Source organism: Lewinella sp. JB7 (genome assembly GCF_024297185.1).
GTDB lineage: Bacteria > Bacteroidota > Bacteroidia > Chitinophagales > Saprospiraceae > Neolewinella.
Genome location: NZ_JANCTD010000004.1, coordinates 1 through 230,686, shown reverse-complemented (window position 1 = coordinate 230,686; position 230,686 = coordinate 1). Strand labels below are relative to the sequence as shown.

At 59.7% G+C, this 230,686-nt stretch carries 183 protein-coding genes, 7 tRNA genes, 1 other RNA gene and 2 pseudogenes (1 of these 193 cut by a window edge); 110 read left to right on the top strand and 83 right to left on the bottom strand.

Going from position 1 to position 230,686, the window contains the following annotated elements; translation table 11 throughout:
* The 7 genes from NMA52_RS09190 to NMA52_RS09165 all read left to right on the top strand — a co-directional run.
* Positions 1-679, top strand: partial view of an EboA domain-containing protein gene (locus tag NMA52_RS09190; protein ID WP_254827367.1) — the 3' portion only. The gene continues 125 nt to the left of window position 1, outside the view; 679 of the gene's 804 nt are visible here — the last part of the coding sequence; its start codon lies off the left edge, out of view; the stop codon is at positions 677-679.
* Positions 680-705: 26 nt separating this feature from the next.
* On the top strand, positions 706-1,620 hold the full coding sequence (locus NMA52_RS09185) for a TatD family hydrolase (RefSeq protein ID WP_254827366.1): 915 nt from the start codon (positions 706-708) through the stop codon (positions 1,618-1,620).
* 1 nt (position 1,621) lies between these two features.
* The gene (gene eboC, locus NMA52_RS09180) at positions 1,622-2,497 is read left to right on the top strand and encodes a UbiA-like protein EboC (protein WP_254827365.1); all 876 of its coding nucleotides are present in this window, start codon (positions 1,622-1,624) and stop codon (positions 2,495-2,497) included.
* 1,094 nt (positions 2,498-3,591) lie between these two features.
* The gene (locus NMA52_RS19130) at positions 3,592-4,026 is read left to right on the top strand and encodes a T9SS type A sorting domain-containing protein (protein WP_371930955.1); all 435 of its coding nucleotides are present in this window, start codon (positions 3,592-3,594) and stop codon (positions 4,024-4,026) included.
* The gene (locus tag NMA52_RS09175) at positions 4,023-4,613 is read left to right on the top strand and encodes a hypothetical protein (protein WP_254827364.1); all 591 of its coding nucleotides are present in this window, start codon (positions 4,023-4,025) and stop codon (positions 4,611-4,613) included. Before NMA52_RS19130 ends, NMA52_RS09175 begins: the two co-directional genes overlap by 4 nt.
* Positions 4,614-4,733: 120 nt before the next feature.
* Entirely contained in the window at positions 4,734-5,936 is a 1,203-nt protein-coding gene (eboE, locus tag NMA52_RS09170; protein ID WP_254827363.1) for a metabolite traffic protein EboE, read from the top strand.
* A 3-nt stretch (positions 5,937-5,939) separates the two neighbouring features.
* Entirely contained in the window at positions 5,940-7,316 is a 1,377-nt protein-coding gene (locus tag NMA52_RS09165; protein WP_254827362.1) for an alkaline phosphatase family protein, read from the top strand.
* On the opposite strand, the gene NMA52_RS09160 is transcribed toward NMA52_RS09165, so the two are convergent.
* From NMA52_RS09160 to NMA52_RS09140, 5 genes are all read right to left on the bottom strand, one after another.
* A complete protein-coding gene (locus tag NMA52_RS09160; RefSeq protein ID WP_254827361.1) occupies positions 7,313-8,863 on the bottom strand; it encodes a glycerophosphodiester phosphodiesterase family protein in 1,551 nt (516 codons plus the stop codon). The two genes, NMA52_RS09165 and NMA52_RS09160, sit on opposite strands and share 4 nt — an antisense overlap.
* A 9-nt stretch (positions 8,864-8,872) precedes the next feature.
* Positions 8,873-10,471, bottom strand: coding sequence for a RagB/SusD family nutrient uptake outer membrane protein (locus NMA52_RS09155; RefSeq protein WP_254827360.1), 1,599 nt, complete (start codon positions 10,469-10,471; stop codon positions 8,873-8,875).
* A gap of 53 nt (positions 10,472-10,524) precedes the next feature.
* Complete coding sequence (locus tag NMA52_RS09150) at positions 10,525-13,449, bottom strand: TonB-dependent receptor (protein WP_254827359.1); 2,925 nt, start codon at positions 13,447-13,449, stop codon at positions 10,525-10,527.
* 283 nt (positions 13,450-13,732) lie between these two features.
* Positions 13,733-14,779: a rhodanese-related sulfurtransferase gene (locus NMA52_RS09145; protein WP_254827358.1), complete on the bottom strand. Its 1,047-nt coding sequence runs from the start codon at positions 14,777-14,779 to the stop codon at positions 13,733-13,735.
* 21 nt (positions 14,780-14,800) lie between these two features.
* Entirely contained in the window at positions 14,801-16,297 is a 1,497-nt protein-coding gene (locus tag NMA52_RS09140) for a DUF5691 domain-containing protein (protein ID WP_254827357.1), read from the bottom strand.
* 120 nt (positions 16,298-16,417) lie between these two features.
* Here NMA52_RS09140 and NMA52_RS09135 point away from each other — a divergent pair, with 120 nt between their 5' ends.
* Positions 16,418-16,864, top strand: coding sequence for a hypothetical protein (locus NMA52_RS09135; RefSeq protein ID WP_254827356.1), 447 nt, complete (start codon positions 16,418-16,420; stop codon positions 16,862-16,864).
* Here NMA52_RS09135 and NMA52_RS09130 read toward each other — a convergent pair.
* The 6 genes from NMA52_RS09130 to NMA52_RS09105 form a co-directional block, all read right to left on the bottom strand.
* A complete protein-coding gene (locus NMA52_RS09130; RefSeq protein WP_254827355.1) occupies positions 16,861-17,442 on the bottom strand; it encodes a hypothetical protein in 582 nt (193 codons plus the stop codon). The genes NMA52_RS09135 and NMA52_RS09130 overlap by 4 nt on opposite strands.
* A gap of 73 nt (positions 17,443-17,515) precedes the next feature.
* A complete protein-coding gene (gene msrA, locus NMA52_RS09125) occupies positions 17,516-18,247 on the bottom strand; it encodes a peptide-methionine (S)-S-oxide reductase MsrA (protein WP_254827354.1) in 732 nt (243 codons plus the stop codon).
* 76 nt (positions 18,248-18,323) lie between these two features.
* Complete coding sequence (gene gpmI, locus NMA52_RS09120) at positions 18,324-19,862, bottom strand: 2,3-bisphosphoglycerate-independent phosphoglycerate mutase (RefSeq protein WP_254827353.1); 1,539 nt, start codon at positions 19,860-19,862, stop codon at positions 18,324-18,326.
* 112 nt (positions 19,863-19,974) lie between these two features.
* Complete coding sequence (locus tag NMA52_RS09115; RefSeq protein ID WP_254827352.1) at positions 19,975-20,718, bottom strand: DUF92 domain-containing protein; 744 nt, start codon at positions 20,716-20,718, stop codon at positions 19,975-19,977.
* Between the two features lie 112 nt (positions 20,719-20,830).
* Positions 20,831-21,520 carry a hypothetical protein gene (locus NMA52_RS09110; protein ID WP_254827351.1) on the bottom strand — a complete coding sequence of 230 codons (690 nt, stop codon included), beginning with the start codon at positions 21,518-21,520 and terminating at the stop codon, positions 20,831-20,833.
* A 145-nt stretch (positions 21,521-21,665) separates the two neighbouring features.
* Positions 21,666-22,292: a 50S ribosomal protein L25 gene (locus NMA52_RS09105; protein WP_254827350.1), complete on the bottom strand. Its 627-nt coding sequence runs from the start codon at positions 22,290-22,292 to the stop codon at positions 21,666-21,668.
* A gap of 189 nt (positions 22,293-22,481) precedes the next feature.
* Here NMA52_RS09105 and NMA52_RS09100 point away from each other — a divergent pair, with 189 nt between their 5' ends.
* The 5 genes from NMA52_RS09100 to NMA52_RS09080 all read left to right on the top strand — a co-directional run bounded on the left by NMA52_RS09100 (position 22,482) and on the right by NMA52_RS09080 (position 28,283).
* Positions 22,482-22,844, top strand: coding sequence for a cytochrome c (locus tag NMA52_RS09100; protein WP_254827349.1), 363 nt, complete (start codon positions 22,482-22,484; stop codon positions 22,842-22,844).
* Between the two features lie 2 nt (positions 22,845-22,846).
* Positions 22,847-23,956, top strand: coding sequence for an anhydro-N-acetylmuramic acid kinase (locus tag NMA52_RS09095; protein ID WP_254827348.1), 1,110 nt, complete (start codon positions 22,847-22,849; stop codon positions 23,954-23,956).
* The gene (locus NMA52_RS09090) at positions 23,946-24,977 is read left to right on the top strand and encodes an NAD-dependent epimerase/dehydratase family protein (RefSeq protein WP_254827347.1); all 1,032 of its coding nucleotides are present in this window, start codon (positions 23,946-23,948) and stop codon (positions 24,975-24,977) included. Before NMA52_RS09095 ends, NMA52_RS09090 begins: the two co-directional genes overlap by 11 nt.
* 19 nt (positions 24,978-24,996) lie before the next feature.
* Positions 24,997-25,773 carry a UDP-2,3-diacylglucosamine diphosphatase gene (locus NMA52_RS09085; RefSeq protein WP_254827346.1) on the top strand — a complete coding sequence of 259 codons (777 nt, stop codon included), beginning with the start codon at positions 24,997-24,999 and terminating at the stop codon, positions 25,771-25,773.
* Positions 25,774-25,910: 137 nt separating this feature from the next.
* Complete coding sequence (locus NMA52_RS09080; protein WP_254827345.1) at positions 25,911-28,283, top strand: thiamine pyrophosphate-dependent enzyme; 2,373 nt, start codon at positions 25,911-25,913, stop codon at positions 28,281-28,283.
* Positions 28,284-28,308: 25 nt separating this feature from the next.
* Here NMA52_RS09080 and NMA52_RS09075 read toward each other — a convergent pair whose 3' ends face one another.
* A complete protein-coding gene (locus NMA52_RS09075; RefSeq protein WP_254827344.1) occupies positions 28,309-29,367 on the bottom strand; it encodes an App1 family protein in 1,059 nt (352 codons plus the stop codon).
* A gap of 205 nt (positions 29,368-29,572) precedes the next feature.
* Here NMA52_RS09075 and NMA52_RS09070 point away from each other — a divergent pair, with 205 nt between their 5' ends.
* Complete coding sequence (locus NMA52_RS09070; RefSeq protein WP_254827343.1) at positions 29,573-31,609, top strand: LamG-like jellyroll fold domain-containing protein; 2,037 nt, start codon at positions 29,573-29,575, stop codon at positions 31,607-31,609.
* An 11-nt stretch (positions 31,610-31,620) separates the two neighbouring features.
* Here NMA52_RS09070 and ribA read toward each other — a convergent pair whose 3' ends face one another.
* The 4 genes from ribA to NMA52_RS09050 form a co-directional block, all read right to left on the bottom strand.
* Positions 31,621-32,253 (bottom strand): GTP cyclohydrolase II, encoded by a 633-nt coding sequence (gene ribA, locus NMA52_RS09065; protein ID WP_254827342.1) that lies wholly within the window; start codon positions 32,251-32,253, stop codon positions 31,621-31,623.
* A gap of 138 nt (positions 32,254-32,391) precedes the next feature.
* Positions 32,392-34,812, bottom strand: coding sequence for a zinc-dependent metalloprotease (locus tag NMA52_RS09060; protein WP_254827341.1), 2,421 nt, complete (start codon positions 34,810-34,812; stop codon positions 32,392-32,394).
* Between the two features lie 94 nt (positions 34,813-34,906).
* Positions 34,907-35,542 (bottom strand): peroxiredoxin, encoded by a 636-nt coding sequence (locus NMA52_RS09055; protein WP_254827340.1) that lies wholly within the window; start codon positions 35,540-35,542, stop codon positions 34,907-34,909.
* Between the two features lie 59 nt (positions 35,543-35,601).
* Entirely contained in the window at positions 35,602-36,669 is a 1,068-nt protein-coding gene (locus NMA52_RS09050) for a phosphotriesterase (RefSeq protein WP_254827339.1), read from the bottom strand.
* 92 nt (positions 36,670-36,761) lie between these two features.
* Here NMA52_RS09050 and NMA52_RS09045 point away from each other — a divergent pair, with 92 nt between their 5' ends.
* Positions 36,762-37,553 (top strand): bifunctional 2-polyprenyl-6-hydroxyphenol methylase/3-demethylubiquinol 3-O-methyltransferase UbiG, encoded by a 792-nt coding sequence (locus tag NMA52_RS09045; RefSeq protein WP_254827338.1) that lies wholly within the window; start codon positions 36,762-36,764, stop codon positions 37,551-37,553.
* A gap of 46 nt (positions 37,554-37,599) precedes the next feature.
* On the opposite strand, the gene NMA52_RS09040 is transcribed toward NMA52_RS09045, so the two are convergent.
* Positions 37,600-37,673: transfer RNA gene (locus tag NMA52_RS09040), tRNA-Ala, on the bottom strand.
* Positions 37,674-37,869: 196 nt separating this feature from the next.
* Between NMA52_RS09040 and NMA52_RS09035 the strand changes: the two genes are divergently transcribed.
* The 3 genes from NMA52_RS09035 (at position 37,870) to NMA52_RS09025 (ending at position 39,822) form a co-directional block, all read left to right on the top strand.
* Positions 37,870-38,340, top strand: a complete 471-nt coding sequence (locus NMA52_RS09035; RefSeq protein WP_254827337.1) for a DUF1573 domain-containing protein — start codon at positions 37,870-37,872, stop codon at positions 38,338-38,340.
* Between the two features lie 103 nt (positions 38,341-38,443).
* Positions 38,444-39,028: a hypothetical protein gene (locus tag NMA52_RS09030; protein ID WP_254827336.1), complete on the top strand. Its 585-nt coding sequence runs from the start codon at positions 38,444-38,446 to the stop codon at positions 39,026-39,028.
* A complete protein-coding gene (locus NMA52_RS09025; protein ID WP_254827335.1) occupies positions 39,025-39,822 on the top strand; it encodes a LytTR family transcriptional regulator DNA-binding domain-containing protein in 798 nt (265 codons plus the stop codon). The genes NMA52_RS09030 and NMA52_RS09025 overlap by 4 nt, the downstream gene beginning before the upstream one ends.
* Here NMA52_RS09025 and NMA52_RS09020 read toward each other — a convergent pair.
* Positions 39,804-40,157, bottom strand: a complete 354-nt coding sequence (locus NMA52_RS09020; protein ID WP_254827334.1) for a transmembrane 220 family protein — start codon at positions 40,155-40,157, stop codon at positions 39,804-39,806. The genes NMA52_RS09025 and NMA52_RS09020 overlap by 19 nt on opposite strands.
* Positions 40,158-40,185: 28 nt before the next feature.
* Between NMA52_RS09020 and NMA52_RS09015 the strand changes: the two genes are divergently transcribed.
* The gene (locus NMA52_RS09015; RefSeq protein WP_254827333.1) at positions 40,186-41,097 is read left to right on the top strand and encodes an aldo/keto reductase family oxidoreductase; all 912 of its coding nucleotides are present in this window, start codon (positions 40,186-40,188) and stop codon (positions 41,095-41,097) included.
* Here the strand turns inward: NMA52_RS09015 and NMA52_RS09010 are convergent.
* Both NMA52_RS09010 and NMA52_RS09005 read right to left on the bottom strand, forming a co-directional pair.
* Positions 41,085-41,237 carry a hypothetical protein gene (locus tag NMA52_RS09010; protein WP_254827332.1) on the bottom strand — a complete coding sequence of 51 codons (153 nt, stop codon included), beginning with the start codon at positions 41,235-41,237 and terminating at the stop codon, positions 41,085-41,087. The genes NMA52_RS09015 and NMA52_RS09010 overlap by 13 nt on opposite strands.
* Positions 41,238-41,297: 60 nt before the next feature.
* Positions 41,298-42,548, bottom strand: coding sequence for a metallophosphoesterase (locus tag NMA52_RS09005; protein WP_254827331.1), 1,251 nt, complete (start codon positions 42,546-42,548; stop codon positions 41,298-41,300).
* Positions 42,549-42,648: 100 nt separating this feature from the next.
* Here NMA52_RS09005 and NMA52_RS09000 point away from each other — a divergent pair, with 100 nt between their 5' ends.
* Complete coding sequence (locus NMA52_RS09000; RefSeq protein WP_254827330.1) at positions 42,649-43,401, top strand: head GIN domain-containing protein; 753 nt, start codon at positions 42,649-42,651, stop codon at positions 43,399-43,401.
* An 8-nt stretch (positions 43,402-43,409) separates the two neighbouring features.
* Here the strand turns inward: NMA52_RS09000 and priA are convergent, their stop codons facing one another.
* Positions 43,410-45,884 (bottom strand): primosomal protein N', encoded by a 2,475-nt coding sequence (priA, locus tag NMA52_RS08995; RefSeq protein WP_254827329.1) that lies wholly within the window; start codon positions 45,882-45,884, stop codon positions 43,410-43,412.
* A 122-nt stretch (positions 45,885-46,006) separates the two neighbouring features.
* On the opposite strand from priA, the gene NMA52_RS08990 reads away from it, so the two are divergent.
* The 10 genes from NMA52_RS08990 (at position 46,007) to NMA52_RS08945 (ending at position 59,224) form a co-directional block, all read left to right on the top strand.
* Positions 46,007-46,510, top strand: coding sequence for a dihydrofolate reductase (locus tag NMA52_RS08990; RefSeq protein WP_254827328.1), 504 nt, complete (start codon positions 46,007-46,009; stop codon positions 46,508-46,510).
* 72 nt (positions 46,511-46,582) lie between these two features.
* Positions 46,583-47,926 (top strand): DUF2851 family protein, encoded by a 1,344-nt coding sequence (locus NMA52_RS08985; RefSeq protein ID WP_254827327.1) that lies wholly within the window; start codon positions 46,583-46,585, stop codon positions 47,924-47,926.
* Positions 47,927-48,021: 95 nt separating this feature from the next.
* Positions 48,022-50,637: a DNA mismatch repair protein MutS gene (gene mutS / locus NMA52_RS08980; RefSeq protein WP_256534222.1), complete on the top strand. Its 2,616-nt coding sequence runs from the start codon at positions 48,022-48,024 to the stop codon at positions 50,635-50,637.
* Between the two features lie 36 nt (positions 50,638-50,673).
* The gene (locus tag NMA52_RS08975; protein ID WP_254827325.1) at positions 50,674-52,119 is read left to right on the top strand and encodes an NAD(P)/FAD-dependent oxidoreductase; all 1,446 of its coding nucleotides are present in this window, start codon (positions 50,674-50,676) and stop codon (positions 52,117-52,119) included.
* Between the two features lie 104 nt (positions 52,120-52,223).
* A complete protein-coding gene (gene treZ, locus NMA52_RS08970) occupies positions 52,224-54,002 on the top strand; it encodes a malto-oligosyltrehalose trehalohydrolase (protein WP_254827324.1) in 1,779 nt (592 codons plus the stop codon).
* A 12-nt stretch (positions 54,003-54,014) separates the two neighbouring features.
* Positions 54,015-56,324, top strand: coding sequence for a malto-oligosyltrehalose synthase (gene treY, locus NMA52_RS08965; RefSeq protein ID WP_254827323.1), 2,310 nt, complete (start codon positions 54,015-54,017; stop codon positions 56,322-56,324).
* Between the two features lie 90 nt (positions 56,325-56,414).
* Entirely contained in the window at positions 56,415-57,050 is a 636-nt protein-coding gene (locus NMA52_RS08960) for an outer membrane beta-barrel protein (protein WP_254827322.1), read from the top strand.
* Between the two features lie 136 nt (positions 57,051-57,186).
* A complete protein-coding gene (locus NMA52_RS08955) occupies positions 57,187-57,702 on the top strand; it encodes an RNA polymerase sigma factor (RefSeq protein ID WP_254827321.1) in 516 nt (171 codons plus the stop codon).
* Positions 57,699-58,286, top strand: a complete 588-nt coding sequence (locus tag NMA52_RS08950) for a hypothetical protein (RefSeq protein WP_254827320.1) — start codon at positions 57,699-57,701, stop codon at positions 58,284-58,286. Before NMA52_RS08955 ends, NMA52_RS08950 begins: the two co-directional genes overlap by 4 nt.
* Before the next feature lie 11 nt (positions 58,287-58,297).
* On the top strand, positions 58,298-59,224 hold the full coding sequence (locus NMA52_RS08945) for a hypothetical protein (RefSeq protein WP_254827319.1): 927 nt from the start codon (positions 58,298-58,300) through the stop codon (positions 59,222-59,224).
* Here the strand turns inward: NMA52_RS08945 and NMA52_RS08940 are convergent.
* Positions 59,221-59,967 carry a DUF697 domain-containing protein gene (locus NMA52_RS08940; RefSeq protein ID WP_254827318.1) on the bottom strand — a complete coding sequence of 249 codons (747 nt, stop codon included), beginning with the start codon at positions 59,965-59,967 and terminating at the stop codon, positions 59,221-59,223. The two genes, NMA52_RS08945 and NMA52_RS08940, sit on opposite strands and share 4 nt — an antisense overlap.
* Before the next feature lie 109 nt (positions 59,968-60,076).
* On the opposite strand from NMA52_RS08940, the gene NMA52_RS08935 reads away from it, so the two are divergent.
* The gene (locus NMA52_RS08935; protein WP_254827317.1) at positions 60,077-60,370 is read left to right on the top strand and encodes a hypothetical protein; all 294 of its coding nucleotides are present in this window, start codon (positions 60,077-60,079) and stop codon (positions 60,368-60,370) included.
* Here the strand turns inward: NMA52_RS08935 and surE are convergent.
* The gene (gene surE, locus NMA52_RS08930) at positions 60,367-61,209 is read right to left on the bottom strand and encodes a 5'/3'-nucleotidase SurE (protein WP_254827316.1); all 843 of its coding nucleotides are present in this window, start codon (positions 61,207-61,209) and stop codon (positions 60,367-60,369) included. The two genes, NMA52_RS08935 and surE, sit on opposite strands and share 4 nt — an antisense overlap.
* A gap of 75 nt (positions 61,210-61,284) precedes the next feature.
* On the opposite strand from surE, the gene NMA52_RS08925 reads away from it, so the two are divergent.
* Positions 61,285-63,147 (top strand): tetratricopeptide repeat protein, encoded by a 1,863-nt coding sequence (locus tag NMA52_RS08925; protein WP_254827315.1) that lies wholly within the window; start codon positions 61,285-61,287, stop codon positions 63,145-63,147.
* On the opposite strand, the gene NMA52_RS08920 is transcribed toward NMA52_RS08925, so the two are convergent.
* A complete protein-coding gene (locus tag NMA52_RS08920) occupies positions 63,136-64,029 on the bottom strand; it encodes a DMT family transporter (protein ID WP_254827314.1) in 894 nt (297 codons plus the stop codon). The genes NMA52_RS08925 and NMA52_RS08920 overlap by 12 nt on opposite strands.
* Before the next feature lie 26 nt (positions 64,030-64,055).
* Positions 64,056-64,586 (bottom strand): helix-turn-helix domain-containing protein, encoded by a 531-nt coding sequence (locus tag NMA52_RS08915; protein ID WP_254827313.1) that lies wholly within the window; start codon positions 64,584-64,586, stop codon positions 64,056-64,058.
* A gap of 212 nt (positions 64,587-64,798) precedes the next feature.
* Here NMA52_RS08915 and NMA52_RS08910 point away from each other — a divergent pair, with 212 nt between their 5' ends.
* The 13 genes from NMA52_RS08910 (at position 64,799) to rdgB (ending at position 83,504) form a co-directional block, all read left to right on the top strand.
* Positions 64,799-65,335, top strand: coding sequence for an RNA polymerase sigma factor (locus tag NMA52_RS08910; protein WP_183496842.1), 537 nt, complete (start codon positions 64,799-64,801; stop codon positions 65,333-65,335).
* 286 nt (positions 65,336-65,621) lie between these two features.
* Entirely contained in the window at positions 65,622-66,881 is a 1,260-nt protein-coding gene (locus NMA52_RS08905; protein WP_254827312.1) for an NYN domain-containing protein, read from the top strand.
* Between the two features lie 67 nt (positions 66,882-66,948).
* On the top strand, positions 66,949-67,665 hold the full coding sequence (locus tag NMA52_RS08900) for a pyridoxine 5'-phosphate synthase (protein ID WP_254827311.1): 717 nt from the start codon (positions 66,949-66,951) through the stop codon (positions 67,663-67,665).
* A 334-nt stretch (positions 67,666-67,999) separates the two neighbouring features.
* Positions 68,000-71,167, top strand: a complete 3,168-nt coding sequence (locus NMA52_RS08895; protein WP_254827310.1) for a SusC/RagA family TonB-linked outer membrane protein — start codon at positions 68,000-68,002, stop codon at positions 71,165-71,167.
* A gap of 34 nt (positions 71,168-71,201) precedes the next feature.
* Positions 71,202-72,917, top strand: coding sequence for a SusD/RagB family nutrient-binding outer membrane lipoprotein (locus NMA52_RS08890; RefSeq protein WP_254827309.1), 1,716 nt, complete (start codon positions 71,202-71,204; stop codon positions 72,915-72,917).
* A 70-nt stretch (positions 72,918-72,987) separates the two neighbouring features.
* Positions 72,988-73,974, top strand: coding sequence for a hypothetical protein (locus tag NMA52_RS08885; RefSeq protein ID WP_254827308.1), 987 nt, complete (start codon positions 72,988-72,990; stop codon positions 73,972-73,974).
* Between the two features lie 614 nt (positions 73,975-74,588).
* The gene (locus NMA52_RS08880; RefSeq protein WP_254827307.1) at positions 74,589-77,822 is read left to right on the top strand and encodes a SusC/RagA family TonB-linked outer membrane protein; all 3,234 of its coding nucleotides are present in this window, start codon (positions 74,589-74,591) and stop codon (positions 77,820-77,822) included.
* 84 nt (positions 77,823-77,906) lie between these two features.
* The gene (locus tag NMA52_RS08875) at positions 77,907-79,232 is read left to right on the top strand and encodes a SusD/RagB family nutrient-binding outer membrane lipoprotein (protein ID WP_254827306.1); all 1,326 of its coding nucleotides are present in this window, start codon (positions 77,907-77,909) and stop codon (positions 79,230-79,232) included.
* A 153-nt stretch (positions 79,233-79,385) separates the two neighbouring features.
* Positions 79,386-80,141, top strand: coding sequence for a hypothetical protein (locus NMA52_RS08870; protein ID WP_254827305.1), 756 nt, complete (start codon positions 79,386-79,388; stop codon positions 80,139-80,141).
* 74 nt (positions 80,142-80,215) lie between these two features.
* A complete protein-coding gene (locus NMA52_RS08865) occupies positions 80,216-81,934 on the top strand; it encodes a GMC oxidoreductase (RefSeq protein WP_254827304.1) in 1,719 nt (572 codons plus the stop codon).
* On the top strand, positions 81,934-82,668 hold the full coding sequence (locus NMA52_RS08860; RefSeq protein ID WP_254827303.1) for a gluconate 2-dehydrogenase subunit 3 family protein: 735 nt from the start codon (positions 81,934-81,936) through the stop codon (positions 82,666-82,668). The genes NMA52_RS08865 and NMA52_RS08860 overlap by 1 nt, the downstream gene beginning before the upstream one ends.
* A 73-nt stretch (positions 82,669-82,741) precedes the next feature.
* An RNA gene (ffs, locus tag NMA52_RS08855) (signal recognition particle sRNA small type) lies at positions 82,742-82,838 on the top strand.
* Between the two features lie 57 nt (positions 82,839-82,895).
* On the top strand, positions 82,896-83,504 hold the full coding sequence (rdgB, locus tag NMA52_RS08850) for an RdgB/HAM1 family non-canonical purine NTP pyrophosphatase (protein WP_254827302.1): 609 nt from the start codon (positions 82,896-82,898) through the stop codon (positions 83,502-83,504).
* Here the strand turns inward: rdgB and NMA52_RS08845 are convergent.
* The 3 genes from NMA52_RS08845 to NMA52_RS08835 form a co-directional block, all read right to left on the bottom strand.
* Positions 83,467-85,104 (bottom strand): amidase, encoded by a 1,638-nt coding sequence (locus tag NMA52_RS08845; RefSeq protein ID WP_254827301.1) that lies wholly within the window; start codon positions 85,102-85,104, stop codon positions 83,467-83,469. The genes rdgB and NMA52_RS08845 overlap by 38 nt on opposite strands.
* A 466-nt stretch (positions 85,105-85,570) precedes the next feature.
* Positions 85,571-88,339: a 2-oxoglutarate dehydrogenase E1 component gene (locus tag NMA52_RS08840; RefSeq protein ID WP_254827300.1), complete on the bottom strand. Its 2,769-nt coding sequence runs from the start codon at positions 88,337-88,339 to the stop codon at positions 85,571-85,573.
* 42 nt (positions 88,340-88,381) lie between these two features.
* Complete coding sequence (locus tag NMA52_RS08835; RefSeq protein WP_254827299.1) at positions 88,382-89,179, bottom strand: SDR family oxidoreductase; 798 nt, start codon at positions 89,177-89,179, stop codon at positions 88,382-88,384.
* Between the two features lie 120 nt (positions 89,180-89,299).
* Between NMA52_RS08835 and NMA52_RS08830 the strand changes: the two genes are divergently transcribed.
* A complete protein-coding gene (locus NMA52_RS08830) occupies positions 89,300-89,731 on the top strand; it encodes a phosphoheptose isomerase (RefSeq protein WP_183496830.1) in 432 nt (143 codons plus the stop codon).
* Here NMA52_RS08830 and NMA52_RS08825 read toward each other — a convergent pair.
* From NMA52_RS08825 to NMA52_RS08800, 6 genes are all read right to left on the bottom strand, one after another.
* Positions 89,728-91,035, bottom strand: a complete 1,308-nt coding sequence (locus NMA52_RS08825; protein WP_254827298.1) for an alkaline phosphatase — start codon at positions 91,033-91,035, stop codon at positions 89,728-89,730. The two genes, NMA52_RS08830 and NMA52_RS08825, sit on opposite strands and share 4 nt — an antisense overlap.
* A gap of 263 nt (positions 91,036-91,298) precedes the next feature.
* Positions 91,299-92,648: an efflux RND transporter periplasmic adaptor subunit gene (locus NMA52_RS08820; protein WP_254827297.1), complete on the bottom strand. Its 1,350-nt coding sequence runs from the start codon at positions 92,646-92,648 to the stop codon at positions 91,299-91,301.
* A gap of 33 nt (positions 92,649-92,681) precedes the next feature.
* Positions 92,682-94,130, bottom strand: a complete 1,449-nt coding sequence (locus NMA52_RS08815) for a TolC family protein (protein ID WP_254827296.1) — start codon at positions 94,128-94,130, stop codon at positions 92,682-92,684.
* Positions 94,131-94,234: 104 nt separating this feature from the next.
* Entirely contained in the window at positions 94,235-95,608 is a 1,374-nt protein-coding gene (locus NMA52_RS08810; RefSeq protein ID WP_254827295.1) for a DUF5103 domain-containing protein, read from the bottom strand.
* Positions 95,605-96,222, bottom strand: a complete 618-nt coding sequence (locus NMA52_RS08805) for a DNA-3-methyladenine glycosylase (protein ID WP_254827294.1) — start codon at positions 96,220-96,222, stop codon at positions 95,605-95,607. The genes NMA52_RS08810 and NMA52_RS08805 overlap by 4 nt, the downstream gene beginning before the upstream one ends.
* A 17-nt stretch (positions 96,223-96,239) precedes the next feature.
* Positions 96,240-97,910, bottom strand: a complete 1,671-nt coding sequence (locus NMA52_RS08800) for an AMP-binding protein (protein WP_254827293.1) — start codon at positions 97,908-97,910, stop codon at positions 96,240-96,242.
* A 203-nt stretch (positions 97,911-98,113) separates the two neighbouring features.
* Here NMA52_RS08800 and NMA52_RS08795 point away from each other — a divergent pair, with 203 nt between their 5' ends.
* Positions 98,114-98,503 (top strand): hypothetical protein, encoded by a 390-nt coding sequence (locus NMA52_RS08795; RefSeq protein ID WP_254827292.1) that lies wholly within the window; start codon positions 98,114-98,116, stop codon positions 98,501-98,503.
* Positions 98,504-98,590: 87 nt separating this feature from the next.
* Here the strand turns inward: NMA52_RS08795 and NMA52_RS08790 are convergent, their stop codons facing one another.
* The 11 genes and pseudogenes from NMA52_RS08790 to NMA52_RS19125 all read right to left on the bottom strand — a co-directional run bounded on the left by NMA52_RS08790 (position 98,591) and on the right by NMA52_RS19125 (position 110,699).
* Complete coding sequence (locus tag NMA52_RS08790; protein ID WP_254827291.1) at positions 98,591-100,390, bottom strand: acyl-CoA dehydrogenase family protein; 1,800 nt, start codon at positions 100,388-100,390, stop codon at positions 98,591-98,593.
* Positions 100,391-100,513: 123 nt separating this feature from the next.
* Positions 100,514-101,401, bottom strand: a complete 888-nt coding sequence (locus tag NMA52_RS08785; protein ID WP_254827290.1) for an FAD:protein FMN transferase — start codon at positions 101,399-101,401, stop codon at positions 100,514-100,516.
* 13 nt (positions 101,402-101,414) lie between these two features.
* The gene (locus NMA52_RS08780; protein ID WP_254827289.1) at positions 101,415-102,731 is read right to left on the bottom strand and encodes a Gfo/Idh/MocA family protein; all 1,317 of its coding nucleotides are present in this window, start codon (positions 102,729-102,731) and stop codon (positions 101,415-101,417) included.
* Between the two features lie 488 nt (positions 102,732-103,219).
* Positions 103,220-104,116, bottom strand: coding sequence for an SUMF1/EgtB/PvdO family nonheme iron enzyme (locus NMA52_RS08775; protein WP_254827288.1), 897 nt, complete (start codon positions 104,114-104,116; stop codon positions 103,220-103,222).
* Positions 104,117-104,695: 579 nt separating this feature from the next.
* Entirely contained in the window at positions 104,696-105,820 is a 1,125-nt protein-coding gene (locus NMA52_RS08770; protein ID WP_254827287.1) for a PQQ-dependent sugar dehydrogenase, read from the bottom strand.
* A gap of 215 nt (positions 105,821-106,035) precedes the next feature.
* Positions 106,036-106,623 (bottom strand): bifunctional 2-polyprenyl-6-hydroxyphenol methylase/3-demethylubiquinol 3-O-methyltransferase UbiG, encoded by a 588-nt coding sequence (locus NMA52_RS08765; RefSeq protein WP_256534207.1) that lies wholly within the window; start codon positions 106,621-106,623, stop codon positions 106,036-106,038.
* Positions 106,624-107,064, bottom strand: a complete 441-nt coding sequence (locus NMA52_RS08760) for an FKBP-type peptidyl-prolyl cis-trans isomerase (RefSeq protein WP_254827285.1) — start codon at positions 107,062-107,064, stop codon at positions 106,624-106,626.
* Positions 107,065-107,208: 144 nt separating this feature from the next.
* Positions 107,209-107,688, bottom strand: coding sequence for a DUF2975 domain-containing protein (locus tag NMA52_RS08755; RefSeq protein ID WP_254827284.1), 480 nt, complete (start codon positions 107,686-107,688; stop codon positions 107,209-107,211).
* Between the two features lie 223 nt (positions 107,689-107,911).
* The gene (locus NMA52_RS08750) at positions 107,912-108,721 is read right to left on the bottom strand and encodes an SDR family NAD(P)-dependent oxidoreductase (protein WP_254827283.1); all 810 of its coding nucleotides are present in this window, start codon (positions 108,719-108,721) and stop codon (positions 107,912-107,914) included.
* Positions 108,718-109,695, bottom strand: coding sequence for an LLM class oxidoreductase (locus NMA52_RS08745; RefSeq protein WP_254827282.1), 978 nt, complete (start codon positions 109,693-109,695; stop codon positions 108,718-108,720). Before NMA52_RS08745 ends, NMA52_RS08750 begins: the two co-directional genes overlap by 4 nt.
* 8 nt (positions 109,696-109,703) lie before the next feature.
* Positions 109,704-110,699, bottom strand: a pseudogene (locus NMA52_RS19125) (zinc-dependent alcohol dehydrogenase family protein).
* A gap of 174 nt (positions 110,700-110,873) precedes the next feature.
* Between NMA52_RS19125 and NMA52_RS08730 the strand changes: the two are divergent.
* Complete coding sequence (locus tag NMA52_RS08730) at positions 110,874-111,755, top strand: AraC family transcriptional regulator (RefSeq protein ID WP_254827279.1); 882 nt, start codon at positions 110,874-110,876, stop codon at positions 111,753-111,755.
* Positions 111,756-111,927: 172 nt separating this feature from the next.
* Here the strand turns inward: NMA52_RS08730 and NMA52_RS08725 are convergent.
* Both NMA52_RS08725 and NMA52_RS08720 read right to left on the bottom strand, forming a co-directional pair.
* Positions 111,928-112,119 (bottom strand): annotated as a pseudogene (locus NMA52_RS08725) (serine hydrolase); the annotation flags it as partial.
* A complete protein-coding gene (locus NMA52_RS08720) occupies positions 112,107-112,643 on the bottom strand; it encodes a dihydrofolate reductase family protein (RefSeq protein ID WP_254827277.1) in 537 nt (178 codons plus the stop codon). The gene NMA52_RS08720 and the pseudogene NMA52_RS08725, both read right to left, overlap by 13 nt.
* Positions 112,644-113,208: 565 nt before the next feature.
* Here NMA52_RS08720 and NMA52_RS08715 point away from each other — a divergent pair.
* The gene (locus NMA52_RS08715) at positions 113,209-113,892 is read left to right on the top strand and encodes a porin family protein (RefSeq protein WP_254827276.1); all 684 of its coding nucleotides are present in this window, start codon (positions 113,209-113,211) and stop codon (positions 113,890-113,892) included.
* 72 nt (positions 113,893-113,964) lie between these two features.
* On the opposite strand, the gene NMA52_RS08710 is transcribed toward NMA52_RS08715, so the two are convergent.
* Entirely contained in the window at positions 113,965-114,405 is a 441-nt protein-coding gene (locus tag NMA52_RS08710; protein ID WP_254827275.1) for an Hsp20/alpha crystallin family protein, read from the bottom strand.
* A 733-nt stretch (positions 114,406-115,138) separates the two neighbouring features.
* On the opposite strand from NMA52_RS08710, the gene NMA52_RS08705 reads away from it, so the two are divergent.
* Positions 115,139-117,028, top strand: a complete 1,890-nt coding sequence (locus tag NMA52_RS08705; RefSeq protein ID WP_254827274.1) for an AAA domain-containing protein — start codon at positions 115,139-115,141, stop codon at positions 117,026-117,028.
* Positions 117,029-117,032: 4 nt separating this feature from the next.
* Here the strand turns inward: NMA52_RS08705 and NMA52_RS08700 are convergent, their stop codons facing one another.
* Entirely contained in the window at positions 117,033-117,542 is a 510-nt protein-coding gene (locus NMA52_RS08700) for a DUF3124 domain-containing protein (RefSeq protein ID WP_254827273.1), read from the bottom strand.
* 220 nt (positions 117,543-117,762) lie between these two features.
* On the opposite strand from NMA52_RS08700, the gene NMA52_RS18815 reads away from it, so the two are divergent.
* Both NMA52_RS18815 and NMA52_RS08695 read left to right on the top strand, forming a co-directional pair.
* Positions 117,763-117,897 carry a hypothetical protein gene (locus NMA52_RS18815; protein WP_256534205.1) on the top strand — a complete coding sequence of 45 codons (135 nt, stop codon included), beginning with the start codon at positions 117,763-117,765 and terminating at the stop codon, positions 117,895-117,897.
* A 9-nt stretch (positions 117,898-117,906) separates the two neighbouring features.
* Positions 117,907-118,440, top strand: a complete 534-nt coding sequence (locus NMA52_RS08695; protein ID WP_254827272.1) for a peptide deformylase — start codon at positions 117,907-117,909, stop codon at positions 118,438-118,440.
* Positions 118,441-118,653: 213 nt separating this feature from the next.
* Here the strand turns inward: NMA52_RS08695 and rhaM are convergent, their stop codons facing one another.
* The 3 genes from rhaM to NMA52_RS08680 form a co-directional block, all read right to left on the bottom strand.
* Entirely contained in the window at positions 118,654-118,968 is a 315-nt protein-coding gene (rhaM, locus tag NMA52_RS08690) for an L-rhamnose mutarotase (RefSeq protein ID WP_254827271.1), read from the bottom strand.
* Between the two features lie 62 nt (positions 118,969-119,030).
* Positions 119,031-121,517, bottom strand: a complete 2,487-nt coding sequence (locus tag NMA52_RS08685; RefSeq protein WP_254827270.1) for an ATP-binding protein — start codon at positions 121,515-121,517, stop codon at positions 119,031-119,033.
* A gap of 428 nt (positions 121,518-121,945) precedes the next feature.
* Entirely contained in the window at positions 121,946-122,992 is a 1,047-nt protein-coding gene (locus NMA52_RS08680; protein ID WP_254827269.1) for a GntR family transcriptional regulator, read from the bottom strand.
* Between the two features lie 254 nt (positions 122,993-123,246).
* Between NMA52_RS08680 and NMA52_RS08675 the strand changes: the two genes are divergently transcribed.
* From NMA52_RS08675 to NMA52_RS08660, 4 genes are read left to right on the top strand one after another with little or no spacing between them, the layout of a single operon-like run.
* The gene (locus NMA52_RS08675; protein ID WP_254827268.1) at positions 123,247-125,349 is read left to right on the top strand and encodes a bifunctional aldolase/short-chain dehydrogenase; all 2,103 of its coding nucleotides are present in this window, start codon (positions 123,247-123,249) and stop codon (positions 125,347-125,349) included.
* An 11-nt stretch (positions 125,350-125,360) separates the two neighbouring features.
* Positions 125,361-126,641, top strand: a complete 1,281-nt coding sequence (locus NMA52_RS08670; protein WP_254827267.1) for a TIM barrel protein — start codon at positions 125,361-125,363, stop codon at positions 126,639-126,641.
* A 1-nt stretch (position 126,642) separates the two neighbouring features.
* Entirely contained in the window at positions 126,643-128,031 is a 1,389-nt protein-coding gene (locus tag NMA52_RS08665) for an FGGY-family carbohydrate kinase (protein ID WP_254827266.1), read from the top strand.
* A gap of 18 nt (positions 128,032-128,049) precedes the next feature.
* Entirely contained in the window at positions 128,050-129,474 is a 1,425-nt protein-coding gene (locus tag NMA52_RS08660; RefSeq protein WP_254827265.1) for a cytosine permease, read from the top strand.
* Between the two features lie 28 nt (positions 129,475-129,502).
* Here NMA52_RS08660 and NMA52_RS08655 read toward each other — a convergent pair whose 3' ends face one another.
* Complete coding sequence (locus NMA52_RS08655; RefSeq protein ID WP_254827264.1) at positions 129,503-130,339, bottom strand: phosphatidate cytidylyltransferase; 837 nt, start codon at positions 130,337-130,339, stop codon at positions 129,503-129,505.
* Positions 130,340-130,492: 153 nt separating this feature from the next.
* Between NMA52_RS08655 and NMA52_RS08650 the strand changes: the two genes are divergently transcribed.
* Both NMA52_RS08650 and NMA52_RS08645 read left to right on the top strand, forming a co-directional pair.
* A complete protein-coding gene (locus NMA52_RS08650; RefSeq protein ID WP_254827263.1) occupies positions 130,493-130,831 on the top strand; it encodes a MerR family transcriptional regulator in 339 nt (112 codons plus the stop codon).
* Positions 130,832-131,773 (top strand): lysophospholipid acyltransferase family protein, encoded by a 942-nt coding sequence (locus NMA52_RS08645; protein WP_254827262.1) that lies wholly within the window; start codon positions 130,832-130,834, stop codon positions 131,771-131,773. It abuts the gene before it with no gap.
* On the opposite strand, the gene pckA is transcribed toward NMA52_RS08645, so the two are convergent.
* The 3 genes from pckA to NMA52_RS08630 form a co-directional block, all read right to left on the bottom strand.
* Positions 131,754-133,319, bottom strand: coding sequence for a phosphoenolpyruvate carboxykinase (ATP) (gene pckA / locus NMA52_RS08640; protein ID WP_254827261.1), 1,566 nt, complete (start codon positions 133,317-133,319; stop codon positions 131,754-131,756). The genes NMA52_RS08645 and pckA overlap by 20 nt on opposite strands.
* 68 nt (positions 133,320-133,387) lie before the next feature.
* On the bottom strand, positions 133,388-134,200 hold the full coding sequence (locus NMA52_RS08635; RefSeq protein ID WP_254827260.1) for an SDR family oxidoreductase: 813 nt from the start codon (positions 134,198-134,200) through the stop codon (positions 133,388-133,390).
* A gap of 88 nt (positions 134,201-134,288) precedes the next feature.
* Positions 134,289-135,281 (bottom strand): acyl transferase, encoded by a 993-nt coding sequence (locus tag NMA52_RS08630; protein ID WP_254827259.1) that lies wholly within the window; start codon positions 135,279-135,281, stop codon positions 134,289-134,291.
* Positions 135,282-135,301: 20 nt separating this feature from the next.
* On the opposite strand from NMA52_RS08630, the gene NMA52_RS08625 reads away from it, so the two are divergent.
* The 16 genes from NMA52_RS08625 (at position 135,302) to rpoC (ending at position 151,195) form a co-directional block, all read left to right on the top strand.
* On the top strand, positions 135,302-135,802 hold the full coding sequence (locus tag NMA52_RS08625) for a hypothetical protein (RefSeq protein WP_254827258.1): 501 nt from the start codon (positions 135,302-135,304) through the stop codon (positions 135,800-135,802).
* A gap of 53 nt (positions 135,803-135,855) precedes the next feature.
* A complete protein-coding gene (locus tag NMA52_RS08620) occupies positions 135,856-136,743 on the top strand; it encodes a tyrosine-type recombinase/integrase (protein ID WP_254827257.1) in 888 nt (295 codons plus the stop codon).
* Positions 136,744-136,847: 104 nt separating this feature from the next.
* Positions 136,848-136,923 (top strand) — tRNA-Thr (locus NMA52_RS08615).
* A 38-nt stretch (positions 136,924-136,961) separates the two neighbouring features.
* Positions 136,962-137,043, top strand: a tRNA-Tyr gene (locus NMA52_RS08610).
* Between the two features lie 380 nt (positions 137,044-137,423).
* Positions 137,424-137,499: transfer RNA gene (locus NMA52_RS08605), tRNA-Gly, on the top strand.
* 44 nt (positions 137,500-137,543) lie between these two features.
* A tRNA-Thr gene (locus NMA52_RS08600) sits at positions 137,544-137,615 on the top strand.
* Between the two features lie 111 nt (positions 137,616-137,726).
* Positions 137,727-138,923, top strand: a complete 1,197-nt coding sequence (tuf, locus tag NMA52_RS08595) for an elongation factor Tu (protein WP_254827256.1) — start codon at positions 137,727-137,729, stop codon at positions 138,921-138,923.
* A 479-nt stretch (positions 138,924-139,402) separates the two neighbouring features.
* A tRNA-Trp gene (locus NMA52_RS08590) sits at positions 139,403-139,475 on the top strand.
* Positions 139,476-139,487: 12 nt separating this feature from the next.
* Positions 139,488-139,736 carry a preprotein translocase subunit SecE gene (gene secE / locus NMA52_RS08585; RefSeq protein ID WP_254827255.1) on the top strand — a complete coding sequence of 83 codons (249 nt, stop codon included), beginning with the start codon at positions 139,488-139,490 and terminating at the stop codon, positions 139,734-139,736.
* A gap of 14 nt (positions 139,737-139,750) precedes the next feature.
* On the top strand, positions 139,751-140,296 hold the full coding sequence (gene nusG / locus NMA52_RS08580) for a transcription termination/antitermination protein NusG (RefSeq protein ID WP_104420361.1): 546 nt from the start codon (positions 139,751-139,753) through the stop codon (positions 140,294-140,296).
* 93 nt (positions 140,297-140,389) lie between these two features.
* Positions 140,390-140,836 carry a 50S ribosomal protein L11 gene (gene rplK / locus NMA52_RS08575; protein ID WP_254827254.1) on the top strand — a complete coding sequence of 149 codons (447 nt, stop codon included), beginning with the start codon at positions 140,390-140,392 and terminating at the stop codon, positions 140,834-140,836.
* Between the two features lie 65 nt (positions 140,837-140,901).
* Positions 140,902-141,594 (top strand): 50S ribosomal protein L1, encoded by a 693-nt coding sequence (rplA, locus tag NMA52_RS08570; protein WP_254827253.1) that lies wholly within the window; start codon positions 140,902-140,904, stop codon positions 141,592-141,594.
* A 21-nt stretch (positions 141,595-141,615) separates the two neighbouring features.
* Positions 141,616-142,146 (top strand): 50S ribosomal protein L10, encoded by a 531-nt coding sequence (gene rplJ / locus NMA52_RS08565; protein ID WP_254827252.1) that lies wholly within the window; start codon positions 141,616-141,618, stop codon positions 142,144-142,146.
* 93 nt (positions 142,147-142,239) lie between these two features.
* Positions 142,240-142,620 carry a 50S ribosomal protein L7/L12 gene (gene rplL / locus NMA52_RS08560; RefSeq protein ID WP_254827251.1) on the top strand — a complete coding sequence of 127 codons (381 nt, stop codon included), beginning with the start codon at positions 142,240-142,242 and terminating at the stop codon, positions 142,618-142,620.
* 282 nt (positions 142,621-142,902) lie between these two features.
* A complete protein-coding gene (gene rpoB, locus NMA52_RS08555; protein ID WP_254827250.1) occupies positions 142,903-146,727 on the top strand; it encodes a DNA-directed RNA polymerase subunit beta in 3,825 nt (1,274 codons plus the stop codon).
* A 112-nt stretch (positions 146,728-146,839) separates the two neighbouring features.
* The gene (rpoC, locus tag NMA52_RS08550) at positions 146,840-151,195 is read left to right on the top strand and encodes a DNA-directed RNA polymerase subunit beta' (RefSeq protein ID WP_254827249.1); all 4,356 of its coding nucleotides are present in this window, start codon (positions 146,840-146,842) and stop codon (positions 151,193-151,195) included.
* A gap of 80 nt (positions 151,196-151,275) precedes the next feature.
* Here the strand turns inward: rpoC and NMA52_RS08545 are convergent, their stop codons facing one another.
* Positions 151,276-151,800: a hypothetical protein gene (locus tag NMA52_RS08545; RefSeq protein ID WP_254827248.1), complete on the bottom strand. Its 525-nt coding sequence runs from the start codon at positions 151,798-151,800 to the stop codon at positions 151,276-151,278.
* Between the two features lie 443 nt (positions 151,801-152,243).
* Between NMA52_RS08545 and NMA52_RS08540 the strand changes: the two genes are divergently transcribed.
* The 3 genes from NMA52_RS08540 (at position 152,244) to NMA52_RS08530 (ending at position 157,926) form a co-directional block, all read left to right on the top strand.
* Positions 152,244-155,165 (top strand): glycosyl hydrolase, encoded by a 2,922-nt coding sequence (locus tag NMA52_RS08540; RefSeq protein ID WP_254827247.1) that lies wholly within the window; start codon positions 152,244-152,246, stop codon positions 155,163-155,165.
* Between the two features lie 47 nt (positions 155,166-155,212).
* Positions 155,213-156,154, top strand: a complete 942-nt coding sequence (locus NMA52_RS08535; protein WP_254827246.1) for a D-2-hydroxyacid dehydrogenase — start codon at positions 155,213-155,215, stop codon at positions 156,152-156,154.
* Positions 156,155-156,279: 125 nt separating this feature from the next.
* Positions 156,280-157,926: a hypothetical protein gene (locus NMA52_RS08530; RefSeq protein ID WP_254827245.1), complete on the top strand. Its 1,647-nt coding sequence runs from the start codon at positions 156,280-156,282 to the stop codon at positions 157,924-157,926.
* A 12-nt stretch (positions 157,927-157,938) separates the two neighbouring features.
* Here NMA52_RS08530 and NMA52_RS08525 read toward each other — a convergent pair whose 3' ends face one another.
* Both NMA52_RS08525 and NMA52_RS08520 read right to left on the bottom strand, forming a co-directional pair.
* Positions 157,939-159,405 (bottom strand): alpha-L-fucosidase, encoded by a 1,467-nt coding sequence (locus NMA52_RS08525; RefSeq protein WP_254827244.1) that lies wholly within the window; start codon positions 159,403-159,405, stop codon positions 157,939-157,941.
* A 60-nt stretch (positions 159,406-159,465) separates the two neighbouring features.
* Positions 159,466-160,380, bottom strand: coding sequence for a carbohydrate kinase (locus tag NMA52_RS08520; protein WP_254827243.1), 915 nt, complete (start codon positions 160,378-160,380; stop codon positions 159,466-159,468).
* Between the two features lie 120 nt (positions 160,381-160,500).
* Between NMA52_RS08520 and NMA52_RS08515 the strand changes: the two genes are divergently transcribed.
* Positions 160,501-163,665 (top strand): glycosyl hydrolase, encoded by a 3,165-nt coding sequence (locus NMA52_RS08515; protein ID WP_254827242.1) that lies wholly within the window; start codon positions 160,501-160,503, stop codon positions 163,663-163,665.
* A gap of 678 nt (positions 163,666-164,343) precedes the next feature.
* Here NMA52_RS08515 and NMA52_RS08510 read toward each other — a convergent pair.
* The 4 genes from NMA52_RS08510 to ffh all read right to left on the bottom strand — a co-directional run bounded on the left by NMA52_RS08510 (position 164,344) and on the right by ffh (position 169,310).
* Entirely contained in the window at positions 164,344-165,912 is a 1,569-nt protein-coding gene (locus NMA52_RS08510) for a hypothetical protein (protein ID WP_254827241.1), read from the bottom strand.
* Between the two features lie 153 nt (positions 165,913-166,065).
* Positions 166,066-166,908 (bottom strand): YfaP family protein, encoded by an 843-nt coding sequence (locus NMA52_RS08505; protein WP_254827240.1) that lies wholly within the window; start codon positions 166,906-166,908, stop codon positions 166,066-166,068.
* Between the two features lie 53 nt (positions 166,909-166,961).
* Complete coding sequence (locus NMA52_RS08500; RefSeq protein WP_254827239.1) at positions 166,962-167,474, bottom strand: hypothetical protein; 513 nt, start codon at positions 167,472-167,474, stop codon at positions 166,962-166,964.
* A gap of 495 nt (positions 167,475-167,969) precedes the next feature.
* Positions 167,970-169,310, bottom strand: coding sequence for a signal recognition particle protein (ffh, locus tag NMA52_RS08495; protein ID WP_254827238.1), 1,341 nt, complete (start codon positions 169,308-169,310; stop codon positions 167,970-167,972).
* A gap of 95 nt (positions 169,311-169,405) precedes the next feature.
* On the opposite strand from ffh, the gene NMA52_RS08490 reads away from it, so the two are divergent.
* Both NMA52_RS08490 and NMA52_RS08485 read left to right on the top strand, forming a co-directional pair.
* Positions 169,406-169,984: an OmpA family protein gene (locus NMA52_RS08490; RefSeq protein WP_254827237.1), complete on the top strand. Its 579-nt coding sequence runs from the start codon at positions 169,406-169,408 to the stop codon at positions 169,982-169,984.
* Between the two features lie 29 nt (positions 169,985-170,013).
* The gene (locus NMA52_RS08485) at positions 170,014-170,694 is read left to right on the top strand and encodes a hypothetical protein (protein WP_254827236.1); all 681 of its coding nucleotides are present in this window, start codon (positions 170,014-170,016) and stop codon (positions 170,692-170,694) included.
* Here the strand turns inward: NMA52_RS08485 and NMA52_RS08480 are convergent.
* The 4 genes from NMA52_RS08480 to NMA52_RS08465 are packed head-to-tail and all read right to left on the bottom strand — an operon-like array spanning position 170,678 to position 176,658.
* The gene (locus tag NMA52_RS08480; protein WP_254827235.1) at positions 170,678-171,784 is read right to left on the bottom strand and encodes an MBL fold metallo-hydrolase; all 1,107 of its coding nucleotides are present in this window, start codon (positions 171,782-171,784) and stop codon (positions 170,678-170,680) included. The two genes, NMA52_RS08485 and NMA52_RS08480, sit on opposite strands and share 17 nt — an antisense overlap.
* A 16-nt stretch (positions 171,785-171,800) precedes the next feature.
* Positions 171,801-173,522, bottom strand: coding sequence for a sodium:solute symporter (locus tag NMA52_RS08475; RefSeq protein WP_254827234.1), 1,722 nt, complete (start codon positions 173,520-173,522; stop codon positions 171,801-171,803).
* A gap of 37 nt (positions 173,523-173,559) precedes the next feature.
* On the bottom strand, positions 173,560-173,709 hold the full coding sequence (locus NMA52_RS08470; RefSeq protein ID WP_254827233.1) for a hypothetical protein: 150 nt from the start codon (positions 173,707-173,709) through the stop codon (positions 173,560-173,562).
* A gap of 15 nt (positions 173,710-173,724) precedes the next feature.
* The gene (locus NMA52_RS08465; protein WP_254827232.1) at positions 173,725-176,658 is read right to left on the bottom strand and encodes a DEAD/DEAH box helicase; all 2,934 of its coding nucleotides are present in this window, start codon (positions 176,656-176,658) and stop codon (positions 173,725-173,727) included.
* A gap of 65 nt (positions 176,659-176,723) precedes the next feature.
* Here NMA52_RS08465 and NMA52_RS08460 point away from each other — a divergent pair, with 65 nt between their 5' ends.
* From NMA52_RS08460 to prfB, 6 genes are all read left to right on the top strand, one after another.
* Entirely contained in the window at positions 176,724-177,431 is a 708-nt protein-coding gene (locus NMA52_RS08460; RefSeq protein ID WP_254827231.1) for a type II CAAX prenyl endopeptidase Rce1 family protein, read from the top strand.
* A gap of 79 nt (positions 177,432-177,510) precedes the next feature.
* A tRNA-Arg gene (locus NMA52_RS08455) sits at positions 177,511-177,587 on the top strand.
* 51 nt (positions 177,588-177,638) lie between these two features.
* Positions 177,639-177,887 carry a 50S ribosomal protein L28 gene (gene rpmB / locus NMA52_RS08450; RefSeq protein ID WP_254827230.1) on the top strand — a complete coding sequence of 83 codons (249 nt, stop codon included), beginning with the start codon at positions 177,639-177,641 and terminating at the stop codon, positions 177,885-177,887.
* 12 nt (positions 177,888-177,899) lie between these two features.
* Positions 177,900-178,088 carry a 50S ribosomal protein L33 gene (rpmG, locus tag NMA52_RS08445; RefSeq protein ID WP_116124911.1) on the top strand — a complete coding sequence of 63 codons (189 nt, stop codon included), beginning with the start codon at positions 177,900-177,902 and terminating at the stop codon, positions 178,086-178,088.
* 53 nt (positions 178,089-178,141) lie between these two features.
* Complete coding sequence (locus NMA52_RS08440; RefSeq protein ID WP_254827229.1) at positions 178,142-178,315, top strand: DUF4295 family protein; 174 nt, start codon at positions 178,142-178,144, stop codon at positions 178,313-178,315.
* Positions 178,316-178,524: 209 nt separating this feature from the next.
* Positions 178,525-179,614, top strand: a protein-coding gene (gene prfB / locus NMA52_RS08435) for a peptide chain release factor 2 (RefSeq protein ID WP_254827228.1) whose coding sequence is annotated in 2 segments (ribosomal slippage) — positions 178,525-178,584 and positions 178,586-179,614 — 1,089 coding nt in all. Because the reading frame shifts where the segments join, the coding sequence is not laid out codon by codon here.
* A 294-nt stretch (positions 179,615-179,908) separates the two neighbouring features.
* Here the strand turns inward: prfB and NMA52_RS08430 are convergent.
* The 3 genes from NMA52_RS08430 to NMA52_RS08420 are packed head-to-tail and all read right to left on the bottom strand — an operon-like array spanning position 179,909 to position 180,875.
* On the bottom strand, positions 179,909-180,553 hold the full coding sequence (locus tag NMA52_RS08430) for a cytochrome c oxidase subunit 3 (protein WP_254827227.1): 645 nt from the start codon (positions 180,551-180,553) through the stop codon (positions 179,909-179,911).
* 15 nt (positions 180,554-180,568) lie between these two features.
* Positions 180,569-180,712: a DUF2256 domain-containing protein gene (locus tag NMA52_RS08425; RefSeq protein WP_254827226.1), complete on the bottom strand. Its 144-nt coding sequence runs from the start codon at positions 180,710-180,712 to the stop codon at positions 180,569-180,571.
* Complete coding sequence (locus NMA52_RS08420; protein WP_254827225.1) at positions 180,693-180,875, bottom strand: DUF6435 family protein; 183 nt, start codon at positions 180,873-180,875, stop codon at positions 180,693-180,695. Before NMA52_RS08420 ends, NMA52_RS08425 begins: the two co-directional genes overlap by 20 nt.
* Before the next feature lie 155 nt (positions 180,876-181,030).
* Here NMA52_RS08420 and NMA52_RS08415 point away from each other — a divergent pair, with 155 nt between their 5' ends.
* Entirely contained in the window at positions 181,031-182,380 is a 1,350-nt protein-coding gene (locus tag NMA52_RS08415) for an amidohydrolase family protein (RefSeq protein WP_254827224.1), read from the top strand.
* Between the two features lie 63 nt (positions 182,381-182,443).
* Here NMA52_RS08415 and NMA52_RS08410 read toward each other — a convergent pair whose 3' ends face one another.
* On the bottom strand, positions 182,444-182,815 hold the full coding sequence (locus NMA52_RS08410; protein WP_254827223.1) for a PRC-barrel domain-containing protein: 372 nt from the start codon (positions 182,813-182,815) through the stop codon (positions 182,444-182,446).
* Positions 182,816-183,073: 258 nt separating this feature from the next.
* On the opposite strand from NMA52_RS08410, the gene NMA52_RS08405 reads away from it, so the two are divergent.
* The 5 genes from NMA52_RS08405 (at position 183,074) to NMA52_RS08385 (ending at position 193,105) form a co-directional block, all read left to right on the top strand.
* Positions 183,074-186,760, top strand: coding sequence for a TonB-dependent receptor (locus NMA52_RS08405; RefSeq protein WP_254827222.1), 3,687 nt, complete (start codon positions 183,074-183,076; stop codon positions 186,758-186,760).
* Between the two features lie 38 nt (positions 186,761-186,798).
* A complete protein-coding gene (locus NMA52_RS08400; protein WP_254827221.1) occupies positions 186,799-190,905 on the top strand; it encodes a hypothetical protein in 4,107 nt (1,368 codons plus the stop codon).
* 37 nt (positions 190,906-190,942) lie between these two features.
* Complete coding sequence (locus tag NMA52_RS08395) at positions 190,943-192,007, top strand: PorV/PorQ family protein (RefSeq protein ID WP_254827220.1); 1,065 nt, start codon at positions 190,943-190,945, stop codon at positions 192,005-192,007.
* 229 nt (positions 192,008-192,236) lie between these two features.
* The gene (gene greA, locus NMA52_RS08390; RefSeq protein WP_254827219.1) at positions 192,237-192,710 is read left to right on the top strand and encodes a transcription elongation factor GreA; all 474 of its coding nucleotides are present in this window, start codon (positions 192,237-192,239) and stop codon (positions 192,708-192,710) included.
* A complete protein-coding gene (locus NMA52_RS08385; RefSeq protein WP_254827218.1) occupies positions 192,710-193,105 on the top strand; it encodes an HIT domain-containing protein in 396 nt (131 codons plus the stop codon). Before greA ends, NMA52_RS08385 begins: the two co-directional genes overlap by 1 nt.
* On the opposite strand, the gene NMA52_RS08380 is transcribed toward NMA52_RS08385, so the two are convergent.
* Complete coding sequence (locus NMA52_RS08380) at positions 193,102-193,761, bottom strand: LON peptidase substrate-binding domain-containing protein (RefSeq protein WP_254827217.1); 660 nt, start codon at positions 193,759-193,761, stop codon at positions 193,102-193,104. The genes NMA52_RS08385 and NMA52_RS08380 overlap by 4 nt on opposite strands.
* A 40-nt stretch (positions 193,762-193,801) precedes the next feature.
* On the opposite strand from NMA52_RS08380, the gene NMA52_RS08375 reads away from it, so the two are divergent.
* From NMA52_RS08375 to NMA52_RS08355, 5 genes are read left to right on the top strand one after another with little or no spacing between them, the layout of a single operon-like run.
* Complete coding sequence (locus tag NMA52_RS08375; protein WP_254827216.1) at positions 193,802-199,276, top strand: Ig-like domain-containing alpha-2-macroglobulin family protein; 5,475 nt, start codon at positions 193,802-193,804, stop codon at positions 199,274-199,276.
* Positions 199,277-199,281: 5 nt separating this feature from the next.
* On the top strand, positions 199,282-200,664 hold the full coding sequence (locus NMA52_RS08370; RefSeq protein ID WP_254827215.1) for an ABC transporter permease: 1,383 nt from the start codon (positions 199,282-199,284) through the stop codon (positions 200,662-200,664).
* Between the two features lie 5 nt (positions 200,665-200,669).
* Positions 200,670-201,794 carry an ABC transporter permease subunit gene (locus NMA52_RS19120; RefSeq protein ID WP_254827214.1) on the top strand — a complete coding sequence of 375 codons (1,125 nt, stop codon included), beginning with the start codon at positions 200,670-200,672 and terminating at the stop codon, positions 201,792-201,794.
* Between the two features lie 34 nt (positions 201,795-201,828).
* On the top strand, positions 201,829-202,704 hold the full coding sequence (locus NMA52_RS08360; RefSeq protein ID WP_254827213.1) for a cation diffusion facilitator family transporter: 876 nt from the start codon (positions 201,829-201,831) through the stop codon (positions 202,702-202,704).
* Between the two features lie 31 nt (positions 202,705-202,735).
* The gene (locus tag NMA52_RS08355) at positions 202,736-203,911 is read left to right on the top strand and encodes an AIR synthase related protein (RefSeq protein ID WP_254827212.1); all 1,176 of its coding nucleotides are present in this window, start codon (positions 202,736-202,738) and stop codon (positions 203,909-203,911) included.
* A gap of 22 nt (positions 203,912-203,933) precedes the next feature.
* On the opposite strand, the gene NMA52_RS08350 is transcribed toward NMA52_RS08355, so the two are convergent.
* The 3 genes from NMA52_RS08350 to NMA52_RS08340 all read right to left on the bottom strand — a co-directional run bounded on the left by NMA52_RS08350 (position 203,934) and on the right by NMA52_RS08340 (position 206,044).
* Positions 203,934-204,359 carry a VOC family protein gene (locus tag NMA52_RS08350; RefSeq protein WP_254827211.1) on the bottom strand — a complete coding sequence of 142 codons (426 nt, stop codon included), beginning with the start codon at positions 204,357-204,359 and terminating at the stop codon, positions 203,934-203,936.
* 119 nt (positions 204,360-204,478) lie between these two features.
* The gene (locus NMA52_RS08345) at positions 204,479-205,024 is read right to left on the bottom strand and encodes a TrmH family RNA methyltransferase (protein WP_254827210.1); all 546 of its coding nucleotides are present in this window, start codon (positions 205,022-205,024) and stop codon (positions 204,479-204,481) included.
* A 150-nt stretch (positions 205,025-205,174) separates the two neighbouring features.
* Positions 205,175-206,044, bottom strand: coding sequence for an RNA polymerase sigma factor RpoD/SigA (locus tag NMA52_RS08340; RefSeq protein WP_099104997.1), 870 nt, complete (start codon positions 206,042-206,044; stop codon positions 205,175-205,177).
* 193 nt (positions 206,045-206,237) lie between these two features.
* On the opposite strand from NMA52_RS08340, the gene NMA52_RS08335 reads away from it, so the two are divergent.
* Together NMA52_RS08335 and NMA52_RS08330 are read left to right on the top strand one after the other, a co-directional pair.
* Complete coding sequence (locus tag NMA52_RS08335) at positions 206,238-206,618, top strand: START-like domain-containing protein (protein WP_254827209.1); 381 nt, start codon at positions 206,238-206,240, stop codon at positions 206,616-206,618.
* A gap of 1 nt (position 206,619) precedes the next feature.
* On the top strand, positions 206,620-209,418 hold the full coding sequence (locus tag NMA52_RS08330) for a hypothetical protein (RefSeq protein ID WP_254827208.1): 2,799 nt from the start codon (positions 206,620-206,622) through the stop codon (positions 209,416-209,418).
* Between the two features lie 7 nt (positions 209,419-209,425).
* Here the strand turns inward: NMA52_RS08330 and NMA52_RS08325 are convergent, their stop codons facing one another.
* From NMA52_RS08325 to NMA52_RS08315, 3 genes are all read right to left on the bottom strand, one after another.
* On the bottom strand, positions 209,426-210,577 hold the full coding sequence (locus NMA52_RS08325) for a hypothetical protein (protein WP_254827207.1): 1,152 nt from the start codon (positions 210,575-210,577) through the stop codon (positions 209,426-209,428).
* A gap of 106 nt (positions 210,578-210,683) precedes the next feature.
* Complete coding sequence (gene pfkA, locus NMA52_RS08320; protein WP_254827206.1) at positions 210,684-211,670, bottom strand: 6-phosphofructokinase; 987 nt, start codon at positions 211,668-211,670, stop codon at positions 210,684-210,686.
* Between the two features lie 7 nt (positions 211,671-211,677).
* The gene (locus tag NMA52_RS08315; RefSeq protein ID WP_254827205.1) at positions 211,678-212,520 is read right to left on the bottom strand and encodes a hypothetical protein; all 843 of its coding nucleotides are present in this window, start codon (positions 212,518-212,520) and stop codon (positions 211,678-211,680) included.
* Positions 212,521-212,750: 230 nt separating this feature from the next.
* On the opposite strand from NMA52_RS08315, the gene NMA52_RS08310 reads away from it, so the two are divergent.
* The gene (locus NMA52_RS08310) at positions 212,751-213,632 is read left to right on the top strand and encodes a glycoside hydrolase family 73 protein (RefSeq protein WP_254827204.1); all 882 of its coding nucleotides are present in this window, start codon (positions 212,751-212,753) and stop codon (positions 213,630-213,632) included.
* On the opposite strand, the gene NMA52_RS08305 is transcribed toward NMA52_RS08310, so the two are convergent.
* From NMA52_RS08305 to NMA52_RS08290, 4 genes are read right to left on the bottom strand one after another with little or no spacing between them, the layout of a single operon-like run.
* Complete coding sequence (locus NMA52_RS08305; protein ID WP_254827203.1) at positions 213,629-214,489, bottom strand: biotin-dependent carboxyltransferase family protein; 861 nt, start codon at positions 214,487-214,489, stop codon at positions 213,629-213,631. The genes NMA52_RS08310 and NMA52_RS08305 overlap by 4 nt on opposite strands.
* Positions 214,474-215,163 carry a 5-oxoprolinase subunit PxpB gene (gene pxpB, locus NMA52_RS08300; RefSeq protein WP_254827202.1) on the bottom strand — a complete coding sequence of 230 codons (690 nt, stop codon included), beginning with the start codon at positions 215,161-215,163 and terminating at the stop codon, positions 214,474-214,476. The genes NMA52_RS08305 and pxpB overlap by 16 nt, the downstream gene beginning before the upstream one ends.
* 15 nt (positions 215,164-215,178) lie before the next feature.
* Entirely contained in the window at positions 215,179-215,604 is a 426-nt protein-coding gene (locus tag NMA52_RS08295) for a hypothetical protein (protein WP_254827201.1), read from the bottom strand.
* The gene (locus tag NMA52_RS08290; RefSeq protein WP_254827200.1) at positions 215,601-216,014 is read right to left on the bottom strand and encodes a response regulator; all 414 of its coding nucleotides are present in this window, start codon (positions 216,012-216,014) and stop codon (positions 215,601-215,603) included. The genes NMA52_RS08295 and NMA52_RS08290 overlap by 4 nt, the downstream gene beginning before the upstream one ends.
* A 396-nt stretch (positions 216,015-216,410) precedes the next feature.
* On the opposite strand from NMA52_RS08290, the gene hemL reads away from it, so the two are divergent.
* The 6 genes from hemL to NMA52_RS08260 all read left to right on the top strand — a co-directional run bounded on the left by hemL (position 216,411) and on the right by NMA52_RS08260 (position 224,057).
* Positions 216,411-217,733, top strand: coding sequence for a glutamate-1-semialdehyde 2,1-aminomutase (hemL, locus tag NMA52_RS08285; RefSeq protein WP_254827199.1), 1,323 nt, complete (start codon positions 216,411-216,413; stop codon positions 217,731-217,733).
* 74 nt (positions 217,734-217,807) lie between these two features.
* Positions 217,808-218,212 (top strand): hypothetical protein, encoded by a 405-nt coding sequence (locus NMA52_RS08280; RefSeq protein WP_254827198.1) that lies wholly within the window; start codon positions 217,808-217,810, stop codon positions 218,210-218,212.
* Between the two features lie 28 nt (positions 218,213-218,240).
* Positions 218,241-219,407 (top strand): PLP-dependent aspartate aminotransferase family protein, encoded by a 1,167-nt coding sequence (locus NMA52_RS08275; protein WP_254827197.1) that lies wholly within the window; start codon positions 218,241-218,243, stop codon positions 219,405-219,407.
* A gap of 178 nt (positions 219,408-219,585) precedes the next feature.
* Entirely contained in the window at positions 219,586-221,277 is a 1,692-nt protein-coding gene (locus tag NMA52_RS08270) for a peptidase domain-containing ABC transporter (protein WP_254827196.1), read from the top strand.
* A gap of 10 nt (positions 221,278-221,287) precedes the next feature.
* Complete coding sequence (locus NMA52_RS08265; protein ID WP_254827195.1) at positions 221,288-222,658, top strand: HlyD family secretion protein; 1,371 nt, start codon at positions 221,288-221,290, stop codon at positions 222,656-222,658.
* Between the two features lie 10 nt (positions 222,659-222,668).
* Positions 222,669-224,057 (top strand): TolC family protein, encoded by a 1,389-nt coding sequence (locus NMA52_RS08260; RefSeq protein ID WP_254827194.1) that lies wholly within the window; start codon positions 222,669-222,671, stop codon positions 224,055-224,057.
* A 4-nt stretch (positions 224,058-224,061) separates the two neighbouring features.
* On the opposite strand, the gene NMA52_RS08255 is transcribed toward NMA52_RS08260, so the two are convergent.
* Positions 224,062-225,630, bottom strand: coding sequence for a hypothetical protein (locus NMA52_RS08255; RefSeq protein WP_254827193.1), 1,569 nt, complete (start codon positions 225,628-225,630; stop codon positions 224,062-224,064).
* Positions 225,631-225,872: 242 nt separating this feature from the next.
* On the opposite strand from NMA52_RS08255, the gene NMA52_RS08250 reads away from it, so the two are divergent.
* From NMA52_RS08250 to NMA52_RS08235, 4 genes are all read left to right on the top strand, one after another.
* Entirely contained in the window at positions 225,873-226,211 is a 339-nt protein-coding gene (locus NMA52_RS08250) for a P-II family nitrogen regulator (protein WP_254827192.1), read from the top strand.
* Positions 226,212-226,372: 161 nt separating this feature from the next.
* Positions 226,373-227,635 (top strand): ammonium transporter, encoded by a 1,263-nt coding sequence (locus NMA52_RS08245; RefSeq protein WP_254827191.1) that lies wholly within the window; start codon positions 226,373-226,375, stop codon positions 227,633-227,635.
* A gap of 51 nt (positions 227,636-227,686) precedes the next feature.
* Complete coding sequence (locus NMA52_RS08240; protein WP_254827190.1) at positions 227,687-228,808, top strand: outer membrane beta-barrel protein; 1,122 nt, start codon at positions 227,687-227,689, stop codon at positions 228,806-228,808.
* A gap of 114 nt (positions 228,809-228,922) precedes the next feature.
* Positions 228,923-229,939: a glutamine synthetase beta-grasp domain-containing protein gene (locus NMA52_RS08235; protein ID WP_254827189.1), complete on the top strand. Its 1,017-nt coding sequence runs from the start codon at positions 228,923-228,925 to the stop codon at positions 229,937-229,939.
* The last annotated feature ends 747 nt before the right edge of the window (positions 229,940-230,686 follow it).

The following is a 230,686-nucleotide window of genomic DNA, read 5'->3' as shown; positions in this document are numbered from 1 at the left end:
GGCCTGCCCGCGCTTCGTCGGGAAGGAAGAGCTCAACTTTACGGAATCGGAGCTGAGTGCGCTGAACGTCGCTTACCCCAACTTCAGTGCCACCAACTGGAGCGCCGACCAGCTCGCCCGGGTACTATTCATGACGGCCCTGCCCGCGCAGGACAACGTCCGCATCCTCGATGACCTCTTCGGTACGGCGGATTACCGGGAACTCATCGCCCTGTATAAGGGATTGTACTTTTTGCCCAATGCCGCCGACTTCGTACCCCGCACCCGCGAGGGCCTGCGGACCAATATGGTCGGCGTATTCGATGCCATCGCCCTGGAGAATCCCTTCCCCGCCCGTTACCTCTCCGAAGATGCCTGGAACCATATGGTCCTCAAGGCGATGTTCATGGACCGACCGATGCACCGCATCTACCGCATCGAGGAACGTAAAAACGCCAAGCTCGCCGATATCTTCCTCGACTACGCCGACGAACGTCGGAGTGCCCACCGCCCGGTTAGTCCCGAGCTCTGGCGCTTCATCGATGGATTTCTTAGCTCCCGCGCCCGCGCCGCCCTGGAACTCACCGCCCGGACCGGTACCCCCCTCGAACAAACCGCCGCCCGCAAAGCCCTGGACCCCGCCGCCCCCGCCCCCTCCTGGAACGAGATCGGCCGTCAGGCCACCCGGCTCACGAACTAACTGACTCACGAACTAACTTCCTACCCTTGCAATTCATCGACCCCCACGTTCACATGGTTTCCCGCACGACCGACGATTACGAGGCCATGCGCGCCGCCGGCGTCGTTGCCCTGATCGAGCCCGCCTTCTGGCTCGGCCAGCCCCGCACGGAAGTCGGCAGTTTTAAGGACTACTTCAGCACCCTCGTTGGTTGGGAACGCTTTCGCTCCTCCCAGTTCGGCATTCGCCATTACTGCACGATGGGACTGAACTCCAAGGAGGCTAATAACGAACCCCTCGCGGAAGCCGTCATGGAACTGCTCCCGCTTTACGCCACCAAGGAAGGCGTGGTCGCCATCGGGGAGATCGGCTACGACGATCAGACCGCCGCCGAAGACAAGTATTTCCGGCTGCAGATCGAACTGGCCCTGGAACTCGACCTGCCCATACTGATCCATACCCCCCACCGCGACAAGAAGAACGGGACGTACCGCAGCATGGACGTACTCGAGGAACACGGCTGTGACCCCACGAAGGTCATCATCGACCACTGTAACGAGGAAACCGCCCAGGAGGTGCTCGACCGCGGCTACTGGACGGCCTTTACCATCTATCCCGGTACCAAAATGGGAAACGAGCGCATGGTCGACCTGATGAAGCACTACGGCCCGGAACGCATCATCGTCGACAGCTCCGCCGACTGGGGCATCAGCGATCCGCTGTCCGTTCCTAAGACCGCCGCCCTCATGCTGGAGCGCGGTATACCCGAGGAAGACGTGCGACTCGTCACCTACGGAAATGCCCTGGCCGCCTACGGGCAGAGCGGACAAATGAAGGAATCCGACTGGACCGACGCGCCCGACATCGATCGCAGCCAACTTTTCAGCGGCAACAGCGTACTCCGCAACGGACGCAAAACGGAGCGTTCCGAAACAGAATCCGATAACGTCATCGAAAACTAACGTGGCCCTACGTCCCTTTCTCAGCCTGCTGCGACCGGCTAATCTCGTAACGGCCGTCGCGGATATTCTGGCCGGCGCCAGTGTTGCCGCCGCCTGTTCCGGCGCGTGGGACGACCAGGTCGGCTGGCTCGCCCTGGCTACCCTCGGACTCTACGGCGGCGGGGTCGTGTTTAACGACGTCTTTGACCTGGACCTCGACCGGGTGGAGCGGCCCGAGCGCGCTTTGCCGAGCGGGCAGGTAACGCTGGCCCAGGCAACACTGCTCGGTGGACTTCTCCTACTGGCCGGCGTCGGTCTCTCCCTGATCGTGTCCCCGACGAGTGGCGCGATCGCCCTCGTGGTGGCCGCCCTCACGCTGGTGTACGACGCGAAGGCCAAACACCATGCATTCTTCGGTCCGCTCGTCATGGGAATGTGCCGTGGCGGCAATCTGCTTCTCGGCATCAGCCTGAGCATAGCCGCCCTCCAGGACTACTGGTGGCTAGCCTTCATTCCCATCGTCTTTATCGGAGCCATCACGCTCACGAGCCGCGGCGAGGTCGGGGGGCGGAACCGGGCCTCCATCCAACTGGCTCTTGGTCTGGATACTGCCGTTGCCCTGGCCCTGCTGTCGCTCTCCCGCTGGACGGTGGCTGATCTCTGGCCGGCCCTGCCGTTCCTGCTGCTGTGGTACGGGATGAACCTCCGGGCAAAGGTGGCCGCCATCCGCGACAACCGGCCGCCCCTCATCAAGGGGGCCGTGAAGACGGGCGTCATCTCCCTCATTCCCCTCAACGCCTGCCTCGCGGCCGGATTCATGGGGTGGCCCGCCGGCCTGGCCGTCCTGGCCCTGCTGCCGGTGTCTTTCGGCCTTGCGCGCTACTTCTCCGTAACCTGATTTGCCAGCGTCCCACCGGAAAACCTCAGCACCTGCGTCTCCGTCCATGTAATCGACGGAAAATTATACATATATCGAGTAATAATTTGATATGATGTATATCCCGTATAATTCATATAGGAATCTGCATTGACAAGATTAATTCTATCCAAAGGACAGCATCATTTGAGTATCCTTACCCGGATATTGCGAATGCTTCGGCAGGTGTTCCATGAGGGAACAAACTTTTCTCAATGAGTTTTTGCAGATAAATATAATTCATCTACACAAATACAATACTCTTGACTCCCCCCCACCTACGATTGTATACTCTTCATTAAACGGACGCGGTCCTTAATGATAATGGGTTTTTACGTTTTATCCGTTTTCTTCCCGACTGTCGCGATCTCTCAGGTGGCTCCCTTTCTTACGCCTATTGCTGAGCGAACGCTGGACCTTACCTCCCAACAGCAAAGCAACTTGAATAGGCTACGCGCAAATGCAGACTATTTGGACGTACGGATTAAAGGAAACTTACAGCTCTCAAATCTTCACAGCAACGGAAAATTGGCTCTCCTGTTACCGGGCGAGCCGTCTGTACTGGTAGCAACCACGACCGACGTCAGGGCGATTGCAGACGATGCGTATACCTACGCTGCAGTGTTCCCGGAGTCGGAAGGGTCATTGACTATGACGCGCTATAAAGGGGGTATCACCGGACGCATTGTTTACCAAAACCGGAGTTTCAAACTACTTCCGCTCGGCGATCAGTACGGGATATTGATCGAGATTCGCGACCGCCCTATCAGTGAGGGTTATGGATGTGCGGTGGAAACGGAAGCCTCAGGGTCGCGACTAAAGCAACCGTCTACCGTGCCACAAAAAAACCACTGCAACAGCGAGGTTACGGTTCTCGTCCTGTTTACCGATGCCGCGGATGCGGCTGGTAACCCGTACAAGTTTATATTCGCGGATTCAATCAACTGGAAGCAGGCGAGACCAGCACATGGTGCGCAAATGTTACCTACTGTGACAATGTCAGCCTGGTGTGGGAGTACAGTTACAACGGGTTCAATTACAGCCCCTATTATACTTCTACCTGCGTCGATTTTACTATGCCACAAAGCGGCGATCTGTGGCTTAGGGTCACCGCAACCTGCTCTAACGGTACCACCGCTACGGACGTCCACAAAATAACGGGGGGGCAAGGTACCGGTCCCGAACCGGATAGCTTAGCTTCAGACGGCACGGACACAAATTTGTTTGCATCTGACGCATTACTATCCAGCGATATTAGCGTGCCTTCTCTTCGAGTATTTCCTAACCTCTCGGTCGGAGTGTTTTCCGTGATGTACCGGGCCAAAACAGATGGTAAAGCAACGGTGCAATTACATTCCCTAGGGGGACGTAGGGTTTTCACGCGAACGATCACGCTCAAGGCATTGGCGACGGTATACCAGTCCATTGACGTCGATCTGCCTACCGGAACCTATATTCTAACGGTAACCGATGGGTTGCATACGTACACCCGTAAGGTCAGCATACAATGAATATAGTTCACCTATCTTACGAATATCTACTATACTCGATATGTCTACTGTGTCTGCTGCCGGGTTGCGAAAAAGAAAAACTTGGCGCACTCACCGGTGGGGCGGATACCTGGGAAGAATTTGATTATACGACCGCTACCTACGAACCCGACTCGATTTGGGTAGCCGGTTACCAGGTAATCTATCGCCCTAAAGGACATCACTACTGGGATTTTCAGGCCCATTTTATTGATCAAGAAGGTGTACCCAGAGAGCAACTTTCGTTTCTGATAGACGAACCCCGGCTGGGCTGCCAGTCGCTGGAGCGGCATACGGCTGATATGTATGGCAAAGGATATATCCATAGGTTTGCCAGATTTACCCCTCTGCACGGCGATGCGTTCGCTGAGACGTATATTTTATTCAATCACCCGGATTTTGCCAACGAGATCTGTTTCACGGGCATCTCGGATGACCGCAAGCACTTCCAGGGTACATTTAATCTGGCTTTTGAACACGATACGCTCGGACTACCCATTTACGGCGGTCTGCGACCCGATACGTTCTTACTCACCAGTGGTCAGTTTCAGGTTTCACTAAGTGAGTAGTTAACGGCGTTCGGTGGCGGTGAAATTAAGGATCTACTCCCGTGATGTCTTTCTAAAGGCCGTCAACGTTCTCCACTTTACTTCGTGGTTGCGTTCTTTGCGGTTACTCATCCGCCCCGCATGCAGATCAATCCCGGTCATCACCTTACCTACTGCACAAATATTCACCCCGGAGAAAGTTGGCCGGAGGTGCTGGCCAGCCTCGACCACCTGCTGAAGGTTAAGCAACTTACGGAAGTCGATGGTCCCTTCGGGATCGGTCTGCGCCTGTCGGCCCGTGCGGCGGAGGAATTGGCGGGAACGCAGGAGCTGACGTCCTTCCGACGGTGGCTGTCCGACCACGAATGCTACGTCTTCACCATGAATGGCTTCCCGTACGGGGAGTTTCACGGAGAGCGGGTGAAGGACGACGTCTACACCCCCGACTGGACCACCCGGGACCGCGTCGACTATACGATCCGGCTCTTCGGCATTCTGGCCGAGCTACTGCCCGCGGGTATGGATGGCGGCATCTCTACCAGCCCGCTTTCCTACCGCTTCTGGTTCACGTCGGAGGAGGAGCTGGCGCGGGCGACCCGCGTCTCCACCCGCCACCTCATGGAAGTGGTGCTGCACCTCGTACGGATCAAAGAGCGCACCGGCAAATCCCTCCACCTCGACATCGAGCCGGAACCCGACGGTATCCTGGAGAACAGTCAGGAATTCACGGACTTTTACCGGAAAGTGGTCCTCACCCAGGGCCTCGACTGGCTGCAACGGGAACTTGGTGTTCCGCGCGCCACTGCCGAAGCGGCGATCCGCGAACACCTGACGCTCTGCTGGGACGTCTGTCACTTCGCCGTCGCCTACGAATCTCCCGCCGACGTACTCCAAAACATGCGGGAAGCGGGGATCCGGGTGGGGAAACTGCAAATTAGCGCCGCCCTGAAGGCGGATCTGACCGAGGACCGCGCGGCCGTGCACGCCGCTCTCCTGCCCTACGACGAACCCACCTACCTGCACCAGACGGCCCTGCGCCACCGACGGGGGAATATTCGCCAGTTTCCCGATCTGGGCCCCGGACTCGCGGCCCTGTCCGATCCGGCGTACACAGAATTAAGAACCCATTTTCACGTGCCCATTTATACCGACTGCTACGGGCGTCTGCAGTCGACGAACGATGCCATTGCCGAGACGTTGAAGCTGTGGAAAGCCGATCCCTTCACCCACCACCTCGAAGTCGAAACCTACACCTGGGACGTACTGCCCGACCATCAACGCCTCACCCTTACCGACAGCATTCACCGGGAGCTGGAGTGGGTACGTAATCAACTGAACCGCTAAGACGTGCGCAAAACCGCCATCATCGACATCGTAGGCCTGAGCGCCGACCTCATCGGAGAAGACACCCCCTTCCTGAAACAGTGGTCCGCCAGCCGGAAAACGACCACCGTGGACCCCGCCCTCCCCGCCGTGACCACCACGGCCCAGACGAGCTACCTTACCGGAAAGTGGCCCCGGGACCACGGCATCGTCGCCAACGGTTGGCTCTTCCGCGACGAACAGGAAATCAAACTCTGGCGGCAGAGCAATCATTTGGTCCAGTCGCCCAAGATCTGGGACGTGGCCCGGAAGCGGGACCCTTCCTTTACGGTCGCCAACATGTTCTGGTGGTACAATATGTACTCCTCGGTCGACTATTGCGTGACCCCGCGCCCGCAGTACCTCGCGGACGGGCGCAAGATGCCCGACTGCTACAGCTTCCCCATGGACCTGCGCGAGCGGTTACAAAAGGAGCTGGGGACCTTCCCGCTCTTTTCCTTCTGGGGGCCGCGCACCAACATCAGCAGCAGCCGCTGGATCGCCGATGCCGCCATGCGGGTATTCGACTGGCACCAGCCGACGATGAACCTAGTGTACCTGCCCCACCTCGACTATAACCTACAGCGCCACGGTCAGGAGCATCCGTCCGTACGCCAGGACCTGCGCGAGATCGACGGGGTGGTTAAAGATCTTATCGAATTCTACGAAAGCCACGGGGTGGAGGTCATGGTGCTTTCGGAATACGGCATCACGAACGTCGACCGGCCCGTTCACATCAACCGCATACTGCGGGAGGCGGGCCTGATCAGTGTCCGCGAGGAACGGGGCACCGAACTGCTCGACGTAGGTACCTGCCGCGCCGTCGCCCTGGCCGATCACCAGATCGCCCACATTTACATCCGGGACCCGGCCGATATCCCCCTGGTCCGCGAACTGCTGCAACGCGTACCGGGCATCGGTCAGTTGCTGGACGAAGCGGGGAAGAAGCTTTACAAAATCGACCACCCCCGGGCCGGCGAACTCGTGGCCGTAGCCGATGACCGCAGCTGGTTCACCTACTATTACTGGCTGGACGATGCCCGGGCTCCGGACTACGCGCGGACCGTGGACATCCACAAGAAGCCCGGGTACGACCCCGTGGAGATGTTCCTCGACCCGGAGAAGAAACTGCTCATTCCCCGGATTGCCCTGAAGGTCGCCGGCAAAAAACTCGGCTTCCGGACCCTCATGGACGTGGTACCCCTCACCGCCGATCTGGTGAAGGGCTCCCACGGGTACCTGGGCGGTAAGGACGGCGACAAGCCCGTATTCATCAGCCGGCTCGATACTCCCGACCGGCTCGATGCCCCCGGGGTGTTCGACTGGCTGCTGCGGGCAACCTTCCCGGAGGAAACCGTTTAGTCCAGTGCGCGTGCCCGGTCCGGGTAGTTCGTGATGAAGCCGTCGACCCCAAAGGCGCGCAGCCGGCGCATGTCGGCCTTCTCGTTTACGGTCCAGGCGTTCACCTTCAGTCCGGCGGCGTGGATCTTGTCCACGACGGTCTGGTCCAGGCTGCCGTGATAAGCATTGATGGCCGAAGCGCCGACTTCCTCGGCCACCCCGATAGCCTCCAGCGGATTGCCGTGGGGGAGGACGGCGATGTCGATGTCGGAAGACAGTTCGCGCATGCGCCGCAGTTCGTCGTGGCGGAAACTCGAGATCATGAAGTCCCCGATCTTCCATCCGTGATCCTTTACGAACTCCTCGATGAGGGCGTAGGTGCCCTCCGCGGTACTGCCCCCCTTGAGCTCGACATTGATCTGAATTTCTTTATCCGCCTGCATCAGCACGTCCCGGAGGGTGGGTACCCGGTGGGCGCCGTCGAGCACGACCTGATTCAGTTCGGACAACGTCAGTTCCTCGATCTTGGCGTCGGAGTCGGTGAGACGTTTGAGGTCGCTGTCGTGGTACACGGCAACGGTACCATCCCGGAGCCGCCACACGTCCAGTTCCATCATGTCCGCTCCCAGCTCCACCGCCTTCTGGAAAGCCGGCATGGAGTTTTCCACGGCGTGACCGCTGGCGCCCCGGTGGGCGACGATCAGGGGGCGGGGACGCAGGTCCAGTGAAGCGACAACGGCGAAGTGATCGGAGGGGTAGCGCCCGTCCACGGCATCCGTGAGGGTGGCGAACTTTCGTACCCGGATACCGGGCGACACCATAATGTAGTCGATGCGCCGTTCGGCGGGCGTCGCGTGATCAAAGCCGGTGAAGGTACCGGCGGGTCCGAGGCGTACGGGAGCCGTAGCGTAGGCGTCGACGAGCGAATCGGTCAGGGTCCGGATGGCCTCGGTTTCCGGCGTGAGGTTGAGGTCACCGGTCAGCACGACGGGTAGGTCGTCCGTATTCAGCGAATCCATCATTCGCGTGATCAGGCGGGCGCTCTCCACCCGCGCTTGTTCGCCCCGGTGATCGAAGTGGGTATTGAAGGCCATGAATTCGTGACCGTTCCGCCGGTCCCGGAAGCGTCCGTAGGTCACGATCCGCGGCAGGGCGGCGTCCCAGCCTACGGAGGCCACGGCGTCGGGGGTGGGGGAGAGCCAGAAAGTGCCGCTCTCGGCTACCGTAAACTTGTGTCGGTTGTAGAAGAGGGCGGAGTACTCGCCCGCATTGCCCCCATCGCGGCCCACGCCGAGGTAGGCGTAGGGCGTGAGGTGGCGGTCGAGGTAGGCGAGCTGATCCGGCAGGACCTCCTGGGTGCCGAGGATGTCGGGGGCGTGAAAGAGTACCTGGCTGACGAGAAACTCCCGGCGGTTGGGCCAGGCGTTCTCTCCGTCGCTGGCAACGTTTAGGCGGATGTTGTAGGACATCACCTCCAGAGGAGCTTGCTCTTTATCCATAGCACACGGGACCTGCGCGCCCGCCCAGCTACTTAGCACGATGAGGGCGAGAAGAAATGGGTATTGCATAGGTTCGCGTTAGTAGCCTTCGTTCTGGGGATAGTTGGGGCCCAGCAGCTGAATTTCCGCTTCCGGAATGAAGATGTTCTGTTGGATCGGCGTGATGCGTTCGCGCGCGATGCTCTGCAGGTTATCGTTACCGGCGTGGTCCTGAATGTACTCGACCAGCACGCCCATCCGCTTGAGGGTGAACCAACGCTGTCCCTCGAAGAAGAGTTCGCGGGCGCGTTCGTCGAGGATGGTTTCCTGGGTCACATCCGTTACGGGGGCGGCACCGGCGCGCGTACGGATGGCGTTGAGGCGCTCCAGGGCCATGGCCGTATTACCCTGCCGCATATGCGCTTCGGCGGAGATCAGGTAGGTTTCCGCCAGGCGGTAGACCATGATGTTTTTGATGGTATTGGCCTCGTTAGGATCCGCGTCGCGCTGCTGGAACTTCAGCACGCCCGGATTCAGGGTCTTATAGTACTGGCGGAAGTTGTTCGGGTCCTCGCTGTCGCGGTCGTAAATGTTGATCGTGTCGCCGATCTGTACGCCCGGCGGCAGGGTGGCCGGATCGTTGTAGCGGTACCGGCTGATCATGTAGGTGCCGTCGTCGCGGGTATCGTTGGGATCCTCGGCCAGCAGGTCGACCAGGTAGTTGTTGGGTACGAGCAGCGACGCACCACGGCCACCGTTTTCGCTGGACCGCACGACGCCCGGAATTTCCAGGTAGTTGGCGACGAGGTTGAAGTGGATCTGGTTGCGGGTGCCGCCTCCGATCACGCCATCCTCGAACTGAATGGCGAAGAGCGTTTCGGAATGATTGAGGTCGCCAGCAAAGACTTCGCCGGTGTTGGACAGCAGGTTGTAGCTGCCGTTGTTGATGACGGCCTCGGACTGGGTGATCGCTTCGGCCCAGTTGCCCTGCCACATGGCCACTTTCGCCTTGAGGTGGCGAGCGGATGCCTGGGTCCACCGACCGAACTGCGGGGTCGTCCAGTCAAGGTTTTCAATGGCGAAATCAAGATCGGCATTGATGAGCGCGAAAATTTCTTCGGGACTGCTCTTGTCCTGGGGAACGTCAAAGGCGTTTTCCGGGGAGGTCGGCTCGGTCGTGATGAAGATGTTGTTGAACATCCGGTAGAGCGTGAAGTAGGCGTTGGCGCGCATGGTACGGGCTTCGCCCAGGATCCGGTTCTTGCGGTCCAGGTCGCTTTCGTCGAAGGCGACGGTCTCGGCGGCCGCGATGACGGCGTTGGCCCGGTCGACGATCCGGTAGTAATTGCGCCAGTAGTGGCTGTAGCCGCCCTGTCCGCCGGTGGTGAGGTCGCGGCCCCATCCCAGGCGGGCGTAGAGGGCGATTTCACCGGCGCGGCCGAGGGTGAGATCGGATTTGGCTTGCATGATGAGCGCACGGTGGTCGTTGTTACCGGCACCCGATTCGATGTAGGCCCGGTTGAGGGCGTAAAGGCCCACTACGGCATCCTCCAGGCCCGCGGGCGTGCTGTAGAGATAGTCGACGGAGGTTTCGGACAGCAGTTCGTCCTCCAGAAATTCCTGGCAGGAAGTCAGCAGGAACAACAGGGAGAGGAGCCAGTAGGCGTGCCCTCCGAATGATTTACAAGCTAGGTTCATATACGTATTACTTTGACCGTTGGCCGGGGGCGGCCGGTGGGGGATTGAATAGTTTAGAAGCCGACCTTAAGGCCGAAAGTGTAGCCCTTCGCGTCCGGGAAGGCTCCGGGGTTCACCTCCGGGCTGTACGATTTGTACTCGGTATCCGTGAAGAGGTTGGTGCCGGTCGCGTAGACCTTGATGCTGCCCAGGCCAATCCGGCCGACGGTAGCGGGGGGGATGGTGTACCCCAGCGTCAGGGTCCGCAGGCGCAGGTAGCTGGCGTCCTTTACGGCCAGAGCGAAGAGATTGGAGGGAGTGTTGGGGCGGGGGCGCGGGAACTCCGTGCTGGGATTTTCCGGTGTGTAGTAGTTCACCTTGATGCCGTTGCGGGCCCCCTGTAGCGTACCGCCGAGGTTGAAGTCGGCCAGGTAGGGGTTGAGCTTCAGGGCACCACTGACGAAGTAGAGATCGCCGAACAGATCGAAGCCTTTCCAGGTCAGGGTGGTGTTGAGAGAGCCGTACCAGTCCGGATTTTCGCGGAACACCCGCAGGTCCAGGTCGGTGATCATACCGTCGCCGTTGAGGTCGACCACCCGCACGTCGCCGGGCATGGCGTCGGGCTGGGCGGAGTTGGCGATGTCGTCGTCCGCCTGGAAGATGCCATCGAACACCCGCTGGCGGATGTTGTCGATGGGCTCTCCGATGAAGAGGCCCTGGGAGACGAAGTCGATGGGCTCGCCGTTCTCGTCCGTCGATCCATCCAGGCTGATGATCTTGTTGCGGTTTGCGGACCAGACGGCACCGACGTTCCACCGCAGATTCTCGTTGCGGACTACATCGTAGGCGAGACTCAGTTCGACGCCCCGGTTCTCCACTTCCCCGATGTTGAAGCGGGTGACGGTGAAGCCCGTCGTGCCCGCCAGCGCGCGGTCGAGCAGGAAGTCGGTCGTACTCGATACGTAGTATTCGGCCGTACCGAGCAGGCGGTTGTTCCAGAAACCGAAATCGATGCCGGCGTTGAGCGTGGTAGTGGTTTCCCACTTCAGGTTGGGGTTGGGCAACCGCGTGAGGGGGGCGAATCCGCCGGCGGTCACGCCACCGAAGGTGTAGGGCAGATCGTCGGCCACGCCCAGCGACTGGGAGGGGTCGATGCCTTCGTTGCCCGTGGAGCCGTAGCTCACCCGCAATTTGAGCTGGGTGATGGCGGAGATGTCCCGCAGGAAGGGTTCCTGGTGCGCCTTCCAGGCGACGGCGGCGGCGGGGAAGTAGCCCCACTTGTTGTTTTGGGCGAATACGCTGGAACCGTCGGCCCGCATGGTCAGCGTCAGCAGGTAACGATCGTTGAGGTTGTACCGTACGCGGCCCAGAAAGGAAACCAGCCGGCGGCGGGTCACGTCACGGGAGTTGCCGCGCACCTCGCTGGCGTTGCCGTTGAAGCCCAGGGCGTCGTTGGGGAAGCCCGACTTGGTAATGCTTGTTTCCTCCGAGTTGCGCTGGTTGGTAGCCTGCACGAAGAGGAGATCCAGCTTGTTGTTCTCGTTGATCTCGGGGGAGTAATTCACGATGTTTTCCAGCAGGTACTCCCGGTAGAAGGTGTTGGTCAGCGTGGCCAGCCCCTGGATGTCGGCGTCGCCCTCCGAGTGCTGGGAGGAGCGGTAGAGTCCCTGGTTCGCGGCCCGGTTGCGGAAGAAGGTGTTGAGCTTGTAGCTCAGTCCGGGGAGCAATTCGTAGTTGCCCACGAAGTTGAGGTCGACCAGGGTGGTTTCCCGCTGGTTGTCCGACTCGCGGATGTTCCAGAGTGGGTTGACCGTCGTGCTGCCTTCACCGAGCGGAAACTTGGCCAGGTCCCCGTTGTCGTCGAAGGGGCGGGCCAGGGGAGAAATATTGATGAAGTTGAGGGAGGAGGACTCGATGTCCTGCTGGCTCTTCTGGAAATTTACGTTGCCCTGCAGCGATATACGGTCGCTCACCCGCTGATCCACGTTGAGGCGAATGGCCCCCCGCTTGAAGCCGGAGGTGGGGATGAGACCGTCCTGATCGAAGTAGTTCAGACTGGTGTACACCTTGGTATTCTGCCCGCCCCCGGCGAGGGTGAGGGAATGGCTCTGGATGAGCGCGTCCTCGAGTACCAGGTCTTCCCAGTCTACGTAGTCACCCTGCTGCAGTGTCTGCAGCTCCTGGGGTTCGAAGATGATCTCGTCGTCGAGGTACATGTCGTTGTTGTCGGTGCGCTGCGCTTCCCGTCTTACCTGAGCGAACTCTTCCCCGTTATAGAGGTCAAAGTTTTTGGTAAGCGATTGCACCGTGGCGTAGCCGTGGTAGTTCACCTGCAGCTTCCCTTCCTTGCCGCGGCGGGTGGTGATGAGGATCACGCCGTTGGCGGCCCGGGCACCGTAGATGGCCTGACTGGATGCGTCCTTCAGCACTTCGATGGAGGTGATGTCTTCCGGTGCCACGTCGTTGATGTTATCGTAGGGTACGCCGTCGACGATCACCAGCGGGTCGTTGCCGACCAGGGACACCTTGCCCCGGATGACGATATTCGAAGTGCCCCCCGGCCGCGGGTCGGCCAGGTTGACCTGTACCCCCGGCGCCCGGCCCCGCAGCATTTCCGCTACGTTGGTAGTCGGAATGGCGGTGGCCTCGTCTACGTCTACGCTGGTCACAGAGCCTACGACATCGCTTTTCTGCACGGTACCGTAGCCGACGACCACGACTTCGTCCAGCAGGTTATCGTTGGTTCGCAGCGTAATCGTCAGCGGGCCGGGTACGATACCCACTTCCCGGGTCACGTAGCCCAGGTAGGACACGACCAGCGTATTCGCGTTTTCGCCAACGGTCAGCTCAAACTTCCCGTCGACGTCCGTGACCGTTCCGGTGGTCGTATTCTTCACCTGCACGGTGGCCGCGATCAGCGGTGTGTTTTCGGTATCTACGACCTGCCCGATAACCGTGCGCTGCGCGCTGAGGCCTCCGACATATAATAGAAGGATCATCAGAACGCAGAACGGTCTGGGTAAACGACTAAACTCCATATACGAGTGGTTTTTGAAGAAAACTTGGGGCACGCCTTGGTGCGTTTTGCGATCGAACAAGCTAAAACTCCGGCCAAGGACGGCCGAAATTTCCATATTGAGTTTCTTTGCCGAGCCGTACAAACAGCTCATTTATCAGAAATTCCGCGCTAAGTTAAGCTAAAGTTAACTCAAAGTTAAGCGGGTGGAACTTTTATTGAAAAATATGGTGGCTGATAATCAAATACTTACGATGTAGGTACAGCTATTTCTTGTCCTCCTCTCCGTGCGCGCTTAACATAGCCTTGCCAAAACGTTGACCGTTAAATAGCCTGCCGGGCCCCAGTCGGTCGCGTTCTTCGGCGGGCAGCCGGTTGAAGTCCCGGCATTCCGGTGAGCAGCAGTTTTCGTAGGTCGTGGCGCAGGCCTCACACTGTACGAACAGGATATGACAGGCGGTATTCGCACAGTCGAGCTGGCGATCGGTCGGGTGCCCACACTGGTGGCACCGGCTCACCACGTCTTCCGTGATGCGCTCTCCGAGTCGCTCGTCGAAGACGAAGTTCTTACCGATGTATTTCTTTTCCAGCCCTTCTTGCTCGCACTGACGGGCGTATTCGATGATGCCTCCGTCGACCATGCTCACGCGGCCGAATCCCCGGTGGAGATAGTAGGCGCTGGCCTTCTCACAGCGAATCCCCCCGGTGCAGTACATGACGATCTCCCGATCTTTCTTGTCTTCCAGCAGTTCCTCCACGACGGGCAGAATTTCGCGAAAGTTGGTCACCTGCGGGCGGATGGCCCCCCGGAAGTAGCCTACTTCACTCTCGTAGTGGTTCCGCATATCGACGACCACCGTATCCTCCCGGTCCAGCAGTTCGTTCACTTCCCGGGCACTGAGGTGGCGACCCCGACGGGTTACGTCGAAGGTGTCGTCGTCGAGCCCATCGGCCACGATCTTGGGGCGCACCTTCACGATGAGCTTGAGGAAGGATTTTGCCTCGGCCTCAATGGCGATATTCAGCCGCGTCCCCTCCAGAAAGGGTACGCTGTACAGAGCTTGCCGAAACTCATCCAGCCGCGAACTTGGCACGGAAAGTTGCCCGTTGATCCCCTCCCGGGCGATGTATATCCGCCCGAGGACACCCAGGACCGACCAGCGGGCGTAACACGCATCCCGGAAAGCCTGCGGATCGTCGATGCGGGCGTAGCGGTAGAACGACAGCGTCGTCCGGGGTTCGGTCTCCGCGTCCAGCCGGGCCTGTAACTGCTCCCGGGACAGCAAGTTGCGTAGTTCGTGATTCCCTTCCATAAGCGGCCGCAAAGATAGGCATTAGGTCCGGCTCAGCTCCCGCCGGAAGGCCGTTGTCTGCAACATCGTGGTGGCCAGTTTACCGAAGGCGTCGTAGCGCTCGGTGGCGGAATGCAGTTGCTGCCGCAACCAGGAGAAGACCGCGGGGTGCAGGAGCGGCGTGGCAAGTTTCCAGTGCAGCGCCAAATCACGCTGGGTGGCGTAATCGAGCTGCCGGTTTTCCAGGTCGTCCAGCAGCCGCCTCACCATCGCCCGGGTGAGCCGCTCGGACCAGGCCGAACGACGGTTTAGCGCCAGCCACCGGGGCAGTCCCCGCAACCGCAGGGCATCGCGCTGATCGGTGAGTAAAGACTCGTACAGGCGGTCGAAGGCGGCGTCCGGTAGCTGGCGGACGAGCTCCACGCCCAGTTCGGCGGGGAATTGTGGCGGACTCTCCCGTAGCAGGAAGTCCAGAAATTCCACCTTCCGCCCCGGATTGTCGAAAGTGGCTACCGCCCGTCCTACGCTCCGGACTTGTAAAGGCTTGAGAGATAACCACCAGGTTGGCGGCTTCAGTTTTACCCATTCGTCCCAGCTGGAGGGGGGCATAATTTCCAGCAACCACTGGTCCAGGGTCTGCGGGGCCTTCAGTCCTCCGTATTTCTTCAGCAGTTCCTTGTGTTCAGCGTGGACAACCGTGGTCCGCAGATCGCCCCCTTCGCTGACGATCGCCCGGGCGAGCTCCCCCAGATCGGCTATTGCCTCCGGCTCCCCGGCCCGCAGCAGTAAGGCCGTGAGCACGCGCCGCACACCCTTACGTTTCGGGGAGAGGCTTTCGCGCAACCAGGAATGATCCGCCGCGGAAAGGCCCACCGCCATTCCTTCCAGTAGTATCTCCTGATTGCGGGGGCTCTGGTCGGACCAGCCCTTCGCCAGCGCTTCCCGGGCGGCGTCCGGAGCCGTGAACCGCCACCGGGCGAGCAGTTTCGCCCGATGCGACGGTTGATCAGTGGCTCGCCAGGCCCGGACGTAGTCGAAGCCCGTAGCCAGTTCGGCCCAGTCAGGATTGCGCTCGGCCAGCCAGTTAGCGCGCCGTCCACCGGCGCGTACGTACGTCCGGGCACGGGGGAAATCTTCCTCCATCAGGGCGGCGGCGCGCTGGAGCAAGGCCGGCAACAGGGGCGGGGGAACGTAAGTTTTCCGCTCGAGTACAAGGTCGATCCCTTCGTCCAGCAGTTCGGTATAGGTCCCTTCCAGCATAAGCTGCAGTCCGCGCGCGAGCCGGAGGGCGGGCGGGGAGCCCGTCTCGGCGGGCGCGACGTCCGCGGGCCCGGACGGCGGGCGCGCGCGGTGCGGACGAAGGCGTTCCAGGCGTTCCCCTACAGCGATCGCCGCCAGTAGCCGCTCCGCATCGTCGGCGGTCGGATCGACTGCGTCGAGGGATGCGAGCCACGTTGCCACTTCCGCGGGCGGATCGCGGCGGGCGGTTCCCAGGGTCACGGCGCGCAACAGGGAAGAATAGGGCGGGGGAGTGGTCACGGGGCCCAAAGTAAGGCGGCCGACCTACCGGCCCGCAACGAAGCCGCGGAAAATTCCGTTTCTTCACTCGGTCACCCGCCAAAGGGGAACGTCCCGTCTTCTTACCCCCATCCTGCCGTGATGAAAGCTTTTCTCTTCTCCGTCTTCCTACTGCCCCTGCTGCTGACCGCCCAGACCTCCCTGGACGGGCTCTGGGAAGGCACCATGACGGTAGGCGGCATTTACTCCAACGAGGCCCTGCCGATGCAACTGTACATCACCACCGACGGTAGCCGGGTGACCGGACGCAGCTACGTCACGCTGCCCGACGGGAAGGTGCTGCGCATGGACCTGAGCGGGTATTACTACGGCGACCGCTCCCTGTCGCTGGTGGAAATTTCGTTCGTGGGCGACGGGGACAACGCCATCATGCCGGAATTCAACCGGCAGTACCAGATCGTGTATAAACCCGACCTGTGGGACAGCGAATTGCGGGGCTACTGGCAGGAAGTCAGTGACCATACCTTCAGCGACACTCGTCGCCGCGGGCGCATGATTCTCAAAAAGCAAAAGAAGGAACGGGCCTAGTACACACGCTTCGTGTCGGTCTGCAGTAGGCCTTCGATCGCCTCGTGCACCCGCCGGGGCTTCTGGGGGCGCCAGGTGAGGTGGTTAAGGTGCTCGCCGAAGCGGATGAATTTGTCCAGTCCCGCGTCGTTCATTTCGTCCCGGACGTGATCAAGTACGTTGAGCATGGCGATCCAGCCGTTAGCGTCCACGATTTCCTGGTGCCACTCTTCGTAGTAATCGTCGGCGTCCGAATGGAAATTAAGGACCCCCTCCATGATTAGGATGTACTGCGTGATGCCTTCGGCAACCAGGTAGTCGATCACCTCCCGCTTCAGGTGCATCGAATCGTTGTGGAGGGCATCGTTCCACTCCCCGATCAACTCGATGATGGCGTACCGTTCGTCGTAGTCCACGAAGAGGACCTTCAGGTAGAGGGTTTCGGAGCCGAACTCGTCCCACTGGGGATGAAGCAGGTAGTTGTATACCCGGTTGGAGTAGCTGAACTCACTATAGCGTCTCCCGTAGAAGGGGGAGGAGGAATCGTCTTCGGCGCGGTACTTGTCGCGCCACTGGAAGTGGGGCTCGATGTCGTGCATTGGTATAGGGAATTGGGCGGGCCTCGTCCCGGACCGGACGGCCTGCTGGGGTCCTCCCGCCGGTGGTGCGGACCTACTGCCGGTACTCCGGCTTCAGGATGTCGTTGAACTCCCGCATGACCTTATCGACCTTCGGCTTACTGACGCCCTGCACGTAGCCCTGGTTCGGGTTACTGGGGTTTTCGTAGTAGTCCTGGTGGTAGGGTTCGGCCACCCAGAAGCGGATGGGGTCCTCGATGGTGGTCGCGATGGGTTGGCTGAACTTGCCGCTTTCGTCGAGGGCGCGAATCTTGGCTTCGGCCGCGCTGCGCTGCGCGTCATTGAGGGGGAAGATGGTGGAGCGGTACTGCGGACCGACGTCGGGTCCCTGGCGGTTGAGCTGGGTGGGGTCGTGGGCGACGAAGAAAACGTCGAGCAGTTTGTCGTACGTGATGACGTCGGGGTCGTAGTACACCACGATGCTCTCGGCGTGCCCGCTGGTCTTCGTGTTGCTGTCCTCGTAGGTGGGGTTTTCCAGCTCTCCGCCGGCGTATCCGCTATATACGTCCTTTACCCCCTGAATACGGGTGAAGGATGCTTCCGTGCACCAAAAGCACCCGCCGGCGAAGTAAGCTTTTTCGGCGTCGGGATACTGGGCGTCGAGGGCTTCGATGCTGATTTTCCCCGCCAGTTGCTCGTCGCCGGGCCGGGAATTAGTGGTCGCAGCCGGGGAGGTTTCCGCGGTGGTCGTAGTGGCGGTGCTGCGCTGACTGTCGCAGGCGAATAGCCCAATAGCCAGCAGCAGGAAGGGAAAAAATCGTTTCATCGGTTCACGGGTTCGTTATGCTCCTAACCAACACGCCCGCCGGAGGTTTGGTTACGCATCCGCTACCGGTCAGGCATCAACGCAGCAGACTCACGCCCGACATTTCCCGGGGTTGGGGGATCTTCATCAGCTCCAGCAGGGTAGGGGCCACGTCACCCAGCTTACCGTCCGTACGCAACCGAACGCGATCGACGGCCGGGCCCACGTATACGACGGGCACCGGATTGGTGGTGTGCGCGGTATTTACGCTACCGTCCTCGTTGATCATCACGTCGCTGTTTCCGTGGTCGGCCAGTACGATGCAGTGATAGTCGTGCACCTGGGCGGCGGTAAGCAAACGCCCCAGGCATTCGTCCACGGCCTCGGCGGCCCGTATGGCGGCGTCCCAGTTGCCTGTATGTCCGACCATGTCGGTATTGGCGTAATTGAGACAGATAAAATCGGGGCCACGCTCCTCGATGTCGCGGATGGCGGCCTCCGTGACGGCGTAGACGCTCATCTCCGGTTTCTGATCGTAGGTTTCCACGTCGCGTGGCGAATCGATCAGGATGCGGCGTTCGCCGGGGAACTGATCCTCCTGGCCCCCGCTGAAGAAGAAGGTCACGTGGGCGTACTTCTCCGTCTCCGCGATCCGCAACTGCGTCTTTCCGGCTTCGCTGACGACCTGTCCCATGGTCTTGGTCAGGTCGTCCGGAGTGAACAGCACCTCGACTCCGGTATACTTTTCGTCGTACTGGGTCAGGCAGATGTAGCGCAGGTTCGGAATGCGGTACATTTTATGCTCGGGGAAATCCTCCTGGGTGAGGGCCCGCGTGATTTGCCGGGGCCGGTCGGTGCGGAAGTTGAAGCACATCACCACGTCCCCCGGCTCGATCCGGGCAACGGGGTCGCCTTCGTCGTCGGTCAGGATCAGGGGGTGAAGGAATTCATCCGTCGTCCCTTCGTCGTATTCGGCCTGCATGGCGGAGAGTACGTCCCGGGTTTTGCGACCCTGCCCGTTGACCATGGCGTGGTAGGCCTCGGCGATGCGTTCCCAGCGGGTATCGCGGTCCATGGCGTAAAAACGACCCGCTACCGTAGCCAGCTGGGTAGGTTGATCCTGAATGTGGTCGAGCAAGGTACTGATGAAGCCCCTTCCGGAAGTGGGGGCCACGTCGCGCCCGTCGGTGAAGGCGTGTACGTAGATGCGTTCGTTGCCCGCCGCCGTGGCAATGTCGGTGAGTCGCAGAAGGTGGTTGATGTGACTGTGTACGCCGCCGTCGCTGACCAGCCCGATGAGGTGAAAGGCCTTGCCCCGTTCGCGGGCGTAGCGCAGGGCATTCTGTAGGGTTTCCAGTTGCTGAAGTTCTCCTTCGCGGATCGCCTTATTGATGCGAGCGAAACTCTGGTAGACTACGCGACCGGCGCCGAGATTGAGGTGACCCACCTCCGAGTTTCCCATCTGACCTTCCGGCAGCCCCACTTCCTCGCCGTAGGTGACCAGGGTAGCGTGGGGGTTGTCGCGGTAGATCCGGTCGAAGTTCGGGGTGTGGGCCTGGGCCAGTGCGTCCGCTTCCGGGCGTTGACCGATTCCCCAGCCGTCGAGAATTACCAGTAAGCTTTTGGCGGCGTCCATTACGTTGTCATTTTGCCGCGAAGGTAAAATCTTTTGGCGGGGCCGCGGGTGCCGCACCTACCAAGCAAAGCAAAGACTTCCGGCATCCTCCGACGTGAAAGCGCGTACCTTTTTATCCAATCGCCGTCGCTAAAGCCACCGTTACCGCAATTGCGATCAGATTCACGAGGTCGTTCGTCATCCAGTGCAGCCCCCCCACGAGCCGACCCCCCGGCCGGGCGACGTCCGACAGCACACCGTCGACGTCTGCGTAGCGCGCCTGTAGTGCCGACCCCAGGAGGGAGTCCACCAGCATTCCGATAAAGCCCCAGATCGCTACGTACACCACGGTCCCGCTAATGTCTGCGGGCCCCACCAAAAAAGCCAGCATTCCGATAACCGCGGCACCCGCGGCCCCGCCGACCGTCCCCGCCAGGGATACGCCGCCACTCAGTCCCGGTGGTACCCGCCGCAGGCGCAGCACGTCGTAGGTAGGCTGCCGCACGTACTTGCCGATCTCACTCGCCCAGGTATCCGAGGTGGCTACCGCGAGGCTTACGAGCAGCAATTCCGGATCGGCACCGACCCCCGCCAGTACCGCGTAAACCCCACCGTTACAGAGCACCTGTACCGCGTCCCGGGGCTGTTTGTCCTTATGGTCTCCGGCGTCGGTCCCCGCCGGCAGCATCCTGCCCAGCACGCTGCTGCTCAGAAAAAACACGAAGAGCGGAAGCAACCACGGCACACCTGCCATCGCGGTCACTACCGTCCCGATCACCACGGCGGTTACGGCTCCCCCCGCGGTCAGGCTTCCCCGCCGCCACGTCGTCAACCCGAAGGCCACCGCCCCTACCCCGAACAAAAGCCAGTTCACCATACCCAAAGCTACCACCCCTCCGATCATCGCCCCCAACTACTAACTGCCTAAACTACTCCCCCCCTAAAGAACTAACGCCTAAACTACTAACCCCTAAAGAACTACCCCCCCCCTAACTCCCCTTAGCAATCCGTTTCTGCTCCATATTGCTGTCGTAAATACAATAGGCGTCGTACTTCGCGCGGTCCGTTTCGGCCCAGATGTCCTTACCGATGTCGCAGACGAGGATCAGTTCATCGTAAATGAGATTACCGAGGTCGATCCGCGATTCCACGCTGATGTCGCGGTCCGCCACCTTATCCTGCTGGATGTTCATGGCGAGTTCGAAGGCCTGACAGGCTTTGGCGAGCCGTTCGAGGTGACTTTCGTTGAGGCCGGTATCGGCCAGGAAATCCCACTGGGCCCGGGCGACGCGGATGACCCGCCGACCGCAGAAGAGCAGCTGAGCGTCGGTCATGTCACCCAATTTGGCGGTGCCGAACTTGCGGTAGCGGCCGGTGCGATTGCTGTAAGCCATGCGCACGCGGGTCATGACGGAGCGGATGGCGTGACGGAGTTTTTCCGCCGCGTCGTACTTCTTATCGGTCACGATCATCTGGTCTCCGAGCAGCTCGTCGTCGTGGGGCATTTCCACGAAGCGTTGACAGCGGTCGTGAAATCCCTTCAGGCGGTGGCCGTCGTACTGGTAGCCCGCGCGGAAACGGTCCAGGTCGCGCTGCGCCAGGCGGATGCTGTCCATGGCCATCTGGTAGAGATCGGCATCGGGGAAGTTGTACTTCCGGTTGACTTTTTGCTTTTTCATTGGGTGTGGCGATCAGTAAGTGCCACCAAAAATAGGGAATGCCGCCAGCTAAAACAAATTGTGTTTGTACTCACGGCGCGAACAAAAGCAAAAAGGGCAAGCATCCTGGTGATGCCTGCCCTTTCTGATTTGGAAACCGGGGAGCTTACTCCGCGGCCGGTGCCTTCGCGGCTTTCTTGGCTTCCTTCTCGCTGGCCTTCTTCTCGGCCGTGGCGGCGGAGCGCAGGGCGCGGGGAACTTCGACCGTAGCGATGGGCTGACCGCCGGGGTTCTGGATCTCGACGCCCTCGATGGGGTCGAGGTCGCGCACGCGGATGCTCTGACCGAGCTCCAGCTTGCTGATGTCGAGGGTCAGGTTGTCGACCAGGTGCTCCGGAGTGGTCTTGATCTTGATGCGACGTACGGACTGCTGCAGCTTACCACCGCCACGAACACCGGGGCTGGTGCCGGTGAAGGTGACGGGCACTTCCACCTTGATGGTGCGGCCGTCTTCGAGAGCGAGGAAGTCGAGGTGACGCAGCTCGTCGGTGACGGGGTGGAACTGGTAATCCTTCACGATGGCGCGGTAGGATTGGCCGGAGACGTTCACTTCGGCCAGTTTGAATTCGGCGGTGTAAATGAGGTCACGCACGTCCAGGGCCCGGACGGTAAAGTGAACGGGGTCACCCATACCGTACACGACAGCGGGGACCAGGCCTTCGCGGCGGTATTCCTTGGATGACTTCTTACCGAGGTTCTCACGGATCTCGCCGTTGACAGTTATAGTTTCCATACGTTAATTCTTTCGCGCGGTTTCGCTTACGGCCCGCAAAGATAAGAAGTTATCGGAGCTTAAGGTACCGTTGGGGCTAAAAAGTTTCCACCACCGGTGAATTACAACAATGTTGGCGCGCCGGGATTGTATATAGGCGGGCTTACCTTACCTTTCCCGCCACATTCAAATTTAACGTAATTCAAGACCATGAAAAGGCTCTTCCCCCTCGTTTTTATCGCCCTGATTGCCCTCGCCTGCGGTGGTGGTGAAGATACCACGCCCTCCGAGGCACCCGCCACGGCTCCGGCCACGGCGAAGGCCCAGGACATTGACGTAAAGAAGATTTGGAAGATCCGCTGCATCGCTTGTCATGGTCTCTACGGTGATATGGGTACTAACGGGGCGGCTAACCTTCAGGAATCGGACCGCGACCTGGCCTACCGCGTCAATATTATCACCAACGGTAGTGAGAACGGGGTCATGACCGCCTTCGGAGAGATCCTGAGCGAGGAGGAGATCGAAGCCATGGCCAAGTACACCATGTCGTTCAATAAGGCCCTGGAACAGTAAGCTTGGCTACTACCCGGCATACCGTACTCGGCATCATGTCGGGCAGTTCGCTCGACGGGCTCGACCTGGCCGTCTGCGATTTCACGCTTTCGCCCGGTGATCCCCGGCCCGTGCGGGAGTGGTCCGTCAAAGCGGCCATCACCGATCCGTATCCCGATGCGTGGAGCGATCGGCTCCGGTCTTCCGGCACGCTGAGCGCCCCCGACCTGTGGCAGCTGCACGCGGAACTGGGGCGGTACGTCGGGCAACGCGCCGCGGCCTTCCTGGGGGAGTATTCTTCCATCTATCCCCTGCTCGTGGGATACCACGGACACACGGTCTTTCACGAACCCGCCGCCGGCTACACCCTCCAACTTGGCGACGGTGCGCAACTGGCCGCCGCGGTCGAGCTGCCTGTGGTAGCGGAATTGCGCGGGAGTGATATTGCCGCCGGCGGACAGGGCGCCCCCCTCGCCCCGGTGGCCGATCGCCATCTCTTTCCCCACCACTCGATCTTCCTCAACCTCGGCGGGATCGCCAACTTCAGCCTGCGCCGCCCGGACGATGGCCTGATCGCCGGGGACGTCACCGGTTGCTGCCAGATCCTCGATCGACTGGCCCGGGAGCGGGGACACGCCTACGACGCCGACGGTGCACTCGCCCGGTCCGGAACTTTCCTTCCCGAACTGGCCGAACGGGCGGATGCACTGCCTTACCACGCGCGGCCGTACCCGAAGTCGCTGAGCAATCAGTGGGTGGTGGATACGCTCTGGCCCCTTTTCCGCGATCATCCGGCGGCCACCGAAGATCGCCTGGCCACCTTTACCCGGTGGATGGCCGGCCGCATCGCCGGTGACCTGACCACTCAGGTACGAGCGGGTCAGGAAGCTGGAAAGGAAGGCCAGGTATTGGTTACCGGCGGGGGTGCCCGGAACGGTTTTCTGATCGAGTGCCTGGGAGCTCGCGCGCCGGACCTGCGCTTCGTTACCGCCGACGATAAGACCGGCGATTTCAAGGAAGCGGCGCTCGTGGCGCTGTGCGCACTCTTCCGGCGGGAAGGTATCCCCAATAGTCTGGCGGCGGCCACGGGCGCGGCACGCGATACGATCAATGGCGCGCTTTATGCGGGCTGAGCTTTTACTGACCGGCGGCACCGGCTTCATCGGCTACTATCTCGCCCACGCGCTGGCCGCGGAGGGACGACCCTTCGCCGCCCTGGTTCGTCCCGGCTCCGCTACCGGGACACTGAGCGAGCTCGGGGAGTGGTGCACTCTGGTGGAAGGCGACCTTACGGATCCGGAAAGTTTACTGGACGCCCTGGACGGTATCACGACGGTCATTCACGCCGCCGCTTGCGTCTCCTATCAGCCGGGTGATGCCGACCACATGCTCCGGGTCAACGGAGAAGGTACCGCCAACCTGGTCAACATGATGCTGGAGGCGGGCAGTGAACGACTGGTATACCTCAGCTCCGTAGCCGCCCTGAATCGCATCGATGGCGGGCAGGTCACGAAGGTCACGGATCGGTGGCCGTTGGAGGAGCCGAACACCGCCTACGCCCGCTCTAAATTTGCCGCGGAACGCGAAGTCTGGCGGGGGCAGGCCGAAGGGCTATCGGTCGCCGCGGTATATCCCTCCACGGTACTCGGTGCGGGAGACTGGAAGGGCGGCAATACGCCGGCACTGTGGCGGAGAGCCGGCACCGGTAGCCGTATTTATCCCCTCGGAACGGCCGGGTTCGTGGACGTACGCGACGTTGCCCGGGGAGTGATAACGCTCCTCGACCGACGCGTGGACCGGGATCGAATGCTGCTTTCCGCGGACAACCTGAGCTGGAAGGATCTACTGACGGCGATCAGTGCCAGCGTCGACGGCGCTCCGCCTACCTACGGCATGCCCGCCTGGCAGTCGGCCCTGCTGTGGCCCGTGGAACACCTGCGGGCGAAACTCGCCGGCACGCCCCCCCTGATCACCCGGGCCACTCATCAGCAGTTGCAGGCCCGCTTCGCCTACGACGGGTCCGACTATCCGGCGCTTACCGGGCGGTCGTACGTTCCCATCTCCCGCACCGTCAGCGAAACCGGCCGGGCCTTCCAGCTGAGCCGGAAGATGGGAGACAATCTGCCCCCCACCTACCTGCCCCTCCTTTCGTAATGTATTCGTAGTTCCCGCCATGCCCGTATTCTTCGCATCCGATTTTCATCTCGGCGTCGACGCCCGCCACAGTAGCCGCGAGCGCGAGCGGCAGATCGTACGGTGGCTGGAATACTGCGAGGCGGAGGGGGCGGAGGCCATTTATCTGGTGGGCGACCTGTTTGATTTTTGGTTCGAATGGCGGCGGGCGGTGCCCCGGGGATTCGTTCGCTTTCTCGGCAAGTTGGCCGAACTGACCGACCGGGGGATACCCGTGCACGTTTTCACGGGGAATCACGACATGTGGATGCACGACTACCTTCAGGAAGAAGCCGGCGTCCGGCTGTACCGGGAGCCCGTCGTACATACCCTCTACGGGAAGCGCGTACTGATCGGTCACGGCGACGGACTCGGGCCGGGCGACCGGGGCTACAAACGACTCAAGAAGGTCATCAATGCCCGCTGGGCCAAGTGGATGTACGCCCGGCTCCACCCAAACCTGGCCATGTTCCTTGCCCTGTACTTCAGCCACCAGAGTCGGGAAAGCCAGGGACCGGAGGACGTATTTCTCGGTCCCGGGGAGGAGTGGCTGGTAGCCTACTCCGAACGCAAACTGGCCGCGGACCCCGAGCTGGCGTACTGCATTTTCGGTCACCGCCACCTGCCGATCGACTACACCCTCACCAACGGGCGCACGCGTTACCTCAATCTCGGTGAGTGGCTGTACACCTGCACCTATGCGCGCATGGATGCCCACCAGACCACGCTGCTTCGTTGGGATTCCACCGCTCCCGCTCCGGCGCAGCCCCAACCCTGACCGCCCGGGGGGTCAACCGGAAATTGTAAAATATCGTTACCTTCGCAATGGCTGGATTGCTTATATGCCGGCCGGATTTTACGTATTGCCCAGACCAAATTTGCGACTAACCACCGCGTACACTAAACCACCTTGTTTTGCCCCTAAAAGATCCCGAGCTTACTACGGCGGACTTTCGGAAAATTCCGGAATCTGACTTCGAACGCGCCCTCAAGGACTATTACATCTGTCGGGTAAGCCGGGAATTAAGTAACATCATCCGCAAGGACGTACTCAGCGGCCGCGCCAAATTCGGCGTCAGCGACGACGGAAAGGAACTCTACCAGGTCGCTATGGCCCGGGCCGTAAGGGACGGGGACTGGCGGGCCGACTACTACCGCGGCCATACCCTCCTGCTGACGCTCGACATGGCTACGCCCGAGCAGATCCTCGCCCAGCTGTACTCCGACGAAAATAACGATCCCTTCAGCGGCGGTCGGCAAATGGGTGGCCATTACGCCAATGCCTCGATCGACGCTGACGGCAACTGGCTCGATGCGACCCAGCGACTTAACCTCAGCAGCGCTACCTCGCCTACGGCCGGACAAATGGCCCGCGGATTCGGACTGGCCTACGCCTCCAAGGTGTTCCGCAGGGACGAGCGTCTTCCGGCCCGCCTTCACTCCCGTAACGGCGACGAGATTGCCTGGACGGAGATCGGCGACGCCTCCACCTCCGAGGGCATCTTCTGGGAAACCATGAACGCCGCCGGCGTCACCGGCGTACCGATGATCTGTACCGTAGTAGACGATGGATACGGCATCTCCGTACCCGTCGACCTGCAAACGACGAAGGGAAGCATCAGCGCCGCCATGGCAGGTCTGGCCCGGGAGGAAGAAACCAACGGCATCGATATTCACCGCGTAGAGGGCTGGGACTATCCGGCACTGCTCGAGCTGTTCCCCGAGGTGGCGCGACAGGTGCGCAGCTCACACCGGGCGGCCCTCATCCACGTACGCGAACTCACTCAGCCCAACGGACACAGCACCAGCGGCAGCCACGAACGGTATAAGAGTGCCGAGCGGCTCGAGTGGGAAAAGACGTGGGATTGTCTGGCGCAGTTCCGGCACTACCTGCTGGCTACCGGCATCGCCGAAGCGGAAGAGCTGGACGAACTGGAAAAAAAGGCGAAGAAGGTGGTTGCCGCCGCCCGCAAGAACGCCTGGGAAAAACTACAGGCTCCCCGCCGCGCCCGCCGGGAAGCACTATTGGCGCTGCTGCCGACTAACGGCCACCGCACGCCGGCGATCGAGCGCTTTGGAGAGACCGTACGGCAAATGGCCGAACCCCTGCTCTCCAACCTCATCGACGCCGTTCGCCAGTTGCGCTTCGAAGTCGGGGAGGAGGAACTGCCGCGTCCGCTCCGTGACTGGCTGCGGGACGCCCAACGTGAACTGACCGCAAGTAAGGGCAGCAACCTGCTCAGCAATACCCCCCGCTCCCCGCTCCGGCTCGGGGGCGTCGCACCACGCTATCCCGAAACGCCCAAGTCGGTACCGGGCTACGAAATCCTCCAGCACTTCTTCGCCGCCAAGTTCGAGCAGCGCCCGGAACTCTTCGCTTTCGGGGAGGACGTGGGTGAGATCGGCGACGTCAACCAGGGTTTCGCCGGCCTCCAGGAACGCTTCGGCAAGCACCGGGTATTCGACACGGGTATCCGGGAGTGGACGATCGTAGGTCAGGCCATGGGCATGGCCATGCGTGGCCTGCGTCCCATCGCCGAAATTCAGTACCTCGACTACATCTTTTACGCCCTGCCCATGCTGACCGACGACGTAGCGACCCTACGCTGGCGCAGCAACGGCATGCAGGCCTGTCCGCTCATCATCCGCACCCGCGGCCACCGACTGGAGGGCGTTTGGCACAGCGGCTCCTACCTGTCGCCCCTCGTCGGGAGCCTACGCGGCATGCACCTCTGCGTTCCCCGCAACATGGTGCAGGCCGCCGGCATGTACAATACGCTGCTGGAGGGCGACGATCCGGCGGTCGTCATCGAAGTGCTCAACGCTTACCGTCTGCGGGAGAATGAGCCGGAGAACCTGAAGGACTTCCGGGTCCCGCTGGGGGTGCCGGAGGTCCTGCGCCCCGGTAGCGACCTTACCCTGGTGACTTACGGAGCCTGCGTGCGCATTTGCCTTGAAGCCGCCGAACGTCTTGCCAATCACGGCATCGAAGTGGAGGTCATCGACGTGCAGACGCTGCTTCCCTTCGACCTGGAGCACCGGCTAGCTGGCCACCTCGCAAAGACCAACCGCCTCCTGATCGTCGACGAAGACGTTCCCGGGGGAACGTCCGCCTACATCGAGCGTCAAATCATTGAGGAACAGGGGGGCTTCACGCTGCTCGACGCGCCGGTGCGGACGCTGACCGCCTCCGTCCACCGTCCCGCCTACGCCGATGACGGCAATTACGCCAGCAAACCCCAGGTCATGGATGTCGTCGAAGCCGCCCGGGACCTGGTAGCCTTCTGAGTACTTGACGGTCGGCGGGCTGCGCCTACTGGATCCATCCTTCCATCCGCGCGTGTGCCGCCGCCTCCTCGTAGCTGCCAACCAGTTTTACGTTGATGTCACTGATGTCTTCGATCAGGTCTTCGATGCGCTGGGCGCGCAGCTCGTGCTGCACGTCACGAATGTAGATGCAGAGAATGCGCTCGGGATTGTTTCTGGCGGCTTCCAGGTAGATATCGGTATCGGCTTCACCGCTATCGCCCAGTAAAATGAAGGGCAGGTGGGGGTAGGTCGACAGGATCTTGTCGACCATATCCGCCTTGTGGGTTTTGTAGGAGACGACGGTATCCTCCGCCGGCAGGCCGAAGTCGCGCAGCATGATGGGGCCACGGGGCAGGTGGTTGAGGTGCAGAAAGTCGAGCAGCAGGTCGTACAGGTTCCAGGGGCTGTTGGATACGTAAAAGAAGGGATTGAAGCCGGCCGCGTCCGGCCCCCCCTGCAGCGCCTTGTAGAAGTCGGATACCCCCTCGAAGGCCCGCCGGTTGCTGGCGTTCTTCAGCAGGGTATGCATCATCGCCTTGAGCTTAAAGCGGCTGGTCACGTCGGTTTTCAGGATAGTGTCGTCGATGTCGCTGATGATTCCGAACTCCGCTTCCCGGGGGAGCACGACGTCGGAGTGACTGACGTAATTCACCTTACCGTCCAGGGGAGTTTCCACGACGCGTACGGTAGCCTCCTGCCAGAGTTCGTCGTCGAGTTTGGGCGCCTCGTCCGGGTCGCAGGCGTGCTCCACGTAGAAGTAGCCCTCGCTGTCGGTCGTGCGCTCGAATACGTGTCCGCCCCAGGTGATTTCGACTTTGGCGTCGTTGATCTCCCGGCTGTTAAAGCGCTTGAAGTTGTTAACGATATTGTGCCACAGCTGGTCGCGTTCGTTGCGGGCGATGCCGCGGTCGCGGAGCACCCGACCGGTCAGGTACAGAAAGTCGGGCCGGCCGAAGCCGATGTAGTTCGCTACGTCGATGGGTTTATCGTGTCCCCAGCGCAGGCGGTCGACGAGGTTGTCCCACTCGCGGTGGAGGTCCTTGGAGAGTTTGGTGAGGGGCATGTCAGAGTAGTGTTGACCCAGCGTAAACGGAAAAGATCGACCGAGGTTCCCCAAGAATAAATGGACTGTTAAAAATGTCGATTGGGAAAATAATTAGCAGCGGACAAAATTTTTTTCCCGTTTGTGGGGTTTGCCATACCGCGGTTGCTCCGGGAGTAGATCTCGATCAGTGGCCAGCACTTCTTCTGCCTTTTCGATTAGTCTCATGAAAAACTACCTTACCCTATTTCTGTGCCTCTGGTACGGAACCTCGGCGCTCATTGCGCAAGGCCAAAATTCTCTTCACTTCGACGGTATCGACGACTACGTGTCCGTCAGTCAATCTGACTTCGCCACCGGGTCCGATTATACGATAGAAGCCTGGTTCCGAACTGACGACCTGGGCACGAAGCAAGCTATTCTGGTCGGCCAGCAAAGTTCCGGTGTCGTCAACGTCACCGTTGAAATTCATACCGATGGTACCCTACGGTTTCTCCATCGGGTACCCGGTGGAACAAGCGGGGGGGTGGAGATTTTTTCCACCTCGGTAGTTGACGACAACACCTGGCACCATTTCGCCGCCGTAATGGGCTACGATAGCAAGCTGCGCCTTTACGTGGACGGTACTCTGGAGGTCACCTCTGGCTCCTCCGTTTCAAATGTCCCTTCCGATATGGATCTGTTTATTGGAATATTGGACAACAGCGGGCTCACGCGGCCCTTCGCCGGTGAAATGGATGAAATCCGGTTGTGGTCGCATGCCCTCACTCTCTCGGAGATTAATGAAAGTATGGACCATGAAATGGAGATTACGGCCGCCGGACTTGCGGGCTACTACACTTTCGACCGGGGAACGGCCGGTGGAGACAACGGCAGCGGATGTCCGGGCGGTAGCCCCTGTGAGAACTCGGAGCCCGACCAGACCGGAAATGGATCTAATGGCATCCTGAATAACTTCGCCCTCTCCGGATCTGCTTCGAACTACGTGGCTGGGGTAGCCCTGGAATCCCCCTACGTTGCCCCGGCCGCCGCCAACAGCCTTCACTTTGACGGGAATAATGATAATGCCGTAGCCTATGATCTGTCCTTCGCCAATGGGTCGGACTACACAATGGAAGGCTGGTTCAACCTATCCAACGTCAACACCCAACAATCGCTGATCGCCGGCACTAACTCTTCGAACAACCACTTTCTCCTCATCGAGGTAGTCAATAGTACGATACGATTCCTGCACCGACAACCCGCCGGCCCCACCGGCGGTGTAAATATCTACACCCCCTCTTCCTCACCGTTGAGTGCCAATGCCTGGCACCATTTCGCGGCCGTGAGAGATACCGATAACAAACTCAGACTTTACCTCGACGGAACGATGGTGGTCGAGTCGGCGGCCACCGTTCCCGATATCAATAGCAACTTCACGCTGGTGATCGGGTCGCTGCTGCAATCGGGCGACAGCCGCTTCGCAAACGGTTTTCTAGACGATCTCCGCTTCTGGTCTAAGGCCAGGACGGCGACGGAGATACAAGCGGATATGAGCAAAAAGTTAAACGGTGACGAGGCCAGTCTCGAAACCTACTACACCTTCGACCGGGGGGTTGGCAACGGTGACAACGGCAGCGGCTGTGGAAATAGCGCTCCCTGCCGCAGAAACGCCCTGGACGAAACGGTCAACCGCAAAACCCTACAGCTGAACAACTTCGCGCTCTCGGGTACCACCTCTAACTTTGTGGCGGAGAGCGTTATGCCCGTGGAGTTTACCTACTTCCACGCTGAGAGATCCTCTGGCGGCAACCTGCTTGAGTGGGAAACGGCACGGGAAGAACAGAATGAAGGCTTCGATATTGAGCGTTCTGACAAACGGGGACAGTGGCAACGCATCGGCTTCGTCCCGGGGGCCGGCAATAGCACAATTGCGAACCGATATCGGTACGTAGATACTCACTTCAGCAGCGGGATGGTCTACTACCGTTTGAAGCAACACGACGAGGACGGGCACTTCGCTTACTCGAATGTAATTTCGATTATCGGTCAGACGTCGACGGGGGAGACGCTCAGCCTCTACCCGAATCCCACCACAGGTACAGTAATGCTTACCCACATTGCGGAGGCGACCTACCGGGTAACGGATTACATCGGCAGGACGGTCAAGCGCGGTGTCGTACGGAGCAACATGGTAGAGCTACACGAGTTACCAAAGGGTGTTTATCTGCTGTCCGTGAACTCACGGGAGGGTGTATACACCGGAAAGATCCTGAAGAATTAAGCCACCCTTCTTTACTTCAGCCAGTGGCCCATACCGACCAGCTTCGTCTTCAGGTAAGCCTCGCTTTCCTGGACCGGGGGCACGATGATCGGTAGTCTCCGCACCACCTCGATCGGGCCCTCGTCGAAGGAGTCGACCTTCAGCGGGTTGTTGGTGAGCAACTGGATCTTGCCGATCCCAAGATCCTGGAGGATACCCTGGGCTACGCCGTAATGGCGGCCGTCCACCTCTAGTCCGAGGTGAATGTTTGCCTCGATGGTATCGAAGCCCTGGTCCTGCAGTTGGTAAGCCTTCAGCTTATTGATAATGCCGATGCCGCGCCCTTCCTGCCGCAAATAAATCACGACGCCCTTGCCGGCCTGCACCATCCGGAGGGAGCGGTCGAGTTGCTCGCCGCAGTCGCAGCGCATGGACCCGAAGAGGTCGCCGGTGATGCATTCGGAGTGCAGGCGCACGATCACTTCACCGGTGGGATCCATGTCGGGGTGCACCAGGGCCAGGTGGGGCGTATAGTCTTCCGCGTCCCCGGCGTAGGCGACCATGCGGAAGGTGCCGTAGGGGGTCGGTATGAGAGCTTCGGCGCGGCGGGTGGCGTCGGAGATTTCGGACGGGGGGAGAATAATGGGGTCGCCGTGCTCGGGCATAATGCGGGATCGAGGTTATCGTGTTAGGGTAACGCCTGGAGCCACGGGGGGTTGTATAGTACCCCCAGCCCAAACGAAAACCGCCCGTATCCGGCGGTGCGGATACGGGCGGTCGATAATGATCCGGTGCGGGCGAACCTACTTGCCGGTCATGGCTTCCAGTCCGGTCAGGGCAACGCGGATGTGCTGGTCCAGTTCCCCGCGGTGACCCTGCACCAGCAGGTTGTCGTTGCGGTTGGTGTCGGCCAGTTGGCGCTGTACCTGGTTAAGGTTGGCACGTACGGCGGCCTTCACATCGGCGGTCACTTCTTCGTTTTTCAGTAAACCCGTCAGGGCATCTACGTAAGCCGCCTGGAGCGTCCGTCCGTAGCTGCTGTTGGTATTGGCGGCCGTGAAGACGCCGGCGCGGGTGTCGTTCATCAGATCCATGATGCCGTAGGTCTGGGGGTTGCGGGCCTGCTGTTCGACCAGTCGGTTGAGGCGATCGTCGCGCATCAGAGTGCGAATGGCGTACTGCTGCAGGCCGGCGATCTTCTCGGCGACCCCGGTCGCGGAGATGCGCTGCAGAATATTTTCGTCGATCAGCCACTGGGGAGTGGTGAAGATCTCCTTATTGACGAACTGCACGGCGGCGGCCTGTTTGTCCTTGCTGACGGTTTCGTAAACCACCTTATTCTCGTCGCTACTGCGCTGCCACTCGTAGACGCTGCCGACGTTGTTGGCGACGTGACCGGTGTAGCGGCGCAGTTGTCCGACGACGTTGTCGTACACTTCCTCCAGATTGTCGAAGTACTTGCCGTCTTCGGCCATCCACTGCGGGAGGTTGGGGACGATGCGCTTCAGGTTGGCAATGCCGAGGGTGGAAGCCAGGACGGCATCGTCGCCGATGTCCTCGGTCTGGGCGCTGGCGTCGTAGCCGGCCCGGGTCTGCCGACCGTAACGGTAGCGGGAATCGTCGGCCTTCTCCTTGATCATGGCGTTGAGGATCTCGTGATCTTCAGCCACGGAGCCGGCTTCGGGAATGGGCAGGTAGCCGTAGCGAATGGCGTAGTAATCATACACGCCGATCTTAGGCATGAGGCCGACGCCTTCATCTTCAGGCTGGGCGACGTAGTTGAAGCGGGCGTAATCCATGATGCTGGGCGCCACGCCGTTCTCTTGCACGAAGCCGGGGGTGCGCAGCTGCTCGACGGTATAGGCCGGGCTGCTACCCATGTTGTGGGGAAGCCCCAGGGTGTGCCCCACCTCGTGGGCGGAAACGAAGCGGATCAGCTTACCCATCACTTCCCGCTCGAACTTCGGGGTACGGGCTTCGGGGTTCACGGCGGCAGTCTGGATGAGGTACCAGTTGCGCAGCAGGTTCATCACGTTGTGGTACCAGATGATGTCGCTTTCCAGGATCTCACCCGTGCGGGGGTCGTGCACGTGGGGCCCCATCGCGTTCTGGATGTCGGTGGTCACGTAGCGGATCACGCTGTAACGGACATCTTCGGGACTCCAGTCGGGGTCCTCTTCCTTGGTGGGGGCATCCTTGGCCATAATGGCGTTCTTCAGTCCGATGGCCTCGAAGGCCTGCTGCCAGTCGTCGACGCCCTGCTTGATGTAGGGCACCCACTCGGTCGGGGTGGCGGGGTCGATGTAGTAGACGATCGGCTTCTTCACGTCGACCAAGTCTCCGCGTTCCCAGGCTTCCATGTCGACCGGCTCCAGGCGCCAGCGGGTGATGAAGCGCTGCTTCTCGGCGCGCTGGGCGTCGAGGCCGTAGTTGGTCTGCTCGATGCTGAAGTAGCCTACCCGGGGGTCGTACTGCCGCGGCGTCATCTTTTCGGCGGGCAGTAGAATGAAGCTCTGGTTCATTTCCACCGACAGCGTACCGGTGACCTGGTTATCGGGCAGCTTGTCGCCCTTATAGGTCAGTACGTGGCGTACCTCGACGTTGCCGGGGAAGGCCTTGACGGACATGATCAGGCTGCGGTCCTTATCCAACCCTTTGATGCCGAAATTCTTGCGCTCATCGTCGTCCATGGCACCGATCATCGGCTCGTCGTTAGTGAAGAAGGGGGTCACGTCGAAGACCACCGAGCTGCTGTCCTTCCCGTAGGCCTTCACGTCGAAGGCGGCCACGATGGGCTCGAAGTTGTTGTTCCGGACCGACTGGTACACGGGCAGATCCTCACTGGCCACGCTGTTGTAGCTGACGCTGCGGAGCAACACCTTCTCCCCGTGCTTCTGCCACCGCACCACTTGTTGCGGCCGGCTGCGCATGCCCGCACCGCCGAAGTTCAGTCCCTTCACGTGTCCGCTGATGCGGCTTACGATCAGGATCTCCTGGTTCATCAGGGCGAGGGGGAGCTCGAAGTAGGTCTTGCCGTCCTTCTGAATGACGTCAAAGAGGCCGTCCTGGGCCTTCGCGTCTTCCAGCAAGTCTTTGTAGGCGTTTTTATCTTTTTTCTTATCGTCTTTTTCGGTCTTCTCACCCTCGTCCTGGGCGTGCAGGGTATTTAGGGCGGGTACGCAGGTGCAGAGTAGAAGAAGGAAAAGCAGGGAAATTCGGTTCATGCAGTGGAATTGGTTAAGGGGTATTGTAGTAGGTTAGTAATATGGTATGGTGGTAGTGAGGTAAGTAACACACTACCACCATACCATATTACCACTACCGGTTCGGCTGTGGGGTCGTGCGCAAGTACGGACGAATCTCCTTGTGGCCCTTCGGAAACTTGTCGGGAATGTCTTCGGTGGCGATGCTGGGACTCACGACGACGTCCTCGCCCTCCTTCCAGTCGACGGGGGTGGCGACGCTGTAGTTGTCGGTAAGTTGCAGGCTGTCGAGGACGCGGAGGATCTCCTGGAAATTACGGCCGGTGGCGGGGGGATAGGTGAGGGTGAGGCGGACCTTACGCTGCGGATCGATGATGAATACGGAGCGGACGGTAAATTTTTCGTCGGCCTCGGGGTGGATCATATCGTAGGCCTCGGCGATCTTGCGGTCGTGATCGGCGATGATGGGGAAGTTCATCGTCACGCTCTGAGTGTCCTCGATGTCCTTCACCCAGCCATGGTGACTCTCCAGGTCATCGACGCTGAGGGCGATCACCTTGGCGTTGCGCTTCTCGAAATCCTCCTTGAGTTGGGCGGTACGGCCAAGCTCGGTGGTACATACCGGCGTGTAGTCGCTGGGGTGACTGTAAAAGACAACCCACTGGTCGCCGGCCCAGTCGTAGAAGTTGATGTCGCCCTCGGTGGTCTGGGCGTCGAAATTGGGGGCGGTTTCTCCTAAGCGTAATGGCATGGCTGGATGGTGTTGGTGTGAAGAAAGGTAACGCGGTAGCGGGCGCCGGGTTGAGCTGCTCACTCAAGTAGCCTCCGGCGAATGGTAAAGTAGCGGGCGGGATTGGTGACCGTCAGGGTGGAGATCTCGTCAGCCGAAAATCCGCGAGCGCGGATGAGGGGCAGGAAGGTATTGGAAAGGATGTCCATGGGCCGGCGGACCGTCCCGGCGGGCGGGAAGGTGCTGCCGTCGTGGCTGACGATTACGCAGTGCAGCAGACCCGCCTCCCGTAGCTCCATCAGGTGGGCGAGGTGACGGTCGAGGGTGTCGTTGCCGTGGGTCGCGCCGTCCGCGAAGTAGCGGGTCTTTACGCCGTCCAGACTGATCCAAGCCCCCCGGTTGGCGGCTTCGATGAGGGGCCGGGAGTCGGTCATATTCTGGGCGTGCGTCCACGTCCAGGCACCCGGAGCAATGCCTTCCTCCGCCAAAATCTCCAGTTGTTGCCTTGCGGCGGTGGCGTTATCGCCGGTGTGCGCCTTAATGGTCAGTCCGGTGGCGCGGTGGGTAAGGGCGGCGGCGCGGACGAGTTTGGCGTCGATGGGGGAGAGCGGGCCGGCGTCGACGGCAATCTTGATAAAGCCGGGCCGGATGCCGGAATCGCCGATGCCATCCGAGAATTCACCGGTCCACCGCCGGGCGATGTCCGCCGCGGCGAGGGAATACGCCTCCGCCGGCACGTAGCGGTCGTCGGCGGCAGCGTACCAGCCCGTATTGGTGAGTACCCGCACGCCGGACGCCGCGGAGATCCGCCGCAGCAGCTCGGGAGCCCGCCCGAAGGAATAGGCCGTACAGTCGGCCACCGCGCCGACGCCGAGTTCGCGGAGGTACTGTAGGTAAGGCACGACCGTGTCCAGGGCCGCCGCGGCATCGTAGGCGGACGGCTCGGCGGGGTCGGTGCCGAAGCGCGACAACAGGTGCTCGTGGGGTAGACAAAAGCCCAGTTCTTCCGGAGCTACGGGCCCGGTCACCGTCATTACTTGGCCGGTGTACTCCGGCGAGCCGGGAGGGGTCACATGGCGCGCGCCGAGGCAGAGGCCGCCCGCGAGTACGCCGGCTGTCTGGAGGAACGTTCGTCGGGGAAGGGGCATAGGATCGGGAGTTGGGACCGCGGGACACGACAAACTACGAAATCCTCGTTCACCGCTCCCGCGCTCCGCCGCCCCCTGTTTATACTTGTAGGATGGACGACTACCTCGCATACAATCGTGCGCACTGGAATGCCCGCACGCCCGCCCACCTGGCCAGCGCCTTCTACGACGTGGAGGGGTGGCTGGCGGGAAAGGATAGCCTGCGGGAGATCGAACTTGCCCTACTGCCCGCCGACCTCACAGGGCTGCGCATCCTCCACCTGCAGTGCCATTTCGGGCAGGATACGCTGTCGCTGGCCCGCCGGGGGGCTAGCGTGACCGGTGTCGATCTGAGCGACGTGGCGATCGCCGCCGCGCGGGAACTGGCCGAACGCGCCGGGCTGGAAGCACGGTTCATCTGTTGCGACCTGTACGAGCTCCCCGACCGTCTCCAAGAGTCCTTCGACCTGGTGTTTACGAGCTACGGGACCATCGGCTGGCTGCCCGACCTCGATCGCTGGGCGGGGGTGGTGGGAAAATTTTTACGTCCCGGTGGCCGCTTCGTATTCGTGGAGTTTCACCCCGTTGCCTGGTTGTGGAACGAGGACCGTAGCGCCGTGCAGTATTCCTACTTCGGCGGCGCGCCCATCGTGGAAGACGTAGAGGGCAGCTACACCGACAACAGCACGCACGTCCGGGGCACGATGGTGAGTTGGGATCACCCGGTGAGCGCGGTCATCACGGCCCTTCTCGAACAGGGGCTCCGGTTGGACGTATTCCGGGAGTATGACTTTTCGCCCTACGACTGTTTTCCCGACACGGTACGGGTAGGGGAGCAGCGGTGGCAGTTCCGGCAGCTCCCGGGATTGATCCCCCTCACCTACGCTCTCGTCGCGGAGGGGTAAACGGACAACGCCCCCACTACCGAAGTAGCGGAGGCGTCGAAGGGGGTGGAGAATACCGGAGTCGAACCGGTGACCTCTTGCATGCCATGCAAGCGCTCTAGCCAGCTGAGCTAATCCCCCATTGCTGTCTTAGCGGTCGCAAAGATAAGGGTGCACGATTTAATTCTCAAAGCTAGCACCCAATTCTTTTTACTTCACTTTAACACGGCCGCCCCGCACCACCGGCATCTTTCGGGTCGTTGTAGCGTTGTATGTCCGCCGGCCAGGAGTGATTGCCCGCCGTGCCGTATTTTACACCTGAGAAAAATCAACGAACATGAAGCGTATTTTCACCCTTCTCGCCCTCTTCAGCTGCCTGTCCTTCGCCGTGACCGCCCAGGACGGTGCCCCCGCCGGTACCGAAATGTCCGCCGCGGCCACTGCCGGCATGACCTTCGAGCAGACCGAGATCGACTACGGCACCATCGAGCAAAATGCCGATCCCTACCGCGTTTTCACCTTTAAGAACACCGGTACCGAACCGCTCATCATCACCAACGCGGTCGGCTCCTGCGGTTGTACGGTTCCCTCCTACAGCAAGGCCCCCGTTGCCCCCGGTGAAACCGGTGAAGTGAAGGTCCGCTACGCCACCGACCGCCTCGGTAAGTTCCGCAAGCGCGTTACCCTGACCACCAACGTCAGTAAAGAACCCATCGTGCTGACCATCATGGGCGAGGTGCTCGAAAAACCCGCTCAGCCCGCCGCCGTCCCCGCCGGCGAAACCGGAATGTTCAATAACGGTAACTAAAGCCCGGTCTTTATAACGGCTCACTACCCGGTAGCCGGCTACCCTGCCGCAGGTATTGTACCCGCGGATGCGTAGCCGGTTACCGGGTTTTTTATATTTGGCCATGGACTATCGCCAACAGAGCCTTCGGGAGCTTGCCGCCCGCCGGGCCTACGAGTACTGCGCGACCGACGAACGGGGCCTGCACCGGCAACTGGAGGACTTCCGTCTGGCCAACCGGGGCCGGAAGCAAGCGATCACAAACGTGCTCCGTATCCAGCAGGGGCTGCTCGATCACGACGTCCATATATTCGACTACAGCTACCAGGAATACGCCCATCAGCACACGATCTACCAGACCGTACTCTTTCTGCAGAGTCCGCGGCTGGTCCTTCCCGAGCTTCGCCTGCAACCCGAGACCTTGTTGCATAAGCTGGGGGAGCTGTTCGGCGTCCACGACATCGACTTCATCCGCTACCCCAAATTCAGCAAGCAGTACCGCCTGACCGGGGAGGACGAGGACTTTATCCGTCACCATTTCGACGACGACGTACTCAACTACTTCACCCTCCATAAGGGATGGTCGCTGGAGGGCATCGGCTACTATATGATCCTGTACAAGCAGGGAATTCTGCTGCCGCCGGAGGAGATCGAATCTCTTTACCGCCGCGGACTGGACGTGTCGAACCTTTTCACCACCGCCCGGTGAGGTTGCCGGCTAATCCCTTCCGCCGCCCCTTTCCCGACCGCCCCTTCGGCCGCGCGGTTCTCATCGGTCACGGGCGGACGGCGATTTTCGTCTTTCTGGCACTCCTTTTCCTGGTTCCGGTACGGCAGGCGTTGGCCTACGGGCTGGTCACGTTTTTGGTAGCCGTGGCCTACAGTCTCGTAACCGAACGACTGGGCGTGCGCCGGAGCGGTCGCCGGTGGACCATGGCCCGTTGGACGCTGGATCAGGCCGTATTGCTTTTGCTGGTGTCGGCGGCCTGTTTCTTACTCTATAATTATACCCTCGGTTGGTCGCTGCTGAACCTGCGGGTGCTGCTGTACATCGCCATTCCTACGGTGCTGGTAGGTTTACTCCCCATCGTTTTCAGCGGAGTAGCGGTACAGTTGCACGCCGAGGAGGCCAACCGCCGTTTAGCGCAGAAGATCGACCGTAATCTCACCCGGGGCCGGGAGCTGGACGAGCCGAAAGGGGCCATACGGTTAGGCGGGGACGCGGGAGCCACCATCGTCCCGGGAAGCATCATTTTCGGGGTAGCCGACACCCCGACCGCGACCCGTGTCCGTACCGATGCGGGAGAGCAGCGGTTCGCGGTCGGACTGGATGAACTGGTACGGCAACTGTCTCCCTATGGCATCATTCAGTGCCACGCGGACTACTGCGTGAATCCGCAGCGGATCGAAGGAGTTGCGGCAGACGCCCAGGGGCTGCACCTTCGCATGCGGGGCGTAGCGGAAAGCGTGCCGGTCAGCAAACCTTACTTCCCCGCGCCGTAGGCATACCCTCCCAGAGTCAGGGTAGTGATGAGTAGGCCGAAAAACTCCCGCGTGAGCTCGATGTGGGGCGACTCCGCCTTCATTTGTCCCGCGATGGTGGGCATTCCCTCCCCGATCCATCCGATCAGATCGGGAAGCAGGCTGGCCATCCAAATCGCGGAAACGGCCAGGCCGGCGTACACCAGCCAACGCGGCGGTCGCGAGAAAGCCCACCACGCCGCAACGGTGGCGACCGTACCGTACATGGCTACCCAGAGGGGCCAGTCCGGATCGTTGAGTTGCCAGTAAGCGAACAGGATAAAAAGCAGCGCGACGAGCAGGTGAAAGTATTTCATATCGGTGGGTTGTCGTAAAATTACGCCAATGAACGCAGCTCAACGTACCCTGAGTCCTGACGGACCGCAACTCTCCGAAATCGTCGCCGGCACCATGACCTGGGGCGAGTGGGGAGCCGATTACAATACCACTACCATTGCCGATCTGATCGGACACTGCCTCGATGTGGGGATCACCTCCTTCGACCACGCCGATATCTACGGAAGCTACACGACCGAGGAAGCCTTCGGCAAGGCGCTGCACCAGCACAGCTCCAGCGTCCGCGACCAGATACAGCTCGTGACTAAGTGCGGTATACAGCTCATCACTTCGCACCGCCCTAATACCCGCGTTGCCCACTACAACAGCAGTCGTAAGCACATCGTCGCCTCCGCCGAACGAAGCTTGCGCAATCTCTGGACCGATTACCTGGACTTACTCCTCATCCACCGGCCCGATCCGCTGATGGACCCCGCGGAGGTCGCGGCGGCCTTCGACGATCTGCGTACCAGCGGCAAGGTGCGCCACTTCGGGGTCAGCAACTTTACGCCCAGTCAGTTCGACCTGCTGCAGGGCCATACCGAGCTGGTGACCAACCAGGTCGAATGCCATCCCCTCCACACCGACCCGCTTTTCGACGGTACCTACGACCAGTGCCAGCGCCACAGTCTGCGCCCCATGGTCTGGAGCCCGCTCGGCGGCAGCGAATACTTCAAGGGGGAAGGAACGAAGGTGCTGCGGCTACGCGACAAGGTGAAGGAGATCGGCAAGGACCACGGGGTGACCGAGGACGTCGTACTGCTCGCCTGGTGCCGACAGCACCCGACGCGGCCGATCCCCGTCATTGGAACAACGAAGAAGGACAGGATCACGCAGTCGCTGCGCGCGCTCGACGTCGAGCTGGGGCGGCAGGAGTGGTTCGAGATCCTGGAGGCCGGGCGGGGGCATCAGGTGGCGTAGGGGTATCGCTCACTGCGTTCGCTGGTGGTCGCCGCCGGTGGGTGGTATCGCTCACTGCGTTCGCTGATGGTCGCCGCTGGCGGGTGGTATCGCTCACTGCGTTCGCTGATGGTCGCCCGGTGGCGGGTGGTATCGCTCACTGTGTTTGCTGGTGGTCGCCGCCGGTGGGTGGTAGCGTAAAGCGGTACTCGCCGGGAATGCTAGGAGAGGCCTTCGGCGGGAGTGGTGGCCCGGGTAAGGGTAAGCACGGTCACTTCGGGAAGGATGCCGACGCGGCCGGGATAACCGAGGAAGCCGAGGCCGCGATTGACGTAGAGGGACTGGGTACCTTTACGGTACAGTCCGGCCCACTGATCGTAAATGTACTGGGAAGGCGACCAACGGAACCCCGGGATCTCCACGCCGAACTGAAAACCGTGGGTGTGCCCGCTGAGGGTGAGGTCGATATCGGAATACTCGGGGCGGACGAGGGCATCCCAGCTGGTGGGGTCGTGGCTGAGCAGAACCTTACAGTCGCAGTCGTCAGTACCGGCGGCGGCCACGTCGAGGTGTCCGTACTTGGGGAACCGCATGACGGCCGACCAGTTCTCGATGCCGATCAGGGCCAGGCGGTGACCGTTAATATCGACCTTGCGGTGCTCGTCGCGCAGAAGATCCCAGCCGAGGCGGGCGTGAATGTCGTAGAGCTGGTCCATGTTCGCGGCCCGCGCGGCCTCGTCGGGCCACTGTACGTAGTCGCCGTAATCGTGGTTGCCGAGAACGCTGTAGACGCCGTACTTGCCCCGAATTTCCTTAAAGATATCCACGTACGGGAGCATCTCTTCGGCCTTGTTATTTACGAGGTCGCCGGTGAAGACGACGAGGTCCCCCGCTTCCTGATTGATCATGCGCACGGCGTCGTACAGGGGTTCGGTACGCGTCCAACTGCCGGAATGCATATCGCTGATCTGGACGATCTTGAGGCCCTCCAGGCCGGCGGGGAGATTGTTGACCGGCACGTCCACGGCGAACCGGCGGTAGCGGTACGCGTTGCGGACCATGCCGTACGTCAGGGTGACCAGGGGCACGCCACCGGCGACCAGGGCGGCCTTGCCGAGGAAGCGGCTGCGGGAAGTGTCGCGCTCCGTAACCGGGCTCACCTGGTTGAGGATCCAGCTCCCGCCCCGGCGCAGATCGTCAAAGAGCAGGAAAATCGCCACCGGTACCTTAGAAAAGTACAGGATGAACACCGCGGCCCGGGAGTAGGTCATGGCGGCGTTGGACCACCCCTCCGTCAGACCGAAAACGTTGAGGAAAACGTAGCTAAAGGATAACAGAGAAAGCCCCCAGTACACCAGATAGCCCGCGGTGCGGGCGCGCCGGCCGTACGTGCCAAGCCAGGTGCGGAGCGCCAGGAAGGCGTAACCGTCGAGGACGAGCATCAGGGCAAGAACAAAAAGCAGTCGTGACATGGTGGGACTAACGTTCTCCGGATAAAAAAGATGTTTCTACGGTGCAACCAATACCGCCCGTAGTCGTCCTTTGACACATAATCAACTAAACCGCTCTGACATGAGAATCCTATCCCTGTTCTTCCTTCTGTGTGCTACGCCATCCCTGTCCGCTCAGGTCGAAGTAAACAACGGCAGCTGGCTGGGCCGCTTCTCCGGCGACCGCGTTACGGGCAACGGCGACGTCATCACCCAGGAACGCGATCTGGACGGCTTCACCGCCATTAAGACCTGCTGTTCCTTTAAGGTGGAAGTCGCCCAGAACGACGACTTCGGCGTCCGCGTGGAGGCGGAAAGCAACCTTCAGGAGTTCATCGAGACCGAGGTGCGGGGCAAGACGCTCCACATCAAGTACAGCGATGACGCCAACTTCAAATCGACCGAAGACATTCTGGTGTTCGTATCCCTCCCCCTCCTCGAAGGCATCGACGCGTCCAGCAGCTCCCGGGTGCGGGGTACGACCCCCTTCCGCGGCAAGGACCTCGACCTTGACGTGAGCAGTTCGGCCAACATCACGGTCGAGTTCTCCGGCGATCGCGTAAACCTCGACGCCAGCAGTTCGGGTAAGATCGAAGTCCGGGGTGCGGCCAGCCGGGTCACCGCCGATGCCAGCAGCGCCAGCAACATCGACGCCGCCGATCTGCGCGCCGAAGACGGCGTGGCCGACGTCAGCAGCGCCGCCAGCATCAAAATTCACACGACCAAGACGCTGCGGGCGGACGCCAGCTCGGCCGGCTCCGTGCACTACTCCGGGAACCCCGGCGACGTAATCACCGATACGAGCAGTGCCGGGCGGGTCCGCAGTTCGAACTAAGGGTCCGTTCAGTAAGGATCCACGTCGATGACCACCCGGACGCCGGTGAGGCCGGGGGTCTGGGCCAGCTTATCGGTGGCCCGCTGAATAATTTGCTTGACCCGCCGCATCTCCTCCGCGCTCGGAGGGAAACGCACGACCATATCCTGCAAGTAATAGGTGCGTAGGCGCGCTACCGCGGGCTCGAAGGGCCCCTCGAGTTGGTCGCCCAGGGCGTGGGATAGCCAGGTGCCCATCAGTTTGGCCCCTTCCTCCACGGTATGGCGACGAGTATGCCGGAGCTGTAGCCGGATCATCTTGCGGTAGGGAGGGAAGTGAAGTCCCGCCCGGTTACTGGCTTCGCGACCGATGAAGTTATCGTAGTCTCCCGCGAGCACGTCGGTCAGGACCGGATGGCTGCCCTCGTGCGCCTGGATGATCACCTTACCCCGACGGTCGCGGCGCCCGGCCCGACCGGCCACCTGGAGCATGAGCTGAAAGGCCCGCTCGTCGGCCCGGAAATCCGGAAACCGCAGCAACTGGTCGGCACTGATCACTCCCACTAGACCGACGCGGTCGAAGTCGAGTCCCTTGGTTACCATCTGGGTGCCGACCAGGATGTCGAGTTCGCCGATCTCGAACTGCTCGATGAGTTTCCCGAGGGCGTGCTTGCCGCGGGTCGTATCCAGGTCCATACGTGCGATGCGGGCCTCAGGCAGGAATATCTTCAGTTCGTCCTCGATCTTTTCCGTACCGGTGCCGCTGAGCTTGAGTTGTAGTTCTCCGCAGGCCGGACACATTTCCGGCGGGGCGGTGACGTAGCCGCAGCAGTGACAGCGCAGCCGGTGCTGATATTTGTGGAAGGTGAGACTCACGTCACAGTTCACGCACTGGACCGTGTACTCACAGGTCGGACAGAAGTACACCGGCGCGAATCCCCGACGGTTCTGGAACAGGATGACCTGCTCGCCGCGCTCGATCGTCCGGCGCATTTCGTCTAGCAGGGTAGGGGTGAAAAAGGGGTGGTGCGTTCCCTTCTCGTCCGTCTCCCGGCTGTCGGCTACTACGATCTCGGGCAGGGCGGTGCCGCCGTAGCGTTCGGTCATCCGGACCAGCCCGTACTTACCGCTGGCCGCGTTCTCCCAACTTTCGAGGCTCGGCGTGGCACTACCGAGAACGGCGCGGGCTCCGTGTTGGTGGGCCAGGTACATGGCCACGTCGCGCCCGTTGTAGCGCGGACTCGGGTCGTGCTGCTTAAAGGAGGGGTCGTGTTCTTCGTCGACCACCACGAGGCCCAGGTTGGTAAAGGGCAGAAAGAGCGCCGAGCGCGGCCCGACAACGGAGGTCTTTCCGGCGAGCACCGTTTTCCAGATCTCGACCCGTTCCATATTGTTCAGGCGGCTGTGGTAGACCATGATCCGGTCGCCCAGTACGCGCTGCAGCCGTTTAATGATCTGCCCCGTCAGGGCAATCTCCGGCAGGAGATACAGTACCTGACGGTCGGCAGCAATGACCTCCTGCATCAGTTCCAGGTACACGCGGGTCTTGCCGCTGCTCGTGACGCCGTGGATGAGGGCTGGTTTGCCGCTGGCATGGCACCCGCGCACCGCCGCCAAAGCTTCCCGCTGTTGCGGACTCAGTTCGCCGGCCTCGGCCGTGGCCTCCTCGCCCCCGATCCGGCTGATTTCCCGGTCGTAGAACTCGAATATCTCCTTCTTGACCATGGCCTTGATGACGGCGTCCGAAGCGCCCGTGCGCTTACTCAGATCGGACCGCCGCACGTAGGGCTGGGTGCGACTGTACTGCATGTACTCCAGGAGTACGGCGGTCTGTTTTTCCGAGCGGGCCACCTTGTCGAAGGCGGCAATGCGTTCGGCTTCCGTGCGGCACTGGGGTCCGAAGCGCACGCATTTGACCTCCAGGGGTTTGTAGCGGTCGGTCATCTCCTCCTTGGGAAAGATGACGTGGCGGTCCAACAGTCCGCGAATGACGGGATACACGGTTTTGCGCTGCAGAATGTCGCGGATGTCCTTCAGCGAAAGTTCCGACTGCAGGGTGAGGGCTTCTACAATCAGGTATTCGTCTTCGTTCAGTTCCGTAATGTCGTCGCTGAACATGGGTCCCAGAGTGATGATCGTCTCGCTGGCCATTTTGAGGTGACTGGGTAGGCCGGCGGCCATCACCTCGCCGAGGGTGCAGCAGTAATACTCGGCCATCCAGTCCCAGAGCTGCAACTGCCGCGGGGTGAGCAGGGGCTCGAGGTCGATGACGCTGAGAATGGGCTTTGTCTTAAAGGCGGGGCGCTCGCCGTGCAGCCGGCGGATGATGCCCGCGTAATGCTTGTTCTTACTGAACTGTACTTCTACCCGCTGACCTTCCCGCAGCTGGCCCACGAATTCCTCGGGTACCGCGTAGGTGTAGGTGCGGGCGAGGGAAAGGGGGAGAATGACGTCGGCGTACACCGTGCCCCGGGCCGTCACATTTTCGGTATTCGTTCGCGTCAACGGATTTAACATAATTTGTTGCAAATATACGTTGGTTCTTTCCCTTTCCGGCATTTTGCGTTCCCGCGCTTACATTTGGGCGGGAACGCAGGAGCGATGCCGTTCCCGAAATACCCGTCCCCATGAAGCTTTCCGCCATCGTCGCTACCGACCGCCAAAATACCATCGGCAAGAACGGGGAAATCCCGTGGTACCTGCCCGCCGACCTGCGCTACTTCAAGCGAATGACCCTCGGCCACCCGGTCGTGATGGGGCGCAAGACCTTTCGCAGCATCGGCGTCCCCCTGCCCGGCCGCACTAACATCGTACTGACCCGCGACCCCTACTTCACCGCCTCCGGCGTAGTGGTGGTACATAGCGTACGCGAGGCGCTGGCGCACCCGGCGGTGACCGAGGCCGAGGAGACCTTCATCGTGGGCGGCGGCGACATCTACTCCGCCGCACTCCCCCTGACGACCACCGTCTACCGGACTATCGTGGCGGCGAATATTCCCGACGGCGACGCCTTCTTTCCCGAGCTCCCCGCCGACGAGTGGCGGGAGGTATGGAGCGAGGCCCACCGGCCCGATAAGCGGAACGAACTGGCCTACCGGTTTTCACGGCTGGAACGGATCGCGACAAAATAAATAAACAAAAAGTTGCATTTTTCGACCGATGACACGTAATTGCGAACAATATGTTGGTAAATTACCAAAACCGTGAAAGAAGACTTTCTCCACTACCTATGGCGGCTGGCCCGCTTTGATCTGCGCGACCTCCGAACCACTGAGGGACACCCGATCACCATTCAACAATTCGGCATCCACAACACGGACGCCGGGCCGGACTTTGACGATGCTCGTATCCGGATCGACGGACTGCAGTGGGCCGGCAAGGTAGAGATGCACCTCCGGAGCGGCGAGTGGTACGATCACGGCCATGATGCCGACCCGGCCTACGACGGCGTGATCCTGCACGTGGTGATGGAGGAGGACCGACCGGTGTTCCGGAGCGACGGGAGCCGTATCCCGTGCCTCGAGCTCCGGGAGCGCATTCCCGCCGGAGCCCGGATCAGCTACCGGCGGCTGATGCACAACGAATACTGGGTGCCGTGTCAGACCCAGTTGCCGTTCGTTGACCGGCCGCTGCGTTCGCTGTGGCTTCAGCGAGTGCTGGCCGAGCGACTCACCCGTCGCGGGGAAGCGTACGCCGCTACGCTCGCCGGCTGCGGCCGGGATTGGGAGGAAGCCTTTTTTCGCTCGCTGGCCCGGGCACTGGGGGGAAAGGTGAACGGGCAGGCTATGGAAACGCTGGCCGCTTCCCTGCCCCTGCGCGTCGTACTACGTCACCAGCACAGTTTACTCCAGTTGGAAGCACTGTTATTCGGGCAGTCCGGACTGCTGCCCGAACCGGAGCCGGAGGAAGCGAGCTACGTGAAGCAGTTGCGGCGGGAATATGCCCTATTGCGGGTCAAGTATGATCTGCGTCCCCTGCCGGTCACCAGCTGGCGCTTTCTGCGGATGCGGCCCAACAACTTCCCTACGGTGCGGATCGCCCAACTGGCCTGCCTTTACCACCGCAGCGGACAACTCTTCGGAAAAGCGCTGGCGGCGGCCGGCACGACTGAATTGCGCAATATGTTCAGCGTAAGTCTGAGCAACTACTGGCGAATCCATTACCGCTTCGGAAAGACGGCGGAACGTAGCGAGCGCCGCCTGGGGGGACAGGCCATTCAATCGATACTGATCAATGCCGTCGCGCCGGCCTTTTTTACGTACGGGCGGCTGCGCGCGGACGATCGTTACCGGGATCGCGCGGTAGAATTACTGGAATCCCTACCCGCGGAAAAGAATAGTGTGATCAGCAAATGGCGCGCATTAGGCTGGTCGGCCGCCTCGGCCGGGGAGAGTCAGGCCCTGCTGGAGCTTCGCGACAACTACTGTAACAACAGCCGCTGTACCAGCTGCGCCGTCGGTTGCCGGATCCTGGGTCGTACCGATCCCGGAGAGCCAACTTTGCTGAATGTTCACGAGGCTGAACGAGTGTACCGACTGGTGGGGTAGGGCGGGGCGGCCTGCGTGCTTTTCTTACCTTCGCCCTTCCGTAAAACTCCTTCCCTCCCGTGGCTAAAAGCAAGTCGAAAAAGGTGACGCCCCTCATGGCGCAGTACAACCAGGTGAAAGCCAAGCACCCGGATGCCCTGCTTCTCTACCGGGTAGGGGATTTCTACGAAACCTTCGGGGAAGATGCCGTCAAAGCCGCCCAGGTGCTGGGCATCACGTTGACCAGTCGCAACAACGGCGGTAGCGACGTGGAACTAGCGGGTTTTCCCTACCACAGCGTGGATATGTACCTGCCCCGACTGGTGCGTGCCGGCTACCGGGTCGCCATCTGTGAGCAACTCGAGAAACCCTCGAAGGATAAGAAGATCGTGAAGCGGGGAGTGACCGAGATCGTCACTCCCGGACTGGCCGTCGACGACCAGCTGCTCGAGCACAAGAGCAACAACTTCCTGGCATGCGTGGCCTTCGGGCGGGGAAAAAAGGACCCGTGCGGACTCAGCCTCCTCGACCTGAGTACCGGGGAGTTTCTCGTAGCGGAGGGCCCGGAAGACTACATCGACAAACTGTTACAGAGCTTCCAGCCTAAGGAAGTCGTGGTCGGAAAGGACAAGCGGAAGGAATTCGAGCGGGTGTTCGGTGACCGCTTCTACCTCACCCCCCTGGACGAGTGGATCTTCACGACGGACTATACCGATGAGAAACTCCTCAAACAGTTTCAGGCCGCGAGCCTCAAGGGGTTCGGTGTGGAGGACCTGCGCGTGGCCCGCATCGCCGCCGGCGCTGCCCTGCACTACCTGGAAACTACCGAGAACCGTAATCTGCGCCACATCACGCGCATCGGCCGCCTGGCCAGCGATCGCTACGTCTGGCTGGATCGCTTCACCATCCGGAACCTGGAACTGATCTTCAGTCCGCACGAGCATGGCGTCGCGTTGGTCGATATTCTCGACCAGACGGTCACGCCCATGGGGGGGCGACTGCTGCGGAAGTGGGTGGTCCTGCCGTTGAAGGACATGCAGGACATCCGGGGCCGCCACGAGGCCGTGCGGACCTTCGTCGGGGAGCCCGCGCTGTTGCAGGACCTCAACGCCTCCCTGAAAAAGATCGGCGACGTGGAACGCCTCATCTCCAAGGTGCCGCTGGGCAAGGTGAATCCCCGTGAAATCCGGGCTCTGAGCGACGCCCTCTGTGCCATGGGACCCATCCGCGAACTCCTGCGGGCCTCTTCCAGCCCGGTCCTGCGGACACTGGCCGGCAGTCTGGACCCCCTGCCGGACGTGTGCCAGGAAATCGAACGGCGCATCCGCCCGGAGCCGGCGGTAAACCTGGCCAAGGGCGGGGTGATCGCCGATGGCTTCGACGAGGAGCTCGACGAACTGCGCGACATTACCCGCAACAGTAAAAATCGACTGGCGGCCATCCAGCAGCGGGAAGTAGAACGGACGGGTATCAGCAGCCTGAAGATCGGCTTCAATAACGTCTTCGGGTACTACCTCGAAGTGACCAATAAGTACAAGAAGGACGTTCCGGCGGAGTGGACGCGTAAACAGACCCTGACCAGCGCCGAGCGCTACATCACCGAGGAACTGAAACTGCTGGAGGACAAGATTCTGAACGCCGAGGATAAGATCCTGCAACGGGAGGAAATCCTGTACGAGGAACTGGTGATGTGGCTGCTGGACTACATCGCCCCGGTACAACGCAATGCCGCGCTGCTGGCCCGCATGGACTGCCTGCTGTCCTTCGCCAAGGTGGCGAATCGCAATCGCTACGTAGAACCGGAGATGGACGAAAGCCAGGACATCGACATCGAACAGGGACGCCATCCGGTCATTGAACGACAACTGGAAGTCGGAGAACAGTACGTACCCAACGACACGAAGCTCGATCCCGACGAGCAGCAGATCATGATGATCACCGGCCCCAATATGGCGGGTAAATCGGCGCTCCTACGACAGACCGCGCTTATCTGTCTGCTGGCGCAGATGGGAAGCTTCGTGCCGGCCGACCGGGCTCGTATCGGGATTGTAGACCGGGTATTCACCCGCGTCGGTGCCAGCGACAACATCAGCAGCGGGGAGTCGACCTTCATGGTGGAGATGAACGAGACGGCCTCGATCATGAACAACATTACCGACCGCAGCCTCATTCTGCTGGATGAAATCGGCCGGGGTACGAGCACCTTCGACGGCATTTCCATCGCCTGGGCCATTGCCGAGTACCTCCACAACAACGGTCGGGCCCGCCCCAAGACCCTCTTCGCCACCCACTACCACGAACTGAACGAACTGGCGGGGAGCCTGAGCCGCATCCACAACTACTCCATCGCCATTAAGGAGCACGGCAACCGCATCATCTTCCTGCGCAAACTGGTGCCGGGGGGCAGCCAGCACAGTTTCGGTATTCACGTCGCCCAGATGGCCGGTATGCCGGCGTCGATCGTAGCGCGGGCCGGGGACATCCTGGCGCAGCTCGAACAGCAACACCTGACTGAGGCCTACGATCCGGAAGAGGGACAACCGGTGGCGCGCCCCGCCGCGACGGATCGACTCAGCGCCGAGGCCATGCAACTCAGCATTTTCGAAACGAGCGACCCTACGGCTGGCCGACTGCGGGCCGTACTCGACAACGTGAGCATTAACAACATGACGCCCATCGAGTGCATGATGAAGCTGCAGGAGCTGAAGGAGATCGCGGAGGCCGCCGGATAAAGCAAACAATCGCGTGGATCGACCGCTTTGGACGGTATGGCAAATTACACACACGATTTAATCGTAATCGGCGCCGGCTCCGGCGGACTAGGCGCGGCGGGCTTCGGCGGCGCGATCGGACTCAACGTAGCGCTGATTGACCGTACGGAAAAGGATTACGGCGGTGAATGCCTCAACTACGGCTGCGTACCCAGTAAGGCCCTCCTACACGTAGCGGCTCAGTTCGCCGGTGCCCGGGAGGCGGAGAAATTCGGACTACGGACGGAGGGGAAGGCGGACTTAAAACGGGTCATGCAGTACATCCACGAACGGCAGGACATCATCCGGCAGCGGGAATCGCCGGATTACCTGAGGGACGAATACGGTCTCGATTGCATCATCGGGGAGGCGATGCTGACCGGTGAGCGGGAAGTGACCGTCAGCGGCCGAAAGCTGAGCGCCCCCCGCATCGTACTGGCCACCGGATCCCGACCCCGTCACCTCCAAGTGCCCGGCAGCGAGCAAGTGAAGCAGTACGACAACGAGTCGGTATTCTCCGAATTGCACGAACTCCCCGAGCGACTGCTCATCGTCGGCGGCGGGCCCAACGCCTGTGAAATGGCCCAGGCGTTCCGGCGACTGGGCAGCGAGGTCACCCTGCTAAACCGGGGAGAACGGATCCTGAAAAATGACCCCGCGCCCGCCGCCGAAGTGCTCCAAGAGAAACTGCTGGCGGAGGGCGTGACGATCTATAACCGTACGGAAGTCGGTAAATTCACGAACGGGGGCACGGCTGTCCTGGCCGGTGAAGGGGCTCCGGAGAAGGAAATAGCCTTCACCCACCTCATCGTAGCCATCGGCCGCCAGGTGCGTACCGAAGGGCTCGGGCTGGAACTGGCCGGCGTGCACACCCAGGACGGCAACATCGTCGTCGATGCATATTACCGGACCTCCAATAAGGCCATTTACGTAGTTGGAGATGCCTACGGCCGCGAGATGTTCAGCCACGGCGCGGAAAAGCACAATACCGACCTGTGGACCAACTTCCTGAGCCCCATCGACCGCAAGCATAAACTGCAGCACTTCAGTTGGGTGACCTTCACCGACCCGGAGGTGGCAACCTTCGGGTATACTGCCCAACAGTTGGAGGAGGAGGGCATCGATTACGAAACCGTGCAGCAGTCCTTCGAGCACGACGACCGGGCGGTGGCCGCCGATTACCGTTCGTCCGTCCTGATCCTTTACCTGGATAAGTCCACCTTCGGCAGTAGCAAGGTGCTCGGCGGAACCATGGCCGCCCCCGGGGCCGGCGAAATGATCCAGGAACTGCTGCTGCTGAATATGCTCGAGCTGGACTACGGTAAATTGACTAACAAGATCTACGCCTACCCGGTCGGCAGTCGCATCAACCAAAAACCGGCCCGGGATCGCGCGCAGAAGCGGTTGCTCTCCTCCCTGAGTAAACGCGCGTTACAGCTCGCGTACCGCCTGCAAAACCGCTAGCCCCATCGTCCGGTGGGGATAATTATTTACCGTTGCGGTGAACTAGTCGTTAGCCGGGAAGGATAGGGTAGTGGGCCCTGGCGAACGGACCCTACCACGAATCTATGACTGAATTTTCTGCTTTTTCCTACCTCTCCCTGGGTGCCCTGCCGGCCGGCGACGACGGCAAACGACGCTTTCGCGTGTGGGCGCCCGCCGCGAAGAATCTGCAATTGGCCCTGTTCCGGGAAGCCGAGCCGACGGTACACGACCTGCAACCCGAGGGGCACGGATACCTTATATCCGAGCCGGTCACTGCTCCGGCGGGTACGCGGTACGGCTTCTACCGCAACGGAAAACGCGACAAACTGTATCCCGATCCCGCCAGCCGCTACCAACCCGACGGCGTGCACGGCCCGAGTGAAGTTGTTGATCTGTCTCCGCCGGTGGTCACCAACTGGAGGGGCCGTCGCCTGCCGGGTAGCGTAATCTACGAACTGCACGTAGGCACCTTTACGCAGGAAGGCACCTTTCGCGCCGCGATTGGGCGCCTCGATTATCTGCGCGACCTCGGCGTAAACGTCCTGGAGATTATGCCGCTGAACCAAACCCCCGGCGACCGCAACTGGGGCTACGACGGCGTGCTGCCCTTTGCCCTCTTTCGGGCCTACGGACGACCGGAGGATTTCCGTGATTTCATCGCGGCCGCCCATCACCGGGGCATCGCCGTACTGGTGGACGTCATCTACAATCACCTCGGCCCCGAAGGGAACTACCTGCCCCAGTTCTTTCCGGTCTTCACCGAACAGCACCATACCCCCTGGGGGGCGGCCATCAACTTCGATGACCGACAGGCCGACGGAGTAAGGAACTACTGGCTGCAGAACGTACGTCTGTGGCTCGAGGAATACGGCGCCGACGGACTCCGCATCGACGCCGTACACGCCATCAAGGACTACTCCGCCGAGCACTTTCTGGAGTCGCTGTCCCGCGAAGCCGACGCCATCGGTCGCCGCCAGGACCGGGACATCATACTGATCGCCGAGTGTGACCTTAACGCTCCCCGCTACATACTGCCCCGCGACCACGGCGGATACGGTATGAGCGGTCAGTGGGTGGATGAGTTCCACCATGCCCTCCACGGCATCGTCACGGGAGAAACCCGGGGCTATTACGAAGATTTCGGAACCGTGGAACACCTCGCCCGCGCCCTCCGGAACGGCTACGTGTACACCGGGCAGTATTCCGTGCACCGCCAACGAAACTTCGGGGTGCCGCCCCGCGCCGACCTGTACCCCGCCCAGTTCGTCGTCTTCCTGCAAAACCACGATCAGGTCGGCAACCGCATGATCGGCGACCGGCTCATCGAGAATGTTTCCGAAGACAAGTACCTCCTGGCCGCCGCTACATACCTGCTGTCCCCCTTCACCCCCCTCATCTTCATGGGAGAGGAATACGGCGAACGCAACCCCTTCCCCTACTTCGTGCACCACGGCGACGAAGCACTGATCGAGGCGGTCCGCAAGGGACGCGCCGCGGAATTCGCCGCCTTCCAGCACGACGGGCACACCGTACCCGACCCCCAGGCCGAGGAGACCTTCCGTTCCGCCAAGCTCAGCTGGCGGGAAAATCCCCGTATTGCCCGCCTTTACCGGGAAGCTTTGCACCTGCGCGCCGCCGCCCCTACCGACTTTTCCTTCGCGGACATCTCCGTCGACCAGGCCGGCCCGCTCATCACCTGGACCGTCACGGGAAGCCCCCACCTGCACTGCGCCAATTTCGGCAACGAACCCCTCAGCGTGGAGGTAGCCGGTGAGGTCCTGTTACACACCAACGGAGCCTCCCGTACCGCAGCCCTGCTGCAACTCCCCCCCTGGGGCTTTGCTACCCTCGCTACTTCCTGACCCAACCTGACCATGACCACCTACCGCATTCAGTTTCACGCCGGCTTCACCGTCCCCGATCTGCTGGAAATCCTCGATTACCTACACGACCTCGGTATCGATACCGTATACGGAAGCCCCGTACTGACCGCTAACCGCGGCAGTAACCACGGGTACGACGTGACCGATCCCCACCACCTCAATCCGGAGGTAACCAGCGAAGCGGACTGGCAGCGTCTGCACGAAGCACTCCGCCAACGGGGTATGCAGTACATGCAGGATATCGTCCCCAACCACACGGCCCTGAGCCCCGAGAACGTCTGGTTCGCCACCGTAGTGGGCGACGGTCCGGACGGGCGCTACGCCGGGCACTTCGACATCGACTGGGAACACCCCCGCCTCCCCGGAAAAATGATGCTGCCCGTACTCGGCGACGCGCCCGACAAGGTGCGGGAGGGAGGCGAACTGACCACTTACCGGGGGGGCATGAAGATCTACGATAAGCACTGGGAAGCGCCCGCTGCCGACCGTGATGCCCCGGCCGGGGAGGTTGCCTACGTGGAGCCCGTGCACTGGCAGTCGGTCACCGACTTCATCAACTACCGCCGCTTCTTCACGGTCAACGAACTGATCGGGATGCGCACCGAGGACCGGCAGGTGTACGAGGACCTGCACGCGCGTACCTTCGCGGACGTAAAGAAGGGGTACATCCACCATCTGCGGGTAGACCACGTTGATGGATTGCTGGACCCTACCACCTACCTACAGCGGCTGCGCGAATCCGTGGGCCCCAGGGTGGGCATCTACGTCGAAAAGATCCTGGAACCCGGTGAGCAGTTGCCGGAATCCTGGCCCGTGGACGGAACGACCGGCTACGATTTTCTGGCGGAAGTCAATCGTCTGCTGACCAACGAAGACAGCAACAATCAATTCAGCGACCTGTACGAGGAGCTGACCGGAGAGGAATTGCCGGATTACCAACATCTCGTATTCCGCAATAAACTCATGCTGGTCCGGGAACACTTCAGCGGAGAGCTGGACAACTTGGTCCGCCGCTGGCATCCACTGCTCACGGACGAACTGCGCGCCAACTTCCGCGACACCCTCGCCCACTGGCTGGCGGCTTTCCCCGTATACCGCATCTACCCGGGCGGCGGACCGCTCACCGACCACGAGCTCGCCCTGTGCATGGAGGCCGCTACGGTAGTGACCGAGTTCGCTCCGGAAATGGGACGCCCGGTCCTGGCCTTCGTCAACTGGCTGGCGCACCAGGACTTTGATGGGCAGGCGCTCGAATACCTCCAACGTACCCAGCAACTCAGCGGACCCCTGATGGCCAAGGGCGTTGAGGACACGACCTTCTATCAGTTCTGGCGGCAGGCTCACCTCAATGAGGTAGGTGGATCCGCGGCCCCTGAAGATCGGGTGCCGGTGCGGGACTTCCACCGGTTCATTCTCGGCCGGCGGTCGACGACGATGAACGCAACGGCCACCCACGATACGAAGCGGGGGGAAGACGGTCGGGCCTTTCTGCAGGCGCTCACCTTCTATCCGCAGGAGTGGGAAGCCTTCGTGCAGTCGACCATGAAGTCCCTCGACCTCAGTACCGTACGTCCCCGGGGACTGTACCTCGTACTCCAGAGCCTGATCGCGGGTTACCCCCTGCACAAATCGGCCGAGACGGCCGGACTGCGGGATCGCCTCCACGCCTACCTGGAAAAAGCCCTGCGGGAAGGGAAGGAAATGAGCGACTGGGCCGAGCCGGACCTGGACTACGAGCAACGATTGAAGGATCTAGCCGATCGGATCCTGGACGATCGGGAGCACCGCAACGCCCTCGAACAATTGCTGCGCAAGATCTGGCCGCAAACGCGCCACAACAGCTTCGCCCAGGTGATCCTGAAGTGTACCGTACCTGGCAATCCCGATATCTATCAGGGTACCGAAAGCTGGGACCTCAGTTTCGTGGACCCCGACAACCGCCGCCCGGTGGACTACGGGCAACGGGCCGAATGGCTGCAGCGGGAACCGGCGGACAAGTACGATCCCGCCCGCAAGGCCCGCCTCCTGCAACGCCTTCTGCACCTGCGGCGCGACCACCCGACTTTCTTCACGTCCGCCGACTACCAGCCGCTGCCGGAGGGGGATGAGGTGCTCGCCTTCCGCCGCAGTCACGCGGGGCGGCAGTTGATCGTCAAGATCGCTAAACGGGCGGGGACGCGGGTCCAACGACCGGAAGATCAGCACCTTCACCGCGTCGTTACGGACGAGTACGGGGACGGACTGGGTGTGTGGTTCGGAGAGGTCGCGGAAGCAGCGGTGAAAAATGGCAACAAAGCCTGATCCCGGACAATAGATTAAGCGAGTCTTAACAAGCCCGGTACAATCGGCGGGCCGCTTTGATCGCTTTAGTCATAACCAACCCACACCAAGATGCTTAACCGACACGTATTTATTCTGCCTCTGTTACTGTGCAGCCTCTGCTCCTTCGCCCAGATCGAACTGGGGCTGAAAGCCGGCCTGTCGACCGAATCCCTGCAGGGGGAACAGTTCGGCATCGACCGCGATGGTCGCGACGATCTGATGCTCGCCCTGCAGGATGCCGACTACGGGTTCCAGTTCGGAGCCCTCTTGCGGTTGCCACTGGGCGAAAAGCTCACCCTGCAGCCGGAAGTGACCTTCAACAGTGCGAAGAACAACTATACCTTCAGCGACGGAGCGCCGGAGCCCACTCAGGTGGTGTTCGAGGAGCGGTACAACGATCTGAACGTTCCCGTTCTACTGAGCTATAAAGTAGCGTTCCTACGCCTGCACGCGGGTCCGGTAGGACACTTCTTCCTGAGCGAGACGAGCGATCTTGGTAGCCAGTACGGCCTAGAGCGTACGTTCGAGACGTTCAACCTGGGGTACGCCCTGGGGGGCTCGGTCGACATCGGACCACTTACCGTCGACGTGCGCTACGACGGCAACTTCGCCAAGTACGGGGAGACCTTCACCTGGCAGGGCGATGAGTACCGGATGGACCAGGCCCCCAAGCGCTGGATCGGCAGCGTAGCCTACCGCTTCTAGAAAACCGCTTTTTTGCCGAAGGGCGGGCCGGGGCAACCAACCCCGGCCCGCCGGCGGGGCTCCCTTCTCCAGAGCCCATTGTATTATGATCGGACAACCGAAAATCCGGGAACCCATTTCAACTCCCCCCGCGCGGATGACGGAAGCAGAACTCATCGCCGCCTGCCGCCGGCAGGACCGCCGCGCGCAGAAAGAACTCTACGACCGGTACAGCCGCGCCATGTACACGGCCTGCTACCGCATTTGCGGTGATTTTGATCTCGCGAACGACGCCCTGCAGGAAGGCTTCCTTAAGGTGTTCCAGAAACTGCACACCTTCCGCGGGGAATCCACCATCGGCGCGTGGATGAAGGTCGTCATCGTACGTACCGCCCTTAACCGGCTGCGTCGCCAGCCCCGCTACGAGGAGCTACCGCTGCACCACGCCGAGGAAGAGATCGACTGGGGGCATTCCGACCTGGACGTGGAATACCTCGAGCACGCCATCCGCCGGCTACCCGACGGATACCGCTCCGTATTCGTGCTGATCGAAGTGGAAGGATACAAACACCAGGAAGTGGCCGATCTGCTCGGCATTACCGTCGGTACCAGCAAAAGTCAGCTCTTCTACGCCAAGAAGAAACTGCGGGAATTCCTAAAGGCCTACGTATGAAAGAGAAGCACTACGACCGGCTGCGCGAAGCCCTCGACCGGCTACCTACCTACGACGCGCCCTCCGGCAGCTGGCAAAGGATCAGCCGCTCCCTCGACCCGTCCGTCAAGCTCGGCGACCGCCTGCCGACCTACGCCCCCCCGGCCGACGTATGGAATGCCGTGAGCCGTGACCTGGCCGCCAGCCCGCGGCAAGCCGGAAGCGTCCTTCGCCTGCACCGTACCCGAATTGCCGCGGCCGCGGCGGTGATCCTGCTGGTCGTGGCTCTGGGCATCGGACTATCCGACCGCGACCCGGGGCCGCGAATCACGTACGCCTACGCCCAGGAACCGGCCCCCCAGGAAGTACGGGCCGACTGGGACGACGACGAAGCCAGTTTCGACCGGGTCCGCCAGCAAGTCGCCCAACGCAACGAACCCCGCCTCAATAACCTCGGCCACGAACTGAACGAACTGACCTCCGCGCGGGAGGAGGTCAAGGCCATGCTGGTGGCTTACGGAGACGACCCGGCCGTCGTGCAACAACTAGCCGAGATCGAACGGGAACGCGACGACGTCTACCGCCGCATCATCGTCGAACTCTAAATACACTTTTGATGTACCACCCGATCGGTTTGCTCCTCCTGCTGAGTTTGCTCGGCTCCCGCGCCCGCGCCCAAACGGACGTACGGGAAGTCGTGACCAAAACCATCGAGGATACCTACGCCTACAGCGCCGGCAGCGAGCTGGCCGTAGAGGGGGAAAAAGCCGAAATATTCGTCGAAACCTGGGCGCAGCAGAAAATCAGTGTGCGCGTGGTTATGGCCGCCCGCCACCCGCAGCTGGAACGTGCCAAGGCGGAACTCGAAAATTTGGAGTTCATCACCGAAGTGGCCGGCAAGAAGATATTCCTGAAGAACCGCCGCCGCGACGCGACGGTACAGCCCGAAAGCGAGCTTACGGTAGCGTACTACATCACCCTGCCGGAAGAATGCCCGGTATATCTGAAGAGCCACTTCGGCGGTGCCACCATCAGTAATCTGCGCAACCGCTTACGGATCAATGGGGAGTTTTCGGCCATCAACATCGATAACGTGCAGGGGTTGCTCGACATCCGTACCCGCTTCGGGGACATCGTGGGAGAAAAGATCGACGGCAACGTGGTGATCAACGCCCGCCGCTCGGACATCAGTCTGCTCGATGTAGGGGGCACCTTCACCATCAACGCCCAGTACGGCGAGCTGAAACTGAGCCCCAACGTGAATATGCGCGACCTGCGCGTGAATGCCGATAAAAGCGACGTGTACATCTACGAACCCGTCGGGGGAGAAGGGCTGGCTTACGAACTTTCCAGCAACAACGGGGAGATGAATCTGCCGGATAATCTGCGGCTCACCGAACTGGAGCGAACCAGTGAGTGGCGGCGTATCCAGATCATGCCGAATGCGGAGCGCAGCGGCACGATCTCGGCCAGCGTAACGTTCGGAAACCTCTATCTGGCCAAGCAGCAACGGGCGCTGGAGGCGCGGCCCACGCGCTTCTAACTGCCGATGATGCGCCGCTTCATGGCCTGAAATTCTTCCTCCGTAATGACGTTCTGGGCCTTCATCTCGGCCAGTTCGCGAATGCGGCGGATGTTATCCTCCGCCTCGGTGCTTGTTTCCGTTTTCTTAGCGGTAGCAGCGGCGGCGGGTGGGGGAGTGGTCGTAGCGTCGGGGCGGGGAGCCGGGGGCGGGGGCACGATGTCTTCCGCCTTCTCCTGTTTCCACTGCTTGGCGACGTCCTTGCCCTTCTCGAATTTCTCGTTGTACATCTTCTTCAGCCGTTCGGTGTCGAAGTCGAGGAAAGTGCCGCCCGTACCGAAATGCTTTTTGAAGACCTCCCCGAGGGCGTAGGTGCTGGCGCCGTTGAGGATGGCGGTGGTGACGCCGCCGATCACCGTGCCGACGCCGGGAATCAGCTTGATGAGGCTACGCGCGCCGGCCTTGGTCATGGCGCTCGTGGTGAGGGAGGTAACCAGTGCCTTACCCTGGGTTTCGGCGAAGTCGATGCCGTACACCCGGCAGAGCTGGCGGATCATGTCGAGCTGAAGCGCGGATACGGCAAATACATCCGCGATCGGTAGCGGTACGATGTAGCTGGCTCCCATGCTCCAGATCACGTGGTTTCGGATAACCGTACTGGCGTGGGCGTCCTTATCGGTGGTGTTCTCGGGATTCATGATGGAATCTTTAAGCGTCTTTTTGGCGTAGTCGGTGATCTTCTTGCGCATGATCGGTAAACGCACGGTGAAAGCCTAAGTTAACGACTCACGACCAATCATCGACCGACGGTAGCCGCCGGCGGATGAACGACGGCGGGTGCCCGGTCGTTAGTAGCTGCAAACCCCGCACCGCATGATCCCCCGCAACGATCACTTCTGGATCGGCCTGGCCGTCTCCGTATTCGTCACCGTCGTCGCTTACGCCCTCTTCCTCCAACTGGGCGACTACTTCTCGGCGGGCACCGGACGCAGCGTGGTCTTCCGGCCCCGCACGCTGGCCCTACTGGCCATCTGTCTTAACGTATTGCCCATGAACGTATTCCGCCGCACTTACCGCGTACGCAGCATGAAGGGCCTGATGGTGGGCGTCATGGCGCTGGCGGTCGCCTGGTTCGTGTATTACGGGCAGGATCTGCTGAACGGCTAAAACTGCTCGAGGCGCTGCCGGGCCACTTCCTCCTCTTCCGCTTCAGAAGTAACCCCTTCCGGTTGAAGACTGCCCTCGATGATCCGCAGACTCTCAAAGGCCCGGTGGTTGGTAAGGTCGTGGACGCTCGGGACCAGGGATACGTACCCGTGTTCCAGGGCGTAGGCATCGGTATCGGTGCGTTCGTCTTCATTCACGAAGCGCCCGGTGAGCCAGTAGTAGGGGCGGCCGCGCGGGTCCTCGCTGCGGGTATATTCCTCGACCCAGCGGGCTTCCGCCTGGCGGCAGACCCGAAGGCCCCGGATCTGATCGGCGGGCAGGTCGGGGATGTTGACGTTGAACAGGCTACCGTCGGCCATCCCGTTCGTGAGCACGAAGTCGACCAGGTGGCGGACGTAGGGCAGGCAGGCGCTGAAGTCGGCGTCGGCCCGGTAGTTGAGGAAGCTGAAGCCAATACTCGGTATCCCCTCCAGGCTGGCCTCCATGGCGGCCGAGAGCGTACCGGAGTACAGAATGTTGATGGCGGCGTTGCTGCCGTGATTGATGCCCGACAGGCAGAGGTCGGGGGTACGCCCGGCCAGCAGGACGCTCTTGGCCAGCTTTACGCAATCGACGGGGGTACCGCTGCATTCGTAGGCTTCCACGTCGGGCCCGAGGGCTTCACTTTCCCGGACGAACACCGGCACGCTGATGGTGATGGCGTGCCCCTGGGCCGACTGGGGGCTATCGGGCGCGACGACGAGCACGTCACCGAATTCCTGGGCTACTTTGACCAGTGCGGCGATGCCACCGGCCGTGATACCGTCGTCGTTCGTTACTAAGATGAGGGGTCGGGACATATGCGGGGCTTGTAAAAGCCTTCCAACGACGGAGCGGCGGTTTGGGTTGCCGGCGGGGGCAGCTATCTTCGCCGCATGAACGGCAATCAGCCCTGGTACCGCCGCCCCGTCGTTCAGGCCGCGGCCCTATTCGTATTCAGCTGCCTCCTGTACGCGAATACGCTGGGACATGATTTTGCCTTGGACGATGCCATCGTGATCACGGAAAACTCCGTCGTCCAGCGGGGGCCGGCCGGCTGGGGAGACCTGTTTACCCACGACTCGTTTTACGGCTTTTTCGACGAGCGCGACCGGAGCACTCTGGTTACCGGCGGGCGCTATCGCCCCCTTACGCTGGCTATGTTTTCCCTCGAACGGCTGGTGAGTGACGGTCCGTTCGTGCACCATCTTTTCAACGTCCTGTGGTACGCCGCGCTGGTCGTCATCGTCTTCGTCGTGCTGCGACGAATGGGCGGACCGTGGTGGCTGGCCCCGGCGGCGGCGGCTCTCTTCGCGGCGCACCCCCTGCACACCGAAGCCGTGGCGAACATTAAGGGGCGGGATGAAATCGTGGCATTGTGCGGGGCGCTGGGGGCTCTGTTTTTGATTCTGCGCGCGGCCGAGGAGGAGCGGTTCTGGGGCGGGGTCGCGGGTGCCGTGATTTTTCTATTGGGCTGTCTCGCCAAGGAGAATGCCCTCACCTTCGTCGCGGTCATTCCCCTGTTCGTGTATGCATTCGTAGAGCGGGGCTACCGACACTTAACTCCGCTGCTGGTGGCGACGGTGCTGTACCTGGTGCTGCGAACGAGCGTAATCGGCTGGGGCGGCGGCGAGCCGCCGCTGGAGTGGATGAACAACCCCTTTATGCGGCCGACTGGCGCAGGAGAGTGGGAGGTCCTTACCTTCTGGGAGCGACAGCCTACGGTACTGTACACGTTATTCGTCTACCTCAAATTACTCGTCTTGCCGGTGGGCCTGGTCCATGATTACTACCCGGCGGCCATATCCCTGAAGTCGTGGAGTGATCCGGTCGTGCTCCTGAGTTTGGCGATCCACGTAACGTTGCTCGTTTGGTCGGTATGGCACCTGCGGTCCCGCCATAAACTGATCGCGGTAGGAATGCTGACCTACCTGCTCACGCTATCCGTGGTCAGCAATGTTTTCTTCAGCGTGGGTACCCTGATGAGTGAAAGATTTCTGTTCATGCCCTCCTTCGGCTTCGTCCTGGCGGCGGCGGGTCTGGCGGCCGTCGGTACCCGGAAAGTGGCGATGCTGCCCTGGATAGTTCCCGCCGTCATACTGGTATTTTCGGTGCTCACGGTAAGCCGGAACCCGGTATGGAAGGACAACTATACGCTATTCACTACCGACGTCGTGCGCCAGCCCCGGAGTGCCAAGCTGCGAAACGCGGCCGGCGGGGCACGACTGGACCGCTACCAGATGCTCGACGAGGACAGCCAGGCCGGCCGGTCCGACCTCCTGCGTGATGCCCTGCGCGATCTGGACGAGGCGATCCGGATCCACCCCGCTTACTATAATGCCTACCTGTTGCGCGGGAATGCCCGCCTGCTGCTAAAAGATTACGACGGTGCCATCGAGGATTACCGAAGGGCTTCCCAGCTTAACGATACAGACGACGTGCGCAAGAATCTGGTGATCGCCTTGCAGCGCGCCGGACGGGCGGCGGGGGAGGAGCGCCAGGACTTTCCGGCGGCGCTAGGGTACCTGGAGCAAGCCGATCAGCTGCGCCCCAATGATTACGAAACGCTTCGCCTGTTGGGCATCGCCAGTGCCATGAGTGGTCAGCTGCCCAGAGCGGCCGAGTACTTCCGCCGCGCGCTGGAACGTATGCCCGAGAATGCCGGGGCACTGCGAAATTACGCCACGGCGCTGCACCAACTCGGGCGGGTAGAGGAGGCCGGCGAACTCTTCCGGCGGGCCGATTCCCTAGATCAGTAAGCGGCGCTTACGACGACGGACGAACCGCATGGCCCCCGTATACCCGAAGACCGCCAGGAGGATCAGCAGTGTTCCCCAGTAGAAGTTCGGGCTGAGTTCCTGAGCGTCGTCCAGTAAAAAGTAAGCGAGAAAAATGCCGTATACCGGTTCCAGGTTTACGGTAAGGTTGGAGGCGAAGGCGGACAGTTTGCTGAGGGCACGCAGGGACAGAAAGAACGTGAGCGTAGTGCAGACCAGCGCGAGAACGAGTAGGTAGAACCAGTCTACCGCGGTCGGCCAGAACCGATCACCTCCGAGGGAATAGAGAAAGGGGGCCAGGAAAAGGGTAGCGGCTCCCAGTTCGATGAAGGTGATGCGCAGCGGATCACTGCTGCCGATGTACTTTTTGTTGAGGGACGTGAAGGCCGAAACCAGCGCGGCGGACAGCAGGCCCACCGCGATGCCGAGATTCATGCCGGCGTCCACCCCGTCCACGATCAGCCAGATACCGGGGAGGATGAAGATACCCAGCAGCAGTTCGTACCAGACGAAGGGGCGCTTTACGATAAGCGGTTCGAGCAGGCTGGAGAACAGGGAAGTAGTGGCCATGCAGACCAGGGCGATGCTGGCGTTGGCCAGTTTGATGGCCCCGTAGAAGGTGACCCAGTGCAGCGCTACGATGACTCCGATACCGGCGAGTAAGAGGAAGCGTCGCAGGCCCACCTCGCGCACGACCCGGGAGATGCGCACGAAGAAGATCAGGCTGAGGCTGGTCAAAAAAACCCGCCACCACACCAGGGTGAGGGCGGAAAGTTGGATAAGATCGCCCAGGATGGCGGTGAAGCCCCACAGGAACACGGCGATGTGGAGCTCCAGATAGGCGCGCTGTTCGGAGTAGGCCATTGTGTCAGGTGCTGTCAGGGTGTCGTCTAGCTACACTGACAACCGAGCTCATCCAGTAGGTTGCGGTGCTCCTTCATGAGTTGGTTGCTGAGTTCGAGCAGTTGCAGGTAGTGGGCCGCGTAAATTTCGGCTTCCTGACAGGGTTTGTCGAGGGTGGCTCGCTTGTACTCGAACAGGTGGTGGGAGGAGTCGATCAGACCGCTCAGTTCCGTACACTTTTGCAGGTAATCCCGATAACGGTCGTGATGGTCGTTCTTCTCTTCGTGGCGGGCGCTGCGGGCGAGCGCGAGTTCGGCGGGGTCGGTGAGATCGCGGCGGGTGAAATCTCGCGTGGTAATGTCGAACAGGTGACTGATTCTAAGCAATTTACAGATGCTGGGCTCGGCGCAGCCGCTTTCGTAGCTGGCGATATTGCCCCGGTTGAGCCCGACCCGCTCGGCGAGCTCCGTCTGGGACCAGCCGGCCTGCTTGCGCAACACCCGCAGATTGGAGGCGATGAAGTTCGGAAGCTTTCCGGACCTGGAGGGCGGGGGCAGTACGGAGTCCTTATTGTCCATGCGTTTCTCGTGAGCTGTTGTCCCTAGATTACAATTCGGTGACGAAGTTGGTTGATAAGTGTCAAATTTTTTTACCGATCCGTCGATTATAATGGCCCTTTGGTACGAAACTTGTACCTATTATGGGGCACAATGGCCGCCCGGTATTTGCTTAATGTCCCTTCAGGGGTTAATTTTGTAAATATTTTTTACAGGCCGCAAATCAAATGAAGATGACAGCTACTAAGCAGCAACAAAAAGATATACAAGACCTACTGTCCACGATTACCAATAGCCTCCGCGCCTTTAGCCTAAAATTGACGGGTAACATGAACGATGCCGAAGACCTGTACCAGGACACGGCTCTGCGGATCATGACCAATGCAGAAAAGTATAATCCGGGCACTAATTTCAAGGCCTGGGCAGTTACCATCATGCGTAATATTTTTATTAACAATTACCGCAAGAAGGTGCGCCGCAATCTCATTATAGACCAGACTCCCAATAACTACTACATCAATAGTGGGAACAAGACCGTCGTGAACGACGGGGAGAGCGAGGTAACCTTCAACGAGCTTCAGGAACTGGTAGACCGCCTTCCCGATGATTTCCGTGTTCCCTTTTTGATGGCCTACCAAGGATATAAGTACGACGAGATCGCCGAGCAGCTCGGTAGCCCCCTGGGTACCATCAAGTCCCGCATCTTCTTTGCCCGTAAAAAATTGCAGAAGATGTACGAGGAAGTGATGCGCGAACGCAGCGTAGCGTAATAATTCTTGGTCGGAAGTTGATTGCTTGAGCTTTTATGTGCAACTTTACGCTCACGCTTGCTTTCCTACTGTTGTAGGAGGCGGACCGTCTTTGCCAAGTTGGTGAGTTTTTACCGCTCCTTACTGTCTCTGTTTTTACACTATGAACGATTAAGACCCGCATTTTGCCGTTTTGTCCGCTAAGCTTCATGCTTTAGTCACTGGTCATTTCGTTGCCTGATCGTCGCACATCAGGCCGCCGGACCACTGAATGTTCACAAACGGTAGGGTTAACATTCTTGTATCCATGCTCAATAGCCTAGCTATTTTCTGGGACTTCGCACAGCTTCATTATGCTCTGCTGAATGCCGCTAATAACGGGAACCCTTCCCGTATACCTACCGCCATGCCTCAGCCGGAGGTCATCGACGTTGCCTGCCTGTTACAGTATTTCGATGAACTCGGCCGCGTGGTCAGCAACCGCGCCTACGCCGACTGGCGGCCACTGGGAAACTACGGGGAGGTCCTCGGCGAATCGGCCATCGACCTCACGCAGGTCTTTCCGAACAAACTCGGCAATCCCGTCGTGAACCGACGCCTCACCGCCGACGTCATCGACTATTTGCAGTCCGCGGATGCGGCCACCAACATTCTGCTTATCGGTGGAGGGAGTGAGTACCGCCAACTCCGGCAAATCGTCCACGATAAGGGAGGCAAACTTTTCGGCCTTGGGGTCGAGGCGGCCAGCGACGACTTCTGGATCGAGAGCTGCGATGAATTCTACTTCTACCATCGATTGGGATGTAAGAAGCTTTACTCGGGCGGCATAGCCGATCTCAATATCGATCTGCAGCAGGGGCGAACCCTACTTACCGTGGCCATGAACCAACTCTCACGCTATTACGGCACGGAGTGGATCCAGCAGGTGCGCATCAAACCGGCGATCATCCGTCAGGAACCCGGATTCGATGAGGGGCTGCTCGGTTACGAAGCCTTTAGTCATTTCCTGCGCGACCAATCCGATCTGCTGGAACGGCGCCACCGGGAAGGCGAGCAGGAGCCCGAATACCGATTGGTGGGCTCTGCCACTACGGGACCCGAAGTCGTTCGGCAGCCGGCACCCGAACAACTGGCCAGTTTCTACCTGCGGGTGGCCGGGCAGCAGGGTATCCGAATGCCGGACCCCGTTATTATGTGGGAGGGCATTGACGTGTACGCCGGCTTCCTGGCGGATGACATCTCCTTCGGATCCTTCTCCGAAATAGACCAGGAATGCCTGCAGTTGCTGCGGGAAGACTTCCCCAACTTATCCATGACGGAAGTTAAGAAAGTACGGCAGGTACTCTTTAAGTGCTTCCTGTTCCGGCCCTCCGTGGACGATACCATTGGTTTTCACGAAGAGGTACAGGGACTGGAGGATATCGAAGACAGATACTTTCAACTTATGCTGGCGCGCATCGGCAACAACATTGACGAGCCGCTCGACTACACCGCGCTTTCCCTGGCGCTCACCGGTAATCCGGATCAGGCCGACCGCCTGCAGGCGCTCGACAACGAGGAGGAGTAGGGGTCGTACCTTGGCGGCTATTCGAGTACCTCCCGCCCGCACCGGGCGACCAACCCCGTAGTCCGCCATGCCGCGTTTGTCCGTCAATCTGAACAAAGTCGCCCTCATTCGTAACAGCCGGGGCGCAAACTTCCCCGATTTGATCAAGGTGGCGCGGGACTGCGAGCGGTACGGCGCCCAGGGGATCACCATACATCCCCGTCCCGACCAACGCCACGCCCGTTACGACGACGTGGCGGCACTGAAGGAGGTAGTAACCACCGAGCTTAACATCGAAGGCTACCCCACGGAGAAGTTTCTTGACGTAGTACTCACGACACGACCCGATCAGGTAACCCTGGTGCCGGACGAACCCGGTCAATTGACTAGCGATCACGGTTGGGATACGATGAAGCGTGCGGACGAGCTGCGGCCCATCATCGGGCGCTTGCGGAACGCCGGTATCCGGACCTCTATTTTCGTCGATCCCGATCCTAAGATGCTGGACGGAGCGCTCGCGATCGGCACCGATCGCATAGAATTTTATACCGGCCCGTACGCCCACGCCTACGACACCGATCGGGACGGTGCGGTGGCACCTTTTGCTTCCGCAAGTGCCCACGCCGCGGCACTCGGCCTCGGCATAAATGCCGGGCATGATCTCAACCTGGATAACCTGGCTTACTTTGTCAGCAAATTACCTGACCTTCAGGAGGTTAGCATTGGACATGCTCTCGTAGTGGATGCCCTGTATTTCGGGTTGGAGAATACCATTCAACTCTACCTGAATCGGCTGGAAAATTAAGTCCGTTGCTCCCGCGCGCCGCCGCCCACATCGTGTAATCGCAACATCGCGAAATTTGCTTGCGTACAAGCTTTCAGGGACGAGCAAAAAAATTAATGGTTGCATGGACAGCGAAATATTTTAACTTAGCGTTCACATTCGCACCCTTTGCTCTACGCTGTGGCAGAGGCAGGGGTGGTGAATAGGCTGTCCGAAAGTCACTGTTTGCCTAACCCAACCGAATACCTTCACACCGATAGTTATAGATGAAACTACCCCGAGCAAACGTGCCCGGTGTACCCTGGACCTTTTTTGTTCACGATTGAAATATGTAATCAACTAAACATAGACTAGCATGAAAAGACTTTCACTAGTGATGGCGTTGGTCTGCTTTGCCTTTGGCATGGCACTGGCGCAACGCACGATCAGTGGAACGGTGACGGATAAGTCCGACCTCCCATTGATCGGTGCTTCTATTTTGGTCAAGGGTACCACCTCGGGTACCGTGACCGACATAGACGGAAATTTTGCCCTGGAAGTGCCCACGGCCGCCGAATTCCTCATCGTTAGCTACACCGGTTTCTCTACGCTGGAATACCCCATCGACGGGGTGGCGAGCGAGGTGAACATCGTGCTGAGCGAATCCGCCAGCCAGCTCAACGAGGTGGTCGTTACCGCCCTGGGCATCCGCAAGGAGAAAAAGGCGCTGGGCTACTCGGTAGCGACCATTGGTTCCGGCCAGGTGGAAAACCGGGTGGAATCCGACGTAGGCCGTATTCTACGGGGTAAAGCTGCCGGTGTGGACATTACCCAGACGTCCGGTATCGCCGGTTCGGGTACCAACATCATCATCCGCGGCTACAGTTCCATCAACGGGTCCAACCAGCCGCTGTTCGTCGTGGACGGTGTGCCGTTCAACTCGAACACCAACTCCGACCTCGGTTCCCGGCAGGGTGGTGCTACGGCCTCGAGCCGGTTCCTGGACCTCGATCCGAATAACATTGCCGAGATCAACGTACTCAAGGGACTTTCCGCAACCGTTCTCTACGGCGAGCAGGGAGCCAACGGTGTTATCCTGGTCACGACCAAGAACGGTCAGGGAGGCGCCGAGGCCCAGAAGGGCTTTGAGGTAAGCGTTACCCAGGGCATCGCCCGTACGGAAGTCGCTAACCTGCCCGACTACCAGAACACCTACGGTAACGGATTCTCCGGCAACTTCGGCTGGTTCTTCTCCAACTGGGGTCCGGCCTTCGATATCCGGGGGCAGAACGGTATTGCCGCGGACGGCACGGTGGAGCACCCGCTCGATCAGGAGCGCTACAACGAGGCGTTCCCCGAATTCGAGGGTGCCCGGTACGACTATAAGCCGTACGATAACGTGTCCGAATTTTTCCAGACGGGAACCGTCGCGAATACCAGCATCAACGTCGACCGGAACTTCGGTAACGGGATTAGCTTCAATGCGAACTACAGCTACCTCGACGATACCGGCTTCACGCCCAATAACTTCTACAATAAGCACAATGCCGGCGTGGGTGGAAAGATCAACCTGGATAACGGCCTGCGTATCCAGACGAGCCTGAACGTGGTCAGCAGTGACCGCCAGTCGCCCCCCGCTTCGTTCAACTACGGATCCAACCCTTCCGGTGGCGACGCGTCCGTATTTGCTAACGTGCTCTACACGCCCCGCTCGATCGACCTGATCGGATTGCCCTACCAAAATCCGCTGACCGGCGAGCAGGTCTACTACCGCCGCGGATCCGCGATCCAGAACCCACTGTGGGGTATCAACAACATGTTTGATAAGGAGACGGTAAACCGGTACTTCGGTAACGTGGCCGTACAGTACGACCTGGCCGACTGGCTTACCGCTCAGTACCGGATCGGTGTCGACGCCTATACTCAGGAGAACCGCCGCGAGATCAACCGCGGGGGCAGCCAGATCCCGGACGGGGTACTTACGACTACCAACCGGCGCAACACGATCATCGACCACGTGGTCAACCTTAGCTTCGATACCGACCTCAGCGATGCCCTCAACCTGAGCGGTGTGGTCGGCTACAACGAGCGGATCGATAAATTCAATCTGAACGGCGTAACGAGCACTAATCAGTTCATCTTCGACCTCTTCACTCAGGACAACTTCATCGAGCACAATGGCTACCAGGGTATCCAAGATGAGGCTTACCGCGGGGTGTACGCCAGCCTTACGGCCGGATTCAACCGCTACCTCTACCTGACCGCCCAGGCTCGTAACGACTGGAGTTCGACTCTGGAGGCCGATCAGCGTTCCATCCTGTATCCTTCGGTGAGTGTAAGTTTCGTTCCCACCGACGCTTTCGCCAGTCTGCAGAACAGTAACGTCCTGAACTACCTTAAGCTACGCGCCGGTTACGGTTCGTCGGCCCGCTTCCCCGATCCCTACACGACCCGCGCGATCCTGGGATCGGCTACGAACGTGTCCCAGACTCCCGGCGGCGCGCCGCTCAACATCAACTCGGTGAGCGACCGCCTCGGCAACCGCCTGCTCGAGCCCGAACTCGTGGGTGAACTGGAATTCGGTATCGAAGGCCGCTTCTTCAACAACCGCGTCGGACTTGACCTGAGTCTTTACGACAAGCAGTCCAGCGACCTGCTGGTCGACCTCCCGCTGGATCCCGCCACCGGCTACACGACTACCCAGATCAACGCGGCCGAAGTATCCAATAAGGGTATCGAAGCCCAACTTAACCTGGTGCCGTTCAAGGGTGATTTCACCTGGGACGCGACCTTCAACTTCACCCGGAACAAGAACATCGTAGAGGGACTCACCGACGGTGTAGAGGAGATCGCCTTTGCCGGCTTCTCCAACCTAGGCAACTTCGCCATTCCCGGGCAGCCCTTCGGCGTAATCCAGGGTATTCCTTACCAGCGCGGACCCAACGGCGGCCTGCTGGTAAACACCGCCGGCAGCTACGAGCCGGGCAACGAGATCGATATCATCGGCGACCCGAACCCCAATTACACGATGAACTGGCTCAACACCATCAGCTATAAGGGACTGAGCCTCTTCTTCCAGTGGAGCTACACCGACGGGGGCGACATCTACTCCGTCACCACGGCCACGATGCTGGCGCGGGGTCTGACCACCGACACCGACTTCGACCGCTTCCTTCCCCTGATCCTCGAAGGGGAGGATAGTGAGGGTAACCCCAACACCATTCAGGGCTACGCGGGAGACTACTTCTTTGATGCTTACTTCAACGCCGATGAAGGGTCGATCTTCGACGGTACCGTTATTCGTTTGCGTGAGGTGGCGCTGAGCTACGCGCTTCCCGCCAGCCTGCTGGATCGCACGCCCTTCGGCTCGATCAGCCTCCGGCTTGCGGGTGAGAACCTGTTCTACAACGCCCCCAACTTCCCCGAAGGCGTGAACTTCGATCCCGAAGTACTCTCGCTGGGCGTAGGCAACGGACGCGGCTTCGACTTCCTGACCGGTCCGACCGCCAAGAAGTACGGCGCTACGCTATCCCTCACCTTCTAATCAAACCAAACGAAAACGAAAACAAGCAACGCATATGAACTTGTTTAAAAGATGTTTACTGGCAGCCACCGTCCTGTCGGTCGCCGCGTGCGCGGACCTGGACGAACTGCTGGTCAACCCCAACGGCGTCTCTCCGGACCAGGCGGATGCGCCGTCGCTCTACAACAGCGTACAGCTATCGTTCCAGGACGTCCAGAACGATCCTTACTTCTTCGCCGCCGGGCTGGCCCGGATGGATGCGGAAACGGGAGGATTTACCTATACCGCCACCCACCAGCCGACGGAGTTCGACGGGATGTGGACCAGATTCTATTCGGGATTCCTACCCGACGCCGATGCCTTCATCGCCCTGGCCGAGCCCCTCGGGCAGGACGCCGCCGTCGCTTCGGTGAAGATCATGAAAGCCTACGGGTACACCCAGTTCGCCGACCTGTTCGGGGATATTCCGCTGGACGAGGCGGGACAGGGGAACGCCGAAACCCCGATCACCAACCCGACGCGTACCTCCGGTGCGGATGTATACGCCGCCGCGAACGTCCTGCTGGACGAAGCAATCGCCCAACTCGATGGAGCGAGTAACTTTGATATTGCCTTCGATAACTATTTCGGAGGTAACGCCGCCCGCTGGGCGACGCTGGCCAAAACGCTGAAGCTGCGGAATGCCGTGACCACCCGCCTCGTCGGTGGGGGTAGTGCCATATCCTCCATCGTCGACGGTGGTGACATCATCGACCAGAACAGCGAGAACTTCGAGTGGAAGTACGGCAGCAACCGCAATAACCCGAACAACCGCCATCCTTTCTACAACGATAGCTACGAAGATGACGACGGCGTGTACCAGTCCAACTGGTACATGTGGCTGATGGCCGAATCGAAGGGTTTCATCGATCCCCGCACGCGGTACTACTTCTTCCGCCAGGATAAGAACATCTTTCCCGATGCCGTCGCGGACGACCCCAACGCGTTTGACTGCATCTATACGTCCGTTCCGGACCCCGATGTCGTTCCGCCCTGGTACGAGGAGATCAGCGACGATATGCCCTACTGTCTGGGCAGCTATGGCCTGGGCTACTTCGGCCGTGACCACCTGAACGGTTCCGGTATTCCACCGGACGGACAGTACCGGACCGTCTTCGGACTATACCCCGCCGGTGGACGTTACGACGACGGAGCGACCAACGAACTGGTACAGAACGGAGGTACGGACGGTGCCCTCGGTGAAGGTATCGAGCCGATCTGGCAGGCTTCCTTCACCCACTTTATACTGGCCGAAGCCACCCTGACGGGTAATTACAATGGTGACGCCAAAGCGCTGCTCAAGCAGGGGATTCAGCTGTCCTTCGACCGCGTAACGGCTTTCGAAAGCAAGGTCGACGGTTCGGAGGTGATCGCTACCGTACCGATTGAGGTTACGATCGAGGACACTTACGCCTCCGACAGCACCGTCAATCAGTACATCGAGTACGTGATGGACGAATACGACGACGAGGATGAAACGGGTAAACTGGCCATCGTAGCCCGGGAATACCTGATCGCACTGTTCGGCAACGGACTGGAGGCCTATAACCTGTACCGGCGTACCTGCTTGCCGATGAACGTCCAGCCCGGAATCGACCCCAATCCAGGGGCTTTCATCCGGTCGGCACTTTACCCATCGGTACACGTCAACCGTAACCTGAATGCGTCGCAGAAGGGGTCGTTCACGGAACCCGTCTTCTGGGACACTAACGACGCTAGCTGCAACTACTAGTCGTAGCGTTCACCAAACTTAACCATTTGCCTTCCCGGCCTGCCGGGTCGGGAAGGCTAAACAATAAACTATGTTTCATAAATCACTGCTTTTCCTGGCCCTGGTCGCGCTCACGGTAGCCGGTTGTGCGGACGAAGAAAAGACTCCCATCGTAACCCAGGATACCCTGTTGTTCGGGGCCTTCCCCCGGCTGGTGGAATTACGGACCGGTGAGTTTGATCTAGCCAATCTTCAGGGTTCATCCTACGAAATGGAGGTCGACTTCGTGGACAACGCGGGTGGCGAGGATGTGTCCGAATACCGGGTTTACGTCGCCTTCGACGATAATACTCTCGGCGGCGGCCGCACCGATTTCTCCTCCGATTCGAAGTTGTTCCGGACCTACACGCCCAGCGACTTTACCGCCGGGCCCAACGGTAATCTCGGCGTGACCGTAACCATTCCCTTTACCGAAGCCGCCAACTTCACGGGCGTGCCCCTCGATTCGGTCCGCTCCGGTGATCGCTTCCAGATCGTAACGGAAGTGGTCAAAGAGGATGGCCGGGTCTTCGGCTCCGTCAATTCAACCTCGGCGGTCACGAGTGCCTTCGGGGGCATCTTCGACTTCAACATCAACGCTACGTGCCCGTTGCCCGACGATATGTTCGTCGGTGACTATACCCTCACTTACGGATACGTATACGATGAATTTGCCCTGTTCGGTGCACCCGTCCAGGCTCTCGGTAACGAGCCGTTCTCCCGGACGGTCACCCTCGAGTTGGTGCCGGGTTCAACAACAAGACGATCGTTTGACATCGGCACCTACGTCGTTCCCGGGTACAACTTCGCCGCGGGTACCGTAACCGTCGACTTCGCCTGTGACGTGGTGACTTCTACCGCCATCGATTCCGGTGCGGGTTGTGGCTCCGGTACGATCGCCGCGACCCAGAAGGGAACCGCTCCCTTCACGCTTACTGATGACGGCACGTTCACCATCGAATACACTGACTTCGGCGATACGGATGGTGGCTGCGGAGTTGCCGGCAAGGACTTTAGCCTGGTGTTCACGAAGAACTAAGGGTCGGAACCTTACCGTAAAAATCAGATTGGGGGAGTCTTCCGGAAGGAGGCTCCCCCAAGTCTTTTTAGGCTAGACCGTGCGGTGTGAAAATCTTAGGTGCGGAATGATTCGTGCCGCTTTCGGACGGCGAGCGCGGGAGCGGGGTGGGGGACCGAGGTGCCGGCCATTTTGGAATGCCGGGCACTGACAACGATTGTACGGCAACTGCGGTTTCGGTTGATCCGCGCCACGCGGATCAGTCGTTCCTGCAGGTTTGGTGGACGGTTATTTTATTGCTCCCGCGCTCCGCCGCCGCAGGAAGATCACAACCAAAACCACCGGAGGTGAAGCTCCATTTGCACGAGTGGAGCGCAAAAAATAATAGTTGTTCAGGCAGCGAACTAAATTAACTTAGCGTTCACATTCGGACTGCAGTACCCTCCACGCGTGGGGAGCGTGCGGTCGAATTGACGTTCAGCTAGCCAATTATTCGCCCAATCCAACCTAGCCACCAACCACTTCAACAAAATCTAACGGAGCCCAACGGAGCCCGCAGCGAGCACACCCGCACGCTGCGCCCTAACCATATTTATTAACCTTTGAGACAAGTAATCAACTAAAATCAGACTAGCATGAAAAGACTCTCACTAGTGATTGCGTTCGTCTGTTTCGCCTGTGGCTTAGCGCTGGCGCAACAGACCGTAACCGGTACCGTACTGGACGCCCGGGGAGAACCGCTGATCGGCGCCTCCCTGCTCGTGGAAGGAACGACCTCCGGAACCGTTACCGACATCGACGGCAATTTCAGCATCGCGGTACCCGCAGGCGCGGAGAACCTGGTCGTGAGCTACACGGGCTTCACCACCAACGTCGTGCCCATTCAGGGCAGTGCTCCCCTCAACATCGTTCTGGAAGAGAATGCCGCCCAACTCGGAGAAGTAGTCGTTACCGCCCTCGGTATCGAACGCCGCCGGGACGAGGATCTTTCCTCCGCCACGCTCATCGAGACCGACGTGCTGCAGCGTTCGGGAGAGACCGGGGTAATCCAGGGACTGGCCGGCAAGAGCTCCGGCATCAACATCACCCGCAACTCCGGCGACCCGGGAGCGGGCGCCTACATTCAGATCCGCGGACAGAACACTATCCTCGGAGACGCTTCTCCGCTGATCATTCTTGACGGTGTGCCCATCTCGAACAGCTCCGTTGGAAACAGCACCGCCGGCGTGGTACAGCAGTCGCGCCTGAACGACATCAACCCGCAGGACATCGAGAGCGTGACCGTACTGAAGGGGGCCTCCGCCGCCGCTATTTACGGTACCAGTGCCGCCAACGGCGTACTCGTGATCCGTACCAAGCGCGGACGTACGGCCGGCAAGCGCTACAGCATCTCCGCCGGCATCACTTACGGCCTCGACGAAGTGAACCGGGAGTACGAAAAGCAGGGTATGTTCGGGCAGGGACTGCCCGATATCTACGCCGGCGTGCCCTACAGTGAGTTCGGTGCCTGGGCTCCGAACAACAGTCTGAGCTGGGGCGACCTCATCGCCGATCGTAGCGGAACGGACCAGGTCAATACCGGCGGAGCCTTCTTTACCGGCGACCAGACCGGAACCGTTTACTACCCCATCACCGAGAAAGGTGACCAGACGGTTTACAACGAATCGAACCGCGATCAGGTCTTCCGCACCGGCAACACGGTAGATATGAACATCGGCGTGAACTACCGCACGGACAACAGCAACACCTTCTTCAGCGTCAGCCGCCTCGACCAGCAGGGAATCATCGACGGACAGTCGGACTACTCCCGGACCACGGTGCGGATCAACCAGGACTTCAACCTGATCGACAACCTGAACATCCGGGTCAATACGAGCTACTCCGGCATCTCTTCCGATCGCGTACAGTCCGGATCCAACCTGAACGGTCTGTACCTGGGCTACCTGCGTACCTCTCCCGATTTCGACAATACGGACTACAGTGGGGTGTACACCGCCGCCAACGGCCTGGAGCGTCCCGGTCACCGCGGCTACCGCCGGTACCTCGGAGATGCCCGCCCGACCTACAACAACCCGGGCTGGACGATCAACGTACAGCAGAACCCGAACGAGGTAGATCGTTTTCTCGTCGCTCCGGAGATCAACTGGAACATCCTGCCGAACCTGACTGCCACCGTACGCTACGGTCTGGACTACTACACCGACGAGCGCCGCACCGTGTTCCCCATCAACTCCGCCGGTGACTACGGCCAGGGTGGTTTGTTCCGGGACGAGATCACGGAGAAGACCCAGAACCTGTTCTTCATCCTGAACGGTAGCTCGGACATTACCGACAAATTCAACCTGGGCTACACCTTCGGTTACAACCTCTACGACAACGAGTACCAGCGACTGTCCGGATCGGCGCAGAACCTGCTGTATAACTCTCCGAATCAGGAATTCATTCTGGAAAACGCTACCGCCCCCAACCAGGACACGGAGCAGTTCCTGAGTCGCAACCGTAAGAACGGCGTCTTCGGCGTGCTGAACGCCGAGTTGTTCGACAACCTGCTGCTCGAACTGAGCGGACGTGCCGAACGTACCGCTACGATTCCCGACGAGATCTTCTTCTTCCCCTCGATCAGCCTGGGCTACAAGGTGCTGGACGACAACACCAAGCCCGTCAGCTTCCTGAAGTTGCGCGCCAGCTACGGTGAGGTCGGTATCGAGCCCGGACTCTACCAAAACCGCAACCGCTACATCGCTTCCACGGCCGGATCCGAAGGTTGGGGTGACTACCTCGACGGTGCCAACTACGGTGGTACCTTCTCCCGCTCCTCCATCCAGGGTAACCCGGATCTGACGATCGAGCGCGTGAACGAGATCGAAGTCGGCGCCGACTTCCGCTTCCTGCGCAACCGCCTCGGTCTGAACGTTACTTACTACGACCGTAAAACCCAGGACGGTATTCTGGAACTCGAGGCTCCTCCGAGCTCCGGTTTCGAGACCGTTTTCGCCAATGCCGCCGAAATCTCCAACCGCGGGGTTGAGATCGATGCCTACTACAACATCGTATCGAAGGACGACATCAACTGGCGCGTGTTCACCAACTTTACCTCCAACGAGAACACCGTGGAAGCGCTGCCGGGCGTAAGCCGTTACATCCTTAACGGATTTACCTCGACTTCGTCGGCCGTAGTAGAAGGTGCCCCCTTCGGTGCCCTGTACGGTGGCGTATTCCTGCGCGATGATAACGGAAGCCTGGTACTGGACGAGAACGGATTCCCCACCAACGCCCCGACCCAGGACGTGATCGGCGATCCGAACCCGGACTGGCGCGGCGGACTCGGAACGGAGTTCAGCTATAAGGGCTTTTCCGCCAGTGTTCTCTTCGAGACCGCCCAGGGCATGGATATGTGGAACGGCACCATCGGCGTACTGCGTTACTTCGGTATCGACCCCTACACCGCCAACATCGCTACCGCGCCTACCGACCTGAAGACCTACCTCGGTTCGGACATCCCCGCCGGCAGCCAGTTCCGGGGCAACGTCGTCGACTTCGGCGGCGGTCCCGTAGCCGAAACGGCCGAGTGGTACCTGGACAACGGTGGTGGATTCGGATCGGTGGACGAGCAGTTCATCGAGGACGGATCGTGGACTCGTCTCCGCGAAGCTACCCTGGCCTACACGCTGCCCAATGACTTCCTCGGCAACAGCGGCCTGGACAACGTAACGATCGGAATTACGGGTCGTAACCTGGTCCTCTGGACGGACTTCACCGGTGCCGACCCCGACACCAACCTCACGGGTGCATCCAAGGGTCGTGGTCTTCACTACTTTACTAACCCAGGAACGCGTTCCGTTCTGTTCAATCTCAAATTCGGTTTCTAAACGAACCGAACTGAAACACGGTGGCCGGCACTTCGCGTGCCGGCTACCCTTGATCGAACCTTATAAAGCTATAACATGAAACCAATGCGTTTTCTTGGTCTTGCCACCGTCGTCTCCCTGGGCCTGGCAAGCTGTCAATCCTTCGTTGAGGACATCAATATCGATCCCAACAACTTTACCGACATCAGCAATTCGCTGATCACTAATCATGCGGTACTCAACCTGGCGACCATTTCGGAAGCCGAAACGGCGCGCATCGCCGGCATGTGGACCGACCAGTTTACCGGCTCCGACCGTCAGTACATCACTCAGGACAATTACGGGGTAGGCGATTCCGACTTCGACGCCATCTGGGGCGATATCTACCGGGGCGGACTGACCCAGGCACAGATCGCGGCGGATAAGGCCCGCGAGCTCGGCTCGGAGAGCCTGCTCGGCGTTGCCGAAATCCTTCAGGGTCACTACGCCGCCGAAGCAGCCCTGCTGTTCGGTGACGTACCCTTCACCCAGGCCAACAAAGCTGCGGAGTTCGCCGACCCGGTCTACGAACCCCAACGTGACGTACTGATGGCCGCCATCGCACTGATCGAAGGCGGTATCGCAAAGACTGATCTGAAGGTTACGGATGCCAACTCGGTTCTGTCGAGCAGCTCCACCTGGGACCAATTTGGTAACGCGCTCATTGCCCGCTACAAACTCGCCATGCGGGATTATGCCGGGGCGCTGGCCGCCGCTCAAGCCGCTAATTTCAGTAGTGCCTCCAACAGCGTCGACATCATTCACTCGACCACCAACTTCGCCGAAAACTCGTACTACCAGTTCGAAGCGGAGCAACGGACCGATTACCTGACCTTCGACAACAGCTATCTGATCAACCTCATCGCCCCCGATTCCACGGATACCTACCGGGGCGACGACAAGACCGACGACAGCAACCGGGTCGCCTACTACGCCGACAACTCTTCCGACTTCATCCGCCTCAACACGAACCCCAACGGACTCTTCGCCGCGGCCCAGAACTGGCCCGTGATCGGGTACCCGGAGGTGCAGTTGATCATTGCCGAAAGTGCCGCCCGTACGGGAGATACCGATACCGCGATCGAAGCCCTGAACAATGCCCGTAACTACTGGGACGGAGTCATGGGCACGGACGATTACCAGGACTACGACGAGGATGACTTCGGCGACGACGACAGCCTGCTGAAGACCATTCTCACCGAGAAGTTCGTGAGTGTATTCGGTGTTCCGACCTTCTACGACATCGTTCGTACCAATAACCTGATCGGTACCGACCTGGATGGTCGCACCACTCCCGCCCAGCGCTTCCTTTACCCCTCTACCGAGCGTTCGTCTAACGCGAACTACCCCGGATTGAAAGAACTGGACACGCCGACCCCCATCAACGGGTAAGCCCCAAGGGGAGCCGTGAATTGACGGCGATTGTTTCTTTGGTAGCGGACACATTCCTCGGAATGTGTCCGCTGTCGTTTGTGGCTACCCTATCTTAACGGAACGAGCCCGAGCTCGGGCCAAACGTCCCGGAATCAACTAAATCATTGAAGCATGCAGCAACTGGTGACCGCGCGATGGATTCTGATCCTCTGCTTCCTGAGTTGGGGCCTGCTGCCGGCACAGGAAGAAGTGAAAGATTTCACGGAAGAAATGGTAACCAAGGATCGATCCAGGGAATCGATGTTCAACGCGGCCAATCCCAACGCCGCCCTCGTCGGCGGCGGGAATTTTTACGTCAGCAATCCCGCGCCGGCTTACGAGGTAGACGTCGATAAGGCCTACCTGAATCCCGAGTTTCAGCCCTTCGTCGTGACCCTCATTGACGGACAGTCCTTCGAAGTGCCGGCCCGCCTCCGCCTGATCGATCAACGAATCGAGGTAATGGTGGAGGGGCAGGCCTACGATCTCGACGGGCAGGTACTCCGGGACGCCACGGACCATCGGGGAAGAACATTCGTCAGCATGTTCGACCCCACCGGGCGGATTCGTGGTGCGCAGCTGTATGAGTTAGCCTTCGTGGGCAAGACCAACCGGCTGCTCGTCAACGTAGCGACCGTTTGGGAGGACCCTCCCCGGCAGAACATGTTCGATACCCGGGAGGCGACCCGCAAGTTGAAGGAGGTCACCAGAGTGTACCTGGTCACTTCCGTCGGTAGCACCGAGGTCAACCAGGTGAAAGATCTGCTGACGGGCCTGCGACTGGACCGTAACGATCGGGCTTACCGCTACGCTAAAAGTAAAAAACTGAAAAACCGACTCGGGGATTTTATCCGCCTGCTGGAGTTCGTGGAGCCGGGTGCGGATTAACAGCCCGGTCCCCGACATTTGCGGGACAACTGCGGTGGGGGTTTGCTATATTGCCAACTAAACCCAGATCATCAGTGCAGATTAAAAAGAACGACAAGGAATACGATGTCGTCATCGTGGGCTCGGGCGCCGGCGGGGGCATGTCGGCCAAAATTCTCGCCGAAAACGGACTGAAAGTAGCCATCATCGAGGCGGGTCCGTACTTCGACCCCCAGGATAATGCCATGAAAACCCAGTTGCGGTGGCCGTGGGAAAGTCCGCGCCGCGGAGCGTCTACCACCCGTCCGTTCGGGGATTATAACGCCGCCTTCGGGGGTTGGGAACTGCCCAATGAGCCCTATTCGACGGTTGGAGACACTCGCTTCGAGTGGTTCCGGTCCCGCATGCTCGGCGGCCGCACCAATCACTGGGGCCGCATCAGCCTGCGTTTCGGCCCCGACGACTTCCACCGTAAGGACATCGATGGGTTGGGGGCTAACTGGCCCATCAGCTACGAGGAGATCAAACCGTACTACGACCGGCTCGACAAGCTGGTAGGCGTGACGGGCACGAATGAGGGGTTGCACAATGACCCGGACGGCTTCTTCCTTCCTCCGCCCAAGCCGCGTCTTTCGGAAATGATGTACACCACGGCTGCCCGCTCCAACGGAGTGCCCGTGTATCCCTCCCGGATGTCGATGCTTACCAAAAAGCTCAACGAGGACCGGGGTGTTTGTTTCTACTGCGCCCAGTGTAGCCGCTCCTGCGCCGTATACGCCGACTTCAGCGCCGGCAGCGTCCTGATCTTCCCCGCCATGAAGAAGACGGGGCAGATCGATCTGTTTGTTAACAGCATGGCCCGGGAGGTGATCACCGACGACACGGGAAAGGCCACCGCGATCAGCTACGTCAGTAAGGACGACCGTCGGGAATACGAGGTGAAGGGTAAGGTCATCGTACTGGCCGCTTCGGCCTGCGAAACTTCCCGCTTGCTGTTCAACTCCCGCCAGAAGGGACAGACGAACGGACTCGGTAACAGCAGCGGCACCCTGGGCCGTTACCTTCACGACAGCACGGGCGCCGGTATTTCCGGCTTCATCCCCGGCCTCATGAACCGTACCCGCTACAACGAGGACGGAATGGGGGGCATGCACGTCTACTCTCCCTGGTGGGGTGACAACAAAAAGCTGGACTTCCCGCGCGGCTACCACATCGAAATGGGCGGAAGTATGGGAATGCCTATGTACGGTTTCGGTGGAGGACACCAGACGGTGCAGAAGCTCCTCAACTATAAGGTCGGTGGCTACGGAAACCCCCTGCTCCAGGAGATGAAGGAGGTGTACGGAGCTTACTTCTACATGGCGGGACGCGGAGAATCGGTCGCGCTCTACGATAACTACTGCGAGATCGACCCGAACACCGTAGACGAGTGGGGCATACCGACGCTGAGGTTCCACTACAAATGGACGGACCACGAACGCCTCCAGGCTAAGCATATGCAGGAGACTTTCCGGGCGATCATGACCGACATGGGGGGAGAGATCCTCACGCCCATGCCTACGTACGAGGAAGACTACGGTCTGCTGGCTCCCGGCCAGATCATTCACGAGGTAGGTACCGCCCGCATGGGAGACGATCCGAAGGATAGCGTGACCAATAAGTACGGCCGACTGCACGACGTGCCCAACGTGTACATCACCGACGCGGCCGTCTTCGCCTCCCAGGCCGACAAAAACCCCACCTGGACCATCATGGCCCTCGCCATGCGCAACTCCGAGCACATCGTCTCCGAACTCAAGAAAATGAACATCTGATGGATCGCCGTAAATCACTAAAAACCCTCCTCGGGGGAGCCGTAGGCACCGCAATCTTTACCCAGGTCGGCTGCAAGAACGACGGTGACCTGGTACCGGACAGCCTCGTAGGCGTCGAACCCACCAAGGGCTACGGCCTGCGGACCGCGTACGAAGCCGAGCGTGACGAGCGCATCCGCAACGATCGCTTCTTCACGGACTTCGAACTGGAAACCATCGGCGTCCTCGCCGACATCATCGTTCCAGAAGCCGAAGATCACGCTAAGGCAACGGACACCGGCGTAGTAGAATTCATTGAATTCATGGCGCTCGATCAACCCCTGGTACACCAGCGGCGACTCCGGGGCGGACTGGCCTGGATCAATACCGAAAGCAGTCAACGCTACGACGGGAAAGCCTTCATCGAGGCTACTCCGGAAGAGCAAATCGCCATCGTCGACGACATCGCCTACCCGGAAGTGGTAGAAGCGGCGGAGGACGACCGTCTGCTTCCCGGCGTGCAGTTCTTCGATCACCTGCGATTCCTGGTCGTAACGGGCTTCTTTACCAGCAAGGAGGGAGTGAAGTATATTGGCTACGAAGGCAATCAGCCTAACGTCTGGGACGGCGTGCCTCAGGAAGTGCAGGACAAACACGGCGTCTCCCTCGAGGAAAAGTACCTACCCCTCTACGTCGACCAGGAACGACGGGAAATCACCGCCGAATGGGACGACGAGGGCAACCTAATCAGCTAGCTAAAGACTTAGAGGGCCGCCAAAAATTTCCCCGGAATGCTCCCACGGTATGGCATTAATCCATACCTTTGTGGCTTGGGCGGCACACGGTCAGCTCCTTCTGAATTCCCCCAGGGCAGAAATGCAGCAAGGGTAGGAGGTTGAGCGACTGGTGTGCTTGCCCATTTTTTTTGCTCTTTTCCCAGATTTCACCGCACCCGCGCGCGTCCGCCCGGTTGTAGCGCCTGATGAAACAGCAACTGGTCTTTGCGACCAACAACCCCCACAAGATCGAGGAAATCCGGCGGCAGCTGGGTAATCAGTATACCTTCCGTAGCCTGGCGGACATCGGGTGCACGGAGGATATTCCGGAGACCGCGTCGACACTGGAGAGCAATGCACGACTCAAAGCCCACCACGTCAAGGACGGCTACGGACACGATTGTTTTAGCGAGGACACCGGCCTGGAGGTCCAATCCCTCGGTAATGCTCCGGGCGTGGATACGGCTCACTATGCCGGACCCCAACGAAACGCGGAGGATAATAATGCCAAATTGCTGTCCGACCTCGCCGACCGCCCGAACAGACTGGCCCGCTTTCGTACGGTGATCTGCCTGCTGCTGGACGGGGAGGAACAGTACTTCGAAGGCATTTGCGAGGGGCGCATTGCCACCGCGCCCCTCGGAAACGACGGCTTCGGTTACGATCCGGTCTTCGTACCCACTGAGGGCGACGGCCGCACCTTCGCTCAGATGAGTCCGGACGAAAAAGTCAGATTAAGTCACCGCGGACGGGCCATCTCCAAGCTGCAAACCTTTCTCAGAAGCCGGTCGGATGCAGATCGTCCCACCGGGTAGCTCCCTGATAGGCCGCCGCGATATTCACTAGCGCCTGTTCGCCGAACAGGCGACCGGTGAAGGTGATGCTGGTTGGCGTTCCCTCGTACATACCGTTCGGGACAGTGATAGAGGGCTGCCCGGTCATGTTGGTTATGAACAGACTGCTGGAATTCCAACTGGGGTTGACGTAAACGTCGATGTCGTTTTCCAGGAACAAGCGATCCATTTCTTCCATCAGTTCACGTCGTAAGCGGTTGGCCTGTACGTACGCTACGGCCGGGACGAAGTGGGCCGTACGGAAGGCGTTGGGCCAGGCGTTGCGGACCTGACGGGTAAGCATGTCGTCGTCGCCACTCCGCGTCAGAGATTCGAAGGCGGCGGCGGCTTCCACGTTCAGAATAAAGCGAATGTCCGGTGCGTTCGGCAGTTCGATCTCCACCAATTCGTACCCGAGATCGCGGAGTTGTTGGAGGGCCAGGGAGTCATTGGCCGCGAAATTGTAGTCGTTAGCGAAACTTCCCTTCAGGTAGCCGATGCGCTTTCCGGTGGCGGTCGGTTGCGGCAGCTCGAACTGGAAACCCGCCCGGATCGCGTGGGCATCCCGGGGGTCATAGTGGGCGATGGCTCCCAGCACCAGTCCGGCATCGGTGGCCGAACGCGTAATAGGCCCGATCTTGTCCATGGTCCAGCTGAGTGCCATGGCCCCGTACCGCGATACCCGACCGAAGGTGGGGCGCAGGCCCGTCGTCCCGCACACCGTGCTCGGGCTTACGATACTGCCCAGGGTTTCCGTTCCAATGGCGAAGGGCACCAGGCCCGCCGCGACCGCGCTGGCCGAACCGGCGGACGAGCCACTGCTGCCCGCTTCGGTATTCCAGGGGTTGCGGGTCATTTCACCGAACCAGACGTCTCCCCATGCCAGAGCTCCCAGGCTCAGCTTAGCGCAGAGGACGGCGCCCGCCGCATCGAGTTGTTCGATGACCGCGGCGTCGAGGTCAATGGTCTGGTTTTCGTAGGGCTTGGCTCCCCAAGTCGTCCGGTAGCCGCGGGCCGCGAGCAGATCCTTGGCACCATAAGGAATGCCGTGCAGATAACCCCGGTAGTTGCCGGCGGCGAGTTCCGCGTCCATTGCGTCAGCCTTCTCCAGCGCACGTTCCTCCGTAAGCGTGATCACGCAGTGCAGGGTAGGGTCATACTGCCTCAGCCGAGCAATGAAATACTCGGTGAGTTCGCGGCTGCTGATGCGTTTGTGGTAGATCAGGGAAGCCAGTTCTTCCACCGTCATCCATTCGTAGGCCGTTCCCGTCGTGGCAGGAGGGGGCGGGGACGCAGGAGCCATCACGCTAGTATCCGCCGGCAACTGCTCCGCCCTGAGCACCGGGCTGAAGACGAGTGCAGGCGATAGCTCGTTGGGGATGTCCCGGTGGCCGATGCTGTCGAATGCTTCCAGGTTCTCTTCGAGGTCAGGAAGCATGAGATCGATCTCCTGGTCGCTCAGAAAGTCTATACCTAGCACGGCTGCGGCGTTCCTTACCTGGTCGGGTGACAGGGCGACCACCGTAACGGCCAGTAGGAACCCGCTGAGGGGAAGAAGAAGCAGTATGTTGCGCAGTTTCATGGTTTGATTGGTTGGGCGCGCAAACTACGATTTTGTACCCAAGGTGTAGCGACGGCTTGAGCCGTCGAGCTGTATTCATTGCTGTATTACCGGCAGCATGGCGACTACAGTCGTAAAGACGTGTAGCGACGGCTTGAGCCGTCGAGCTGTACATACCGCTTGTACTACCGGCAGCATGACGACTGAAGTCGTGAAGACGTGTAGCGACGGCTTGAGCCGTCCAGCTGTACATACCGCTTGTACTACCGGCAGCATGGCGACTGAAGTCGTAAAGACGTGTAGCGACGGCTTGAGCCGTCGAGCTGTACCAGTTTTTATTACCGGCAGCATGGAGACCAAAGTTGGCGTACAGTGCAACGACGGCTTGAGCCGTCCAGCTGTATTCATTGCTGTATTACCGGCAGCATGACGACTCAAGTCGTCGCTACACGCTACAAGCAGTTTGACGACTAATGTCGTCGCGGTATCAGGCGAACGCCTTCTCCACCAAGTCCTTTTGTTCCTGAACGTGGACGGGCTTATACCCCGTGGCGGGGGATGCGGTTGCGGGGCGTCCGACGTAGTTCAGTTTCAATTCCAGGCCGAGCCGTTCGTTATACAGAAACTGCTCACTGATGTAGCTCCAGGCACCCGCGTTGCGGCTTTCCTCCTGAACCCAGTAAAAGGTTGCATCGCTGTATCGTTGGTGCAGTTGCCGGAGCTGTTCGACGGGGAGGGGAAACAGCTGCTCGAGTCGCACGATGGCAACGTCTTTCCGGTCGCTGGTCGTTTTGTGCTTGGTTAGGTCGAAGTAGACCTTTCCGGAGCAGAGCAGTACGCGTTTTACTTTTTTCGGGTCGCTGATGGATTCGTCGTCAATGATCTCCCGAAAGCGGGTGCCAGGACCGAAATCGCTCACCGAACTGACGGCCATCTCATTCCGGAGTCCGGACTTCGGTGACATCACGATGAGGGGCTTGCGGAAGTTCCAGGTCAATTGCCGACGCAGCAGGTGGAACATATTGGCGGGCATCGTGACGTTGGCGACGATCATATTGTACTCGGCGCACAACTGCAGGAAGCGTTCCAGACGCGCGCTGCTGTGCTCGGGGCCCTGGCCCTCGTAGCCGTGGGGGAGCAGGACGGTGAGACCCGTCATCCGGCCCCACTTACTTTCCCCGCTGCTGATAAACTGATCGAAGATGGTCATGGCGCCGTTGGCAAAATCGCCGAACTGAGCTTCCCAGATGACCAGATTATCGGGACTGGCGGTGCTGTACCCGTACTCGAAGCCGAGTACCGCGTATTCGGACAGCAGGGAGTTGTAGATCCGCATCTTCCCCTGATCGTCACTCAGGCCGTCGAGACGGTTGTGAATGCTTTCTCCATCCTGGCTCTTGAGTACGGCGTGGCGGTGACTGAAGGTGCCGCGACGGACATCCTGGCCGGACATTCGTACGTTATGACCGTCCATCAGGAGGGTCGCGTAAGCACTGAGTTCACCCAGCGCCCAGTCCAGTTGATCATTACTGACCGATTGCTCGTATCCCTTATAAAGGCGGTTTACCTTGGCAACCGGCTCGAAGCCTTCCGGCAGGGTAGTCAGGTGATGGAGCACTCCCTTGATCTGATCGAGGGGGACACCGGTTTCGGGCGATTCGGCGAAAAACTTATCCTGCCAGTGGTCACGGTTGAGCTGACTCCAGGCCTTTTCGGGGGGTTGGTAGCTGTAGGGTAGATCGCTGTTCTTTACCTTGGTGTAAAGGCTCTGGAGCTGCGACTTGAATTTTTTGGCCATTTCCTTGGCCAGTTTGGCCTGTACGTCCTGGCGGGAAACGAGGCGTTCCGTATACACCTGCCGTACGTTGGGATGACGTTTCACACGTTCGTACATGCCCGGCTGGGTGTAGCCCGGGTCGTCTCCTTCGTTGTGACCGTTTTTCCGGTAGCAGAGCATATCGATAAAGACGTCCGAATTAAAGGCGTTCCGGTACTCCATGGCCAGTTTGGCGACGTAGTACACAGCCTCCGGATCGTCACCGTTGACGTGAAATACGGGGGCCTCGATGACGGTAGCCACGCCACTCGCGTAAATACTCGTGCGGGCATCTTCGTAGTCGGTAGTGAAGCCGATCTGGTTATTGATGATTAGGTGGATGGTGCCACCGGTAGTGTATCCTTCCAGACCACTCATCTGGGCGGTCTCGAACACTACTCCCTGTCCCGCTACGGCAGCGTCGCCGTGCACGAGGATGGGGACGATCTTGTCGTAATCATTGCCGTACAGCACATCAGCCTTGGCGCGGGCGAAGCCCTCTACTACGGGTCCTACCGCTTCGAGGTGACTGGGGTTGGGCGCCAGTTTGACGTTGACGGGCTTACTGACGCGGGTATCGATCAGCGAGCTGTATCCCATGTGGTACTTCACGTCACCATCACCCTTAATGTTGTCGGGAATAACGCCCTCGAATTCCTGGAAGATGCTCTCGTAGCTCTTACCCATGATGTTGGCGAGCACGTTGAGCCGGCCCCGGTGGGCCATCCCGATAACTACCTCATCGACGCCGTCGCGTGCGGCCTCGGAAATAATGGTGTCCAGAGCGACGATGGCCGCCTCGCCCCCTTCCAAACCAAAGCGCTTCTGGGCGGGAAACTTAATTTTGAGGAACTCCTCGAAGCCCACGGCGTCGTTGAGGGTCTCGAGAATGTGACGCTTATCGTCGAGGCTCAGTCCGTAAGCTTCTTCGGGGTGGTGTTTCTCGATGCGTTCCCGCAGCCACCGCCGCTTTTCGCGGTGAAAGATGTGATCGGTCTCGAAACCGATGCTGCCGAGGTAGATGCGATCGAGGTTTTCCACGATCTGCCGGAGCGTACTCCCTTCCGGCATGTAGAGATGCCAACCCGCCTGGAAGACCGTATCGAGATCCTGCTCCCCCAGGTTGAAATCGCTTAATTCGATGCCGGCGTCGGGATCCTCGAATTCCTGAATGGGATCGATGTTGGAGGCCACGTGGCCGCGCATCCGGTAGGCCTTGATGAGCGCGAACACGCTGAGTTCTTTCTGGACGTGGTTCCAGTCGACGTCTCCGGAAGTGGAGGTAGGCATGCTGCCCCCGGGTTTTTCGGAGGCGTAGTCGAAGCCGAGGAAGAAATCTCGCCAGCTTTCGTCGACGGAATCGGGAGATTCGCTGAACTGTCGGTATAGCTGTTCGATGTAGCCCGGATGGGCGTTGGCAAGGTAGGAGTAATTGCTCATGATGGTTTTTTTCAACAACCGTCCGGGGTCGTTGTTCAAGACCTAACTATAGTAACGCCCCAGCACCCATTCCCAGGCCGAGGCCGGTAGAATGCGCCGGGCAATGGTGCTGATTTTTTGCAGGGGTTCCCCGATCACGTAATGTGGTGCCAGCGAATCCCGTACCGCAATAGTAATCATTCGGTCGGCTACGTGTGCCGCCGTCATACCGTGATCTACATTTTGGGCCATGGCATCGTCCGCCCGCCGGTAGCGTTCCCGGTAAAGCGGATCGAGTTCCGAGGCCGGTTGGCGGTACTGGGTGGCAATAGAATTGGTGGCAATATCCCCCGGGCTCACGCAGCTAACCTGCACCGATGATCCCTGCAATTCGAGTCGCAGACTGTCTGACAGGGCGATCACGGCCGCTTTTGAAGCACAGTATGCCGACCGAAAGGGGATCCCCATATGGCCGGCAATACTGCTGACGAGCAGGAGCCTTCCCCGCGGACTCTGCCGCAGGTGGGGCAGGGTCGCCTGGCAGAGGTTCCAACTTCCCCAGAAGTTGGTTTCCATTACTTGCTTTGCTCGCTCCGTTGGCATGGTTTCCACCGCTCCCGCGCCCCCGACGCCCGCACAATGAAACACGGCGTCCAGCCTTCCCTCACGTTCGACCAACTCGCGTACGGCCCGGGAGACTGCTTCGGCATCGGAAATGTCGGCCGGTAAGGAAGTGACTCCCGTCAGCTCTACCGATCGGCGGCTAAGTCCATAAACCCGCCATCCGGCCGCGGCCAGCCGGGGTGCCAGGGCCTCTCCCACGCCTGAGGATGCACCGGTGACTAAAGCGACTTGTGACATGCAAATGGGGGGTTACGGAATCCAAATAACGGCAAAGATGAAGCAAACGACCGATTCGATGCGTTTAAGCTGCGTACCTTTGTGGAATAATTTAATCGATTCCGGAATTCAACCAACCTTATGGCTACCCCCGAAAAAGACCTGGAAACTACATTTAACGAGAAGGGCGAACTGATCAGCCCCGTGCTTGCCGCCGGGGTGAAGAACTTTTTGATCGACATCGACGGTACCGTCTGCGACGATATTCCCAACGAAGAGCCCGAACGGATGTCTACCTGTCTGCCCTACCCGGATGCGCTGCGCATCGTGAATAAGTGGTACGAAGACGGCCACATCATCACCTTCTTTACCTCGCGCACCGAGGAACACCGGGAGATCACCGAGGAGTGGCTGAACCGCCACAACTTCAAGTATCACGGCATGCTGATGGGAAAACCCCGCGGCGGTAATTACCACTGGATCGACAACCACATCGTGAAGGCTACCCGCTTCAAGGGTAAGTTCACCGATCTCATCGTGAAGAATCGCGACGTGGAGGTCTTCAACGACTAGTCGCGTTCCAGTCGGCGTTCCCAGGCCAGTTCTCCCTCCTTATCGTAGACGCTGATCGATAGCCGCCGGTCAGTAAGGGGACCACTGAATCGTAGAACCCCGAAGTTGTGCTCCACCAGCAGGGTACCTTCTACGCGGTGGGTATTGACCTCAGTCCGGTCCACGCCCGTTCCGGCCGTCAGACTGCTGATCGTGATATCGTACACCATGTTGCCGTTGGGCAGCCGGAGTTCGCTCAACTCCGTATGGTGACGGTCGCCCGTCAGGAAAACGACACCGCTAATGTTCTCCTCGCTAATCCGGCGGAGCAGGTATTCCAGCTCCCTCGGAGCCAGATTGGCGTAAGTTTCACCGCCCGTATGGGTGTTAAGTACCTGTCCGCCGATACATACCATTTTCCAGGGGCTGTCGCTGAAGATCAGACTCTCGATGAGCCACTCCAGCTGCACGGTGCCCAGGACGGTTTTGTTGTCCTCCCGCCGCTGATCGTTGGGGGTACGAAACGATCGATTGTCCAGCAGAAAAAAATCGGTGTCCTGATACCGGAAGGTCGAGGTGATGCCTCCGTTGCCCGGAAGGCCGGAGGTGAGATTGCCCCAGAACAGATCGAAGGTTTCCTTGGCCAGTTCTTTGTGGACCCAGGTACGGTCACTGTTGTTCGGACCGTAGTCGTGGTCATCCCAGGTAGCGTAGTTAAAGGTGCGCGCCAGGAGAGGCTGCATTTCCGGTAGGCTGCGGGTATGCGTATATCGGTGCAGGTAGCCGGTACGGGTGTACCAGTCCGGCTCCCGGAGGTACATATTGTCGCCGAGCCAGATCATCACTTCCGGGTGCAGGCTATCAATGGCGGTAAAAATCTCGTATTCCGAACCGTAGCCCGGTCCGGGTCGGTCGTAGGCGGGCTCGTTCACGTAGGTACAGCTCCCCAGTCCGACCGTAAAGTCAGGCGGATCCTGTCGCCACCGCCATACGGGCTGGGCCGTGAAGCTGGTGGGGTAGGGGAGTTGGACGACCTTGCCGTCGATCAGTACGTGGTATTCGTAGCTCCATCCCGGTTGGACCTCATCCGCGATGAGCTTGGCCGCGTAGGCTTCGGTAGCACGGGTACGTACCGTCGGGGTGAAGGCGATATTCCCCAAACTATCCAGGTAGGCAACGGCCACATCCGCCGGCCCGGTGGTCTGTACCCAGATTAGCACCTCGCGTTGCTCCGCGTATCCAAGCATTGGGCCACTCTGAATGGTCGCCGATTGGGCGTGTAAGAGGCCGGAAATCAGCCAACAGCAGAGAAAAAGTGGACGCATGCAGAGTGAATTGGTAATTTTTCTCAAAAAACGCCATATACGTAATTATATATAATTACCGGGTAGGCGAAGCGGATTATTTTTTGTGAAAAATTGCAACTAAGGGGCTAAACCCCTATTTTTGATAGGTAAGAATCAATTTATGACTGAGAGACCTTAACAACAAGCACGTTTTACGGGGCGAATTTAGCTCCAGCGTACATTTAAGCTTTCTGACATACCATTTTATCTGCCCCTTCGTATGATCGCATAGGAAGGGGTTTTTAGTTGCCGTTTTCCTCCTCGTAGAAGTCATCCTTGTCTACTACGTTCACTTTCGCCCCGGACTTCAGGGTACGGGCCAGTGCCCCGTAGGGGCCCGCTACTACGCGGTCGCCGGAAACTACGCCCGATTTGACCTGAATGTACTTAGCGTCCTGTAGGCCGGTTGTCACCTCCTCCTGGGCCACCGTATCCCCCCGAACTACAAACACCACTTCCTGGAGCTCGTTCGCGCCGGGGGCATCGTCGCCGGCCTCGTTCTCGCGGGTGGTCACCGATTCGATCGGCACGGCCAGCGCATCCTCGACGCGCTCGGTGAGAATATCGACACCCGCCGACATGCCGGGGCGGAAGGGGTAGGCGTTTCCGGCGGACACGAGGTCGGCGTAACTCTCCGGGTCGATACTGATGCGTACTTCAAAGTTGGTGACCTGATCGCTGTTGAGCACGTTATCGGCGAGGCCGGCGGTCGTGCTTGAGTTAGCGATCTGAGTGACCGTGCCCGTAAACGTGCGGTTCAGGTAGGCGTCGACTTCGATCTCCGCCTTGTCACCCAGGTTTACGGAGGGCACGTCGTTTTCGCTTACTTCCACCCGTACCTCCATGGCATTAAGGTTAGCGATGCGCATGAGCTCCGTACCGGTCATCTGAATGGTACCTACTACCCGTTCGCCCTGTTCGACGTTCAGCAGTGACACCACCCCGCCCATGGGGGCGTAGATCGTCGTGCGCCGCAGGCTCGTCCGTAGTTCGTTCAGGGTCGCTTCGCTCGACTGTATCCCGTACTCCGCTGCCCGGGCGCTTTCCCGTGCCGCCCGGACGCTGCTCTCGGCGGCGGACAGGTTGGCTTCCAGGCCCCGGACGTTGGCTTCACTGGTTTCGAATTCGGCCTGGCTGATAACGCCGTCCTCCAGGAGCTGCTGATTTCTCTTGAGGATGTCGCGGGCATTTTCCAGTTGCGCCAGGGTTTGGTCGCGCTGCGCCATGAGGGTATTGATCTGAGCATTCGCGTTAGCCAACTGGGCCTTGCTGCTGTTGACCCCGGCAACGCCCCGGGCGACCTGCGACTGATAGGCGTCGGCATCGATCTTGGCCAGGAGCTGGTTCGGGACGACGCTGTCGCCCTCCTCTACGTACAGTTCGACGACCTCACCCGATACGTCGGAACTGATCTTTACTTCGGTCTGCGGAAAAATCTTGCCACTGGCGCTCACCACCTCCTGGATCGGGCGGGTAGCGACTTCCTGGACGAACACCCGGGCACCCTCTTCCGCGCGGCCGCCGAATACTACTACGGCGATAATGATGAGGGCGACAACGCCGAAAATTAGGAGAATTACTTTGCGGGACATGCTGGTTCTGCTTTAGCGTGTATACGGGTGAGATTAATTAAGGGAAAGGCCCTCGCCGAGGTAAAACTGAATGACCTCGCGGTTGAAGATGAGCTGGTACTTGGTGCGCGTGAACTCGACGCGGGCCTGTTCCAAACGGTTGCTGGCCGTCACCAGGTCCAGGCTGTTCGCGGCTCCGGCGTTGTAGCGGCGCTGGGCAATGTCGTAGGCGTTTTGCGCGGCTTCCTGACTGATCTGCGCGGCGCGGTAGGTTTCCCGGGCGGCCCGGAGATCCCCCAGCGCGCGTTCGACGTCGGAGCGCAACTGGTTTTCCGCCTGCTCTACCTCAATGTTCGCCCCCAGCCGCTGCACTTCCGCACGCTGGACGTTGAGCTTGTTCCGGTTCTGGTTATAGATCGGAACGGATACGTTGATGCCGATCGACTGGCCGAAGTTGCGATTCAACTGATCGATGTACCCCAGGTTCGGGAACACGACCCCCGTCTGGGAAAAGGTGGACAGCGTACTTTCCTCGCCGTTAATGATGACCGGCACCGGCGGCCCCTGTACGATCTCGACGCCCGAGAGGTCGGGATTCTCGAAATCTCTCCCCAGATTCGAGTAGTTCGTGTTTACGTTGGCGTACAGTTGCACGCTGGGTCGCAGACCGGCACGCGCGATGTCCCGTTCGACTTCGGCGGCCGAGCGGCGCAGTTCCGCCGCCCGGATGGTCGGCTGGGTTTGACGTGCGGCATTGAGGACCTCCTGCAGGTCGTAGTCCGCGAGCAACTGCGTTTCCTCCAGATCACGCACCGGGGTGGCGATCTCAAAATCCGCCCGCGGGTCCAGTTCCAGCAACAACTGTAGATCGAGCAGGGCCAGTCGGACCTGATTTTCCAGTTCCACCACCGAACGCTGATTAGCGGCCTGTTGGGCGACGATGTCGTACCGCTGGGCCGCGGGGGCACTGCCGGCACGGATCATCGCGTCGGTGTTGCTGAGTTGTTCGTTGGTCAATTCGAGTTGCGCACGCGCGTTGTTCAGTTGCTCCCGCGTGAGGAGTATGGTCAGGTAACTGTTGGCGACGAGCAGGGCTACGTCATTGCCGGTGATGCGCGCGTCGGTTTCGGCGGCCTGGAGGTCCAGTTCGGCTTGTCGCAGTTGATTACGGATGAGACCTCCGTTATAGAGCGTAACGCCACCCTGTAACTGATAGCCCTGGGAAAAGATGTTCTGCGCTTCGAAGGAGTTGGTGGTCGGGTCGATGGTGCGGCCCAGTTGGAGATTCACGCCCGTACCACCGCTGAGGGTCGGCAGGCGGCTGTTGCGGCTCTGTTGCAAGTTGATGCGCGCCAGCTCCGTAGTATTATCGAGTCTTCGGACCTGCAGGTTGTTCTCCTGGGCGTAGATGACGGCGCGGGAGAGGGTCCAGGGACCCGAATCCTGAGCGATCGTCCAGACCGGGATGAGCAGGGTGATAAATAGGTAAACTCCGTTCCGCATTTCACTGATGTTTATCGGTCAGCAAAACTACGCTTTCGGGTCAGGGCGTAAAATTTAATCTATGAACGGCGTGAAGTGCTAGACCGGCTGCCGGGAAGCGCTTCCTAGCGACTGCTGTTGGTAACGGTCGTGCCCACCAGGCGGTCGTAGCGGCCACCGAACGGGCGGTAATAGATCAGGCCGATATAATCGTTTTCGGTCTGGTCGAAACTGTCCTCGGTCTGGTCGTAGCCCACGCGGTCGCCGGGGCGTTTACCCTTACCCTTACCGAGGTCCGTCACGTAGTAGTAATTGTAGAACCCCTGTTTGACCAGCGCCCGGCCCACGTAGGCATTGATGTTGGGGTTCCAGACCATCCGGTAGTCGTACTTCATTTGCCATTCGGTGAGCCCCCCGAAGATGTAAAGATCATTATCGAGGGGAATGCCGTTGCGCGGCTTCAGAATGAAGGTCACCTCAATGTATTCACCGGTGTAATCCAGACCGAAGCGGGTGAAGTTCTCCTGCAGGAATTCATCCGCCAAATTCACCACGGGCCGGTCGGTGCGGAAATTCACGAAGTCCCCGTTCAGGTCGAAGTACTGAATATAGACGCTGCTGCCCCGGGTTTCTTCGGGCGCCAGGAGCATGGCGTAGAAGTCGCCCTCGTTGGTGATGCTCCTGACGTCCGTACGGGGAGCCTGCACGGACCGCAGGTCGAGGTTGCGGAACTCATTACCGCCCCGGAACACGATCACGTCCTGATAGTTGAACTGCACGTTTTCGCGGCCCAGCAGGTTGGGGCGAACGCCGCTGACGGCATTGTCCCAGCGACCGTTTTGTAGTACCGTCGCGCTCACTTCCTGCAGGGGCGCCCGTGACTGCAGCTGTTTTGTATTTACCGTCAGGCGCACCTCCTGATGGGTATGGATCTTGTCGACCACCGAGGGGCGGGTGACCTGGGCACTTACGCCGGCCAGCGACTCCGATACCATGAAACGTCGGGTGATCACGGGGCGGTCGCCATCTTCGGTATCGTACACGACCAATAGGTAGTTGCCACTCTTTTCCAGCCGCATGTTGGCGTTCGGAAACACCAGTTCGTAGTGGATGTACCGCTTCAGGGTACGCAGGCTGAAGTCGTAGGTTTCCAGATAATCGGTGGCGTATCCGCTGTTGTACTCCATCTGCCCGAGGGTGGAGGGCGTCCAGTCCTGATTGCAGTGAATGAAGGCATAGGAATACCGCCGTACGTCGTCGCTCGTATCGTCGAACGACAGGCGCATTTGGGCCCCGCCCCCGAGTTCGATGATCGGGTAGGAGTGAGGAAATCCGTTGATGTGCAGGCGTACCGTGCGTAGGTTGTCTACGTAAGTGTTATCGTAAAACTTCAGTTCCGGGTCCTGGCCGTACAGGTTTCCCACGCAGAGCAGGATCAGCAGGGGGAGGGCGGCGGGGCGCGGGAGCCAGGATTTACCAAAAAGCGATGACGGGATCATTTGAATGCATTCAGTCTGCTGACGAACCGGCTTCCTTTCCGGTAAAACCGCCAGGGTTTGGCCGCCCATTCCGGGCCGGCCCCGTCGATGCCGATGCGGGGGGTAGCCACGATCTCGGCGGAAAGGCCGTCCGGGCCGGTGGGGGCGGCGAGTCGTACTTCGCTCCCGGAATCCAGCAGGTCGATGGCATTGTGCCGCCGCGAAATGCCCAGAGCTTTCGTCACAACGCCGGGTCCCCGGCTAAGTTGCGGCTTTAAGATTTCCATATGACGGCGGGCCAGCATGTGCGGTAGCCCCCGGGTGGGTTCGATGGCCCGAATCAGCACGGCGTGGGGCGTGCCCTGCGGTCCCGTGATCACGTTGAACAGCTCGTGGATGCCGTAGCAGAGGTATACGTAGCTCGTTCCCCCGGCGGCGTAGAAGGGTTCCGTGCGGTTTGTCCGTCGGTGACCGAAGGCGTGACTGGCCCGGTCGTCCGGAGCCCAGTACGCTTCCGTTTCCGTGATCCGGCCGGCGGTCTCCACGCCGTCGATCACGCTGATGAGCTCGGTGCCGATCAGGCTACGGGCGATGTGCACCGGATCCTCGCCGCGCAGCAGTTCGTGTAGATTCACCCGGATTTCGTTGGGGGTCAGGCCTCGCGTAGTTCCCGTCGCAGGATCTTGCCGACATTACTCTTGGGCAGGTCGGTGCGGAACTCCACTTCCTTCGGTATCTTATATCCCGTCAGGCTCTCCCGCGCGTAGGCGATGAGTTCGTTTTCGGTCAGGGAATCGTCCTTCTTCACGACGAACAGCTTAACGACCTCACCGGATTTCTCGCTCGGAATGCCTACGGCGGCACACTCCAGTACCTTCGGGTGAGCGGCGATCACGTCTTCGACCTCATTGGGGTAGACATTGAAGCCGGACACCAGGATCATATCCTTCTTGCGGTCGACGATGCGGAAGAAGCCGTCTTCGGACATCATGCCGATGTCGCCGGTGCACAGCCAGCCTTCCTTGATCACCTTAGCGGTATCCTCCGGACGGTTGAGGTAACCCTTCATAACCTGGGGCCCCTTGATCTGAATTTCCCCCCGCTCCTCGGTAGTGGCCACCCGTTGCTCGTCTTCATTCCAGATGCGTACGGCCGTATTCGGGATGGGGACGCCGATCGTGCCGATACGTACGTTTTCGTTGAAGGGATTCATGGTGGCTACGGGGCTCGATTCCGTCAGGCCGTATCCTTCCGTAAGGCGGCAACCCGTGAGCTTGTGCCAGCGCTCGGCCACGACCCGCTGGACGGCCATGCCGCCGCCGCCGGTCAGTTTCAGGTGGCGGAAATCGAGCTTGTTGAAGTCCGGATCGTTGAGCAGCGCATTGAACAGCGTGTTGACGCCCGTCATGGCCTCGATCTTATGATCCTTGAACGCCTTGACGAGCGTACTGCGGTCCCGGGGATTGGTGATGAGCACGTTGCACATGCCGATGTTGAAGGCGGCCACCGCATTGACGGTAAAGGCGAATATGTGGTATAGCGGGAGCGGACAGAGCATCCGGCCGTCCGTTCCTTCCTCCAGCAGGAAGGTGATCCAGGCGTACATCTGCTGGGCATTGGCCACCAGGTTACGGTTGGTGAGCATGGCTCCCTTCGATACGCCGGTGGTGCCGCCCGTGTACTGGAGGGCGATGGTATCGTCGGGCTGGCCGGTAAAGGTGGGCAGGCGGTGTTTTTTCCCTTCGTCGAGGGCGGTCTGAAAGGTGACGGCTTCCGGCAGATCGTAGGCGGGAACCATCTTCTTGACGTTGCGGACCACGAAGTTGGTCAGTCCCCCCTTCATCCAGCCCAGGAGCTCGCCGATGCTGGTGGTGATCACCGTGGTGATGTCCGTTTCCTTGATGATCTGCTGCAGGTTCGCCGCGAAGTTTTCGGCGATCACGATGGCCTTGGCACCACTGTCGCGGAACTGGTGCTTCATCTCGGGCGGCGTGTAGAGGGGGTTGGTGTTCACGAGCACCAGGCCCGCCTTCAGAATGCCGTGGAATGCGATGGGGTACTGCAGCAGGTTGGGCATCATGACCGCGACCTTATCGCCGGGCTGTAGACCCCGGTAGTGCAGGTAAGCACCGAAGGCGGTGGACATCTCGTCCAGTTCCCGGAAACTAATGTCCTTGCCCATGCAGGAATAGGCGGGTTTTTTGGCGAATTTCTTCATGGTCGCCTCCAACATGTCCTTGAGGGTCGGAAACGCCTCGACGTCGACGTTGGCGGGAATGCCGGCGGGGTAATGGGCAAGCCACGGACGCTGGTCGGTATTCATTATGATCGGTTTTGCTATTGTTACGGGGTAAAGTACAACACAGGGGCGTAAATGCGAATGTCATCAACTCCGGCTGCCCTGGAGACGTTCTCTAAGAAGCACTTGCGAATGACGATGATTCTGATGCCGAGGTCCAACGGCGTCTCGTAATTTTTACGGATATTCGCTAATCCACAATACAGTTCATAACTATCCTACCCACAATGGAAAACGGAATCCTCACCGACGCTCAGCAGAAAGACGCTGAGCTCATCAAGACCCTGCTCGAAAAGATCGTCAACAAGAAAGGGTTCGACAACGTCAAGGCCAACGCCGAAGGCTACGAAACCCCCGCCAAAATTCGTCGCAGCAAGGACACGGATGAGTACTTCATCCCCGATGTCACCGGTGAGGTCAACGGACGCAAAAGCTACTTCGAACTCGGCATGAAGACCGACGACGAGCGCGAGCTGGTCACCAAGTGGCGTCTGCTGAGCAGCCTGGCCGCCTACAAGCACGGCAAACTGTACCTGGCGGTCCCCCGGGGACACATGGCGTTCACCAACCGGATTCTGGCCGATTATCCCATCCAGGCCGAGGTCGTCAAGATCTAACCGTCCCGCTTTCCGGGCAACATAAAGAAGCCGCGATTTGCACTGCAGATCGCGGCTTTCGTATAACTGGGCAATTCAACTTCGGTCTTACAGTACGTAGGCGTTGGCGTCGATGAGCGTATCGGCTACGATCCGGCGCAGCTTCTTTACATTCTGGGGCGGGTACTTCGTGAATCGCTTGATGCCCATGGTGAAGGTCCGTAGGAGGTCGCCCTCCACGAAGCTCGCCACCGCGTCCGTAGCATTCTTTTGCATCCGGAAGGTAGCATCGTGCAGGTAGGTGCGCAGGGCGGCATCGTAGACTTCGGGGGCCTGATCGCCCAGTCCACGCTCCCGCATTTTTTGCACCCGCATAAGGGTGCTTTCTGCCTGCAGCAGATCGCCGAGCATGTCGGCTACGTTCATCAGGATCTCCTGCTCACTCTTCAGGTTGAGTTTTCCGTCCATCTGCTGTTTAGCCGCCGCGCCCGCGACCATAAGGATCAGTTTTTTGAAGTCGCTGACGGCCTTAAGTTCCTCGCCGTAGTCCCCGGTGGGTCGATCCAGGCCGGGCATGCCGCTGAGTTCTTTCTGTACTTCCCAGGCGGGGCCCACGATGTCCAGTGCGCCCTTCATGGCCCGGCGCAGAAGCATGTCGACGCTGAGCAGACGGTTGATTTCGTTGGTGCCTTCGTAGATGCGATTGATCCGGCTATCCCGGTACATGCGTGGGGCGAGCGTCTCCTCGCTGTATCCCATGCCGCCGTGGATCTGCACTACCTCGTCGACCGTATAGTCAAGGGTTTCGGAGCCGAGGAATTTCAACAGGGCACATTCGATGGCGTACTCCTCCGCGCTGAGCAACTTGGCTTCGGCGAAAGATTTCCCTTCGGCCATGAGCTGCTTATTCATGTCCTGAATTTGCTGGCTCACCCGGTAGAGCGCGCTCTCACCGGCAAAGATGCGAATGCCGGCTTCGCCAATCTTGTACTTGATGGCCCCGAAGTTGGCAATCGGCTGCTTGAACTGAATACGCTCGTTCGCGTAGCGAATGCCTACTTCTAGGGACCGCTTGGCTCCACCTACGCTCAGTGCGTGTAACTTGAAGCGGCCGACGTTAAGTACGTTGAAGGCGATGAGGTGCCCCTTGCCGATCTGTCCGAGACTGTTTCCCGCCGGGACTCGTACATTTTCGAAGAAAACCTGACGGGTGGAACTGCCCTTGATCCCGAGCTTGTCCTCTTCGGCACCGAGGGTAAGCCCCTCTAGGCCCTTGGGCACGATAAATCCGGTGAACTTATCTCCGTCTACCTGGGCGAATACGATGAATACGTCAGCGAACCCGGCATTCGAGATCCACATCTTCTGGCCGTTGAGCACGTAGGCGTCACCGTCCAGGGTCGCCGTGGTCTTGGCGCCCATCGCATCCGAGCCGCTCCCCGGTTCGGTCAGGCAGTAGGCAGCCTTGAGCTCGCCGCTGATGAGGCGGGGGAGGTAGGCTTCTTTCTGTTGTTCGGTTCCGTAGTAAAGGATCGGAAGCATACCGATTCCCGTATGGGCCGCGTAGGAAACCGTGAAGGAGCCCGAACTTCCGCCCATGACATCACAGATCAGGGTGTTGGTGTTGGTGTCCATTTCCATTCCCCCGTAGGCTTCGGGCATGTGGCTACCGAGCAGCCCCAGGTCGGCCATCATCTCCAGTAGTCGGGGAGCGATGTTGTCTTCCTGCTTTTCGATCTTGTCAAGCTTGGGTTTGATTTCCCGGTCGATGAAGTCCTGGACCATTTGCCGCACCATGCGCTGCTCCTCGTTGAACTCCTCCGGCATGAAGGTAGTCGCGTAGGGCGCGTCGGCAATGAGAAATTCTCCTCCTTTGAGGACCTTCTGTTCAGTGATGGTGGCGGACATGCAGGGGTATTTTATAGCTTGTAGCGAAAATTCGCTGCTAAGTTAGGGTGTAAGCGGCAGCGCTTCAAGACAATTAGAAGATTTTTAGCGAATTTTCGCTAAAGTGTCGCAGCGGTGGGGAAATTACTGGAGCCCGTACCTGCGGAGTAAGCGGTGCCCAGCCTCCTCCTCCATCACGCTTACGGCCGAAGCCAGTCCATCAGCTACCATTGCCCGGGGAGCCATTACGGTAACGGGGCGGGGGGCGGCTATTCCGAGCCCGGTACGGGGATCGACCAGGTGACTGTACCGTCGGCCCTCCCATTCGAGGTGCCGGTACTCAGCACCCGACGTGGCGATGGCCACCCTCGCCGCGGTTACCGGACCATCGGGCGTCTGTATTTCCCAGCCCGTTCGGCCGGGCGGGGGAGCCCCCAGTAAGAGGTCGCCCCCGCCGTCGATGAGAAAGCAGTCGAGTCCCGCGGACCGTAGCACGTCCCCGGCGGCGTCCAGGGCGTATCCCTTGGCCACTCCGCCTAGGTCGAGCTGCAGATCGTCACGCGCCAGCCATACCCGGTTGGGGCGGCGCAGCCGCAGGTATTTCCATTGCACCCGCGTCCCCGCCTGCCGTAGTTCTTCCTCAGTTGGCAGGGTTTGATGGCGAATGGCCCGACGCCACAGTTTGGATAGGGGACCTACGGTAGGATCGAACGCTCCTCCGCTCCGGCGCGCCAGTGCCCGGGAAAAGCGCAGGACCCGGTACAGATCGCAAGACACGGGATGATACATTCGGGGCGTGCGCCGTACGAGGCGGTTGATCTCGCTGTCGGTACGGTAATCGCTCATCGATTGCTCAACGGCCTCGATACGCGCAAAGGCGGCTTCCACCCACTTCCGTGCGGTAAGGGTATCGGTGGCGTACACGATGACCGACCACGGAGTCCCCATCGCGGACCGGTCTACCCGCACACGGTGCTGGCCGACCAGGGAAACGGACGACAGGAAGACTAGAAACAGGCTGAAAGCGCGCACGAAGGTGCCCGTCCTACTTCACCTTGGTTTCGCCCGGGACGGGGGTCGGGTAGTAGCCGTTTTCGAGGGGCAGGATGGGCGGTGGGGCGTCGAAGGCGTAGGTGGCGGGGGAGAGGTCGAGTTCGGAGTTCATGGCCTCGTCCCAGGTGATGACTTGTCCGGAATAGGTAGCCATGCGACCCATGATCGCGGTCAGCGTACTCTTGGCGGCGTTTTCGGCGTCGGCGTACTGGTATGCTCCGTCGGCGACCGCTTTGAAGAGCAGATCGTGCTCCAGCTGGTAGGGGTTGGGATCTTTGCGGTCGTTGTGATCGAGCAGGGCGTAGCCGGATGCGGTCAGTAGTTTGCCGGGAGCGGGAGCGGTGCCGTTCGTTCCCTGAAATTCTTCGGTAACTTTGGTGCTGGCCCCGTTCCAGTGACGGCACTGACTGATCATGCGGCTACCGTCGGCGTAAGTGAACTCCACGGCGTGGTGATCGAAGATTTCTCCGTGCTCCTTGCCGTTGCGCATGTATCGTCCGCCGAAACCGGAAGCTTCCGCGGGGTAATCTTGTTTTACCCAGTTGCCGACGTCGAGGTTGTGGATGTGTTGTTCGTTGATGTGATCGCCGCAGAGCCAGTTGAAGTAGTACCAGTTGCGCATTTGGTACTCCATTTCGGTCTGCCCGGCCTCGCGGGGTCTTACCCATACGCCTCCGCTGTTCCAGTACACGTAGCTGGTGGTGATGTCGCCGATGGCGCCGTTTTGCATCATGTCCACCCAGCCTTCGGTGTATTTCTTCTGGTAGTGGCGCTGCAAACCGACGACCACGTTCAGTTTTTTCCGCTTGGCTTCCTCGGCCGCTTTGAGTACCCGTCGTACTCCGGGAGCATCTACCGCGACGGGCTTTTCCATGAAGATTTGCTTATCCGCCGCTACGGCTGCCTCGAAGTGAATGGGCCGAAAACCCGGAGGCGTAGCGATCACCACCACGTCGCACAGGGGGATGACCTTTTCGTAGGCATCGAATCCGACGAATTTGTTTTCCTCCGCCACGTCCAGTCGTGCCGCGTCCAGTTCGTTTTCGGCCAGCTGAGTTTGGATGCCGGTGTAGGCTTTGTCGAGGCGATCGCGGAAGGCGTCGCCCATTGCCACGAGCTTCACGTTCTGCTCGGTGGCCAGGGCCTGGAAGGCGGCTCCCGTACCCCGTCCGCCGCAGCCGATTAGGCCGATTTTTATGACGTCGGCCCCGTCGATGTGCGCCCGTGCGGCTAGCTCGGGGGAGACGACCAGGCCCGCGGCGGCGAGAGCGGTGGTTTTTTGGAGGAAGGAACGTCGGTTGATTGGCATGATCTCTTGGATTTACAATTTACAAATTACAATATTCAATTTAAAATTTGCGGCTTTGCTCGCTGCGCTCGTGGGAGGAGGGCAATTTATAATTTGAGATTTTTGATTTATAGTTTGCGGCTTTGCTCGCTGCGCTCGTGGGAGGAGGGCAATTTAAAATTTCAAATTTTAAATTGAAAATTTGCGGCTCTGCTCGCTGCGCTCGTCGGCATGGCTTCGCTCGTTACGGAAGATGATCCTCCACCGGTAAAACTTTAAATCGACAGTTTTAAATATTTACTGTTTCAGTAGCTACCACAAGGGCTTTTCAGGCAACAATAAAAATGAAGTACATCCCGGGTGAGGACAAATTTTAAATCATCAATCATCAATTTTCACCGTCCGAGTAGCTACCAGGAGGGCCTTTTCAGGCAACACTAAAATTGGAGTGCATCTCGGGTGAGGGCAAATCTTAAATTACCAATTTTCAATTTTAAATATCCTAATCCCTAGTCGACGATGGCGTCCGCAAAGAAGGCACGAACTTCTTCCGGTCCGGGCTGCTTTTCGGGGGAGACCAGGCGGAAGCCCAGAAAGGCGCTGTCGACGTTCCACCAGAGGCTTTTTGGTATTTGGGGGTCGCGGGCCTGCCAGCGGGGGGAGGATTTTTCCCTAACTCGGCAGCCGGCATCGGCGGTTTCGGTATCGAAGGAGCCGCCGCGCACGGTGCGGGAATGCTTGCCGTCGGGGCGTAGCCAGGGATCGGGATCGGTGCCGATGCGGTCGGGGTAGTCGTCGTAGTACTCATCAAGGGTCCATTCGCTGACGTTGCCGATCATATCGTACAGGCCCCAGGCATTGGGCCTTTTTTCGCCCACCTTATGGTAGGTTTCTTCGCCGTTTTCGTAGAGCCAGGCGAGGTCGTGGAGATCGGCGGGGTCGGGTTCTTCTCCGGCGAGGCAGGCATACTCCCATTCGGCCTCTGTGGGGAGGCGGAAGAAGCGGCCGGTCTTTTCGTAGAGCCACTGGCAATAGCGCAGGGCGGCCTGCTGGGTAGTGTTCACCTGGGGGTAGCCGCCGCGGGTACCCATGCCGTAACTCAGGTCGAGGTAGGGTGGGGAGGGGCGGCTGACGGCATCGGCGTCCCAGTCTGGGGTAGTGGCATCCGGGGTGTCGTTTTCTCGTACCTGGAAAATCCGGTAGGCCTCGTGGGTGACTTCGTGGCTGCTGATGGAAAACGGGGAAAGGGTAATCTTCTTTCCGGCATCGCCGAACGCGAAAGTGCCGCCCTCCAGGGGCACCATGGTGAAAGTCACGTCCGTTCCCGGGATACGCACGCTATCCAATTGGGCGCGGAGCGCGGGAGCCAGGCAGAAGAGTAAGAGCAGCGTAGTTAGGTAATGCATGAACGGTTGGCGAAATCTTCAACTATGTAGACCGGTAAGATACCTGAATTGACAAAACTCGGGCGGGGTAGTATGGAGCCAATTATGTGGTGATATCCGATGGCTTCAGGACGGCGTTGGGGGATGATTTCACCACGGATGGACAGGTCGAGCGGCTTGTAGCCTGAGACGGTATTTAGGGATGATTTCACCACGGATGGCTCACGGAACTTCTTAGGTCGAGTGGCCTCTGGTCCGAGACGTTTCGCCACGGATGGCCACGGATTAAACACGGATGCCAGGTCGAGCGGCTTGTAACCCGAGACGGTATTTAGAGATGATTTCACCACGGATGGACACTGATGGCTCACGGATCTTCTTAGGTCGAGTGGCCTCTGGTCCGAGACGTTTCACCACGGATGGCCACGGATTAAACACGGATACTAGGTCGAGCGGCTTGTAGCCCGAGATGGTATTTAGAGATGATTTCACCACGGATGGGCACGGATTAAACACGGATGCTAGGTCGAGCGGCTTGCAGCCCGAGACGGGATTTAGGGACGACTTCACTACGGATGGCCACGGATTAAACACGAATTACTATCGTTCATTCACCCCCCCCCCAATGCGCACCACTATTCCATTCGCCTTGGTCAAATCATTGCGCTCAATCAGGGCGATGATATCGCCACCGGGCAGCTGTTTTATGGTGCGTACCCTTCCTTCGATGTTTAATCCGAAGGTCTCGCCGGTTTTTCGGTTGAACCTCATGAGTCTTCGGTAGGCGAGGGAGCCGAAGAGAAAGTGGCCGTTCCAGTCGGCGACGCTGCTGCTATCGACTTTTAGGAGACAGGCGGGGGCCAGCGCCTGCCCGCCGTAGTCCGTCGGAATGGTCCAGTAGTGTTCCGGAAGGACGGTGAAAGTGGCCGCGGAATCTTCGGTGATGGTCGATGCCCACTGACCGTCGTAGTTGATGCCATAGCTAAAGAGGGGCCACCCGTAATTCTTTCCCTTTTCAATGACATTGAATTCGTCTCCGCCCTGCGGACCATGCTCGATGCCGAAGAGGGTATGGGACGAAGTATCGTAGTATAAGCCCTGTACGTCCCGGTGGCCGTAGCTCCAGATGCTGGATGGGGTGGTCCGACCGTCGAAGATCGGATTATCGGGGGGGATGTCTCCATTTTCCCGCAGCCGGTGGATTTTCCCGGCATCGTGGTCGAGGTCTTGCGCATACAGCACGGGATGACTGAAAGTCGACCAGTCTGAGTTGCCGATATTTAAAAAGAAGTGAGCGCTATCCTCCCAGACGATCCGCATGCCGTTCCCGGTCCAGTTTGGGTTTCTGGTCGTAAAAATGGGATTGAAATCGGTGGCCGTCTTATTCCGTACCGTAAAGCGGGATACCCGGGCGAGTCCGGTGGTGTCCAGGTAGGCTACGTAAAGGAGACCGTTGTCGGCAAAAGCGGGGTGGGGGCTCAGGTCCATCAGTCCACCGTGCAGGATGGCGGGGATACCGGGAGTGCCGAAGGTTGCCACGGGCGGCATCCCGGTCACTTCAGCAAGCATGCCGTTAGCATAGTGGACCAGTTTGCCCACCCGGTCCGTGATAAAGTATTCGTCCTCACCCACGATCGCGATGCCGTACGGGATGGTGAGCCCCCGGGCTATGGTATCCACCGAAAATGCATCCTCACTTATGGGGTAGGGGGACTCCGGTACCACAATGAGATTGTTTCGGCAACCAATGCAGCAAAGCAGGCCGATGGCGGCGATTAAAATACGAATAAATTTCACCGTTAAGTACTATTGGTTCGGTCGAATAAGTGCGAGCGCTCAAGGAACGCCCCACCCGGGCAACCCGCAAAGTCTATCGACCGAAACCCTCCTTCCTGCCGACCAATCCCGCTATCCCGCGCGAATACGGGTAGCAGCGCGGCTCACGCCTTCACGGCATCGTAGTAATGATTATCCCCCGCGTCCGTGTACTCCGCTAGTAGGCTAAATCCCGCATCCGCAAGCAACGTCCGGTATCTCTTCGCCCCCAGCGATGCTGATCGCCGTCCGGTCAGAGTATCTTCCCACTCGACCTCACTCGCCGGAGCGGTAAACAGCAACCTCCCTCCGCTAAGCAGGTGATCGGCCGCCTTCCGAATGAGCGCCTCCTGGCTTTCTTCGGACAGCAGGAACACCAAACCGATCGCCACAATCGCATCGAACCGCCGCCCGAAAAAAGTGGACTCCTCAACTCGCTCACAGGCCGCGGGCAGTGTTGGGAAATTTTCCCGAAAGGCGGCAAGTAAAGCAGGTGATGCGTCTATTCCGTATACGGCGATCCCCCGGTCGACCAGTACCCCGGAGATCGGAATTCCCGTTCCACATCCGAGGTCCAGTACGCTAGCCTGCTGCGGCAGAGCTTCCGACCACTTGCGGACCGTGGCGGCGCCAATCCCATTCACGTTCCTGCCGCGGACTTCGATAAACCTGCGGGCTATTTCTTCATAACCGTTCGAGCTGTCTGTATCCATTTACCCCACCGACGCGATCTCTACGTAGAAGATCAGGTTACTGTTTGTCGGAATTCCCTGCCCCCTGCCCTTGGGTCCGTAACCCAGTTTGGAGGGTACGAAGAGCGTAGCTTCATCCCCCCACCGCAGCAGGGCGATTGCCTCGTCCCACGCCGGAATCACCTCGCCGGCTCCGAGCAAAAACCGCACCCCCCTCGGGCTACTGAACGACTCATCGAACACGCTCGGCTTATCCTCGAGCAGCCCGACGTAGTGGACTTCCACGCGCTGTCCCGGCTTCGGCCGGATGCCTTCGCCGGCAGCGTGGATCAAATAGCCGAGTCCCGACGGCGTACGGATGGGGTCCAGCTCCCCGTCGAGGTAATCATGCCGCACCTCCTTTGCGAAGGCGATGCGATCCGCCGCAACGGCTCTCAGTTTGGCTTTGGTCGGCTTTTTCACGTCGGCAAGGTAGGCCAAAACGGGGCGGCGGGGCACGCGGGTGCGGAGCTAGTATGGAGAAAGCAATCAATACGGCTTAGCTGCACATACGGGCTGCAGCAATACTAGCGGTTTCGGGCCGGGGGGTTAAGCGGTAGATAACGCCTAAAGTAGTACCCCGTTCCCTGATTCGGAGTTGGCGGCCCTCTTCGGGTACGTTTCGAAAATCGATGCAGCGATGGCAATCCCCATAGTGATAAAGGAGCCTACTATGCAAATAGCGAGAAATCCGGCCGGGTCATCGTCTTCGTGATGAAATGCACTTATGTACGATCCTGCAGCCACAATCGACATACCGAAAATAACCGCGCAGAATTTAATACGTCTTACCGCTATAGTTGCCTTAACTGAATAAAGCTCATCCCGGCCAATGTATCCGAATAGTAGAAATACCTGGTATAATAGAATGAAGAAGAATATTGATGAGAGGTATCCATACAGGATAAACGGATCGAGGTAGATGCTGACCACATCCAAATTAGCGGCCCTTCCCTCCAGCATCGGTAACCTAATCAGAGCATACAGCGCCGTGATGCCAGTCAGTACGGTAACAATCTGCAGCAATTTTGTGATCGGCCTCTTCATGATGTCGAATATACAAAGCTACCGTTTCGGATTGTCCGTTAGTTCAAAATGGCGTGTTTCCGCCTGTACTTCGGTTTGATATAGGTAAATGGTTTATTGCCTATCCATGAGTCCTAAAACATCTTCTGAAGTGACCGACCGCCAGGCCTATATTCCAAAATGATGACCGCGGTTGTGGCTCGCGGGTATACAACATGTTTTCAGCCCTTCACTTTAAATGACGTTACAGTTCGTGTCTGGTCAGCCATTTGTCGGTCGTGGTCAGAAGTGCATTTACCGTCTCCTTACTACCGCCGGCTGGATGTGCCATTCCGAAGGTCCCCAGGTCATTGTCAAAGTATTTACCCGAGGCGTTTGCGTATTTCTCCGCTACCGCCAGATCAAACAATATGCTGGCTCCCTTATCCGCTGATGACCAACTACGCCCGAAGCCCTCCCGTACCAGTTTGGTGTCCAGTAACGAACCCGGGTTGACCGCGATCACCGTTATGCCGGGTTCAGTTTGCGCCAGGTCAGTACTCCACATCGTCAGGGCCAGCTTGCTTTGCGCGTAGGCGGACTGGGTAGACAAGCGCTCGTTGCCAACCAAGGCGTCCGCCGAAACCGGAGCTTGCGCCGCCGAACTTACGTTGATAATTCGGGGCGCACTTCCCTTCCTCAGCAGTGGAAGTAATACTCTGGTCAGCAACAAGGGGGCAAAGTAATTGACGGCAAAACGCATGTCCAACCGATCGATAGTGCTCGCTACATTGCTCTTGTACACACCGGCGTTGTTGATGAGGACATCCAGTTTTGGTAGTTCCCGTAGTATTTCCGCGCCCAGATTCCGAACCGCACGCAAAACGGAGAAATCCGCTACGAAGCCATGTACATTTTCGTTCCCGGAAGCCGACTTCACTTCGGCAATCACCGCTGCCAGTTTATCCGGATTCCTTCCGTGTAAGTAGACGTCGTGACCGGCTTTGGCCAGCATCATCGCTGCCGCTTTACCGATACCGTCCGTGCTTCCCGTGATCAAGATAGTCTTATTCATGACTGTGCTGGTTGTGCTGTTATAGCGTGAAAGTGGGGCAACACTTTTTCCGCCAGTTCGCTCAGGGTCGCTTCCGTGTCCCGTGTATTGAACCGGAGATTTATGGCGACGTGATTGACCCCGATGCCTTGCATTTCGGTCAGGTATTCGACCAGGTAATCCGTTCCCGTCCGGAATCCCAGCTGAATGGGTTGTGGCCCGAAGCCGTCTTCCTTTTCGAGAACGACGTACAGGGGCTGCATGAAGGGTTTATCGAAATCATGGTGGCGGGCCACCAATTTTCGCCACTGATCGATGGCGTAAGCCTGCTGCATCGGACTTCTCGGATAAGACATCCAGCCGTCCGCGTGTTGGGCGTTCCACTCCATTGTCTGGCGACTGGATCCGGTCAGCAGCATCGGAATTTTGTGGAAAACCGGCTTCGGTAGCAGATCCATTTGTCCGGTCAGTCTACCGTAGCTATTGCCGTTCAGCGTTGGAAAACTTGTTTGCGCCCTGCGGATATAGTTAAAGGCATCCTCAAATAATTTTCCGCGCTCCGCAAAGTCAACATTCATCGCGGGATATTCACTAGGTCGGTCGCCCGAAGCTACCCCCATGATGAATCGACCACTAGACAACTGGTCGACGGTTGCCGCGGACTTGGCAACGTGCACCGGGTGATGCAGCGGCAAAGCGATGCTAGCCGTGCCCAGGGTGATTTTGCTGGTTTGCCCCGCCAGAAAGCCCAGGTAGGTAAAGGGATCGAAGGTCTGCCCAGCATCCCCAAACGACGGCACGTTGAAGGGAACATCTCTGACCCAGAGCGCTTTGAAACCAGGTTGCTCCACCAAACGCACCCTTTCTACGTGGTGCTGCATAGTGGGAACCAAACTGTGGCCATAATTTTCAATCGGCACAACGATCCCCACACTCAGGCGATTGGGTTTGAAGACGCTTGCGTAGCCCGGGTTGATCGACTCAAATCGGTTCATGCTACTGATCAGTTCACCCGGTTTTCAATGACCACCTTCCCGATGGCGTTTCCGCTTTCGAGGTGGGCGTGCGCCTTTCCCGCTTCTTCGAGGGAGAACCTACGTTCATCCACGACCGGTTTGAGGCGGCCCTCCTCGATAATTTGGGACAGGCGGCTGAGAATTTTTCCGTGGTCCTCGCGCTTATAATCGTGTAGCATCGGAATTAGCATGAATACCACATGGATCGACAGACCCTTGAAGTGGGCGGGCGACAGATCCAGTTCACACAGGGAGACCGTCGTCGCGATTTGCGCATTGAGTCTGGCCGCTGCGAAGGATTTCGTCAGGTTGGCACCGCCCACCGAGTCAAAGATCAGATCGAAACCCGCGCCGTCGGTATACTTGGCTACGTAATCCCCGACTTCCTCCGTCGTGTAATCGATGGCGGTTGCTCCCAGCCGTTCGATCAGTTCCATCTGCTCCCCTCCGCTACAGGTCGAGTAGACGTCGGCCCCAAAGTATTTAGCGAGTTGTACGGCCACGTGGCCGACTCCACCCGCACCGCCGTGTACTAGTACCTTCTGTCCCTACTTAATTCCCGCGCGCACCAGGCCTTCAAAGGCGGTTATGGCAACCAGCGGAAGGGCGGCAGCTTGGCGCATCGATAAATTCTTCGGCTTCCGGGCCGTCAGTTTGCTGTCGGCCACGATGTAGTCCGCCAGGGTCCCCGGCAGACCGATTACGCCACCCGCGCATCCGTAGACCTCGTCGCCGGGGGCAAAATCGCTTACCCCCTCACCGATGGCCTCCACCGTCCCGGCAAAGTCCATCCCCAGAATGGCGGGCGTATCGGGCGACAGGGGCAAATCCTTACCCATGGTGCGGATCATGGTATCCACCGTATTTACGCTGGAGGCGGCGATTTTTACCAGGATGTGCCCTTCCTTCACTTGCGGCTTGTCGACTTCCGCACTTTCGAAAACGGCCTGCTCGCCGTAGGTTTTGATCAGCATTGCTTTCATCATTACGTTGTTTTACGCAAGTGGGTCATCCAATTGCACTACAAAGTTCCGCCAACCGCACCGGAACGTTGTGGTACATCGGAGGGTTGTAGTAGTAAAAATCAAGGTTATTCCTTCCGTGGTGTTGCGAATTTGGCCTTAATGAGGCTAGTTTTGTCGCAAAATTCCCCAGAAATGCAAGTCCTGGAAGCCTATAAACCTTTCGAAATACATGAAGCTGAGCTGAATGAGTGGCAGCAACGCCCGGTCAAGAACAACTTTTTCGAACTGGTGCTGATCAATGAGGGAAAAGGGACGCAGTGCATCAATTACAACTTCCACGAGTACGGTAAGGGAAGTCTATTTCTGCTGCCGCCCCTGAAGTGCCATTCCTTTCAGATCAGGGAGCGGACCAGCTTCGTGTTCTTAAAATTCACGTCTAACTTTTTCAGCGAGCAGGGGGAGGACGCCCAGAGTCCACGGGAGTGGTTCAGGGAAGCTGCCTATATACTATCCAATTACAACCAACTGCCCGGCGACATTATCCGCAGTGATCTCGACCGCCAGCATATCACTACGCTGATCGGGCTGATCTTACGCGAGAATCGCAACCTTCAGTCGAACTCTCCCGCCCTGATCAAGAGCTTGATGACAGCTATCCTCGAAATCCTCCTGAGAAACATCAAGCAGAGTCCGGCCTACGAGGTGACGGACCCCGCCGAGAGAGATGATCGGGTGACCAAGTTGCTGACTTACATTAACGAACACCTCAGCGAGCCCCACCTCCTGAAGGTCGAGCAGCTGGCCAGTACCTTCTTGCTTTCGCCCACCTACCTGAGCGAGTTTTTCCGGAAAAAAGTGAGGATGTCCTTGCGGGAATACATCATCAAAGCCAAGTTGAAACTCGTGGAAATCCGTTTGCTCAATTCGGATCACACCCTTACCGAAATCGCGGACGAACTGAGCTTTACCGACGTCAGTCATCTTTCGAAGACGTTCAAAAAGTATACCGGTATGTCGATCCGTGAATTCAAAAAGCAGGGGGAATACCAGTTGCTGAAGCGGAGCGCGTGTTAAAATCACGTACAACCCTAAAAATTACTTTGCGGTCCCACTAGGGCAGCCGTGCTTTCCCGAAGGGGTAAAGTTGGACGTTGGCGGGGTCGCGGGTCCAGCGCATCTGGGTCGGATGCCAACCAACTTGGCTTAAACCGATGGCCATTGCACCCGCGTCCGCGCCAGTTCCGAATTAATCGTCTACTGCCGCGCCCACCAGCAGACGAAACTTCCAGGCCGTCTGGTCGCGGGAGGTTCCCTGGGTTTGTTTCATCAGGATTCCGATGAGTTGTTCTTGCGGATCGGCGAAGTACTGGGTATTGAAGTAGCTGCCCCAATTAAACGTCTCCTGACTGCCCGGGCCGCCGCGGCTCAACCGATTTTCCTATAGACATCATGCACCAGCTGGCCCAGGTATACGTCAGACCTTACGTATGCTAACCTAAGTGGTTCCGAGAGCGGTCCGAAAAGGGGAGCGCCTTCACCGAGCAAGATGGGGAAGGTCGTTATCCTGAACTCGTCGATCAGATTTTCCGCTACGAATCTTTGGATGGTCACCCCGCCATCGATGTACAATCGGAAGTACTCTCTTCGGTGAATTTCGTCGAGCACTTCTTGCGGGGTGCCGCTCAGAATGGTGATCTTTTGGCGCAGGTCTTCCGGCACTTCGCTCAGCGTGCGACTCAGGACAAAAACGTGCTGCGTGTACGGCCAATCAATATCGAAATTCAGGACGGTCTCGAAGGTATTCCGTCCCATCACTATGGCATCGATCTCCTTCATGAACACACTGTATCCCATGTCCTCCTGCGCGGGATTGGGAACGGATTCCAGCCAGTCCAGCGTCCCGTTCTTTCCGGAGATAAAACCATCCAGGCTTTTGGCGATGTATACGGTGTTCTTTTTCATGTAATGGAGTCTGGCGTATTAAATAATTCGTGGAGTAGTGAATACTTGTAACCGTCCCCGCCCGATTAAGGAGCAAATTATTGAGTGTATCGAGTCGGTGAAGGACGGGAGGAAAATTTATTATCATTAAAATTTTAGGACCTAACTGGCTGACAGTCAATAGTAGCTATCCTGATTTCCATTCGAAGGGAAGATAACCCGTTGCCAGGATATCCGTAGTCAGCGGTAATGAGGCTACGGGGGAGAGTCCCCGTTATTCGCTTGCCGGGCAGCGGCGGGTAGGGTACACGGGCCGCGGGAATCGGTGCCGAGACAAATGGTATCGTTGTACGCGTGGACCTCACGGAGAAATACGCCATCCGGCTACTACTTCGCGGAGAGTTTCCGGCTAGCCCCCGTGCGTACCCGGAGAGAGGGTAAGGGTGGCCACGGTTTTCGGAGTTGAGCCTATTGCGGGAGCGTATGCAAGCCTAGAATTGCCTTAACCAAACCCTAACCATCCCCTTAACCTATCCTTTGCGTCAGCTGCCTCGTTCCCTTCGTTTAGAGGAGCAAATTGACTACCATGAAAACCCATTTGCTGCTTTTACTTGCCCTGCTCGTCTCCGGTATTGCTACCGCTCAGTCCACCTTCGGGATCCGGGCGGGATTCGGTCAATCCTCGCTCCGGTCGGGAGAAACCTTTGATGCCATTACCGATCGCACGGTCGGCGTAGGGGTACCTTCTTTCGGCTTTTTCGCCGAGTTGCCGGTGACGGACTACCTCAGTCTTCGGCCCGGACTGGAATACACCAAGCGGGGCACCGGCGTCGGCCTCACCGATGACGTGGAACTCGCCGGCGTAAAGCTACCCCTCGGCGCGTTCGCCAAGACTCGTTTCAGTTACCTGGAAGCGCCCCTGCTCGTGCAATTAAACCTGCCGACGGAAAGTGCTATTCAACCCTACGCCCTGCTGGGGCCCAGTGTAGGATACGCCACCGGAGGAAAGGTGACGACTTCGGCCAAGGCGATCGTTGAGCTAAATCTGTACTCCACCGACGTGGACCTGGACGCGATCAACTACCAGCGCTTTAACGTAGCCGTAGTCGGTGGACTGGGGGCCCGGGCGCGGGTGGGCCAGCACAACGCTCTCTTCCTCGAGGCGCGGTATAGCCATGACCTGAGCCAGCCCTACGACGTTCCGGTCGTCCGGGATAAGGTCGGTTTTCAGGGTTGGAACGTAGGGGCCGGGATGAGTTTCGCTCTCTGACCGGATACTCCGGAAAAAACGAACGGCGGACATCCGGGAGGATGTCCGCCGTCGTCGTATGGGCCAGATCGCTTAGGCGACTTCAATCTGGCGGGCCGGTTTCTCCTTGGCCTCTTCCCGTTTGGGCACGATGAGGCGGAGGATGCCGTCCTGGTAAGTGGCGTGGATATTGGCGTCGTCCACTACCTGGTTGTTGAGGTTGAAGGTGCGTTGGAACGACTGGTAGCTGAACTCGCGGCGGGTGTACTTGCCGTCGTTGTTCTGCTCCTCGTTCTCGTTATGCACTTCACTGCGGATGGTCAGGGTGTTGTTGTCGAGCTGAATGTCGAAGTCGTCCTTCTTCATGCCGGGTGCAGCCATTTCCACGACGAATTCGTCGCTCGTTTCCTTGACGTTGACCGAAGGCAGGGTAGTAGTGGTGCTGCTGAAATTGCGGTTCCGCCAATCAAAAAGGTTGTTCCAGTCGTCATCCAGAAACCGGGAGACGGAGGGAATCAAACTATTGGTTCTCATGACTCGATGATTTAGGTTTGTGAATGGATTGTCGCTTGTATTTAAGCAAGGACGGTGCCATAATTGGTGGAGGACAATTTGACAGAATATAAAACTGTCAAACTTTCGGTGGGCGGCTTATTGTGCTGCAAAAATTTCAGTCCCCCGGGGCCGTGGTGTGGGTGGGGTGGGGACTTTAATTCAAATTACCGCGAAGCCTTTCCGAACGGTTACGATCGCGAAGGGCGTTGCCGCTTCGCTGACTGAGGACGGCCCCTCCGGGGCCGTGGTGGGTTTGACGGCCGGGAATTCGTTGGAACTTACTGCGAAGTCTTTCCGAATGGTTATGATCACGAAGGGCGTTGCCGCTTCGCTGACTGAGGACGGCTGCTCCGGGGCCGTGGGGGATGGACGGCCGGGAATTCGTTGAAATTTACTGCGAAGTCTTTCCGAATGGTTATGATCACGAAGGGCGTTGCCGCTTCGCTGACTGAGGACGGCTGCTCCGGGGCCGGTGTGGGGTTGACGGCCGGAAACTTCATTTGATATTACCGCGAAGCCTCTCCGAACGGTTACGATCGCGAAGGGCGTTGCCGCTCCGCTGATTGAGGACGGCTGCTCCGGGGCCGGTGTGAACGGAATTGACGTGATTGCGCCAATCAAGGGGGGCTTTAGTGAATGAATTCTTACCTCATGCTCTTTGCGTACCCCCCCGTACTCAACAAAAGGCCGTCCGCCGCGATTCTCTGCACGCATGACGGACCAACAGCAAGCGGAGCTTACTCATCTTCGCAAACTTATCGACCTCGAGCGGCAGGAGGAACGCCGCCTGCATCTCGAAATCATCCAGGCTATGCCGCTCGTCCAGCGGGTGGAGAAGGGCTATTGCTGGTATCCCCTACAGGTAACCAAAACGGACTACGGGCTGGCGGGGCGCCCCTTCGTGATCGTAAGCCGGGAGGGGGAGGAGGCCCACCAGTTCCGGGCGGGTACCTCGGTAAATTTGTTTACCTCCCAACCCGACGCCCGCTCCCCCCAGCGCTCCGGCGTGATCCAGTACGTGAAGAAGGACAAGATGAAAATCATCCTCGGCGGCGACGATCACCCCCAGTGGTTGCAACGGGGCGGGATCGGTGTCGACCTCATGTTTGATGAGCGTACCTACGTCGAAATGGATAAGGCGATCCAGCGACTGGAATCCGCCCGCGGTGACCGGACCGCCGAGCTGCGGGACGTCCTTATGGGAGTCCGCCCCGCGGAGTACCGCCCCGTGCCGGAAGCCGCGGTGGCCCATCTGGCGGAGCTCAACGCCAGCCAGCGGGAGGCGGTCCGGGAAATTCTGGGAGCCAGCCACCTCAGTCTCATTCACGGTCCGCCCGGCACCGGAAAAACAACCACCCTGGTGGCGGCGGTGGGAGAATTGATCAAGTCGGAATCTACCATCCTGTTCTGTACCCCCAGCAACAGCGCGGCCGACTTGGTGACCCTGCGCCTGGCCGAGCGGGGCATCCGGGTGGTACGCACCGGCAACATCAGCCGGGTCGAAGAAGAGGTGATGAACCATACCCTGGAGGTACAAGTCGCCCGCCATCCAGATACCAAGCAGGTCAAAAAACTGCGTCGGGAAGCCGCCGAACTGCGCAAAAAAGCCGGGCGCCTGCGGGGGCGGGAAAAGGGTATGACCTTCGGGGAGGCCGGCCGGCTAAATAACTGGGCCACGCAACTCGAGGATCATCTGTTGAGCTACATCCTGGACGCGGCCGACGTCATCGTGTGTACGCTGGTCGGAGCGGCCAGTTCCGTCCTGGGTGACCGGACCTTCAAAACCTGCATCATCGACGAAGCCGCCCAGGCCCTCGAACCCGCCAGCTGGATTCCAATCAACCGCAGCAATCGCGTCGTACTCGCCGGCGATCCCTTCCAACTGCCCCCCACCGTGAAGAGCAAGGAAGCCGAGCGGGAAGGATTTGGCATCACCCTGCTGGAAAAGGCACTGCAACGCCACGGCAGAAACGCTCTGCTCAGGGTCCAGTACCGTATGAACGAACGGATCATGGGTTTCAGCAACGACTATTTTTACGAAGGAAAGCTGGAGGCGGGCCCCGGCATCGCTCACCGTACCCTGCCCGGCGTGAGTTTGTCCGACAGCGTGGTGTTCATCGATACGGCCGGCACGGGCTTCGAAGAGAAACTGCACCCCCAGTTCCGCAGCCGCTACAACGACGGTGAACTGGACCTGCTCGTGGAGCACCTGATCCTGCTGCAGGGAAGCATCCCTCCCGAATACCCCCTGCCCCGCGTGGCGGTCATCAGTCCCTACCGCGAGCAGGTCGTCCGGGCGGAAGAGCGGATTGAGGAGGTTGCGGGACTGGCCGACCTGGACATCACGATCAATACCGTAGACGGTTTTCAGGGCCGGGAACGAGAGGTGGTCTACCTGAGCCTCGTTCGCTCTAACCCCCGGTCCGAGATCGGTTTCCTCGCCGACTACCGGCGGATGAACGTGGCCCTTACCCGCGCTAAGGTGCAGCTGGTGGTCATCGGGGACAGCGCCACGGTCGGGAACGATCCTTTCTTCGCACGGTTCCTGGCCTACGTCGAACGCGCGGGCACTTACCAAACGGCCTGGGAATACATGGTGTAAAAACTTAGTCGATGGGCACGCCGAGCGTGGTGAACGATAGTCCCTGCTGGCCCGAAGTCGAAATCATCACGGCCTCGAACAGCGGTGGGTTCACGTCCGGAGCGGCGGCCCAGTCGAACAGAAAGTTGGCTCCCGTGCCGCCCTCCTTATCCATCTCGTCGATCACGATCTCTACGGTTTCCATCGGCGCGATGTAGATGCGTCGGTTAAAGTAGGTGCGAATGAGGTGGCCGGTCGTGTTGAAGTATTCCGCCAGGTCGACGTACACCGTATCCGTTCGATTGGCGTTGCGTAGGCTTACCGTGACCGTCAGATTATGCGTTTTGTGCTCCGTAAGACTGTATATGGAGGAGTAGACAGACAAGTAGGTCGACCCCGTAACCAGCGAATCTACTACCGGAGAGGTCACCGTACGGCTCTGCCAGTTGACAGGGTCCAGGGAGCTGAACTGCTGGCCTTCCTCGCACGAGAGCAGCAAACCAAAGAAGAACAGTAGCGCGAGTAATCTTTGCATAGCGTTGAGGTTGGTGTGTTTGGTCGAACGATGGTTCCGGGTACTTCGATCCGGGAACGATAAATGAGGTACGTGCTTTCTTCGCCTAAAGTACGCCTCTCCCCCGGTAGGGCGGCGGAGCGCGGGAGCCAACCTGATCCGGAAGGCCGATCCGCTACGTCGTAGATTCGCCGTCCCGTGTTCGCGGAAGTTATTTTTCGGCCGCGCAAATTCCGATTCGATGCCCCCATTCTCCCGGCTCCTTGTACTCGGCGCACTCGCCTGCCTCTTCGCACTGATGGCTTCCTGTCTTGCTCCGCGCTCGGCCGCGGGTTCCGTAAGTTCCCGGGGGACCGGCTTCACGGCGGACCAGTGAACGATGATCATGGCCGCCGGACCGGAAACCCCCATGCGGGTATGGAAGATCACGAATTATACCGACTCGATCCTCTTGCGTACGCAAAGCGAGGACGTACGGGTGGATCCCCGGGACCCGGTCCTGCAGCGATTCGTAAGTAGATTACACGCTACGGTTACGGACAGTGCCTCCCTGGGCCTGGGCATTGCCGCCCCCCAGGTGGGTATTCTTAAGAACATCATCTGGGTCCAGCGGCTGGACAAGGAGGAACTGCCCTTTGAAGTTTACCTGAACCCCCGCATCCTTCAGTATTCCGACAAAAAGCAGCGTAACCGGGAGGGTTGCCTGTCCATTCCCAACCGGGCCGATACCTGCTCGCGTGCCTATGCGATCCTGCTGGAATACGACCGAATCGACGGCACCCACGGCATTGAGATGGTGGAGGATTTTACCTCCGTTATCTTTCAGCACGAGGTCGATCACCTCAACGGCATCCTGTACCTCGATCACCTCGCCGAGGAGCAGCGTTCGGCTGAACACGCGCCGGTGGGACGGCAGTAGTCGTCCGGGAAAAGCATCCGTTGATCGTCTTTTTGGCCACCTTCGCAGAGGAATGCCCGCATCTGGGGGTAAAGATGGTGTATTGGTGGGCGAATATCCCTATTTTAGGGGATATCCTACTGAATGGCAGCTCCGCCGGCCGGGCGATCCACATTCTGACACTTTGAACAGACCTTGTTATCCAGGTCGTTTCGGCTGGCGGGCTGTTTTCCCTCAGGGAAGGTGGAAAACCTCCCGCAACTCCGTGGTGACCGGGCTGTCGTCCGGATTTGTCTCCATAATATCTTGCATGTAGGCCCACCATCTTCTACAGATGGGGGTACGGGCGATGGCGGCCCACTGTTCCTCGGAGGCTACCCGGGCGGTGGCGAAAAGCGTGCAGCTTGTGGGCTGCCAATAGATCGAGTAGTCAGCAACCCCGTGCGCCTTCAGGAGGGCTTCCAGATCGGTCCAGACGGGATTATGGCGCCGGGTGTATTCCTCGATCTTGTCGGGATACACCTTCATAACGAAAGCTTTGCGGATCATACCGAAAAAGTATCCTATTCGATGCCCTGAACCATCCTGTACCATGGGGCCTTCGGTGGGCGCTACGCGAGTACGAGGTTATCCAGCTTTTCCCGTAATTCATCGGCGTTGATCGGCTTTGGTATGTAGGCGTCCATCCCCGCCGCCAGGCAGCGTTCCCGGTCCCCGGCCAGGGCATAGGCCGTCATGGCGATGATGGGCGTGTGGCCTCTGCCCGATGCCTGCTCGTTCGCCCGGATGCGGCGGGTAGCCTGCAGTCCGTCGAGTTCGGGCATCTGCACATCCATGAGGATGGCGACGTAATTATCCGAGCGGGCTTTGCTCACGGCTTCGATCCCGTTGCGGGCAATTTCGTAGCGGTAACCGAATATCTTAAGGTAGCGGGCCGCGATCAACGCGTTGGGCTCAAAGTCCTCGACGAGCAAAATCTTTTTGCTTTCGTCCGCTGGGGGTAGTCCGGCCTTGCCGGTGGGGCCGGAGAGTTCCTCGATCCGGGTTTGCCGGTCGATAGGTAGTGGAATCGTGACCGTGAAGGTAGATCCCTCTCCCGGGGTGCTTTCGACGCTGATCTCGCCGTCCATTAATTCCACCAGGCGTTTGGTGATGGACAGACCCAGTCCGGTACCCCCGAATTTGCGGTTGATGCTACTGTCGGCCTGGGTGAAGTTGTTGAAGATCGTCTGTAATTTCTCCGCGTCGATGCCGATCCCGGTATCCTGTACCGAGATCTTGATTTCCGCGACGTCCGGCATCTGGGAGGACTCACACGATAAGTGAATGGAAACCGTACCGGTATCCGTGAACTTCAGCGCGTTGCTGCACAGATTCATAATGACCTGCCGCAGGCGCGTGGGATCGCCGATCATGACGTGGTGCTGATCACAGGCCCCCGAAGCGAGGAAGCGCAGGCCCTTCTGCTGCGCCCGCACGTTCATCATATCGGTGATCTCCTGCAAAAACTGCGTGATGCTGAAGGGGACCGGCTCGAATTCGATGTTCTGCGCTTCGATCTTGGAAAGATCGAGCAGGTCGTTGATCAGGTCCAGCAAGGAATCGGCACTATTCTGGAGGGTGCGCACCAGTTCCGCCTGGGGCTCCGTCAGGTTTTCGTGGCGGGCCATGATGTTCGCGATCCCGACGACCACGTTCATGGGGGTGCGGATCTCGTGACTCATATTGGCCAGGAACTCGGATTTAGCCCGGTTGGCGGCCTCCGCCTCATTGCGTGCCTGGACGAGTTGCTCCTCGGCCTGTCGTTTTGCGATGATGTTGCGTTCCCGTTCGGTCACCGTAGCGGCGGTGCGGGAGATCAGGTCGATCAACTGCTGCATGCCCGGACTGGGTGACAGCACCCGGTCGGAGTACAGAGCAAAGGTACCCAGCGTTTCCCCGGCGCTGGAGAAAAATGGCGTAGACCAGCAGGCCCGGATTCCGTGGGCGCGGGCCGCTTCCCGGCCGTGGACCCAGTTCGGGTCGGTCAGGACATCCGAAGCTACGTAGGGTTTGCCCGACCACGCAGCCATCCCGCAGGAGCCCATGCCCGGTCCGATGGGCATGCCGTCGATGAGGCGGTTGTAGGCCTCCGGAATGCTGGGGGCCGCCCCTACCCGGAGCCGGTCGCCTTCCGGCGACATGACCATAATGGACGTACGTATCCCCATGCCGGCGTGCTCCTCCATGGTAAGCACGAGCCGGTCGAGCACTGCATTCAAAGGTTCTCCCTTCACGGACATTTCCAGTGCCTCCTTTTGTCCCGCGGCAACCGACCACAGCCGGCGCTGCTGGGTAATGTCACTGGCCGTGCAGTAGATAACCTGTTCGGCCATGACGGTCTGGGTATGCCAGCTCAGCCAGCGGTAACTGCCGTCCTTGCACTGATAGCGATTCTCCACGTGCAGCCGGATATTTCCGGACAGCGCCCGGTCCAGGGCATCCAGGGTGGCCGGGAGATCATCCCGGTGCACGAAATCGATCCACGGTCGGGCCGTCATCTCCTCGGGCGTCCACCCCAGAATAGCCTTGCTTGCCGGATTGATTTCGGTGAAGTAGCCGTTGAAGTTGACTTTGACCAGAACGTCGGTGGCAATGTCGAAGAAGCGGTTGCGGTCTGACTCGGCTTTGATCTGTTCGGTCACTTCCTCCACCTCGTGGAGAATGTACTGAACGGAGCCGTCGTCCCCGAAGATGGGAATGTTCATCGGTTGCCAGTACTTTTCCTCGAAGCCGCCGCCCTTACTTTCCGGGCGCGGCACGTCGTACTTCTGTACCGTCATCTGGTGGGGCTGCCGGTGTTCGAGCACGTGACGCAGCGAGGCGGCCCACTTTTCCACGCCATCGGCGGTGGGGTCGTTCGGATTATCCGGGAAAGCTTCAAAGACTCCTAGTCCCGCAATGGTCCTGCCGGAGGACAGGGTGGCGCGGGCAAAGGCGGGGTTGGCCTCCACAATGGTAAAGCGGGGCTCATCCGGGCGCAGCAACAGATAAGGCTTGGTCGACGCCCTGAAGATGGCCCGGTGGAGTCCGTCGACCGATGGAAGGTCCTTGTTCATGACGTACTTGGGTCTGCGGGCATTACGGGGAACATCATGTAGAGAGCGTCCTGAAAATTTTAGGTTCGGGCACTGAGCGGTAACGGATTGGAGCGGGGTAAAAGAGAAATACGAGTGACCCGTAATACCCTACCGCAACGGAGATGCCGGGCGGGTGGTAAAATTCCGCCGGTATTTCGCTTATTTATTACGGTTTGTCGGTTGCGTAAATTGTGTGGTGCATGCTTCCGTACAATCATTGCACGCAGTTGTTCGGTGACTTCGGTGTTTTTACGGTATCCTGTTTTTGGCTCCCGCGCCCCGCCGCCCGTGCACGCTCATGAAGCTTGGCCGGTCGTTCGGAAGCGACGTGGCATACGACAATTACCGATACCTGCCGACAGACACACCTTTACGAATGGTCAAGGCTGAATTTCGGTGGATAAGTGCTACAGGCTCTCCCGCTCGATCAGCCGGAAGGGGTTCTTTACGCTGGCCGTTCGTTTGTCCAGGATAAGTTCCGCGGCGGTGCGGCCCATCTGGTCGAAGTCCGTGGAGATGACCGTAATGCCGAGGAGGTCCTTGAGGGGGGTGTCGTTGTAGGAAATGATCCCGATGTCCTCGCCGAGCACCATGCCCTTGTCGCGCACCTGCTTGACCAGGCTCACCAGATCCGACTCCTCGATGGTGATGAACAGGTCGCCGTCGTGCATCACCGTATCGTCGTAGATCTCGTCGATGACCTCGAACGGCAGGCTGTTTTCCACGCAGAACTGGCGGAATCCGTGCAGGATGCGCCTGGGGTAGGGGTAGACCGACTGCGCCGGATAGGCCATGATGATCCGGCGGTAGTTCTTTATTTTCTCCAGCCCCTGCGTGAGGGCGGTGTAGATGTCCCCCTTGAAATCCTGGTACACTTCGGCGTAGTTACCCGGCAGCTTCTGCAAGTCATTGTCCATGATGATGAGCTTGCTCTCCGGTATTTTCCTCAGTACCCGCAGCACTTCGTCGGTGGAGCTGATGTGCTGCAGCGCGGTGGTCTTGAAGTGGGGCATGATCACGTAGTAATCGTACGCCAGCAAGTTCTTGGTGAGCAGATTCAGGAACAGCGATTCGTCGCAGTGGTAGACGTGCAGGTCGGTGTGTGAATTACCCCCCAGGCGGGCCACAAACGAGTTGTAGATCCGCATCTTGTAGCTACTCAGCTTATTGACGAGGAAGAGTACGTTGACCTTCGAGATCAGTTTGGTGCGCGTGATGTAGAACCCCTTCCCCTTGACCGAGGTGATGACCTTGCGGTCTTTCAGGATGTTGTAGGCTTTCTCCACCGTATCCCGCGAAAGCAGGAAGTGCTCGCTGAGCGCGTTGATGGAAGGAATCTTATCGTCGATCTTCAGTTTGCCGCTCGCTATATTCTCGATGATGCCGTCAACGATCTGTTGGTACTTAGGGATCCGTGAATCGTCCCGAATTTGTATGTGGTCCGTAACTTTCATGAGGTATGGTGAAGCCGGTTTGGGCGGGCGCGCGGGTGCGGAGCTAAGCAGGCAAAGCCCCCGTCATTGGTAGTCTCCGGTAGGTCTCGCTCCTTGTTTGGATGTGGGTAAGGTAACCGTAGTTTGACCATTTTCTATCCTGCCGGAGCGGGGCGTGTTCGAAATTAAGGCCACGTTGCGGGACTGGACAGTACAGGATAGGGAGCCTGGCCGGCCGCGCTACTTTAGCAACCGTTACAAACACCTTCCGGAACATGAATTCTACCGCCACCAAGTTCAAATACGTAGACTATCTATGGGAGGAAGAGGAAGCCAGGCGGCTCGGAGACGATCAGGTGTCCCTATTTCTCTACCGGTCCAATATTTTGGGAGCCGACCTACGCATCACGAACTACGGCGGCGGCAATACCAGCTGTAAGACCACCGAGCGCGACCCCCTGACTAACGAAGAAGTGGAGGTCATGTGGATCAAGGGGTCCGGCGGTGACATCGGTACCCTCACCCGCTCCGGCATTGCCGGTATCTATACCGAACGACTCCGCAACCTGAAGAAGGTGTATGGCGGACTGCAGGACGAAGATCGCATGGTCGGCCTGTTCAACCACGCTATATACGATCTCGACAGCAAGGCCCCCTCGATTGATACGCCTCTCCACGGCCTGCTGCCCTTCAAACACATCGATCACCTGCACCCCGATGCGGTGATCGCGGTAGCCGCCGCCCGGGACAGCGAAGCGGTGACCAGGGAAATCTGGGGCGATACCATGGGTTGGGTACCCTGGCAGCGACCCGGCTTCGACCTCGGCCTGCAACTGGAGCGTTGCCTCGCCGAGAACCCCGGCATCCGGGGTATTATTCTCGGTAGCCACGGACTCTTCACCTGGGGCGATACCTCCTACGAGTGCTACACGAACAGCCTCGAGGTGATCGAAATGGCCTCCGCGTACATTGAGGAGAAAGTCAAGCGGCAGGGAAAAGTGTTCGGCGGCGAAAAAGTCAGACCGCTTGCCGCCACGGACCGCCGCACGAAGGCCGCCCAACTGATGCCGCTGCTGCGCGGACTGGCCTCCTCGGAGAACCGGATGATCGGCCACTTCAACGACAGCGATACCGTGCTGCAGTTTATTAACAGCTACGACCTGGGTCGCCTGGCCCCGCTGGGCACTTCCTGTCCCGACCATTTTCTGCGGACCAAGATCCAACCCCTCGTGCTCGAACTCCAGACGCAGGAGGACCTGAGCGATCCGCAGGCGGTGCTCGATAAACTGCGGCCGGCCTTCATCGAGTACCGTACGGGCTACCGGCAGTACTACGAGGTGCATAAACGAAATAACAGTCCGGCCGTCCGCGATCCTAATCCGGTGATCATCATCTACCCCGGGGTAGGCATGTTCAGCTTCGCCAAGAACAAACAGACCGCCCGCGTAGCCAGCGAGTTCTACGTTAATGCCATCAACGTGATGCGCGGGGCCGAAGCGATTTCGGCGTACACCTCCCTGCCCCGGCAGGAAGCCTTCGACATTGAGTACTGGCTGCTCGAGGAGGCCAAGTTGCAACGCATGCCGAAGGAGCAACCCCTGTCGCGTAAAGTTGCCCTGGTAACGGGCGGCGGCGGCGGCATCGGCAAGGCCATCGCGGATAAGCTGGTGGAGGAAGGGGCCGTGGTGGTGCTTGCCGACATCGCCGAGGAACGCCTCCGGGGGGCATACGCTACTTACGGACCGGATACCGCGGCCTACGCGGTGTGCGACGTCACCGATGCGGCTTCCGTAGCCGCCGCCTTCGATACGGCCGCGCTGGAATTTGGAGGCGTAGACATCGTAGTGCACAGTGCCGGTCTGGCCATCTCCAAACCGCTGGAAGAAACCACGGATGAGGACTGGGACATTCTGCAGAATGTACTGGTCAAGGGACAGTTCACCCTCGCTCAGGAGGCGGTTCGCCTTATGCGGGCGCAGGGACTGGGCGGCGACCTTATTCCCATCGCCAGTAAAAATGGTCTGGTTTCCGGTCCCAACAACGTTGCCTACGGCACCGCCAAGGCCGCCCAGCAGCACATGGCCCGCCTCCTGGCCGCCGAGTTGGGCAAGGACGGTATCCGGGTCAACACGGTCAATCCCGACGGCGTCATCATCGGATCCAAAATCTGGGAAGGCGCCTGGGCGCAAGGCAGGGCCGAAGCCTACGGCATCACCGTCGAAGAATTGCCGGCCCACTACGCTAAGCGCAATCTCCTCAACCAAATCATTCGGCCCGAGGATATTGCCAACGGCGTGTTCGCCCTCACCATTCTCGATAAATCCACCGGCAACATCCTCAACGTCGACGGCGGAATGGCCAACGCCTTCGTGAGATAAACAGCAGCACCATGCACATTCAAAAGGATGCACTGCAATCCGTCAACACTGCCGGCCTCGATCGCCACGAAGCGGAATTCGCCTTTCTGGCGGACCGGCTGACCGCCGACGGAGTCGACGTGGAGGCGCTCGTGGGTGATCTGGCGGACTTTCAGGTGGCAATACCGAGTTGGGCCCTCGGTGCCGGAGGAACACGCTTCGGTCGTTTCTCCTTCCACGGAGAACCCGGCAGCCTGGAACAAAAGATCGACGACGTCGGCGTCCTCCACGCCCTCACCCGGGCGGCCGGCGCGGTCTCCCTCCACATTCCCTGGGATACCCCGACGGATTATGCCGCGGTAAAGGAACGTGCCGCCGGTCATGGTCTTTCCTTTGATGCCATCAACTCCAATACCTTCCAGGACCAGGCGGGTGCCGCCCGTAGCTACAAGCACGGCTCCCTCAGCGCTACGGATGAAGCCGTCCGCCGACAGGCCATAGACCATAACCTGGAAGTGATCGAGATCGGCGGTAGACTCGGTTCAAAAAGCCTGACGGTCTGGCTCGCCGACGGCACCACCTTTCCCGGCCAGCGCAACTTTCAACGCAGCCTCACCCAGACGGAAGACAGCCTGCGGCAGATCTACGCGGGTATGCCCGCCGACTGGAAGTTGTACATCGAGTACAAGCCCTACGAACCGAATTTCTACAGCACCGTGATCCAGGACTGGGGAACCTCCTTCATGCTCGCCAACGCCTGCGGCGAACGGGCCTACACCCTGGTCGACCTGGGTCATCACCTGCCCAACAGCAACATCGAGCAGATCGTCTCCACCCTGATGCTGAAGGGTAAACTCGGCGGCTTTCACTTCAACGACAGCAAGTACGGCGACGACGACCTCACCGTCGGAAGCATCAAACCCTACGCCCTTTTCCTCATTTTTACGGAGTTGGTATTCGGGATGCGCAACAACCCGCAAAATCCCGACCCGGCCTGGATGATCGACGCCAGCCACAACGTCAAGGATCCGCTGGAAGATCTCGTGCAGTCCCTCGAAGCGATCCGGGAAGCCTACGCCAAGGCCCTGCTGGTCGATCAGGAATCGCTGGCGGCGGCACAGGCCGACCACGACGTAGTGACGTGCCAGGAACTGTTGCAGGATGCCTACCGCACCGACGTAAGACCACTGCTCCAGTGTGCCCGCCTCAACCGCGGTGGTGCCCTGCATCCCCTCAGGGCCTACCGGCAGCTCGGGGTACGTGAGACACTGATCCGGGAACGGGGTAAAAACACCGTGGCGACCGGGCTCTAGTATGGAAAAGCAAGGGGTGACGGCGGTCTTCGACATCGGACGTACGAATAAGAAGTTCTTCCTCTTCGACGAAGATTACCGCGAAGTGCACCGCGAGTACGTTAGCCTTGCGGAAATCAAGGACGAAGACGGCTACCCGACGGAGAATATTCAGGCATTACAGGAATGGCTCCGGGAGGTGTTCCACCGCATCCTGGACGAGCGGATATTTGACGTACGGGCCGTCAACTTTTCGTCCTACGGAGCTAGTTTCGTCCATCTCGGCGCCGACGGAGAGATCGTCACCCCCCTCTACAATTACACCAAGCCGCTCGACCCCGCCCTGATCGAGGAATTCTACGCGAAGTACGGACCGGAAGAGAAGTTTACCCTCCACACCGGCTCGCCGAATTCCGGTATGCTCAATTCCGGGATGCAACTCTACTGGCTGAAGCACCGTAAACCGGCCATCTTCGAGCGCATCAAATATTCGCTGCATCTGCCGCAGTTTTTGAGCTACGTGTTCACTGGTATTCCCCTGAGTGAGTATACCAGCATCGGTTGCCACACGGGGCTATGGGATTACCAAAAACGGGATTACCACGACTGGGTGTACGCCGAGGATATTGACCGCATTTTGCCGCCGATCGTTTCCTCCGAGACGAGCATCCAACTGAATTACCACGGACGGCGGATAGCATTCGGCGTAGGGATTCACGACAGTTCGGCGGCCCTGTTGCCCTACCTCCGGAGCGAGCAATCCCCCTTCGTCCTGGTCTCTACCGGCACCTGGAGTGTATCCCTCAACCCCTTCGTATCGGGTGCACTGACCCGCCGCGACCTGGGAAGCGACTGCCTTAATTACATGCGGATCGACGGGAAGCCCGTCCGGGCCGCCCGCCTGTTTCTGGGGCAGGCGTATAAGGAACACGTCGCCAAACTGGGCGATCACTTCGGTGTATCCAACGACCGGCACCGCTCCGTTCGCTTCGATCACGGGATTTACGGCGAAATCATGCGCGACTACCGTCCGTGGTTCCATTTCGAGCAGCTCGGGAGGAGTGAGAATCCTGCCGTCACGACCATTCCGACCGATTCCTACGACTACGCTTACCATCACTTGCTGATTGAACTAGTGGAATTGCAGGCGGAAAATATCCGGGCCGTTACCGGAGAATCGGACGTGACCACGCTCTTCATCGACGGCGGATTCAGCGACAACGAGGTATTTCTCCAGCTGATTTCCGACCGGTTCCGGAACCTGGACTTGCGCACTACCGACGCCAGTCTGGGATCCGCCCTCGGAGCGGCCATTTGCATTACCGACAAGGACCTCAACGCCAATTTTCTCGAGAAAAATTACGGCCTCAAAAAGCACCAGCCCTTCACTAGAAAGGGGGCTGACGCCTGATATCAACTCACCACGACCATGCTACAACAGGAAACCCAGGAACACATCATCGAGGAAATTGCCGGGGGAGAGTACGAGCGCGAACCCGTGCCCGCCGCCAAATGGAAGGGGTGGGGGAGCTTCCTGGGAATGTACGCCGGTGAGCACGCCGCGGGAACGGAGTTCGTGATCGGTCCGCTCTTCCTTACGGCGGGGGTGAGCGCCTTCGATCTGATCATCGGACTACTGCTCGGCAACTTCCTGGCGGTGCTGAGTTGGCGGTTCCTGACGGCCGAGATAGCGGTGAAATACCGCCTCACCCTTTACTACCAACTCGAAAAGATCTGTGGGAAGAGCCTGGTGAAGTTCTACAACGTCGCCAACGGAGTACTCTTCTGCTTCCTGGCGGGTGCGATGATCACGGTATCCGCTACCGCCGTGGGCATTCCCTTGGACATGGAAATGCCCCAACTGACCGATACTCTGCCGACGAGCGGCACCTACATCGTCATCGTGCTGCTGGTCGGTGCGGTCATCTCGCTCGTTGCCGCGCGGGGTTACGACACCGTCGCCAGGGCCGCGAACCTCATGTCGCCGATCATCGTGCTCGCCTTTCTGGCCTGCGGCATCGTTGCGCTGAGTCAACTGGGAGTGGGCAGCCTGCGGGAATTCTGGAACATCTGGGGCGAAGGCTCCGAACCCTTCCCCGGCCAGATCAAGTATACTTTCTGGCACGTGGTGATCTGGTCCTGGTTTGCCAACGCGGCCATGCACATCGGAATGTCGGACCTCTCCGTGTTCCGCTTTGCCAAAAAGGCAAGCGCGGGCTGGACGACGGCCGCCGGGATGTACGTCGGGCACTACATGGCCTGGATCGCCGCCGCGCTCCTTTACGCCGTATACCTGCGTACCCCCGAGGCCCAGACCTTTCTGGATCAGGGCTTAGCGCCTACGGTCGCTCCGGGTCCGCTGGCCTTTAACGCGATCGGGGTGTTCGGCATCATCGCCGTAGTGCTTGCCGGCTGGACGACCGCTAATCCTACCATCTACCGGGCGGGCCTGGCTTTTCAGGCCGTACTGCCCCGCTTTTCCACCTTCTGGGTTACCATTCTGGCCGGCTCCCTGGCAACCATCGCCGGTCTCTTCCCGGCCATCGCCATGAAGTTGCTGGACTTTGTAGCACTCTACGGCTTCATTCTGGCACCCTTCGGGGCCATCATCGTATTTCAGCATTTTTTTGCGGCGCGCGCGGGAGTAAGAGTAAACTACGCGGAGCAAGCCGGGCTTGGCTTCAACCCGGCGGTCTTCTGGGCGTGGGCGATCAGTTTCGGATTGTTTTACCTGATTTCGCGGCAGTTCGGCATCTTCCTGTCCTTCGTTACGCTTCCGGCATGGTTGCTGTGCGGGGTGCTCTTCCTTTTCCTGAGCCGCAAGTGGCAGGGGTCGGTGCGCGATGTTCGTTAGCGGGCCCGCCGCCTGATGAACCGTCCGGCTAGCGCAGGTACAGGATATAGGCCGCCGCGAAGGGGATGACGAAGATGAAAGCGTCGAACCGGTCCAGCAAGCCGCCGTGCCCCGGCAGTAGGTTGCCGCTGTCCTTCACGCCGACGCTGCGTTTGAGCATGCTTTCGATCAGGTCGCCGATGCCCCCGAACACGCCCACGATGGCGGCAAGTACCAGCCACTGGATGAGGCCGATCTCGTCAAAAACCAGGTGCAGTACGTACCCGAACAGCATGCACGTGAGGGCCCCTCCAATAGATCCTTCCCAGGTCTTATTGGGGGAGATGCGCGGAAACAGGGGGGTCTTGCCGAACTTGCTGCCGACGACGTATGCGCCGGTATCGTTCACCCAGGTCAGCAGCAGTAGCCCGAAGACGATGCGGTAGTAAAAGGTGTTGCCGTCAAAAGCGATAAAGTCCACCAGGGCGAAGGGAATGCCGATGTAAAACATGCCCAGTATGATGTAAGCGATGTTCACGAAGGGCTCGCGGCTGTTGCTGTACAGCTCGTAGATAAAGATCGTGAAGATGAAGGGCGCGAACAGCAGGCTGGATACCTGGATGAAGCTTTCCGAATCGCTTACGTAACCCAGCGACAGAATGCTCACCAGGAAGAAAGGGAGCAGACCGACCGCCACGCCGAAGGCCTTACGGAAACGATCGCGTCGGGTGTGCCGGTCCAGGGTCATGCCGAAGAATTCGTACAGACACCCGCCGGTGATCACTAAGAAGAGCAGGTTGAAGGTATAGGGGCCGGTGTACATCCCCGCGATCATGATGATCACAAAAATTACGGCCGTGGTAAGTCTGCGCCAAAGTCCCTGCATCTGATCGTTTAATCAATGAATACCCCCCGCAATCCGGGGAAGGGCGTAAGATAGCCCGGCGAATCGATCCGTGGGTTAGGCCCGCGTCATTTCCCCTTCCGGAAATAATCGTAATTTTCGCCCCTTACCACACCACTCTCACACCCGCGTACCATGGCCACCCCTAAATCAGATGACGACCTTAAACGCTATTACTCGATCGGCGAAGTCGCCAAGAAACTCGGCGTAAACACCTCCCTGATCCGCTTTTGGGAAAACGAATTTTCCCACATCAAACCCAATAAGAACAGTCGCGGCGATCGTCGCTTCACCCGCGAAAATATCGGCCAGCTACAGGAAGTGTACCACCTCGTGCGGGAGCGGGGGTTCACCCTCGACGGCGCCCGTAAAGAGATCGCCACGGCCGCCCAACCTCGGCCCGGCAAACAGGAAATCATCGACCGCCTCTCGGAGGTCCGCCGCCGCCTGGAATCGGTCGTAGGAGACTTTTAATTGGCGTATCTACTCTACTACTTACTCCTCCTGCCCCTCAGCTACCTGCCCATGGGGTGGTTGTACCGGCTCTCCGATCTGTTGTACCGGATCGGCTACCGCTGGATAGGCTACCGGCGGGCGGTCGTATTCGATAACCTGCGGGGGAGCTTTCCCGACTGGACGGAGGAGAGGATCGCGGAACAAGCCGAATCTTTTTATCGCTATTTCTTCGACACGATCGTGGAGTCGATCAAAAATTACAGCCTCTCGGAGGCGGAAGCGATCCGTCACCTACGGGTGGTCAACGCCGAGCTGGTCGCACCCCTGGCTGCCGACGGCCGCAGCTGCATTCTCTACGGCGCCCACTACAGCAACTGGGAGATCGGGGGACTGAGTTTCCCGCGGCAATTCGCGCCGGCAAACGTGATGGCCATTTATTCTCCGCTGAAGAACGAAACGATGGATCGCCTGACCCGCCACAACCGGGAACGGACCGGGGTGACCATGGTGTCGCGCCGCAAAGTGTACGAATACTTCGCCCGGGACCCGCTGCGACCCGCCGTAGACATCTTCGTGGCGGATCAGTCTCCCAGCAACGCCGTCTGGCAGAAGCTGCACTGGACGACCTTTCTGGGGCGCCCCACGGCGTTCCTCGCGGGGCCGGAACGATTCGCGGTACGCTACGACCGACCGGTGTATTACATCAACCTCCGACGCAACGCCCGCGGCTACTACACCAGCAAGATATATCCGGTCACGCTCACCCCACGCGACGAAGCACCCGGTTACATCACCGAGTGCTTCGTACGTCATCTGGAGCATGAGATCCTCCGCGATCCGACACCGTGGCTATGGACCCACCGGCGCTGGAAGCGGGAGGTGCCGCCGGAAGTGGAGCACTTACTGAAGACGCGCCCCTACCTCCCGGCGGAGTACGATCCTATTCCGGACCGGCATTGACGATGGCGTCGTTGGCGGCCTCGGCGTAGGGGGCGAAGTTCTTGTGGAACAGTTCCGCCAGTTTGTTGGCGGCCTCGTCGTACCGGGCTTCGTTGCGCCAGGTGTCCCGGGGGTTCAGCATGGCGTTGGGAACGTCGGGGCAACTGGTGGGACGCTCCAGTCCGAAGATCGGATCGGTCACGTAGGATACCGTGTCGAGTTCGCCGGTCAGGGCGGCCTTGATCATGGCCCGGGTGAAGGACAGTTCGATGCGCGATCCCTCGCCGTAACCACCGCCGGTCCAGCCGGTATTGACGAGCCACACGTTGATCTTCTCGCCTTCCGCCTCGGCTTCCCGGAGCTTCTTACCCAGCATGTCCGCGTAGTGGGTGGGGTGCAGGGGGATGAAGGGCGAACCGAAGCAGGCGGAGAAGGTGGCCTGAGGTTCGGTGATGCCCGTTTCGGTACCGGCGATCTTAGCGGTGTATCCACTGATGAAGTGATACATCGCCTGTTCGGGGGTGAGCCGACTGATCGGAGGCAGCACGCCGAAGGCATCGCAGGTCAGGAAGAAAATGTTCCGCGGCAGGTCGCCCCGGCTGTTGTACATGATGTTGTCGATGTGGTAGATCGGATAGCTCACGCGGGTGTTCTGCGTTATGCTCTCATCCTCGTAGTCCGGGGTATGGCCGTCACTCTTCACCACTACGTTTTCCAAAAGGGCGCCGAACTTGATGGCGCGGTAGATCTGGGGTTCCTTCGACTCGCTCAGGTCGATCACCTTGGCGTAGCAACCGCCTTCGAGGTTAAAGACGTTGGCCTGGCTCCAACCGTGCTCGTCGTCGCCGATGAGGCGGCGGTCCGGGTCGTTGCTGAGCGTGGTCTTTCCCGTTCCCGACAGACCGAAGAACAGGGCCGTATCTCCCTTGGTGCCTACGTTGGCCGAGCAGTGCATGCTGAGGACGTCGCGGCGGGTGGGCAGTACGTAGTTCAGGACGGAGAAGATGCCCTTCTTGATCTCACCGGTGTAGGCCGTGCCCCCGATGAGGATCATCTTCTTGGTGAAGTTGATGATGCTGAAGTTCTCCTGCCGGGTGCCGTGCACGGCGGGGTCGGCCTTCACGCCGGGGAAGGCGTAAATGGTCCACTCGTCGGTCATCAGGTTAGTGATGCGCTCGTCGTCGGGGCGCAGGAACATGTTGTAGGCGAACATATTCTGCCACGGGTACTCCGTGAATACCCGAATGTTGATGCGGTACTTGCGGCTGGCGCAGGCGTAAGCGTCGCGTACGTACACTTCTTCCAGCTGGCCGGCATATTCCAGCGTCTTGTCGAGGAGCTGGTCGAAGTGCTCCGGCGCGATGGGGATGTTGATCTTGCCCCAGTCGACGGTGTCGCGGGTGACGTCGTCCTCGACGACGAAGCGGTCCTTGGGCGACCGGCCGGTAAAGGCACCGGTGTTGATCATGAGCGCGCCGGTATCGCTCAGGTGGCCCTGCCCCTTCGTGATGGTGTCTTCGACGAGGGCGGCTACCTTCAGGTTTTCCCGGAGGTTGTGGTGTTGCATGAGGTTTAAGCTTTAGTTAGGCCCCGCAAGGTACGCAGTGCCCGACCACCCCACCAACCGCTGTTGAATCATACGCCGGAAAAGGCACTGAATCCGCCGTCTACCGGGACCACGATCCCCGTTACGAAGCGACTGGCGTCGGCGCAGAGCCACACCAGGGTGGACATGAGCTCCTCCGCCTCCCCGAACCGGTTCATCGGGGTATTCCGGATGATGGTGTTTCCCCGGTCGGTCAGGGTACCGTCTTCGTTGAGCAGCAGGCGGCGGTTCTGCTCGCCGATGAAGAAGCCGGGGGCGATGGCGTTCACCCTCACCCGACCCTCGTACTTTTTCGCCAACTCCACGGCCAGCCACTTGGTGAAGTTGTCAATGGCGGCCTTGGCGGCGCTGTAGCCCACCACCCGGGTAATGGCTCGGTCGGCGGCCATGCTGGAGATGTTAACGATGCTGCCCCCGTTCTCGGTCAGCAGCTGCCCGAAGATGAGGGAGGGGATGACCGTACCGTCGAGGTTAAGCTTGCTTACGCCCGCGAAGTCTTCCATTTTAAGGTCGAAGAAGGTTTGGTCGGGGCCGATTGTCGCCCCGGGGCGGTTCCCCCCCGCGGCGTTGACCAGGATATCCAGCTTTCCCCACTTTTGCCGGAGTTCTTCGCGGGCGCTTTCCAGGCTGGCGGCGTCGGTGACGTCACCCCGGAGCAGGATCACGGCTCCCGCGTCCCCGCCCAACTTGGCGGCGGCGGCGGTAAGATTTTCGGGATTGCGACTGAGCAGGGCCACCCGGGCCCCGGCATTGATCAGTCCCTGGGCCATGGCGGTACCGAGCGCGCCGGTCCCTCCGGTAAGCAGTGCGTTCTTGCCGGAAAGGTCGAATAAATTAGACATGTGGGGGGTAAGCTTGTCGGGTGTTATATAAAAGGATAGCGAAACGTCACCGTAGGTGGTGCGGTACGGGTAAAGATAGGCGGCGGCACTACAAGTCGGTAACCAGCAAATTGCAGCCCCGCACGTCGGAATGGTCCATGCGGCCCAGCACCTCGAAGGTGCCGTCGGCGTACACCCGCCCCAGATCGTCGCTGGCAATGAAACTTACCGTGTCGAGATTGGCCAGGTCCAGCAGATTCAGGGCGGCGGAACGCCCGGCGGGCACCGCGGACAAGGGGTCCGTAATGTCGCGCCCGCTGACCCGTAGCGTGGCGGCCGGAATAAACCGGCCCCGGCGGGGCGCGTAAGCCTGGGAGAGCAATTCCGTCATGCCGTATTCGCTGTGGATGTCCGTGACCCCGAAGGCCCGCGCCAGCGTAGCGTGCAGTTCCGCGCGGGTGAGTTCGCGGCGGCGCCCCTTCATGCCCCCCGTTTCCATCACGATGGTCCGACCCAACGGTTGGGGGAAGCGCTCGGCGAGGTCCAATAGGGCGAAGCTGACGCCCAGGAGCAGGGTAGGGGTGCCCGCGTCGGTGAGGTCACGGAGGCGGCGGGCGAGTTCCGGCAGGTCGTCCAGGAAAAAGCCGGAAGCCGGGTGGCCGCTGCGCTCGATGAAGTCGTTGGCCATGAAGACGAGGCTCGAACCACCGCGCTCCAGATACGCCGGCAGCAGGGCCAGTACCGCCCGGCCGGCGAGGGCACCGTACTGGCGTTCGAAGGTGTCGCGCGCTCCCCGACGGTACCAGGATTCACTGCGCAGGGCATGGCGACTGGTGGTCTGGCCCGTGGTGCCGCTACTGGTGAAGGTGCGGCTGGGGGTCCACGTGTCCGTCTGCAGCAGGTATCGCTTGAAGAGGGCGATGGGAAGGTGGGGAATATCGGTCAGGCAGCCTACGCGCCGCGGGTCCTTACGCAACAATTCGAGGTATTGGGCGTAGATTGGGTTACGCGCCGCCTGGTAACGGAATACGTCCAGGGCCAGGGACCCGAAGGAGTCGGGGGTCACCGCCCCGATGCGTTCGGCGAGTTGGTCGCGCGACATAAGTAGCTAGATTATCTGCCATGCAATACACCCGCTTCGCTCTATGGTTGCTCGCCGCCGGCTTCGTGCTGGCCAGTTGCGTCAATCCGCCCGACTACCCGGACGAGCCGGTGATCGCCTACAAAGGGGTGAGCAAGAATACCATCTACCAGTTCACCAACGGGCCGCGGGACAGCATTACGATCCAGTTCTCGTTTACGGACGGCGACGGCGACCTCTCCACCCAGGACAGTGCCGACATCTTTTATACCGATAGCCGCTTCCCGAATCTGCCGCCGACCCCACTGGCCTTCCCCGTCATTCCCGTCGAGGGTACGGGCAACGGCATCAGCGGCGACGTATTCTTTACACTCATTAACACGGCCCAGGTGTGCTGCGTCTTCAACGACCGTTTCTGCGTGGCCGACGAGCGCTACCCCGTGGACACGCTGTCTTACTTCATCTACGTGCAGGACCGGGCGGGCAACCGCAGCAATACCATCCAGACGGAAAAGATCCAGGTGCTCTGCCTGGGACAGTAGGGGCGGGGCCGCGGGTGCCGTATTTTCCCGATCAATAGCAAGCTTATCCGGTAATGGAGTTTTACGAATTTCTCGCCCACCTGACCCACCAGCGGCGCCTGAGTGCCCATACGGTGACGGCCTACCGGGGTGATCTACGGCAGTTCGGCGAGTACTGCGAACGGGTGTACGACATCCGGCGTGCGGGGGAGGTGAGTCGGGAGATCGTCAAAAGCTGGCTGGCCGAACTGGTGGGGGAGCAACTCGCGGCGAGTAGCATCCGCAGAAAGCTTTCGGCGCTCAAGGCCTTTTACCTGTACCGCGTGACCCGCGGACTGCAGTCCACCAACCCTACGCAGCGTATCCCGACGCCCAAGCTGGGACGCCGGTTGCCGGTGACCATTCCGCGGGAGGACCTGAAACGACTGTTCGCGGCTTTTCCGGATCCGGAAGACAATGAGGATGTAAGTCTGCTGCAGGATCACGTCATGCTCGCCCTGCTGTACCAGACCGGACTGCGCCGCTCCGAACTGATCGGGCTCCGGGACGGCGACATCGACCTCGGGCGCCGGCAGCTCCGGATACGGGGTAAGGGCGATAAGGAACGGATCGTGCCCTTCGGCACCGGGATGGCCTTGCTGTTGGATCGGATGTTGCTCCTGCGCGGCGGCGCCGCCCCCTTGTTCCAGACCGAACGGGGCGGTGCCCTCTATCCGAAGTACGTCTACAATCGCGTGGTGCGCTACCTGAGTGGAGTCACGGCCGAAGAGAAAAAGAGTCCGCACGTGCTGCGGCATTCCTTCGCTACCCACCTGACGGAGGGCGGAGCGGACCTGAACGCGGTCAAGGAACTACTCGGCCACGCCAGCCTGGCGGCCACCCAGGTGTACACCCACAACAACCTGGAACGGCTGCGCGAAGTGTACCGCCAGGCCCACCCCGAAGGAGATGGTAAAAAATAGGTCGATAGTTCTTTGTCAATTGTACGAAAGAACATACCTTTGCAATCGCTTTGGGAAAACGTCCTGGAGCTGACTTGAAATAGGGTTTAGATTCAAGAATTCAGGCCGGTGTAGCTCAGTTGGTAGAGCAGCTGATTTGTAATCAGCTGGTCGGCGGTTCGAGTCCGTCCATCGGCTCCAACGACCGGAAGATACGTTCTTGAGTTAACGACGAATACGGGGGTGCGCCACAGTTGGAGAGGTGGGCTGGACTGTAAATCCAGTGTTTCGGCTGAGTAGGTTCGAATCCTACCACCCCCACACCAGTTCATGTAGTTGAGCATTTGACTTGTTGAATTATTTGCGGAAGTAGCTCAGTTGGTAGCGCGCTTACGTCCGGGGCCCCAACCCCGGTCGACGCACCAAGCTGAGGGTCGCGGGTTCGAACCTTCTCACGACCGACGGGAGTCATCTCGTCTTCCGCTCCCCCTCCGGAAATGTCCGGCGGGTCATTGACAACGAAGAATTATTTGCGGAAGTAGCTCAGTTGGTAGCGCGCTTACGTCCGGGGCCCCAACCCCGGTCGACGCACCAAGCTGAGGGTCGTGGGTTCGAACCTTCTCACGACCGACGGGAGTCATCTCGTCTTCCGCTCCCCCTCCGGAAATGTCCGGCGGGTCATTGACAACGAAGAATTATTTGCGGAAGTAGCTCAGTTGGTAGAGCATCAGCCTTCCAAGCTGAGGGTCGCGGGTTCGAATCTCGTCTTCCGCTCCAGAGTCCCACAACGGTGGGGCCTTACAGATAATCGCAACCATTTTGCCGACGTAGCTCAGGGGTAGAGCACTTCCATGGTAAGGAAGGGGTCGTGAGTTCAAATCTCACCGTTGGCTCAAGGGTAATACTTCTTTAGCCCTCGCGGGTTGGAGAAAGGGGCGGCCGGGGTTGCGGTCGGCACCCTCAATTAGCACCATTTTTTTAATTCCAAAATAGGTTATCCTCAGATGGCTAAGGAAAAATTTGCAAGAACGAAACCCCACGTTAACGTGGGTACCATTGGTCACGTAGACCACGGTAAGACCACCCTGACCGCAGCTATCACCACCGTACTGGCGGAGACTGGCGGCGCTAAGAAAATGGATTACGACACCATCGACTCGGCTCCCGAGGAGAAGGAGCGTGGTATCACCATTAACACCGCCCACGTTGAGTACGAGACGGCTAACCGTCACTACGCTCACGTTGACTGTCCCGGTCACGCTGACTACGTTAAGAACATGGTAACGGGTGCCGCCCAGATGGACGGTGCTATCCTCGTGGTCGCCGCCACTGACGGCCCCATGCCCCAGACCCGTGAGCACATCCTCCTGGCCCGCCAGGTAGGTGTACCCAACATCGTGGTCTTCATGAACAAAGCCGACCTCGTCGATGACGAAGAGATGCTCGAACTCGTGGAGATGGAAGTACGCGAACTGCTCAGCCAGTACGAGTACGACGGCGACAACGCCAGCATCATCATCGGTTCCGCCCTGAAGGCCCTCGAAGGAGACGCCGACGGACGTCAGCAGATCCTTGATCTGATGAGCGCCGTTGACTCGGAAATCCCCGAGCCCGAGCGCCTGGTCGACCAGCCCTTCCTGATGCCCGTAGAGGACGTCTTCTCGATCACCGGTCGTGGTACCGTTGCCACCGGTCGTATCGAGCGTGGTGTCATCAACGTAGGTGACCCCGTCGAGATCCTCGGTATGCAGGCCTCCGACGCTAAGCCCCTGACCTCCACCATCACCGGTGTAGAGATGTTCCGCAAGCTGCTTGATCGCGGTGAAGCTGGTGACAACGCCGGTCTGCTGCTGCGCGGTATCGACAAGGAAGCCATCAAGCGCGGAATGGTAATCTGTAAGCCCGGTAGCGTCAAGCCCCACAGCCACTTCAAGTGTGAGGTTTACGTACTGTCGAAGGAAGAAGGTGGCCGTCACAAGCCCTTCTTTAACGGCTACCGTCCCCAGTTCTACTTCCGTACCACGGACGTAACCGGTGACATCACCCTTCCCGAGAACGTGGAAATGGTAATGCCCGGCGACAACGTTACCCTGGAAGTTAAGCTGCTCAATACCATCGCCATGGAGAAAGGCCTCCGCTTCGCTATCCGCGAAGGTGGTCGTACCGTAGGCGCCGGTCAGGTAACTGAAATTCTCGCCTAAACGACTCTACCGAGTCCTTTTAGCGATTGCATGGAAAGTTAAGCGTCTGAATGCAGGCGCTTAACTTTTCCATTTACCGTTTACCAATTGCTGTCGTCCTTTGCGGGTCACCACAAATCGACCATGGTACATCGCTAAATGGTAAATTGTAATTTCAAATGGGTGTAGCTCCATGTGCTACGCAGCTACTTCGAGGTGATCGAGCACTGGTCTCCAACCTCCGAAGGAAGCAGCGCAGCTAAACCAGGGGCTACAAAACAAACCCACTGATTTTTACACACGGGTGTAGCTCAATTGGCAGAGCACTGGTCTCCAACCTCCGAAGGAAGCAGCGCAGCTAAACCAGGGGCTACAAAATAAACCCACTGATTTTTTACACACGGGTGTAGCTCAATTGGCAGAGCACTGGTCTCCAACCTCCGAAGGAAGCAGCGCAGCTAAACCAGGGGCTACAAAACAAACCCACTGATTTTTTACACACGGGTGTAGCTCAATTGGCAGAGCACTGGTCTCCAAAACCAGGGGCTGGGAGTTCGAGTCTCTCCACCCGTGCACAATGGAGGAATGCGGGAACTCCGGTTTTCGTTCCTTCAATCCTTCATTCTTCAATCCGACTTCATGGACAAGCTGGGACTTTACTTGCGGGAAAGCTACAACGAGCTCGTACACAACGTGACCTGGCCTCCGTATTCCACCCTGCAGACCAATACCATCCTGGTGCTCACCGGTTCGGCGATCTTCGCCCTGCTGATCCTGCTGATGGATTTCGTCTGGAAGAACGTGGTGGACTTCATTTACAGCACGGGAGGTTAAGCATATACATCGGCATGGCAGACAATAAATGGTACTCGCTGCGGGTAATCAGTGGCAAGGAGAAAAAGATCAAGGAACGGATCGAAAAAGAGATCGAGCGTAACGACTGGGGCAGCCACGTTACTAAGATCGTCGTGCCCACCGAAAAAGTATACAAGATCCGCAGTGGTAAGAAGGTCATTTCCGATCGGAATATCCTGCCGGGTTACATCCTGGTGGAAGCCGATCCTTACGCACTGAACGCGGAAGTGGTCGACGCCATCACCAGCCTACCGAACGTTATTCATTTCCTCGGCAAGAGCGAACCGGTCCCCATGCGCGAGTCCGAAGCCAACCGCCTCCTGGGTAAGGTGGACGAAAGCCTCGAAGCCGGCGATACGATGATCGAACCCTTCATCGAAGGCGAAACCGTCAAGATTATCGACGGTCCCTTCAATGAATTCGTCGGGGATATTCAGGAAGTGAACGAAGAAAAGAAAAAACTGAAAGTGATCGTCAAGATCTTCGGTCGCGGCACGGAAGTCGAACTGAACTTCATGCAGGTCGAAAAGCAGTCTTAATACCTTAACAACATTCCACACGTCGGAGAGGCGGGTGTGGTACCCCCAGCGGGATGCACGCCAACTTCGTCAGTACGACACAAATAAGTCAACATGGCTAAGGAAGTAGAAACCTTTATCAAACTACAGGTCCGCGGCGGCGCGGCCAACCCGGCCCCCCCGGTCGGTCCGGCACTCGGTGCCAAGGGCGTCAACATTATGGAGTTCTGTAAGCGCTTCAATGCGGCTACTCAGGACAGCCAGGGTAAGGTCCTCCCCGTCGTCATCACCGTTTACAAGGACAAGTCGTTCGACTTCGTCATTAAGACGCCCCCGGCCGCCGTGCAGCTGCTCGAAGCAGCCAAGCTGAAGAGCGGATCCAAGGAGCCCAACCGGAACAAAGTCGCCAAAGTAACCTGGGACCAGGTCCGCGCGATTGCCGAGAGCAAGATGCCCGACCTGAACGCCTTTACCGTGGAAAGCGGCATGAAAATGGTCGCCGGCACCGCCCGCTCCATGGGCATCGTGGTCGACGGTACGCCCCCCTGGGAGGCGAATTAAACTCAATTATTCATACGTAGGGAGCGTACCACCGGTACGCGCTATAAACCTCAAATTATTCAATCATGGCTAAACTTAGTAAGGCGCGCAAAGCCGCCGCTGAGAAAGTCGATGCAACCAAGCACTACAGCCTCGAAGAGGCCGTGACCCTCGTCAAGGAGGTCAATGTTGCGAAGTTCAATGCATCGGTAGACGTACACGTACGTCTGGGGATCGATCCCCGCAAGGCTGATCAGGCCCTCCGGGGAACGGTCACCCTTCCCCACGGAACCGGTAAGACGAAGCGCGTACTGGCTTTCGTGACCCCCGATAAGGAACAGGAAGCCCTCGACGCGGGTGCTGACTTCGCCGGTCTGGACGAGCTGGTCCAGCGGGTAAACGACGGCTGGACGGACTTCGACGTGGTCGTGGCCATGCCACAGACTATGGCTAAAGTAGGTCGTCTGGGTCGTGTACTCGGTCCCCGCGGCCTGATGCCTAACCCCAAGACGGGAACCGTAACGATGGACGTGGCCAAGGCCATCACCGACGTGAAGGGTGGTAAGATCGCTTTCCGGGTAGACAAGTTCGGAATCGTGCACAGCAGCATCGGCCGGGTAGAATTTACCCCCGAACAACTGAAGGACAACGCCAACGAGCTTCTCGGTACCCTGGTACGCATGAAGCCCAGCAGCGCTAAGGGCAACTACATGAAGTCGGTGACCGTAGCCTCTACCATGAGCCCGGGCATCAAGATCGATCCGAAGACCATCGCCTAACCGTCCTAAACAATATCAACCATGAATAAGACAGATAAAGCGGCGGCCATTGAATCCCTGAAGGAGCGTTTCGAAAATAACGACTACTTCTACATCGCCGACGCCTCCACCCTTACCGTTGAGCAGGTGAACCGCCTGCGCGGTATCTGCTACCAGCGTGGCGTGTCCATGCAGGTCGTCAAGAACACCCTGGCCCGCAAGGCCCTCGAGCAACTGCCCGAAGAGAACAACTACGCTCCCCTGTTCGACGCCCTCAAGGGCCCGACGGCGATCATGTTCTCCGAAGTAGGAAACGCTCCCGCGAAGGTGATCAAGGAATTCCGTGAGGACAAGGGCGAACGTCCTATCCTCAAGGCGGCTTACATCGCCAGCTCGGTTTACAGCGGCGATGACCAGCTCGACCTGCTCGCCAAACTCAAGAGTCGCGACGAAGTACTGGCTGACATCCTTACCCTGCTCCAGAGCCCCATGCAGAACCTGCTCGGCGGCCTGAAGGGCCAGGGCAGCAAGCTTGCCGGCGCGCTCAAAACCCTCGAAGAACGCGAGGGCTAAATTTATTAACTGGCTTCCAAGCTGATTACGCATGGGTACTGCCGCCACTCACGGTGGCGAGACTCGCAAATCACTATTAAATACATTTTTATTATGGCAGACGTAAAAGCAATTGCCGACCAGCTCGTAGAACTTACCATTAAGGACGTTACCGAGCTCCTGCAGATCCTGAAAGACGAACACGGCATCGAGCCCGCCGCCGCCGCCGTAGCGGTAGCCGGTGGAGGAGGTGGTGAAGCCGGTGGCGAAGCCGCCGCTGAGCAAACCGAATTCGACGTGATCCTGGAATCTGCCGGTGGCAGCAAGCTGAAGGTCGTGAAGGAAGTGAAGACCCTGCTCGGTCTCGGTCTTAAGGACGCAAAGGAAATGGTCGATGGCGCTCCCGCCACGCTCAAGTCCGGTGTTGACAAGGCCGAAGGTGAAAGCATCAAGGCCGCTCTCGAGGAGGCCGGTGCTACGGTCGTACTGAAGTAATTCAGTCGCTCCCTTCGAAAGGATATAAGCGCGGGGGCGTTGCCAAACCGGTAGCGTCCCCCGCTTCTTCCTCGTTTTGATAGGCTTAGCGGACAACGGTCTGGCTGGGCCATTCGCGTATAAGAAATCGCCTGCGTGCGAAACTAATTCGGGGCAGATTCTGTTGTGTTTCTTCGCAATGCCCCATACCCTCCGGAGAATTTCCTCCGGAACACATACCATACTCCTGGATCCAAGCCACCGCGGAAGGCTATCCGGGTTAAATATAAAGGAAAACTGCTAATGACGTCAAACGGCCAGATCCTTAACGCCGAAGAGCAACGGGTGAGCTTCGGTAAGATTAAGCTAACCGATCATTCCCCCGATCTTCTAGAAATTCAACTAAAATCCTTCCAGGAATTCTTCCAGCTGGAGACCACCCCCGAAAATCGGGCACTCGAAGGGCTCTACCGGGTTTTCCAGGAAAACTTCCCCATCTCCGATACCAGGAACATCTTCAATCTGGAGTTCCTGGATTATTTCGTTGACCCCCCGCGCTACACCATCGAGGAGTGTATGCAACGCGGACTCACCTACAGCGTGCCCCTGAAGGCCAAACTGCGCCTCTCGTGTAACGACGAGGAGCACGTTGACTTTAAGACGATCGTTCAGGATGTATTCCTCGGAAACATCCCCTACATGACGCCGAAGGGTACCTTCGTCATCAACGGCGCCGAACGGGTCATCGTCTCCCAGCTACACCGGAGCCCCGGCGTGTTCTTCGGCCAGAATTTCCACCCCAACGGCACGGCGATCTACTCCGCCCGCGTCATTCCCTTCAAGGGAGCCTGGATGGAATTCGCGACCGACATCAACACGGTCATGTACACCTACATCGACCGCAAGAAGAAGTTCCCCGTCACGACCCTGCTGCGCGCCATCGGCTACGACTCGGATAAGTCGATCCTCGACCTGTTCGACCTGGCCGACGAAGTAGCCAACACCCGCGAAGCTCTCACCGCCGCTATCGGCCGTAAGCTTGCCGCCCGGGTGCTGCGTGCCTGGACGGAAGACTTCGTCGACGAAGATACCGGCGAACTCGTCATTCTGGAACGGAACGAAATTATCCTGGAACGGGATACGGTTCTGACGGAAGACAACATCGAGGACATTCTCAGTGCCGACGGCATCGAAAACATCATCCTGCAGAAGGAGGATGTGGGAATGGACTACAGCATCATCTACAATACCCTGCAGAAGGATCCTTCCAGCAGCGAGATCGAAGCCGTTCAGTACATCTACCGCCAACTGCGGGGCAGCGATCCCCCCGACGAAGAGACCGCCCGCGGTATCATCGACAAGCTCTTCTTCAGCGACAAGCGTTACAATCTCGGTGAGGTCGGACGCTACAAGATCAACCGTAAGCTCAACGCCGGTACCGACGACGAGACCCTGGTACTGACCAAGGAGGACATCATCGCCATCGTGAAGTACCTCGTAGGTCTGATGAACCAGCGCGCGGAGATCGACGATATCGATCACCTCAGCAACCGCCGGGTACGTACGGTAGGGGAGCAGTTGTACGCTCAGTTTGGTGTCGGACTGGCCCGTATGGCCCGTACGATCCGGGAGCGCATGAACGTCCGCGACAACGAGGTATTCACGCCGATCGACCTGATCAACGCGCGTACCCTGTCTAGCGTCATCAACTCCTTCTTCGGTACCAGCCAGCTGAGCCAGTTCCTGGACCAGACAAACCCGCTGTCCGAAATCACCCACAAGCGGCGGATTTCCGCCCTCGGACCCGGTGGTCTGAGCCGCGAACGTGCCGGCTTTGAGGTACGGGACGTCCACTACAGTCACTACGGTCGTCTCTGTACGATTGAAACGCCGGAAGGACCGAACATCGGTCTGATATCCACCCTCTGCGTCCACGCGAAGGTCAATAAGATGGGCTTCCTCGAAACCCCCTACCGCGCCGTCGCCGACAGCCAGGTGGTTATGGAAGGAGATCCGATCTACCTGAGTGCCGAAGGGGAAGACTTCAAGAAGATCGCCCAGGCCAACGCCACGATCAACGAAAAGGGAGCCTTCACCAGCGACCGCGTCAAGGCGCGTGACCACGGCGACTTCCCGGTCCTCGAACCCGCGGAGATCGAATTCATGGACGTGGCTCCGAACCAGATCGTGGGAGTATCCGCTTCGATGATCCCCTTCCTGGAGAACGACGACGCCAACCGTGCCCTGATGGGATCGAACATGCAGCGTCAGGCCGTTCCCCTGCTGAAGCCGGCCAGCCCCATCGTGGGTACCGGCCTCGAAGGAAAGGTAGCCCGTGACAGCCGCATGCTCATCAACGCCGAAGGCGATGGGGTAGTGGAATACGTCGATGCCAACGAGATCATCGTGCGCTACGAGCGCTCGGAGGAAGACCGTCAGGTGTCCTTCGACGACGATACCAAAACCTACCGCCTCACGAAATTCCTGCGGACCAACCAGGGAACCTGCGTGAACCTGAAGCCGATCGTCCGTCGCGGACAGAAGGTAAAGGAAGGCGACATTCTTTGTGACGGATACGCCACGGAGAAAGGCGAACTGGCCCTCGGACAGAACCTGAAGGTGGCCTTCATGCCCTGGAAGGGATACAACTTCGAGGATGCCATCGTGCTCAGCCAGCGCGTCGTTCGGGAGGATATCTTCACCAGCCTCCACATCGAACACTTCGAACTCGACGTGCGCGATACCAAACTGGGCGAGGAAGAACTGACCAATGACATCCCCAACGTTAGTGAGGAAGCCACCAAGGACCTCGACGAGAACGGTATCATCCGGGTCGGAGCCTGGGTGAAGGAAGGTGATATTCTCATCGGTAAGATTACCCCGAAGGGGGAAAGCGATCCCACGCCGGAAGAAAAACTTCTCCGTGCCATCTTCGGCGACAAGGCCGGTGATGTGAAGGACGCCTCCCTCAAGGCCAGCCCTTCCCTGAAGGGCGTGGTGATTGGAAAGGACCTCTTCAGCCGCACCAAGAAGGAGCAGGCCCAGAAGGACGCCGAGAAGATCGAACTGCAGAAGCTGGAGGACGAGCACAAGGTGAACCTCAACAATCTGAAAACCCTCCTCGTCGATAAGCTGGATAAGCTGATTCGCGGACGGGCCAGCCAGGGCGTCAACACCATCTACGGTGAGGTCGTCGTGCCCAAGGGAGAGAAGTTCACCCAGAGCCTGCTGCGGGAGGTCGACTACACGACCATCGACTACAGCGGTTGGACCACGAGCGACGAGCTTAACAGCCTCATCGCCCGCCTGCTGCACAACTACAGCATCAAGGTCAACGAGGAAGTCGGTCGCTACAAGCGCGAGACGTTCAACATCAGCGTTGGTGACGAGCTCCCCGCCGGGGTACTTAAGCTGGCCAAGGTTTACCTCGCCAAGAAGCGCAAGCTGAAGGTGGGTGATAAGCTGGCCGGTCGCCACGGTAACAAGGGAATCGTAAGCCGCATCGTCCGCGATGAGGACATGCCCTTCCTGGAAGACGGTACGGCCGTCGACATCATCCTGAACCCCCTCGGTGTACCCTCCCGGATGAACCTGGGACAGATCTTCGAGACCGTTCTCGGTTGGGCCGGTGAAAAGCTCGGCATGAAGTTCGCTACCCCCATCTTCGACGGGGCGAGCCAGGATGAGATCGAGGAGTACATTCAGAAGGCCAAGCTGCCTACGCTCGGCCAGGCGTACCTCTTCGATGGAGAAACGGGTGACCGCTTCCACCAGCAGGCTACGGTCGGCGTGATCTACATGCTTAAACTCAGCCACATGGTTGACGACAAGATGCACGCTCGCTCCATCGGCCCCTACTCGCTCATTACCCAGCAGCCGCTCGGTGGTAAGGCGCAGTTCGGTGGTCAGCGCTTCGGTGAGATGGAAGTATGGGCGCTCGAAGCCTTCGGTGCCTCCAACATCCTGCAGGAGCTGCTCACGATCAAGTCGGACGATATTCAGGGACGGGCCAAGGCATACGAGGCCATCGTTAAGGGCGACAACCTTCCCGAGCCGAATATCCCCGAATCGTTCAACGTACTGGTACACGAACTCCGTGGACTGGCCCTGGACGTCAAGTTCGACTAAACCGTCGGGTTCCCCGCTCCGACGGGAGCAGGGTATTTTGAAAACTAAGGTTAGGCGGGGACGCAGGAGCATTGCACCCGCGCCCCCGCCAACCTTCCCTATAAAATAAACTATGGCATTTAAGAAGAGTAACAACCTCCAGAAGCAGGACTTCGATGCGATCACCATCAGCCTGTCGAGCCCGGACGATATCCTGGAACGCAGCTACGGTGAGGTGCTGAAGCCCGAGACCATCAACTACCGCAGCTATAAGCCGGAACGTGATGGACTTTTCTGCGAGCGTATCTTCGGCCCCGTCAAGGATTACGAGTGCTACTGTGGTAAGTACAAGCGTATCCGGTACAAGGGCATCGTCTGTGACCGCTGTGGGGTCGAAGTCACGGAGAAAAAGGTGCGGCGTGAGCGTATGGGACACATCCGCCTGGTCGTGCCCGTCGTCCACATCTGGTTCTTCAAGTCGCTGCCCAATAAGATCGCCTACCTCCTTGGCTTCAGCTCGAAGCACCTGGAAAGCATCATCTATTACGAGCGTTACGTCGTGATCAATCCCGGAATCCGGGAGAGTGAAGAGATCATGCACAAGACTCTCCTCACGGAGGAGCAGTATCTCGACATCCTCGAAACCCTGCCGCCCGAAAATCAGCAGCTCGAAGACGGTCACCCCGACAAGTTCGTAGCCAAAATGGGCGCCGAGGCGATCCGGGACCTGCTCGAAGGTCTCAAACTCGACGAGCTCAGCTTCCAGTTGCGCCACCAGGCCAATACGGAAACCAGCCAGCAGCGGAAGAGCGAGGCCCTTAAGCGCCTCCGCGTAGTGGAAGCTTTCCGCGACGCACAGGAGAACGTGACCAACAAGCCGGAGTGGACCATCATCCAGTACCTGCCCGTCGTTCCGCCGGAACTGCGCCCGCTGGTGCCCCTGGACGGTGGCCGTTTCGCCTCCTCCGACCTTAACGATCTGTACCGCCGGGTCATCATCCGCAACAACCGCCTGAAGCGCCTGCTAGAGATCAAGGCTCCCGAAGTCATTCTCCGCAACGAAAAGCGGATGCTGCAGGAAGCCGTCGATAGCCTCTTCGACAATAGCCGGAAGTCCAACGCCGTGAAGGCCGAGGGTGGTCGTGCGCTGAAGTCGCTGTCCGATATCCTGAAGGGCAAGCAGGGACGCTTCCGTCAGAACCTGCTCGGTAAGCGGGTCGATTACTCCGGCCGTTCGGTTATCGTAGTAGGTCCTACCCTGAAGCTGCACGAGTGTGGTATTCCGAAAGGAATGGCCGCCGAGCTCTTCAAACCGTTCATCATCCGTAAGCTCATCGAGCGCGGTATCGTCAAGACGGTTAAATCCGCTAAGAAGCTGGTTGACCGTAAGGAGCCCGTGATCTGGGAAATCCTGGAGAACATCCTGCGTGGCCACCCCGTCATGCTCAACCGGGCGCCGACGCTGCACCGTCTTTCGATCCAGGCCTTCCAGCCTAAACTGATCGAGGGCAAGGCGATCCAACTGCACCCCCTCGTTTGTTCGGCCTTCAACGCCGACTTCGACGGTGACCAGATGGCCGTTCACGTGCCGCTGAGCCAGGCCGCCATTCTGGAGGCCCAGGTGCTGATGCTTTCGGCCCACAATATGCTCAACCCGCAGAACGGTACGCCCGTGACACTTCCTTCCCAGGATATGGTACTCGGTCTGTACTACATTACCAAGCAGCGCCGCAGCGAAGGTGACGTCAAGGTGAAGGGTGAAGGACGTAAGTTCTATAGTTCCGAGGAGGTGATGATCGCCTACAACGAGGGACAACTTGACCTCCACGCCGTCATTCACTGCCGCGTACCCCAGGAAGACGAGAACGGCAAAATGAAGCTGAAACTCATCGAGACCACTACCGGTCGCGTGATGTTTAACAGTGCCGTCCCGAAGGGCATGCCTTTCGTAAACGTACTGCTCACGAAGAAGAACCTGAAGCTGGTCATCGCCGATATCCTCGAGCGGTCCAACTTCGCCATCACGGCCACCTTCCTTGATAAGATCAAGGACATGGGCTTCACCTGGGCATTTAAGGGCGGTCTGTCCTTCAACCTCGGTGACCTCATCACCCCGTCCGTTAAGCAGGATGTTCTTACCCAGGCCCGCACCGAAGTGGACGAGGTGATGGACAACTTCAACATGGGTCTGATCACCAACAACGAGCGCTACAACCAGATCATCGATAAGTGGACGTACGCTGACAACCAGATCACCAACACCCTCATGCAGGAGTTGGCCACGCACAAGCAGGGCTTCAACTCGGTCTACATGATGCTGGATAGCGGTGCCCGGGGTTCCACTCAGCAGATCAAGCAGCTGTGCGGACTTCGTGGACTGATGGCCAAGCCGAAGAAGTCGAACGACAGTGGCCCGGCCGTTATCGAAAACCCGATCCTCTCCAACTTCGTGGATGGTCTGTCGGTACTCGAATACTTCATCTCCACCCACGGTGCCCGTAAGGGTCTGGCCGATACGGCCCTCAAGACCGCCGATGCCGGTTACCTGACCCGTCGTCTTGTCGACGTCGCCCAGGACGTGGTGGTCATGGAAGATGACTGTGAAACCCTCCGTGGTATTGATACTTCCGCCCTGAAGGAGAACGATAAGGTTGTGGAGAGCCTGACCAGCCGCATCGCCGGTCGCTACTCCCTCCACGAAATCGTCCACCCCGTTACCGATGAGGTGATCGTAAAGGCCGATGAATACATCGACGATCGCACCGCTAAGTACATCGAAGACGAGGGCATCGAGGAAGTAACCATCCGCTCCGTCCTCACTTGTGAGGTGAAGCGGGGAGTTTGCGCGAAGTGCTACGGCAAGAACCTCGCTACCGGCCGCAAGGCGGAAATGGGGGATGCCGTCGGTATCATCGCCGCCCAGTCGATCGGGGAACCCGGTACCCAGCTGACGCTCCGGACGTTCCACGTCGGTGGTATCGCTTCGGTTACCCGGCAGGAAAGCGAACTCGTTTCCAAGTTCAACGGTAAGGTCGTCTTTGACGGTGTTCGTGTAGTCACGGCCGAGAACGAAATGGGCGATAAGCAGGACGTCGTGCTGTCCCGGTCCGGCGAGATCAAGATCGTCGATCCGGAAAGCGGCAAGGTTTACGCCACCCAGCACCTTCCCTACGGCGGTACCATCCACGTGAAGGACGGTCAGGACATCAAGAAGGGCGACGTGATCGTCGAATGGGATCCCTACAACGCGGTGATCATTTCCGAATTCAAGGGTATTGCCCGCTTCAGCGACATTGACGAGGGCGTCACTTTCCGGACCGAGCGGGATGATCAGACCGGCTTCGAGGAGAAGGTGGTCATCGAAACCCGGGACCGGAAGAAGATCCCCACCATCTCCATCCTGAGCAGGGACGGAGAGGAGCTGCGGAGCTACAACCTGCCCGTAGGTGCCTACATCAGCATCGAGGACGGCGCCGAGGTTGCCATCGGAGAAAAGATCGTCAAGATCCCCCGGAAACTGGGTAAGATCGCGGACATCACCGGTGGTCTGCCCCGGGTAACGGAACTCTTCGAAGCCCGTAACCCCAGCAACCCCGCCGTGGTCTCCGAGATCGACGGAGTCGTCACCTTCTCCAAAAAGATCAAGCGCGGTAACCGCGAACTGATCGTGGAGGCGAAGGACGGACAGAAGCGCAAGTACCTCATCAACCTGAGCAAGCACATTCTTGTCCAGGATCAGGATTTCGTCCGCGCGGGAATGCCACTCTCCGACGGAGCGATTGCTCCCCGGGACATTCTCGACATCAAAGGCCCCTTCGCCGTACAGACCCATCTGGTCAACGGCGTACAGGAAGTGTACCGTTCGCAGGGTATCACGATCAACAACAAGCACATCGAAGCCATCGTGCGTCAGATGATGCGCCGCGTGGAGATCGTGGACAGCGGCGACACCACCTTCCTGGAAGGAGAGGCCGTCGAGCGCTACGAATTCTTCGAGCAGAACGACTGGATTTTCGATAAGAAGGTCATCACCGACGCCGGCGATAGCGAGAAGCTCAAGGAAGGGCAGATCGTCACGATGCGCCAAGTTCGTGAGGAGAACAGCTACCTGAAGCGTAACGACCTTAAGAGCGTCGCCTTCCGGGATGCGCAGGCCGCTACCTCCTTCCCCCTGCTGCAGGGTATTACGAAGTCGAGCCTCGGAACTCCGAGCTGGATCAGTGCCGCCTCGTTCCAGGAAACTACTAAGGTCCTCTCCACCGCCGCCATTGCCGCCAAGCGCGACTACCTGGAGGGACTGAAGGAGAACGTCATTGTCGGCAAGCGGATCCCCGCCGGTACCGGTATGCGGAAATACGACCGCCTCTTCGTCACGACGAAGGAACAGCAGGAAGCCTGGGAAGCCCGGCAGGCCGCCTTCGCCGAGGAGGAAGCCGCCGCCCGCGCCGCCGAAGAAGCCGAACTGGCTACCGAGGAACCCGCCGAATAGGCCCGTACCGACAACATGAACAACGCCCCGCCGGAAGCTTCCGGCGGGGCGTTTGTTATGTGTGTATGAGTAACCGGTGGCTAGAGGACCCGCGTACAGGTGTAAGTGATGGTTTGCTCGCTACGGGCCTCCGCGCCGTCCTTTATCTGGGTTTGCGTGCCACTGGCCTCCAGGACCAACTCTGTTTCGGTAAGCGTCAGGATGGTCATTTCGCTGGCTTCGCTCTGATCGGTCCAGGCACGGAGGGTATTGCCCTGCACCTCGTATTCCCCTTCGCCGAAGAGGTCGCTCATGGTATTGGTATGTACCTCGGACTGGCCATTGTAGGTCGTAGTCGTCTCCATGGTCAGGGTTCCCTGACTGTTTACGGTACCGTTCGCGTGGAAGTTCATGATGAAGTCGGTAGGCTCGACCAGGCGATTCGTAAAGTCGACGACGTACGTTTCGCCCTGGTATGTAGTGGTTGTCTTACCGCTACCGGTTCCGTCATCTATCGACCAGCTGCCGACAATGGAGCTCTCGGGTGACGTATTTTCCTCGTCGGTATCGCAGGACGGAAGGAACAGGGCCACCGCTACGAGCAGGAATAGTGAGTTAAAATGCATTATGAATGGGGTTGATGTGTGACGGGTGAGTGGGGGTATAGATGACCGACCAATAGGTCGTCAGGTAGCCAAGGAACGGATCGTCCGCGGCGTAGGCTGTACACGAAGGGGACGAAGGTAAACCAAATGGTGGATCAAATCGTCCGAAACGCTATTGATCCATCAATTGGCCGGATGTCGTTTCTTGGTGCAAATTGAAGACTACTGCTTAATTGCTGCATAGAGAAAACGTAGCCGGCGGGGGACCTTGCACGAGTAAGTGAGTCGGTGATTTCATTCCAGGAGAGCGTGCGGGATTCAAGAGCGATTTGTCTGCAAGTTCTTCCGGAGTGTCATCAATCCGCCCGGAAGGCCCGGCCCGGGGTGAATCCTGTCGCGGACCAGTTCCCTGGGAAGCACCGATCACCACGCCGTATTACCTGAATGTTGCCAACCTTGATCCAATGCGTACCGTAGCCACCCTCTTTTATACCGTTTGTTGGGCGATGCTGGTTCCGTTGAGTGGGTGCGTGGGCACGGTAAGCGAGTCCACCCGTATACCCGACTGGCCGGAAATAACTTCGGAGAACCGCATCTGGACGCGCTGGTGGTGGCACGGCAGCGCGGTAACCCAAGCGGGTATTACGGCCGAGCTGGAGTCGCTACGGGAAGCCGGCTTCGGTGGGGTAGAACTTACCCCCATCTTCGGCGTGATCGGAGAAGAGGAAAGCTTCGTGAGCTACCTTTCGCCGGCCTGGATGGAACTACTCGGGCATACGCTGCGGGAAGCCGATCGCTTAGGTATGCGGGTAGACATGGCGACGGGGACGGGGTGGCCCTTCGGCGGGCCCTGGGTCGGACGGGAGGATGCGGCCAAGTATCTGGCGCACCGGACCTACGAATTATCCGGGGGGCAACAATTAGCGGATAAGATCGAGTACCGGCAGGAGCCGATTTTTCGGCGGGTAGAAAACCGGGTGCTGCGGCGGTACCGCGCGGCGCGAGTGGAAAAACTCCCCGCTACAAGTCCGGTAGAAGCAGACAAGCAGTCGCCGGCGGAGATTACGCTCGAGGACATCGACCCCGACATCAAACGTAACGCCGACCTGCAGGGATTGGCGCTCGATCAATTACGGTTTCCGGATTTTCTGCCGCTCATAAGTCTAGTGGCCTACGGGTCCGACGGAGCGGTCATCAACCTCACGGACCAAGTCGCCGACTCCGGTACGCTGGACTGGACGGCACCGGCAGGGAACTGGAAACTGTACGCTCTTTTTCGGGGTCTGCACGGCAAGATGGTCGAGCGGGCGGCCCCCGGCGGGGAGGGTAACGTGATCGATCACTTTTCCGGGGAGGCCATCACGAACTACCTAAGCCGCTTCGACGAAGCATTTCGGGGGCAGAACATCGGCGGGCTGAGGGCCTTCTTCAACGACAGCTACGAGGTGGACGACGCCCGGGGACAGGCCAACTGGACACCGGCCCTGCTGGAGGAATTCGAGCGGCGGCGCGGCTACGACCTGCGGGAGCATCTGCCGGCGCTGTTCGGGGAGGCGGACGCCGCGGAAAACGCTCGCGTGCTATCGGATTATCGGGAAACCTTCTCCGACCTCATTCTGGAAAATTTCACGGCAGGGTGGGCCGAGTGGGCCGGGCGGAAGGGAGCTATCGTTCGCAACCAGGCCCACGGTTCTCCGGCTAACATTCTCGACCTCTACGCCGCTTCCACGATACCGGAGACGGAAGGTACCCAGAGCTTGCGCATCAAATTCGCCACCTCGGCCGCTAACGTCACCGGAAAACCCCTGGTCAGCGCGGAGGCCGCAACCTGGCTGGACGAGCACTTCGTAGCCAACTGGGCGGATCTGAAGGCAAATCTCGATCAGTACCTTGTGAACGGGGTAAACCACCTCGTCTACCACGGCACTGCGTATTCTCCGCCGGACGACGAATTTCCCGGTCGGCTGTTCTACGCCGCCTTCCACGCGAATAATCGGCATCCCATGTGGGATGACCTGACCGCGGTGAATACGTACGTGAGCCGGGTCCAGTCAATGCTCCAACGCGGAACGAGCGACAATGATATTCTGCTCTACTTCCCCGCTTACGACCGCTACGCTACGCCCGGCCCGGAACTATTGCAGCACTTCGACGGTCACGGGCCCCATCTGGACGAAACCCCGGTAGCCGAAGTGGGAGAGGCCCTGCTCGCGGCCGGCTACACCTTCGACTTCATATCCGATCGCCAGCTACGGACAACTACCTACGAGGCGGGCATCAGAACGGCCGGGGGAACCTACGGGGCGGTACTCGTGCCGAAAACGGAATTTATGCCCCTGGAAACCCTCCGACAACTGACGGAACTGGCCCGGGCCGGAGCGACCCTAATATTCCAGGGAGCACTACCGACTACGGTGCCCGGCTACCACGAATGGGAGCGGCGAGAGCGGGAATTTCAAAGTTTGACCCGCGAAATTGCCGCGAATACCTCCGCTGAATCCGGGATCGTAGTCGCCGACGACTACTTATCCGTTCTCCCCCGGCGGGGAATCGACGTTGAGTCCATGGTAGCCCGGGGGTTGACCTTCAACCGGAGAAACTACGCCGGGGGGACGCTATACTTCATCAGCAACTGGTCGGCTGAAGACGTGGATGATATGATTGCCCTGGCCGCTCCGGGCGCTGCGGCGGTGCTGTTCGACCCGATGACCGGTAGCCGGGGCGTAGCCCGGACGGTCGTGAGTGCTAATTCGCTAAGCGCGAGACTTCAGGTGCCGCGGGGCGGTTCCGTGTTTCTGTGGGTAAGTCCGAAAGCAGTCGACGGCGATCCGTGGCCGTACTTCGGGGCGACCGGACAACCGATGGTCGTGGGGGATACCTGGCAATTGAAGTTCACCAAAGGAGGAGCCCTACTTCCGCCTTCCCTCGAACTACCCGCTCCCCGGGTTTGGAACGGCGAAGCGGGGGCAGCTTATCGATATTTCTCCGGTACCGGTCGCTACACGACGACCTTCCCCCGGCCCGCCGGCACCGCTTCCGGCTATCTGCTCGACCTGGGTCGGGTGCACGAAACCGCCCGGGTAAGTCTGAACGGTACTCACCTGGCGACGCTCATCGGTCCGACCTACCGGATAGCCCTACCCGCCGAGCGGCTTCGTGAACACAATACCCTTACGGTCGACGTATCGAATCGCTGGATCAACCGGATAATTCAAATGGACCGCGAGGGAATATTCTGGAAAAAATTCTACAACGTCAACTTACCGGCCCGCCTAAGGGAAAACGTCGGTCCGCTCGGAATTTTCGATGCTTCCGGCTGGGATCCCGTTCCCTCCGGACTGGCCGGGCCGGTCACGCTCACGGCGGGTCGCCTCCCGGATAAGTGATTCCACGAGCCCGTAATTCCCGTTGGAGTGAAACGTAACTTGCGACTATGATTTACGTCAAATTACCCCTGAACCTCACCGAAGTGGCGTACCTCCGCACACGGTCCGCGGGGGAGGAACTTTGCCTGGAACAGGACATTCCCGACTCCGAACGCCGCGCCGCATTTCTCGCCGCGGAGATCGTGCTGGGCAACGTGCCCCCCGACTGGTTAACGGCCAGCGACCAACTGCGGTGGGCGCAGCTAAGCTCCGCCGGTTTTCGCCCCTACTCGACGCTGAGCGATCGCGACCTAAATTTTGCCATTACGAATTGCGCCGGCGTCTTTGGCATCCCGGTCGCCGAAACCGCCCTGGCCGGCATCCTGGCGTTGGTGCGGGGCATCCCCACCTTTGTCCGGGATAAGGGCGAAAGGCACTGGCGTGGTGACCTGATCCGACCGGAGCTCGGCAAACTTTCCGGTAGCCAGGTGATCCTGCTGGGACACGGAGACATCGGGGGAAGCGTGCGGCGAATGCTGCAGGGCTTCGGCTGTATGGTGTCTACCATGGGGCACCGTCGCGGTTCGGGCGCCGATTTCTATACCGTGGAAGAGCTCGATAACCGGCTACCCGCGGCGGATGTAGTGGTGGCCGCCCTTCCGGAAACGGAGCAAACCGTAGGCCTTTTCGGACCGGACCGACTGGCACTCCTCGCCCCGCACTGTATACTCGTCAACGTCGGGCGGGGTAGCCTGATTGACGAAGCGGCCTTGTTGGAGCAGTTGCGGGCCGGCAAGCTCGGCGGCGCCGTGCTGGACGTGACCGGGCATGAACCCCTGCCCGAAGACGATCCGCTCTGGACCGCGCCGCGCACCCTCCTGACTCAGCACAGTGCGGGTGGAGCACGGGACGAACACCGGCTGATCATCGATCGCTTCTTGCACAACTTCCGTCGCTTCCGCAGCGGCGAGCCGCTGGAATACGTGGTCGATCTGGGACGTGGGTATTAATTAAAAATATATACGATCGGTCTAGTAACTAGCTGCCGGGCTTGACGATGAACGGTGTAATTCACCCCTCGAATCCCCGGCCGCGTCCGGGGCGGGGGAGTGGGGATCACCCTAATTCCTCTCCCATGCGTACCCCGAACGATTCCTTCACCCTCCATCCGGCCCTGCTCGATCATCTGCGGTACCGCGACGAATTATTGCTCAAGGACCCCCGCCTGGTCTACCCCTGGTGGCGGCGCCCCTGCCGGGTGCGGGTGCTGCTGGTCACGAACGGTTTCCTGGACTTCGGCCCCGGCGATTTCGGACTATCGACCTTCGTGCAAATGCTGACCAACGACCAGCGCTACTACGTACGCTTCGAAATTACCCTGGCACACCGGGGTACGAACGTCGGGGATCCCGGCATCGCGGTCCACCGGACCATCCCCCAATTCCGCTTCGACAATACCGACCACTTTTCCGGAGACCTCTACGATCAGGTGTGGCTGTTCGGCGCGGATTCCGGAGGCGGGGCACTGACCAATGCCGAACTTCTCACGCTGGCTGGTTTCATGAACGGCGGGGGCGGAGTTTTTGCTACGGGTGACCACGGCAACCTGGGAATCGGACTGTGCGGAAACGTGCTCCGGGTACGCGCCATGCGACTCTGGGATAATGCGACGGGCAAGGTCGGGATGACCGATCCCCACCGCAACGATACCAACCGGGCGGGGCACGATGCAGGATCCCAGTTTGACGACCAGTCGGACGACGTTCCCCAGACGATCGCGCCCAAACTCTACAGCAACCGATTAGGCTGGTTCTGGAAGGAAACCTATCCGCATCCGATCCTGTGCAGCCCTTCCGGTAAAATCACCGTGCTGCCCGATCACCCCCACGAGGGGGAATGCGTAACTCCTTCCTCCCTGACAACTACCTACCTCGACAACTCGCCCGAATTTCCCGGAGGCGTGGCTCCCGAAGTCATCGCCCATTCCACCGTGCCGGCCGGCAATACGGCGGGCAGCAAACAGGCCACCCAGGCGCAGACCTTTGGTGCCATCAGTGCCTACGACGGCCACCGCGCGTCCGTCGGCCGGGTCGTGACGGACGCCACCTGGCACCACTTCGTCAACGTGAACCTCGTAGGGGAGATCTTCGATGTTGACGGCAACCGGGGCACCACCGAGCACTACACCAAGCTGAACGGATTCATGAGTACGGCAACCGGCCAACAGCATCTCAAGCAGATCAAGCACTACTACATCAATACAGCCGTCTATCTGGCACGACCCCAGCAGCAGCGGTGCTTTAACACCCACTACATCTGGGACCTGACCTTCAATCACCGCGTGATCGAGGCGACCACCAGTCACGCAAACCTTGATTTTGGTCGCATCCATCCGAGTCTGCTGTACGAAATCGGAACCCACGCCACCGACGTGCTGGGACGTAAGGCCGGACAGTGCCGCCGTCTCAAATTTACCCTCGATATCTTCTACGAACTGGAGGCGCTCCCCGACCTCATTCCGGATATCGATCCCTGGATAAGCCGCTTCGACCCCGAGGAAGCCCCCCTGTTGCCCTGGCTCAATCTGGAGCCCCTGTACGGCATCGTGATCGGCGCGGGACTGCTGGCCGTACGGGAAAAGTTCCTCGACGCGGACGTAGAGCCCGACCAGGTGGAAGACGACGACATTCGCCGGGTTTTCGTCGAAGGGGCCCGGAGGGGACTCAAGCACGGCAGCGACAGCCTCAACCGACGACTGGAAATCGTGAATACCCTACGGTAGGGTACGTAGCCATCAGTACACCGAGACCCGTGACAGCAACGGCGGAGCCAGGGCTTCCGTGATCTCGATCACGATACGGTCCGTCGTCACTCGCTCCACGGGGAGAATGCGCTTATAGCCGATCGTATGTCCGCTACCGATTTCCCGCACCGCCCCGTCCACCTCGGCCAGTACCCGGAAGGCGGATACGCGCTGTCCCAGCCGGATAGGCTCCTGCAAGGTGACGTATCCGATTTCGGCGGGCGCGGTCAGGGTAAGGCTCAGGGAGCCCGCAGTCGTGTCGGCTTCCGTGGCCCAGTACGTATCCGGGTCGTCGTCGAGGACGCGGGCGGGGGCGTAGTCGTCGTGCATGCCGAGGTAGGCCTCGCCCCGCGCCGTTGCCGCGGCGGCGAGGTCGTCGGCAAAGGTGGAGTCGATCATGGTCCGCCACGCGCGCAGGGAGGCCACGTCCCGCTCGTGAATACGTCCGCGGCGATCCGGGGGGATATTGAGGAGCAGTACGGAGCCCCGCCCCACGGAGGTCAGGTAGATGTCGAACAATTGTTGCGGCGTTTTGACCAGGCTGTCTTCCCGGGGGTGGTAGAACCAGCCCGGGCGAATGGATACGTCCACCTCGGCCGGCATCCAGGTATCGGCACCGGCCGTACCCTGGTTGAGCAGCTCGGTGATGCCCGCCTTGCCGGCGTACAGGGTGTCGGGGTCGATGGTGTTCCAGTTCGGCTCGCCCGCTACGCCCCGCTCGTTACCGACCCAGCGAATGTCCGGGCCCGCGTCGCTGAAAATGATCGTGTGGGGCTCGGGTTGCAGCTCACGTACCATGGCGATCGTCGTAGGCCAGTCGTAGTAGTGTTGGCCGTCAATGCTCCTGCGCTCGTCCGCCCCCCCGTAATGGCCGTCACCTCCGTTCGCGCCGTCGAACCACATCTCGAAGATGGGACCGTAGTTTTCGAAGAGCTCCCGCAGCTGATTGCGGTAGTAAGTGATGTAGGTGGAGTCGCCGTAATTGGCGTGGTTGCGGTCCCAGGGGGAAAGGTAGACGCCGAACTTCATACCGTGCGCGCGGGCGGATTCCTCGACCAGCCCGACGATATCACCCTGCCCGTTCTCCCACGGACTTTGCTCGACCGAGTGGTCGGTGTGCGCGCTGGGCCAGAGGGTGAAGCCGTCGTGGTGTTTGGATGTCAGGATCACCCCCCTGAATCCGGCATCCCGGAGGGTAGACATCCACTGGTCCACGTCCAGTTCGGTCGGGTCGAAAATTTCCGGGCGCTCGTCCCCGTAGCCCCATTCCAGGTCGGTGAACGTGTTGGTCGTAAAGTGGATGAAGGCGTTGGTCTCCATAGCGTGCCACTCCAATTGGGCTTCCGAGGGTAGGGGGCCGAAGGGTTCGGGCGCGGGGGGCGGCGGCGGCGCGCAGGAGCCGGCAAGTAACAGCAGGGCAATCCACCCGGGTAAAAGGCGAAGATCAAAATCGGTCATGGCGTAGCTTATGGGACCAAGCTACAAATACACGGTAGATCAGCGGGCCGAACCCCCCGCCTAATTCAGCTGTGTTGTAGGGCTGCCTTCCCGGCGGCGCTGTTGCAGTCGTTCCACATCCTCCAGCCGGTAGGTAGGTGTGCCCCCCGCCCGGGATGCCGTGTGGGCCCCCGCCGCCGCGGCGAAGTCCAGGGCTTCCGCCGGGCTCCCCCCTGCAAGGTAGCGGGTGAGAAAGGCCGCCAGGAAAGTGTCCCCCGCTCCGATAGTGTCGGCTACTTTTACGGAATAACAGGCCTGCTCGGTCAGTCCCGCCTCATCCAGGCAGGCGGCGCCTCTGGCGCCCATGGTCAGGATTACGGCCCGTAGGTCGTACCGCCGGTACAGTTCACGAAGCCGGTGCTGCCAGGGCCCCGATAGCTCGAGCCACTCACTGATGAGCTCCAACTCCTCGTCGTTCACTTTCAGGATGTGCGTGCGACCGATCAGCTCAAGGATCAGTGCCTTATCGTAGAATGGTTTGCGCAGATTGACGTCAAAGACGGCGCAGGCCGATTGGTCGATTAGGGACAACAGGAGTTCCCGGTTGGCCGGACTGCGGCACGCCAGGCTGCCGAAGACCAGCGCGTCGGCACCGGCGACTGCCGCAACGGTTTGTTGTGAGCCAATGAGGTGATCCCAGGCTACGTCCTCCACGATTTCGTACACCGGCGATTCCGGGGTAGGGAAGTTCACCTTCACGGTGCCGGTCGGACGATTGTTGTCGATCTCTATAAGGCGGGTATCGACGCCTTTGTCCGTTAAAAAGGTCAGCAGGTCACGTCCCCGCTCGTCGTTTCCCACCCGGCTGACGATGGCGGCATCGGCGCCAAGCCGGACGGCATGGTAGGCCACGTTGAGGGGCGCGCCCCCGATGATGGACCGCTCGGGAAGGAGGTCCCAGAGAACCTCGCCAAAACAGATGATGCGTGGCTTCATGCGTGATCGATTTACGTTAGCTGGGGGTTAAAGAACGGAAAAAAAGGACAAGGCCGCGCGGTCCTTCCGGTCAGAGTTCTTGGTGAGGTGGTAACTTATCCCCCGAAATCAAGCCAACCTATGCGACACCAGCTACTTTTTCTGCTTCTCTTCGTATCGCTCTCCGTTTCCCACGCACAGCCCCCGGCGGATACGTCGGAAGTCGCCCGGTTTTTCGCCCCCCTCCAGTACCGTAGTATCGGTCCCTTTCGCGGCGGACGGTCGGTCACGGCCACGGGCGTAGCCGGCGACCCCCTCACGTACTATATGGGCACGACCGGCGGCGGCGTCTGGAAAACGGAGGATGCGGGACAGCACTGGAGCAACGTCAGCGATGGCTACTTCGGCACGGGGTCCGTGGGAGCGGTGGCCGTTTCCCGGAGTCATCCCCGGGTAGTGTATGTCGGTATGGGGGAGCACGCTCCGCGCGGCGTGATGACTTCCCACGGCGACGGGGTCTATAAGTCTACCGACGGCGGTAAGAGCTGGAAACATTTGGGCCTGCCCGAAACCCAGCATATCTCGCGCATCATCATTCATCCTACCAACCCCGACGTGGTGTACGTAGCCGCCCAGGGACAACTTTTCGGACCCAACCCGGAACGGGGCGTCTACCGCACTATAGACGGCGGGACGCACTGGGAGCGGGTGCTGTACGTGAATGACCTCACCGGCGCTTCCGAACTGTCGATGGACCTGTCCGATCCGAACGTTCTCTACGCGGCCATGTGGCACCACCAACGGCTGCCCTGGCAGGTTGTCAGCGGCGGACCCGGCAGCGGTTTTTATAAATCGACCGACGGCGGTACCACCTGGAAGGAGCTGACCGAAGGTCTGCCCGGAGAGAAGGGAAAACTGGCCATCACGGTAAGCCAGTCCAATCCTAACAAGGTTTACGCCCTCGTCGAAAGTGATTCCCAGGCGGACAAGGGCGGATTGTTCGTGTCGGAGAACGCGGGAGCAAACTGGACCCAGGTGAGCGACGACAACCGGCTCACCCAGCGGGCCTGGTACTACCTCGAAGTGTTCGCCGACCCCACCAACGAAAACGTGGTCTACGTGCTCAGTGCTTCGGCCATGCGCTCGATCGACGGGGGAAAAAGCTGGGAGACCCTCAGCGGTACCCACGGCGACTACCACGATCTGTGGATCAACCCCGACAATCCCCGGAACCTCTGCATCGCCAACGACGGGGGAGCGGCCATCAGCTTCAATTACGGAAAAAGCTGGTCGACCCAGGATAATATGCCCACCGGTCAGTTCTACCGCATCAATGTAGACAACCAGTTCCCGTACCGCATCTACGCGGGGCAGCAGGACAACACCTCGGTGGCCATCGTCAGCCAGTCGTTGGGGAGTTCGGGAATCACGACGGCCGACTGGTCCGCCTCGGCCGGGGGCGAGAGCGCCTTTCTGGCTTTTGACCCCGACAACCCCCGCTACGTACTCGGAGGCAGCTACCTCGGAACCATCGAGGTGCTCGATAACGAAGCCCAGGCCAGTACCAACATCATGGCCGCGCCCATTCAGTACCTGGGGCGGGCCGCCAGCGACATGAAGTACCGCTTCAACTGGAATGCGCCGATCATCTGGTCGCGACACGAGCCCGGTACGTACTACCACGCCAGTCAGCACCTGATGCGCACCCGTGACCTGGGCAAGACCTGGGAGGAAGCCTCCCCCGACCTTACCCGGAATCAGAAGGATAAGCAGATCAAGGGCGGTGGACCCTATACCGTAGAGGCGGTGGGAGCCGAAAATTACGGGACCATCAGCTACGTGACCGATTCGCCCCACGAAGCCGGCGTGATCTGGGTGGGTACCGACGACGGAAAGGTGCAACTGACCCGTAACGGCGGAGCGGATTGGAGCGACGTAACCCCCGCGGATCTGCCGGAAAGCCTAGTGAACGCGATCGAGGTTTCTCCCCACGATGCCGGCACGGCCTACATCGCCACCACGCGCTACAAGTTTAACGATCATACCCCCCGCCTGCTGAAAACCACGAATTACGGTAAAAGCTGGACCGATATCACCGGCAATCTGCCCTACGGTGCCTATACGCGGGTGGTCCGGGAAGATACCGACCGCCGGGATCTCCTCTTTGCCGGTACGGAGACGGGCATTTACGTGTCCTTCGACGGGGGTAAGGACTGGCAGCGGTTCAACCTTAACCTGCCCCTTACCCCCATCACCGATCTGCGGATCGCCCACGACGATCTTATCGTAGCCACTTCCGGTCGCGCCTTCTGGATCCTGGACGATCTGGAACTGGTGCGGCAGTACCGGAAGGTAGACCGCAAGCCCGTAGTGTTCGCTCCCGCCCCGAGTATGGTCACCAACTCCCGGAGCGGACTGGACGGAAACGGAGACGATGCCGAAGCCACGGATCCTCTGCGGGGGGTCAATCCCGCGACCGGGGTGGTGATGTACTACTATCTGCCGGAGTCGGCCGATACCAACGAGGTCAGCCTCACCATCCGGGACGGCGGCGGGGAGGTCGTCCGCACGTTCACCAACCGGAAGGACGACAGTGTAACTACCTACCCCGGCGGCCCGCCGGCCCCGGTAACCCTTCCGGCCAAAAGTGGGATCAATCGCTTCGTCTGGGACCAGCGCTACGCCCCCCTGACCGGAGCTCCTACCGCCTACATCGAGGGGAGCTTCCGAGGGCACAAGGTCGCTCCGGGTGGGTATACCCTCGAACTTACCACCCCTGAGGGAACGGTCACTACACCGGCGACGATCCGGCCCAACCCGCTATACGGACTCAGCGCGGAGGAATACGCGGATTACCATACGTTCATGGCGGCCGCCGAGCGGAACCTCAACGAGATGCACCGCCTGATCAACGATCTGCTGGCGGCGCGGGAAGACCTCGAGGAGGTAGTACACGAACTCGGGGACCGTAAGCTTCCGGAACTACGATCGGAGGCCGAGGCTGTGTTAGCAGAACTGAAAGACTGGGACGAGCGCATGGTCCAGCGCAAGTCGAAAGCATACGACGACGTGGAGAACTTCGAGAATAAGTTCTCGGCGAATTATCTCTTCGTGCTGAACCACGCCGAGAGTGCTCTTCCCCGGGTGAACGAGCCTACCCGGCAACGATTGGGGGAGCTGGAAGAGGAATGGCAGCGGCTACGTACCGAGGGAATGGAATTGCTGGGCTCCCGCGTCCCCGCCCTGAATGAAAAGCTGTGGACGGCCGGCATTGGTGCTATCCATACGCCGCGGCGGGTGAAGTAAGCTAGGCTGTGGATAATTACGGGGCTGGGTATGTCTCGGACCGGAGGCCGCTCAACCTTGGAGGTATGTGACGGTCCGGATGTCAATCCCAAACATAGCGGAGCCGGTGCTCATTCCCAAAAAAACTAAACTATGGGATGAGCACCGACACTGAGAGAGACACTATGAACAAACACTTCATTGCAGCGGCATAATGCCTTGCAACACAATTCCAAATTGCTTAGAATCCCTAGTAAAACCCTAAAATCGAGGGATTAGTATTCAGCTGACAAATTTTTTTGTTTAGCGCGGCAATCGGCCGGCGACCGCTCAGCCGAGAAAGGCGGACGTACGTGCTTATTTGAACGTTTAAACGGGCAAATGGCGGGGGCTAAGTCTCGTGAGATTCCCCGAAGAATCGGATGTTCCAGCGCCTGAGGACGAGAGGGGCAAGGAGATCTTCGGCGGAAGGCGCGGGTACGTTATTGTGGTCGGAGGCAAGTCAGGAATGGGGACGGTATGGCCCGCGGGGGCTCCGGGCCGGCCGTACCGAATATGAATAGGCAGAAACTTGGGAAATGGGGGTGACTCCTTAGGGGGTAATGGTACAAACATAGTGACACCCATTATTCACACCAATCCCATTCACTATGTACTTCTTACTTCATTTATACTACCAATTTATCGTTACCGAAGATGTTATCGTGGATTAAGCCACGGGGCATTCCGGTGACGGGTCGGACACACTTCTCGCTCGCGCAGCAGTAGGCCCGGCCGGTGATGCAACATCAGACAGTGTAGCCATTCTCTGGCATGTAGGGGTTGATCGGTAGCGATCAACCCCATTATTTTGGAATATTCCTCGGTAAGTCTTTCCTGGTTTTTCAGGGTAAAAACCTTCTGGGCGATGGTGGCAAAACGCTTGAAACTCTGAATCTTTTCGTGGCTGACCTTATGCGTACGGTTATTCAGCAGGCTATGGAAGTTGTTCATGGCGCGGTTGAATTCATCCATGTACTCATAACGGTTTACGTAAAGACAGAGCGCACTCCGCACGCGTATGGAAATAAACCGGAGCGCCTCGTCATCCAGGTGTTCGTGCACCCGGTTTTTACGGCCCAATTTGCTTAAGTTATTAATGACGGCCTCGTGGTTATCCGCATAAAATTCCACCATGGTATCGGCGAGTAAGCGCGTGGTTTTACGGTGATGAAAGGTCAGCCTATGCCGGAGAAGATCAATTAACTTTCTGGCCAGGGGTATATCCCCGATAATGCAAGCGATCTGTACCTGATTATGAAAAAATGATCGCGTAATCGCCGCGTATTCCTCGTACAGACGGTTGTCCAGCATGAAATTGATCCAGTAGCTCCATTCGGACTCCACATCCCCCGGGGCGGTCAGGTATTTACGGCTTAGGTAGTTATTGACCAGTAAATAAAACGTGAGGGCGTGGTGCCTGCTTAGTCGGGGGTGGAGGGTGGCGAACCGGGATTTGAAGGATTGGTACGCCTCGTCGCTGCCTTCCCGTCCGGCGATCAGGGGTTCAACGGCTTGGTATAACTCAATAAGCCGACGATGCTCGCGGTAAAGCGCATTGTCGGGGACCGGTAATTCACAACTGCCGAAAATGCGCGTACGATTGATCCGTTCGTTTCGGTACTGCGCCGAATAAAGGTCGCATACGTCATCGAGCCTGCGTTCAGCCTGTCCGGGGTCGCTCTGGACTTGGCGATCCTTACGTACGGATAACGAAAAATGCGCGGCGTGTTCCATCTGCCAACTGTAGAGGAGCCGCTCCGAACCGAGGGGGAGCTCGGCGATACTTTCGCGCCAGTCAGCGACCGCACGCATATACAGATCGGGGTAAGCGCAGCCGTCGAGGACCGCCACCAGCAGGGCGTCACGTTTGGCGCGACAATCCTGTACGCTCGCTACGGCGAGAAAATCAAGTACGGCCTCCTGCATCTTCCGGAAAAGTTTGGCCAGGGCGCGTTCCGGATTGGCCGGCTCCCGTGTTTTATATAGTTTCCGCAGCAGCGCGGCTCCCTGCAGAAAACAGGCCTGACCCTGATTTTTTTGGTATATGATCGGAAAGAGAATCGGGAGTCGCGAACTATGCCCGAAAAAAGGCGAGGCGAGGTACTGGCGGAAACGTTTCGTCTGCTCCTCCTCCAGGAGATCAAAATGACGACAAAGCTCATCCAGCTCCCGGGCCAGACAAGCTTTGCCATCAATGACGATATGAAACGAGGCACGTTTCTTCACGGAAAGGGAATGATAATTACCGGGCTGTCGGGCTATGTCCGGGAGTACCCCGGCCTACCTAACGGCACGATATTAGGTGTTCAATCCCCTGAAGATGCACACCAAGCGTCGTAAAGGCAAGCGGTCGACGCATTAATGCACATATAGTGCGAATTAAAAACTAATACTGCCGCCTCGCTTGGTAAAAGTGACGACGTCAACTCGTTCGTCCTGGAATGTCCTACCCGAAAACGAGCGACTGACGCCTCCACCACTTACGGTTACGTAGAAGGTGGTGGGGCCCGGTCCACTGTAGTGATCTACCTGTACGCGGTATTCGCCGTCGGGGGCATCGTTATCCCAGAAAATGTTTTCCGGACCGAAGCCGTCAAGATCATCGCGATCGAGTTGTCCGCCCGAATCCGAGTAGTCGTTCAGGTAGGAGATCGTGGTGCCGTCGGGTTCGGTGACGTGCAGGTCCTGGTCGCTGGTATCGTCCCAGCTCAGGCTGATTTGCACCACCCCGGTGCCGAGGCGCAGGACGACCACGCTGGCCGTAGCGGTATTGCTGACCTCTCCGGCGTTGTTGAATACGCTGAAGTTCACGCGGAAGGTGCCTTCCAGCACGTTGGTCGGCAGGCCCAGGGGAAGGCTCAACTGTCCGGAGCTGCCGGACGCCTGGTTGTAGGGAACGATGAAGTAATTGCCCGCCCCGTCGATCTGAACGTAGCAGCCCGCCAGGTCGTCGGCCGCATTGGCGTAATTGAACGCCAGGGGAGTGGTCGAGCCGTTGGAACTGATCAACTCGGGAATACGGTTGGTGACGGAAGGGGCCGAGGCCGCGGCGGTGGGCGGCGGCGGGGCACCGTCCTGGCGAACGTTGCCGTCGGGAAGAATCAGTACCGCGCTGAGCGCGTCCGGGTCCGACGGGTCGACGAACTCCTCTTCCTTCTTATCACAGGAAAATAGGTTCGTCAACAGGATCAGTGCGAAAAAATACGTGTGGATGTTGTTCATAGTGCTAGAATTACAAATTATAAAGGCTACCGATCCGGACCGTCGGACGCGGACTAATCACCCAGGATGTAGCGGGCGGTCAGGGCGTACTGACTGTTGAAGGAATCGTCGAAGATTTCCTCCCCGATGAATAGGGTGGGCATGAAGTCGAGACTCAGGTTGACCGGGGCGTTGGAGAAGACGTAGTCCAGGCCCACGTTCCCGTGCACGCCCAGGCGCACGTCGCTGTAGTCGCTGTCGCCGAAGCCGTCGTCGAAGCTCCATACGTAGGCGCTGGCACCCCCGCCGAAGTAGTACCGCAGGCCGTCTACCTCGCCGATGGCACCGTGCCACTGCAGCAGCCCTCCGGCGTTGAACTGATTGAAATCGTAGCCGAAGTAGTCGCGATTGCGGTAGCCGACGATGGCCTCGATCCCTAGGTTATCGCCGAAGGGAAAAGCCTTGAAGCTGAGGGCAATGGGAGATCCCAGGCGAATGCCGATGGCGGAGGTGTATTCCTGGGCCGTCAGCGTCCCTGAACCGAACATCAGGGCGGAGAATAATAGGGTGTAAAGTAGTGCTTTCATAGTGTGTTGATTGCGCCGGGCCGTGGCCCGGCCGTGGAGAGAAGGGTGAAAATCGAAAAGGGAAAAAAAAGAAGTCGGCCGTTCACTTTCTGGACAGACATACGCATTCTATACGCGCACGGTGGCAGGGTATTAGAAGATGGCCGACTTCGTAAATCAGGATAAACTAACCAAGGATGTCAGGGTAGGTGTCTAAATCCAGACGCGGTGCCTTTGGGAAAGGGGGGCTTATCGCCGGACCCGGCGGCGGGGCAGGGCGGGCGGGGGTATTCGAGCGGACGGAGCGGAAGCCGTCGGCCAGTTTGTTTTGGGTGTTGCATAGCGTGTTCTAATTCCTATCCCCTAAGGGACGAAATTTCGGGCTATACACTGTGGATAAAGAATGGTAAAACTGGGGGGCGAAACGCTATAAAGTTGGTTTATAAGCCGTACAACGTGCTATAAAACAAGCGATTAGCTGCCCGGCGTGCGGGTGGTCTTCGGCCCTAAGTTTTTTTACCGGCGCTTGCCGCCCTTGAAGTTTCCGGCCATTTGGGCCATCATCGGGTTGTTGGACATTTTATGCATCATCTTACGCATACCGTCGAACTGCTTGATGAAACGATTCACATCCTCCATGCTCTGGCCGCAGCCCTGGGCAATCCGCTTCTTACGGCTCATGTTGAGCAGGGCGGGGTCGGCCCGCTCCTGGGGCGTCATGCTGTAGATGATGGCTTCCACGCGACTGAAGGCGGAATCGTCGATGTCGATGTTCTTCATGGCTTTCGACATGCCGGGGATCATATTGAGCAAACTCTTCATGTCGCCCATTTTCTTGAGTTGGGCCAGCTGACTGAGAAAATCGTTGAAGTCGAACTTGTTCTTCTTGATTTTCTTCTCCAGTCGCTTGGCTTCTTCCTCGTCGAACTGGTCCTGCGCGCGTTCGACGAAGGATATGATGTCGCCCATCCCCAGGATGCGCTGGGCCATCCGGTCGGGGTAGAAGACGTCGATGGCGTCCATTTTCTCGCCGGTGCTGACGAATTTGATGGGCTTTCCGACGGTATACTTTACCGATAGGGCCGCGCCCCCGCGGGTATCACCATCCAGTTTGGTGAGCACCACGCCGTCGTAGTTGATGCGTTCGTTGAAGGCCTTGGCCGTATTGACGGCATCCTGACCCGTCATGGAGTCGACGACGAAGAGCGTTTCGTTGGGATTGATCGCATCGCGCACGTCGCTAATCTCCTGCATCATCTTTTCGTCGACCGACAGGCGGCCGGCGGTGTCGACGATCACCACGTCAAACTTGTGCTGGCGGGCGTGGTCAATGGCGTGGAGGGCAATCTCGACCGGGTTCTTATTCTCGGGTTCCTTATAGATCTCGGCGCCGACCTGTCCGGCCAGTACCGTCAGCTGGTCGATGGCCGCCGGGCGGTACACGTCACCGGCCGTCAGGAGTACCTTGTGCTTGCGCTTCTCCTGGAGATACTTGGCCAGCTTACCGCTGAAGGTGGTTTTACCCGAACCCTGCAGACCCGCGATCAGGATCACGGCGGGGGAGCCCTTGGCGTTGATGCCGACCGACTGTCCGCCCATGAGCTCGGTAAGCTCGTCCTGGACGATCTTGACCATCAACTGCCCGGGCTTGACGGCCTTCAGTACGTTCTCCGTTCCCAGAGCCTTGTCCTTCACCTTATCGGTGAATTCCTTGGCAATTTTATAATTGACGTCGGCGGCCACCAGCGCCCGGCGAATTTCCTTCAGGCTGGTCGCTACGTTGATTTCGGTGATCTTGTTGTCGCCGGTCAGCGATTTAAATGCACCCTCGAGGCGGTCGCTCAGATTATCAAACATATCATTTCAACTTTGACCCGCAAAGGTAAGAAATTAGGACACTAAAGCGTCCTGGGGATTATATTGGGATACGGCAAGCAAAATCACCGCTACCCATGCCCACACTCCTCCGCATACTTCTCATGGCCGTGGCCTGGTTCGTTTTCTACCTGGTCACGTATTACGGCTGCGTTCGCTCCCTGGCTGCCTACCCGGACGGTGCCGATCCGGTAGCGGACGCCGAGCAAACCGACCGTGTAGCACCGGATACGGTGCCCGTAATCTTGCCGGACAGTGGACGGGTAGTGGCGGGCGGGGGCGCGGGAGCAACGACGGCGGAAGTCATTCAGCTGAGTGCCACGGAATTTAAACTGCGCTTCCCCTTCAACTCCGAAACGGAAACCATCAGTCCGGAAGTGGACGAATACCTCTCGGGTATGGCCCGCAGCATCGTTAGTGGGCGCGGGCGCGTCCGTATCGTGGGTCATACCGACGATATCGGCACGCCGGCCGATAACCTCGCCCTGGGGCTACGTCGTGCCGAGTTCGTAAAGTCCATTCTCGTCAGTCAGGGAGCTCCCGCCGATCGCATCGAGGTCAGTTCCCGCGGGGAAGGCCAGCCCGAAGCCCCTAACGCAACGGAAGAGGGCCGCCGCCGCAACCGGCGCGCCGTCATCACGCTATTGCCGGAATAATCCATCTGTTTGTACCAAAGCCCTTCCGCATGAGTTCCCTCCTACTGCAAATTAATGATGCTTCCGACCTCTGGTTGTCCTGGCTACTGCTTTCCCTGGCCGCTTTTCTGCTGGGTGCCCTGTTGGGATGGATGCTCACCCGGGGCGACGCCCGCCGGCTGGCCGAGGTCACGGCCGAACGCGACCGCTACCATACCGGCGCTACCAAGTGGGAGAAGGACTACCAGGGCGTCAAGTACCAACTGGAAGAAGCCCACAAAATGGAGGCCGATCTGCGCGCTACCCTACAGAGCTGCGAAGCGGACCGGCAAATGCTCCGCTACCGCGCGGAGAAGGCGGAGGCCAATCTGACGGCGGGCGCCGCCGTCATTCCGGAAAGCGATCGCCAGCGGGGAGAAGAACCCTACCGGGAGTTCACCGTAGTGGGGACGCACGGGCCCGAGTCTCCCGGCTGGTTCGAAGACACCAATTTGCGGATCATTCGGGGAATCGATGAGGAGGTGGAAGAACTACTGCGCGAGGCTGGTTACCGCGACTGGGCCGAATTAGCGGCCGCCGACGCGGATGATCTGCGTGCCGTGCTCGCTCGCCGCGGTGGTGAGTTCGCGGCGATCGATCCGGCCACCTGGCCCCGGCAGGCTCGACTGGCGGTTGCCGGGGACTGGGATAGTCTGCGCAATCTGCAACGCGGGACTACGAACGACGCGTGAGAGATTCCCACCACCGCTCCCGGCAGCTTCCGGCCTCCGCTACGCTGAAGCGCTGACCGATCATCGGACAAATGGCCCGCCGGTGCGAATCGGCCGCCATGATGCGCTCGATGGGGTCGTACCAGCTGTGGTCGGAAAGACTGAAGCCACCCCAGTGGATGGGCATGATGTGGTCGCCCCGCAGCTCCTCATTGGCCCACAGCGCTTCTTCGGGTTGCATATGGACGTTTTTCCACCGCTTGTGGTACTGTCCCGAGTCCAGCATGGTCAGGTCGAAGGGACCGTAGCGCTGGCCGATCATCCTGAAGTGCTGTCCGTAACCGCTGTCTCCGCCGAAGTAGAGCCGGTGGGCGGCCGTCTCGACGACGAATCCGCACCAGAGCGACTTATTCCGGGTGCCGGGGCTGCGGCCGCTGAAGTGACGGGCGGGGGTAGCAGTGTAGGTGATGCCGTCGATGGTGACGGATTCCCACCAGTCGATTTCCGTGATTTTCTCCTCCGCAACGCCCCAACTCCGTAAATGCGCGCCGATACCCAGGGGCACCAGGTAGGCACGCGTCCGGTCGCGTACGGCCATAAGAGTATCGTAATCGAGATGGTCGTAGTGATCGTGGGAATAGACGATCAGGTCGATCTCCCCCACGCTTTCCAGGGGGTGATAGTCCTTATACGGAAAGCGGTGTCCCAGAAAGGGTACGGGTGCCACCCACTCTCCCAGCATGGGGTCGAAGAGCACCGTCCTGCCGCCGGTTTCCAACCGTACCGCGGAGTGGCCGTACCAGGTCAGGTAATCGACGTCCGGATCCGGGCGAAGCAGCGAATCACTCACCGCCACGGGCAGGGGAGAGGTGGGCTGGGTCTGCTTGGCCTTGATGTAGCCGATCAGATCGCCCATCAGACTGCGGAAGTCTTCCTGTAGCCGGGTCTTGTCCAGATTGCGAAACTGCCCCATTTTCCAGGCAGCCGTTCCCTGGTAATTCTGCCGGGCCATTTCCCGTGGCGAGGCTCCGAACTGGGGGTCCTTACGGATCTTCCGGGCCACGTAGCCGAGCGGAATCATGGCCAGGCCGATCAACCAGTGAGGTTTCATTGCGCGTGTGTCTTCGTTACCGTCCTTCCCCGGAAAGAAGGCCCCGGTTCTGTGTCGTTTCCAGCACGACGGCCACCGCGATCGTGATCGCGCAACCGATCAGATTCAGCCACAGATAGGCCAGGTCGATCACCTCCACCCAGTTCGCTACGAAGGTAAGGGCTACGAAGGACTGGCCGACGATGGCCGCCCGGAAGACCGCCTTACCCCCGACGTGCTTGAAGAAGAACGCCACGGCGAACACCCCCAGGATGACCCCGTAGAAGAGGGAGCCGATGATGTTGACCGCCTGGATCAGATTATCGAAGAGGTTGGCCACGGCGGCGAAGCCCAGCGCGATCAGCCCCCACAGGATCGTCAGCCACTTACTGGCCGCGAAGTAGTGATCGTCGTCCCGCCCCGGCACCAGCGAGCGGCGGTAAATGTCGATCACGCTCGTAGTTGCCAGCGCGTTCAGTTCGGAACTGGTACTCGACATCGCGGCCGAAAAGATGACGGCCAGAAGCAAGCCCACCAGGCCCACCGGCAGGTAGTTGATGACGAAGGTGATGAACACGTAATCCCGGTCCTCGGTGATGAGCTCGGCGTCGTAGGCGGTGATGAGCCCGTCGACCGAGCGGGCGACCGATGCGCGTTCCTCGAGCGTCGCTTCCACCGCCGTGCGGGCTTCGGTGATGGCAAGCTCATCCTCCGAGCGCAGGGCCTCCACCATCGTAAGCGTCGCGGCCTGATTACGTTCGTTTATGCGCGCGTAGTCCTCCTCCAGAGTCGTCAGTTCGGTGCCGTACTCGGAATTTCGCAGCTTGTCCAGGTTCGCCGAGTTGAAGTGTACGGGCGGCGGCTGGAACAAGAAGAACACGAATACCAGGATGCCCACCATCAGGACGAGGAACTGCATGGGTACCTTGAAAATGCCGTTAAAGAGCAGGCCCAGGCGACTTTCCGTGAGGCTCTTTCCCGATAGGTAGCGCTGTACCTGCGACTGATCGGTGCCGAAGTAGGAAAGAAAGAGGAAGGTACCGCCGAGTAGTGCAGACCAAATGTTGTAGCGATCGTTCAGGTCGAACTCCAGATCGACGATGTTCAGCTTGCCGAGGTGCCCCGCCACGCCGATGGCGTCCCCCAGTCCGATGTCCGCGGGAAGTTCCATGACCACTACCACCCCGGCGGCGAACATGCCCAGCAAAATGACGATCATCTGCTGCTTCTGCGTGACCGAAACGGCCTTCGTACCCCCCACCACGGTGTAAAAGATCACGACGAGCCCGATGAGCAGGATCGTCAGGCTCAGCGACCACTCCAGGATGGTCGACAGGATGATGGCCGGCGCGTAAATCGTAATGCCCGCGGCCAGCCCCCGCTGGATCAGAAAGAGAATGGCCGTCAGCGTTCGCACCCGCAGGTCGAACCGCCCCTCCAGGTATTCGTACGCCGTATACACCTTAAGGCGGTAGTAGATGGGCAGCACGAAGACACACAAGACCACCATGGCGATGGGAAGGCCGAAGTAGAACTGCGCAAACCCGAGGCCATCGTTGTAGGCCTGCCCCGGGGTACTCAGAAAGGTGATCGCGCTGGCCTGGGTGGCCATGACGGACAGCCCGATGGTCCACCACTTCAGATCGCGGTCACCCATCAGGTAACTCTCCACGTTGTTGACCTGACGGGTCTTGTATACCCCGTAAAGCACGATGGCCGCGAGGGTGCCGGTCATGACGAACCAGTCCAGTAAACTCATAAGGCGTGATTGGACTGTCGGTAAATAAGGTGAGCCATCAACTGTAGATGCGGGTAACCAGATAGAAGGAAATGATCAACAAAAGATGCAGCAGCAGTACCACCGCGTAAATGTTGCGCCAGTGGCCCAGGATGGGGGGCTTCTCCGTATCTGCGTCGGCGGTAGGGGGCGCGGCGGGCTGCTTCATGCCGCAAGTTAGGAATTACGCCGTTGCTTCGGGGGTGGAGAGCAGAAACTCCAGATCCCCCCGGTCGAGCTCGAGCTGCGCATCGCCGTCGATGATCTCACCGGCCAGCCTTTTCTTCCGCTGCTGGAGCCGGTGAATCTTCTCTTCCAGGGTGCCCTTGCTCAGAAATTTACGGGCGAAAACGTGGCCGTCCCGTCCGATCCGGTGGGCGCGGGCAATGGCCTGATCTTCCACGGTAGGGTTCCACCAGGGATCGAGGATGAATACATAGTCCGCCGCCGTCAGATTCAGCCCCGTGCCCCCGGCTTTGATGCTGATCAGAAAAGTCTGCACCGCCGGGTCGTGCTGGAACCGTTCCACTTCCCGGGCCCGCGTGGCGGCATCCACCGCGCCCGTCAGCCAGGCGTAGGGCTGCCCCTGCTCCCGGATGTGGTCACGGAACAACTCCAGGTGGCGGACCATGCTGCTGAAGATGAGCACCTTGTGTCCGGACCGCCGCACCGTGTCCCACTGCTCGGTGGCTTCCGAAAATTTACCGCTGCCCTGGGTATAGTCCTCATCCGCGATCACCGGATGATTCGCCATCTGCCGCAGACGGGTCAGGGTTTGAATGACCAGCAGCTTGTAGCCTCCTCCCGCGGGCGCCGGAGCACCGAGGAGGGCATTGCGGGCGGCGGACCGTTCGCTTTCGTAACGCCGGCGCTGGGCCGTCGACATCTCACAGTAATAGACCTGAACGTCCAGCTCCGGCAGGTCGGGAGCTACTTCAGCCTTCGTCCGCCGTAGCAGGTACGGCCCCACCAGTTCCCGGAGTTGCGCTTTTCTGAACTCGTCGTCGTGGGCCTCGATCGGGACCACGAAGGATTTGCGGAAGAACGCGTAGCTGCGCAGTACGCCGGGATTGATGAACTGCATCTGCGACCAGAGGTCGGACAGGGAATTTTCGATCGGGGTGCCCGACAGGCTGATGCGGTGCGGAGCCTCCAGCGCATTGATGGTCCGGAATATCTTGCTCTTGCGGTTCTTGATTTGCTGGCTCTCATCGAGTACAATGTAACTCCATTCAATCTCAGACAGTACCGGCTCATCCCGGAGTGCGGTATGGTACGTTGTCAGCATGACGTCGTTTCGCCGTAGGATGCGGGGGTCGCGCGTGCGGTTGCTCCCTACGTGCACGCACACCGTAAGGGAGGGCGCGAACTTCCGGATCTCGGATGCCCAGTTCCACACCAGGGAGGCCGGCAGAATGATGAGGGCCCGTAGGGGCTGCAGAAAGGTCTCATCCGGCGCCGGAGCGTTAAAGAGGTCGATCTGACGACCTCCGGCCTCTGCTTCCGCCTGTCCTAGTTGTTGCTTGGCGTACAGCAGTACGGCGATGGTCTGCAGGGTCTTGCCCAGGCCCATGTCGTCGGCCAGGCAGGCACCCAGTCGCTGGTGGTAATGGCCGATGAGCCAGCGGACCCCCTCCAGCTGGTAGGGTCGGAGTTCGGCGCGCAGTTCCGGGGGCGGCAGGTAATCCGCCGCCCGCCGCTCGGCTTCGACCGGTTCGCCCGTGGCCAGCCCCATACGGTGCAGAGCGGGGGCCTGACTCCGTGCGAGCCGTACCTGGCGTCCTGCTACCCGGGCGAGTTCCAGTCCGGGGCCGTAGGTAGTCAACCACTCGTGCGGAATGAGGAACAGGCTACCGTCCGGCAGCGGAATGCGTCGCTCACCCTGCTGGATGAAGCGAACGAGGCGGGAAAAAGGCAGGCGGTGGTCACCGATCACGACGGTTCCGTGTAGGTCAAGCCAGTCACCTACTTCCTCCGTACTTATCTCCAGCGAAGCCGGTGCGGTCGAAAAGGGTCGGTCTTCCTCGGCCGGTACGTCCACCGCTATCCCCGCTGCAACGATTCGGTCGTGGTGCTCCAACAGCCAGGCAAGATTATCGAAGAGACCGGCGGCCGGCCGGACGGTAAAGGACCCGGAATCGCCCGCCTCCCGGAGTCCCCACTCCCGCAGGGGATCCAGTAGGCTCGCCTCCTGCGTCCGGTCGCGGATGATTTTGGTGAGACGGAAGGGGGGCTCCATCGTCGAGGATGCCTTCACGTCTTCGGGGTCTGCCGGAGAGACGGTAACCTCACCGTACCGGAAGGATACGTGGAGAAAATAGGTTTGTTCGAAGGGGTGGGGGCGGGCGGTGAGGTGGACGCCCGTGGGTATTTCGTAGCGGATAAACTCGATGCCCGTCAGGGAAATATCGTGGCGGAGCGCCGCGCGCGCAACGAAGTCACGGAGGTACCGCCCTACCTCGGTCGGGGGGATGTGTACCGTATCGCGGGTCAGGAAGGGGCGTAGGGCATCTCCCCGCAGATCGCGGAGGGTGGACAACTGGCCGTTAGCCCAGATCCAGCCGGGAGCGGGGCGGTTGGTCAGGATACGCGGATCGAGGTGACGGACCAGTTCTTCCTTTCCCGTGGGCGAGCGCAACCGCAAACGGTACGTGATGCCGGCTTCCGCGAGATCGAAGGCCAGCAGCGGTTCCCAGGGCTCGGCCCGGAAGGAGGCGAGCGCGGACACGGGGGACGCCCGCACGTCGAGGTTGAGCGTTACGAAGAAGGGGGCCTGGCGGCAGAGATGCAGGAGGGCGGCGGTGCGCGGGTGCACGTACCGTAACAGGGAGCTGCGTTCTTTGGTATCGCCCCGGAGCAGGCTCGCGAGGCTGGAGGCCTTCTTCGACCCCCGGCGGAAATGTTCCGTCAGGGTTTTCTCCCGCAGGCTATCGGAGAGTTCCAGGGCTTGCCGGAGGTCTGGCGTAGCGGGAATACCGTAGGTGTCCAGGAGGGCGACGCGGGCCGTTTGGTGCACGGTCGTGGGCCTTCCCGTCCGGTCGAGCCCGATCACGTAAGGCTTCGGTAGCCAGAATCCGGTTCGGTACTCAAAAAAGTTGAAGAGAATGGCCGAACGCAAGGGGGATAATTTACGGGTTGGTGCACGAAAAGGAGTAAAGGTAAAGCGGGGTCGTATTTTGCGCCGTGTCTCTCTCGATCCATCTGCTGTTCCTCGTGCTGGGTGTCGTACTGCCTGCCTTCCTGTTCTTCAACGCTCGCCAGTCGGCGACGAAGAAAGCCCTGCACTGGTCGCCCCGGCTGAAGGTGCGGATGTACTACGGCAACGGACTGTTGCTGCTCGGCCTGTCGGTGATCGTACTCATCGTATGGGCCCTCAACGGCCGCCCCCTGACGGAGCTGGGGTTGGGGTGGGGAAGGACTCCCTACGATACGGCCGCTCTTCTCGTGATCTTCGGGTTCTTGGTCCTGTACGCCGTGGATCTGTTCGCGGAAATCGGGAGCCCGACGCGCAAGCACGATACGCTGAGAAAATTCCGGGAGTTGGGCTTTCTGCCCACCGACGGTAGTCAGTATCTGCACTTTTTGTTCCTCTGCGCCTGCGCCGGGGTGGGGGAGGAGATCGTGTACCGTGGTTTCATGGTCACCTATCTCCAGGAGACACTGCAGCAAAATATCTGGGGGATCGCCGGTACGCTGATCGTCCCCGCCCTGTCCTTCGGGCTGGCGCACATCTATCAGGGTACCCATGCGGTGGCCAAGATCATTGCCATGGCGTTACTCTTCGGCTTCTTCTTTTACCGGACGGGCAGTTTGTGGCCCCTCATCCTCCTGCATACCGCGATCGATGCCGTCGGGGGGCTGCTGAGCTGGTACCTGGAGGGGAACGATTGATCGGCGATAGTTTTTTATAAAACGTTTGGCGGGAATAAAAAGAGTTATTACCTTTGCGGTCGCTTCGCAAGGGGCAGCTGGCTGCGTAGCTCAACTGGATAGAGCACTTGACTACGAATCAAGAGGTTTCAGGTTCGAATCCTGACGCGGTCACCATTTTTCGGAAAGCAGGCTACGGTCTGCTTTTTTTCGCAATGCCATTTCGCTATGTCTAAAGTTTGCAAACTCACGGGTAAGAAGCCGATCAGCGGCAACAACGTCTCCCACTCCAACCGGAAGACGAAGCGCCGCTTCGTCCCCAACATTCAGAAGAAGCGTTTCTTCGTACCCGAGTTGGGTAAATTCGTTACCCTGCGCATTTCCACTAATGCCATGCGTACGATCAACAAGCTCGGCGTCCACGCTTACATCAAGAAGCTGGAGAGCAAAGGCATCGAAACCGGCGTAAAGCTTTAAACGCATCCCCCCATGGCTAAGAAGAGCAAAGGCAACCGCAACCAGATTATTCTGGAGTGCACCGAACAGAAGGAGACGAATGTAGCCGGCACGAGCCGCTACGTCACCGAGAAGAACCGGAAGAACACTCCCGGTCGTCTCGAACTGAAAAAGTACAACCCCAACCTCCGGCGCATGACGGTGCACCGGGAAATCAAGTAAGCAACTCAACCACCTACGGCACCCCGCCGTTTGCTGACTAAAAGACAAGAACTATGGCTAAGGTAAGTAAGAACTCACGGGTCGGTAAGCGTGCCGCCAACGCCGGTTCCGGCCGCGACTACGTAAAGGTCGTGCAGTCCGTGAAAAATCCCGAAACGGGCAGCTACTCCTACAAGGAAGTAATGGTCCACAAGGACAAGCTGGATGATTTCATGAAGGACAAGTAAGTCCTTTTTGCTTTAATCGGAAAGGCCCGGAACGCAGTCAGCGTTCCGGGCCTTTTGTCGTTGGTGCCCGGCGGGAGTGGTCTCTCCGGAGCCCGGAAACGTTGGATCGCTACACCCGGAAGGCCGGCTAAATTCCCGACGATTTCGGCACCCGCGTACCCGCCCAAAAAGTATACCTTTGGCCCCCGAACCCCTAAAGTAGACCGACCATGACGAACGACCAATTGAAGGACCTGCAAACCCGACTGGGTTTGCTCAAACAATATCTTTGACGTCTCCGAGCGGACGTTCAAGATTGAAGACCTTACCCAGCGCAGCCTCGATCCCAATTTTTGGAACGACAGCAAGGCCGCTGAGGTGATCATGAAGGAACTGCAGAGCCACAAGAATTGGGTGGGGCAGTACCGTAAAGTAGCCGACCGGGTCGATGACCTGGAAGTGCTCCAGGAATTCCTGAAGGAAGGAGAAGGAACCGAAGAGGAAGTGGACCGGCGGTACGCGGAGACCCTGGCGGTGCTCGACGATGCCGAGTTTCGGGCCACCCTCAACCGACCGGAGGACGAACTGGGCTGTATCCTGGAAATCAACGCCGGCGCCGGTGGCACGGAGAGCAACGACTGGGCGGAGATGCTCCTGAGGATGTACACCATGTACGCCGAAAAGTATGCCGATTACCGGGTCAGTCTCGCAAGCGAAACGCCGGGCGACGTAGCGGGAATCAAATCCGCTACCCTGGAGATCATCGGCGACTTCGCCTACGGAATGATGAAGGGGGAAAACGGGGTGCACCGACTGGTGCGCATCAGTCCGTACAATGCCCAGGGGAAGCGGATGACGAGTTTTGCCTCCGTGTTCGTGCACCCGCGGGTGGATGACAGCATCGAGGTGGAGATCAACCCGGCCGACATTCGCTGGGACACCTTCCGGGCATCCGGCGCCGGTGGGCAGCACGTAAACAAGACGGAATCCGCCGTGCGGGTCACTCACGAACCCAGCGGAATCGTGGTGGAGTGCCAGGAGGAACGCAGCCAACACCAGAACCGCGAGCGGGCTCTGAATATGCTGAAGAGCCGACTCTACGAACGGGAACTGGAAGCCCAGCGTGCCGAAAAGGACGAAATCGAGGCCGGTAAAACGGCGAACGAATGGGGAAGCCAGATCCGGAGTTACGTACTGGACGACCGCCGGGTGAAGGACCACCGCACGGGGTGGCAAACGAGCCAGACCGATGCGGTCCTCAACGGCGACCTCGAAGGTTTCCTGAAGGCTTACCTACGCTGGAGCGGGGAGGCTAATTAAAAAAGCATCCGGTCGGAGACGGGATGCTTTGAAGGGTATAAGCGCTTAATACCAATGTGTCGTTCAAATGTCGGAATGTAGCCCAGTAGAAAAGATTAATTCAAAAGACAAGGAGTGGTGACGAATGCCAACAGTCGTGTCGGACGTTTGGATCGTTTGGGGCTACGGTAACAATTTCCGTGCCAATTTTATAAATGATTGAACGTCAATCCATTACTAGAATGGCGGAATGGCAACCAACTATATGGCGTTGGACAATTATTAAATATAATATACTTATTACATTTAATATAGCTACCCGATATAACGCCAGACGAGCTGATTAAGTAGGAAAAACAGGACGAGGTAGATCCAGAGCGCGTCCAGGAAATGCCAGTATATGGTCAGCAAGCGGAGATTGAGCCGTTTGTCCGGATCGCTGAAGTAGACCAGCACGCTTACGGGTTCCCGCATATACTTCCGGGCCCGGTGGATGAACAACAGCAGGAAGGGTAAGCCGCCGATCACGTGGGCGAAATGGAGGGCGGAAATTACGTACAGATAGCCGGCGGAATTGTCGCTGTTAACGTAGATCTGCTGGCTGAATAGCTGGTACCACGCCACTCCCTGCATAATCATGAAGAACAGGGAGAGCCACAGCGTGTACCAGAGCATACGCTGGTACATCACCGTCTTATCGGCCTGGTAGGCACGCTTTGCCTGCACCATGGTGTAGCTGCTGGCGAGCAGGATGCCCGTATTCAGAAAGAACAACAGGGGCAGCTGGATGGGGGGCAGGTCGCTCTGGACGCGGGTATAGACGAATGCGGCCGTCATGGCCAGAAAGAGCATGCTCAGACTGAAGAGCAGGAGCGCCAGGTAAATGTTCTTGGGATGAAAGGCAAAGTTATCCTCCCGTTCATCCGGCGGCCGTTTTATCTCGTGTGGGCGTTCGTACATGAGTCGAATGCAGGGCTAGGTAGTGGATTTGTTTCTACGACACCGTTCGGAGCAGTATTTGACTTCGTCCCATACGGCCTTCCATTTCTTCCGCCAGGTAAAGGGGCGCTGGCAGACCGGACAGATCTTCCGGGGCAAATTAGTCTTTGGGTGCGCCATTCTGCTGGGCTATGATCTGATCCATTACGGCTTCCGCTTCGGCGGTTTTAGCGGCATACCCCCGGATGTCTCCGCTGCGTTGCCGTTCCCGGGCCTCCTCGAGCAGGGCGGCGTACCGTTTTTGTAGGGCCTTCAACGGGTCCTTTTTGAAGAGTCCGAACATTGGGGTAATATTTATCACCTAACGGCGGCGGGGCGCTTTGGTTGCGGCGGCGCGCGGGAGCAAGGTCGGATCAGGAACGACCGATGTTGCCTACCGCAAAAATTTGCCGTTCCCGGACATACGGAGCTGAGCTGAATAGGTCATACATTGGGCGTATGAATAAGCATCCTCTCTTCCGTACCCTCTGCATACTGTCTATCCTACTGCTGTCCACTTCCGTTGTCGTCGGCCAGCAGGTACGGGCACTGGTGGGCGGTACCCTGATTGACGGATACGGCGGCCAACCGATCTACAACAGTGTTGTCCTGATCGAGGGCGACCGGATTCAGGCCGTGGGTACCCAGGGCCAGCTGGAGGTTCCCGCGGGCGCCGAAGTGATCTCCACGGAGGGCATGAGCGTGCTGCCCGGCCTGTGGGACATGCACGTGCACCTGATGATTAACGGTCACAGCGATTACGCTTACTGGGACTCCATCTATCCGCCGCAACTGGCTGACGTGATCATGCCCGCCAGCGCTCGCCAACTGCTCATGGCCGGCGTGACCAGCGCCCGCGACCTGGGTGGTCCACTGGCGGAAAGCATCAGCGTCCGCGACCGGGTCAATGCCGGAGAACTGTCCGGCCCTACGCTCTACGTGAGCGGACCGTTTCTGCAGGCCGCGCCCTATCCGGGGACGGAAGACTTCCGCTGGGGCGTACGCTCCGTGGAGGAAGCCCGGAGCAAAGTACGGGAACTCGCCGCGGCCGGCGTCGACTGCATCAAGGTGGTCGACCAGGACGAGATTCCCTGGGAGGCCTTCCGCGAATTGGTTGAGGAGGCCCACCGCCAGGGGTTAAAGGTCGTCGCTCACGGACACCGCCCGGAAGAGATCCGCCTGGGATTGCGCGCCGGTGTCGATTGCTTCGAGCACACGGGGCTGAGCTCTTCCCCGGAATACCCCGAGGATGTCATGAATATGATTCGCGAGCGCACGGCCGACATGAGTGCCGGCCCCCTGTACTGGACCCCGACGGTGGAGGGCTTGTACAACTACGAGTACACCCGTGACAATCCCGAGCGACTCGACAACGACTGTTGGCACGAGGGCCTCACTCCGGAAATCATTGCCGACATCAAAGCCAGCATTCAGCGACCGGGGGAGCTGCCCTACTTTCAGTTGACCCCGATCCGTCGCCCTACGCTGGAGCGCAAGGTCAATCAGCTTCGCGATGCGGGGGTGGTCCTCATGGTCGGCACCGACTCCGGCATCCCGATGAAGTTTCACTGCCAGAGCACCTGGAACGAACTTGATGTCTGGACCAATGAATTTGACTTTCCGGCCATGTACACCATCAAGGCGGCTACCTACTGGCCCGCTAAGTGGATGGGCGTGGATGCCGACTACGGCACGGTATCCGCCGGCAAGTACGCCGATATCATCGCCGTGAAGGGGGACGTTCTTCGGCACATCGACCTCCTGCAGGACGTCGATTTGGTGGTAAAGCACGGTAAGCGGGTCAAATAACGCGAAACCCGCTGCGGCGGGTGCTGCAGCGGGTTTTGACGAAGGAGTGTTATGTAATTAGGCTTAGGCCGTTTCGCGACGGTTCACGAAGGAGCGGCGCTCGACGCCGTAGTGGCTGTGAAGACTGTCCCAGTACTTGGAATCACTGGTTTTCGGCCAGTTGTCCTTGTCAAATCCGGGGGCATTCTCCAGTCGTTCCTTGGAGACGTTCAGTACGAATTTCTCCGTGGTGGTGTTGACGTCGAAGGCTTCGAACGGGATGGCAAAGTATTTGTCGCCCATGCCGAGGAATCCTCCGAAGGAAAGCACGGCATAATTGACCGTACCGTTTTCGGTGTCGATCATCAGGTCTTTAATTTCGCCGAGGCTTTCGCCTTTCTGGTTGGTTACGTTGGTTCCGGTAATGGAGGTCGAGGATAGAATCAGGTTTCTCATAATAGAATCTTTTGCTGCGGAGGGGTGAATAGATGTATGTATATGGTTTTCCGCTTGTTATCAAATCAAAATACACTAATATAACATCACAATAGTGACAAAAGTTCATTATGTACGCCAAAAAGTTTGCGGTAATCCATTGGTAATATTGTCGGGACTGCTACGACGCCGGTAAACGCGAGTACGGTGTGCGCTTTCTTTTGCACTTTTGTACGTAACGCCGGGGTCCCGCGGCACGCCCCGGCCAAACGCTTCCGTATGCAAAGATTTTTACTCGTCTGTGCTTTCCTTTTCGTTTCTCTGCTGGCTACGGCGCAAACGGCGCTTGCCGGTAAGGTCGCGGACGTGGACGCGGGGGGAGAGCCTCTGGCCTTCGCGGCGGTTTCCCTGTTGCGGGGTGGGTCGTTCGTCCAGGGTACTACGACTGACCTGAGCGGGAATTACTTCTTTTCGAATATCGACCCGGGTACCTATGACGTGGAGGTCAACTATACGGGTTATCCACCGACGAAAATTACCGGCATTCCCGTACTGCCCGGTCAAACCAACGTCGCGGACATCGAGGTATCTAACCAGGGCGGCGTCAACCTGGAGGTGGTCATGGTCACCGGCTACGAAGTTCCGCTGATCGAAGTCGATAACACGACCAGCGGACAGACCATCACCGCGGAAGAGATCCAGCGCTTACCGACCCGCAACATCAATCAGTTGGCCTCGATCACGGCCGGTGCGGCTTCCGCGGACGAAGGATCGGCCATTACGATCCGCGGTTCGCGATCCAACGCCACGGATTACTACGTCGACGGCGTTCGCGTACAGGGAAGCCTGCTTCCGGAATCGGAGATCGAGCAACTGCAGGTTATCACCGGCGGACTGGAAGCGCGCTACGGCGACGTGACCGGTGGGATTATTTCCGTGACCACTAAGGGGCCGAGTAGTGAATTCTTCCTGAATGCCGAGGCCGAGACCAGTGAGGGTCTCGACGCTTACGGGAATAGCCTGGCGGGCGTGGCGGTTTCGGGTCCCATCATCAAACGGGGAGAAGATCGCGCCCTCCTCGGATTCCGCCTGAGCGGGCGCTACACTTACCGGAAAGACGACGATCCCAGTGCGGTACCCATCTTCCGGGCCCGGGATGACGTCATCGCCGATCTGGAGGCTAACCCCGTCGTCCTGCGCGGCGGCCGACCCTTCGTAGCCGCCGACTTCTTGGATAATACCGACGTGGATGCCCTGGCTACCCGCCCGTTCGAAAGTCGCAGCATTGTGGACCTGAACGGTAAACTGGACGCCCGCCTGAGCGACGCTATCGACATCTCCCTGTCCGGCTACTACGGTACGGTCGACGATCAATTCACTCCGGGAGAAAACTTCGGTACCACGTGGCGCACCTACAACGCGGCGCGCAACCCCACCTCCGCCGACGAGGATTACCGGGCGAACTTCCGGTTTCGGCACCGGCTCGGCGGCGGCGGTAAGGCCGATGCATCCGGTAACAACCGCCGACTATTCCAGAACGCGAGCTACGTCCTGCAACTGGGAGTCGAGAACAATAAATTCGGGGTAGGGGACCCGGTACACCAGGAACGCATCTTCGATTACGGGTACGTAGGGCGCTTTGAGGTCGACTACATTCCGGTATTTGCTATTCAGCGGGACGAGACGGGCGTCGCGACCGGCGCGTTTCAGGCCGATTACCGCGAAATCCTCCGCAACTACACGCCGGCGACCACAAACCCCGTCCTCGCTAACTACAACAACTACCTCGGTTACGGGGAGGATCTCGTATTCAATACCGAAACCTACGGATTGCTGGGGCTGTCGCAAACCACGGCCGACGGTAAACCGATCCCTACTCTCGACCAGTTCGCGGCGGTGAACGGTCGTACCCAGACGCTGTACCGGGACAGTTGGGGTTTTCACCAGAACGTCGGGACCGTATACAACCAACTCTTCAACTCCGACAACGATACCTACACCTTCCAGGCGAACGCCAACTTCGAGCTGGTGCCGGGAAATTCCGACAAGAGTCGGCACAGCATCCAACTCGGTGTCGTCTACGAACAGCGGGTTAACCGCTCCTATAATCTCAGTCCGGCGGGCCTGTGGACGACGGGGCGCCAGTTGATCAACCGTCACCTCAATGCGGTCGATACGAACAACCGGGTCCTACAGACCATCGACGTGGTTCTGGACGAAGGGCCCGCGGGCTACCGGGGTCCCGCCACCGTGGTGGCCCCGACCATCGAGGAAGATGCCGGCACGTTTTACCGGCGCATCCGGGAAGATTTGGGCGTGCCCCTGGACCAGTTCGTCAACATCGACGGCCTGACTCCGGACCAGCTTTCCCTGCGCCAGTTCAGCGCGCAGGAACTGACCTTCGCCGGCCTGATCGACTACGTCGGCTACGACTACCTCGGGAACGAAACCAACGGGACCTTCGACGACTTCTTTGCGATCAACCCCGTTACCGGCCAGCGGAATTTTACCGTCGGGCCCAACCGCCCAATTTACGCCGCGGCCTACCTGCAGGACAAGTTTACGATTAACAGTATGATCTTCCGGGTGGGCGTACGGGCCGACCGCTACGATGCCAACACCAAGGTCCTTAAGGACCCGTACAGCCTGTACGAGATCATCGGGGCCGAGGAGTTTCACGCTAACTTCGGGGGCGAGCGCCCCGGCAATATCGGCGCGGACTACGCCGTGTACACGGTCGATGAATCGAGCGACCAGGTCAACGCCTACCGCAATGGAGACAGCTGGTTCCGGGCCGACGGCACGCCTACCAACGGTCCGCAGGAGATCGAGGGCATCCGCAGCGGACTCGTCTTTCCCCGCTACGCGAATCCGGCGGCCCAGGCCTCTACTAATTTCATCAAGTCGGAGGAATTCACCGTAGCTACGTCCTTCCGGGACTATGAGGTACAGTATAACGTGATGCCCCGCCTGGCCTTTAGCTTCCCCATTTCCGACGAGGCGAACTTCTTCGCCCACTACGACGTGCTCGTGCAGCGTCCGGCCAGCAACACCCTGGCCACCGCCCTGGACTATTACTACTTCGTGGAGCGGACCGGCAGCACCTTCAACAATCCGGCCCTCCGCCCCGAGCGGACGATCGATTACGAAGTAGGGTTTAAAACGAAGGTGAGCAACACCTCCGCGCTGACGCTGGCGGCCTACTATAAGGAACTGCGCGACATGATCCAGCTGCGGACGTACTTTCCGGTGCCCCTGGTCAATCAGTACACTACTTACGACAATCAGGATTTCGGGACGGTCAAGGGCTTCAGCTTCACCTACGACCTGCGGCGCACCAACAGCGTCACCGTGAACGCCAACTACACCCTGCAATTTGCCGACGGCACCGGATCTAACGCGAACAGCCAGCGCGGACTCACCAACCGGGGGAATCTGCGTACGCTGTTTCCCCTGAGCTTCGACGAGCGTCACCGCTTCAATCTCGTGCTGGACTATCGCTTCGACAGCCGCAACGGTACACCGCGGTGGCTAAACGATTCGGGGATCAACATTCAGGGAAGCAGCGTCTCGGGGCGCCCCTACACGGCCACCTTTCTCCCGAGCGAACTGGGCGGCAGCGGTACCCGGGGCGCCATCAACGGCAGCCGTAACCCCTGGAACTTTACCCTCAACGGGCAGGTGGAAAAGAATTTCGTGATTGCCGGCCGTTCCCGGTTGAATGTCTACTTCCGGGTGAGCAACATCCTCGACCGGCGCAACATCATCGGCGTGTACTCCGCCACCGGGTCGCCCGACGATCCGGGCTTCCTGCAGAGCAGCTTCGGGCGCGATCAACTCGAGAGCCTGGAGTCGGGTACCCGACCTGTAGACAGCTACCTCGCCTCTTACCAGTGGCGTATACTCAACCCCGATTTATTTAGCCTTCCCCGCCGGATGTTCGTCGGGGTCCGTTTCGGCCTCTGATGATCCCATTGCCCCACCACCGTAACAAACCGAGCGTAATGCGACTCCCCACCCTGCTTTCTCTTCCCCTGCTGGTCGGCGCTATGCTGCTGCCCCTGGCCGTGGGTGCTACGAAGGGTCCGGACGACGGTAAGCCCCGGCGCCCCACCGCTTCCGAACGGGAGCGGATCGAGTTTCGGGAGGCCTGCGACAACGCTACCCGGCAAACTGAGATGGAAATCAATAACGTGCGGGCCCGCCTGACGACGGGTGGCGATGTTTGGTGGGATGGGGCCAACGGGCGCTACATCGTTCCGAAACCTCCGCCGGGTGTTCCCGAGGTGAGCTCCATCTACGCGGGAGCCGTCTGGCTGGGGGGGCGAGATCCGGGGGGCGGGCTCAAGGTGGCTGCTCAGGACTACGGGCGCAGCAGCGGTCAGTTCGACTACTATCCCGGCCCGCTGACCCCCCAGGGTACCGTGCAGCGGGATACCTGCGAGCGGTGGGACCGATTCTTTACGGTGAGGGGAGACGATATCCGGGAGGTCATCGAAAGCTACATTGCCGCCGCGGATGCCGACCGCCTTCCGCTCGACCCGGAAGAAATTCCCCGTTCCATTCTGGGTTGGCCCTCCGTGGGGAACCCCTACTTCGCGGAGGTCAACGGCTTTCAGCTTCCCAATCCCAACGAGGGTGGGGGACTGGCCGGTTTCTGGGACCAGGACCTGGACGGACTTTACGATCCGACCATGGGTGATTACCCCATCATCGAGGTCCGGGGCTGCAATCAGTTGCCGCAGTTTCCCGATGAAATGACTTTCTGGATCTACAACGACGCCGGCAATACCCACCGCCAGTCGAATACCCCCCTCCAGATACAGATGGAGGTGCAGGTGCAGGCCTTTGCCTTCAACTCGTCGGACGACCTCAACAACATGACCTTTCAGCGCTACAAGCTGATCAACCGGGCGCAGGAGGACATTCTCGATACCTACTTTGCCATGTGGGTGGACCCCGACCTCGGCTGCGCCTCCGACGACTACATCGGCAGCGATACCACGCGCTCCCTGGCTTACGTATACAACGAAGACGAACTGGACGGCGCTCAGGGGTGTACCTGCGACGGCGGCGTCGAAACCTACTGCGACGAAATTCCCATCCTGGGGGTAGACTACTTCCGCGGCCCCCGCGCACCCGTCTTCGACGTCAACGGCAACCAGATCGGGGAGCGGGAACTTGGCATGAGCTCATTCGTCTATTACAACAACGCCGGCGTGGGTGGTCCCGCACCCGAAACTACGGACCCGAGCACGGCCGAAGAGTACTACAACTACCTCCAGGGGCGGTGGCGCAACGGCGCGCCCCTGCAGAATACCGGCGACGGCTTCGACGAGGGCGGGGCACCGACGACGCGCTACGCCTTCCCCGACCCCCCCAACCGCAACGGATGGAACATGACCACGGAAGATCTGCCGTTCGGTGACCGCCGGACCATCCAGGCGTCGGGGCCCTTCACGCTCCAGCCCGGGGCGGTGAACGAACTCATCATCGGGGTGGTCTGGGTACCCAACCAGACCTACCCGGCACCCTCCATTCAGCGATTACAGCAGGCGGACGACCTGGCCCAGTCACTGTTCGACAACTGCTTCGACCGCCTCGACGGGCCGGATGCCCCGGACGTGGACGTACTGGAGCTCGACCGGGAAGTCGTGCTGCTGTTCTCCAACGACCGGGCCAGTAACAACTTCGAAGAGCAGTACAGCGAGCAAGGCCTGGGCATTCCCCAGGGTGAAGACAGCCTGTACCGCTTTGAGGGTTACCGGGTGTTTCAGTTCTCGGGGCCGGATGTCACCCTGGCCGACATCGACGACCCGGAGCGCGTGCGGGAAGTGGCTACCTACGACCTTTCCAACGGGGTTACCCGCCTATTCAACTGGCAGGGACTCGGAGATGAGGAGGATGACGTCAACCCTCTCGATCAGACCTATTTCGTACCCGAGTTACGGGTCAACGGCCCCGACCAGGGTATCCGGCACAGTCTGAGCATCACCCAGGACGCCTTCGCCAGCGGGAACGATACCCGCCTGATCAACCACCGCAGGTACTACTTCACGGTCGTGGCCTACGGGTACAACAACTACAAGAGCTTCGACCCCTTTGACTTTACCGACCCCGGGCAACCGAGTCAGTACGTAGGGTCGAGCCGGAACATCGGGGATCCGCTCACGGGCAACGCCTTCTACACGGCCATCCCGCGCCCCATCCTCGACCGGGACCTGATGGCCAAATACGGCGACGGGGCCCGGGTGACCCGCATCAGCGGAAAGGGGAACAACGGTAACTTTCTGGACATCAGCGCGGAGAGCCTAGCCGAGATCGAAGCCGCCTTCGCCAACGGCAGCGACTACCGCGGGGAGATCACCTACGAACTCGGCGCGGCGCCCATCGACGTATTCGTGGCGAACCCCCTGGACGTACGCGACGGCGAGTTTGAACTCACCTTCGTGGATGCCGACATGAGCGACGAGGAGCTTACCGCCCCGGTAAACTGGACGCTGCGCTGTCTGGATGATTGTGGAGGTCCCACCGTGGTCAGCGAGCGGCCCATCAGCATCCCCAACGAGCAGATCGTCGGGGAGTACGGCTTTTCTATCCGCATCGGCGACGTGCCCGAGCCCGGCATACCCGGATCCGGTCGCAACGGCGCGATCGGTTCGGCCATCACCTACGACAGCACCGACGCCGACCCCTGGCTGACCTTCCTGCCCGATGACCTGTCCCTACGTACCGGGGTGACGGAGATCGACGAGAACGTATTCGACTACGTTGCCACCGACGACTTTCAGGATCGCTTCTACAGCCTCGACCGGGATCGCGGTCTCTCGGATTTATTTCCGGGCGTAGTCCCCTACCGGCTGATGAACTGGCTGGAGAAGGACGGACGGGTGCCCTACATCTCCCCGGTCTACCTGTCCGAATTCCGGCTCAACGACGGAGTGTCGCGCAACCAATCCCTGCAGGACCTCAACAATGTCGATATCGTCTTCACCTCCGATAAGTCGCTCTGGAGCAGGTGCCCGGTCGTGGAGACCAGCAACTACTTCTACCGGGATGCGGCCTACCGCGGGCAGCGCATTAAGCAGGAAGGAGACCGTCTGATGTTCGACACCCGCGACGCCCCGAGCGTCAGCCGGGAAGCCGGACCCAATGGCCTGCCGGCGGTGGACAACAGCATCGACCCCGCTTACCGCACGGGTATGGGATGGTTCCCGGGATACGCTATTGACGTAGAGACCGGCCAGCGCCTCGAGATCTTCTGGGGGGAGAACAGCACCTACGACGGCCGACGGCTCGGCGATGCATACGTTGCCCCCAGTAACGGGGACGATATGATCTTCAATCCGTCAAGTACCATCTTCCAGAAATCACCCATCAACGGACTGAGCATCTACGACTTCGTAGCCGGTGCCCAGCATTTTTTCTACGTGACCAAGCAGCCCTACGACGGCGGCGTCCGCTTGTACAACCGGCTGGCTCCCCGGTCCAGCCCCAACTCCACCAGTAAGGTGCGAGGATTGCAGGAAGTCACCTGGGCCGGGTTCCCCCTGCTCACGCCGGGCACCAATCTCCGGTCCTACGCTGATGGCATCATCCCGACGGACGTGACCATCAAACTGCGGGTCAATAGTGCCTTCGCCTACGCCGAGGGCGCCCCGGGCAGCAACGGGTACCCGACCTACCGCTTCACGATCGCGGGCAAACAGGCCACCACCGAACTCGACGAAACGCTGACCAACCGCGCGCTGGATATGATCAACGTTGTACCGAATCCTTACTACGGGTTCAGCGTGTACGAGGACAGCCAGTTCGAAACCAACGTCAAAATCACCAACCTACCGGCCCGGGCGACGGTCACGATCTATACCCTGGACGGAAAATTCATCCGCCGGTACGAGCGCGACGAAACGGCCACCATGCTCCGGGGAACGAACCGACCGGTAGGGGAACGACAGATCTCCCCGGCCCTGGAGTGGGATCTGAAAAACCAGAAGAGTATTCCCGTGGCCAGTGGGGTGTACCTCATCCACGTCCAGGCCCCCGGATACGGGGAACGCACCCTCAAATTCTTTGGCGTTCAACGGCAGTTCGATCCATCGGGTCTGTGATGCACGGCTCCCGCGTTCCCGCAAAACGAATCACTCCATGAAGCACGTTTACCTCTTTGCACTCTGTAGCCTGTGGTCGCTGGCGGTAGCGGCGGGCAACCCCGACCGACAGGGAGAGGCCGGGGCCGCGCAACTGCTGATGAACCCCTGGGCCCCCTCCGCCGGCCTGCATTCCCTGGGGACTTCCTACGTGACGGGAGTGGAAGCCATGCGGCTCAACCCGGCCGGGGTCAGTCGCTTCACGGGTACCCAAGTAATGCTTGGGTACGCGAACTACCTGCAGGGAACGGATATTTCGATGCAGGCCATCGGGGTTACGAGTACCGCGGGCAAGAATGGAGCCCTGGGCTTCAGCGTCATGAGCCTCGATTTCGGGGATATTGCGGTGACCACCACCGATCAACCGGAGGGAACGGGGGCCCTGCTTAACCTGAGTTTCATCAACGTGGGACTGACCTACAGCCACCGCTTCGAGAACAAGGTTTCGGTCGGCGTTACCCTGCGCGGAGTCAGTGAGGCGACCAGCGACGTTAGTTCCTTCGGCTTTGCCATTGATGCGGGCGTACAGTACGTGACGGGCGAACAAGAGGAGTTCAAGTTCGGACTCAGCCTGCGCAACGTAGGCTCCCGAATGAAATACGGCGGGCAGGCCCTGGCTACCGAAGCGCCGAACCCCGATCCGTCGGCGGATTATAAACTTACCCTCGAGCAACGGGCGGCCGGCTTCGAGATGCCTTCCGTCCTCAACATTGGCGCCAGCTACGATTTTCTTTCCGCCGTAGAAGACCACCGCGTTACGGTCGTGGGCAACTTCACCGCTAACTCCTTCAGTCGGGACCAGCTGGGGGCCGGAGTAGAGTATGCTTTTCGCGAGCAGTTCGTCGCCCGGGCCGGTTATCGGGCGGATCTGGACGCGCGCGCGGGGAGCGAGGGAACTACCGCCGACCAGGCTTCCCTGTACGATGGTTTGAGCGCCGGGGCCAGCGTCCTGGTCCCCTTTCGGAAGGGAGATCCCACCCGGCGGTTCAGCATCGATTACGCTTACCGCAGCACCCGGGTCTACAACGGAACCCACAATGTCGGGCTCAGCCTATCCTTCTAGGGGATAAAGCCAGGACTGGCACAATATATCCGAAATCCTTATCTTTACGGTTCAAATAATGTGAGTGGCGTTCCTACTAAGCGTAGGAGCGTCGCTTTTTTTGGTTCTCTTCTCACCCCACCTACACGGTTGCGGGACGGGGGCTTCACCAACGGCAAGCAGGGTCTTCACCAGTCTCCCCCGGGGGAAGGGTCAGGAGATGGCTGCTTTAACGCATAAACCCACAATCATGGCAGGAACACACTATCTGTCGCAGGAAGGATTCGACCGGCTACGCGCCGAACTGGATGAATTAAAGACCAACGGCCGCGCGGAGGTAGCCCGCGCCATCGCCGAGGCCCGCGAGAAGGGAGACCTTTCGGAGAACGCCGAGTACGACGCGGCCAAGGACGCCCAGGGTCTGCTGGAAATGAAGATCAACGAACTGGAGAAGGTGATGGCCAACGCCCGCGTGCTCGACTCCAGTCAACTCGATACCAGCAAGGTGACCGTCATGAGCAAGGTGACCATCCAGAACGTCAAGAACAAGGCCGAAATGGTGTACGAGCTGGTGGCCGAGAGCGAGGCCGATCTGAAAGCCAAGAAAATCTCCGTGAACAGTCCCATGGGACAGGGCCTGCTGGGCAAGGCGGTCGGTGACATCGCCGAGGTGAAGACGCCCAACGGCTCGATCCAATTTAAGATCAAGAACATCTCCATCTAGTGGCTTCCATCTTCACTCGCATCATTCGGGGCGAACTGCCCGCCTACACCGTAGCCGAAACGGAGGATTTCATCGCTTTTCTGGACGTTCGGCCCATGGTCGAGGGGCATACCCTCTGCGTGCCGAAGCGGGAGGTGGACTACTACTACGACCTCACTGACGACGAACTGACCGCCCTCACCCTGTTCACCAAAAGGGTGGCCCAGGGGATCAAGGCGGCCATTCCCTGTGAACGTGTCGCCAACGGGGTGCTCGGTCTGGAGGTTCCCCACGTGCACGTCCACCTGGTGCCGGTCAGTACCACCGCCGACTTTCGGTTCGGTAAGGTCGTAGAGGTCAGTGAAGCCCGTATGGAAGACCTTCGCGCGCGCATTGCCGCGGCGGTGCCCGCCTAGAAGTCCGGGGGCTTCAGATCCTTAAAGTGGCCGTTCAGTTGCGCGCGTTCCCGGATTCGGAGCGGATCGCCGAGGTGGGGTTTCATCTGCCGTAGGTGGGCCAGTAAGTAGTGCTGCCGTTTATTGGCAGCCCGTAGTTTCAGGAACTCGTATTCCTGGGTCAGGGTGAAGCCCACGTAGTGTGCGATCTCGTAGGTGCGGAACCCTTCGTCGACCGATCTGACTTCCCGGCTGACCTTCAGTTGGCGGTAAATTTCCCGGGTGAGGGCGATGATCCGGTCATTGACCGCGGGGTCTTCCTCTTCCTCCACGGGCAGGTAGCGCACCCGGCCTCCGGGGTAGAGTTTACCGGGCGCGGTACGGTCATATTCCTGGAGGTAAAACACCCGTTCACCGCGGGTACGGACGTCGCTTTCCCCGCCCGGGTACCGCTGCGCCACTTCGGTAAGGGACACTTCGGTACCGACGGGCTGCAGGCGACCTTCGATCACCGTGGGGACCCCAAAGCGTATCCCCTGTTCCTCCGCATCGGTGACGAGCTGTCGGTAGCGGGGTTCGAAGATGTGCAGGTTGAGCGATTCGCCCGGAAAAACGACGAGCTGAAGCGGGAAAAGGGCCAGTTGCTGTTCCATATCATCCTCACAACGGAAGTCCACCGCAAGTTGCTTACTTTGCTATTAATTAACCGCCCGACTCATGCGCGCAATTCCGGCCCTGCTCCTCCTCGCTCTTTTTGCCGCTTGCAGGGACACGGACGGGCGGGCGGAGGTGTCCGATGCGCCGCCCACTTATATTCTGGCGCATACGTCCGGGGTGGTGAGCCGCAATGCCGACCTGTACGTAACCTTTGACACTTCGTACGCGGTGGGAGAGGAGGGTCCTTCCCTTACCCTAACGCCGGCAGTGGCGGGAGAGACGGAAGTGCGCGGGCGTCAGCTGATCTTCCGCCCCGCCGGGCCGCTACGGAGCAACACCCGTTACACGGCCCGCGTGTCCCTGGCCGGCAAACCGGATTACGCCTTCTACTTCGACGTACCGGAGCGTCGTCTTCAGCTGGAAGCGGACGGCTACTACATTCCCGACATCTCCGCTCCCGAGCGCGTGGAGGTTACCGGGCGGGTGATCACGAACGACGGGGCCACCACTGATGAAATCCGGGAAGCAATGCGGGTCGAGCACAACGGCCGGCCGACCGAATTTTCCGTCGAGCAGGCTTCGGAAAACGTGTTCTCCTACGTGGTCAACGTGGCGGACCGCGGTACCGAGCCCGGTTCGGTCGTCATCTCCGCCTCGGCACGGGGGGGCGGGTTCGCGGGAGCAAAGCAAACCACCGAGGTCCGACTCGATCCGGTAGGGGCATTCGGGGTCGTCGGCACCCGGGAGAGCCCCGACGGGAACGGAGTCGTGGTGCGGATGAGCGGACCCGTGGACCCGAACCAGGAACTGACCGGCCTGCTCCGCTTCCGCCCCGAAGTGGAGTTCACCACGCATATTGACGGAAACCTTATTACGCTGTACCCGACCGCCTCGGCTCCCCGGGAGGCCGTCCTGATTGTCGATCCGAAGTTGCGGAGCGCCACGGGGCAGACATTGGCAAGCGCTACGGAGTGGCAGCTCACCCTGGGTCGGGCCGAGCCGGGACTGCGGGCCGTCGGAGAGGGTACTATCATGCCCCATGAAGGCCGGCGACTATTCACCTTCGAGGCTACGGGGCTAAACTCCGTATATCTCGAGATCTTCCGCATCGACGGGGGCAACGTTCTGCAGTTTCTGCAGGACGAGCGCTTGTCGTCCACGAGTCACGAATGGAGCCTCCGCCGGGTAGGGCACGTGGTCGACCGGCGGGAGATCACTCTCCACGATCTCGTACCCGACGCCCAACGGGCCGGCTGGACCCGGTACGCGATCGACCTGGGAGAGTACCTCGGTCAGGCGGGGGCGGCCGTGTACCAGGTCCGGTTGGCATTTGGGCTGGAACACACCGACCGGTCGTGCTCCGGAGCGCTGGAGAGCCTGGGCCTGAGCACCATTTCCGAGCAATTGCGGCGACACGACAACGCACCGGGGTTCCGTCCGCTCACCTCTCTCGTAAGCGACTACAACGGCATTTACGATTACCACGACTGGGAGCAACGGGACGACCCCTGTTCTCCGGCTTACTACCACCGCGAGCGGTTCCTGATGCAGAATGTTTTGTCCTCCAATCTGGGACTGATCGCGAAGCGGAACCCGGACCGCAGCACGCTGATCTTTACCACCAACCTCATTTCGGGGAGCCCGCAGGGCGGGGCCGGCGTTACGGCCTACAGTTACGACCGACGGGAACTGTTTTCCGGAACCACCGATGACGAAGGGCGGGTACGAATGACGACGGAGGAAGAGCCCGCCTTCGTGGTAGGTACGCTCAATCAGGAGGTCGCTTACCTGAGTCTGAGTGAGGCCGAAGCGCTGCCCCTCGGCCGATTTGACGTAGGCGGGGGAGCGGCGGAAAGCGGTCTGCGGGGTGCCTTCTTCGCCGAGCGGGGAGTATGGCGACCGGGCGATAGCGTCTACCTTCACTTCGTACTGGAGGATCGTGCCGACCGGCTCCCAGATGACTATCCCCTGGAATTCATCCTGCGCGACGCCCGGGGGAGAGTGGTCGAGCGAAGGACCGTAACCGCCGCGGTATCCGGAGACCTCTACCCCCTGCATTTCGCCACTGCGGCCACCGACATCACGGAGCCGTGGTCGGCCACGGTGCGGGCAGGAGACCGGACCTTCACCCGTAACCTACTCATCGAGTCGGTTAAGCCCAATCGATTATCCATTTCCCTCGACCCCGCCGCCGCCCGTAACCGGCTGGAGCTGTCCGCAAGCTGGCTGTACGGTGCCGCCGGTGCGGGCCTACGTGCCGTGACGGATATGCAGCCGGAGGTGCGACGGGAGGGATCGGGGCCGTTCGCCGACTATGCATTCCACGATCCCGCACGGCCCCTCGGCGAAGCACCCGAGACCCAACTGTTCGACGGCAAGCTTGACGCCCGCGGACGGACCACGATCAACGTACCTCCCTTGGGAGAACAACTTCCCGGGCCCCTGCGGTTACGCCTGTCGACTCGTGTCTTCGAACCCGGAGGCAACTTCAGTGCCGACCGGACTACGGTGCCCTACGACCCTTACGAAGTGTACGCGGGGGTGCGGCTGCCGGAAAACGACTGGGGAGGCAAGAGCCTGCCGATTTCCGGTACGGGCGGGGTGGAATTCGCCGCCGTAGGTACCGATGGGCGGGGGCGCGCCAACCGAAAGCTTACGGTCGGCATTTACCGGGTGGACTGGCGCTACTGGTGGCAGGACGGCAACGACAACGTAGCCCGCTTCGGTAGTAACCTGCATACGGAGGCCGTCGCCTCGTACACGGCCGTAACCGACGCTAATGGCCGGGCCACGGTGCCGATCGGCGTTGACGATTACGGAAGGTACCTGATGCGCGTCTGCGACCCGGGGGGACACTGCGCCGGCGACTACTTCTACGGCGGCGACGGTACCGCGGGTACGGACGACCGGGAGTCAGCCTCGCTGCTGCGGATGCGAACCGATCACGAAACCGTAAACGTAGGGGAGCGCGTTACGATCAAGGTACCCAGCAGTGGTGGTGGACAGCTGCTCGTAAGTCTGGAGAACAGCCTTGGAAGTTTGGAGCAGTTCTGGATGCCGACGACACCCGGACAGACGGAAGTAAGTTTCGCCACGGATGAGCGGATGGTGCCGACGGTTTACGCCAGCATCAGCTACCTGCAACCCTACGCTCAGACGACCAATGACCGCCCCGTCCGGCTATACGGCGTGGTGCCCGTTGAGGTGCTGGACCCCCAGACTCGTTTGCAGCCGGAGCTTACCGTAGGGCGGGAGTGGAAACCCCGCCAAACCGTCGAGGTGGGGGTTCGGGAGGCCGAAGGCCGGCCCATGACTTACGTCCTCTCGGTGGTCGATGAAGGCTTGCTGGGACTCACCCGATTCGCTACACCGGATCTGCACCGGGAGTTCTTCAGCAAGGAGGCGCTGACGGTGAAAACGTATGACCTTTACGACCATGTCATGAGCAGCATCAACGGAGAGTTCGGGCGCGTACTGGCCGTCGGGGGTGACGGTACCGAAGTGCATCCGGAGGAGGCTTCGGCCAATCGTTTCGAACCGGTCGTCCGCCACCTGGGACCTTTCCGACTGGCGGGAGGGTCCGCCCGCCACCGGATCGAATTGCCGAACTACATCGGTGCCGTGCGGGTGATGGTCGTCGCCGTAGGTGAACGGGCCTACGGGAGTACGGAGCAGCGGGTGACGGTGCGTCAACCCCTGATGGTACTTCCGACCCTTCCAAGGGTACTCGCGCCCGAAGAGCGGGTAGACATGCCGGTGAACGTCTTCGCGATGGCCGACCGGATTACGGAGGTGGGGGTTTCGGTCAGCGAGGCGGAGGGTCTGGTCACTATACCCCGCAGCCAGACATCGGTGACTTTCAGCGGGGCGGGCGATCGCCTGACCTATATTCCCGTTCAGGTGGGTCGTAACAGCGGAGTGGCCCGGTTTGAGGTAACCGCACGGGGAAGCGGTGAGTCGGCAAACCAGCAGGTAGAAGTAGCCATACGGGAACCCAACGTGCCGGTCACGCGCTCGGCAACCGTGGGCATCCCCGCCGGGGAGTCGCGTACCGTGAACTATGACCTCTTCGGCGCGCCCGCTACCCGGCGGGCTACGCTGGAGCTGTCAGCCCTGCCCGCCATGAACCTGGATCGCCATCTGGACGATCTGCTGAGCTACCCCTACGGCTGCGCCGAACAGACGATTTCCACGGCATTCGCGCAGTTGATGCTGGACCGGATCACCGAGCTTTCTCCCGCGCGGGAGGAAAGTCGACGACGGAACGTGGCGGCGGCGATCGAATCGCTCCGACGCTTCAGTCTGTCCTCCGGCGGATTCGGCTTTTGGCCGGGGGATCAGCAGGTACACCCGTGGGTGACCAGTTACGCGCTGCACTTTATGCTGGAGGCCGAGCGCGCGGGGTTTTCCGTCCCCTATGAGCTGAAGCAGTCGGTCATTAACTTTCAGGAGGTGGCCGCTTCCCGGTGGACCGCGAACGCGGATGCTTTTTACGCTACCTCCCGCCAGCGCACGCTCGATCAGGCATACCGCCTGTTCACCCTCGCCCTGGCCCAGCGCCCCGCCGTGGGGGCCATGAACCGACTACGGGGTTCGCGGGGTGGCGAACTGACAACGACCCCGCGGTACCAGCTGGCCGCGGCCTACGCGCTGGCCGGAAGACGCCAAACGGCCAGGGATCTGATATCCGGAATGGATTCGGAGGTGAGTACTTACCGGGAGACGGGCTACACCTTCGGTAGTGAGATTCGCGATATGGCCATCGTGCTGGAAGCACTAGTCGCCACGGAAGATCAACGGGGGGCGGATGAGCAACTGCTCCGGCTTGCCCGTACCATCGGTGAGCGGCAGCAGTTGAATACGCAGGAAGCCGGCTTTGCCTTCCTCGCGTTGGCCAGAGCCGGTAGCGTAGGCAGCCAGGAAGTCCGGGCGGAATTTACTCCTCCGAACGGCGCTTCCACTACGGTTGGCGTGCGTTCGGGTATTTACGTGATCGACTTACCCACCACCGCTGCACGAAGCTATACGGTATCGAATACGGGGTCTTCCACTTTATACCTTACCACGCACGTGATGGCTACTCCCCGAGCGGGAGAGGAAACCGCGGTCAGTAATGGTTTACGGCTGACGGTCACCTACACCGATCTGCAGGGCAAGCCGATGGATGTGACTACCTTGACCTCAGGAACCGACTTTCTGGCCACCTACCGCGTCACCAATCCCGGTGCCACGGGACAGGATTACCGCCAGCTGGCCCTCGCTACGCTTCTGCCGGGAGGGTGGGAATTGTCCAGTATCCGACCGGAGGGAGCCGACAATGTTAACGCAAGCTTCGATTACCGCGATATTCGCGACGATCGTGTCCATACCTTTTTTGATTTGCCCGTTCGTACCACCAAAACGTTCACCTTCCGCATGACCGCCGCTTATCCGGGCAGGTACTACCTGCCCGTGCAAGTAAGTGAAGCCATGTACGATCCGAGCATCCGTTCCGAGGTGAAGGGGCGGTGGGTCGAGGTTGCGCGAGAACCGTAAGATGAATGGCGCAACGAAGGCTTAGCAAATATCTGATCCGACGCCTGATCTACGTGCCGGTGAGCCTGCTCCTGCTGACCGTGGTATGCTTTCTACTTACACGACTGACCCCGAGCGATCCGGTCAAGCAACGGATGTCGGTCGAGGGGGCCCGCTCAGCCGTCTCCGATCCGGCGGCCTACGACCGCACCTACCGGCGGATTGCCCAGCAACTGGGGTACGACCTGCCACCCTTTTATTTTACCATCACGAACGCCACGATTCCGGATACCCTGCACCGTATCGTGAACCCCGACCGGCGCCGGGTAGTACGCTCCCTGGCCCAACGCTACGGCAACTGGCCGGCCGTGCAGGAATACGCCCGTAGCGTGCTCCGGGCCGCGCAATTGCCCCCCGGAACCGACGACGCGCTAGCCACGGCCGCTCGTAAATTACTGGTCCACGAAGAACCCGCGTACATACGTAGGCAGTTGCGGTCGCTGGACGGCGCCGGAAGCCGTCCGGTGCACGAGGCGTACGAAAGCATGTTGGTTACGGCGCGCCCGCACCGGGTCCTCTATCCACGGATCTACTGGAACGGCACCGCGAACCAGTACCACCGCTACCTGATGGAGTTGCTCCGGGGAGACTTTGGGGAAGCGTACTCGGACCGGCGACCGGTAGCCGATAAGATCGCCGTGGCCCTGCCCCGTACCGTCTTGATGAACGGCTTGGCCCTACTGGTCGTCTACCTGCTCGCCGTTCCCCTGGGGCTCTACATGGCCAACTACTACAACAGCCGCTTCGACCGCTGGGCTACGCTACTCACTTTTCTCGCTTTCGGCATTCCCAGCTTCTGGGTAGCCACCTTGCTGGCTAATTTTTTCACTACGCCCGCCTTCGGGATGGATATCTTTCCGAGTATGGGTTTTGGCGACGTGCCCCCCGGCAGCGGCTGGTTCACGTCCCTGAAGATACGGGCGGGGCACCTGTTTCTGCCGGTTCTGTGCCTGGCTTACCCCAGCTTCGCGTACGTTTCGCGGCACCTGCGCGCCGCCGCCCTCCTGGAACTACGGAAGCCGTACGTCAAAACCGCCCGGATGAAGGGTCTGACGGAGTCCCAGGTCCTGTGGCGCCACGTCTTCCGCAACGCGGCCTTTCCCCTGGTCACGATGCTCGGCGTCCTGCTGCCCGCGCTGCTGGCCGGAAGCGTCGCCATCGAACAAATTTTCAACTTGCCCGGCATGGGGCAACTGTTATACAACTCCGCCACCGCCCGCGACTGGCCGGTCGTAACGGCCCTGGTGCTCATGAACGGGCTACTGACCGTCATCGGCCTGACGCTGGCAGACGTCGGCTACGCCCTGCTCGATCCCCGTATCCGGCTGGACCAAAGATATGAGCGGTGAGGGCGGTGAAGTGGGCATATTACTACCTGGGCGCGCTGCTGCTGATCGCGCTGCTGGCCGATGTCATTGCCAACGACCAACCCCTACTGGTAAGTTATGGCGGCGAGATCCACTCCCCGGCATTCGGTCCGGAGGGCTGCCGGGATGCGTGGCGCAGTCAGGAGCTCGCCTGGTCGGTGCGCTCCCCGATTGCCCACAGTGCCGAGGAAACCAACTTGCAGTTACCCGCTTTCTCGCCCCCGCTGTCCCCCGACGGAGAGGGAAGTTATCACTGGTTGGGAACCGACCGGCTGGGGCGGGATACGGCCGCCGGACTCGTGAGCGGTGTGCGGGTGGCGGTGATTGTCGGGATCGGGAGCCTGCTGATCGCCCTGTTAATAGGTGTTCCCCTGGGGGGGGTGGCGGGTTATTTCGGCAACGAGGGGGTACGGATGCCCCGTTACCTTGCGGGCAGTATGCTGGTGGGAGGAGTAGGCGGGGTGGTGTATTGCTTCGGTAGCTTACTACCACTGGCCGCTTCGGGGGGGCATTTTATGCTGATGCTTTTCTTCTGCAGCGTTGCGTTTTCCTGCGTAGCGTGGCTGATATTTCGCGCCTTATCGTTGGTGATTGGGGGGCTCCGCGGGGTGGTGGCCCTGCCGATCGACCGGGTCGTGCAGTTTCTGTTGGAGATTACCGTGAGTATACCCGGATTGGTGCTCCTGATCGTAGCGCTCAGTATCGTGCGCCGTCCGTCGATCTGGACGGTCGTTCTGATCATCGGGCTGCTGGGGTGGACTTCCATTGCCCGGTTTCTGCGGGCGGAGCTGATTCGCATCCGGAGTATGCCCTACATTGCCGCCGCCCGGGTAAGCGGGGTGGGGGAGCTCCGTCTGCTTCTGCGTCATGCACTGCCGAACGCGGTGGCTCCCGTATTCGTGGTCGCGGCCTTCATGGTGGGGTCGAGCATTCTGGCCGAGGCGGTGCTGAGCTTCCTCGGCATTGGGGTGCCCGCCCAGCAAGTAACCTGGGGAAGCATGTTGCAACAGGCCCGCGTGCGGCCCGACTCGTGGTGGCTGGCGGTGTTCCCGGGCCTGCTGCTCACCCTGACGGTACTGGCCTGTAATAGCCTGCGCTCTTACCGGAGGTAGCCCGGATCGGAGCCCCGTACCGTATGTTTGTCGGGTGGACAACGAGCAGATCGCGCTACGCACCAGTTACTTTAGCATCGCGGGCAACACGGCCCTGGCGATCGTTAAGGGACTGGCCGGAGTCTTCGGAAACTCCTACGCGCTGATCGCGGATGCCATCGAATCGACGACCGACATTTTTTCGTCGCTTCTCGTGCTCTTCGGCCTGAAGTACGCCCACCGGCCGGCCGACGACAACCACCCCTACGGACACGGCAAGATCGAACCCCTGATCACCTTTCTGGTGGTCGCCTTCCTGGTGTTTTCCGCTACCGTGATCGCTTACGAAAGCATCGAGCACATCCGTACGCCCCACCGGATTCCGCGCCCCTGGACGCTCATCGTGCTCGGTATCATCATCATCTGGAAGGAAGCTTCCTACCGCATCGTCATCCGCCGGAGCCGCATCACGAATAGCTCCTCCCTGCGCGCAGACGCCTGGCACCACCGCAGCGATGCGATCACCTCCGTCACCGCCTTCGTCGGGATTTCGATCGCGCTCCTGGGTGGCCCAGGCTACGAGAGCGCTGACGACTGGGCGGCCCTACTGGCATCGGCCTTCATTCTGTATAACGCTTACCTGATCTTCCGGCCGGCGCTCGGAGAGATCATGGACGAGCACTACGACGAGCTGACCGAGGAAGTCCGCAGCGTCGCCCTCACGGTAGACGGGATACGGGGAACCGAAAAATGCTACGTGCGCAAATCGGGCACCAGCTACCACGTCGATCTCCACGCCCTGGTCGACGGCCATCTGACCGTCACTCAGGGTCATGACCTGGCGCACCGGCTGAAGGATACCCTGCTGGAGCAAATCCCGAATCTCGGGCAGGTCCTTATTCACGTCGAACCGGCGCGGCCGGTAGGGTGAGGAATTAGGGGATTGAGGCTAACTTTGCGCCATGTCCAGTAAATACGAGCAGCGCGGCGTCAGCGCAACTAAATCCGAAGTTCACCAGGCCATCGAGGGGCTCGATAAGGGGCTTTATCCCCGGGCCTTCTGTAAGGTGCTTCCCGATGTGGCGGGCGGCGACGCTGACTGGTGCAACGTCATGCACGCGGATACGGCGGGTACCAAAACCAGTCTTGCTTACCTCTACTGGCGTGAAACCGGAGACCTCAGCGTATGGGAAGGGATCGTGCAGGACAGCCTGGTCATGAACCTCGACGACATGGGCTGCGTGGGCGCGGTGGATAACATCCTCATCAGCTCCACCATCGGTCGCAACAAGAACCGCATCCCGGGGGAGGTGCTGAAGACCATTATTCAGGGGGCGGAGAAATTTAAGGACCGCATGGCCGATCAGGGCGTCGGACTGCACCTCACCGGCGGCGAGACGGCCGACGTGGGGGATATCGTCCGTACCATCGATGTAGGGTTCACCACCTTCGCCCGGCTGCGTCGTGATCAGGTGATCGTCAACGACATCCGCCCCGGCAACGTGATTGTCGGCCTGGCCAGTTACGGACAGGCCACCTACGAAAACGAGTACAACGGTGGTATGGGCAGCAACGGTCTGACCAGCGCGCGCCACGACGTGTTCAAGCACGAATACGCCGATAAGTATCCGGAAAGCTTCGACCCGGAAGTCCCCCGCGGAGTCGTGTACACCGGTAGCCGGTCACTCACGGAGTCCATCACCGTAGACGGTCACGTCACTACGGTCGGAAAGTTAGTCCTCAGTCCCACCCGTACGTACCTACCGGTACTGAAGCGCGTGCTGCACGAGGTCGGTCCGGGACTGAGCGGGCTTATTCACTGCACGGGGGGTGCCCAGACCAAGGTGATCAAATTCATCGAGGAAGACGTGCGCGTGGTGAAGGACCGCTTGTTCCCCGTCCCACCCCTCTTTGACCTCATCCGTCAGGAGAGCCACACCGACTGGCGGGAGATGTACCAGGTGTTCAACATGGGCCACCGCCTGGAAGCCTACGTCGGCGAGCGCGACGCCCAAACGGTGATTGACATAGCCCGGGATTTCGGGATTGACGCTCAGGTCGTCGGTTACGTGGAACCGGGTGAGCGGGCCGAAGTCAGGGTGACTACGCCGCAGGGGGTAGAGGCGTACTTCGAATAGTCACCTCCCTCACCGGTCGCACCTAGTCATTTAGTTGCTTCGCAAACAGCCGCGAGATATCCTTGAAGGCTTTAAACTCCAGGGCATTGCCCGCCGGGTCGTAGAAAAACATGGTGTTCTGTTCTCCCGGCAGGCCGGCAAACCGCACGTAGGGTTCGATCTCGAACTTTACGCCCTGGCTACGGAGGCGGTCGGCAAAGTCCTCGAATTGCTGCCACTCGAGCACCACGCCGAAGTGGGGGACGGGTACGTGCTTTCCGTCTACCTCGTTGCGGTGGTCCGACGTCTCCTTTTTCGGCGCGAGGTGAGCGACCAGTTGGTGCCCGAACAGGTCGAAGTCGATCCATTCCGTGTCCGTACGGCCTTCGGGGCAACCGAGTACGGTGCCGTAAAAGTGGCGGGCGGCCTCCAGGTCATCGACGGGTACGGCCAGGTGAAAAGGTTGCATGCGTGGAAATTATTTGAGGTTATACGAAGGAAAATACCGGGTCAGCGCAGCGGCGGGCGGCGCGCGCGGGTGCAAGGTAAATCCGGAAAAGCATAGCAAACCCTTCCGGCATACCCCTCCTACGCGTTCCGTAGCTGGCGGCTGATCTCCCACACCGCCATCCCCGCACTCACGGCAACGTTAAGGCTGTGTTTCGTACCGTACTGCCGGATCTCTATGGTGCCGTGGCTCAGGTCAATCACCCGCTGGCTTACGCCCTTCACTTCATTGCCCACAACGAGGACCAGGGGAAACGTACCGCCCACCGAAAAGGCGTCGAGGGGGGTTGACTGCTTGGTTTGTTCCAGGCATTGCACCTGCGCGCCGCCGCCCGCTAACTCCCCGATCAGTTGCGCGCAGTCCTCGTGGTACGACCAGCCGACGGTATCCGTGGCCCCCAGAGCCGTTTTCAGGATATCGCGGTGGGGTGGGGTGGCGGTGATGCCGCAGAGGTACACGTGCTGCAGGGCAAAACAGTCGGCCGTCCGGAAGAGACTCCCGACGTTATTCGCCGACCGAATGTCGTCCAGTACCAACGCGAACGGAAGTTTCTCCGCGAGCGCGTATTGCTCCGGCGTTAACCGACCCAGCTCCCGCAGCTGCTTCTTGATCCGTATATCTGACATAGGCCGCAAAATAGCAACCCTCCGACGCAATCAACGCCGGAGGGTCCCTACAGTACTAACGTACTAAAACTACTAACGTACTACACTACTACAGTACTACAGTACTACAGTACTAAATTACCAACGTACTACACTACTAACTACTACCACCTAGTTTCCCAGGTAATTCTTGAGCAGCTTGCTGCGGTTCGCGCCGCGGAGTTTATTGATGGCTTTGTCCTTAATCTGGCGTACGCGCTCGCGGGTAAGGCCGAATTTCTCGCCGATGTCTTCCAAACTCATGGGGTGTTCGACGCCGATGCCGTAGTATAGCTTGATGACGTCGCACTGCCGCTCGGTAAGCGTGCCGAGGCTACGATCGATCTCCCGGCGGAGGGATTCCTTGTATTCCAGGGCGGAGTCGGTACCGGGGGTAGCCGTGTTGGCCAGGACGTCGAGCAGACTGTTGTCCTCTCCCTCTACGAAGGGGGCGTCCATGCTTACGTGGCGGGCGGCAACGCCGAGGGTGGTCTCTACTTCGTCGGCATTGATCTCGAGCTGCTCGGCGAGTTCTTCGCTGCTGGGCTCCCGCTCGAAGGTCTGTTCCAGTTGGCTGAAGGCCTTATTGATCTTATTGAGGCTGCCGACCTTGTTGAGGGGCAGGCGGACGATCCGGCTCTGCTCGGCAAGCGCCTGCAGGATCGACTGGCGAATCCACCAGACGGCGTAGGAAATGAATTTAAATCCACGGGTTTCGTCAAATCGCTGGGCGGCTTTGATGAGTCCGAGATTCCCTTCGTTGATGAGATCGGAGAGGCTCAATCCCTGGTTTTGGTACTGCTTGGCCACCGATACGACGAAACGCAGGTTAGCCTTAGTGAGCTTTTCGAGCGCGATCTGATCCCCCTGTTTAATCCGCTTAGCGAGATCGACTTCCTCCTCGGGGGTCAGCAGGTCGACTTTACCAATCTCTTGCAGGTACTTTTCGAGCGACTGACTCTCGCGATTGGTGATCGACTTCGTTATCTTAAGCTGTCTCATACAGAGGGGACGTTTTCTAAAATTGGCCGCAAAATTAAGCGGAAAATTGGTGGCAATCAAGGCCCGGAGGTACAAACGGGCGTAACATGTAGCTAACAGTACGAATAAACAATAGGTTGGGGAGGGGCAAACTTTTGGTAGTCTCGCTTAAATTACCTTATTTGCCCGCCACCTATACCGTCAACCCCCCACTATGGAACGCGTTAAGTTTACCTCGGAGTTCATATTCCGTGCCTCCCCCAATATTGTCTACCAGTTCCTGACGGATCCGGCCTGCCTAACGCGCTGGTTTTGCGACGAAGTCGACATCAACGACAGCACGTACACCTTCGTCTGGAGTGGGTCGCCCGAAGCCGCCGAACTGATCGAGGACAGTGAGGGGGACATGGTACGCTTCGCCTGGGAAGAGGCCGACGACGAGGATGAATACCTCGAATTCAACATCACCAAGAGCCCCGTCACGGGGGAAACCATCGTGTACGTCACCGACTTCGCCGACGACGACGAGGTCGACGATCAGAAAGCGCTCTGGGAAACCCAGTTGACGCGGATGCGCGCCGAAATGGGAGGCTAAAGTGGTAACCGTCTACCTGGGGCTGACCTTCTCCGGCCCCCTGCTGCCCGATCCCGCCCCCGATCTTATGGGGCAATCGTATCTGGACTACCCGGGCCTGCTCGCGTACCTGGAACGATTCTATGCCCTTACCCAGAGCCCGGCCAACCGGGAAGCCCTCCGCGCCGAACAGTACCGGCAGGTAGTGGAATCGCACTTAGCCACCGATAGCGACAATCCACCCTTTTACGCCGCGGCCTTCCGCGCCGATAGCATCGCTACCGCGGAGGAACTCCTCTCGCGGCGGGACGAGTTGCTCGAGGCGGGATACCCGCTGTCCAGGCCGGCACCCGACGACGCTCCGCCCCGGCTACGGGTACTGCACGAGATCGAGCTGCGCCTGGTGGAATCCGCCAATGATTTCGAACTCATTCCCGGGATAGGGGACCGGCTGAATCGACTGCTCGCCGCTCTGCACGACCGCCGCCACCCCCCGCTGGACCTCCGCGTTCACGAACCCGAGGCCTTGCTACCCGCCGGATTGCGCCGCCTGATCCAGCGGCTACGGGACGGCGGCGATCGCGTGAGTCAACTCGCCGAACCAGCCGTCCCCACGGGCGATTCCGACCTTAACCACTGGCAGCGAAAGCTCCATACCCTGCTTTCCGGCACCGACGAGTTCACTACCGGCACGTTAACCGGTGACGGTAGCCTCGTCGTCCTCCGCGCCGAACGGGAAACCCACATTGCCGCTTACCTGGCCCGCACGGTCCGGGATAATGAGTCCTGGCGGCCCGGGGTGCTGATGTCCGTCCGCAACCAGACCCTGGAAAATGCCCTGCTGATGGAGGGACTCCCGAGCATGGGCGTTCCGTCTACGAGCCTCGCCCGACCGAGCCTGCAGGTGCTCAAACTGGTGCCCGCCTTCCTGTGGGAACCCATCGAGGTCGAACGGATCATGGAGTTCGTCAGTCTGGTCACCAAACCCCTCGAACGGCGCCTGGGCCAGAAGTTGGCCGAATACCTGGCCGATACGCCGGGACTCTACGGCAACCGCTGGACGTACGCCGTGGAGCAGGCCTTCCGGGAGATGGAGGCCCGCAACTATCCACCGGCGCGCCTCCGGCGGGCCCGCGAGCAGTACGATTTCTGGTTTCGCCGCCGCCGGTATCCCCGGGAGGGGCGGGTACCGAAGTCCGAGGTGCGTAGCCTGTTCGTATTCCTGCGCAACTGGGCGGTCGAGGCTTTCGACGAAGACAAGAACCTTACCGGCCTGCTGGTACTCTCCGCCCAGGCGGAACGCGCGACCGAATTGCTCGACGCCCAGCCCGAGACCGATCTGAGCTACCTGGACGTGGAGCGACTCGTCCGTACGATCTACCAACCCGCACCCGCCCAGTTCAGCCCGGTAGAACGGGGGGGCTTGCCGACATCCTTTGCTCCCGCGTCCACCGCCCGCCTGGATCCGCGGAGCCAGCCCCCCCTCGAGCGGCTCATCTGGTGGGATTTTATCGAGACGGACCCCAACTACTTTTTCAGTCGCTACTATCCCGATGAGCTGCAGTACCTGCGGTCGCGCGGGTGCGAACCGGCCGGTCCGGAACAGCGCAATCAACTGCTCGTATGGCAGAACCTGCGCCCCCTACTGCACACCCACCGACAACTCGTACTCTGTCTGCCCCGGCGGGTGGATGGAACCTTAGTGGAGGCCCACCCCCTGCTCGGTGATCTGGAGGCCGCGTTCACCGAGGAAGCCCTCGCGGCGATCACGATCGACATCGACGAGAGCGGCCGTGCGAACCGCTTGCTCCGCGACTTGGACCTGCCGGCCTTCGCACCGGTCGCTATCCGGCCCTTGTCTCGTCCCGTGCCTCACGTGTCAATCGCCCGTCCCGCCACCCTCGCGCCCCGCGATAAGGAAACGCCCACGGCGATGGAGGATCTGCTGTACTACCCCCACAAGTGGATTTTCCGCCACCAGCTCAAACTCCGCGGTACGCCGATACTCTCCATTGCCGGTGAGAATCGCCTACGGGGTAACCTCAGTCACCTCTTCGTAGAGCGCTTGCTGCAGGACGTGGCGGCGGCCGGTCGACCGTTCGCGCGGCAGGAGATCGAGGACTGGATCGATACCCATGCCGACCGCCTGTTCCGGCAGCAGGGAGCCGTACTGCTGGAATACGGTCAGGAACCCGAGCGGGTGCAATTCCTGCTCACGCTCAAGAAGTCGGCCTGGACCCTGGTCAGTCTAATTCAGCGCAACGGGTGGACGATCCGGGGCTCCGAGCAGGAAATCGCCGGAGAGATCAAACCCATGGGCGGTCAACGGATCGAAGGCCGCGCGGACCTCGTCCTCGACCGGGTCAATCACCTCGGGCAGGCGGAAACGGCGGTGGTCGACCTGAAGTGGCGCGGCAAGACCGTCTTCCGTAATCTGCTGCGCAACGCCAGCGACATTCAGCTATGTCTGTACGCCGAGTTCCTGCGGCAAATGGGCAGCACCCGGGTGCATACGGCCTATTACATCCTGCGTGACGCGGTTATGATCAGTCGCAACGAACTGGCCTTCGAGGGGGCGGACGTCGTACCCTCGGAAACCGACTTCACGGAGGTGCAGCGGGGAACACTGGAAAGAATACGCGCTACCCACGACTGGCGTTGGGAGCAATTTGCCGACGGAGTTCTGGAAATCAGGTGTAAAGAAACGGTCCCGGAACTAGAGGACGCCTACCTGGATCTACCCCACGACGCTCTCCTGAACATGAAGGACGATACCTCCCCCTTCGACGATTTCCGCAGCCTGATCGGACTGATAAGGTAGCTTGTCCTTAGCCGAGGGGATCGATGAAGGTTCCCGTCGTGAGGAAGCGCATAATGTACACCAGTGCGATGCTTACGACCAGGCCGAAGGTGACCTTCCCCAGATCGCTGAAAATGTTGCGGAAGGCGGACGACAGGTTCTTCTGCCCGGGGGCGGTTTCGAAGTAGGCTACCGTTGCCCGGGCCACCATGGCTACGGCCATCACGACGATGATAAAGTCGCTGACCTCATCCCGTAGGTAGACTACGTAACCGATCAATAACAGCAACACTACGTTAAGGGCCATGCCTCCGTAGTAGGCCAGGGAAGCCCGGTCGCGGTCGCTGGGTTCCTCTTCCAGCTCCAGCCGGTACCGAATCGCGATCTCCCGCCCGGCCAGCAAACCAAGAAATACCCAGGTCGTCGACATCGGAACGTTGCTGAACTCCTTGAAGAAGAGCAAAATGATGCCGTAGGTAAAGTCGATGATCGTCGCCGACCGGATGTCGGTCGTATTCGTTTTGGCCTTGACGATTTTCTGGATGTTGCCCCCCTTGCTGTAGAAGATAAAGGCAAGCATGAGCAACAGGATCGTGAGCGATACCCCGATCTCCGTAGCGGACAGCGCCCGGGGCAGGTACACGTAAATGTTGGCGAAGTCCTGGATCAACCACTGCCCCCACAAAAAACCCGTGGAAGCCCACTGCAGGACCGTCCAGACGTTCTTCTCCCCGGAGGTGATGCCGTTACGAATGAAGCGCCGATCCAGCCAGCGGGTCACGAGTTGCCATACGATGATCGCTACGCAGAAGGCGAGGGCATAGCCCAGGATCGACTTCATCGTCATGTCGATCAGTCCCTTCGGTTTGAAGAAGGTAAGGATGAGAAAGGAAGTGGAAACCGGTATGCCGGTGCGCGTGAGCAGCATCAGGACCAGGGGGGGCAGCAGGTAGGGCCATCCCATTTCCTCCACGAAGGCGTAACTCTCCAGGCGTCCGTAGCTAACGTCACCCCCGTAGGTCCACCATCCGTACAGCAGCGTGAAGGCCAGGATGGAACCGGCGAAGGCCCACAGGACGTACCAGGGTTTGTTCTCGTTGGAGGAAAGAAAGGTGCCGAGCGTCTGGATGGAGTCGTTACCCACTACGGCGTAGCCGGCCAGAATGAAGCCGGTCCACATAATAATAAAGGTTGCATCCATTCGTGTACGTACTGGGGAACGGGGGTGGAAGGTCGTTACCGTCGCGCAAGTTCGGGCCGGCACGTAAATTGTATGTTAAGCCGGGCTAGATAGCTAGAATACTCGCCATCTTGATCAGCTCCTCGCGCGGGATTTTTTCTCGGGTGATCGAATCGATGAAGGGGTAACAGGTCACCTGGTCATTGACGATGCCTACGGCGATGTTCTCCTTACCCTCCAGCAGCATTTCCACCGCGGCGTGCCCCAGACGGCTTGCCAGTAGTCGGTCGGCCGCGGTAGGGGAGCCGCCGCGCTGCAGGTGACCGATAACGGTGACCTTCGGTTCCATACTGGCCAGTTCGTGCTTGATCTTTTCGGCAATGCCGGTAGCCCCGCCCATGGGGTGTCCTTCGGCCACGATGACGACGCTGAAGAGCTTACCGCGGGCCTTGTTCTTGCGGAGTACCGATTTGAGATCCTCCAGGTCCGTCTCCGCCTCGGGGATCAGCACGCTGCTCGCTCCCGAACCGATGGCGGTATAGAGGGCGATGTAACCGGAATTCCGGCCCATCACTTCGACGAAGAACAGCCGGTTGTGACTGTCGGCCGTGTCCCGGATCTTATCCACGGCATCGATAGCCGTATTGACCGCCGTGTCGAAACCGATGGTGTAGTCCGTGCCGTACAGGTCGTTGTCGATCGTGCCGGGAATGCCGATGAAGGGGATATTATACTCTTCGCTGAAGACCTTCGCTCCCGTGAAGGTGCCGTTACCGCCGATGGCGATGCAGGCATCGATATCGTAAGCCTTCAGGTGCTCGTAGGCCGCCTTCCGGCCTTCGGGCGTCATGAAACGCTGGGAGCGCGCCGTGCGCAGCATGGTACCCCCGCGCTGGATGATGTTGGCTACGTCCCGACGTTCGAGCCGCTGAAAGTGCCCGTCGATCATGCCTTCGTAGCCGCGCTCGACCCCGTACACGTGCAGTTTATTCCACGCGGCGGTCCTGACTACGGCCCGCAGGGCTGCATTCATGCCCGGCGCGTCGCCGCCCGAAGTGAATACGGCGATCCGTCGAATGTCCTTTCTATCCATATGGTAGTTACTTGCCGGAATGGTAGTCCGCTAGCGCTTCGATGGGCTTCTGTACGAAACGACCGGCGGTCAGGTCGCGCTCGTGCAGCGCGGCCAGTAAAATGTCCTTGAAGTGGAAGGCGATACTTCCGATAAAGTGGACCGGCAGTTCCAGATGGCCGCGGTACTTGCGGACGTGACGGTCCAAAAACTCGGCAAAACTAGTAAAAACGATTTTCTGAATGAGCGGGTGGTCCTGGTACTTGCCCATAAAGCGGGTGAATCCGGCCAAATAAGTGTTGGGCATCTCCGATTCGTACACATTGTTGATGATCGTCATCCGATCGGCGGTGGTGTAGGATTCGAAGGCGTCGTTGAGGTCCTTGTCCAGCTCCCGGTAGAAGTAGGCGCGCAGAAAGGCCTTCCCGAGGTGGGAGCCGCTTCCTTCATCACCCAACATGAAGCCCAGATTGGTCACGTTGTCGATCACCTCCTTACCGTCGTACAGGCAGGTATTACTTCCCGTACCAAGGATGCAGGAGATGCCCGCACTATCGCCGCAGGTCGCGCGCGCAGCCCCCAGAAGATCGTGCATGACCTCGATCCGGGCACCCGGCCAGGCGTTGTTGATGCAATCGTAGATCACTTTTTTCCTGCGGTGGTCCCAGCAACCCGCTCCGTAATAGTGGACTTCCGTCACCTTCGCGTTGGGCAGCAGATCCTTAGACAGCTTTTGCACCTCATTGTGCAGCAGATCGTGGGGGTGTACTACCGGGTTAAAACCCCGGGTATTCACGTAAACATGCTCTCCGTTTTCGGGCAAAAGTGCCCAGTCCGCTTTGGTGGACCCCGAGTCCGCAATAAGTACCATAAGTAATCGATTAGCCCCGCGAATGTAGTGTAAAATTTACACTAAGCACCGGGTAGGGGCGGGGCCGCGGGAGCCGGGCAAGCAGGAATGAAGCAAGCATTTCGGGCGGCCAGATTTTAAAACAAAAAGTTTGTTTATTGTTATTTTGCACCTATCTTTGTGGAGAACATCGTTTCCATCCAGCAGGTTCCACACTTTTCTGATACCGTCCACGCTAAAAAAATTTTCGGATGCCTGCCAATCCAGTATCTCCCCAACCTTCCGATCTCGGCCGCCGGGTGGCGCGACTTATGGACTATGCCGTCCATTACAGTATCGAAATCCTGCTGATCGCGCTAATCATTTATCTCTGCGTCAGCCGGGGTGTCGCCGTACGGGTCGACGTGCATGACCCCAACCCCACCGTACGACAGGAATCCGTATCCGAAGCCGGTCTGGGAGCCTGGTTCTCGACCATCGGCCGGCGGGCGGTCGCCAGTCTTACCGATCACCGGGAAAGCAACGTGATCCGGTCACTGGACAGTGACGCGGTCTCCGGGCCGGACGAATTCACCAGCGTAGCCCTCACCGACGATCCCGCTCCCCACATCAGCAACCTGACCCTGGTGCTGAGCCCGGATTACGGAGAGCGGAAAAAACTCCCCCGCCACATCATTCAGGCCAAGCGCAGCCGGGTGAGCAACTACGTCGAGCGGTACGCTCCCATTGCCCGCCGCGAAATGAGGGACCACGGCATTCCGGCCAGCATCACCTTGGCCCAGGGTCTGCTGGAGAGCAACGCCGGCGATTCCAAACTGGCGGTGAATTCCAACAACCACTTCGGCATCAAATGTCGCGCCAAATGTCTGGGCTGTACCTGTCGAAACTACGGTGATGACACCCGCTACGATATGTTTCGGGTCTTCGGTTCGGTGGAAGAAAGTTTCCAGGAACACAGCACGCTCCTCAACTCCTCGCGGTACGCCAAGCTCAAAGCGCACGGTACGGATTATTCCAAGTGGGCCCACGGACTGAAGGCCTGCGGCTACGCCACCGATCGCCGGTACGCACAGAAGCTGATCACGATCATCGAGAATCTGCAACTCGACCGCTTCGATGTCGCCGGCGCCTAAGCAGGCGCTCGGGAGATTTGCTGGAAGCGTAGTGACTGACCGGGACGAAGTTGGTAGGCATCGCCCAGATTATTCACCAGCAGCACCCGCGGATATCCACCCACGGTCTGGGCCTCCGGTCCGAGTAAGATCGGTCCGTTCGACGTCAGCTGCACCGTACCCGGGAGGACCGGTGAACTGATCATGGAGGGCAGGGGGAACGACTCGCCGGCCGGAGTCCGCAGACGGATCCCCTGGCGGTTAGAGTCAGCATCGACGGTAAAGACCGACTGCAGCAGCCACTGCCGCTCCCGTACATTGAGCCACGGCCACTCGGGGCCGGGGTGTGCGTGCAGCACCGCGGTGCCGGTCAGGGCATCCCAGCGTGGCCAGTCACTACGGAACGGAGCTTCCTCAGCGGAAATGACGTCGACCGTAAAACCGCGCGTCACTCGGGCGGTTCCGGGTAGCCCCGCCTCTACGCTGCCCAGTATCCGTGTTGCATTCCAGTCCCCGCGTATCCCCAGGTAGCTCCGACAACCCCGGGCAGCTACCCCTCCCGTCAGTAAGTAAGCACCGTCCAGGTAGTGTACCTGGTGGTGGTCTACCGGACTACCATTGAGACGCCAATTCATATCCGCGCCGGTGATAGCCATCTGGCCGGTGCCCTCGAGGAGCCACCGCCCGCCGTGCAGGGTGATTTCCAGACAGCAGTGATGAGCAGGTTGGTCGAGCAAATGATTCGCCGCACGGGCGCTGAATGCGTCGGCCGGGCCACCGGACGGGATGCCGCGGTCCCCGTACCCCGCACGCCCACCATCCACCAGGTAGGCACCGGCGCCACTTCCGCAGCAGGTAAGCGTCAGCGAGCGGGCCAAGGGGAGGGAAATTCTGATAAGTGATGATACTCTTCCTCGCTTACCGCGCGGAAGCTTACCTGGTCTCCGGCCCGCAGGCGGGTAGTCCCTTCCACAGAAAGTAGGGGTAGGGGACAGCGTCCGATCAGTTGCCATCCCCCGGGGGATTCCTCCGGGTAGATGCCGGTCTGTCCACCCGCGATGCCGACGGATCCGGCCGGTACTCGCGTACGGGGCGAACTCCGGCGGGCAATCCGTATCGCTTCCGGCACCTCCCCCATGAAGGCGAAGCCGGGACGAAACCCGATCAGGTAGACGTGGTAACGGGTTTCCGTATGTTGGGCGATGAGTTCCTGATCGGTCAGGCCCAGTTTTCGTGCGGCACCCGGAAGGTCGGGAGCAAAGGGATGAGCGTAGCACACCGGCAGTTCGTGTAAGTACCCGGCCGCCTCGCCTGCGGAACGAACGGGTAGGTCCAGCAGTCGTTCGCAGAGGTCATAACCGGAAATCTCGGTCGGCCGGTAACGGACCAACAGGGAGGCATAGCCGGGAATGCATTCCGCGACACCGGTAAGGATTCGGATGGCGGATGCATAGGCATGTACGCCAAGATTGATATCGGTGGCGATTCGTTGCTCCCATTCGAGCAGGAGTGCTGCGGGGCCGTAAGGAAGTATCCGCCGGGGTCGTCTCACCCGTGTAAGGTAAGCCTAGTAGGGCCGGAGCACAAACAGTCCGCTTACCCATAGCGCCTTGAAGGTCCATAGTACCGTGCGTGGCCAGTTGGCCAGAATAAGTTTATCAATGGCTTCCTCGTCCCGGCCGCCGCTCAGCGAGCGGTGCAGCGGCACGGCAACCAGGAAAGTCTGCCCCCAAATGGCCACCACGGCTAACCAGGGAATCAGCCACGTCCAGGCCAGTCCGCTGCGGTAAACCACCAGGCTCGCGGCAAGCAACTCCACGATCATGAGTGGACCCACTACTACACCGATGCTGGCCGTATGGTGCCGGTGAAAAGCAGGGAAATCCGCCACGAACCGGAAGGCCGGGTAGTGCACTAACTGGACCACCCAGATGAGTCCGCAGAGGAACCAGCTGGTCGCCAGGGTGATCAGCCATAACTCGATGGAGATCACCGCCTCCGGTTAGTGGAGAGCCAAAAATTGACGATATTTTCCAGCACCTCGCGGTAGCGGCTGCCGGAAGTGGGTTTCGTAACGAATGCCGACCCACCGAGTTCGTAGGCCCTGCTGACCTCCCGCGAGTCCTCGCTGGAAGAAAACATGACGATGGGAAAGGCCGGGCGGCTACCGCCCTCCTGCAAGGATTCGAGGACCTGCAGTCCACTCAGGCGGGGCATGTGCAAGTCCATGATGGCCAGGGATACATCTTCGTTAGGTTGGTGGTCGGCGTAATATTCTAAAAAGTGGGCACCGTCCTGCAGACGAATCACCTCGATAGTGGGGTCGATCTTATTAAGGGTACGCCGGGCTAAAGTAGCCTCGGTCGCGTCGTCCTCGATCAGTAAAATTCGATGCGTGGACATTGGTGGGATTTACGGGGTGGATATCCAAATACTTACACTAATAATAGGACCCGAGCCGCGACGGGGCGGTTGGATGTGGCTCGCTGACTTACTTGCTGGACCGGGTTAGTCTCTCTAATCTGTGTGTACAAATCGCTGGCATCCAGGATATAAACACGAACAAAAACGCCCCAACTCACCACAGTTGCCGCGGGCCAGGTATAAGTGGAGCGGATGCGGAAGGCCGTAAGTTCGTGGAGAAGGCGATTTTTCGTCACATAACTGATTATTTCTCAATGGTCGGAAAAATCCGGACGCAGTAATGCGGTGTGGGGAAGATCACTTCCCGCCCATCTTTACGCAAATCCGACTACTGCTAAGCCGCGCTTGCCTAACATTGCGCAAAATTGGATCATTATGGAATTCGAACAGCGCATTCCGCGGGATACGTCCGCCCGCCTATTTGAAGAGGCCCAGCAGTACTTTCCCGGCGGGGTCAACTCCCCGGTGCGGGCCTTCCGTAGCGTGAGCGGTCCACCCTTGTTTATTCGGGAGGGGCACGGCAGCCACATGGTGGATGAGGACGGCAACCGATTCCTGGATTTTTGCTGTTCCTGGGGCCCGCTGATTCACGGCCACGATAATCCCCACATCCGGGAACGCGTCATCGATACCGTAATGCGGGGCACCAGTTTCGGTACGCCCAATCGACTCGGCAACCAACTCGGCCAACTCATTCTGGACAACCACCGCTACGTTGAACGTCTCCGGTTCGTCAGTTCGGGTACCGAGGCTGTAATGTCTGCCTTACGCCTGGCACGGGGCTACACCGGGCGTACCAAGATTATTAAGTTCGACGGATGCTACCATGGTCACGTAGACAGTCTACTCGTCAAGGCCGGTTCGGGACTGGCCACCTTCGGAACGAGTTCTTCCGCCGGCGTTCCGGAAAACGTGGCCCGCGACACCCTGGTCCTGCCCCTGGGCGACCGCGAACTGCTGGAACGCACCCTCAGCGACAACGCCGGGGAGGTCGCCTGCATCATCGTGGAACCCATTCCGGCCAACAACGGCCTGCTCATTCAGGACAAATCGTGGCTCGAATGCCTGCGCAAGAAGGCCTGGAAACACGATGTCCTGTTGATTTTCGATGAGGTGATTTCCGGCTTCCGCGTGGGCTTCGAGGGTGCCGCCGGCCTGTACGGGGTAGCTCCCGACATCATCACGTTCGGCAAGGTGATCGGCGGAGGCTTTCCGGTGGGGGCCTACGGAGCCAGCCGGGAGATTATGGACTACATCGCACCGGTCGGCCCGGTCTACCAGGCGGGTACCCTGTCCGCAAACCCGGTAGCTATGGCGGCCGGACTGGCCGCCCTCGAACAGTGCCTGGCTCCCGGATTTTATGAGGGAATGGCCGACCGTACCCACCGAATGGCCACCGCGGTGGAGAATTACGCCCGCGAACGAAATTACCCCCTGCACGTACCCCACGTCGGTTCGATCTTCTGGTTGGCCTTCGGCACCGACCGCATCGAGCGGGCCGATCAGATCGATGCGGCCAACATGCGATACTTCAAGATTATTCACCACGAACTCCTGCAGACCGGTGTGTACCTGGGGCCGAGTGGCTACGAGGTGGGTTTCGTGAGCAGCGCGCATTCCGAGTCGGATCTCCAGGAGGGAGTAGCGAAGATTTGCGCCGCGATGGATATCGCGTTTCGGGACGGACGGTCGGCGTAAGCGGAAAAGCGGGCGCCCGCATATGGGCCGGAGAGCTTAATTTGGTGCTTTCCAAACCAGCTATTCTTACCACTATGCGCTACACGCTAATCTTATTCGCCCTGCTGATGATGGGCTGTTCTTCCACCAGGACCACGGCCGCCCCGCCCCCCGTAGTAGCGGAGACGCTGACCCCCCCGACCCCGCAGGCCACCTACGCCGGAGACTGGGAAGTAACGATAAGTGATACGCCCGGAGGTACCGTCACCGGTACCCTGACCCTGTCCGAAACGGAGGAAGGACTGGCGGGAGCTTTTGTCGCCGGAGGAAGCACGACTACCCTGCGTTCGGTGAAGGCTACGGACGAAGGCATGCGCATCGAGTTTTACTCCTCCGAGTACCAGACGGACGTGTACATTCAACTGGAGGGAGGTCCCGAGGCGGACGTGCTCACCGGCAAAACGCTGAGCACTTACGATACCCGGGCTACCCGGAAATAGGTACTTTTGTCCTTTCTAACAAGGACGAATGAACGAACTTAAGGCCTCCGAAACCCGTGCCATCCGCGGGCAAATGGAGCAAACGCAGTACCGCGAACACAGTACTCCGCTGTTTTTGACGAGCAGTTTCACTTTTCCCTCGGCCGAAGCGATGGCCGATACCTTCGCGGGTAGCGGGGAGGGCATCATCTATAGTCGCTACAACAACCCGAGCGTCGACGAGCTCGTCGCGAAAGCCTGCGCCCTGGAGGGTATGCCGGCCGGCTTCGCCACTTCCTCCGGAATGGGCGCCGTATTTGCCAGTCTGGCGGCACTGGTGCGGCAGGGCGATCACATCGTTGCCACCCGCGCCGTATTCGGAAGTACCCACCAGATCCTGACTGAAATACTGCCCCGCTGGGGAGTAAGTTTCACCTACGTGGAACCCGACCGCCCGGACGAGTGGGACGCCGCGGTCCGCCCGGAAACTAAATTGTTCGTCACCGAAACGCCCTCGAATCCCGGTTTGCGGCTCGTGGATCTCGAACGAGCCGGGCGGTTTTGTCGGAGCCACGGCCTCCTGTTCATCGTCGACAACTGCTTCGCGACGCCCCACCTGCAACGCCCCGCCGAATACGGCGCCGACCTCATCACCCACTCGGCGACGAAGTGGATGGACGGGCAGGGTAGGGTACTCGGTGGACTCTTGCTGGGAACCGAGGAAGTAATGGATCAAGTGATTTTCTTCTGCAGGCACACCGGTCCGGCCATGTCGCCCTTTAACGCCTGGGTGATTTCGAAGAGCCTCGAAACCCTGCACGTTCGCATGGATGCGCACTGCCGGTCGGCCCTACTGATGGCCGAGTGGCTACGGGAGCAGCCGGGAATTGCCGCCGTTCATTATCCCTTCCTGGAAGACCACCCCCAGTACGAGCTGGCCCGCAAGCAGATGCGGGCCGGGGGCGGTATCGTGACCTTCGAACTGGCGGGCGGAGTCGCGGCGGCCCAGCGACTGCTGAACAACGCGGTGCTGTGTACCCGCAGCAGTAATTTGGGGGATACGCGTACGATTCTGACCCACCCGGCCACGACCACCCACAGTAAACTGAGCCCGGAGGAACGGGCCGCCGTAGGCATCACCGACGGACTGGTACGCATGAGCGTAGGCCTGGAAGCTCCGGCGGACATCATGGCAGATTTGGCCCGCGGACTATGATTTGCCCGGGGCCAGGGGAAACAATTGTTTTAGGCCGTAGGTTATTTGGCCGAGTCGACGTCGTGCCAATACCGTAGCGCCGTTCGTTCCCGATCGCGGAAGCGTGGTCGCGAACCAACCCGGCAGTCCTTCGTTTTTTACTTTTCCGCCCTGACTTTCCGACGTTAAACCCCCTCCCATGGCCGAGTTGCGATCCGCGCTTACTCCTCTGCAACGATTCTGGCGTCTTTTGAAACCTGACCGCAGGGAGGTCCGCAACGTATGGGTGTATGCCCTATTCGCCGGCGTAGTGAATTTGTCGCTACCGCTCGGAATCCAAGCCATCGTCAACCTCATTATGGGGGGGAGGCCCAGTACCGCCTGGCTCGTACTGGTAGGCCTGGTGGTCTTCGGTATTGCGGTGATCGGCGTACTGCAGATTCAGCAGATGCGCCTGGTGGAAAATTTGCAGCAAAAGATCTTTACCCGGGCGGCCTTCGAGTTTGCCTACCGCATTCCCCGCGTACGCACCGACGTGATTTATAATTACTACGGACCGGAATTGATGAACCGCTTCTTCGACGTGCTCACGGTGCAGAAAGGGCTGTCGAAGATCCTCATCGACTTCTCCGTGGCCAGCCTCCAGGTCATTTTCGGTCTGCTGCTGCTTTCCGTTTACCACCCCTTCTTCATCGTATTCGGATTGATCCTGATCGTACTCGTAGGACTGATCTTCTTCTTTACCGCGCGGCGGGGGCTGGAGACGAGCCTGCGGGAGTCGAAGTACAAATACGCCGCCGTACACTGGTTGGAGGAACTCGCCCGGACGGCCAGCAGCTTCAAGTTGGCGGGGAAAACGGACATGGCCCTGCAGCGAATGGACCGTCACGTAGACAGCTACCTCGAGGCGCGGGAAAGCCACTTTACCGTACTGATCCGTCAGTACGGGCTGCTCGTAATTTTCAAGGTGATCGTTGCCCTGGGCTTGCTGGCCATCGGGGGCCTGTTGGTCATGCAAGAGCGGATGAACATCGGTCAGTTCGTAGCCGCCGAGATCATCATCCTGTTCGTCATGGCATCCGTCGAGAAGCTGATCCTATCCCTGGAGACCATCTATGACGTACTCACCGGCCTGGAAAAAATCGGGCAGATCACGGACCTGGAACTGGACGATAAGGTGCAGGGCTCGCCCATCGAGTTGATCGAATCTACGGAGGGACTGACCGTACAACTGGAACGGGTCACCTTCCGCTACCCCCGCGCCAATGCACCCACCATCAGTGATCTGAACATGACCGTAGCGGCGGGGGAGCGGGTAATGATCTCGGGTCCCAACGGTGCGGGCAAGAGCACGCTCCTGCACCTCGTTGCCGGGCTGTACGATATCAGCGAAGGATCGCTTTCCTACAACGGTCTGCCGCGGAACAACCTGGGACTGGAAGAACTGCACGCCATCATCGGAGCCTGCTTCAAACAGGGGGAACTCTTCGAGGGGACGGTGCTGGAAAACATCACCATGGGGCGGGAACGGGCCACCTTTGCCAACGTACAGTGGGCGGTGGAAAGCCTGGGCCTGGCCCCGACCATTCGTAACCTTTCGGCGGGCTACGAGACAAAACTCGACCCGACCGGGGATAAGCTGTCGCGCAGTATCGTGCAACGCCTGCTGCTGGCCCGGGCCATCGCCGACCGTCCGCGGCTGCTGTTGCTGGAACAATCCCTGGAGGCCATCGACCGCGACGATCGTCACGAGATTATTGACTTTTTGGTAGATCGTCAGCACCCCTGGACGCTCATCGCCGCCAGCGGAAATAAGTACCTGGCCTCCCGTTGCGATCGGGTGATCAAGCTGAAAAACGGAGTCATAGTATCCCGCCTCCCAACCATCTAGTCCCCGCGATATGCTGAACATCTCCTACAATTCAGTCAACCAGCACGTCAGCCGCGAACGGTTAAGTTCGCTGCAGGCCGTGGAACAACGACGTTCCGGGCGGGTCCTGCTGCGGCTGCTCATGATCTTTTCGGTGCTGTTCGTGATTTGTCTCTTCCTGCCCTGGACGCAGCACATCCGGGCCACGGGCACGGTCACCACTCTACGGCCCGACCAACGCCCCCAGATGGTACAGTCCGTGATCGGGGGGCAGATCGCGGAATGGTACGTCCGAGAGGGCGATTTCGTCTCCGCCGGCGATACCATCCTGCGGCTGACGGAGACGAAAGACCAGTACTTCGACACCAGTTTGCTGGACCGGACCCGCAGCCAGGTCGTAGCGAAGGAGATGTCCGTGCAGTCCTACCAATCAAAAATCGATGCCCTGGCCGACCAGATGAACGCGCTGCGGGAGTCCGGGCGGTTGCGTACCGAACAGGCCCGCAACCAGGTCCGTCAGGCGGAGCTCACGGTTGCCAGCGACAGTATGGACCTGGAAGCCTCCCGCCTGGCGGCCGCGGTTGCCCGCGAGCAGTTCGAGCGGATGGAAGAGCTATACGCCCAGGGACTTAAATCGCTGACCGAACTCGAGAATCGCCGCCTGACTTACCAGAAGGCCCAGGCCGACCTCATCAGTGCTGAGAACCGCCTCCTGGCTTCCCGGAATAAGGTGCTCAACGCCCGGGTAGAACTCAATGCCATTCAGGCCAAACTACGGGATGACCTGGCCAAGGCCAATTCCGAACGGTACTCGGCCCTGTCCGGGCGGTTCGACACGGAAGCCGGCCTGGTCAAGCTGGAAAACGAATACAGCAATTACGAACGCCGTACCGATCTGTACTTTCTGCGCGCGCCGCAGTCCGGATACATCACCCAGATCATGGCCGCGGGCCTCGGGGAAAACCTGAGCGCCGGCGAGCAGGTCGTAACCATCGTACCGGCGGATTACCAGCTGGCGGTGGAGATCAACGTACGCCCCCGTGACCTGCCGCTCCTCAGCGCCGGTCAGCAGGTCAACATTCAGTTCGACGGTTGGCCCGCCATCGTATTCAGCGGCTGGCCCAACACGAGTTACGGCACTTATCTGGGGGAGGTCGTGGCCATCGACCGCACCATCAACGCGAGCGGCCAGTACCGGGTCATGGTAGCGCCCGATCCGACGGACGAACCCTGGCCCGACGCCCTACGCGCCGGATCCGGAGCAACGGCCCTGGTGCTGCTGAAGGATGTCCCCATCTGGTACGAACTGTGGCGACAGATCAACGGCTTCCCACCGGACCTGTACGCTCCCGGTACTTCCACTGCTCCCGCGGCCCCGCCTAAGTTGAAGGTACCCAAATAAGTTGTCCGTCGTGAAGTACCTCGCCCTGTTTTTCTTCCTGCTGGCCGCCCCCGTAGCCGCGCAGGATCTCCCCGATACGCTGACGCAAAACGACCTCCTGAACTGGGTGGCCGACCATCACCCCCTGGCCGTCCGGGCCGAACTGCAGCGCGAGCGGGCCCGGGCCCTGCTCCAACAGGCGCGCGGTGGATTCGATCCGAAACTCTACGGGGATCTCGCGCAGAAATACTTCAAGGGCACCCGCTACTACAGCGTGGGGGAGGCGGGCCTGAAGGTGCCCACCTGGTTTGGCGTGGAGCTCAGCGCCGCCTACGAGCGCAACGACGGGTACTACCTGAACCCCGAGCGGACGGTGCCGGACGACGGGCTCTTTGCCGCCGGGCTTTCCGTATCGCTGGCCCGGGGCCTGTTGTTTGACGAGCGCAGGGCGGAACTGCGGCGGGCCGAATTGTACCGCAGCGCTACCGAGGCCGACCGGCTTATCCAGTTGAACGAATTGCTGTACGCGGCGGGAAGCCGGTACTGGGAATGGGCGGGCGCGCAGGGAGCCGTGCGGATCTACGCCGAAGCGGTGGAACTGGCACGCACCCGTTACGCCGCGGTGGTCGCCGGAGCAAGACTGGGCGACCGTCCGGCGATCGATACGCTCGAGGCCAGTATCCTGCTGCAGAACCGTCAACTCAGCCTTGCGGAGGCCGAACTGAACCTGATCAATGCGCGTACCGCTCTGGAGGCCTTTCTGTGGCTGGACGGCGTCGTGCCCCTCGAACTGGAAGAAGACACCCGCCCCCCCGATCCCGCTACCGTGCGGGTAATCCTGCCGGCAACCCCCGACCCCGGTGCGGAGAACCCCGAACTGACGCGGACCCGCCTGAAGGTAAGTGAACTGGAAATTGACGAGCGACTGCAGCGGGAACAACTCAAACCACGGCTGGACCTGAAATACAATGCCCTCGTAGCCGGGGGAAGCACCCAGCCGCTGGAAGCATACTCCGCCAGTAACTACAAGTGGGGAATAAGCTTTAGCCAGTCGTTGCTCCTACGCAAGGAACGCGGAAAACTGCAGCTGACGCGGATCAAGCTCAGCGAAACCCAACTGGAACTCAGCGACAAACGGGCGGCGCTGCGGGTGAAGGTGGAGCAGGCCGCTAACGAAGCCCGGACGACCGTCGCCCAGTTCGACCTGGCGACCCGCAACGCCGCCGACTACGGCCGGCTGCTCGCGGGAGAGCGGGAACTCTTCCGGGCCGGGGAAAGCTCCCTATTCCTGGTAAATAATCGGGAGGTGGCTTTCATCGAGGCGAACGTGAAGCGACTCGACATTCTGGTAAAGCACCGCAAGGCGCTGCTGGCCCTGGATTTCGCCGCCGGCCGCATCGGGCCCGCGGCCGGGCAATAGGGCATCAGGCATCCCCCGCCGGAGAGGCCGGTTCGAAACTGGGCGACGAGTCGGGGCGGGACGGAGCGAGGTGTAAACCGGTCCACTTGGTGAGATCGAAGTAGAGCAGCGCTTTGAACTCGAAGGGGTCCTGAGCGGCCGTCCGGCGGATGTCCCGGTCTAGTTGCTCGTAAATGTCGGCGTGCTCGGCGGGTACCGTTTTGAGGAGCTTTCGGAGCCCGGTTGCGGCGATGCGGTGGATGTCGGCGGTCTCCGTGCTGCGGCGCATTTGCCGGGTGAAGTTCGTGAGGTGATAGTCGACGAGCGCGCGGTTGTCCAGTTCGAAGTTGCAGAGCAGGTGGAGCAGACGGGTATTGAGCAACAGGTCTTCCCGGAGGATACCCATCTTCATATTGATGATCTCATTGAGGTAGTCCAGGGCTTCGTTGTAGTGGCGCAGCACGAAGCAGGCGGCCGCGAGCTTGTAGAGAAACTGTCCCCACCGGTGCTCGGTGGCCTGAAAGTCGCCGGAGGCGTACCGCGTGACCAACCGTCGTCCGTACTGGCGGGCCTGCTTCCAGTTTTGGTCGATGAAGTGGAGGTTGAGGGTCATGAGGGCCTGGTATATGGCTCCGATGCGCTGACTGTTTTCGTTGAGGAGCACCAGTTCGTCGGCGAGGAACTGGTCCAGCACCCCGAGGTAGCGGCGCATGCGACTGCCGTCGTCACGCAGGTAGGCGAACACCGAAACGTAGTAGAGGCAGCGGAGGTAGAGGTCGGGATCCTTGACCGTCATGTGGGTGCTCAGGCGGAAAAGCGTCAGGGCGTTCAGCGCGGATTCCAGGGCGTCCTCGAAGTTGAGTTGGATGTAGTGGTACCACATCGAAGCCTGGAAGCGGTTGATCTTCTGGTGAAAGGTGCTGGTGACGATGTCGCGATCGAAGCGCTTGGTCTGAATGCTGTGCCAGAAGGCTTCGTTCTCCCGGTAGTCAACTTCGGTGCGGCTGTGACCCAGTTCGATGTAGCGGCCGTGGATCTGAATGTTCAGGTTGAAGAGTTCGCTGGTGTTCAGGACGCTGTAGCTGCGTTCGGCCGACTCGTTCAGTAGCAAGTCCATCTTGTTGTCGACCTGGCGCGACAGCGTGATGTGGCGGGCTTCGATCAGTTTCTGAAACTCCAGAATTTCCAGGTGCAGGAGGTCGCGGTTGTGTTCGACGGCCCGCCCCTTGGCCCGTTCCAGGGACCGTAGGGCGTCCAGGTAAAGGCCCTTGCCGTAGAGAATGTGGCTAAAGTCGATCTGCTCGCGCAGTTCGATGTCGATCTCCTTATTGATGAAAATGAGCCGCAGGCTCGTCAGCACTTGCTGGTACAGGTGGCGCTTGAGATTGGAGTACTGCCCGGAACTCAGGCGCAACCGCTTGGTGACCGCCGCGTCGTCCGGGCGGTCCAGGCGGTCGATCACGTCGAAAAGCTGAATGAATTTATTGTCGGTCGTAGAGCCGGCGCGGGTGGCGTAGAGCTTGAAATTGCGCTTTTCCGCTTTAGAAAGCGACTTAACGAGCCGCCACAGCTGGTCTTTTACGGCCGTTGGCATGGGGAAGCGGAGTGAGTTAACCGGTTGAAAATCAGCAAATAGCTAAAATGACAGCCCATTTAGGCATGACAGATGGCCAAATTAGTTCGCTGCGTGCCCTGACGTGGAGGGGGGCATCTTTGTAGCAGACAAGGAGAAGGAGACGTCCAACCTTTCTTTTAGCCCCAACCGGATAGACTTCTTACATCACCTCTTTTAGGGCCCGTCGCTGACCACGTAGCGGCCTAAAGATAACTACTTCCATGAAGAAGATTGAAGCTATCATACGACTGTCGCGCTTCGAAAGCATCCGTGATGCACTGGCCGCCATCGACGTCAACTTTTTCACCCTCAGTGAAGTCAAGGGTTTCGGACTTCAGCGCGGCGAGCAGCTGACTTACCGCGGCAGCGTCTACGACGCCGACTACATCGCCCGCCTGCAACTCGACATCGTGGCTCCCGTAGACAAAGTGGACGCCATCGTGGGTGCCATTTCCTCCGCGGGCCGCACCGGTAAGGTGGGCGACGGCAAGATCATCGTGTACGATCTCGAACGCATCGTTCGCATCCGTACCGGTGAGGAAAACGAGAGCGCCATCTAGCATCACCCCGCGGGACTGACCGTTCCGCTTCCCCCATATAATCCACCCCTTCCCCGCTACGCGGGGGCACCGATTTCCCGTCCCCGGGATCCGGACGGGGGTACCCTTCGCCTGAGCAATAGGCATTAACCACCCCAAACAACTTTTTCAACCATCCCGCTATGGAAGCAATGTTCACCGTAAACAACCTCTGGATCCTGGTGGCGACCTGTCTGGTCTTCATCATGCACCTCGGTTTCGCCAGCCTCGAGGCCGGCTTCGTTCAGCGTAAGAACGTCGTCAACATCCTCTTCAAAAACTCCATGATCATCAGCATCGGGCTGCTGACCTACTTTTTCGTCGGTTACAACCTGATGTACCCCGGTGATGAGTACGCCGGTGGGTTCATCGGGGCCTTCGGCGTCATGGACTGGGCCGCCGGAGCTACCGCCGACTACGCCGCCGCCGCCGAGGCCGGGGCGACCTACACCGGATATTCGGACTTCATCTTTCAGGCCATGTTCGCCGCGACCTGTGCCACCATCGTTTCCGGTGCCGTCGCCGAACGGGTCAAACTGGTTCCCTTCCTCATCTTCGCCGCCGTATTCGTAGCCATCAGCTACCCCATCACGGGCATGTGGCAGTGGGGCGGTGGCTGGCTCTCCGCCATGGGCTTCTACGACTTTGCCGGCTCCACCCTGGTACACGCCGCCGGTGGCTTCGCCGCGCTCGCCGCCATCATTCTCCTCGGCGCCCGCCGGGGTAAGTACCGTTCGGACGGAACGGTGACCGCCATTCCCGGACACAGCATGCCGCTGGCGGCCATCGGAGTATTCCTACTGTGGTTCGGTTGGTACGGCTTCAACGGAGGTTCCGTGCTAAGTGCCGACCCCAACGGCGTAAGCCTCGTGTTCGTGACGACCTCCCTGGCCGCCGCCGCCGGGGGCGTAGCCGCCTTCTTCATGGGCTACGTGCTGTTCAAATCCTACGACCTGTCCATGGTACTCAACGGTATTCTGGGTGGCCTAGTGGGAATCACGGCCGGCGCCGACCTCATGACGGGCGCGGAGGCCATCATCATCGGCCTGATTGCCGGCATCATCATCCCGCTCAGCATCGTCTTTTTCGATAAGACCCTGCGCCTGGACGATCCCGTAGGTGCTACCTCCGTACACGGTGTCTGTGGCATCTGGGGTACACTCGCCGTAGGCCTCTTCGGTGCGAGTGCCGGTATGGGACAATTCGTGACCCAGCTGGTCGGAACCCTCGCCGTCGGCGCCTTCTCCTTCACCACCAGCTTCATGATCTTCAGTGCCCTGAAGGCCCTGATGGGTATCCGGGTCGAAGAAGAAGAGGAGATCCGCGGCCTCGACCTCGGGGAGCACGATATGCACGCCTACACGCTATCCAAGGAGGACGGCGTATTCCAACTCACTAGCGACTAGTCCGTAAGGGCCACCGATTCGACCTCCCAATTACCCCCAAAATCAACGAATATGAAACTTACTACTCAACCCCTGTTCGTCTTACTCCTGCTGCTCTTCACCGCCCCGTTGTTCGCCCAGGACCCGGAGGTCGTGGCCAGCGAAGAAGAGGAGGAAGAGCCGTCCTTCCAGTTTTCCGGTTACGTGGATGCCTACTACCAGGCTAATCTTTCAAACTCCGGCAGCGCGGAGGAAGCACCCCTGGTGTTCGGATCGTCCTTTACCGATTATGCCAACACCTTCGGCATCGGTAACGTGAACCTGCTGGCCGAAAAGTCTTTCGGTAAGGTGAGCTTCGTCGGGCAGATCGGCTTCGGTCCCCGCGCCGTGGCCGCGAACAGCGACAGCAATCTCGGAGTCGCCGGTACCAACTTCGCCTCGACCGTGCAGCAGTTGTACGTGACCTACTCCCCCTCGGACGCCCTCACCTTCACCCTGGGCAACTTCGGTACCTTTGTCGGCTACGAAGTCATCGACGCCCCGGCAAACATGAACTACAGCATGAGCTACCTCTTCAGCAACGGACCGTTTTACCACACGGGCGCCAAAGTGGATATAGCCATCGCGGACGGTTTCGGAGCCATGGTGGGTATCTTCAACGATACGGACTCTAAGTTAGACGTCGTGTCGGGTAAGCACCTCGGCGGTCAGCTGAGCGCCGAAGCCGGTGGACTCTCCGCCTACCTGAACGTGCTGTACGGCAAAGACGCCGAGGGCGAAATGGTCAACGATACCGAAGACGACCTTTACGAGTTTCAGGTCGACCTCACCGCGACTTTTGAGGCTTCGGAAAGCCTGATGTTCGGCCTCAACGCCAGCAACTACGCGACCAGCGTAGACGGTACGGACGCGGGTGGCTTCTTCGGCACGGCCCTCTATACTACCGTCGGCGTGGGCGAGGGTTTTGATTTGTCGCTGCGGGGCGAGTACTTTGCCAATACCGCGGTGGACGGGGACGATACCGACCAACCGAGTGTCCTGGCCCTTACCGCAAGCGGTAATATCGAAGTCGGTCCCCTGCGGATCATCCCGGAAATCCGCTTCGATACCGGTAGCAACGGCTTTACCTTCGGCGAAGAAGCCGACGACGACAGCGCCCTGGCCATCTTTCTGGCCGGTGTATACTCCTTCTAATCCCAATCACACCAACGGACGGATGCCCGGTCGCACGGCTGTTCCCCAAAAATCGCCCGCACCCGCGGTCCCGCCCCACATTCCTTAATTTCTGATTTAACCCAATTTTCATTTATGGCTACTAAGTATAAGCTCCAGTACGTTTGGCTCGATGGCAGCGAGCCCATGCAGACCCTGCGCTGCAAAACCCGCATCGAAGCCGACTTTAGCGGCGAGCTGGACGATTGCCCCATGTGGTCCTTCGACGGATCCAGCACCAACCAGGCCGAAGGCGGCAGCTCCGACTGTCTGCTCAAGCCCGTCATGATCGTGCCCGATCCCCAGCGCAAGAACGGCTACATCGTACTCACCGAAGTCCTCAACTCCGACGGTACGCCCCACTCCTCCAATGGGCGGGCCACCATCGACGACGAGGACCAGGACTTCTGGTTCGGCTTCGAACAGGAGTACTTCCTGATGGACACCGAAACCGGCAAGCCCCTCGGGTTTCCCGCCGACGGTTCCCAGCCCGCGCCCCAGGGTCCTTACTACTGCTCGGTAGGTGCCCGCCGCGCCTTCGGACGCGAAATCATCGAGGAGCACCTCGACGCCTGTCTCGATGCCGGCCTCAACGTGGAAGGCATCAACGCCGAAGTCGCTCCCGGACAGTGGGAATTCCAGACCTTCGCCAAGGGGGCCAAGGAAGCCGGCGACCAGATCTGGATGGCGCGCTTCCTCCTGGAACGCACCGCCGAACAGTACGGCGTCTACGTCGAGTACCACTGTAAGCCCCTCCAGGGAGACTGGAACGGATCGGGCATGCACGCCAACTTCTCCAACTCCTTCCTGCGCGACAGCGGTAAGCGGGAAGACTACGAGAAAGTATGCGAGGCTTTCCGCCCCTACGTAAAGGAGCACATCAACGTGTACGGTTACGACAACCACCTTCGCCTGACCGGCAAGCACGAGACCCAGAGCATCGACCAGTTCAGCTTCGGGGTTTCCGATCGCGGCGCCTCCATCCGCATCCCCATCGCTACCGTTGAACGGGGCTGGAAGGGTTGGTTGGAAGACCGTCGCCCCAACAGCGCGGCCGACCCCTATAAGGTTGCCGCCCGGATCGTAAAGACGGTCAAGCCCGCCTCCGTCTGATCCGACGTGCCGATTTAGCCTTCCCTTACCCACCAAAGAGACTAAAGAAGGTTAAATCAGCTCAGGTTCCCGCTATTCGGGTACCCACCACTTTGCCCGGTCTTCCCCAAGGGGAGGCCGGGTTTTTTTTGTGCGGGAACGCGGGAGCAGTCCATTAAACAAGGAGCCATGAAATAAAACCTGGCCGGGAGCTTGCAGGGGTTCCGTCCGGGACCTTATCTTTGCCATCCCGCAAACGATAAGTGCGCGCACCCGCCGGGTCTTTCAGAGGCCACTGGCGTTCCCCCTATAGTGAAGACTTCCGCCCCCGAGGCGTCTGCGGCAACGGCCGCAGCGCGGTGGACGGATCGCCCCGGGGGGAGGCTTCGGCTTGTAGATAAGTTTTCGAAAAAATGTTTCGGAGGGCTTGCAGGAACGGAGTGGGTGATGCTACCTTTGCGGCCCCGGCGAACGAGCGGGGGATTTTGACCGGGTAGGCGGGGAAGCGAATGAAATTATTTTGCTTCAAAACTTGCACGGGAAAATAACTTGCTGTACTTTTGCAGCCGCTTTGGAAGCAAGGCGAAAAACGAATAGAAAAGTTGGTGTTTTTGGTGTGGGCCCATAGGGGGCTGATGCGCTGAGAACGAGGGGATTTGGTTCCCTGCCGACGCAACGATCTTTGACATCAATGGCAGGCGAGGTTCAACGCCGTAGAATTAACGAATACCACGAGAGCCCGTTTTCGGACGGGAGCGACACTGGTTT

What these genes read in the sequence shown, in the direction of transcription:
- NMA52_RS09115 (WP_254827352.1), bottom strand. Translation starts at nt 20,718, where the DNA reads ATGGTGAACTGGCTTTTGTTCGGGGTAGGGGCGGTGGCCTTCGGGTTG.
- NMA52_RS08750 (WP_254827283.1), bottom strand. Translation starts at nt 108,721, where the DNA reads ATGAATAAGACTATCTTGATCACGGGAAGCACGGACGGTATCGGTAAA.
- NMA52_RS08250 (WP_254827192.1), top strand. Translation starts at nt 225,873, where the DNA reads ATGAAGAAGATTGAAGCTATCATACGACTGTCGCGCTTCGAAAGCATC.
- NMA52_RS09020 (WP_254827334.1), bottom strand. Translation starts at nt 40,157, where the DNA reads ATGAAATACTTTCACCTGCTCGTCGCGCTGCTTTTTATCCTGTTCGCT.
- NMA52_RS08795 (WP_254827292.1), top strand. Translation starts at nt 98,114, where the DNA reads ATGGAAAACGGAATCCTCACCGACGCTCAGCAGAAAGACGCTGAGCTC.
- NMA52_RS08270 (WP_254827196.1), top strand. Translation starts at nt 219,586, where the DNA reads ATGGCCGAGTTGCGATCCGCGCTTACTCCTCTGCAACGATTCTGGCGT.
- NMA52_RS08945 (WP_254827319.1), top strand. Translation starts at nt 58,298, where the DNA reads ATGTACCACCCGATCGGTTTGCTCCTCCTGCTGAGTTTGCTCGGCTCC.
- NMA52_RS08860 (WP_254827303.1), top strand. Translation starts at nt 81,934, where the DNA reads ATGGATCGCCGTAAATCACTAAAAACCCTCCTCGGGGGAGCCGTAGGC.
- NMA52_RS09160 (WP_254827361.1), bottom strand. Translation starts at nt 8,863, where the DNA reads ATGCAATACCCATTTCTTCTCGCCCTCATCGTGCTAAGTAGCTGGGCG.
- NMA52_RS08990 (WP_254827328.1), top strand. Translation starts at nt 46,007, where the DNA reads ATGAAGCTTTCCGCCATCGTCGCTACCGACCGCCAAAATACCATCGGC.
- NMA52_RS08790 (WP_254827291.1), bottom strand. Translation starts at nt 100,390, where the DNA reads ATGTCCGCCACCATCACTGAACAGAAGGTCCTCAAAGGAGGAGAATTT.
- NMA52_RS08895 (WP_254827310.1), top strand. Translation starts at nt 68,000, where the DNA reads ATGAAAAGACTTTCACTAGTGATGGCGTTGGTCTGCTTTGCCTTTGGC.
- NMA52_RS08265 (WP_254827195.1), top strand. Translation starts at nt 221,288, where the DNA reads ATGCTGAACATCTCCTACAATTCAGTCAACCAGCACGTCAGCCGCGAA.
- NMA52_RS09000 (WP_254827330.1), top strand. Translation starts at nt 42,649, where the DNA reads ATGAGAATCCTATCCCTGTTCTTCCTTCTGTGTGCTACGCCATCCCTG.
- NMA52_RS08280 (WP_254827198.1), top strand. Translation starts at nt 217,808, where the DNA reads ATGCGCTACACGCTAATCTTATTCGCCCTGCTGATGATGGGCTGTTCT.
- NMA52_RS08700 (WP_254827273.1), bottom strand. Translation starts at nt 117,542, where the DNA reads ATGCAAAGATTACTCGCGCTACTGTTCTTCTTTGGTTTGCTGCTCTCG.
- NMA52_RS08235 (WP_254827189.1), top strand. Translation starts at nt 228,923, where the DNA reads ATGGCTACTAAGTATAAGCTCCAGTACGTTTGGCTCGATGGCAGCGAG.
- msrA (WP_254827354.1), bottom strand. Translation starts at nt 18,247, where the DNA reads ATGAAACGATTTTTTCCCTTCCTGCTGCTGGCTATTGGGCTATTCGCC.
- NMA52_RS08400 (WP_254827221.1), top strand. Translation starts at nt 186,799, where the DNA reads ATGCGACTCCCCACCCTGCTTTCTCTTCCCCTGCTGGTCGGCGCTATG.
- mutS (WP_256534222.1), top strand. Translation starts at nt 48,022, where the DNA reads ATGGCGCAGTACAACCAGGTGAAAGCCAAGCACCCGGATGCCCTGCTT.
- surE (WP_254827316.1), bottom strand. Translation starts at nt 61,209, where the DNA reads ATGTCCCGACCCCTCATCTTAGTAACGAACGACGACGGTATCACGGCC.
- NMA52_RS08540 (WP_254827247.1), top strand. Translation starts at nt 152,244, where the DNA reads ATGCGTACCGTAGCCACCCTCTTTTATACCGTTTGTTGGGCGATGCTG.
- NMA52_RS08845 (WP_254827301.1), bottom strand. Translation starts at nt 85,104, where the DNA reads ATGAAACTGCGCAACATACTGCTTCTTCTTCCCCTCAGCGGGTTCCTA.
- NMA52_RS08340 (WP_099104997.1), bottom strand. Translation starts at nt 206,044, where the DNA reads ATGAGACAGCTTAAGATAACGAAGTCGATCACCAATCGCGAGAGTCAG.
- NMA52_RS08315 (WP_254827205.1), bottom strand. Translation starts at nt 212,520, where the DNA reads ATGGTACTTATTGCGGACTCGGGGTCCACCAAAGCGGACTGGGCACTT.
- NMA52_RS08440 (WP_254827229.1), top strand. Translation starts at nt 178,142, where the DNA reads ATGGCTAAGGTAAGTAAGAACTCACGGGTCGGTAAGCGTGCCGCCAAC.
- NMA52_RS08810 (WP_254827295.1), bottom strand. Translation starts at nt 95,608, where the DNA reads ATGATCCCGTCATCGCTTTTTGGTAAATCCTGGCTCCCGCGCCCCGCC.
- greA (WP_254827219.1), top strand. Translation starts at nt 192,237, where the DNA reads ATGGCAGGAACACACTATCTGTCGCAGGAAGGATTCGACCGGCTACGC.
- NMA52_RS08890 (WP_254827309.1), top strand. Translation starts at nt 71,202, where the DNA reads ATGAACTTGTTTAAAAGATGTTTACTGGCAGCCACCGTCCTGTCGGTC.
- NMA52_RS08765 (WP_256534207.1), bottom strand. Translation starts at nt 106,623, where the DNA reads ATGGATACAGACAGCTCGAACGGTTATGAAGAAATAGCCCGCAGGTTT.
- NMA52_RS09155 (WP_254827360.1), bottom strand. Translation starts at nt 10,471, where the DNA reads ATGAACCTAGCTTGTAAATCATTCGGAGGGCACGCCTACTGGCTCCTC.
- NMA52_RS09105 (WP_254827350.1), bottom strand. Translation starts at nt 22,292, where the DNA reads ATGGAAACTATAACTGTCAACGGCGAGATCCGTGAGAACCTCGGTAAG.
- NMA52_RS08325 (WP_254827207.1), bottom strand. Translation starts at nt 210,577, where the DNA reads ATGTGGACCGGCTTCATTCTGGCCGGCTACGCCGTAGTGGGTAACGAC.
- NMA52_RS08925 (WP_254827315.1), top strand. Translation starts at nt 61,285, where the DNA reads ATGAACGGCAATCAGCCCTGGTACCGCCGCCCCGTCGTTCAGGCCGCG.
- NMA52_RS08415 (WP_254827224.1), top strand. Translation starts at nt 181,031, where the DNA reads ATGAATAAGCATCCTCTCTTCCGTACCCTCTGCATACTGTCTATCCTA.
- rdgB (WP_254827302.1), top strand. Translation starts at nt 82,896, where the DNA reads ATGAAACAGCAACTGGTCTTTGCGACCAACAACCCCCACAAGATCGAG.
- NMA52_RS08720 (WP_254827277.1), bottom strand. Translation starts at nt 112,643, where the DNA reads ATGAAAAAGAACACCGTATACATCGCCAAAAGCCTGGATGGTTTTATC.
- NMA52_RS08650 (WP_254827263.1), top strand. Translation starts at nt 130,493, where the DNA reads ATGGCCACCCCTAAATCAGATGACGACCTTAAACGCTATTACTCGATC.
- NMA52_RS09150 (WP_254827359.1), bottom strand. Translation starts at nt 13,449, where the DNA reads ATGATCCTTCTATTATATGTCGGAGGCCTCAGCGCGCAGCGCACGGTT.
- rpoB (WP_254827250.1), top strand. Translation starts at nt 142,903, where the DNA reads ATGACGTCAAACGGCCAGATCCTTAACGCCGAAGAGCAACGGGTGAGC.
- NMA52_RS08350 (WP_254827211.1), bottom strand. Translation starts at nt 204,359, where the DNA reads ATGCAACCTTTTCACCTGGCCGTACCCGTCGATGACCTGGAGGCCGCC.
- NMA52_RS19130 (WP_371930955.1), top strand. Translation starts at nt 3,592, where the DNA reads ATGCCACAAAGCGGCGATCTGTGGCTTAGGGTCACCGCAACCTGCTCT.
- NMA52_RS08490 (WP_254827237.1), top strand. Translation starts at nt 169,406, where the DNA reads ATGCCCACACTCCTCCGCATACTTCTCATGGCCGTGGCCTGGTTCGTT.
- NMA52_RS08840 (WP_254827300.1), bottom strand. Translation starts at nt 88,339, where the DNA reads ATGAGCAATTACTCCTACCTTGCCAACGCCCATCCGGGCTACATCGAA.
- rpmB (WP_254827230.1), top strand. Translation starts at nt 177,639, where the DNA reads ATGTCTAAAGTTTGCAAACTCACGGGTAAGAAGCCGATCAGCGGCAAC.
- rpoC (WP_254827249.1), top strand. Translation starts at nt 146,840, where the DNA reads ATGGCATTTAAGAAGAGTAACAACCTCCAGAAGCAGGACTTCGATGCG.
- NMA52_RS08910 (WP_183496842.1), top strand. Translation starts at nt 64,799, where the DNA reads ATGACAGCTACTAAGCAGCAACAAAAAGATATACAAGACCTACTGTCC.
- NMA52_RS08820 (WP_254827297.1), bottom strand. Translation starts at nt 92,648, where the DNA reads ATGTCCCGCAAAGTAATTCTCCTAATTTTCGGCGTTGTCGCCCTCATC.
- NMA52_RS08370 (WP_254827215.1), top strand. Translation starts at nt 199,282, where the DNA reads ATGGCGCAACGAAGGCTTAGCAAATATCTGATCCGACGCCTGATCTAC.
- NMA52_RS08255 (WP_254827193.1), bottom strand. Translation starts at nt 225,630, where the DNA reads ATGCCAACGGCCGTAAAAGACCAGCTGTGGCGGCTCGTTAAGTCGCTT.
- NMA52_RS08500 (WP_254827239.1), bottom strand. Translation starts at nt 167,474, where the DNA reads ATGAAAGCACTACTTTACACCCTATTATTCTCCGCCCTGATGTTCGGT.
- NMA52_RS08900 (WP_254827311.1), top strand. Translation starts at nt 66,949, where the DNA reads ATGCCGCGTTTGTCCGTCAATCTGAACAAAGTCGCCCTCATTCGTAAC.
- rplA (WP_254827253.1), top strand. Translation starts at nt 140,902, where the DNA reads ATGGCTAAACTTAGTAAGGCGCGCAAAGCCGCCGCTGAGAAAGTCGAT.
- pfkA (WP_254827206.1), bottom strand. Translation starts at nt 211,670, where the DNA reads ATGGATAGAAAGGACATTCGACGGATCGCCGTATTCACTTCGGGCGGC.
- rpmG (WP_116124911.1), top strand. Translation starts at nt 177,900, where the DNA reads ATGGCTAAGAAGAGCAAAGGCAACCGCAACCAGATTATTCTGGAGTGC.
- NMA52_RS08475 (WP_254827234.1), bottom strand. Translation starts at nt 173,522, where the DNA reads ATGAGTTTACTGGACTGGTTCGTCATGACCGGCACCCTCGCGGCCATC.
- NMA52_RS09060 (WP_254827341.1), bottom strand. Translation starts at nt 34,812, where the DNA reads ATGAACCGAATTTCCCTGCTTTTCCTTCTTCTACTCTGCACCTGCGTA.
- NMA52_RS08935 (WP_254827317.1), top strand. Translation starts at nt 60,077, where the DNA reads ATGATCCCCCGCAACGATCACTTCTGGATCGGCCTGGCCGTCTCCGTA.
- NMA52_RS08620 (WP_254827257.1), top strand. Translation starts at nt 135,856, where the DNA reads ATGGAGTTTTACGAATTTCTCGCCCACCTGACCCACCAGCGGCGCCTG.
- NMA52_RS08310 (WP_254827204.1), top strand. Translation starts at nt 212,751, where the DNA reads ATGCCTGCCAATCCAGTATCTCCCCAACCTTCCGATCTCGGCCGCCGG.
- NMA52_RS08825 (WP_254827298.1), bottom strand. Translation starts at nt 91,035, where the DNA reads ATGCGTCCACTTTTTCTCTGCTGTTGGCTGATTTCCGGCCTCTTACAC.
- NMA52_RS09030 (WP_254827336.1), top strand. Translation starts at nt 38,444, where the DNA reads ATGGACTATCGCCAACAGAGCCTTCGGGAGCTTGCCGCCCGCCGGGCC.
- NMA52_RS08355 (WP_254827212.1), top strand. Translation starts at nt 202,736, where the DNA reads ATGTCCAGTAAATACGAGCAGCGCGGCGTCAGCGCAACTAAATCCGAA.
- NMA52_RS08695 (WP_254827272.1), top strand. Translation starts at nt 117,907, where the DNA reads ATGGCCGCCGGACCGGAAACCCCCATGCGGGTATGGAAGATCACGAAT.
- treY (WP_254827323.1), top strand. Translation starts at nt 54,015, where the DNA reads ATGACCACCTACCGCATTCAGTTTCACGCCGGCTTCACCGTCCCCGAT.
- NMA52_RS09110 (WP_254827351.1), bottom strand. Translation starts at nt 21,520, where the DNA reads ATGAAAAAGCAAAAAGTCAACCGGAAGTACAACTTCCCCGATGCCGAT.
- NMA52_RS08425 (WP_254827226.1), bottom strand. Translation starts at nt 180,712, where the DNA reads ATGGCGCACCCAAAGACTAATTTGCCCCGGAAGATCTGTCCGGTCTGC.
- pckA (WP_254827261.1), bottom strand. Translation starts at nt 133,319, where the DNA reads ATGCAACACCACAACCTCCGGGAAAACCTGAAGGTAGCCGCCCTCGTC.
- rplK (WP_254827254.1), top strand. Translation starts at nt 140,390, where the DNA reads ATGGCTAAGGAAGTAGAAACCTTTATCAAACTACAGGTCCGCGGCGGC.
- hemL (WP_254827199.1), top strand. Translation starts at nt 216,411, where the DNA reads ATGGAATTCGAACAGCGCATTCCGCGGGATACGTCCGCCCGCCTATTT.
- gpmI (WP_254827353.1), bottom strand. Translation starts at nt 19,862, where the DNA reads ATGGACGCCGCCAAAAGCTTACTGGTAATTCTCGACGGCTGGGGAATC.
- NMA52_RS08870 (WP_254827305.1), top strand. Translation starts at nt 79,386, where the DNA reads ATGCAGCAACTGGTGACCGCGCGATGGATTCTGATCCTCTGCTTCCTG.
- NMA52_RS08410 (WP_254827223.1), bottom strand. Translation starts at nt 182,815, where the DNA reads ATGAGAAACCTGATTCTATCCTCGACCTCCATTACCGGAACCAACGTA.
- NMA52_RS08680 (WP_254827269.1), bottom strand. Translation starts at nt 122,992, where the DNA reads ATGAAAGTTACGGACCACATACAAATTCGGGACGATTCACGGATCCCT.
- NMA52_RS08670 (WP_254827267.1), top strand. Translation starts at nt 125,361, where the DNA reads ATGCACATTCAAAAGGATGCACTGCAATCCGTCAACACTGCCGGCCTC.
- NMA52_RS08800 (WP_254827293.1), bottom strand. Translation starts at nt 97,910, where the DNA reads ATGAATACCGACCAGCGTCCGTGGCTTGCCCATTACCCCGCCGGCATT.
- NMA52_RS08345 (WP_254827210.1), bottom strand. Translation starts at nt 205,024, where the DNA reads ATGTCAGATATACGGATCAAGAAGCAGCTGCGGGAGCTGGGTCGGTTA.
- NMA52_RS09005 (WP_254827331.1), bottom strand. Translation starts at nt 42,548, where the DNA reads ATGTCACGACTGCTTTTTGTTCTTGCCCTGATGCTCGTCCTCGACGGT.
- ffh (WP_254827238.1), bottom strand. Translation starts at nt 169,310, where the DNA reads ATGTTTGATAATCTGAGCGACCGCCTCGAGGGTGCATTTAAATCGCTG.
- NMA52_RS08775 (WP_254827288.1), bottom strand. Translation starts at nt 104,116, where the DNA reads ATGCATTACCTAACTACGCTGCTCTTACTCTTCTGCCTGGCTCCCGCG.
- NMA52_RS08530 (WP_254827245.1), top strand. Translation starts at nt 156,280, where the DNA reads ATGCGTACCCCGAACGATTCCTTCACCCTCCATCCGGCCCTGCTCGAT.
- rplL (WP_254827251.1), top strand. Translation starts at nt 142,240, where the DNA reads ATGGCAGACGTAAAAGCAATTGCCGACCAGCTCGTAGAACTTACCATT.
- ribA (WP_254827342.1), bottom strand. Translation starts at nt 32,253, where the DNA reads ATGCCCGAGCACGGCGACCCCATTATTCTCCCCCCGTCCGAAATCTCC.
- NMA52_RS08240 (WP_254827190.1), top strand. Translation starts at nt 227,687, where the DNA reads ATGAAACTTACTACTCAACCCCTGTTCGTCTTACTCCTGCTGCTCTTC.
- NMA52_RS09145 (WP_254827358.1), bottom strand. Translation starts at nt 14,779, where the DNA reads ATGGAAGGGAATCACGAACTACGCAACTTGCTGTCCCGGGAGCAGTTA.
- NMA52_RS08625 (WP_254827258.1), top strand. Translation starts at nt 135,302, where the DNA reads ATGCAATACACCCGCTTCGCTCTATGGTTGCTCGCCGCCGGCTTCGTG.
- rhaM (WP_254827271.1), bottom strand. Translation starts at nt 118,968, where the DNA reads ATGATCCGCAAAGCTTTCGTTATGAAGGTGTATCCCGACAAGATCGAG.
- NMA52_RS08815 (WP_254827296.1), bottom strand. Translation starts at nt 94,130, where the DNA reads ATGCGGAACGGAGTTTACCTATTTATCACCCTGCTCATCCCGGTCTGG.
- NMA52_RS08525 (WP_254827244.1), bottom strand. Translation starts at nt 159,405, where the DNA reads ATGACCGATTTTGATCTTCGCCTTTTACCCGGGTGGATTGCCCTGCTG.
- NMA52_RS08335 (WP_254827209.1), top strand. Translation starts at nt 206,238, where the DNA reads ATGGAACGCGTTAAGTTTACCTCGGAGTTCATATTCCGTGCCTCCCCC.
- NMA52_RS08535 (WP_254827246.1), top strand. Translation starts at nt 155,213, where the DNA reads ATGATTTACGTCAAATTACCCCTGAACCTCACCGAAGTGGCGTACCTC.
- NMA52_RS08675 (WP_254827268.1), top strand. Translation starts at nt 123,247, where the DNA reads ATGAATTCTACCGCCACCAAGTTCAAATACGTAGACTATCTATGGGAG.
- NMA52_RS08245 (WP_254827191.1), top strand. Translation starts at nt 226,373, where the DNA reads ATGGAAGCAATGTTCACCGTAAACAACCTCTGGATCCTGGTGGCGACC.
- NMA52_RS08635 (WP_254827260.1), bottom strand. Translation starts at nt 134,200, where the DNA reads ATGTCTAATTTATTCGACCTTTCCGGCAAGAACGCACTGCTTACCGGA.
- tuf (WP_254827256.1), top strand. Translation starts at nt 137,727, where the DNA reads ATGGCTAAGGAAAAATTTGCAAGAACGAAACCCCACGTTAACGTGGGT.
- NMA52_RS08875 (WP_254827306.1), top strand. Translation starts at nt 77,907, where the DNA reads ATGCGTTTTCTTGGTCTTGCCACCGTCGTCTCCCTGGGCCTGGCAAGC.
- NMA52_RS08275 (WP_254827197.1), top strand. Translation starts at nt 218,241, where the DNA reads ATGAACGAACTTAAGGCCTCCGAAACCCGTGCCATCCGCGGGCAAATG.
- NMA52_RS08655 (WP_254827264.1), bottom strand. Translation starts at nt 130,339, where the DNA reads ATGCAGGGACTTTGGCGCAGACTTACCACGGCCGTAATTTTTGTGATC.
- NMA52_RS09175 (WP_254827364.1), top strand. Translation starts at nt 4,023, where the DNA reads ATGAATATAGTTCACCTATCTTACGAATATCTACTATACTCGATATGT.
- NMA52_RS08960 (WP_254827322.1), top strand. Translation starts at nt 56,415, where the DNA reads ATGCTTAACCGACACGTATTTATTCTGCCTCTGTTACTGTGCAGCCTC.
- NMA52_RS08685 (WP_254827270.1), bottom strand. Translation starts at nt 121,517, where the DNA reads ATGAACAAGGACCTTCCATCGGTCGACGGACTCCACCGGGCCATCTTC.
- NMA52_RS08375 (WP_254827216.1), top strand. Translation starts at nt 193,802, where the DNA reads ATGCGCGCAATTCCGGCCCTGCTCCTCCTCGCTCTTTTTGCCGCTTGC.
- NMA52_RS08665 (WP_254827266.1), top strand. Translation starts at nt 126,643, where the DNA reads ATGGAAAAGCAAGGGGTGACGGCGGTCTTCGACATCGGACGTACGAAT.
- NMA52_RS08835 (WP_254827299.1), bottom strand. Translation starts at nt 89,179, where the DNA reads ATGTCACAAGTCGCTTTAGTCACCGGTGCATCCTCAGGCGTGGGAGAG.
- NMA52_RS08975 (WP_254827325.1), top strand. Translation starts at nt 50,674, where the DNA reads ATGGCAAATTACACACACGATTTAATCGTAATCGGCGCCGGCTCCGGC.
- NMA52_RS09035 (WP_254827337.1), top strand. Translation starts at nt 37,870, where the DNA reads ATGAAGCGTATTTTCACCCTTCTCGCCCTCTTCAGCTGCCTGTCCTTC.
- NMA52_RS08545 (WP_254827248.1), bottom strand. Translation starts at nt 151,800, where the DNA reads ATGCATTTTAACTCACTATTCCTGCTCGTAGCGGTGGCCCTGTTCCTT.
- NMA52_RS08290 (WP_254827200.1), bottom strand. Translation starts at nt 216,014, where the DNA reads ATGTCCACGCATCGAATTTTACTGATCGAGGACGACGCGACCGAGGCT.
- NMA52_RS08630 (WP_254827259.1), bottom strand. Translation starts at nt 135,281, where the DNA reads ATGTCGCGCGACCAACTCGCCGAACGCATCGGGGCGGTGACCCCCGAC.
- NMA52_RS08950 (WP_254827320.1), top strand. Translation starts at nt 57,699, where the DNA reads ATGAAAGAGAAGCACTACGACCGGCTGCGCGAAGCCCTCGACCGGCTA.
- NMA52_RS08485 (WP_254827236.1), top strand. Translation starts at nt 170,014, where the DNA reads ATGAGTTCCCTCCTACTGCAAATTAATGATGCTTCCGACCTCTGGTTG.
- NMA52_RS08730 (WP_254827279.1), top strand. Translation starts at nt 110,874, where the DNA reads ATGCAAGTCCTGGAAGCCTATAAACCTTTCGAAATACATGAAGCTGAG.
- NMA52_RS18815 (WP_256534205.1), top strand. Translation starts at nt 117,763, where the DNA reads ATGCCCCCATTCTCCCGGCTCCTTGTACTCGGCGCACTCGCCTGCCTC.
- NMA52_RS08480 (WP_254827235.1), bottom strand. Translation starts at nt 171,784, where the DNA reads ATGAAACCTCACTGGTTGATCGGCCTGGCCATGATTCCGCTCGGCTAC.
- NMA52_RS08405 (WP_254827222.1), top strand. Translation starts at nt 183,074, where the DNA reads ATGCAAAGATTTTTACTCGTCTGTGCTTTCCTTTTCGTTTCTCTGCTG.
- NMA52_RS09085 (WP_254827346.1), top strand. Translation starts at nt 24,997, where the DNA reads ATGCCCGTATTCTTCGCATCCGATTTTCATCTCGGCGTCGACGCCCGC.
- NMA52_RS08505 (WP_254827240.1), bottom strand. Translation starts at nt 166,908, where the DNA reads ATGAACAACATCCACACGTATTTTTTCGCACTGATCCTGTTGACGAAC.
- NMA52_RS08705 (WP_254827274.1), top strand. Translation starts at nt 115,139, where the DNA reads ATGACGGACCAACAGCAAGCGGAGCTTACTCATCTTCGCAAACTTATC.
- NMA52_RS08955 (WP_254827321.1), top strand. Translation starts at nt 57,187, where the DNA reads ATGACGGAAGCAGAACTCATCGCCGCCTGCCGCCGGCAGGACCGCCGC.
- NMA52_RS08920 (WP_254827314.1), bottom strand. Translation starts at nt 64,029, where the DNA reads ATGGCCTACTCCGAACAGCGCGCCTATCTGGAGCTCCACATCGCCGTG.
- NMA52_RS08915 (WP_254827313.1), bottom strand. Translation starts at nt 64,586, where the DNA reads ATGGACAATAAGGACTCCGTACTGCCCCCGCCCTCCAGGTCCGGAAAG.
- NMA52_RS09130 (WP_254827355.1), bottom strand. Translation starts at nt 17,442, where the DNA reads ATGCACGACATCGAGCCCCACTTCCAGTGGCGCGACAAGTACCGCGCC.
- NMA52_RS08780 (WP_254827289.1), bottom strand. Translation starts at nt 102,731, where the DNA reads ATGCCAATCAACCGACGTTCCTTCCTCCAAAAAACCACCGCTCTCGCC.
- secE (WP_254827255.1), top strand. Translation starts at nt 139,488, where the DNA reads ATGCGGGAACTCCGGTTTTCGTTCCTTCAATCCTTCATTCTTCAATCC.
- rplJ (WP_254827252.1), top strand. Translation starts at nt 141,616, where the DNA reads ATGAATAAGACAGATAAAGCGGCGGCCATTGAATCCCTGAAGGAGCGT.
- NMA52_RS08470 (WP_254827233.1), bottom strand. Translation starts at nt 173,709, where the DNA reads ATGAAGCAGCCCGCCGCGCCCCCTACCGCCGACGCAGATACGGAGAAG.
- NMA52_RS09070 (WP_254827343.1), top strand. Translation starts at nt 29,573, where the DNA reads ATGAAAAACTACCTTACCCTATTTCTGTGCCTCTGGTACGGAACCTCG.
- NMA52_RS08905 (WP_254827312.1), top strand. Translation starts at nt 65,622, where the DNA reads ATGCTCAATAGCCTAGCTATTTTCTGGGACTTCGCACAGCTTCATTAT.
- NMA52_RS08755 (WP_254827284.1), bottom strand. Translation starts at nt 107,688, where the DNA reads ATGAAGAGGCCGATCACAAAATTGCTGCAGATTGTTACCGTACTGACT.
- NMA52_RS09045 (WP_254827338.1), top strand. Translation starts at nt 36,762, where the DNA reads ATGGACGACTACCTCGCATACAATCGTGCGCACTGGAATGCCCGCACG.
- NMA52_RS08395 (WP_254827220.1), top strand. Translation starts at nt 190,943, where the DNA reads ATGAAGCACGTTTACCTCTTTGCACTCTGTAGCCTGTGGTCGCTGGCG.
- NMA52_RS09075 (WP_254827344.1), bottom strand. Translation starts at nt 29,367, where the DNA reads ATGCCCCTCACCAAACTCTCCAAGGACCTCCACCGCGAGTGGGACAAC.
- NMA52_RS09050 (WP_254827339.1), bottom strand. Translation starts at nt 36,669, where the DNA reads ATGCCCCTTCCCCGACGAACGTTCCTCCAGACAGCCGGCGTACTCGCG.
- NMA52_RS09015 (WP_254827333.1), top strand. Translation starts at nt 40,186, where the DNA reads ATGAACGCAGCTCAACGTACCCTGAGTCCTGACGGACCGCAACTCTCC.
- NMA52_RS08830 (WP_183496830.1), top strand. Translation starts at nt 89,300, where the DNA reads ATGGCTACCCCCGAAAAAGACCTGGAAACTACATTTAACGAGAAGGGC.
- NMA52_RS08660 (WP_254827265.1), top strand. Translation starts at nt 128,050, where the DNA reads ATGCTACAACAGGAAACCCAGGAACACATCATCGAGGAAATTGCCGGG.
- NMA52_RS08715 (WP_254827276.1), top strand. Translation starts at nt 113,209, where the DNA reads ATGAAAACCCATTTGCTGCTTTTACTTGCCCTGCTCGTCTCCGGTATT.
- NMA52_RS08420 (WP_254827225.1), bottom strand. Translation starts at nt 180,875, where the DNA reads ATGTTCGGACTCTTCAAAAAGGACCCGTTGAAGGCCCTACAAAAACGG.
- NMA52_RS08880 (WP_254827307.1), top strand. Translation starts at nt 74,589, where the DNA reads ATGAAAAGACTCTCACTAGTGATTGCGTTCGTCTGTTTCGCCTGTGGC.
- NMA52_RS09100 (WP_254827349.1), top strand. Translation starts at nt 22,482, where the DNA reads ATGAAAAGGCTCTTCCCCCTCGTTTTTATCGCCCTGATTGCCCTCGCC.
- NMA52_RS08430 (WP_254827227.1), bottom strand. Translation starts at nt 180,553, where the DNA reads ATGTACGAACGCCCACACGAGATAAAACGGCCGCCGGATGAACGGGAG.
- nusG (WP_104420361.1), top strand. Translation starts at nt 139,751, where the DNA reads ATGGCAGACAATAAATGGTACTCGCTGCGGGTAATCAGTGGCAAGGAG.
- NMA52_RS08520 (WP_254827243.1), bottom strand. Translation starts at nt 160,380, where the DNA reads ATGAAGCCACGCATCATCTGTTTTGGCGAGGTTCTCTGGGACCTCCTT.
- NMA52_RS08885 (WP_254827308.1), top strand. Translation starts at nt 72,988, where the DNA reads ATGTTTCATAAATCACTGCTTTTCCTGGCCCTGGTCGCGCTCACGGTA.
- eboE (WP_254827363.1), top strand. Translation starts at nt 4,734, where the DNA reads ATGCAGATCAATCCCGGTCATCACCTTACCTACTGCACAAATATTCAC.
- NMA52_RS08745 (WP_254827282.1), bottom strand. Translation starts at nt 109,695, where the DNA reads ATGAACCGATTTGAGTCGATCAACCCGGGCTACGCAAGCGTCTTCAAA.
- NMA52_RS08710 (WP_254827275.1), bottom strand. Translation starts at nt 114,405, where the DNA reads ATGAGAACCAATAGTTTGATTCCCTCCGTCTCCCGGTTTCTGGATGAC.
- NMA52_RS09090 (WP_254827347.1), top strand. Translation starts at nt 23,946, where the DNA reads ATGCGGGCTGAGCTTTTACTGACCGGCGGCACCGGCTTCATCGGCTAC.
- NMA52_RS09055 (WP_254827340.1), bottom strand. Translation starts at nt 35,542, where the DNA reads ATGCCATTACGCTTAGGAGAAACCGCCCCCAATTTCGACGCCCAGACC.
- NMA52_RS08515 (WP_254827242.1), top strand. Translation starts at nt 160,501, where the DNA reads ATGCGACACCAGCTACTTTTTCTGCTTCTCTTCGTATCGCTCTCCGTT.
- treZ (WP_254827324.1), top strand. Translation starts at nt 52,224, where the DNA reads ATGACTGAATTTTCTGCTTTTTCCTACCTCTCCCTGGGTGCCCTGCCG.
- NMA52_RS09135 (WP_254827356.1), top strand. Translation starts at nt 16,418, where the DNA reads ATGAAAGCTTTTCTCTTCTCCGTCTTCCTACTGCCCCTGCTGCTGACC.